We start from the raw sequence: 185,863 nt of genomic DNA, 5'->3' as shown, positions 1-185,863 counted from the left end.
TTCCACCCACACCAACTAAATCTTAAACTCTATCACACCACCATCTTCTATTGCAGTGGGCTACTTTTCCAAAATAGCCCTAAATACTTGGGTAATTCCCCATTTGCTCGTCTACTAAGCCCACAAATCCCCTTTTTACGGCCTTAGTAGGCGAGCAAGCCTTTTGTAAAATTTTCAAGTTGCTTCAATAAGGATTATACCAAGCGGTTGTTACATAGCAAGCTCCTTAGGCTTGCCTTTTCCCCACCTTACTTTTGCAGCCAAACGACCAATAGTCTGGTAGTGTTTTTTACCATACTTTTTCTTGGTCTTTTGACCGCCCTTTTTGCCGAGTTCTTGTGCCGCTTTGTTCTTCACGAGGTAATTATACCAAGTGCTTACTATTTCTGAAAGGGCCTAGTTTCCCCTAAATTTTCGGTACCTTTGTTCGGCTTGTTTTCCATACATCATCGTGTATACCATTGAGCTTTCTATGCAGGAGTGACCGAGGATATTTGTTACATCTGAGTTGGACCCACCCTTTTCAATAATGTTTCGTCCCATGTAGTGTCTCATCGAGTGAGCATTCATGTTTTTCTCAAGACCAGCCTTATTCGAATATCCTCTAAGCATTTCGCATACACCGCTCGGCTTGAATCTGTATCCCCTAGTCTTGTTAGCTCCGGAATTGTGGATTGATATAAACAATGCGTTCGGATCACGTAAAGCATTACCGCGTTTGAATCGTTCTCGGCGTTCTATCCATTTATTGATCGCTTTGCTTGTCTCCTCCGTCCAGAATATTTCACGCAAAGGACGACGAGTTTTTGCTTTTTCGGTTTTAATCAGTGCTTTATTGTTTACCAGATCTAGATCATCCATATCAAGTGCCATAATTTCTCCGTTTCGGGCGCCGGTATCCCAGAGCAATCTAATAATCGCCTCATTTCTCACATTTCTTGGATCGGTATTTTTTGGAATTATACTGAGTAATTTATTATATTCTTCCGGAGTTGCAACTCTAGGGATCTTGTATTGCTTCTGAGGTATCGGGATAAGGTTTTCGTTGAGGACCCTGTAGCCGCGAAGATTACAGAATTCGAAAAACTTCTTGATGGCCATGCATTTTGATATGAAGCTATTATGCTGCCATCCGATCTCCTTCATTAAATTTAAATACTCCATCACATTATTCAAGGTAACCGCCTCAACATGGGGATTTCGTAAAAACAAGCAAAAAAGGCGAAGGTCTTTATCGTTACCCCTTGTAGTTGTGCCGTTTATTTTAAACGCACGCCAGTTTGTAAATTCATCTATTACGTCTTTGAAAAGCATAGGTTTGCAACCAAAAAGCCCACTCGATGCTAGTCAAAGTGGACTTTTGGTTGACCTAAGCTTTTTAATGTAATTAATCAGCTTATGTCAGATCCCAAGCTTGGGATGCATACCCTTTCAGGCATGCATCTTTATCTTACTACCCCTGTACGTATTAGCAAGATAAAGCTTGGGAAAGTCCATTGCTAGCATCCAGCCGTTACCGGCAGGATCCCTTTCGGGACAATGTTTTCGATATTTGGTTGTCACTACATCCTAGTGTAGTGACAAGCTATTGTCAAGAAGGATAATCTATTGGATAGTAATATAAAAATCAAAATTTCCAAAAAGTCAATTAAAATAAGGATATTTTGGACATTTATGAAAAAAGTCGCATCGCTTTTGAGACGATGCGACTTGGTCTTTCGAGAATTCAGAAGGATCAATCGAGCTTTTTTCGTGCTTGCTCTAAAAATCCAACAATTCCCCTGTTCAGGTTTGGAATACGGCCTTCAGAGGCGATTTCTACGGGTATTGAGACCCGAGGATTGTCTCCTAGGAGCTCATCTACCATAATCTGCCTACCATTTTCCTCATCCAAGCGATCGAATAGCTCGATTGCGAAGTCTAGAAAATGAGCTGAGATCTTATGAGCATCGTCAGATGACAAACTTGCCCACTTCTCCATCTTGCCGAACGGCAGTACATACGGAAATGAGCAACTGAAGCCATCAGCGGTTCTCACTGGCATGAAGCTATGAACCGAACGCTCTCCAAGAACACGCCCACAACCGGGCATGAACGGAATCAGATCGCGGTCAGCAACCCATTCGATCAGTTTGTCGAATGTGTAGATGGTTCCAAACTCGCCATTAAATTCCTGCTCGATTGAAGCTTTTGCTTCGACGTCGCAGAACCCAATGATAAGGCTCACAACTTTGACGTTGCGCACTGCCAATTCCTTGAGGATAAGCTGGCAAGTGTGGCCCCTGAAGGCTCCTTCCTTGGCTAGAACAACTGGTCTGCCGGCGATCTTTCGAGCAAGCTCGTCAAATTGCCTATTCAGATATTCAAAACCTGGTCGAGGACCGTACCCGAGCATGTTTCCGTCTGTATCGAACAGTCGGTTGATACTAAGGCTTAAGCCTTCGTTCAGGTTGAGCTCTGCCATCTCTGAACAAGTAACCAGAACAGCGTGTCGATTGCTGCCGATAACTCGCCGATTGACCTGCTCCCAGATCTTGGACCTAAACTCATCCTTGTCGATTGGACATATCTCGATGTTCGGCATTGCCTTCACTACCACATCGAGTAGGTTTTGGCGTAGACGAGCAAAGATTGGGTCACCCTTTTCGAGGACTCTCAGGCCTTTTGTGCGGAAAGACTGAAAACTGCTTGCTACGTCAAAGGAAACCACGCAGGTTCCATGACGAGCCTTCTGATTTGCTGACTTCATGGAACCCTCCCTTGTTTAGAGTTTTGTTTCGGACAATAAAAAGAACTTGGCCGAGTTTATTGTATATTGTTATTGCTGAGCTTACTAGTTTATTTTTCCTCGCCCTTGAGGCGATCAATCATCATTTTATATCCTCCACAGCCTTCTTTGAGCCAGCGATTTATTTTTGTGATAGTGACTGGAGACTCACCGGATTCTTCCTGAATCTGCGAAAACGGAACGCCGGCATCTAGTTTCTTTGCAACCTCCCATCGCATAGCGAATTCACGGAGATCACGTTCGCTCATAAGATCGCGGAAAAAAGCTTTGAGCTCGTCCTCATTTTTTATAGAAAGAAAAACCTTGATTAGATCAGGAGACTTCTGCTTAATTTCAGCCCATATGGCGTTTTTTTCTTCTTCTGGAATCATCTTAACTTGATTATACCATTCTTACATAAAAAGTCTCTAGAAGGACATTACGAGCGGCAAGATTAATATGTTAAATTCAAAGTATGCAAAAAATCGAATTTGATCCATTTAAAGACTTACGGAAAAATGGGCATATTTGGGAAGGAGAAAAAGCAACACTCTGGTACCATGAAAAACTCGACGGCTCTTTTACTTTGATTGTCCTCTACGATTTTGAGGACAAAAAACGACGACTGTACTTAGAAGTCAACAATCTAAAGCGCAAAGTGGAATTTAAGAATGAAGATATTTCCGACGAACTGTATCGTCATGTTCAGATGGAAATTGAGGCGTTTAAAGGAATCACAGAAATAAATGATAAAAGTTAATATCTTAGAAACATTTTATGTGTGCCCTCGGCAGGACTTGAACCTGCACCTTCCTCATTAGAACAGAGGCATCCTATCCATTGGACCACGAGGGCGTGGTGCCGTTGAGAAGAATCGAACTTCTGTCCCACCCGTTTCAAGGGTATGCTCTTCCATTGAGCTACAACGGCAAATAGAAAAGCCACCAAGAAGAATCGCAAGAGGTGCGATTTTCATTGGCGGCTAGTTAAATCTAAAGCGTTGCATTTGTGTTTAGAGCATAGCACATCCTTCTATTCCTGGCGAGTTACCTTTATGGGGTTTGTCTCCATTGATCGCTGAAGCAAATCTCTGTATATCGCTCGTTTTTCCTCAAACGTCATATGTGGATTTTTTGAAACAGAATCCTTATATACCGTCGCAATGCTTTCCCAGATCGCAATTTCCTTTTCTGGATTTGTATCTCGACGAAAATTCTCCAGTGTCCCCTCTAAAGATGTCTGATCCATATCACCCAGCATTTGTTTAAAGTTCTTTATCTTGTTTACTAGAGCCAGTGGCAATTCACCATGCTTTATCGGCATATCCACGTTCAGATCGGCCATTTTAACTGTCTGCGTCTTTTCTATTGGTTGCGATCCAGTTATCTCCCTAGGATGTGTCAGAGATCGGACGACTGTTGCCATTTCTAATTTAAGGTCGTTGTAAAACTTTTTGAGCTCATCTCGCTCAAGAATCATCAACCTAAGACCAGCTGGTTGATCCATAGTGTTGCTACTTCCTTCGCTGAAAAAGAAGGATGAAATAAAGGCTTCAAATATGAAGAACCCGTCCGTTGCCTGTTTATTAATTTTTTTATACTCAATCGTAATTGCTGACTCATCTTCCCATTCTCCCCATCCAAATTTTTCATCCGGCGTTGTGCATTCTATTGCTTTCTCAAGCATTGGTAGTAGCGCCCAACTACTGTATTCGTGAGACCGCTGGTCAGCTCTTATCAATTCAGGATTAAATAGAGGCTTATTTTTATACAAAAATTCTATGTAATAAGACCACCAATTTACATATTCAGGCGTTATCTTTATTTCAAATCCTTCGTAATCTTTTATTGATGCCATAATATTAAATTAATTTCATTGAGTAACATCAACCTTCAATCTGATAGCACCGAGCACATTTGCGATCGCCTCACATCTCTCTTTAGCTCCTGTAAAGACAGTGACACTACCTAGCTGATCCGCCACATTGGCAAGTTGGGATGCAGTTGACTCTGAACAGTTTATTGCCTTCATGATCTGCTCGATAACAGCATCAAACGTATGACAGTCGCAGTTAAAAAGAACTGTACGCCATGCATGTACAGGCCTCGCTATTCTGATAGTATCAATAATTGTTTTAGAGTGTGTGCCAATCATTTTAGTTACTGCCAACAAATTTCTGCTTTTTCGCCTATCTCTTTCTCTATGTAACTCTTTGCTTCCGAATATCCGCCGATTTCATCGATCAGTCCGAGTTCTTTTGCTCGCTCGCCCAGGACCGATGATCCGTCCGCTATAGCTCGAACCTTTTCAATGGGGATATCTCTGTTTTCTGAAACTTCCTTGATAAAATTCTCATGGATAATTTTCAAATCTCTAATTATTAAAGCCTTTTCTTCCGCGGTAAGCGGCTTGTCTGGACTACCGGCATCCTTATATTTACCTGCGCTCAGCTGAACATATGAAAGTCCGTCTTTTTCATTTTTCCCAACATTCTCGAGATAGGAAATCGTAACACCTATGCTTCCGATATCTGAATTTTTTGATGCAAATATTCGATCGGCAGTAATTACTGCCCAGTACGCTGCAGAAGTTCCACTTTGTCTTATAAAGGCAACCACCGGCTTCCTGGACGCTTTAATTGCATTTGCAACTTCCTCCCCTGCAACAGGGTAACCTCCAAAAGAATCCACCTCTACAATTATTCCTTTGATATTCTCATCATCGTTGGCCTGCTCTATTAGGCCCATTATTTCCTCGCTTGCCACAACATCACTGTCCTCTGTAGGATCTTCGCTGTTTGTACTTGGGATATAGGTATAGAGATCCCCGTGCAAATTTATTCCCAGCACTGAGCAGTCAGAGTCTGCATCCGTAACATATTGATCTGTTGAATCGGTACCACCATACATCACACTGTCATATATTGCATAGCTGATAAAACTCAGTGCAATAAAAGCGATGGATGCGACTACATATCGGATCGTTTTGCTTGCATATTTTTTCATAAAATTTTTAATTGGAGCAATCATTTTAGTTATAGGTTTTAGTGATAAACATTATTGATAAAAGTACCGGACTCAAAAGTTCAGCCGCGTCCTTGGAAACCATACCGTCCTTCTGCAGCAGATGTATTCCAAATTTACCATCCTTTGGTATATCTATCGCACCTCCGCATTTATTACCGCCAATCTGGCCTAGATCTCTTATTAAATGCCTCAAGGAATCCATGTCACTTTCCTCGGGATAGATCTGGGAATCATTAATTTTTTTCTGAAAATTTGCGAGTGCGTTTAGTACCGCGTCTTTATGTATATGAAGTGACTCATCGCATTCATCAATAAAGGTATAGAGATACTCTAAGGCTACAAGGAGCTGATCCGCGCGTCGGCTATTATCGAATGATTCATTGCAATTTAGACAATGACCCCTCATTCCGAAGAATGGAGCAGTTTCTCCACATTTAGAACATATGATCTTGCCCTTCGAATCAGCGAATTTTTCGAGTCTTTCTGTTAGCTTAGCTACAAAACTTTTCTCGCCGGAATCGTAGTCTGTAGTCGATCCAAGTTCTTGTAGGCCGAGCATAGGATCGTTATATTCTGCTCCATCGGGAATAAATTCCATTGATTCCTTGAAGCATTTGGCGGCCTGCACTTTGTCTCCTTCTTCTGCAAAAACTGTTCCCGCGTTATTTACGAGTATGGAATAAAGAATGCTTGACTTGAGAGCCTCATAAACAGCACTGAAATATGCCGGTAGGATGTATCGTGTATCTTTTTCATCATGGAATGCCTGTCCTGCGATATAATTCTGCCCAGACATTTTTAGAGCGTTTTCACCAGTCGGAAATTTTGCATTCTTTATTCCGTCTCTCGCACTGTTTTTTATTGCTATCTGAGTGGCAACATCCATCCATGTTTCAGAATGGGTCGAAGCATATCGATTGCTGACCTCTCTCACTGGCTTCATTTTTATTTCATCGTAGATAGTCTGGAAGTATGCCTCGATTCCCAAGTTGTAGTATTTTATTGCATTATCAAAATCCCCCATCTTTTTAAATGTAAGCCCCAGACTGTTGTAAGCCTCAACAAAAGCCGGATCGTCATTTACTGCCTCAAGAAGCTTCTGGATTGCCGCTTTGTAGTCGCCGGCACGCTGATAGGAAATTCCCCGCTCATATGCATCTGCAGTCTTGTCGTCTTTGAATTTTTTATTGAAAAAATTAATCATAAAATTAATCGGTATGAACGGTGGGCACAAGTTCAATTTGCTTCTTCTTTTTAAACATTCCAAAAAATCTTCCGATCAACACGACTAGGAAGAAGCCGTTGAGCCAGAACAACACAGCAGTTGGTGCATCATAAACCTGCTGAAATTGCATATAGAGTAGGTTTGTAACCATAAATCCGAGGAAGAATACCCATGCAGAAGGGCGATAAAGATTTTCTTTTTCAGCCGGCGAGAGTTTCTTTTTTGCGGACCGCCATTTAAATGATGCTATGAGAGCAAGAACAAGAAAGATAAAGCCTCCAAAGTCCGAGATAAAGTTTCCTATGCCCATTGCCTCAAAGTGATAGAAAGGGAGCGCAATAACTTGAAAGGAAAGTGCTCCGAGAAGAAATGTGTGTGGTGAGTAGCCAAGGAAATCATCAGGTGTAGAGTTCCATGAATGGTCTGGAAATGCCATTTTAGAAAATCCATACCAGAATAGTGCGGTCAGGAAGAATATCAGGACTGCTATAAATTCAACTAGGCCAATCTTGATCCAGACAACAAAGGGAGCAGTGACTATAGCGATCGGTGCGAGGCCGAAAAAGAATATTCCGATAAAGCTGAAGAAAACTCCAACGACCGATGTCCATATAAAGAAGCTGGTGAGAAAAACCCATATTGAAAGAATACTTTGTGCAGTGACAAACCCGACAACAGCCACAATAGATGCTGGTAGAAAGAAGTAGCGCTTTCCCACAGACTGTCCTTTTGATTGTTTAAAGTGATCAGTGAGCAAGGAAATTGAGTAGAGGGCTGGAGCAAAAAGCTGGACAACGAACGGTGCAAAAATCATAAGCGCCACAATGATTCCTATTCCGTAAAGAATATAGCGGAGGACCGGAGCTCCCATCCATGCAAAAAGACCTATTGCAATTATGAGTAGTACCCACCAGTATTTTCCTAAAAGTCCGAATATCTTCTGTCGCGCCCCCACTGAATTAATTTGATTTGTTTTTTCCATATTATTGTTTTAATTGTTGCAATAAGTGATCTGTATTAAAAGCTAAAAGTACAGATAGAAAATCCTCTCTTGTTTTAGCATCTCCATCTGACCCACCGATCCTCCCCGCTTCGCCATTCTTTATCTCGACCCCAACTCCCTGGCGCCGAGTAATAAGATAACGGGTTTTGTGAAGTAACTCGTAAATATATTTAAATTGTTCTTGGTCAGGGTACTCATCATTTTCTACTGCCCTATTGATTGTATAAACCAGTACGAATATAAGTTCTTCGAGACTTTCTTCGTCCTCGCCATCATCATCAAGAAAGATTTCTATAAACTCGAGAATCTGCCTTATCGCAAGAACGACCTTTTGCACATCGGAAAAATCTGTCCCACATTTGTCGCATTTGTCACGCAGAAAAGCGATTCTCTTTTCGCAAACCAGACACTGTGGAGTTGTCATGGCGATAATTCGTTGTGTCCTTTCGTCTCTATTGGTTCGGTCTGCCATGTCAGCGGATATTGCAAATAGCATTTTATATGGCTGTTCCGGCTCCTTCTGCTCGGTAATTCGGTCAATAATTTCTCGGAGCTTATCAATAGCAATTTCTAGGTCCTCACCTCTTTTAACAAGAGATGATGTGTAAAGCTGATCCCCAATGCTCATACTCTCGCTTGAAAGAGCCTGTGCAATCACAACTTCTCTTTTGGTTTTTGGAAATTTTCCACAATAAATACATGGCGTTGAGGAGTAATTAATGAGCTTTCCGCAAAATTGGCATACATAAATAATTGTGTAGTGCTTCTTATTCTTTAGAAGTCCAAGTTCCCTCATTCCACGAGTAGCAAGATCAGATTTTGTGATGATCTTGTCTAGCGAATATTCAGGTATTTTTTGTAGGCTCTTGTCTTTGTTCATAATGTTTTTGAGAGCTCAATTACTTTTTTCCTTGCAAATTCGGCGGTTGGAAATTCGTGCGCTGCCATACTGTATTGTTCTACCGCCTCTTTTATTCTACCCTGATACTCAAAAAACTGGCCTTTCCGGACCATAGGCATTTCGCTGTCTCTCTCGATCTCTATTGCCTTGTCGATAAATTCGTAAGCCTCATTAAATTTGCCCATGAAGTACAGGCACTGAGCAATGTCATCGAGAGTTGCACCGTTTCCTGGATCAATGACCAGTGATTCCTTGAGATCTGATAGGGCCTGCTCATACCTTTTCATCTTCATATATGCATCTGCTCTGAATTTCCAGAGAAAAAAGTACCCCCTTTCTTCTTCAATACACTGCCCCAGCATCTCGGCCGATTTTTCATAGTCGTCTTTTTCGTACAGACACCTTCCGTAATAGCACCGGGTAAAGAAATGACAGGGATCAGTAGCGAGTATTTCCCTGGCAAGCTGAATGCAACCGTCAATATCTTTTATCTCATATTTGCGTTTCAGTTCGTTAAAAAGAGATTCGATTTTTGGCCATACGCTCAAATCACGAAGACCTCGTTTTACAAGTCTCGAATCTTCGCTCAGCTTTTCAAGCGAATAGTATGGCGATTTAATCAGTTTATTGTCCATATTTTTTCTTCAGCTCAGCAAGCTGATTTTGTTTCTTGGCGATTTCAGTAAGGACCTTGTCTGCAAGCTCATGAAGTAAATTACGTTTTTGAAGTAGTGAGGATTCGATATTTTCCTTAAGTACATACCATTCTGATTTTTTCAAAAGAATGTACTGTTGATTTGCTTTCACAACAGCAGCCTCGAGTTTAGCGAGTTTCTCTTTCAGTTTGTCTATCGTCCTAATCACAGTATCCTCAGCAAATCGACTCTCATCAATCGCGCGAAGAGATTCGAGATCGTTGTCGGCATAAGCCTGGTTTACCTTTTTCATCATAACGTCGTCTCCTTTATTAAGGTCAGGATGAAACTTGTGAGCTAGCTTGCGATACAGTCTCTTTATTTCTTCTTGCTCATACTCAGATACATGTTTTTTCCCTTTTATATTTTTTTCTTCGTCTTCGAGTTTCCTATATTCCTCTTCAATATGTTCCTTACGTTTCTGCAGACTCTCATCAACTTTTTTCTTTGCTTCCTCGAACGAAAGACCTTGATCGATTAGATCTCCGATTTTCTTCAATTTAAGTATTTCAAGTTCTACTTCATCGAGCTTAAGATAAAGACGTCCGATTTTTATATCATATTCATATTTTGTCACGGACAAATCAACTTTTATTTTTTCAGTATGCTCAAGTATCTCGGCAAGCTGTTTTTCTTTTTCTGTAATAGCTCGTTCTAGATTTTTCTTTTCAAGAGTATCATCGAGTGCTGTATTAGACGCCACTAGAGAAGTTGATTGTTCAATTCTTGCGTACCGAGTGGCGCGGCCAAGGCCAACCCTTTTTATTTTCTTGAGCTCTACAAGACGCTCAAGAGATTTTCGCACAGTCGACATTGCGATATCGGTTGCTTTTACAATATCACCCGGGCTCGCTTCGCCGGTAACCGAAATATACCTCCAAATCTCCTGCTGTTTTGGAGACATGAGGTCTTCAATTGATTCTGAGTTCATTTTTTCTTGATCCTGATTCATACCTGTTATTTAGATTATAACAGATTGTATCAGTTTGTATCAGAAAAGGCAACTGGGGATAATGTAGGCCGTATTTACGGCTTATATTAAAGGTTTATTCTAAATGAAGATATATTTTTCTCTCTCTAATTTTTGAAGCTTCTGCAAGGGCTTTAGATATCTCACTTAGATGCAAGCGGACCATTTCATTCGGAATATGCATGGTATCAAAACCATTTTTATGAGAGTAATATCCCCTACTTAGGTCTGCCACGATCTGATCGGGATTTATAAGGTGCTGTATGCCATCCACTTCAACATTGAGTTTAGCTTTCGGGATCGTTAGATCTATATGTTTATGTCCGTCATGAAGCTCCACCAAAACACGAACACCGTGTTTTTCGATCGCATCTTTCAAATCCGCCGCTTCCTTTGTTGGAGTGCGGTACTTCTTTATAATAATTTTTTGAGTAGTTTCTTCCATTGTAATTTTACAAACCTTCTTCAGCAACTTCTACAGCATCATCCTCGTCTAGGCCTTCATCAATAAGCTCAACAGCTCGTTCGGCAGTATCTTTATCAACATCATGGTTCTCCATGACTTCCTTCACATCATCCTCTATTTCCTCGCCATCTTCGTTTTTTGATTCTTCGTCTGTCATCGCAATAAAATTATTTTATCATTTTTAGCGTTTCATCTCAGCAACTAGGTGAAGAAAGACGCCCCTAACAGAACTATCAATTCTCAATTTGGTGTTCTGCGAGTGATACCAAAAGCAATTATATTTTTCATCAATTTCAAGCTCAACACCTTTCTTAATGTATACATAGTTCCCCATACCACCAGAGTGGTTAGTGAAAAGATTTGCTTTTTGATTAATCCGCTCTAACGTAGCATTGTAGGATTCTTTATCTACAGATACATTGGTTTCGTAAGTAGTCAGCTTTTCTTTGTCATCCAGTAAATATATAAAAATGCCGCCTTCATTGCCCATAGCTCCCATAGGAGAAATTTCGCAATAAATCACTTTATTAAAATCGATGGAATCTAAATTTTCAGTCGTAATGATTACGCTTTCTGGAAAAACTATCGGGTGTCCTATTGTTCCTCTGTAAAGTGTTGTCATAAATTTATTTTACCAATTTTCTTGCTTCATGGTAAGCGCAATAATCGCACGATGCGCTGCTCTCTGGCATTTCCCCGTCGAGGCATTCTTTAATCTTGAAGAGTGTGTCTTCTACCCACGATCCATTGCCGGTATAAGGCAGGATATCGATATCGAAATCAAGTTTTCCATCGAAGGCTTCTCGGTCAGTCTTTCCATTGGCATAAACGAAGTACCCGGTATTAGAAACTCTGAAGCCGAGTTGGCGTAGAAGCCATTGATACATTTCCATTTGTCGCTTATAACCGATCTGCCAGTCAGCATCAAGGGTCACCTTTGAAGGTTTACTTGTAGATTTATAGTCGACAACAACGATCTCTTTGTCCTCATTTACCCATAGGTCGTCGACCGCCCCGGTCATTATGAAATTAGTTGCCTTGTGATGGAACTGAATGCCTTTGAAATTCTCCCGCCACTCGTCTATCATTTCATGCTGAAATGGGACCATATTCAGGTCGTATGTCTTCATAAGTGGATGTGCAGTCTGAGCTGCGCGATGTATGTCGAATTCCTTCTTTAAGAGCGTGTCTACGGCCGAATTTAGGGCAAATGGGAAGCCTGGCGGCTGTCCCACTCCTATCCTTCGATCCAAATAGAAGCACCTCGGGCAATTCATAAACTGTTCAATCTTTGAGCGAGACAGCTTAAAAGGCTCAGTGCTTGCTGGATTGTATAAGTTCTTTGTTCGGTTGGCTTTGTAATATTCCGACATTATGATCACATAATTAATAAATCAGCTGCTATAGTCAAGCAATCAGGTAGAAGGATCGCACAATGCCTTTAGTTTCTTGTAATGCTCATCATCAGAAATGTGTATAAATTCGATAATGTTTTTTGCAACATCTTTTGCTTCAAGAGTCGCGGCTGTTATCGGTCGAGTAAAATCTAATCCGTGCGAGTATTCATGAAGAAACTTTACAATGAAGTCTGCCACCCCTTTGTTCTTGAGATTGGGATCAGTAACATATTTATCATGTACCATTTGTGCAAAAGCTCTATCAGTACCACACGACCATTTGAAACCAGCAAAATATTCAAGAGCCTTTCTTGCAACGTTCGGTATAAGTGGTGCATCTATACCGGTGCCATTTTTATTGAAATTATATAGCTGGAAAAATAAAAATTGATACTCTGTTTTATATTTTCGAATGATGTCTGGCAATGGCTCAATCTTTGTCTCATGTGTTGTTACTGTGCGATTACATGTCATCAAATAAAGTTCAGCATCATCAGTATCATTCATCCAGTCTCGAACCAAATTGAAAAAGGCAAAATTGTGAGTAAGTACGATCAGTTGTCCAGCTTTTATAAGCTGTCTTTTAATAAGGCCGAAAGTGCGGAATAAAAATATTTCATCCTGACTGTCTACAGGATCATCTATAACCACTATCCCATTCTCTTTTTTGAAGCCGTCTTCCTCGAGTTTTGCAAGGAAATAAATCAAAGCTATGACGCTTTTTTCTCCTTCACTTAGGTGTTTAGCATTCTTGCCACGGCGCTTCACGATATAACCCACCTCTGGAACTTTCGAATCAGTTAACTCAAGATATATGTGTGATTCGCCAAAAAAATCTTTAAGAACGTCATTTATGCCATCGATCGCAATAGAAGCATTGAGGACTCCGCCACGCTTCTTTTTTATTTCTCCGTTAAGGGTATCTATCTCGTTTTTTAATGGACCAAGCTTGGCATCAAGATCAGCAAGTTCCTGCTTTTTCTTAAAGTACTCCTTCGACTTCAGGACTGATGCAATTGTGTGAGTCTCAATTGCTTTTGCGGCTTCATCAATTTTGTCTATCCTTTCATCGTGCTTTTTAATAATGCCGTTGAGCTTTTCAATGAGTACATTAAATTCTTGAGTAGTCTTCTCCGGGTATGGAACTTTTGATATCGGTTTCTTTTGATCATGCAAGTTCTCACGCTTTTCTTTTAGAGCATTAACTAGGGCAGTAATCGAGCCACGCACCTCTCTACCTTTATCTTCTATGCTTGATTTTGTTCCAAGATATTCATTTGCCAAATCCGGAAACAGTCGACCGGATTCGATAAACGTAGTATCAGCCTTGTTTTCAGGTAGGTCAATCTTTGAAACGATGTCATCGATACCCTGTTTTGCTTTTTCGAGCTCCTCGGTAAAAAACTTTCCAAGATTTTCAAGAAATCCCTTATCGAGAGATTTTTTGCAAAATTGACATAACCCAAGACTTCGGTCTTTATGGATATGGTATCCATGTTCAGTCCAATCTCTAAGCTCTTTGTCAGAATCGAGCCCCGGGATCACTTCTACGTCTACAAATTTATCAAGAATAACATTGGCACATTCGAATAAAGACGAAAAGTCTTCAACCCCCTTCAATTCAGAACCAATTTTTTGTTTTTGGCTTTTAATTATTTCCCTTTTACTATCTACATCTTCTAATTTTTCTATGATCAACGAATCAATATTTTCTTGTGTAATCTTACCCTCGGTGACAAGGGGCTCTATTTTTGTGCGATTATAACTTCGGCCGTAATATGTACCGCTTCCTAGTGGTGTGTTGGTGAATTGTTTGATAACCTCACGCGCGGCTTCAGTGAGAATATTGTCTATTGAGCTGATTTTTCCTTTATCTGCCTCAAGCCGACTATAAACTTCTCTTGCTGTGGTGACTCTCGCTTCCAATGTAGCTATTTCCGCCTGAGCATTTATGTTGTCCTTTCCGACAATAAGTATCTTCTTTGCTTTAGATTCATGGAACTCTAGATTTTCTCGAATAAAGTCCTCGTTAAACACTTTAATGCTTAGATTGTTTGTAGGTAAGTCTGATTCTTTAGTCGACCCCGTACCAGTTTGAACCTGAAACTGAATCGGAAAAAATTCCGGCATGTCGATCTTCTTTTTTTCAATAAAGCTCAGGACACGCGAGATAGTCGTTTTTCCACACCCATTCCATCCATAAATAAGGTTATATTTTTTTAGATTGCCAGCACTCCATTGAAATGAGTCGAAAGCATCAATATTTTTTATTTCTTTTACTTTAGTTATTGGCATGTGTTTTGAGGGTGTTCAAGTCAAAAAATATTACCACAAAACTTCTCAACTATAAAGAGCGCTCGGTATACAAGAAGGACATTATCTTTTTGTAAAAATTTAAGGTAAAATAGCGAGTACATGAGGTATTACGGATGCAAGACAAAATTATTGGATTATATCGAAGAAGTAGTCACTACCCTACCTATCAAAAAAGGAGCAACTTTTTTTGATATATTCAGTGGCACGACCGCTGTCGGACATCATTTCAAAAAACTAGGCTACACAGTTTATTCAAATGATTTTCTCGAATTTGCATACTCGCTTGCAAGAACCAACATTGAGACCAATACGATTCCGAAATTCAAAAAGCTGAATCTCGGCATCGATATCATTGATCATTTAAATAATAATGTTAAGGGCAAGGTTGGATTCATCACGAAGAACTATGCGCCACATGGAAATAATAAAAGACAGTATCTGTCGGTAGAAAATGCGAAAAAAGTTGATGCCGTCAGAGAGCAAATTGAAAAATGGAAGGAAAGCAAGAGCATCTCTGAAACAGAATACTATTACCTGTTGACTAGCTTGATCAATGCCGTCAGTCTTGTTGCAAATGTGACTGGTACATATGCTGCCTTTCTAAAAAGTTGGGATAGACGAGCCCTAAAACCCATGACATTGACTCATGGAGATATAGTAGACAATAAGCTAGAAAACAAGGCCTTCCATGCTGATGCGAATAATCTGGTTGGAATGCATAAAGTCGATGTGTTGTATCTTGATCCGCCTTATAATGCACGACAATTTGCATCAAATTACTTTTTCCTTGAGTTGATCGCCGAGGGCTGGTTCAAAAAGATCCCTGAAATATACGGCAATGCCGGCATGAGACCCTATGAGGACCAGAAATCTGATTACTCGATCTCAAGAAAAGCCGCCGATGCACTTTCCGATCTGGTAGCAAAGGCAAAGGCGAAGTATATCCTTCTCAGTTATAACGATGAAGGAATCATACCGATCCCAGTATTAAAACAAATTTTAGGTACACGAGGTGAAGTCAAAGAATATACAAAAGAACATAAAAGATATCGAGCAATTAATCAGGACGGATCGAAAATTATTACTAAGGAGCATCTATTCCTACTAACCGTAAAGAAATAACATGGCTGAAAAAATGAACAACTTAACAGGCAAGGAATGGCTGCAAAACTCTTTCAGTATTTGGAGAGATGTAAGCAAGACTTCCGAAGAGAGAAAGCTGAAGCATCCAGCTATGTTTCCGCAACAACTTGTCGAGAAATTAATTAAAATCTATACCAAAGATTCCGGTGAGGTTATTCTTGATCCTTTCCTTGGAATCGGATCTACTTTGAAAGCGGCCCACAATCTTGGGAAAAAAGGCATAGGCTTCGATTTAAATAAGGACTACTGCAAAATTGCACAGGGCAGGGTTACCAATCATGAAGCAGATGAAAATTTTGATAAAAAAATAAAAAGATTCGAGCCGAAGATTTATTGCGAGGATTCAAGAAACATTTTGAAGCACATAAAGCCTAATTCTGTCGATCTCGTCGTCACTTCTCCTCCCTACTGGGACATTCTAAACATGAAAAGAACGGCTGACATGGGTGATCAGCGCAACTATTCGGACTCAAAAAATGATATTGGGAACATCAGCGACTACGAGGCTTTTCTACAGGATCTAAAATCTGTTTATGCAGAGGTATACAAAGCCTTAAAGCCCAACAAGCGATGCTGTTGCGTGGTAATGGATATCCGAAAAAAAGATAAATTTTATCCCCTTCACGAAGATCAGACTCGTATCATGAGGGAAATCGGCTTTGAGCTTGAAGAATACGTCATTTGGGATCGCCAAAAAGAATACAACAATATGAAGACTCTCGGATACCCTTGGGTTTTCCGATTCAATAAAGTACACGAGTTTATTTGTATCTACTGGAAGCGTTAGTCAGCGAGAAAGTCTTTTTTCTCGAAAGGAATGATCGAATCTTTATTGATTCGGTTATTTTTTTCATCCCATCCAAAAACAATTATTGATTTACCCTCATCATATTTGAGTACACGATCTCGGATTGAGTTTTCGAGCAAGAGAATGTTGACCTCGTTTGATACTCCATTTAAAGAAGCAACGAACGCAAGAAAAGCGCCTGTCAGTTTTCCGTAACAGTTTATTTCACCCAGTTCTTTGAGACTTAATGCCGAGGTAGATCGATTTAACAGAACAAGCTCGAGCTTACCTGATGCCTTTTCTTTCAAGATTCCAAGAATGTCAGGTTTAAATTCCCACGATGAATAGTTCGGGATCTGCTTTATATGCTCGTTATTGAGCTTTGAAAGGCTCGTATCTGGCACGGAGATCAATACAATTTCATGCGTTGAAGAAAACCTCTTTGTGAGGAATGCCTCTAACCAGTCACGTAGATTTTTTGTAAAAACTTGTTTATCCATAAAATTATATTGCAATGAAATTAACATTTCCGTTCTCCAAGGTTGCGATCTGAATTCTTCGGTCTGGTGCGTAGGTCAGAAGATCCGGTCGTGCCTTTAGAACCTTGATGAGACTGAGAGAAGGAGCTTTTGTAGACACGAGAATAGCCTCTATGGGTTGTGCGACAAGACAATACCCCATCAACTGTCCAAGTGATTTAAGATCAAGAGGTGTAATTTTTGCCTCTATGAAGCCGAGAGCCTTCTGCTTCTCAAGAAATCCTACAACGTCAGGACGAATTCTGTATTTATCGCAGTAATCAAAAACGTCCAACAACTCTCTATTCTTATTTTTAAGAAAAAGATTGAGGTTTCCGGCCGAAGTGTCAAAGGTATCCGCAGGTTCGCTATATTTTGCCGATAAATATTCTGCAAAGAAAACAGTGAGCGGTTGATACATAGCTTGCTCAGCAAGTTCCTTTTCTGTCTTCCTTCTTTTGCTTGGTGCTTTTTCAGCCGGCTGTCTTTTTGTTGCTTCTTCGGTCAGAGTTTTTCGGATCACATCAAAGTCGCTTTCAATCTTTGCAGGATCTTCAGCAGATTCAAGATCGCCTGTAAGAGCAAACGTGACAGGATTTTTTGCCTTTGCCTGTAGATCCTTGAGGAACTTACAACCCGTAGCTAGGTTGATCTGCCAAAAAGCATCGAAGTGTCTTCGCGCAGGTTCAGGAATTCGAAGATCCTTTTCGCCTGGATGGTATGCCTTTATTTTGCCTTTAGTGACCTTGGATGGTGGAAACCAGTCATCTCTCTCCTTGAATACAGCTTTGGCGTTATGATCTCTCAACTCATCAAACATAGCCTGCTTCGATGTTATACGAAATCGAAAGCCCAGATAGTATTCAGGGAAGAATTTTATCTGATGTTCACGACCCCAACTCGTAGGATTTGTTTCAAAGAAATCTTTGAGGTTGCCATCTCGAATATTCGGATGACCCCAGTCGATTGTGTGTATCGGTAAGTCAAATTCTGACCGAATAAAATTATCGATTTCAACCGGCAAATGCCAATTACGCACGATCTGAAAATATACTCTCATTCGGCCGTGACCATTTTCTCCATCTCTATTGAGCCAGCCGCCGGCATTCGCAAAGCCCGATGTGTCGAGCAGTCCATTGATAAATTCTCTCTTGGCTTCTTCGTTTGTGGTGAAAATAATTCTAGGAATATGGAATCTGTCGAAGCTTGTATCTGGACTGAAGTAAGAAACGATTTCATCAAATAGTGCTCTGTCTTTTTTGAAGTCGATGACTAGAATCGTCATTGATTTATTTCCTGTGATATCAAAATCCGCCTTAATTCCTGACTGTAAGAAAGGAATAATTTCAGCTTTGAGTGATTCAACTGTTGATTTTGGCTGGTCGTAGACTTTCTTTACAGATGGATCTACAGGGTGACCACATTTAGGATTTTTACACTTCAGACCGCCTTTTTTATCGTCTGTAGCAAGCCATCCACACTTTGTACAATGTGCAATGCCGGCAACAAATTCATTGGCATGCGAAAACTCAATAGCGATTGATTTGCTATCGAGAAAAAAGTGGCCTCGGCCTGTAATAAGCCCGAGTAGATATGCTTTCGACAATGAAAAAGGTTCGGCCATAATGGCTAAATACTACACCTTTTTTTATGGTTTGAACAGATGAATTCTAAAAAACGATTCCGGTTAAGGGCAGACTTAATCCTATTTCCCCGCAAACGGCTGAGTATTTTCTCCCTTGTTCGCAAAGTAGAATGCGAAAGCCATTGACGCCAATGTCAGAAAATCTTTCGGATCAATCTTGCCCATGAACATCCCCACGATCGTTGCGATCGCCATAAGAATAAAAACCATTTTGCTCGCCGATGTATATATTTTGCTCATATATTTTTTTTTATTTGAATAATTCGTTAAATTTCGACCTTGTGGCCAAACCAACAACGCCATCTTGGATTAGTCCGAACTTCCTTTGAAAATCCTTGACTCCGCTTTTTGTTATCGACCCGAAGTACCCGGTGCTTTCCGTGTTTACCGGAAACAATCCGAGAAACTTCAGGCAATTTTGCAAGGCCACCACATCAGGATTGCCGTAGGAGACTATCGCCGAGAATTTTAAATCGTTTTTGAAAACATATATCGGCTTATTGGGATCAACTCCCTCGGAAAATTGAAAATTCATCGGATAACGAGCAACCCAATTACGAGCCTTGAAGAAGTCTTCATCGATGACACGCTGTCCAGAACCGTTCCCTGCGTTCGGACCCCATGAATCATCGATCACGACCGCTTTTTTGCCCCTATACAACGTAAAATCAACGCCAGTTACCGAGTGGCGGCATGTTGTTGGAGCTCCAAGCATCAAGTCGGCGCAGCTAACGTTCGGATCCTTGTCCCATTCGTCGTATTTGAAATAAAACCAGAGCATGATTCCCTTGCCTGTTTGCTGTATAACCGACGCCACCGTTTCAATGTCCTTTATTGGTAGCGTGATCCAATTTTTCGAGATCTTGAAGATCTCTCCCACCTTCTTTTTGTATTCGGGAATGACAACCGCATCCATCTGCCCGTCACTCATTTTTTGACTCGGCACCAATTCCTCAAGAGTTACACCTTCGCTAGCGATCTTGAAAACGTCGTCGCCACCCATACCGCTTTCAGGTTTGTTTATTCGTCGCTGATAGATATGCGTTGCTGAAAAATGGACATATATGCCGTTTGCCAGCCAATAGAGAATGCCGAGAAGCTTTGCCATTGTCTGAGCCACACAGGATCCCGACTGGCCCTGATCAAATATCGGAAATCTTCGCCATGAACTTTTATTCTTCTCTCTCCAAACCACAGGGGCGGCCGACGAGACTATCTCCTCGAATTTATAATCTTTCAATTGCTCCGTTTCCGAGCGAGTATCTAATAATGCGCCTTGATATGCTGGTTCCATAAATTAATTTTTATTAGCGGGTAATCTCTCATTTAGTAGCGTCTCGATTTTCGTCAGGCGATCCCTAAACTCCTGAGAATCTTTGGAGCTTGAATCTTCCATGCGCTTGAGATTTTCTTCAATCGTATGGATATGATTGTCTCGGATCGTATTCAAGGTCTCGATAACTTTGATGTCTGTCTTTGGAGCTTGGAGCATATTAAATATTCCAAACAGCACGCCAACGATGCCGGCAAGAAGAGCGACTTGGTTATATAGAAATTTTCTAAATGTTTCATTTTTTTTCATAGTAATAAAATTATTTATTCGACATATTTACCAATGAACGATAGCCCTGCGCCACCAGCTCCACCCACTGATCCGCTCGTAGCGCTTACTCCTGCGTTCGTAGCACTTCCCCCTCCGGACCCACCATAAGGCTGACCACTAGCGTTACCGCTTCCGCCTAATCCGCCAGCGACCGTTACCGTACCAGTATTGGCAATGACCGATTTATAAAGGGCAAGAAAGAAACCACCGCCTCCCCCACCTCCACCGCCAGCTACAGTCCCTGAACCGTTATTACCCGTCCGACCCGCGACTGAAATACCGTTCGCTGTAGTGAAATTCCAAGCTCCTCCGCATTCAATAATCACGCAACCACCACCACGTCCACCCGATCCGGAGTTTCCCTGGTAGGCACCGCCCGAACCTGCGCCCGCTCCAACAAAACAGTGAGGATACTTCTGCGATAGGGGCGACTGGTTAAATTGGAGCGATGAGGGCATGATCGCCGTCGGAATAGGCCCACCAGGCCCATTGTCGGAATTTCCACTAGAGCCCTTACCACCGCCATTTGTCCGGAAAATATCTAGACCAATGCCGGCATTACCCACATTGCCACCCACGTAAGAGCTACCAGCACTTACCCCATTACCTCCTAAGGCGCCAATTCCGCTTGCATCAATCATCGGCGCCTGCGAAGAAGTGAGAGTTACGTTTCCCTGCGATCTCAATATTATTGTTGTTCCGTAGGCATTTGGATTCGTGAATGCGAGTTTTCCTGACCCAGTGATTGAGATAGATGTATAGTTTTTAACCACTAAGGACTGGCCACCGAGATCAATTGTGGTAACGCCAGAACTAATGTTTAATTCCCCATCTGAGCCATCACCTCCAAAAGGTAAAAAGGTCGAAGACAGCTTTCCGCTTTCATTTAATTTAGGTGCTTTTGCCGCATCTCCCGTACCTGAAGAAACTGAGATAAAGTCTGATGCGAGAGCTTGTTGTCCTGGTTGAATCGCCATTGTTATATTCTGATTAAAAAATTTACTACTTTATACGGAGGTATGTTATTGTGGGCAGAATCACTGCCACTATTTGCATTTCTGTACCTTGACGCTGTTACGTTTTGCCAATAACCATCTAAACTGCGTGAACTGACTGGAAGATCTTGACCATATTGTGATCCAGACCCGTTGCTGCTTCCAAAAAATTGAAGCTGATGTGAATGTGCCGCTAATTCTGCAACTGTTAATTGATGAGTCTTTTCCCCTACATATGTATTTGGAGTATCGAGATTGCTAAAATTTGCATCACTCACATCAAACCCGAAGACGGTGCGTCCTTTCAAGTTTGGAAGATTGAAAGTTGTTGATCCGTCGCCGACACCGGAATTAAACACTTGCCATGTATGAGTACCGGACTGAGAGCCCGATGTATTTATTGCAGCTCCTCCTCTGGTAGCAGAAATTTGAAATGAATTCGCTGTAAGACCAGAAGCAATCACGTAATAATCGGTATTTGTTGCTAGTCCTGTTGGTAATAATCCCGAGGTGGTGAGACGAATTCTATCTCCGGCAACCAGGACGTGATTGTTGGATGAAAAAACAGCCGGAGAGGCGATAGTAACCGTAAACGTTGCCGATGGGCAAAGAGAAGCAAATAAAACGGCGTAAGTAGCGCGCGATACCGCTTGTCCATCACACAAAAGCCAACCAACGGGAATAATCCGACCCATGCTTGGAACGATCATTCCTGTTAGTCCTAGGAAACTATTATCGAGAAGTCCACTGGCATTTAATTTCGGTACGCGCCCAGCATCACTCGCCCCTGCGGTTGAGGCGACAAAGTCTGAAGCCAATGCTGTTTGTCCTGATTCGATTGCCATAAATTTATGTAATGGTTACCTGCATTTCTATTGTTGTGTCTTCACCTGACGCTTTGACATAAGGCACTCCGAACAGTGCATGATTGAAGATTTTTCCCGTACTCACCGTACCCGTTCCATCAATGAACGAACCGAATTCCCTGTAAGTACCATTAGCGAGATTGGCATCAGCAAAAAAGAACTGCAGGGTTGCCACGTTGCCCGATATCGACCCACTTGCTACCGCAGCTCGCGCAACAGGCGCCTGAAGAGTGGTATCCCCCGCGGAAGGAGCAGTAGAACCAGTGCCCATATCGGCATGACTGAGATTGAGAGAATATGTATTTACACCAATTAGGCGTTGCAATATGATAGTTTTACCCGTGTTTGCTCCAAGCATGATAAGGTTCGAAGTCCACTCGCTAACTCTCAGCACTTCTTTCGTGCCGGCTTTAGTAGTGATCACTCGAATTCGTCCTGTTGATTGTATGTTTTCTTTTCTCATAAATATTATTTATCCCCATGTTCCAAGTCCCCACTTGAGAGCGTTAGGATCGGGACCCCATTTGTAGGGACCAGATGATTTTGAACCTGACACGCTATCAGTTACGCTGGCCGATTCCGAGAATAACTCGAGTCTTTGCAGAACTTCGTTTGAAGCGATGATGATATTCTTTTTATCTTTGCTTAACAGATCGACCATTATGTCAGTGAATGAAACCTGTCCGGATGCAATGAGAAATACGCTGTATATCATTGAATTGCCATCCCTAACTTTTCCGATTATCTTGTTGATCTTGAAGAATTTATCGATACTTCTGAGAACACTGTTTACGCGGATTTTTTGGCCGACTTTCAGCCCGGTTCTGGTCGTTTTGAATGCGGCCTCATAGACGCTTTCGGAATACTTTTTAAGTTCCGTTTGTGCCCTTGTTTGAGCCTCGTTTATTGATGTGATGCTTTTATCAACTACAGCCGCCTGATACTCTCCATAAGTTGAGATACTGATCTGATCGCGGACCTGAGCGATGATTGGGATATATGCATCGCCGAATACTTTGATCGTATGGCCACTTGCCGGCGCGGCGCTGTATTTGATGAATTTTTCATTGAAGTTGTAGAGAACATCCACTGAGGTCGGATCAGTTTGCTGGTCAGTGCCGATCGTGTTGACGGTTGTGTTGTCTTTGACCGTGATGTTGTCGTATTTATAAGAAAGAGGAAAAACTCTTTGCACCCCATCAGCGACGAATATATCTTGCGCATTGCCTTCCGAGATCGTTTTTTTGTACTCTCCGCCTCGGACGAATACGGAATTTTTAATTTGCGTAATTGTTTTATTCACTTCCAAAGAGTCCCATTCGAATGTGTCTCCATCGTCTGTCAGCTCAAAAGGAGCGGACGAGCTTTCGCTATCAAAGAAGTGAATATCCTTGTCGTGATCAACATACCAGTCCCAGCCTATCTGATCGGCTAGTTGCGTGAGACACCTGGTCACCTGTTCATAATTGAACTTTATCGAGCCTACGGTTGGCGTAACCGCCGGAACACTGACCGTGGTAAAACCAGACGTGTAAGTTGAAATGAGATCGAGAACGATTGCTCGAGCGCTCAGGTTCGCATAGCTTTTGACTACCACTTTTCTATCCAGATATTGCGAGTAGTCCTTGCATCTTATTTCATACGCAATGAGCAAACCTCCTTTGATCACTTCATTCCGTTCAGTGATCACGCCGCCGAATATTTTCACAGAGTCTTCTTCAAGCATCACCTCATCGTTTACGTTCGGAATGGTCTTGGCCGGTGTCTTCAAAATTTGAAACTCCAGACGGTCGACTTCTTTCGAAAGAACATCTGTTTTCGTCAGAGTATCCCATTTCACATGGTTCGTTCTGTCTATGTTGTTTATTTTGAGTACAAGTGACATGAAATTTAGGCTCTAATTCCGCCGAGATTAATCTGATTTTTAATAATTCGCGCAAGCTCATTGCCGAATGTTTCGGCCACTTCAGTCGATGTGTAAAAATCGCCCTGAAGATTTATCACTACTCCACCACCGGCCGACCCTAACTGACTGAGGGGAATGATTGCCTCGGGACCAGCTTCTCCGACAAGCCCGAGCGTTGGACCCGTGACTATTCCACCATCGGCGAATTTAGAAACCACACTTTTTACGGCACCGGTCGCGGCTTTGATCGGAGCACTCACGACAGCAACCGCCGCATTGTATGCGCTGACAATAGAGCTGATTGCATCTTTAATTTTTTGAATGGCGGCATTAAAAACATTCAGAATCCCGTCCCATAGGGAGGCAAAGAAATCTTTAATTGCATTCCAGACTGTAAAGAAAACGCTTTTGACGTTTTCCCATTGGGTTTTCCAAAGCGTGTAGAAAAAGACAATCACTCCGCCAAGCGCGGCGATAGCAGCGATAATCAATCCGAGCGGACCGAGAAAAGTGAGAGCCGCGGCAATGGCCACAATTATTCCGGCAACAAACAAAGCGACAAGTACCGATGCAACAGCTATCAAAAGATTTTTATGACTTTCGAGAAGATTATTGATGCCACCCTGAGACGTGACCCATTCCCTTATCATACTAGTGACCATTTCGATTGCCGGCGCATACAATTGTCCGAGAGCTTCCGATCCTTCGCCACCAAGCTGTTTAGTAATCGCAAGCTGACCCTTTAATGTCTCCGAATACGCCTGAGCCTGACCGCCGACTGTCTGCATTATGGCGGCCAAAATTGTCTCTTTTGAGGCATGATCGTCGACTTCTATACCAAACTGCTTTAACAGCCGTGCATTGCCCTGAAAGGCCAGAATTAGGGCTTGTGTGGCATCTTCTAGACTTATCCCCTTGAATCTAGCGAGATCCATAGCCGCAGAAAATGCTTGGAACGAAAAAGGACCGTCATGGGTTGCTTGAAGGAGTCTAGCAATACTTACGGCAGCTTCCTCATTATCGAATCCAAACTTAACAAGTGCCTCATCGGCCACCTGGAGAATCTGTCCTTTTAGAGTCTGTAAATTCGGAGGAAGAGTTTTAAGAACTGTATCGAATCTCGCCATCTGAACCTCAGCTTCGGCGAAAGCGTTTACCGCACCCTTGATTATCGCGCCCGATCCGATTGTTTGAAGCACACCGCTTAACGCTCCGACCTTATCGCCAGCAAATCCAAACTGCCCACCAAGATCTGACAGGCTGTTGCTCATACTTCGGATTGCTGTGCTTGCCTCGTCCCGAAGCTGTACCAATATTTCCAGTTTGCTTATTGATTCGGCCATGATTTTTTATTTTTTCTTTGAATTTCCCTGCTTTCCGCTTTCAGCATCTCGACCAAAGTGTCTATGAACGTCGAGGGCTGCGATTCGTATTCTTCAAGTGTCCATTTCATCTCTCGGCACACGACCGCGGCAGCCATTTCTGCAGTGAGAGTCGCGGACACTCCGGCGAAGTATTTCTCCCACTCGTACGCTACTTCGCCGGCTGAAAATTTCCCTTTGTCACTTTGTTGAGCTCGGACACCACGAAGTCATATTCTTCCGGTCTTGACTCATCCAATCTCTCGAGAATCTTCTCGGCTTCGCCGTCATACGAAATTACAAGCTGTTCGATCGTTTTTCTTTCGGCCTGAAGCATAATGCTCGCATCGAGTTCCTTCATGCGGATTGCTTCGGCTTCCTGCGTCGTCTGATTAGGATCTATCTTTACGCCTTCGAGAAACGTGCGCTTGATTTCGTTTCTTTCTTTTGCCGTCATGAAGCTTTTAATGACGAGTTCTTTTCCGAGCGGAGTATTGAGTTTTATTGTTTCTCTTTCCATGTGAATTAATTAATTATTTTTGATTAATAAGATGCGACCAAGTTTGTTGCCAGCGCCGAAATCATCAGCGAATCGGTTAGGCTATAGTGAGCCTTAAACGACAAGGTCTGGCGAACGATATCGTTGATTTTTACCGGCCGAGTAATTTCCTTGAAGATCACTTTCGCAAGGTCAATCCTGATCTCCGGATGAGCGGAGTTTCCAATCGTGACGTCGTTGTTGATAAGATCTATGCGCATGGCCTTTGGGGTCGTAGCGAGAGCTGATGTTTTGAAGTCTGTCTCGTTATTCCAGGTTGCTTCAAGTGTTCCCTCAATACTGAATTGCTTGTTTAGAAAATCGGCAGGAGCTGCGCTACCCAGAACGTCATCGTCTTCGAGATTGTGATCAATCTTCAAACTTAGAGACCGAATGTTCATCGCAGAGGCTGCGGTCAGGCCACTGTAGCTTGCTGCGAGTTTGAAAGTGAGATGCTGGGGTAGGAACCTGTTTTCGGGAGTTGAGGACGGTGTAAGAACGGCTGATTCTCCTTTTTTTGCCTTGAGACCAAGGGTGTAATCAAGAAATCGATTCAGCTCATAATGAATTTCAAGCGATGAAATTGACCCATTCCCGTGCTTGTAGTCTTGAGCCGCCAGAGGATCATCAACAAAGAGACTGAGCGCCTGATGCTGCGAGCTCTGAGCCACAGTTATGATGTGATCCTTTACTGTCGCATCAGAGTCGGCATTATCCCCGGTTGAAAGCGAACCGAGAACAGAAAACAAAATCAACGGAAAGTGCTTATCGGCAATAGGAGCCTTCACAGATCCTTCTGACCATTCCTTTGACTTGCTTTGCCCGACCGTATCTTCGATAACCCCTCGAGACTGCTCATCGTTAACAAGATTATATTTTTCGTTAAAATCAAGTTCTGAGAACGGGATCCAATAGGATGCGGCCACCTCAGGCGTTCCTCGAACCGTTTCTTTTGCGATTCCAAATTGTATTAATCTTCCTATTCCTTTTGACATATATTTATAATTAATTATTTTCTTGTAATGGTTTTTTGACTTTCACTCTCGACTCCTTCCACACCCTCTCCGCTTCTTTCTGGCTATCGGCTCTGATGGTCTGAGGAAGATATTCCTGACCTCCAGAGAAGAAGTATTCCTGTTTGTTTTTCACATCATCCTTCCCTATCATTTTGTTTTTGTTGTTTGTTTGCATAAATTAGAATGATAAATTTTTAATAGCTTTGGCTTTTACCGTAACCGTAAAAACCACAAAGCTACCGTCACCAGAAGTAATACTCTCCGGAGTCGAGGAAGACGGTTCAACACCACCGTTTGCCGCACCTCCCAATGTTGGATCTTCATCGAAGGTATTGATGATCTTTTCCATAAGCTCTTCAATGTCGTTTGCAGAGACAACATTCTCTCCTTTTTGAATGATTCCAATCGTAAAATTATGAGTACGGAGATTATCTCGGTTAGTTTCAGCTACACCTTCAAGCGAAGGAGAGGCAAGGACGGCAGCAGGAAAAGTCCCGATATCTTTATATGCAAATCCATCCTGTTTGAAGTCATCGACAATAACCTGTCCGAGTGTTATCGGGACCAGGGAGTCAAGCTTTGCCTTAACTGCATTTTTAATTGTGGTTACGATTGCTGTCATAGTCGTGTTTGGTTAGCTATCTGCCTGTTCACCATGTCCTGAGCTTCACGGAATACTTTGTTCACTTCGGGTTCCGCTTTTTTGATGATTTTCAACATAAAGGGATTAGCTTTTATATATTTCGTGCCGTCATGTACAAAGATTGCGTAATGAGCTGTGGGATACCATGCAGCTTGGAGCCGTGCTGTCTTGTATCTGAATGATTGGAGAAGATTTCCTGTTCTCCACGGCACTGGATTATCTTTCAGAGTATTTTTTGCAAAGATGGCACCTGTTGCCATGACCGCCTTCTGAAATATTGGCTCCGAAATTTTCGGGTAATTCCTAAAAGCGAAGTTGAGCTCCTTGAGTCCTCGTATTTCAATTCTAAAATCTCCAGCCATATATTTAGAAAAAATTAACCCTCCTATATTTATTAATCGTCTCCGTATCTTCGGGATTAAGAAGATCCTTCCAGGTGATCGACCCACCATTAAAGTCTTCTCTTGCTTTCCCTTCCGCTTCCCGTCTTTTGAAGAGTTTTATAGCAAGCCTCTCTGTAAGATCAGTAAGATCTGCAGGCAAGTTATGCGTATTGCCATCCCCATAATTAGTGAAGTTGATTTTATAGCCGGCAGTATATGCTATGCGTATATTATTTATCCCGTGAACAAAAGCGTTATGAAACTCAATAATGCCTGATGCGCCGTCATCCAAGAGTTCCCAATCATCTGCCATAAAATCTGTCCAGTTCGGATTAGTCTTTGTGCCAGCTCTAAATTGAATGTAAGAAACAGCAGAAACAGGAGACTGTTTCAACACAAGAAGACCGTTGCTATTGCCTTGCATTGAATACAGTTCATTGGTCCATACAGCTAATTTGAATCGTCTATTGCACTCACCTTCGATAAAATCGGTTACGCTATTTATTAAATACAAAAGTATCGTGTCATGAGTGGACACAGTGATACTGAGCCGGGTCTTTACTCGCGCTACAGTTGTAAGTGCATATGAAAGTAATGCTTCTGCCATAAATAATTCGGGTTTAAATTCCCGCTTCTTCCCCCCATATAAATGAGAGGAAGTGGCTGAAACTTAAGCAGCTGTTGAGCTGTTGCCTACCGGCTCCTTGAACGCATGTCCAAGGAGAGCAGTTGCTCCGATAAGTGCCGCCGGTGTTGTGCCGCCGACAAATGCGGGAGTCATGCTTACCTTGAGGTATCGCAAGCGAGATGTTCCAAGTCCTTCGACTCGAATCTGCGCATGCTTTCCGTCAGCTGCAAGCGTAGCTGTCGCTCCGCTCACATCGGTGTACGAACCACCTGAAGTGGCGCATTCCGTAACCTTGCACGCTACTGAGTATGAATCCGGTGTACCTGTGGCCGCACCTGTGTTCACTTCAATGAGCGCACTGTTATAGCCGAGAGTATCGATCGCCGCAGAAAGTTTTTCTGAGGCTCCCTGCGCAATCGGCGCAATACCGAGCACTGCTTTTATTCCGTCATATACTGAACGCATATATTTGATGTTTCCCTTTTGGCTTGTCAGCCCTTCTCTATTTCGACTTGAGTTGGAATCGGACGATTCCGTCTCAAAAGAGAAGCGAGGATCTCGCAAAGGGGTTAGTCTGATGATTCCTCTGATTCTTCTTTCTCATCGGCAGGGGCATCTGCTTTAGGCTGGTCGTTTTCAAACGATCCTTCAGCATTTCCATCGGATGATGGAGCAGATTCACTCTCGCTCGTCGATTCCTCCTCTGAGGTATCAATTTGCTCGGTTTGAGCGCCGACGAGCTCCACATCCGGACCAATGTTCTGCGCTTCCTCATCGGTCAGTTCAACAGTTGCATCTTTTTCAAGACGATCACCGTTGAATCCGATCGGACGCAAGACTTTGTATGTTTTTGTATCGCTCATACTTGTTATTGCTTAATTGATAAATACTTCCCTATCCATCGCCCTGAGGAATCAGGGCTTAGGATTAAGAAGCTGCTGTCTTCACGACCACGAACGCTGCTGGCAAGGCGACGACCAAAGCCACCCGTTTCTTGTAAACGAGAGCTCTTTGATCTGCGAGCGCAATTTCTTTTCCACCGAACGTACCTGACTCGTGTTGTGACACGGTCATCTCACCTTTTTCGCCGAAGGCCAAAGCCTTTAGGTTACCGAAGATGATGTACTTAGTAGAAACAGCAGTTGCACTGTTTGAAGGCAAGTGCTTAGAGGTGAATACTGGGAATCCTCCCATTTCACCCATAGGCCGGATGCCACCGCCAGTTGGGTTGTTCGCAAGAACTCCTGCGGAGATTGCTCCTGCCTGAGGCAAGATAAATGCTCCAGCAGTATCCTTTTGTGTGCGAAGTTTTGCCCACACTGTACGGTTCATATACCAAGCGGCACCATCGAGCACAGATTCTTCAACCTGTGCAATCGTGTCAGCGGTATCCACTACCACATCAAACTCAGCAAAGGTGTCTTTGCCAGATGCAAGTGTGTAGACAGTGACATCAGAGTGGTTTAGCACTCCAACAAACGGAGCACCTGAGCCTGTAAGACCTTGCTTGTCAGTCATGTTGGCGAGAGCTTCGCCACCAAGAGCAAGCAACCAGTCTGCAAGCTGAACGTCAGCGTCAACCAAGAGGTCGTTTCCGACCACGAAGGCGAGCTGCCATTTCTTGGCAATAAGGTTAGCGGCACCGAATGTGATTCCGGTAACAGAGCCAGCGGCATCAACGCCGAGGAATTCTCCTTCAAGGAATGCGCCGGTATAGCTTGGGATTGCCTTCTCGTCAGTGCCCATAGGCCACTTCTGAGCTTGGCTCATCACAAGACCGACGGAAGCTGCGATTCTAAGAATTGCGGCTTCGACTTCCTTGGAAACGAGGTAACCTCCACGGTTATCCTGTTCGGAGATCAACGCTTCATTTGCCTTGACCTTAAGACCCGCAGCAGCTCGGACAACGTCGACAAACTGAGACTTCTGCTCTCCTGAGAGACCAGTCATATCCTTGCCGAAAATTGCACGCTCCATCTGCATCTTCTCCACGATTGCGCGAGTTTCCTTGGCAACGAGAGGCGATACAGCTTCGCCGAGACGCTTCTCCATGACCTCCTCAACGGCGGTCTGGAGCTGGCTCTTGATCAATTCCAATTGTTTTTGATCCATACTATTTTTTTTCACGAGTATCATTGATTTTTCGCAATGCATCACTCGTAATGTTATTAATCATTCGCAAGACCTGGCGGTTAGCATTAAAAGCCTTGAGAGCTTCAATGACCTCTGACCCTGCGGCATTCGACCTTTTCTTTAGGGTATCTCCATCGAGATCTTCCTTCCCTTCGGCACCCTTGAGGAGCTCCTCTAAGGCGCCGATCGTGGCTTTCATGCCATTGATGGCTATTTTGATTTTTGTGCGACTTATCAGTTGTCGCACTCGTGCGGTCTTTTCTGCCTTAGCTTCATCGCTCTCATCTTCAGATTCCTCAGTGATCAGACTTATGATCTCTTTGGAGTGAGCGATGATGCTCGCATCCGTCTCTGACTGTATAGCGGAAAGCTCTGCACCGATTTTCTGTACAAGCTCCGGTTCTTCCGCTTTCACTTCAACAGGAGCTTCAGCTTTTGTGTCCTCCTTTATCGTGCACACGAGCGCACCTGAACCATCTGGGAGCATCGTCCCTTCCTTGCAGTCATCGGTCGTGCATGAATCGCCTTCCTGCGGTTCAGCCTTTACAAAGAGTCCTTTTGTGATGAGTTCGACAGTATTGAGGTTTAATTCCTTTGCTAAGGAAAGTGCCATCGGGTTTGCGGGGACCGGAACAAAGGAGAATTCCAGGAGCTCAGCTTTCGTTATAACGTTCCCTTCCATTTCCCGAGCGATGAACCCTACAGATGTTGTTTTTACAATCTTGGCGTCGTAGAGTCGGCGAACTTGCTGAGCAAAAGGATTGGCTTCTTCCGGAGCGAATCGTCCTTTGGCGATAGTCTGGCCTTTGTCGTTTGTATAAATCTCGTCAGTTACGCCAATCGGTAGGTCGTAGTAGTTGTGGCCCCATAGAACCACGGGATTGTTTCTATAATTGGTGAAATCCCAGCCACTCTGATCAATAACTTCGCCCTGGCGATCTTCATCGGCGGTCGAAATTATGACTTCGAATGTTCCCGAATCGGTTGCAGCCTTGGTCTTTTCTATCGCATCTTTAAATTCTTTTGTGGCAAATGCCAATGAGACCTTCTCAAGGATTTCGTTATTTATTTTTTGAAACGTTGCTTCTTTTTTCATTTTTTTATCCATAAGTTTGTTAATAATTTTTATCCCTCTATGCTTATCTCATCCGGCCTCGTGTAGCATCGGCAACTCACATGCAATGGTGGCGCCCCCACATCGCTGTAAGTAATATCAAGATCCGATCCATCCGAACCTGTATGAACGTCGCCTTTGTCATAGAAGTTTTCGTCAATGGAGATAACTTTTCCGTTCATGTTTTCACACCAAGGACAGACCATTTCATCGGCCGCCGTGTACCACTTGATCGTCTTTACTACTCCGGTTTGTTTCCACGCCTCTTTTGTCGAATCATTAGCAATCCGGAATGTTTCGGTGCGGGCAACTTGCGCAGCGCGAACCTCGTCGCTGAAGGCATAAATGTTTGAAATCTTGCTTTCCAATTGTGGAAGAGACGCTCCTTCGGCGAGTCCTTCTTCGATGGCGTCTTTAAGAAGTCCGAGAGTGGTTTCGTTATAGCTCTGAGCCATGAGTTCTATTGCTCGATCCAGTGCTTTGCGGACCTCAGGAGTGATTCGGAAATCGCTTGATCCCAATAACTGCATCGCCTCTTTTCCTTCCGATTCATACAAATCACTCAAGATAGGCTTGGACAAATCAACCATTACTCCGATCCAGTTTTCTTTATTGAAAATATCTTCCTGAGTTATTTTCCAGGACTTTTTTTCTATAAAACGATTTAGGTTTGAGAGAACAACCGTCTTTTGATTGCTATTGAATTTTTTTATTGCCTCGTGCTGCAGGTTTTCATAACGTGTGACTCTGAGCACGAAACCTTTGTACAAAACCTCGTATTCGGAATTTGATAAATCGGAAAGATCTCGTCGAGCCTTGGTCTTTACTTCTTCAAACTGTTTCTTGCTTGATTCAATATTTTCCGTAATCCTTTTAGCGATTTCTTCGGCCATAACCTTTCGGGCCTTTGTATTCTTCGCGCCTCTGGTCGAAGGTTTCTTGTCGGCGGTTGTGTTTTTTCTTCCGGTTCGGCTCACTGATTTTGGTTTTGGTTTACCAAGAGCTACTTTTGAGAAATCAGTCATTACGCTCTCACCGTTATCAACTCCGTCTAGGCCGAAGTATTCTTCTCGAGCCTCATTGACGCTCATGACTGGCTGAAGAGCTACCGCCGCTTTCATTTCCTCTATTTTTTGCGCCTTATCCTCTGGGACCGGATCAACGAAATCAAGATATAGATTGTCTCCATATCGAGGCACGAGGAATTCATTTAGTTGCTGGACAATCATTTCCATTTTCGGTTTTATCGTGCGCGCTGCAAATATGTAGTTTGAAGTTTCGGCGGTCGCTCTGTTGGTTTCCGACTCCGATCCACCAAGAATTGTTTTTGGCACCCTAAAGCCCGCAAGAATCTTGTCCCGCATAACTTGCTGTAGGTTTGCGAAATCCATATCTTTCGGATTGCTTGATGCCTCGTCATATTTCACACCCTTTGGAAGTACCGCCACTCGATAGGCATTGCCAGCACCTTTGTAGAGATTTTCAAACGATGCACGGAGCACTTTCATCTGAGCATCGGTGATTGCATTTTCGGAACTCAAAAGTCCGCCGAGACGGGCGCCGTTTTTAAAGTAATTGAGATTTACCTCAGACGCATAATTATCGGAGTCTATCCAGTCACTTATGGCCTGCACCGTTCCAATACCTTGATACGGGTCGTTCGGATCGGGATATTTGATATGAAGGATCTGAGCAGGTTTGTATGTAGTCGATTTACCATCAACTGAATAGCTGTAGCCTTTTATGAATTCAGGAAGAGGAGCTGGAACAGGATTTGTGTAACGAGGATTTAGGAGAAATATTGCTTTAGGCTTATCTGTATCTTTTTCCACACCGTCAAGTAGCCAGTATGAATTGCCAGCGAGTTCCAAGTGCGAGGCCGTAAGGTATCGGAGCTCATAGCCGGTCTGAAATGGATTGACCCCATCCAGCAAATCGAGAAGTTCATGATCGAATATTTCTTCGTGCACTCCGTCTTTGTTCACCTGAAAAAGTCGGAAGGATATTTTGGCGAGTTCTTCGGCAATGGCGCGAATGGCCGAATACGTCCACGCATTGTAAGTTGTCATGGACTTTTCAATTGAGATTTTTCTGGACTTGCTCCACAAAACAAAAGGATCGGTTTCAGTTATGCCCGATGCAAACGGAACACTCGACGTTTTTATTCGAGTGAGGCCTACGAGATTGAGTGTTTTTTCTAAAATATTCATATAAATAAAAAGGACTCGCGACCTTGTTGAGGTCTACGAGTCCTGCGGTTTCCGCCCAGATTCGGCTAAATTATATATTCAATTTTTCGTATTCAAACTCACCAACTTGGTGATGCCAAAAGTATACCGCTTACAAAAAATACCCGCCAGGGATTATGGGCTGTGGATAACTAATCACCCAGAATAGTAACCTGAAACTCATCGGGATCGGTTGGTTTTCTTTTGATAACATACTCAGTTAGGATCGGCTTTTTGCCTTGAACTTTAATGAGTATTTCTCCATGTTCCAACTTAGCGGCAATGTCGAGAATTTCTCGAATGGTTTTTTGCCATTCAAAACTTAGGGGCAGATTTTTGGGATTTGGAATCATAATATTAAATTAGTCCTATTACTTCAGGATTTTGCATTCCCTGCTGGACGAGGCCGAGAATTAAATATACGAGAGCGTCGACCAGGTCATCATGTTCCTCAACGCCAAAGCCGAGAAGCTGAATCAGTAGGTCTTCACATCCCTTTCTTGGAAAGACTATCGTGCCGTTCTGAATATAAATGGCAACAGCACGTAGCCTAGCTCGTTTATCGGACCCTGCCGTCATGGCAATAACCGGCAATAGAGCCCTCTCCATTTCTTCTACCGCCGCTTTCTGGTATGCCACGCTTTCGACAAAGAATATCGAGAAGGGATTCGCCACGGACATCGCTCTGGTTGTTTCGATCGTCTCATGGAAGGAAAGTCTTGCATTGATTGGATTTGGTTTAATGTAAATTTTTGGAATACCTTCTTTGACGAATGATGTTCCGGACACCATCGAGGTATAGTCGGCTGTTTCTTTCTTGCTTATCGCCAAGTCTATGCCCGTTCCACTTAGTCCCGTTTGCATTTCGGGCGGTTCAGCATCATAGTAGTGGATCCATTCTTCTTTGATATCAGCTCCTTCTTCAGGTACCACTTTCAGAAGATACTCACGCAGGTATGCATTTACCCCAACTTTGTCTCGCTGGAGATCCAATGATTCGGCATTCGGATATTTCGCTTTCCATGAACATACTCCATTTGCTCTAACTAGCGGGTATTCCAAGTGCTTGAATACTTTATCCCTTTTGAGACGTGCCATCAGCGCATCGGTATGCAGTTGGTTACCGATCACAACAAGTCTTCCGGTTGTCTCATCAATTGCGGGAATAACTTCCCCCCTCAGCCATCGTTCTGTTTTGTCCCTGTTATCCTTCAAACGGACCCATTCAAGATCCTCGGGGTCGTCAACGATTATGAGTTTTGGCCTGTGCTGTTTATGTCTCAACCCTCGGATCTTTTGACCTCTTGAGCGCGCGAGTATTCGAACGCCTGTCGAGAGGAGCATATTCTTCGCCTGCCATTCTTCTTCGCTTTCGAGCGTCCAATCCTCCACGAATTCTCCCCTGATCACTCCATAGTCCTGCTTTATAAGTTCATTGCTTTCCAGTTCTGTTTTAATGTTAGCGATATTTATCGCGGCTTGAAGTCCCGTGTCAGCTGTGGGAATAATGAATGGGTACAGGTCGGGATATTCTAGTGCGGCCCACAAAGGAAGCGCCAGTGATCCGTACGTGCTTTTGGCGCTACCTCGAAATCCCAGGACCTCTATCATTCTTTCGTTCGGATTGCCGAGTGTATCAAGGAGCTCGTGATGAAAGTCGGCCGGCGGAATACTGAGATAGTGTGGCAGATAAACCAAACAGAAACCTTTGAGCGTTCGAGCCAGTTTTCGGCGCGAATCATAGTCATCCAGAAAACTATTGTCCTGCCACCACGATGGCGGCGGAAGTGTTTGAGTTTGATTGATGTTCTGTTGCTCCATGGTCTTTAATTTGTTCGTTCTGATCCTGAGGGATGATTCCCCAATTTTTAAATGCGAGCATCATTTGCGCCTTCAACTCCGGAGGAAGAGGTTTATACCTCTTTTCGACTTCAAGCGTTCCAATGTGGCGTTCAAATATTCCAGCATCAAGTTCGGCGTTGAATATCATGTGATCCAGTCTAACCATTGCCGTTAAAGCCGCGATCACATCCTTGTAGCTTGGCGGCTGCATGCCTTCTTTTTTCATGTCTTCAGTGTAATAGGCTATTCGGACCAGACGATCGAAGACAATCCTGTTTTTTTCTTTAAGTTCGGCAATTCTTTGCCCCACTTCCTGACGATTGACGTTTTCTATAGCTTGTCGATGAATCTTTTTTCTTAACCGAGCGACATAGTCCCAATCGAGAGGTGTATTGTTCGGGGTTTTAAAGCCCTTCTCAAAGAGAGCATCCTGCAGTCTCGCAACGGAAATTAAGGGATCGATCACTATTGCATCCCTTATCGCTCTCTTTATTTTTTCCTCGTGTAATGGGAGCTTTTTCATTCAGGGTTATTCGGGGTTATTTTTGACAAGCCCTTGCATTTAAGAGCTTTTTTGAGACCGCTTGGACCGCATTCACGGTTACAGCATTGCCCAGGGTTTTGTATCTCTGAGTGTCGCTCACGCCTTCAGTCCACCCGTCGGGAAACCCCTGCAATCGTTCGCATTCTACCGGCGTGAGTTTCCTAATACGCATGGTGTGTCGCCACCAACTTTTAAGGTCTGACATATTCCTGACACCTCGAGCGGTTTCCTGCTCCGGAACATACTGTTCACAATCCCTTTCGTCATTTGTTTTGACAGGAAATACTTTCGGCCTGGACGTGCCTCTAAGATGTCCGACAATAAACACTCGCTCCCGATTCTGCGGGACCCCATGATCCTTGCTGTTAAGCACTTCCCATTGGATGTCATACCCAAGCTCATCCAATGTGGCGAGGATAGTTCCAAAGGTACGCCCTTGCTGGTGAGAGAGAAGCCCTTTAACGTTTTCAAGGAATAAAAGCCGTGGTTTTTTGGCAGCAACAATGCGAGCAATTTCAAAGAACAATGTTCCCCTGGTGTCTTTAAATCCTTTTCTTTTTCCGGCAACAGAGAAAGACTGGCAAGGGAAACCTCCAACGAGTAGGTCGAAGTCGGGTAACGCTCGAGCGTCGATTTTTCTGACGTCTCCGTAATTTTTGTGATTGAAGTATTTTTCATATATTTTGATCGCATATTTGTCGATTTCGGAGTATCCAACACAAGCAGGCCCGATCGATCCGATCGGAGTGTCGGCGAAGTCTTTCCATATAGTCTGGGGGACCTTGCCCTGTAAAAGTTTTCCAACAATATCTTCATATATCCGTTTGGAATCAGAATTAATAAATGCTCTTTTGTCATCGTTCCCGTCAGGCAGTTTGAGAGATTGTCTTTTCTTATCATGAGTTCCTTTCCCCTTCTTGGACTCCAATCTCTGCCTTTTTGCATCATTCTTTTTCGAATCCTTCTTGATTGCTCCGATCTTGTTTCTGTTAATGATTTCCACATAGGCTTTGGCGATACCCAATTCAAATCCCCCGATGCCGGAGAATAAACTGAAATATTTCATTTCTTTGCTTTATTTATTCTTTCCCAGCGATCCCTGATTACATCGCAGAATTTCGGATCAAGCTCGATCATGTATGCCCGTCGGCCGACCTTTTCCGCCGCGGCCATGGTGCTACCGGAGCCGCCGAACGGATCGAGAACAATATCGCTGCGTTGAGTGGAGTTCCTGAGCGCTCGCATTGCAAGCCAATCCGGCTTTTCTGTCGGATGAAGATAACGAGAGACAGCTTTTCTCGGCATCTCCCACACATCGAATTCATTCTCACCGTAGAATTTATGAGTGCCATTCTTCCATCCGTAGATGATCCCCTGAGCAGTTTTTGGATCGGGCTTTTTGGCTTTAGCGATCCACTCGTGCTTATAGCGATAATCGTTCCATCCCATACTTGGCACGTTCTTGACCCAGATGATCACTCCCGAATGTTGAAAACCGTTTTTCAGCATACTCTCCAAGAATTGCGGATATGAGCTCCAGCCGGAACAGATATAAAACGACGCACCTTCCTTCGTATGGATGATCATGGAATAAAAGCACTTGTCGATAAATATCCGGAACGAATCGTCATCCATGTTGTCGTTTTTGATAGACTCGTTTCCTTCTCCCTTCAGCTTGTCTCCTCGACTTTTATAGTTCACGTTGTAAGGCGGATCAGTGAATATCATGTCGGCTTTGTTTTCGCCCAGAATTCTTTTGTAAGTTTCGGGATCGGTCGAATCGCCGCAGATGAGTCTGTGCGGACCGAGCTCGTATATTTCGCCAAGTTTGGACCGTGGCTCTTTATTAGCCGAATCCCCTTCGTCATCATCCTGCTCCTCATCCTCTAAGGTTTGATCGAGAATCCTGCTGATCTCGTCGTCTCTAAACCCTGAGGCCGGAATGAATGGAGATTCTTTGAGCTCCACGATTATTTCCGACAATTTTTTCTCATCCCACTTTCCTTTGATCTTGTTGAGCGCAAGGTTCAGAAGTTTTTCCTGTTCGATATGCAAGTCCACGATGTTGGCGGGGATGTGAATTCCGTCTTTATCGACAACAATGCCTTGTATTTGCTCTCCCGCCTCAACAATCGTTTCAACGGCCGCGGTACGCTGATGACCGCCCACCAGGACGCCTTTACGGTCGCCACAGCGCTCACAGGCGTGGCTATTGACGACGATTGACTCAACGAAGCCGAAGGTCTTAATACTCGTCTTCAACGCGGCCATTTCGCTGTCTGGCATGATCCTGGGGTTGTACTCGGCCCGTCTCAGATTGCTCAGTTTTATCTTGATAGATTCCATGGCTATTGAGCTGTATTAACATCCTCTGGGACCGTAAGAATAAAGCCTCGGGCGAACTTGATTCTTGCCATCAGTTGATCAATCCTTTCTCTTTCTTTATTCGTGTTGTCTCGGACCGTCACAATCGTTTCGTCGCATTTAAGGGTAAAGTCTTCCGCGGTGGCAATTTTCTTTTCCAGATCCTTTCTTTTTACTCTGGTCTGCTTGGTCGTATCAGCGGGATCGATAAGGTTGTAGTCAGCGTTGAGACCATCAAGCTCTTTGAATTTGTCATCTCGCAATTTTTCGATTTCCGGTATCTTACTGAGATCAAAAGCGATATTGAGCTCCTTTCTCCAGATCTGATCTTCAAGCTCCTCAATAAACTTTTCTTTGATTTTTTGTGTATTCATTTTTAAATTCTGAAAATATTAAATGTTTATTCCTTTCCGACAGTAATAGTCACTTCAACTCGACCTTTGCCATCTGGCGCATGGCGCGATTCAAAACTGCCGTCGAGAAATTTATCGTTCTTGAAAAGAGCATCAGCGATTCCTTTGAATATGTTGTCTGGATCTCCGTGAACGCCGTTCATCCAGAAAACTTTTATATCCATGCGAGCGATTTCCGAAGGTTTGGTCGTGAGTGGCTGCTCATCAAGCAGGATCCTTTGACCGTCGCACATCACGAACTCCGGATATCCGGCATAGAAAGATTTTCGAACGTAACCTTTCCAGGCATGGTATTTCTTTGCGTTCGGAAGCCATAGCGCCCGTCCCACGACACGGATGTACGGAAGTGGGTTGCCTTCACAGTCTTCCTGATTTCCCTTTATGGTGAATTGGATTTTTTTCATTGTTTAATTGTTGGTTCTATTAATATTCATCTTCCTTGTGATTTCCCTCATCTTGTCTTTGAAGTTATCCCCAGGAAAATATAAATTTTCCCTAAAACTAGATTTCTCTTTTTTCCCTATCTTTTGTGTGTTAAAACTTTTAACCAGTTTTGGTAAAGAGGCTTTACCACTTTTGGTTAACTCTCTTAACCGGTTAAGTTCGTTAACCACTTTATCCACATCTATATCAAGGTTGAGTTTGTAGCGGTTCCCTTTGGACCGCTGTTCCACGAATATCACCCCAACCCTAATGAGATTTTGAATAGCGGCATTGACCGAAGGGCGAGACAGGCCGGTGCCAAAATCAAGCCGCCTGTTTTGGCTAGTCTTGATTCCGTTTTCGAACTGGGAGAAACTGATATTGTCTTCTTCTTTATGAAATCCAAAAGTTCGTCGGCAAATGTAGAGCAAGCACCTGGCCTCAGCTTCCGAAATCCTGGGAAGAACAAAATCCAAAATTACATTTGGAATCTGCGAACTGTTCGGTATTAAGTTGTGTTTGTTTTCATCCATTGTTTGATGAAGAGAGAAACACCGACACGAATCGATGTTCTCTCTCCAATTGTTTTAGCTTTCGACCCTTGCTCGGCCAATCGGGGCTTAGCCCCCGATCTCAGCCCTCATGCCACTTGATCAGGGCTGAGTCAGTGGCCAAGCTAACTGTTTTTACTTGTCACTTTTCTTAGACTTCTCGGCTGCGGATTTTTTGGGATTGCATTCCTTTGAATCTCGCAGGTCTTTGTCAAACTTCTCTCCTGGAGTTAGCTCCGGAGCAAGTTCTCCTTTTGCTTCAGCAATTTTTTGCTGGGCAAATTCCCTGACTCGCGCATAGCCATCCTCTAGAACCTCCGGCGTCATCATCTCGATAGCGGACCAGCTGCGAGTGTTGAAAGCGTACTCGAGTGCATCGGTTTTATTCTTCTTTTCCGCGGCACTTGAACTTGGCCAGATCGATACGAGATAACCCTCGATTTCTTCCAACCATCGCTTCTTCTCCTGAATCCACTGGCGCTTGTCCTGTTCGGTTTTGATCAGTTCTCCCGCATCCTGCTCGGCGTGGCTGAACCTCGCAGCTATCGGGTCTTTAATGATCGCTTCAACCGCAGGAGCAAAATCTTCGTAGGTCGGATTTTTGAACACCGCACCATCGAGGAGATTGCCTCGGCCTTTGAGGACCACAGACTGTCGCCAGACTTCACGCTTCTTGCGTTGGATGAGCTCATGGCGTTCCATTAGGACCAAGACATCGAATTCGTATGCAGCGTTCTTTTCCGCTTGCATCTTCACTCCAGTCTTGGTGAACTCTTTTCGGCCATCCTCATCCACTTCCTGCTCCATGCGATCCGACACGCGGCCGGTTGCAAGAATGTGCAGGGGCGATTGCACGAGTGGGATTGAGAAGTATTTATTCCACTCGCTTTTGATCGACATCCAGTCTTGAATCTGGAACACTTGTCGATTCAGCTTTCGCTTGTATGCCTCTTGGAAGTCCATCCAGATGTGAGTAATGCTGTCGATCACCATGATGTCGGCATACCCATCCGAGCAGAGCTTCATTGCTTTGACTAAGTCAGCGAGTGAATGCGTTTCGCGCACCATCGCTTCGATTCCGTGTTCTTTGAACAGCGGGACCAAGAATTTCGACGCTTTCTCGGTATCGATAAGCACAATCGGCTTCTTGCTGTTGATCTTCTTGTGAAGACCAATCGCTACTAATGCGGCAGTCCAACTTTTGCCGGTTCCCGGCTCTCCTTCAAATGCCGCCTTGAAGTAAGGTTTCGTATTCCCGATCTTTGTGAAGAATGATTCTTCAACGGTCGGGGACACGCTTCGTTCTTGTGTTTGCATAATTTTTGCTTGACTCGACGAAGGGGTCTTGATACGATGTATCTACGGTAAGAGGCTCCCTTCGGGGGGTCTTTTATTTTTTGAATAATTTAGTAATTCTTTTGTCTGCTTCAGTCAGCATCGTTTTATTGATCTGACTCATCATTTCTGTGAGCAAACCGTCATAGATGATTCCGTGCGCCATCGTGATGCCTTTTTCATTTTCTGCATCAAGATTGGTCAGTTTTCCCATGAGTTCGCCGGTATACTCGGCCACCTCATCGAATGCTTGCGCAAGAATTCTTTCTTCAACTATTGCCGGTGCTCTATCCTTCACCAACTTCACCGCCTCTCTCGAGAGCGTTTTCATTTTTTCCTGTGATGGTGTCATGTAGTGATTCTTGGATTCTTTGCTGCTGAATTTCCCTTTTCTCTTTTCGTCTTTTTTGGTTTTTTAGACTTAGGGAAGTATTCTTCCGCAATCGAATCTCATTAGGTTGATAATCGATATCGATAATGTCGCCTATGGACAATCGATATTTTTTTGTGAGCCATTTACCTTCAAGGATTAAGGCTGGTATGCCATATCGTCTGTAGGTAACCGCTCGAGTGCTTTTGAGTTTGTTTTTCATTGCTAGCATCAGGTCCTGTACACGGACCGATCCCTTTGGGGACAATGATTAGATTGATCTTTCGGCACTCATCAAGATCGTGCTGCCGGAGCTTAGTCGCTTCTCAACAAGGACTATCCTGTGAGTCTTGAAGCAGTACTGTCCGAGCCGAGCGGCAAGGAAGGATGCTGCTATTTGAATGTCCCCATTAAGTCCAATGCTCCAATCCGTTACTTCTTCCACCGTCTTTTTGCTTTTGTAGTCGTATATGGTCAGGACCAGAGGCTTTTCGGTACCGACAGCCTTGAATGCCCATTCAGCCCTGACTTTTCCGTCACGGGAATGCCAGGGACCTTCTTTGGCGCGATTATGTGGTTCTCCGAATGCTTGGACCAGAGTGTCATATGAGGCAGTCATGGTTCCCCTCCCACCGGATCCGTTTAGATCTTTCGGCTTGGCTTTCACGAACTCAGTTTGTGTCTTCATAATCAATTTGACTGGTTAATAAAATCTCGACCTGTTTGATTACCTATATTTCTTCTGAATCTCAAACGCATCTGGATAGAGTCCTTTTTCTTTGAACAAGATATCTACAAGATGGGCATCTCCTTTGAGACCAACATGCCACTGATTCACTTCGTGGATCGGTCGACGATATTCTTTGTAATCGTAGATGGTCAGCACGCACGGGCGTTTCGAGTTAGTCGATGTGAAAGCCCATTCGGCACGCACTTTTTCATCTAGACACTTCCATTCGCCATCCTGAGTGCGGTCATGTGGTATCCCCAACTTATCCACAAGCTCCTGATAGGAGATATGGAGATATCCGTGGAAGCTAGAGTGAAAAGTATCCTTAAGCGATGCCTCTATGAATGTTTGAGTAGGTTTCATAGTCGCAATATTTGGCTGATAAAATTTCGACCTTTTTAGACGAGTTTGTGGCAGCAAAAAACCCCACTTTTAATGGGGTTCTTACTTGTAAGTATTTATTTTTTATCGCTCCTAAACCATATGTTTTGAGCGGTTTTCTCTAGAAGATGGTAGTGCTATATCTTAAATTCAATAACGTCTCCGTCTTTTACAATGTATTCCTTCCCTTCCGTACGCACTAACCCTTTTTCACGAGCCGCAGCGTACGAACCTGAGTCAATTAAATCTTTCCAGAACACAACTTCAGCCCGAATAAATTTCTGTAAAAAGTCCGTGTGAATTGCTGCACCTGCTTGGGGTGCCGTACTTCCACGCTTTATTGTCCACGCACGCGTTTCATCTTCTCCTGTCGTTAAGAATGTCATCAAATCAAGAAGTGTGAATCCGGAAACAATAAGATCATCAATCCCCCCGCGTACCGAGAGCTCTGCACGCATCGCAACACGTTCATCATGCTCCATGTCTTTCAAATCAGATTCAGTATTTGCATCCACCACAACCCACACAGCTTTTTCTTTTTCAAAAAATGCGAGCAATGCGTCCCACCGTGCGTCCTTGAGTTCGTCTAGGTTTGTTCCACCTGATTGTGTATTGAGCGCGTAGAGCATTTTCTTCATCGTCAACAAATTGAGGAGTTTTACTTTTTCAAATTCTTCTTCAGTTAGAATGGCAGTTCGAGCAAAGGCTTCAGATTCAAGAACCACCTTTACCTTTTCGAGTCCGTCCTTTTCAGTCTGAGCATCACGAGAACCACTACGAACCTCTTTTTCAACACTCCCCAGACGCTTTGTCACTACCTGCATATCAGCCAAAATAAGCTCCAAATTAATGACCCCGATATCACGTACAGGGTCAATACTCCCCGACACATGAATCACATCATTATTTTCAAAAATACGAACCACTTGCACAATGGCGTCCACTTCCCGAATGTGTGAAAGAAATTGGTTTCCAAGGCCCTGCCCTTCAGACGCACCTTTTACAAGCCCAGCAATATCCACAAACTCTACAGCAGCTGGAATTGTCTTTTTTGAGTGTGAAAATGTTGAAAGAATACCCAAGCGTTCATCTGGCACACGTACCACTCCAACAGATGGATCAATGGTACAAAATGGGTAGTTCGCTGCATCAACACTTTGGCGCGTGAGTGCATTAAAAAGCGTTGATTTACCAACGTTTGGAAGCCCAACAATGCCAAGACTTAATCCCATCCCCTAACAATACCTAAAAATTGAGAAATAGTAAAACTGATAATTATTAGGTGGTATTATTTTTTCAAAGTAGTAATTGGCCTACTTTGTACGATATAAAATTTTCCATTTTCATAAGCCCACTCAATATCACATGGAAAACCATAATGATTCTCAATTCTCATGATGAGATCAGACAATTCTAGAATCTGAGCCTCGTTTAGTACTTGAGATGATGCCTTGGGTTCTGGTATATCAATCCATTCACTACCTCCAGCCACAACACGGTACAAACCACTCAGTTGAGTGGAAACATTAATATCTATAATACTTCTTGGTTCTTTCTCTACCACATATGAATCAGGCGTAATTGAACCTGATACTATTGCCTCACCTAAGCCGAATCCTGCTTCAATAATCATTTGATTTCTATCTTCTGTTACTGGATGCACAGAGAAGGCGATGCCTGAGATTTCAGAATTAACCATTTTCTGAATTACTACCGCTACTGAGATTTTAGTTGTGTGCAAACCCTTTTCAAATCTATAGAATATGGCTCGTGGAGTAAAAAGAGACGCCCAACATTCCTGAACTTTTTCCAAAAGATTTTCTTCTTTGGTGTTGAGATATGAGTCTAGTTGTCCTGCCCAAGCATTGTCTGTTCCGTCTTCTGCCGTGGCCGATGAACGCACTGCCACATATTCAGTGTCTAATTTTTTAAATTGATTCTTTATTTCATCTGCTATTCTTTCTGGTATTGTTGCATTTTTGATAAGTGCCTGTATCTTTTCTGAGGCATTTTCCACAATATGCATCTCCTCGTGGTCGACACCATCAATGGCGGCATCAATTTCTTGTATCAAATCTGCCTCCTTTGTAAATTCATCAAATGTAGTGGAAAGTACAACAAACCCTGGTGGAACCGGAATACCCACCAGCGTCATCTCACCAAGAGATGCTCCCTTACCTCCGGCAATCGCACTGTCGTTTTTATTAAGTTCCTCAAAATTTAAAGTAAAAGACACAAAACTTATATTTTACCCTTTCCAATATCCAATTTTTATTTTGGCAGCATTAAGCATTCCACTTAGATACTCGTATAGTTTCATCAGCTATCACTGGGTGTTTAGGGAGACTTAATTCATCATCTTGATGGAGTGGATATTCTTTACCTTTTACATCAGCCACGACAACGCCGTCTGAATTCACCCTTATCGTAAAACCATCACTCGGTGAAAAGCCAACATCGTCGACGGGAACACCGGCATAATGATGCAAGAAAGCATCGAGCCCCCCACCGTGTCCAACCATCCAAACAACTAAAGGCTGACTCTTCCTGTCATCAGTTTTATGGAATGAAGCACCAACCATTTCCGCAACTTTAAAAACATAGTCCATCCTTCTTGCGAGATCCCTTGGCCCCTCTGCACTCATTTTTTTTCTTATCTCCGATTCAACGTCTTGATAATATATATTCCAAATATACTGTAAGCCCTTTAAATTTTCTGGGTCATATTTTTCCTTAAGGTATTTCATAAAATCACCCGAAAAAATCCCTGCTTCTTGCAAATCAGGACTCATGGCAATAGGAAGCGTATCCCCTCCGAATAGATGGTCATCAGGCAAGCCTCTCGCCTTCAATTCATCGCGTATAGCAGAAACTATTTCATCGGCCGTCTCGACGGCTCGTTGCCCCCCAAAATCGGGTTCTCTATCATCAAACACTTGGTTTGAAGCAATGACTAAAAAATTTGTATCTTTTTCCTTATCTAAATATTTTCCAACCTTTTCTCTGGCGATAGTTCTCGCATGTTCTCGACCCTCAGGGGTTAAATGACCAATTTTATGAACATCATGACGTTGGATATGTATCTCCATTCGCCCGTCTGACATTGGGGGTAATTTTTCACTCATATTTTTTATTTATGAGTAGATAATTCATCTGCATCAAAAAAAGTATCATCAACCGACATAACTTTAGATTTTAGATCGTCTGGTAGATACCAAATAAAACTACCGAAAACTGAAGCATGATTAACTGAGGGGTAGCGAACGGTGTGTTCTTTAGACAAAATTTCATAAATTCTAGCATGAACATCCCTTTCCCAAACCGGTATCAATATTGGATCAACGTTCCCCATCAAATCCTTTGATTTAGAGAAATTTTTTGCCATCTCGTAGGAAAGCTTGAAATCAGAATATCCTTCTTCGCTCAAGCGACTCTTGGCTTCTACAAATATCTCTTCTATGGTAGCCTTCATATTTTTGAACCGCTCTTCCAAAACTTCGTTTTGGTTTCGAAATTCCACCACATGATTCAAAAAGCTATACAAGGGAAATTCATTCTTACGCATACGTACCTGGTTTACCGGAACCAGAAGAGGTGGCTGGCCCAGAATATCCCAGGAATCGAGATTGACCTGTTTTAGAGGTTTAAAATACTCGTCTGAATCATCTAGTATTCTTTCTACAACAGGCTTCCACATTTCGCGAATTTGCTCCGCGTCATGTTCGTCGTGTTTATCTATGAGTGGAATAACCTTATCTAGTATTTCTTTGGATTGTGCGTCCCCATCAAGGTATTTAATTAGTTGTACTCCGTGTAATGCTTGTGCTAGATAAATATCAGCATAATCTGTTTGAAGCAAATCCCTTTGAAACCGTATTATCTTCTGTTCGTATTCTTCTATATCATCGGTTACATCGACAATCTTACGAGCAAATGCCCTAAGCTGATCAACATAAAACTCATGAATCGGGCCATCCGCAAATACATAATTTATAATCCAAAATTTAAAACAAAATATTTTATTAAACTTTTGATCTATCTCAATCAAAAATTTCAGGTCTGTTTTGTCACCATTTTGGAATAACTCGTTTACTTTGTTTACGGCGTCTCTTAGTTCTAAAAATTCTTTTTGAACAAATTGAGCGTATTCTTCGGGCTTATCACAAAGCTCTTTAGATTTTTGTTCATAATATTCTATAACCTTTGGGAACTTATACGGATAATAGGTCATGAACTGCTGTTCATCGTTTGGCAAAGATTTTGGAAATTTTAAAATATGTTCATCAATCTTCATAAATATAGCCCTCATTACCATCTAATATAACCGTCTTACCCTCCACTAAAAGTGACGTGGCATTCTGAGTACCAACCACACATGGAATATTGAACTCCCTTGACAATATCGCCGCATGACAAAGATTTCCACCAAGATCGGTGATAATACCCGCGGCACGCCTGATGGCCAACAAATACTGTGGACGCGTCATCTCTGTGACAATTATGTCACCTCGTTTTACGTTCTCCAGGACCTTCTGGATATCTATATGTTGAGCGGTAGTTTTAATAAGTTTAACAGTCCCTCTAACCCTACCTGCCGAGACCGGATAACCACTCAATATTCTTTTTGGCTTTTTCTCAAAAGGTTTAAAATATTCTCTCATCTTACTCTCGAGATCTTTGAATTGAGCCGAGGACTTGAGCCAACCTTTTTTGTCATGTGTTATGGGTATTCCTTCTATATGTAAATCTCCTATTATTTGTTTTATATCCTGGTTTGGAGTTAGGCCCATTTTGTCATACGTCGTGACCAACCTACCCCTACGATACGTATGGAATCCGTAGTAACTTTTGTTTAACCCAACCAACTGGTATCCCCACCATCCCTTGGCCGTACCACCTTCAAATTCAAAAGTGAATTCATTTTTTTTATTATCCAGTATCACAGGAACAAATGGTTGACAAACTTCTTGATTGAAGATTAGTTCCAATTCTTCATTTTTTATAAAGGGTCCAAACCTCAAACCAAACTCGTCTTTAATACCATTAAGAAGTTTTTCTGAGAAGTTTACCTTCAATCTTTTTATTATTACTGTGGTACCGCTTTTTTCTGGATCAATTTCGTTATTTATAATAAAGGGGTACTTATTCCAATCACCATGCTCAAGCCAGTGATCTTCGTCGTACTCCAATATATATTCCTCACTTGAGTCCTCTGGTGTGGTTATTAACATAAAACCCTTGCCTAAAAACGATGTGGATGTTTTAAGCCCCAAACCAAATTCACCGAGCTGACTCTTTTTCTCAGAAAAACCGAGCCTAATAGCCTTTGCCGCTTGCTCCTCGGTCATTCCCTTTCCGTTATCACTTATTATTATTTCATCATTTGTTATGTCTACCTTAACAACCAACTTCTTTTCCGGCACTCGTGCATCAATTGAATTATCAATAAGTTCAGCCAGAGCTTCCTGAATGGAATATCCCGTCTGACTAATTTTCGTCATAATACTTCTGTGGGGAGAAATATCTATAAATTTCGTCGATTTGGCCATATAACTCATTATACGAATTTATTCACTCTCAAACAACCCACACTGTGCAAAAGGTGGTGGTTATATGGCAATCTCTGAAGAAACCCTTTCGCGGCCCTTATGTAAGAAGTGAGGCCGTTATTTTGAATCCTGCATTAGAGCCCGCAACTCAGTTTCGTGTGATGCAAAAACTGTTTGGGCGGCCGCCATTTGCTCCATACCGCTTGTCATTTTAACTTGGACTTCTTGTGCAATAGTCACAAAAAGTTGTGGATTTTTTTCGAGCATACGCATAAACACATCTCGCTGTTCAGGAGGCAACCCTTCGAGCTGTTTACGTGCAAGTTTTTGTAACAACAATCCTGAAATACTCATAGTATAGGCAGGTTATCACAGACAAAAACAAAACACCACTGAGAGACTACAGCATTTTTTGTAAGTCTTTTTCAATAAATTCGTCAATAGAATCAACTGAATCCTGCAAATCCTTAAAGATACGCTCCTCTTTCTCATTCAAGGCCCGATCAACTTTTGTTCGCTCTAAATCCTTTAGTTGCTTATCGAGTTCATCTTTCAAGGAGTTCATTGCTTTGTGAGTACTCTTTGCCGTACGTTGCAATTCTTGATCCATTTTCTTTCGTATGCCTAAGAATCGATGCCACCCAACGTATGCAACAATGAGAAGCACACTGATCAATAGTGCAATAACAATTAACCAGAAGATGAGAGTTGCCACCTTAATGACCATCGTTTCATTAACTGTAAGGAAGAGTTTTGTCGACGGCTGACTTCGTACCGTAGACGATAGAATATTCTCGGCAAAAATAGTTACAACCCCTGCTGTTTTTATTTTTTGAGTTGTCACGGAGAATGAGCCGTCAGAAGCAATCGTTTGTGTTGATGTCGCAATTGTTTTTCCGTTTGATTCAAGGGTCACTTCAACCTGTTTACCGATATACTCTGATGTTCCAGTAACCACAACAGATTCGCCCGTATTGATCTCTCGTGTACTCAGAGAAATTTTCGGCACCGACACCACGGGGCTCACAAAAGAAACAGTCGCCTCCGTGTGATTACCTGCCTTGTCATACGCCGTCACAACCGCCGTATAATTTCCCTGATTAAGCGCTGGGAGCGCGTACTCGTTGTTCACAAGTGCACTTTTCAGTACTGTTTTTTCGACACTTAAACCTTCAGCGTTATCAAAACGAATATCATACTTTTGAATACCTGACACGGTATCAACCGCATTCAGTGTCATGTACACAACATCACCTTCAAGGCGAACGGTCGGCGTGAACGGTCGTGGAGCTGTAGTATCTACACGGACTTTATAGTGTGCTATTGGCCCCCACCCACTTGTGTTCAGATACCTCAAGTGAAAATAGAAAACCCCATCAGAAATTGAACTGAGTGTCTTTTGGGTAACCGAGCTGTCATAGGTAATTGTCGGGAGTGCTCGTGCGTTTGTATCAAAAAGAGTTTGAATCGAAGTGACCCCTTTTTGAATTTTCCAATTGAATGTCGCCGTATCTAATGCGTACCAGACATCCTGATCAGGATGTGTTTCTGATGTAATAACGGGCGCAGGTGTAGTAGCACCGCCAAACTCCTGCGCAGACGGAGGTGTCGATTCTCCTATTCCCGCTACCGTGATACTAGAACCATTTTTTACAGATAAAATATCTGTACCTAAACCATCATTTTGTCGTACTGCAGAAGACGAGAAAAGGAGCGACGCACTTCCAGCCTTCTTTGCACGAAATGTAATTGATGCAATTGATCCGTTTTCACCTGTAAAACCAGGATTAGCTACACCACCATTAAAACTCACTGTTCCTGTGTAATTTGAGAAACTTGGTTCTTCAACCCAGAGAGTGAAAATGGATGGCTTTTTACTTACAGAGATAACCTCCAGTACGTCTGTAGGAAATTCGATGGTAGCTTCGGCGTTATTAATCGCCCTACCTCCGGTGTCGACATAGACCCCAACAGAAACGATATTCCCCACGGAAACTTTTGTTGCTGAAGGAATAAGATTCAATGATGCCGCTTCTACTCTTATTGCACAGGAAAAGAAACCGAGAAAGAACAGTATCGGCACCACTCTCCACACATTCCTTTTTCTAAACAACGTTTGAAACATTTTTTCTAGCGCGTCTCCACATGGTGTATATTTCTCGAAGAATAAACAACACGATGATACCAATAACAACAGAAATCCATGGAAAACCATTTCTTGTTTCTATTGGATAGAGCGCTGTCTTTGTATTTCCAGATTTGTCATATGCAACAACAGAAAGTCGTACATCATCATTTTGACTTTGTAATACGTATGTGCTTCCACTTCGTACTGCCGGTGCCCCGTTTTCTGACACTTCATAGTGATCAATACCTGTTTGATTATCTAGGGCACTAAAAAAAGCAAATTTTTTCCCTTCAAAAAGAGATTGGTCCTGTCCCAATACAACAATGAAATCTTCAGGTGGTGTAGTATCCCGAGAAAGAAGCGTCCCCCACTCATCAGATACACCTGTATCCTTTTTTGGTACCACTTCAAGTGTCAAACCACGTACAGATGAAGGAACGAGAGTCCCCTTTCCATCACTGGCAAATGTTTGGATATTTTCTGGAATAACCGTAACCACACCTTCTTTTGTAGCCTCTGCAATAATCTTAAAGACCGTTGCTCCTTCGATACTGAATCCTCCCGGTACACCCCCCACAAAAGAGATGTGCTGCGCATCTTTTGAAAGAGATGGTGTCCTTGGCCACAAACCAAACGATGATTGTGCAAGACTAAACTCACGTATCGCAAGTACTCCTGTAGCAGGTTGTAGTGAGATCATTCCATCAACGGTATTGAGAACACCGCCGTCCGCATTGATTTTTACAGTAATGATAATCGTGTCACCAACAGAAACCGTATCCTGAGATGCCTCAACATATACCGTTGCCGCTGAGACACCTGTTGGAATAACGAGAAAAAGTGCGGCGAGCACAAAGCAAAACATTATATTTTTTTTCATATTCATATTCTTGTGACGTAATTATTTTTTATCCCATTCGTATAATAAAATTGAAAAATCAACTGAATCTACCCTTGTATCTTTATTTATATCAACATTTTGGTTTTTAAATGGATACATCGATTTCCAGAAATATAGGAGTATCGAAAAATCTATCGAATTGACCTTCGTATCACAGTTAAAGTCCGCTCTACGCTTACAAGAACCTAGAGGAGTTACCGACGTTGTGGTATCACTTCCGCCCCCACCTCCACCTCCTCCGCCACCTCCTCCACCAGTGTTGCCCGAGGAAGTCGCGGTAAACGAACGTGACGCACCAGAACTTTCAGTACCAAAGTATACAATCACTTTGAAATAGTAATTACCTGCCGCCGGAACAGTTGCAGTTAGTGTCGTATTAAAATCTTCTCCTGCATTAATGTATTTTGCAGCTGTTGCGTGAAAGATATCATCACCACCACCACAAGGATTACCCACAGAAGAAACCACACACCACTCGTACTGGTATTCATTTCCACTCAAACCTTCGTTTGTAATGGTGACATTTGCACCAACAAGCGGCGTACTTACATCTGACATACTATTTATCACCACCTGAGCAGGTGTCGTCACCACTGTCCAATAGTCATTACCTGGTAAAGTCTTTCCTGTCTCTACAGTCGCTGAAAATACACTTTCCCATGTTCCAGCTGCAGCATTTCCTGCAGTGGTGTATACATACGTATATGTTCCAACACTTACTCGAGTCATCACAGCGCTGTTAACAACCACATTTCTACTTGGATCATAAATAGTAACCGTTGGTACATTCTGTGAGTCTGTAAGTGTTCCGTTGTAGATAGTTGTGACCGTAGCAAGGTAATTTTCTCCAGCAACAACCGACCCGAAATCCGATGTTGTCACAGTCCACGGAGACTGAGACGAGAGTGTGAGTGATGTAAGAGTTCGTGTTGCTGCATTCCACACATCAGCTGCGAGTGTTCCGAAGGTGGTGAGTGATCGTGTTGCACTTGACCAGACTGCGGTTGGGAGTGTGGCAAGGAGTGAGGTGGTTGCGGTGAGGACAGTTGCATCCGTGTGTGCGTTGATGGTGGTGATTGTTGAGGCAAGTTGACTGTCTGTGTGTGCGTTCACACCTGCGGTTCCTGCAGCCACGGCACTGCCGAGTGATGAGGAAGCGGTCGAGATGGTGCCGGCGGTACTTGCAGTGCCTGCGCTAATTGCTGCGGCGAGTGAGGTGGATGCGGTACCCACATCAGAGACGGTAGCGAGTGCTCCGGCATCGAGTGTGCCATCAGAGAGACGACGTGTTGCGTATGACCAGACGTCACCTGCGGTGAGGACTCCTGACGTGAGGGTGCGTGTACCGTTCGTCCACACATCAGCTGCGAGTGTTCCGAAGGTGGTGAGTGATCGTGTTGCACTTGACCAGACTGCGGTTGGGAGTGTGGCAAGGAGTGAGGTGGTTGCGGTGAGGACAGTTGCATCCGTGTGTGCGTTGATGGTGGTGATTGTTGAGGCAAGTTGACTGTCTGTGTGTGCGTTCACACCTGCGGTTCCTGCAGCCACGGCACTGCCGAGTGATGAGGAAGCGGTCGAGATGGTGCCGGCGGTACTTGCAGTGCCTGCGCTAATTGCTGCGGCGAGTGAGGTGGATGCGGTACCCACATCAGAGACGGTAGCGAGTGCTCCGGCATCGAGTGTGCCATCAGAGAGACGACGTGTTGCGTATGACCAGACGTCACCTGCGGTGAGGACTCCTGACGTGAGGGTGCGTGTACCGTTCGTCCACACATCAGCTGCGAGTGTTCCGAAGGTGGTGAGTGATCGTGTTGCACTTGACCAGACTGCTGTTGGGAGTGTGGCAAGGAGTGAGGTGGTTGCGGTGAGGACAGTTGCATCCGTGTGTGCGTTGATGGTGGTGATTGTTGAGGCAAGTTGACTGTCTGTGTGTGCGTTCACACCTGCGGTTCCTGCAGCCACGGCACTGCCGAGTGATGAGGAAGCGGTCGAGATGGTGCCGGCGGTACTTGCAGTGCCTGCGCTAATTGCTGCGGCGAGTGAGGTGGATGCGGTACCCACATCAGAGACGGTAGCGAGTGCTCCGGCATCGAGTGTGCCATCAGAGAGACGACGTGTTGCGTATGACCAGACGTCACCTGCGGTGAGGACTCCTGACGTGAGGGTGCGTGTACCGTTCGTCCACACATCAGCTGCGAGTGTTCCGAAGGTGGTGAGTGATCGTGTTGCACTTGACCAGACTGCGGTTGGGAGTGTGGCAAGGAGTGAGGTGGTTGCGGTGAGGACAGTTGCATCCGTGTGTGCGTTGATGGTGGTGATTGTTGAGGCAAGTTGACTGTCTGTGTGTGCGTTCACACCTGCGGTTCCTGCAGCCACGGCACTGCCGAGTGATGAGGAAGCGGTCGAGATGGTGCCGGCGGTACTTGCAGTGCCTGCGCTAATTGCTGCGGCGAGTGAGGTGGATGCGGTACCCACATCAGAGACGGTAGCGAGTGCTCCGGCATCGAGTGTGCCATCAGAGAGACGACGTGTTGCGTATGACCAGACGTCACCTGCGGTGAGGACTCCTGACGTGAGGGTGCGTGTACCGTTCGTCCACACATCAGCTGCGAGTGTTCCGAAGGTGGTGAGTGATCGTGTTGCACTTGACCAGACTGCGGTTGGGAGTGTGGCAAGGAGTGAGGTGGTTGCGGTGAGGACAGTTGCATCCGTGTGTGCGTTGATGGTGGTGATTGTTGAGGCAAGTTGACTGTCTGTGTGTGCGTTCACACCTGCGGTTCCTGCAGCCACGGCACTGCCGAGTGATGAGGAAGCGGTCGAGATGGTGCCGGCGGTACTTGCAGTGCCTGCGCTAATTGCTGCGGCGAGTGAGGTGGATGCGGTACCCACATCAGAGACGGTAGCGAGTGCTCCGGCATCGAGTGTGCCATCAGAGAGACGACGTGTTGCGTATGACCAGACGTCACCTGCGGTGAGGACTCCTGACGTGAGGGTGCGTGTACCGTTCGTCCACACATCAGCTGCGAGTGTTCCGAAGGTGGTGAGTGATCGTGTTGCACTTGACCAGACTGCGGTTGGGAGTGTGGCAAGGAGTGAGGTGGTTGCGGTGAGGACAGTTGCATCCGTGTGTGCGTTGATGGTGGTGATTGTTGAGGCAAGTTGACTGTCTGTGTGTGCGTTCACACCTGCGGTTCCTGCAGCCACGGCACTGCCGAGTGATGAGGAGGCGGTTTCCATATCAGATAACAAAGCAAGAGTCCCACTATCAAGAACAGCGTCCGTAAGTCGTCGCGTACCATAACTCCACACATCAGCAACAAGTGTGCCCATTGAAGACAATGTTCTCGTTGAATACGACCACACATTTGCCGGAATAAGAGCCAGAGACGAAAGAACTTGCGAAACGATTGACGAAGATGCTGTAGCTATTTGAATATCGGTGTTTGCATTTACAGAAGAAATAACACCCGCTGTCTGGGTATTTGTGTTTGCATTAATAACTGCACCAAGTGATGAGGATGCAGTGGCAATAGTATCGGCGGTACTTGCGGTGCCTGCGCTAATTGCTGCAGCGAGTGAGGTGGATGCGGTGGCAATAGAATTAGCTGTACTTGCAGTACTTGCACCGATTGCTGCACCAAGAGAAGATGACGCCGTAACTACAGTATTAGAAACAACAAACGTCTTATCAACCTTTAGTAAATCACCCCCTGCAAGCGTTCCGCATGTTATAAAAGCAGGGTATTTCCCCTCTGTTGCCGGAGCAGTGAATTCGTAATAATGCCACCCCGTAGAATTATCTGTTGTTGTTGCCTCTACCAACGGAGTAACACTTCCCGTTGGTGGGTAAATAGTAACCGTACAATCGTCAGTTGTTGGAGTATAGTCATCGTTGTAAATAAATTCTCCAACAACAACAGTATCACCTGACGTGTACATTTCTGATGCATATGCAGCACCAGTATACGCACATATAGACAGGGAAAGAACTACTATTTTAAAAATAAGATATTTTGTATTTTTAAAATGATTCATCGTCTGTGTGTATGTGTTGTAAAAAAATAATAGCGTTTATATACAACACGCATACAAAATCAACCAAACAAAATAAAAGGCGTACTATTTTTTCTTTTCACCACCATCATCCACATCCTTGAATGCTCCTGTTAAATTTTTGAATGCATCAACAATATTCTTTGCGAGTTCGGGTATTTTCTTCGCACCAAAAAGTAAAACAAGTACCACCGCAATAATTATGATTTCTTTTGTTCCTAATCCAAACATATGTATACATTACCTACTAAAGAAAAACCGAGTCCCTATTTTTTTGTATCTTCATCTTTAAATGCACCGAGAAGATGTCGGATTGCATCCGCAATGCTCTGGGTAAGCTCTGGAATTTTCTTCGATCCAAAAAGCAGTACCAACACAACGGCAATAATTATAATTTCCTTTGTTCCTAATCCAAACATATACAATTTCTAGTTACACTGTTAAAAGACGACCGCGATTCTTCCCCTTATTGAACACAACAGTGAGTTCAAAAATTATTATCATCGGCACTGCCATCAAGATTAATGATACCCCATCCGTCGGCGGAAGCAAAGAGACGAGAATGAATATCCCAGCGATAGCGTGCTTCCTTTTTGATTTTAGAAAAGCTGCATCTACAATACCCAAACGAACAAGAAAGGTAATAACTAACGGAAAAAGAAAAAGGAGACCGAGAAGTGCCGAGGTGAGTACCATTTGTGAAATAAACGAACTAATATCCCAATAATTTGAAACACCAAGCCCTATATTCACTTGAGCAATTATTTTTATTGCGTAATACAACATGACGCACCCGTACGTAAAACCTGTGATAAAAAGCCCGAGACCGAAAGGAGCCGACCATGCAAAAAAAGTACGTTCTGCAGGAAATAAACCTGGCTTAAGAAATGAATACACACGAAAAACAAAAAGTGGTACGACGACGACACACGCACAAAAAAAACCCACACTCATAGCAAGTTCAACGAGTTGAAATGGCGACGTAGTCACAACGGTTACACCGCTTATACGAACATGTTCCAATATAAAACGTACTGCAGGAGATGTTGCAAAAAAACCAAGAGCAAATACACCAACAAAAACCTTCGTTACCGTAAGAATTGCTTGGCGTAATTCCTCAAAATACGTGCCATATTGCGAAAGAGTTTCTTCAAAGGAATTCACAGAAATCAATTACATACTAGAAAAAACTTTATGCCATTTTGCGCTTCTGTTTTTGCCGTATAACACGAGCAGTTTGTTCAGATGGCGTGCTCGTTGCTGTAGTGGTTCCTTCCAAAACACTAGGCGATAGCACCTCAGGTGTCGTACTTGCCTCTACAGTCCCCGGCGGAGTCGATGTTGCTTGTGTGCTCGTACCATATACTGTTCCGGTATCTGCTGGAGTTGAAGTTGCCTCTACATCTTGCGTTGTTGTGCCCGTTGCTGTTTCTACAAACGGTGGTGTTGTCGTCGCATCAGATTCAACTGTTGAATCTGTCGTTGTTGCCTCTTCACCTTGTGCCTCTTCAGATAACGTTTCATCCAAAACCCCCGGTAATACAACAGGAACCTCCGACTCTCTTCGGTGCCTACTCAACCATAATGCAACCGCACCGACTCCTTCTTCCCAAGATGGATACATGCGCTCTTTAGTGCCTGTATTTCCTACATTTCCAGGATTAAATGTGCGTGCACCAACACCAAGTGTCCCATACATGGAATCATTCTCCATAAGAGCCAACATTAATCGAGCGTCGACAGCATATCGAGCCGCTGCCGCAAAAACCATGGCTCCCGTAACAGGACTCCCAGGTACAGCACTTTGTATATACAAATCTATCTGGTCGGGAGAACTCATTGGTCCCATTTTTTCCAAAATACTCTGAATTTTCATCTCATGTTCAGGATCAGTTGCATAGGGTGCAATATCATACTCAAGCAATACGCGTGTTGCATCACTAACGACAGTCGGATTAAAGGCAGCTTCAATACCACTCTTCACTACTTCTGCTTCAGAAAATGCTGTGGCAGCAGCGGCTTGTTCAATACTTGCCAAGAGCTTTAATTTTGAGAGTGTATTTTGCACATCTAAAATTTCCGCATCAACACTGTTAATTCTTTCCAAATCACCAGACTGAAATGCCTGATCTTTTGCGAGAAGAAGTCCATTCTGACGGTTGGTAAGTAATTGTATAAGGTAGTCTATGTTCATACTTTAAAAGAAGAGGAGCATTCGCCACATTTCCGCACCAGTGTGCCGCATCATGTACAAATAATTTAATCCGTCTGCCGTTTCAATTATTTCTAATCTGTTTCCAATAATGGCTGTTGAGTGTCCATATGGAATTTGTCCTACCATTGTTATTGAATTCGTTGTGAAGTTAAAGGCAAACACTTTTCCGGTCGCGTCTTTTGTAAAATAAATTGTATTATGTCCATCATACGCATACATTGAACCTGTGGTAAGTGTTTCTTGTTGTGGTGAGAAAAAATATCCATATATCCAACGGGTTGTTGTAATGTCATAAATATCCGCAGTGTTCGAACCTCCTCCTCGTGGTAAAAACATATACTTGCCCTTTGTCGCTGTATCGGTATTGTTCCACACCCACAACAATTGCATACCGGCTCCACGCGCAGGAACTCCTAGTATTGCATATGTGGACGTAGTATCAGTAAGTGTCAGAGCTGCGGTAGTAAGAGCAGTAGCAGTGTTTGAAGTCACAGTACCCTCCTGCCCTAGTGCTGTTCCTCCTGTAATACGTAACCTCTTACCTGCCCACATGTTTGTAGTCCAGTTCTTTGTTGTTGTTTCCGTAACTGGAGTGGTGGTACCTCCTGCAGTGATCAAACCCCATGTATCCGCTATCTCGTAGTGTGTTGTTGCATCTGGTGTAAAAGCTTGTGCGGCATACGTAAGCGTAGTTGCCGTATTAGAAACTATTGAAATGATACCTGTAGCAAAACCTGTTCCCGACTCTATACGAAGCTTATAGCCTGCCCAACAGTTAGTTACCCAACTTTTTGAAGAGTCTACAAGTGTGGTGAGAGAACCAGATGATGCATGACCCCAGTTTTGTTGATTGGCTGGTTTAAACTGGTTGTCTGTCCCAAAGACTTTTGAGTCATAGATTGCATATTTTGATGTTCCGTTCGTACCAGCAACAATTGTTGCCACAGTAAGTGTTGTTGCTGTGTTGGCGGTAATCCACCTGATTTGTGCTGTTGGCGCGGTGCCGGCGACAGATAAATGAACCAACTTACCTACGTGCTCACCAGCTGTCCAATTTTTCGATGCGTCAACAATAACAGTTGTCGACTGAGAGTTACTTGCCGCCATGTTTGCTGTAGCCGTCACTGCAACATCAAATGCTGTGGTTGAGCCAACTCCAATAATAGTATGCGCAGCGTTATACGCGGCCTCTGAACAACCAGCAAATGTCACCGAATCACCAGTCTTAAACCAGTGCGCACTGGCCGTCGTCACTAAACACGTTGCTCCTACGGATGTTATTTCAATTGTGCACCCCGAACCTGTACCACCTGATGTTGCCTTTCCAGTGCCTGTGGTAAAACCAGTGGCAGTTCCAGCAGCTACCAATTCAATACCAGTCACCACACCTGTAGAACCTGAAAAAGTTGTGGATGTTACTATCACCCTTGCACCAGTACCTCCCACTGAACACGTGAGAATATCCCCAACGACATACCCCGTACCTCCAGCTGTTGGGACAGGATTCACAGCAGTAACACCGGCAGCAATGCGCACACCTGTTGAAACACCTAGCCCTTCCCACCCATTCATCTTGACTGATATGTTGCGGACAACACCATCATCAAAGTTGTTACCTTGCATCCAGTAATCGTTTTCAGGTGAATAAGCGTACAGAGCAGCAGCCGCACCTCCAGCTAAAAACATTTTGTCATAGTCACCCCAAATCTCGTAAGTTGATGTTGCATCTGGAGTTGTGTCCCATGGCTTATGTACAGTAAATACTGTCGCAGTATTACACACAATACGCCTATGTTGTCCCACTCCTGTGCCACCAGTAATAAGAATACGGTAATTTGCATACCTATCAACAGTTAGTGTTTGCACGCCGTCAGTTAGCGTTCTTGCGGCGCCTGCCGTTGCTGTTGAAGACAAAAATGCTGAACCTGTCTTTGCCAATCGCTCAACTGAACAATCTGTACCAAGAGCTGCTTGAATCAGACCTTGATTACACGTCTTTGTCTGCCATGTATCATGTGCAATATCATAGTACTGGAGTGTGAAAAATGGGGCTGCGGCAGCAGATGAAAGTAAATAAATCCCCCCCGTTGTCGTGGTGAAATATGATGTATAGTCTGGAGTTACATCCCACGCAGGAACGGAGTATGTATGAGAAAGAATTTGAAAATGTGCCTGCGACCCAGCCGTCGTAACAGGTAATGCGTACGGTGCTGCCGCCACAAAAATTTGGTTATTCCAAGGATCATGTGGCTGAAGGTTTGGATCAGCAATATAAAGAGTTGTAGCATCGTTGTACAAAATCTTTTTATACTGTGTCACGTCTGTACCAAAAGTAATACCAACTATGTATCCTGACCACTGATTAAATTTCCATTTCTTTGTTGAATCGGCAAGTGTTGAAGTGGTTGTTCCAGTGATAACACCCGCATCATGAATAGTCTCACCAGTATAGGTAAGCACTCTCTGTTGACCAACCCCAGTACCGGTGAGTATTTTTAGCGTCGCCCCATTAAGTGTCGGACCGCGCAAACCTGGTATTTGAATTGTAGTTCCAGTAGCACTAAGTACTCGACCGTGATACCCACGTAAACCTGTGTACCGTAGTGAAAGTGTCGTTACGGGCGCCGTGTTTGGTGTTGCGAGTTGTTGCCATGTATCTGCAAAGGTGTCATACCTATAAAAGGTCGATGTAGTCAAATAGTATATAAAACGACTCGAACCGTCGTCCGCAGTTGCCATGCCTGATAATGCCACAGTATTAGTGGGGGCAAAACGACACCACTCCCAAACAGGCAAATCAACTTGTGTTTTAAGATTATTAGTAACTGCCATATCCTTATGAAAATGTTAAGTTAGCCCGAATACCATTTGCAGATGCATTACGTGCAGTATCAATGTGCAAGTACCGACCATCAACACCACCGAGAGCAACGAGGTTGGTCGCCGATGTTACTGTTGAACAAGTTGTAACAGTAGAAACGGTGGTAACTGTCGATACTGTTCCCAAGGTAAGTGAACCTGTGATTGAATCGAGGGTAACTTTCTGTCGCTGTGCAGAGTCTACAACGCCCAGTGAATCAACCTGTTTCAGAATCCTACGAAGAAGGATGAGACTATCTTCTGTGGCAGGATTTACTTGAGTGTTTGATGTGTCTTGTACACCCACCGTACCCGAAATAGCACCTGCACTAGTCACTTTCAAATTCTGTCCATCAAAATTAAACTTGTCAGAATTTGTTTTAATCAGCGCAAGAGTTGCCTCAGATGCTCGAGTTGCAAGTGTATCTTCAGTTGCTGGATTTACCCGTGTATTGGCAACATTTTTAACACCCACAACATTCGACGTTGGTGTGCTTCCTGCGACATACGCATCCGCCTGACGTGGAAATAGTGCCGTTGCGGCAACTCCAAGACCTGCAATTCCTGCAGCCTTTAAGAACATTCTCTTTGAATCATCGACACCCAATTCCCTTTTTGAAATATTTTTTATTACCTCTTTCTTTTGCGGTGCAGTAGAAAATGTGTGTGAAACATCACGACTTTTTTGTCGTATTAATGAATCAACATGGGGACGCGTCAAAACACTCTTGTTAGAAACTCTTTTTTCGGGAACATTTTTTTTTGAAATACGCATAACAAACCCAACACTCTGTGAATGCATTTCGCCACCACGCGAACATTCACAAATAGTAATGTACTAATAGTAACACACCCCCCGTATTAAAAAACAATACGTGTTGAAAACTTTTGTATACTGTACGTATCATTACGCTCCATAATTAACAAAAATAAAACACCACCCGCATGCGAGTGGTGTTTTATCCAAACAACGAACGATTAGTTTGTTGTTGTAGTAGAAGTTGTTGCGACAACTGTTGTACCAGTTGCTGCTGTTGCGTTACTTGTAGTTGCACCAACAGTTGTGTCTGTTGTTGTTCCTACTGTTGTATCGTCTACAACTACGTCAGATGCATCTTTCTTGTTTGAGAAGAAGAGAACGCCTGCGAGAATGAGAAGAACAACAATGATGAGGATTGTAACACCTGCTCCTCCTTTTTGTGTTGAAGTCATGTCGAAAGAAAATTACGATTAATAAAGGGTATTAAACCCCGTATTGGCTCCTGGGCTCGGAAATGAAAATGAATGCATTTTTATTTCGCTCGCTCTATAGTCGCCAATAAAACTGGAAACTACACTAAACATTGCTGCTCATGAGTAGTACCAAATTTGTACCCATAACTATAGCACAAACACCCTGTAAAAGCAAAATCCACATATCTGTGGATTTTGCGCCGCCCTTATCTCCCGATAAGGTTTTATACCTCTTGGTTTTGCGCAAAAGAGTATGCACCACCAATACGGGTAACCTGTCGCTCTTTAATAACATCAAGTACACGTACAAGAGCAAGACGTACTGATGTGTACGCAGAATCATATCGCTCATCAACACCCTGTAAGAGTTCTCCGATAATTGTCTCTAAATCATTGTTTGAAAGATGGTAGGTCACCTCAGCAATGTGTGGATGTACGGCTGTTTTTTCTTCAGCGCCCTCAAGGCGTGCGCGGTGCGCGTTATCGAGTTCAGCAACCACCTTTCGTACAAAGTCAGCGACAGGTTGTTCCTGTGATTTGAGCATACGAAGAAATCCAAAGATATTTTTGTCTTCACCTCGCACCATCCATTCAACAAACAATGGAACCATTGAGAGTGTCGAAACAAAGAGTGATTCACGAACACGTCCTTTATCCAACACGAGCCATCCGTCTTCTCGTGGATATCGTGCCTTTGCAATTTCAATAATGTGATTCAAGCGCTCTGTTGCCTTCTTTTCATCACCTTCTGCTGAGTTTGCAATAAGTTGCATACCGTCATCAGACACCAGTGTCCGAGATGCACGCGCCATATCTTGTAATCGAACCAACACCAATGCTTTTTGAGAAATACTTTGATCTCGTTGTGTAATCATTCGCACTGCGGTTGATTGGGCCACAACATCAGCAACAGGAGTTGCAGGAGCAATAGGAAGATCTACAGGAACATCGGGGTCGATACCCGCGTCTACTGTAGATTCGTACTGTGCATACGCAGGAGTGATCTCCGTCCGAGATGTGTATTCATCGTAGGCAGATAGCGCATCTAATTCAGGAGCGATATCTTCAATAATTGGTGCAGTTTCTTTTGGTACATACTGAGTACGTACAAATGATGTTGTTTCCATAGTATCTTCACCCATACGTCGGCGTGCAATCACGTACGTCACCCCACCAGAAATTGCGAGCAATCCAAGAATAAAAAGGAAGATTTGGAAAAGGCTTGTTCCAAGACCTGTATAAGGAACCTGCATCAAAGAAATTGATGAACCAAGGATCTCAGGCGTGCTGAAGAGCACCACATTCGGATGTCGGTGACCACCACCTCCACCCCCTCCACCACCTCCATCATCGTCGTCATCACCAGTGGTACCGGCGTTGTCATCGTTGGTAATTGTACAGGTCTTTGACTGACCAGCAACAAGTGTTACTTCACCCTTTACAGAACAATCACCACCCCATGCGCCGGCTGTGTATCCAGAAAGATTTTCTTCAGACACTGAGTAAAGTGCCGGAGCAAATTGGTTTTTTTGACCACTGATAACCGACACGGTTGGAGCTTCACTTCCCACGCGTGATACAAAAAGTTTAAAATCGGAAACCTGCTTTGTTCCACCATTGTTGTTGATAACTGTTTTTACAACAGTAAGGTACGCCTCTTGTCCAACAATAACTGGGTTATCATCGTTGGTAATCGTACAGGTCTTTGACTGACCAGCAACAAGTGTTACTTCACCCTTTGCAGAACAATCTCCGCCCCACACACCAGCTGTATATCCAGGCAAGTTATGTTCAGACACGGTGTATGTTCCTGCTTGGAATTGTGTAACAACATTGTGTTGTACGAGCTGTTTGTTAACGTACAACGGAAAGTCTGTGGGAAGTTTTGTTCCACCGTTGTCATTGATAACTGTTTTAACTACTTTCAAAAATGCTGGATTTGGAATAACAACAGGATTGTCGTTATTGGTAATAGTACATGTCTTATGGTCACCTGCGGCAAGTGTAACCGTACCATTTGCAGAACAATCACCACCCCATACACCGGCAGTGTATCCAGGAAGTTGATCTTCGTGCACGGTCTGTACTCCAGGTTGTACATGTTGTGGTACACCACTCACAAATGGAATGGTACCCGCATAGAGCTTGAAGTCGGCAACCTGCTTTGTTCCACCGTTATCGTTAATAACCGTTTTTACAATAGTAAGTGTAGGACGAGTATCTACAGGTCCACACAAAGGAACATTTTCAAAATCCATAATCCAATCAAGAATACTGAGCGTTGGATACGTAATACCATCAAAATTTGGATTTGTTTGAGGAACAAATGAACCCTCAAAAAGGTCTACTTGATATGCACATGAAGGCAAACTCACAGTAAGTTGTACCTGACCCTGTGGGGCAAGTGTGACACTGTGCGCATTATATAATCGCTGTGAACTAATGAAGTCCGGATCTGGATATGCAAAAAATACTTCGTATGCCGCAAGATTTATTTTATAACTACATGTTGCAGAAAAGTTTTTTACCCACACTGAAGCAGACGTACCGTTGTACACAACTTGTGTTTCAATAAATGGATTAAATGGCGTGCCATCACGACCACGAAGATCACCTGTTGGATTTGGAGCACATGTTTCTTCAACAAGTACTGGAGAAGGATTCGGATTTGAAACTGGCTCTACTGAAACCGGAGGATCAATGGGAGTTGGTTCCACCGGATCTGGAGTTGGAGTTGGAGCTGGCTCAGTGGGAGCTGGTTCAATCACCTTTTCAGACGCACGTGCATTCACTGTCTCATCGACACCTGTTACTTGCTGGGCAAGCATTGCGCCAGGCACAATAACGGCGCCGACAAGAAGTAGAGAAACTCCTGTGGCAAGCATGTTGTACCGAATTGTCCGTGTAATTGTTGTAAACATATGTATTTGATTATTATATAGGTTTTTGTATTATACATCCCAAAAAATTAAAAGTCAATATCTCCCACTACTGTGGTGTGAGAGTATAACTGCCAACGAAATCCGCTTCAACTACATATCGCTCTTGTTTCTGACCAAAGGCGTTACATGTTGAGAGCGTTAATTTTTTATGCGTACTCGAAAGATCAACAAGCACATTGTCCGCATCGACAAGTGAGGTCTTCGTAACACGATAGACGTACTCTTTAGTCTTTGATTGCACGCGAATAAGGTCATCGTTGTGTATATTTTTCAAACCACTGAACGCCTTGAACGCTTCATTTTGCACCACACGAAATCCGGTACTATGACCAAAAATAAACATGTTACTTGTATCTTCCAAATTACCAGAACCTGGATAGTGGACCGCTCCATTCAAAAGTGCGGCATCGAGAGTTTCAATGTCACGTGTTTCTGGATTACTAATCATCACATCCACACCAACACGTTCAATCACAATACGCACCGGTGAACTATCTTCCTGTGACGCTGATACCTGTTGAAACACCGTTGTGCTTGCAACTGCAACAGTAGGAGTTTCCGTATCGAGTTTTGGTACCAATCCAAGAGCAAACGAAAGACCGAGAAGGACAATGAAAAATCCACCCCACAAAATACTCACCAACACAGGGTGTTCCGTAAGAAGTGCCAAAAAGGCACCCGCAGGACTCTGTGGTTGTGTGTGTGTTTTGATATTTTTGTGTGGAGCTGTATGTTCCATATGCATCGGTATGTGGTTCGAATATTAGCACATTTTGTGTATAAAGTCAATACCGTTCCCCCACTCAGGAAGAACGGCATCAACCCATGAACACGGCAATACTCTATTTGGTAATAATGATGGTTCCCGTCTTGATGTTGTTTGATTCGTTTGACTCATTCACCGAACCCTTTGGGTCTACTTCTATACGGAATGAGTCCGTATCAGCATTTCGCACACGATCAAATCCGATAACGTATTCAATACGATCTCCCGGGAAGAGTGACTGTTGTGTTGCTGATGTGTAGGTATAGTCAGGAGATGTTGGAAGTGCAACTTCAAATTTCCAATCTGATGTTTCTTTTGTTCCATCATTACGAACTTCAAATTTAATTGCACCGCGCTTTCCTGTAGGAAGTGTGTGTGGAATGTCATCTACTTCTGTGAACACTCCTGTTTTTGTATCAACGAGCCCTACCGCAATAACGCGAGGTGCCAAATCTGGCTTTCCGTTTGGATCAGAAAATGGAGGAACGGTAATGGGAACAGTGATTGTTTGTCCAATAGGATTGGTATTGGTTGCTGTTGTTGTTGCTGTTGTTGTTGTGCCCGATACCACCGATGCTGTCGTACTTGTTGCGGTGTCAAAGTACGTATCTTGTACAAGAAGTGTGCGCGTTCCTTCGCGAGACACAATCGAGCTGTTATTTTCAGTAAAACGCACGGAAACAGGAATCGTAACAACACCAGTAACACCACCAACGGCGACGAGAGTTATTTCTTTCTCATCTGCTGTCAATGAAAGTGGTGTGTTACAGAAAAGTGTTGTATCTGCACCAGCAACGCGTCGTGCAAGGTGTACTACATCAGAACATTCGTATGAAAATGTGTATGAACCTTCTGCACTCTTATTTCGATGTTCCCATGTAAGGGTGAATGGTTTATTCACCACAATTTGACTATCAACAGTCGCGACAACGATACGTTCTGCAGGAATAAAGAGTGATTGCACACTGGCAACTGCAGTTGCAAGCGCGCTTTCTACGTTTGGAAAGAGTACGAGACCACGCGCACCAACCCATACCACACCAGCAATAAGAGTAAGACCACCAAGAACACTCAATGCTTTGATGCCGAGGTCCTTATATTTTGGTTGCTTTGGGATAAAGAAGAGTTCCATAAATAATTTGGGTTAGGTGTTAGTAGTGAGAAGTTAGTGATTGGTTTAGACGTTGGTTATTTTTTGAGCTTTATACTTTGAGCTTTGTGCTTACTTTTGGTGGCTTTGCTAGGCCATTTTAAATACTGATTAATTACAATGCGCATTATATACTAATCATTTGATACTGTCAAGCCAACACGAGATCGAACCTTGAGATACAAAAAACCCACGTTATCTCGTGAATTTTTTACTTCTGTATGAACCTGCGTTCTGTCCACGCGTTCCGCATCTAGATATCAATATTCGCGAGTTTTGCATTACTCTGAATAAACGTCTTACGTGATGGTACGTCTGTTCCCATAAGAATATCAAAGATACGATCCGCCTCTTGTGCGTCTTCGATATCAACTTGCTTCAAGATACGTCGCGCAGGATCCATTGTTGTTTCCCACAACTCATCAGCATTCATTTCTCCAAGACCTTTGTATCGTTGAATGGACAGTTTTGGTTGCTTGGTTAGCTTTTTAGTTTCGTTAGCTTCATTAGCTTCAGAAACATCTTCAGGTTCTTCACCTTCTCCATTTTCATTAGAACCCTCCGACTCTTCTTCAACATCCCGCACGTCAACTCCTTCTTCTTTCAAGAATGCATCTTTCTCTTCTTCGGTATAGAAATAGTGCACCTCTTTTGCTTTCTTCACCTTGTAGAGTGGTGGTTGGGCAATGTAAATAAACCCACCTTCAATCAGCGGTTTAAAGTACCTATAAAACAATGTGAGCAAAAGTGTGCGAATGTGTGCACCGTCCACGTCGGCGTCTGTCGCAATCACAACTTTGTGATAGCGAAGTTTTGAAATATCAAACGTATCCGAGATAGCAGTACCAAGCGCAATCACCAAATTTTTTATTTGTTCAGAACCAAGCATACGATCAAGTCGTGCGCGTTCCACGTTGAGAATTTTTCCACGCAACGGAAGGATTGCTTGTGTGCGACGATCACGCCCTGTTTTTGCCGTACCTCCAGCTGATTCTCCCTCCACAATGAAAAGTTCTGATTCCGAAGCGTCTTTTGTCTGACAATCTGCCAATTTCCCCGGAAGCGTCATTCCTTCAAGTGCACCTTTTCGCAAAATACTATCTTTTGCTGCTTTTGCAGCCTTACGAGCGCGAAGCGCGAGTACTACCTTACTGATGATTGCACGAGCTTCTTCTGGATGTTCTTCAAGAAAGACGGTGAACGCCTCACCAAATACTGCTTCAACGGCACTTCGAGCTTCAACACTTCCCAGTTTTGCTTTTGTTTGACCTTCGAATTGAATCTCTCGAAGTTTTACAGACACGACAGCAGAGAGCCCCTCGAGCACATCATCTCCAGAAAACGGGCCGTCTGATTCCTTTAAAATATTTGTTTTCTTTGCGTATATGTTGAGGGTTCGAGTTAGTGCAGTCTTAAATCCAGTGATGTGTGTTCCCCCTTCACTGTTGTACGTATTGTTTGCAAACGCAAAAATGTGATTCGTAACATCATCAACGTATTGCAATGCAACTTCAACATCAACACCCTCTTGTTCTTTTTCAACAAAGAAAATAGTTTTGTGCAATGATTTCTGAAATTCATTTTGGTGTCGAATGAATGAAATAAGCCCACCTTCAAAGTAAAACGTCATTGATGGCACATCGAGCCCGAGATCTCGTGTGTACATTGTTTCATTAAAATCTACCGTGTCACCCGCTTCTCGTGCGTCTATCACTGCAATACGCAATCCGCGCACCAAGTACGCCTGTTGGCGCATGTGGTTAACAATCTTGTCCCAGTTGTACACAATTTCTGGAAAAATTTCTGGATCTGCCTCGAACGTCTGTGTCGTTCCACGCAAATTAGAACTCTCCAGTTTTTTCGTACTGCCTTTTGGCTTACCTTGATGATATTCCTGCATGTAGTGCCCTCCGTCGCGATAGACGTCAGTGCGCATGTAACTTGAGAGTGCGTTCACCACAGATACTCCCACCCCGTGCAATCCTCCCGAAACTTTATATCCTTCACCACCAAATTTTCCTCCCGCGTGGAGAACCGTCATGATGGTTTGAAGGGCAGAAACACCTGTCTGTTTATGCTTGTCGACGGGAATACCACGACCGTTGTCCGTCACACGAACACGTTTTCCTGGAAGAAGTACAATCTCAATATCATTTGCATATCCACCCATCGCTTCATCGCGTGAGTTATCAAACACCTCAGTGATAAGGTGGTGTAATCCATCAGGACCAGTCGTACCGATGTACATACCCGGACGCTTTCGTACTGGATCAAGACCCTCGAGAACAGTGATGTCTGATGCTGTATACGACGATTCTTTTATTTTTGGTTCGGTCTTTTTAGGCATGAAAAATGATAACTTTGACTTGTTCAGTATAGCAAAAAACGGTCCAAAAATAAAGGGTTTTAGTATGCTTATACCTCAAAGAAAATGGCTAATTTTCTCCATCGTTTGAGAAATGTTTCTAAGGATACTTCTTGATATTCACCAATCTCAGGATCATGACAGAGAAATCCCACATCAGACTCTCCCACAACAGTAATCGTGTGGTACGACCCGTTTTCCTTTTGAACAGATACAATGGTCGGACACCCGCTTGCAAGCACTTCTTTGATTTTTTCTATTCCTTCTGTAGTAAGCTTTTCCTCACATGTGGTATTCGAGCTTCGAAATTCCTGTGCATATGCACGTATTCCATGATTGCGTGCAAGACGAACAATACCTTCATGTGTCCACCCACGCGGACCGTACGCACCTATTGACTCCCCTTCTTGAATGAGCGACGTAGTGGTTACATTTTCCGTAGTATTAAAAAACGAAAGAACCATGTAGAGATTTGTCACACTACACGCACGTGGACGCCAGCTTTCTGGAACACGTGCATCGTACTGAGAAATAAAGGGAATATCTAAACGCATACTATCGTACTACCCAACCATCACGCGCATTCAATGCTTCCGTGACCGCATTCATAATGCTATTAATATCTTCATCTGAAAGTGTTTTTTCACGTGACTGAAATACAAGGTGGTACGCGTACGATGTGCGACCATCTTTGGTAAACGTATCAAATAAATCAGCACGAACAAAAAGTGTGCCACCTTTCTCTTTTACTAGAGCCACAATATCTTCTCCCTTTCCTGTACCATCAGGAATCCACACTGCAATATCACGCAACACAAACGGATACGATGACATCGGTACAAACTGAGTAGCCTGTGCAACGGGTGCAAACTCCGGCTGTGTGAGGATATGTGTTTGTGCAATAACACCAAGATCAAACTCGAGCGTCTCTTCAGAAATATATTCGTTCACATCAACGCCAAATGCCGACTCGAGTTTTTCTTTAGCCTCAAGAAGCATTGCGTTTGTCTTCTCAGATTTTTTTGCTTGAGTAAGAGGACGCACACCTAGACACACGCGCAAATGTTCTCCTGTTGCATTGTATACGTTTCCAATCTCAAAAATCTTTACATCCGAAAGACCGAGGAGCGGCGCATAGTATTCATTCTTTGCGAGCGATTCACCAATACCCAATGCAAGCGAGCTTCTCACAAAAGCCTTATCACTTGCGAGTGCATTTGCAAGTTGTATATCACCTTTTTCACACAATGAGTACGAATATACTTCAAAAAATCCACATTCACCGAGAACCTTACGTACAACTTCTTGAGCGACGAAAATAGGATTTACTTCAACACGGTGTGACGCAGTAGGTAAGTCTTGCGCGCGAACATGTTCGTAGCCATACACTCGTCCAATTTCTTCACACACGTCAGCGCTAAAACGCATATCCATACGCTCAAATGGCACCGTAACCGAGAATCTTGGCGTCGTATCAGACACTAGTCGGCGATACCATTTTTCTTTTGCAAAAATAGCACTTGTTGCAAGGTCTTCTTCAACAACTCCACCGAGATCGGATGACGCGTGAACAACTTTTCCATCACCGACATAGATACCCATATGATCAACACCGTGCCCCACGTCAGTTCCTGGGACATATTCAAGTGTATGTGTCCGTATTGCTTCGTCTTTGACCATTCTGTCCAAGGCTGTGGAATAATTTTCTCCGTCAATAGTACGCACCACTTCTGTGTTAGTAAATACAAAATCGCCCGGCTGGAGTTCACTCTCAGTAATTTCATCGAGATACGCATATTGATCAATTGCAATACGCGCAACACCAAGTGAAAATCCCGCCTCAATAGCACACCATGCAGTCAAGGACGAGCAGTTGAAACTCTCTGGGGTATCATATCGAATTCGTGCCATACGCTTATACGGAGCACCAATGACACTTCGAGCTTTTTGCACAATCACCTCTCGTGGATTTTCTATTTTTGTATACGAGAATGAAAACCGATCAAAAATCTGTGAGAGCTCGGTGTCTGACAGAGCTGTTCCAAGAAGTTTATTTGCCTCACGTGATGAAATGCCGATCTTGTATGGAAGTGCCGCACGAGCCCTCTCAAAACCTCCATATCCACTAACGCGCCCTCCTGCCACATCGACAATAAGCGCAACAAGAGCTTGAAGTGCGTACAGTGGTAATTCATCGGGAATCTCATTTTCGAAACGATGTGACGCATCAGTGCGCAATTTTAATTTTTGCGACGCCTTGCGCGTGAGTGTTGGATGAAACTTCGCTGATTCCAAAACAATGTCTACCGTTGTTGTATCCACTTCTGCCTGACTTCCACCTTTAATACCCGCAATTGCGAGTGGTGTATCTCCTGATGCATCAGTAATGAGTTGAATAGTTTCATCTAGTTCGTACGTTGTGCCCCCAAGAACAGTGATACTCTCCCCCGCACGTGCCATACGCACACGAATTGATTTTGCGCCATCCGCATCTCCCAACTTTTGTGCATCAAATGCATGGAGTGGTTGTCCGAGTTCGAGCATGACAAAGTTTGTCGCATCAACAACATTGTTTATTGAACGTTGACCAAGTGTTTCGAGTCGCTCTGAGAGCCACTTCGGAGATGGGCCAACGGTAATACCCTTCACAAGAGCTGCTTGGTATATAGGACACGCATTTTCTTTTTCAACAGAAACGTGTAGAACTCCATTTTTTTCAAACGAAGGAACCGGACCCGACAGCGGATCGTGCGATAACGGTATGGAGCACAAAACAGAGAATTCTTTTGCAATACCCCGATGGCACAAACAATCGTGTGCACGATTAGGTAACACTTTCACATCTAGCACGGTATCTTCTCCAACTTTTTCTGTTCCCTCAATTTCAAATGCACCGAATGTGAGAACATGTTCAAGCTCACTCACTTCGGGAAGTGGTTTTTCAAAAAATGTTTGAAGCCATGCACGTGAAACTTTCATCCCGTTAGAAATTAGAAACGTGGTGCGTTTCCATTGTTATCACACCTTCGTGAGTATACGAATAATATATCGACGTTTTTTGAATATTGGGCACGAACATACATGAGTGATTTCTAACGGGATTCATATTATTCTGTAGGAAACTGCATGGTTAGGCGTAAATCCCCGGTGTGGAACAATCGCACGTCATCAATTCCCCACTTGAGCATACAGAGACGCTCCACACCTCCACCAAAAGCAAACCCTTGGTAACGTTTCGGATCAATACCTGCATTATTGAGCACATTTGGATGCACCATACCTGCTCCCATCACTTCAATCCAACGGTCGCGAAGTTTTGGAGACACATGTTCGCCGGTAAGTCGCATATCAACTTCAACTGACGGTTCAGTAAATCCAAAGAAGCTGGGACGAAGTCGAACTTCAACACTACCACCAAAAAATTCTCTGAAAAAAGTTTCAAGTACACCTTTCAAGTGTGCGAGTGTTGTATCTTCTGAAACAACCAGCCCTTCGAGTTGATAGAACTGCGCTTCATGCGTCATGTCAGTCGCCTCGTTACGATATACCTTTCCGGGCACAATAATACGAATAGGTGGCTTGTGTGTCTCCATATAGCGTACTTGCACGGGAGATGTGTGCGTACGCATGACGCGTCCGTCTGGAAGCCAGAATGTGTCCTGCATATCACGTGCCGGGTGGTCCTTGGGAACATTGAGTGCTGTGAAGTTGTGCCACTCGTCTTCAATTTCTGGCCCTGTAGCCACAGAAAAACCCATGCCACGGAAGATACGTTCAAAATCACGAATAGCGGCAGTCAGTGGGTGGTAAAATCCTTTTTGTTCCATGATGTGCTGATTATACCTTTGATTTGACCTAAAATAAAACATCTTCGTAACAAAGATTTGCGTACTTAAAATGGTGGGTATAGTATACAAACAGAACTGACCAAACCAGAGGAGGAACACAACATGAGCGAAGCCACTTCTCGTATCAACGAATTGGAAAGCGGTGGCCATCTTTCCGCTTCAGAAGCATCGGAGGCGCGCCTAGCTGTTGAGCGTCTTGCAACAAGCTATCCCCTTGCGTCACAAGAAGAACTTCTGAAGATGGCTGATGTGAACTTTACCGGCACCATCAGTGGCCGTACGACCCACCACGGTGCCGACGGTCTCGACTACCAGAATGCTGGGAAAAACGACTTTTACTGGTTCTAGTCCTCAGTAGAAGCGCGCCACAACAGCCCGTTCGACACCAGTCGAACGGGCTTCTTTGTTGAATGACTAAATATTTTCCAATCTCTAGTCTCTAATATCTAGATTCTATTTTTTGGAGCCACCTCGGAGACGAGAGCTGGTACCTCACTAACAAAAGAGTCGACGCGCTTTTGCACCTCGACTCTCCACAAACCGTCATATTTTGGAGCCGCCTCCCAGATTCGAACTGGGGACCTTCACTTTACAAAAGTGTTGCTCTACCGACTGAGCTAAGGCGGCACATGCTCCAACGGGAAGCACGAACCACTAGTCTACAATATTTTCCTGAGAATTTCCAGCCTGTATTTTTTGTATTTTTTTCTTGTGGTCGTGAAGGTGTTTAAAATATTCAGACGAAACCTTCCCTTGTGCCACAAGCTTTTCACCGCGCGCAGCACGAATCATGTGTGCTGCAAGCACCACCACCGCCGTACGTCCCCACGTCAGAAGCTGGTGAAGCACATACACCACAAGACCTCGAACATTGCGGAGAAAAGCTACAAGAAAAACAATGACGCGGCTAACACCACGCACAAAATATGCACGTGCAGCAGGAGAATGCTTCTGCAAAAAGCGCGTAAGTGTCGTTGTGGTATCACGCCGTATCTCCCATTCCTTAAACGCAAAAAAGAGTGCGAGAAGAAAGAGCGAGCTGGCAAATATAGGTATGAGTATTGTCATAGTGAGGATGTCCTCGACATCAGACGCTACACCGTGTACTTACAGAAACGACCGAGTTGCGTTCGTTCACCGAATTTTTGAACCGCACCATCGATAAGACCCCCCAGTGTCATATCTGGATTCTTAAAGAACGGTTGCTTCAAAATCTCTTCAGCTCCTGCCTCTAAAATAGTATCGTCCGTAGCAGCAATCTGCATTGCAAAATCTTTTGCAAGTGCTTGAAATTCAGGATTTCGTGCTACGAAATCTGTTTCGCACTGCAACTCAGCAAGTGCGCCGATACTTCCATTATTGTGAATGTATGCCTGAATAGAACCGGAACCAAGTGCGCGGTCTGATTTTTTTGCTGCAATAATCGCTCCTTTTTCGCGGAGTAACTCAAGGGCTTTTTCAATATCTCCCCCTGCACCTTCAAGCGCATCCTTACATTGATTAAGTGGTAAACCTGTGCGGTCGCGTAATTGTTTTACGTCTTCAACGGTGATTGTCATATGTATATATATTACTCTAAAAATTCAAAACTTGAAATAATCTCATCTAACACTTTGTTTCGTGGGTCATTTTCTGCTTGCTGTTGCTGTTCTGGAGTATACGAGGACCTGATGATTCCAGAACCAGAAAGGCCTACTAATTCTAAGGTAATATTCAGGCGGCTTCCGTCTTTAGTATACGTGGTGAAAGAGCTGTTGTAATAATCGGTATTTGTAGAAATCCACAATCCACGTATTCCTCTAATATTCTTACTTTCCACGACTATTCCCCCAGGCATGACATCGAAATATAAACGTGGAACAATCGACCCAATAGGCCCATTTAAAATGGCATCCTTTTCCTGCTCCATTAGTTCACGTGATGCCGATTCAAGTCGACATATTTCGTCAGGGAGAAGATCCGGGCTGACAGGTTGTGCTTTTTGGCACAAAACAGGTATCTCGTCCTTTGTTCGAAACTCATCAAGACCTATGAGTGTAACCCGAATATCTTTTCTGGGAATATATATTGAATCAGATGCACCAGAGATATCTTCTAATAAGGCATTTTGTTGTTCCGTATATTCTCGTATTGCGTCCTTATTTATTTCTTGAAAGACATCGTTATCTTTTTCAGAAAATTTTGCGAATAACGCTTCACACTCTTCATTAGAGGATTTCGTATAGCACCTCTCTATGGCCGTGTAGCTTTTTTCAGACGACGCAGGCGGAAAAAGTACAAACGACGCAGGATAGCTAAAACGAAATCCATATCTCGTATCCGTATATGTTTTTATATCACCTACACGAGTCACAAAAAAATCTTTTGACGGCACTTTAAACACAAGTACACTGCATACAAGAAAAACGAGTGCACCAAAAGCACCTCCGTACACATACCAAGGGTTAGACGCAATGCGGTCTGACATATACTCAGAAAATATTAAGAATTACTTGCGAGCAGGAGCAACGCGTACTGGGCGTCGGAGCGGACGATCTTCTGCAGTGAAAGGTTTTCGTTCAGGAGTAACAACTTTTTTTGGAGCACGTTGTGTACCTGTGCTGTATGCCTTTGCGATACGACCAACAACATGGGTAATAGTTGCAATACTTGCGTCGTTACATGGAACAACATATTTGATATCTCGAATGTCACAGTCTGAGTTTGCGAGCGCAATAAGAGGAATTTTGAGCATGAGCGCTTCTGCACGAGCAATCTTTTCAAATCGTGGGTCAACAACCACAACAGCTCCTGGAAGTTGTGTGAGTGTTCGAATACCACCAAACATTTCATCGAGGCGCTTAATTTGTCGATCAATCATCAATCGCTCCTTCTTTGTGTACTTGGTGAGTGTTCCTTTTTCTCGTTCGTCGGAAAGTGTCAAAAGCTTTTCAACTCGTTTTCGAATGATATCAAAATTAGAAAGTGTTCCTCCAACCCATCGTCCTGCGACAAATGGCGCGTCAGCGGCAGATGCCACACTACGAATTGCTGACTGTGCTTCACGCTTACCACCAACAAAAAGAACTTTCTTTCCTGTTGCCGCAAGATTTTCAACAAAATCACATACTTCGTTGAGCGCTTCTGCTGTTTTTTCTAAATCAAAAATTTCAACGTTATTTTTAACGCCAAAAATGTACTTTTTTGTTGTTGGGTGTCGGCGTGACTTTGGGTACCCATAATGAGCCCCTGCTGCAAAAAGGTCTTTAACGACTGTTTGGATGTCAGTTCCTGTGGTCATAATTGTGTTGATGAAAAGAGCCCCGTAGGGCAACATGTCAAAGAATACCAGAGATGGACACTATAATCAAGCCTCTTTCTGAGGGTTATCCGAGGCTGCTGCGAGAGCCTCAATAATACGCGAAATGTCGCCAGCGAGGATCCCAGGGATATTTGACCAGCTTTCCTTGATGCGATGATCCGTAACACGATCCTGCGGAAAATTGTACGTGCGGATTTTCTCTGAACGATCCCCCGTACCGATTTGTGCCTTCGTCTCAGCTGATAAATCTTTCATGGCCTTTTCTGATTCGAGCGCCTCAAGTTTTGCCAAAAGCATTTCCATTGCCTTATCTCGATTTCTCTGTTGACTGCGTTCCGCTTGAGAACGCACCGCAAGACCTGTTGGCTTGTGCACAATACGAACAGCGGTCTCAACTTTGTTTACGTTTTGTCCACCGGCGCCACCTGCACGTGAAAATTCCATTTCAATATCTGCTGGATTTATTTCAAGTGTGTGTTTTTTACGAATCGGCAAAATCGCCACCGACGCGGTTGATGTGTGAATGCGTCCTGATTTTTCTGTTGCGGGAATACGTTGAATACGATGCACTCCCGTTTCAAAGCGAAGTTCATTGAACACCCCTTTTCCAGAGAATTCGAATGACGCATCTTTGTAGCCACCCATCGTCGCACGTGATTCATCTAGTATAGAAACGTGCCACCCTTTTCGCTCTGCATAGTGTTGATACATGAGCGCAAGCAGTTCAGCAAAAAGAGCTGCTTCTTCACCACCTGCACCAGCACGCACTTCGAGAATAATTTCATTTGGCGATTCTTCAGTTCCCTTTTCTTCTTTTTCCATTCCTGCAATTTGTTCAAGAATACCTTGTTCTGATGCGTCAATCTGCGCCAAATCATCCTTCGCCAAATCTGCCAAGGATGGGTCAACCTCAATGGTCATGAGTACATCTTTTCGTTCTTTTGCGAGACGCTCTAACTCATATGCCAAAAAGGCGGTTTTATGATTTTGTTTTAGTTTGTCGAGATCCATATGTATAACCAAGTTCAAATATCAAAGTTCAAAAAAAATTTAGACTTACTATTTTTTGGATTTTGTGCTTTGAGTTTTATGCTTCACCGGTATCATTCAGTATATCAAAACAGCTGTACCCTAAAAGGACACAACTGTCGTGAAAATATCTGCAAGGTTAGTTTTCTGTTGCAACGTCAGAAGCTGTTGTTTGTGCCTTTTTTGCACTTGCATGCTTCTTTGCCTCCTCACGTTTTGCAGCAGTTGTAGATTGACGAGTTTTGAATTTCTCCATACGTCCTGCGAGAATCTTCTTACTCTCATCACCTACGTAAAAAGGATGGCATGCCGAACACACTTCAACATCTATTTTTTCCTTTGTTGAACCAATAGTGAATGTGTTTCCGCAAGCGCACTTAACAGCCGCCTTTGGAAAATATGTTGGGTGTATATCTGCTTTCATAGCTGGTGTACTGTACCAAAAAGGGCAGAAATAATCAAGAGAGCTGGAAAATGGTATGCAGAACATGGTATGTGGTATATGGTATCTGACAAAGACGGTACATATCAAAACCGCACGGAGTGTATCCGCGCGGTTTTGTCGAATTCACTTTCTACGTAATGTTATTTAATTCCAAGAAGCTCAACGTCAAAAAGAAGTGTTGCGTTTGGAGGGATAACGCCACCTGCACCCCGAGCTCCGTACCCCAATTCTGGAGCAATCGTTAATTTTCTTTTTTCTCCAACCTTCATTCCGGCAACGCCAGCATCCCAACCTGCAATTACTTGCCCAACACCAAGTTGAAATTCAAATGGTGTACCCCGATCAACGCTTGAATCAAATTTTGTTCCATCGGTAAGTGTACCCGTGTAGTGTACCGAAACCATATCCCCCGCCTTTGCCTCTTGCCCTGTTCCCTCCTGTATAACTTCAACGGTCAATCCTTGTACTGGTGTCATAGTTCGTGTGGTACCCGCTTGCTGTGTTGTTGACGCCATCTCCTCCTGCACAACAGGAGCTTGGGCCTTTGTACCCCACAGAACGAGTGCAATAAGTGCTACTACAATAATAATTCCAACGATAATATTTTTTGTGTGCATACGTTATGTTGTTATCTCTCTTCCAATGGCACGTAGTCTATCATATTTTGCCTTTCTTTCATGCTGGACAGGTGCTCCAATTTTTATTCCATCTGCACCTACTCCATACGCAAAATCAGCAATAAAGGCATCGTCTGTTTCCCCTGAACGATGTGACGCAATAACCGTCCAACCATTTCCACGCGCATTTCGCACCGCTTCTAGCGATTCACTCACCGTACCAATTTGATTTGGTTTAATAATCACACCAGTAATACTTTTTTCCTCATGTGCCCTTTTGATACGGATGCTATTCGTTGTCGTCAAATCATCTCCAACAATAACCACCTGTGGAAATGTTTTTTGTAACTGTGCAAATAATGTAAATGACTCCTCACCGTACGGATCTTCCAAAAAACGCAACGGAAATGCCGACTGTATCTCACCAAAAAGTCGCGTTCGTTCATCGTCTGAATACGCACTTTCCGTTGCCGCTGCATCAAGTGCAAACACAACATTCCCTCCTACAGCATGAATCAACGAAAAGGGTTCAAGTGGATCACGTGTCTGGAGTGCATATCCACCCTCATCTCCTCGCGGTGTTCCTGGGTACAGTGTGTCAATTTTTTTTCCAATAGTGTCCAATATCTGTTCTGCCAATGAAAGACACGCATCTATTGAATCTTCCTGAGGAACAACAATGTATTCTTGAAAGAGTCTTGTATTTCCAGTGTGTGCTCCGCCATTAATGATATTGACAAAGGGTCGTGGAAACGGACTTGGAAATGTTTCTATATGCGCCTGCTCACGAAGATATCTCCACAATGGAATACCGATCTCTTGTGCGTGTGCACGCGCTACCGCAATCGAAATGACGAGTGTTGTATTTCCTCCAAGTTCTTTTTTTTGTTCACCCGCACGTTCACACAGCAGTGCGTCAATATCTTTTTGAGTACCACTCTCACGTCCAATGAGTTGCGGTGTTAGTGCCTGTATATGTGCAACTGCAGTGTGTGCTGACACTGAAATTGCCTCATGCGATCCAGTACTCTTTCCCTGCGGTACAGATGCACTCACTGCAACACCACTCTCAAGTGTCACTGTGCACGAAATAGTGTCCTCTCCGCGAGAATCTTGCATGACATCCGCGCGTATGTTTGAAATCCGACTCATACCTGTGTCACAACGTTATGTGGAGCTCCTTTCATAAACGCCTCGATGTTGTCAATTGTTGTTTCCAAAATACGTTCAACCGCTTCTTGTGTGTTGAACGCAATGTGTGGAGTCACGATAACGTTTGGCATATCGATAAGTACGTGATTTGCAAGAGCTGTTCGCAAATCGTGCCCTTCACCTTTTCCCGAAAGAACAAATTGCATTTCATCGCGAATCACCCCTTCTTCCTCAAGCACATCAAGACCGGCACCCCCAATTTGCCCTGTCGTTAGGCCCTTAATAAGCGCCTCTGTATCCACAACAGCCCCGCGGCTCGTATTAATGAGGACAACACCGCGTTTCATTTTTCCAATTGTTTCTTCATTTATTAGATGGTTTGTCTCTGGTGTGTGTGCAACATGCAGTGTAATAACATCACTCTGCGCCAAGAGCTCGTCGAGAGACACGTACGAAAAACCGAGTTGTGTTGCCCGTTCGAGGTTGGGAACAACATCATACGCCAACACGTTCATACCAAAGCCTTTTGCAATAGCAATACTGTGGCATCCAATACGACCTACACCAATCACGCCGAGCGTCTTGCCTTTCAAATCAAACCCTTGGAGTGCACTGAAATTAAAATCTCCCTTCTCACGAATTTGGGTGTACCCTTCATAAATTTTCTTTGAGAGCGAGAGAAGGAGTCCAAACGCGTGTTCGGCAACAGTATTTTCTCCATACGAAGGAACATTTGAAACCACCACTCCATGCTGTCCTGCCGCAACAAGATCTATGTGATCATATCCCGTTGAACGCGTCGTGAGATACTTCATGTGTGGCAATTGCTGAAATTCTGTTTCGGTAATTGGAAACGAACTAAACACAGAAACAATCTGTGCATCATCCGCGTGATGTAACGTGTCCGTTGAAATGTGCTCAGGAAGATACACCGCATCAACACCAAGCGCGCGCTCAGTCATTCGTCGTGTAAGGTACGCTTCATGCTCAGCCGAGCATCCAAAAAATACTGCTTTCATATTTAGACTTTTCTAGAGAGCGACTGCTCTGTCTTGTAAATTGCATCTATTGTCTTAATAACCACATCGGGATTGAGTGACATACTTTGGATTCCTTCTTGCACAAGGAATCGTGCAAATTCAGGAATATCCGAAGGACCTTGCCCACAAATACCAATGTATTTTCCGCGACGCTTACATGCGGTAATAGCTTTTGAAATAAGCTCTTTTACTGCGTCGTTATTTTCATTGCCAATGTACGAAAGCGCCCCTGCATCTCTATCAAGTCCGAGTGTTAATTGCGTCAAATCATTTGACCCAATCGACATACCGTCAAACATATCCAAGAATTTTTCTGCCAAAATAACATTCGATGGGATTTCACACATCATGTACACAGGAACTGCTTTTTCTGAACGTCGGTGTCCTTGTAATTGTGCAAATTCAGATGCAAGTCCTTCGTGTGCCATGATCATCAGTGTCTGTTCACCTTCTTTGAGTGTTCGACAAAACGGCACCATGGGAATGACGTTATCAAATCCCATGTCGTCTCGCACACGTTTTATTGCCTTACACTCCAACGCAAACGCTGGTGCAAAACGAGCATCAGAATACCGAGATGCGCCTCGCCACCCAATCATTGGGTTCTCTTCTTGTGGTTCATACGCCTCACCGCCAAGAAGTGTGCGGTACTCATTTGTTTTGAAATCAGAAAATCGCACAATCACTGGACGTGGATAAAACGCAGCAGCAATAGTAGCAATACCGTACGAGAGTCGATCAACATAAAACGCAACCTTATCATCCCACCCCCGTGTTTTTACATCAATTTGTTTTCGTAACGCTGGCGAAAGTTTTTTGTACTCCAACAGTGCGGATGGATGCACTCCAACAGACGCAATAATAAATTCCTCGCGCGCAAGACCAACACCTGATACTGGTAAAAACGATGCCTCAAATGCGTGTTCTGGAGACGCAACGTTTACCATAACGCTCGTCTTTGGTTTAGGAAGATGTGCGATGTTGTGTTGCACTGTAGAAAACTGCAATGTGCCCTTAAAGACAACACCTTTTGTTCCTGTGGTATCAACGGTAATATCCATTCCTGTTTTTATTTTTCGCGTCGCGTTTTCTGAACCAACGATTGCAGGAATACCCAACTCACGAGACACAATTGCCGCATGCGATGTTCGCCCTCCTTTATCGGTCACGATTGCTGATGCAATTTTCATAATCGGCTCCCAATCAGGATCCGTCATATCAGTTACAAGTATTTCACCTTTTTTAAATGTGTGTGCTTGCTTCGGTGAAAGGATAACGCGTGCTTTTCCTGTTGCAATTTTACTTCCAACAGACATCCCCTCACACAAGACAGGACCATTTCCGTGGCGTGTGTACTCAACAATAACGGCCCTGTCACGAAGCGCTTGAACCGTTTCTGGTCGTGCCTGCACAATATATAACTTTCCATCGCGTCCATCTTTTGCCCACTCAATATCCATTGGAGTCCATGCTCCAGCGCGTGCTGTGTAGTGTTTCTCAATTTCAATACCCCACTGCGCCAACGTGCGAATTTCTGTTTCAGAAAGCACCCACGTATCTCGCTCACGTTCTTTCGTCGCAATAACTTTTGTTTGCTTTACCCCCTTCCCCATTTTTCCATATATCATCTTTGAAAGTTTTGAACCGAGTGTTTTGTTGATGATGGGAAGTTTTCCCCTTGCTCGCGCTTCCTTGTACACCACGTACTCATCAGGAGTCACCTTTCCTTGCACAACCATTTCTCCAAGTCCCCACGCAGCATTAATCACCACCGCATTCTTAAAACCCGTTTCCGTATCAATGGTGAACATCACGCCCGATGCGCCAACATCAGAACGAACCATTTTTTGAATACCTACAGAAAGTGCAATTGTTGATTGATCAAATCCTTTATCAACGCGGTATGAAATTGCACGATCGGTAAAGAGTGACGCCATTGCCGACTGCACTGCTAGCACCACACGGTCAACACCCACAATACCAAGGTATGTTTCGTGCTCTCCAGCAAACGACGCACCAGGAAGATCTTCAGCGGTTGCACTTGAGCGCACGGCGACACTCACTCCTTTTCCATACTTCTTTTCCATATTTGCGTACGCAGTTGCAATGTCCGCCCGTAATTCTTTTGGCATCTGTGCTTTTACAATCGCCTTACGAATAGTTTCTCCGCGCTTCGCGAGATCTTTAATATTGTGAGTATCAAGTCCTTTAAGAACCGAAACAACAAACGCATCCATGCCCGTTTCCTTCATAAAAAATCGATACGCTTCGGCTGTCGTTACAAAACCAGACGGCACCATGATTCCCTTGCTCCCCAATTCTTTGAGCATTTCTCCCAAAGACGCGTTTTTACCACCTACACGCGATACATCCGCAAGAGTAACTTCGTCGAGCAATAAAATAAATGGTGAATTCATACAAAATATCATTTTAACGCAATAATAAGATCCGACACATTAGAACCAGTAGCACCTGTCACAATATGACTGGCACTTTTTTCAAAAAAGAGAAAGGAACTGTGTGATGCAAGGCACTCTTCAACTGAAAGACCTTTTTCTTGCGCGGCGTGCATCGTTATCGTATCACACACTGCACCTGCAACATCTGTATTATCACGTCCATCAGACGCACATGCAATAAGCACCTCACCATCAGCAATCGTACGCAATCCCGCAAGAGCAACTTCCTGATTACGTCCACCAATTCCGTGAGGACCTTCTGAAGTAACGGTTGTTTCTCCGCCGAATAACAAGACCGTCTTTTCTGGAGCAGAATGTATGCGCTCAACAATGTCGTGTGCGACACTGCGTGCTTCTCCGGTGAGCGTTGAGGTCACAATCTCCGCCGTATACCCACGAACAATTGATTCTTTTTTCATTGCCTCGAGCGCAATACTGTTCGAAACAATGATGGTATTTGTCACCTTTTCAAATAACTCTGTTCCTTTTGGTGTTTCGATAAGGTACGGTCCAATCGCCTCAAGACCATACGATACAAGAAGTGCTTGCGCATCTGAAATCGTTGTTGTATCACAAACGGTTGGCCCCGAAGCGATATATGAAATGTCATCTCCTGGAACATCAGAAAAAATAAGTGAGGCAACTGTTGCTGGATATGCGCATTGTGCCAACCCACCACCACGCGCGCGTGAAAGATGTTTTCGGATGGTGTTCATGTCTTGGATGGGCGCACCTGCATTCATCAATGCTGCAATTGCTCGAGATTCTTCATCAACAGACAGACCATTGAGTGGTTGCGATGCCAGTGTTGAACCTCCGCCGGAAATACTCATAATAACAAGATCGCGTTCTGTGGATGAATCCAAAAAATCAAGAATGCATTTAGTCGCATCCACATTCATTTGTGTTGGAAGTGGATGTGTACCCGTCAAAAAAGTAACAGTGCCTGTTTTTGAAACACCCTGGACGACATCAAGTGCAATTCCGTCAGTGAGTACGTCACCAAGAAGTTCTTCGAGCGCATACACCGCTTCAACAGAACACTTGCCAACGGCGACAACGCGTACACGATCGTATGCAGAAAGTGTATATACTGTGTCTGCGATACGCAGTGTTTTTCCATCACACTCCACAGATTTTTGAATTGCAACACGAGTATCAACCGCCACAAGTCCTGCGTGTATAATTGAAAGCGCATCAGTTCGCTTGGTAGAAATAGCTAGCTCCTTAAAATTCTTTATTTTCATAGCAAAAAAACCTACTAGGTATACCCCTAGTGTACCAAGTGAGACACGAAAAGACCACGAACTCATATGTGTGTCATAACGAAAAATCACCCCACCAGAGGCGGGGTGATTTTTCTTCACGACGCTTACGCGCGTGATACGTTTGTTGCTGCTGGTCCTTTTTCACCATCTACAACTTCGAAAGAGACAACATCGCCTACTTTCAATTCTTCAAACGTAACACCATTCAACTCCTTTGAGTGGAAGAAAAGATCCTTTGCTTCGCCTTCGCGAGAAATGAATCCAAATCCACGGTCTGTAAGAGTCTTGATTGTTCCTGTTGACATACTGATTTGTATTTTAAGATTACTCAATAGCGAGAAACTCGACTTTATTTTCTGCAACTCGCACGATACTAGTATACTACACGTGCAAACTCTTTGCAACATGTAATCAAACTCGTCAATATACCCTTATTTCAAGCCCTTCTTCCGGCGTTTGCACTTTTTTATTCGATAAAGGTGAGCGCCTTCCCTGTTTTACTTCCCCGGCCCGTTCGTCCAATGCGGTGAATGTAATCGTCGTACGTTTGTGGTAAATCGTAGTTAATCACGTGTGTAATGTCGGCGATATCAAGTCCACGTGCAGCAACGTCAGTCGCAACAAGTACTTGTACATGATTTTCTTTGAATGAGCGGAGTGCTCGTTGACGTCGTGCGTGATTTTTATCACCATGAATTGATTCCGCCTTGAATCCGCGTTCAATGAGTTTTTGTGACAACTTTTCAACACCGTGTTTTGTGCGACCAAAAATAAGTACCTTACTGAACCCTTCTTTATTAAGAAGGTCGTGAAGGATGTCCAACTTGTCTGCACCTGGAGCAACGCGGACAATATCTTGATCAACACTGCGTGCTGTTTCTTGTGTTTTTACTGAAATAGATACAGGTTCCACAAGAAAATCTTTGATGAGTTTTTGAATGTCCGCAGAGAGTGTTGCTGAGAAAAAGAGCGTATGACGTGGTGGGGGCATTTTCCCCATGATGAATTTCATGTCATTGATGAAACCCATATCAAGCATGCGATCTGCTTCGTCGAGTACTACAGTCGCAAAATTCGCAGGATTAATATTTTTACGCGCAATGAGATCCTTCAAACGACCCGGAGTACCAATAACAATATTGTACTGACGTCGTAAATCAGAAATTTGTTTGCCAATGCTCATTCCACCAACACAACAGACTGAAAACAAACGCATTCCTCGCGCAAATCCTTTGAATTCTTCATCAATTTGAAGTGCAAGTTCTCGCGTTGGTACCATAACAAGAATCTTTTCGGTTGGTCGTGTACTTATTTTTTCAATAAGAGGAATGAGGAACGCTGCAGTCTTCCCTGTTCCAGTATTTGCGATACCCACAACGTCCACTCCTGTGAGAATGTGCGGAATAATTTTATCTTGAATAGGTGTTGGAAATTCGTACCCTTTTGCAGTAATAGCATTTTTTAGTGCATCAGAAATTTTGAAATCAGCGAAGCGGTGTTCAGGAACAAAGTGTTCCACTTTTTCAGTAATAACCGCCTTGTTGATGAATCGGTTGAAATCAATTCGTTCACCTCGCCCGCGTCCTCTTACCTGTGGACCGCGACGAAACCCTCCACGCTGTGGGGGTCGCCCATACGACACATGTGATGGTGTACGATCTCCGGTATGTGCCGCATATCCTTGTGGACGTGGACCATGTGCATGAGATGCAAACGGACGATCACCACGTGGACGTGGTTCTTGTGAGTGAGCTCCCGACGTTACGCCATGTGGACGTGGCGCGTAATTATGAGGACGTGGTCCTGACGAACGCACCGAAGAAGCTCCACCTGATCGTGAAGTATTTCCGCCTTTTTTAAATCCTGCAGGACGCGCGAAGCGACGACCGCTTGGACGCAAAGAATTGCTTGAGTTTTTTTGAAACATAAAGATTGCGATGACCAGTGTCTCGCCAGTTCTTTATGAGGTCTGTAATAAAAATAGTGACACCTCGCGTGTCGGACAATGCCGTACACAAAACTAATGAGAATAGTTACCTAGAACAACTATATACTATATACGAGCACTTGTCAATTATCGACGGGCTTTTGCTCGATCAAGCTCAGAAAGATACTGTTTGCGAATACGAACATTCTTTGGCGTAATTTCAAGATACTCATCTTCGTTTATGATTTCCAAACCACGCTCGATACTCACCTCAAGGGCTGGAAACAGTACAATTGCTTCATCAGAACCCGATGCACGCATGTTGGTAAGCTGTTTTCCTTTTGTTGGATTCACTGGCATCTCCTCACCCTTTGAGGTATTCCCTACCACCATGCCTTCGTACACCTCAACTCCCGGACCAATGTAGAGCACGCCACGATCTTGCAAACCCCAGAGTGAGAACGCGACTGATTTTCCAGAAACCATGGAGATCATTGAACCAACCGCCTTTCGTTTTATTTCGCCAGCGTATGGTTTAAAGCCAAGAACATGCGAAGCAAGAATCCCTTCTCCCTTTGTATCAATAACAAATTGGTTTCGATAACCCAACAGTCCACGCGTTGGTCCTTCAAAAATAAGTCGTGCCGTCGTACCGCCGTGTTCCTGATGAATTCCTTTAAGAATAAAACCTCGGTTACTTAATCGTTCAATAACGTTTCCTTGGAACTCAGCCGGCACATCAATAACCACTTCTTCAAACGGTTCTGTCTTTACACCATCTTCTTCACGAATAATAACGTGTGGTTGAGATACTTGTACTTCATATCCTGCACGGCGCATGTTTTCAAGAAGAATGGCAATGTGTAGCTCACCACGACCATACACCTTGAAACTATCATTTTCAGAAAAATCTATTTTCAAACCAACGTTCACTTCAATTTCTCGTTCCAAATATTCACGTATCTGTCGTGACGTTACGTACTGACCATCACGCCCTGCAAACGGTGAATTGTTCACCAAAAATTGCAATACAATAGTCGGTTCATCCACGGCAATTGCTGGAAGTGGTTCTGAATTTGTATCTGACGTAATGGTCTCTCCAATGTCGATATCGGGAAGACCTGCAATAATGACAATGTCACCAGCACTAGCACTTTTTGCTTCAACTCGAGCAAGACCTTCAAATGTAAAAATTGCAGTGACCTTCCCCGAACGTGTTGTGCCATCTGGTTTTTTTACAAACACAGGTGTTCCTGGAATAATTTCTCCATCATAGATGCGCGCAACTGCCATACGGCCAAGAAAATTGTCGTACGCAAGGTTAAATGACTGCAGACGAAGAGGTTTCTCTCTTTTTTCTTGTGACGATGCAGGAGACACGTGTTCAAGAATCACATCAAGAAGTGGCATAAGGTCTTGTGAATCATCCGCAAGCTGTTTTTTTGCAATACCTGTTCGTCCAATCGCATACACAACAGGAAAATTGAGTTGCTCTTCCGTTGCACCAAGTTCAATAAACAGCTCCAACACTTCATCGTGACATCGAGCAGGGTCTGCCGCTGGTTTATCAATTTTGTTGATAACCACAATCGGCTTAAGTCCGAGCTCAAGAGATTTTTTTAGTACAAAACGCGTTTGTGGCATCGGTCCTTCCTGTGCGTCAACAACAAGGAGCACACAATCAATTGATCGCAACACACGCTCAACTTCAGAACCAAAGTCGGCGTGTCCAGGAGTATCTACAATGTTCACCTTTGTACCTTTGAACATAAGCGACGCATTTTTTGCATAAATAGTAATACCACGCTCTTGCTCAAGCGTATTTGAGTCCATGGAGACACCTTCTTTTGTAGCGCCTGTCTGACGCATGAGTGCGTCGGTCAAGGTCGTTTTTCCGTGGTCCACGTGTGCAATGATGGCAATGTTTCTGATTTCCATATAACTATAAGATTTTTAGCGGGATAAAAAAATCCCGCCCGGCGGGTACACGAATACTATACACTTGTTACTTTACTATGTCAAAACAAAAACAACCCCGATATCGGGGTTGTTTTTGTTTTATTATTTGAGCTTCTCTGCATCATCTTTGGAAAGAAACTTAAACATGTTTCCTCCACACTGTGCGCACTTTCCTTTAGCTGAGTAGCGATTGTTTTTTTCTGACACAACCGGGTCATTCATGACCTGCATTGTTGGTTTGTTGTTTGCGTCTCTACATTTCATGCAGAGTGCTTTGAGTTCTACCATGTATTTATTATTAGTGACTAATACACCCCAATAGTACCACAAAACCATCAAAATGCAAAAATCTTCGCTATTTAAAATTTGACATTGGATTCCACTTTTTTCCCACACCTAACCACTAGCGGGACACACACTACGTTCTACATAGCACATTCCAGATACCATATTCTACCTTCTATTCTACTATTGTTGTTTTTCTGCAAGCAACAACATGAGGTATTGTCGTAACACTTCAGTTAATTTTTCAAGAAGAAACCGAAGATCTTTTCCAGATCCACTACCAACCGCTCCACTTCTTCCCGTCAAGCTACCACCAGAACCCTCTTCTTGACTCACTATAGTAACTGTTCGCGTCACCTCCGTCGCAGAATTACCTTCACTATCCTGGACGTTGTACGTAATAACATAGATACCAACAACAGATGGATTAACGACATCTCCACCAACTTCAATGTCCGCAGTAATATCACCATCCACATTATCCTCAGCAGTAGCACCGGCATCCGTGTATGTACTACCAACAGTAAGTTCAATATCTGAACTACCAAGAAGTGTGATAACGGGTGCAGTAACGTCAAGTGACACATCTCCGTCCGCATCAAAGACAAGTACGTTGGTATTGTTGGTCACATTTTGATCAAAATTTGGGACAAAGAGCTCAGAGTCATCCGACCTAAGTGCCATCGCGTAGATGCTTTTCATGTCATCCGGTGCAAAGGCGGTGGCATCTCCATCGCTCGTATCAATACCTTTGAGAAAAGCTGGCACGATCGCACCATCTCCATCAACCGCATATCCCGCCGCATAGAGGACTGTATCGTCCGAAGAAAGCGCGAGAGCGTAAACATCGGCATCAAGAATCGGGGCAAAAGACGTTACGTGTGAGTTATCTGCCAGGTTTATTGCAAGAAGATACGGAGACGATTCAGGATCATGTTTTGTAAAACTACCACCAACGTATACGGTACCCCCAACAGAATCAACCGCGATAGCTCTAACCTCATCGTTGAATGACGGGTTGAAATTCGTTGCAAGCCCCGTGTTTGCATCAATCTCTCCAAAATACGCGCGCGACGCACCACCGATTTCGGAAAAATTCGCACCACCGATGTACACACTTGCACCATCACCAGACACCGCAATGGATTGCACTGTTCCGACTTCGCCCACAATATTGGCATCAAGGAGACCCGTTGAACTACCCGTCGTCATGTCGAGCTCTGCAAATTCATGCCGAGCTTCTCCTCCTATGGTAAGAAACTCTCCTCCGGCGTAGAGCGTGTCACCACCCCCCGAGAGAGCCAGCGTACGAAGAATACCATCGGCATTTGGATTAAATGCTGTCACCGCACCATCATCCGCGGTAGTAAAGGCAGCACTATTGTTTCTCAAGGTTCCGGGTCCCGCTCCATATTTTACAGCCGAAAAATCACCACCAACATAGAGCACAGAATCATCTGGTGAAAGCTCGAGTGCATATGCATATCCAGACCCATACAAATCGGCATCAAAAGGAAGAAGTGACCCTTCGTCCAACATATCAAGAGCGGCGACACCTCGTCGCGAAGATGCGGCAACTTCTGAAAATCCTCCGGCAACATACAATTCACTCCCATCCGAAGAAAATTTCAAGTCTCGTACAATACCGTCGAAAAAGAGATTGAGCACAGTTACCGAGCCATCACTTGTATCAAGGGCAGCAAAATAATCTCGACTTTCTCCATCAACGGTGTCAAAGTTTCCACCGATATACAGTGTTGATCCATCCGGAGAGAGTTCGAGAGCATAGACTGTCCCATTAACATCTGGTGTAAAAGTATCGTCGAAGAGCCCTCCTGATGTGATGTGCGCAAGACGCCCCTGAGACGTCGTCCCCACATGCGTAAAGCTTCCGCCGATATACCACCCACCATCACCATCGGGAATCACAGCATATATAGTGGAATCCCCGCCCCCGCCCCCACCCTGATTGGTTCGAACTATCGGAAACGTCGCGAGAGCCTCATTTGTATCTTCATCAAACGGAACTCCTTCGCCCGACTGTCTCATGAAAGAAGAAAAACTTCCTCCCACATAGAGCGTATTTCCATCAGAAGAAATTTTAAGAACATTACCACCACCATCCAAAGAAACCCCCCAGTCTTGGTTTTCTCCAGAAACAGCATCGAGAGCAGCAAGATACTCCTGTGGCATGCCCCCATTAACGGTTGAGAAAGTGCCCGTGACGTATATTGTTGATTCGTCTTGGGAAAGAACACTATCATTGACGTCGGTACTTATATCAGGATTAAACGATAAAAGCGTGCCCACGTTGTCAGTCATATCAAACGCAGCCATAGTGTTGCGTGTTGTGGCTCCAACCTGCGAAAAATCGCCTCCCACATAGAGTGTTGGGGTAGCCCCCGATGAAAGTGTGAGTGTGGCAACGTCTCCCCCGGAGATGTCGGGGTTAAATGGAAGTAGTGTTCCGGAACCCGCAGTATCGAAGGCGGCAATTTTATTTTGTGTAACACCTGTGCACACATCAAATTCATCCAGCGCTCCGACACAACTAAAACTACCACCCACATACAGCGTTTCACCGTCCGCCGAAAGAGCGAGGGCGTCAACACCACCACCCACACTCGGTGCAAATGATGTTAGGGTATACGTCGAAAGATCAATTGCTGCGAGATTATTTCTCAAGAAAGAGGGTGGATCAATTTGTCTCGGTGTTACCGCGGTAAAAGACCCCCCCACATACAACGTGGCTCCGTCACTAACAACAGCATAAACAGGACCATCAAACGCGTACTTGCTCTTTACCGCGTCAGGCACAGAATCCAAAGCTGTAGCGGCCTGTGACACGAATGGAACCACCGCAAGAAGTGCGCCAACAAAGATACAGATACGTGAAAACAGTTTCATCCGGTTAGAAAGTGTGTTTTTTTTAAAAGGGTATTTCATAATACTACATAGGTTATGTACAAAAAAAGTATTTTCGTGAATATAATAAACCTCTAACGGGATTCATATGCGAGACCGATTAAAAAAATAACACCCTTTCAGTATAACAGTTTTTATTTTTGTACACATTCAATAGTACGCACACAAAAGCCCCGCTTCTCCGTCTGGAGAAGCAGGGCTTTTTACTTTCTACTTCCCCCGCCTCTAGCGGGACACACTGCTCTCTACTTCTTTGCTATTAGATATTTGCTATTGAATTCCCCCACACTCCAAACACCACATTCTACCTCCTTCTATTTTCCTCCCTTCAAAATATCAATCTGTGCCTGATAGCCATCAGTAAGTGCCATCACCTCATCGCCGTAAAAGGCGTACGATGGTTTTGACGCATTTCCCCATCCAGCAAAATACCGAAGAGATGCAAGACGTTCTGCTGCACGCGTTCCCGCAGGCGCACCGTTGTCTCCAAGGAGAATTCCAGCGGCAGTAAAGGCGTCGAGGGGATTGTATGGATTTGGCGGAAAATGCCCAGACACTGCTCCAATACGATCCTTGCTCTTATCGTACGGTGCGCACGTCTGCGTTGTCTTATCACACGAATATCCTGCGTACAAAGCCCACGTTGAAGGAATGAACTGCGCTGGCCCCATCGCGCCACCCCACCCGTACCATGGTTTTGCCGACACAGGCATACTATCTGGATTGAGTCCCAAATCTTTCATAAGAGCCGCAAAAATGTATCTATCTCGTTCTGGGTGTGAATCAGTTTGCCAATTTCCTGTTCCGAGGTTCTCTCCCAATTTTGTTTCTTCTTGAAGTGTTCCAAGAATCAGAGCGGCACGAACACCGGTAAGTCGTTCAACCGTCTGTGCAAAATCAATAGCCTCACCGAGAGAAATAGCCGTTGAACCACGAAGTTTAAAGAGCTCCGCGCGAATTTGTGCAGCCGTTTGCTGTTTTTGCGCAATGATTGTTTGGTATACCGTCTCTTGTCCCTTGGTCACCTTAAGCACCTCTTTTTTCTGAGCTTCTTGAATTTCAATTTTCTTTTTCTCTAACTCTTGCAGTTTTTTCAACTCCAACTCATCAGCTTGCCGTTCTTCAAGTGTTAGTTTTTCTTTGTGTGTTTCTTCTTTAGTATCTTCAATTTTTCTAAATGATCCCTGTAATGCAACCGTAATAGAATCAAATGAATCTAAATCCTCAAAAAATTCAGAGATATCTTCTTTTGCGAGTGCAATTTCAACAAGTGAATAGTTGTCGAGGCGGTCGGTTTCTCGTATAAGTTGCGCAAGTGATGCTTTTTCGCGCGTCATACGAGCCGTGAGTTGCTCTATCGTTTCTAGCTTATCACCAATCTCTCCGCCAATTTTTTGAATCGAATAGGTGCGCGCCTGAATGCCCAGTTGTGATTTTTTTATTTCACCGTTAAGCAACGAAACGTCTCGCTCAAGCGACACACGTTCATTTCGTTTTTCATCAAGAAAAACCTGCTGAAGCCCTATTTCTTTTTCTACCTGCTTGAGCTGTGCTTCAAGCTCCTTTTGACGCGCCGTCACCGCATCTGATGTGGCAGTTTGCGCAAAAACCGTGGAACAAAATCCCACTGAAAGAACACATATGAACAAAATGAGTACGGAACGTGAATGGCGCATAAAATTGGCCAGACACCCGATTATAGTGGATTACGCCTGAGATTTTTCTGCGGTGTCTTCCGTGGCCTCTCCTTCTTCCTCTTTCTTACCCTTCTTTTCAACTTCGATAGATTCCATGTCTATCTCAGCAACTGGCGTTTCCTCTTCTTCTTTCGGTTGTGACACAGAAATAACTGTTTCATCCAATTCCTCCAAAATAGTCACACCCGCGGGTACTGGTATATCTTTAATTGCAATACGACTCTCAAAAGTTTCGAGTGTCGATACGTCTATTAGTATCTCATGTGGAAGGTCTTTTGGAAATGCCTCAACTTTCACTTCGTGCATAACTTTCATGAGCGTTCCTCCGAGATTCTTAACTGCTGGTGCCTCACCAACAAATACGAGCGGAACTTCTGTCTCAACTTTCTTTCCTTTTTCGATTACGTAAAAATCAACGTGACGAGCAACGTCCGTGACTGGATTGAAATCAACTTCATGGATGAGCGCATCTTTTGGTTCACCAACACCTTCAAGTGTAATGATGGTTGATTCACCTGCCTCTTTCCAAAGCTTCTCAAATACCTTTTGATCAACAGAAATAGCCTGAGAAGCCTCTTTTGGACCATAGATGACACCAGGAATACGCCCCTTTGCGCGGAGTGTATCTGGGTTGCCCCCCTCTCGTTTTTCGATGTGTACTACTGTCATAGGACACCAATAATCGCATACAGACGCTCAAAATGCAACCCTAAAGTAATTTGGGTTAAGGGGTGAGGAATTGAGGTTAGTGAAGGAAAGCAGATTACAAGCCTGCAAAGAGCTTAAGACGACGCACGGCAACATCGCGCACTGCCGAAATAACAGGTTTCATAAATTTGTAGGGAGCAAGTTCTTCTGGGCTCTCTTGGAGAGAAAGTTGGAGTGATTGTCGATAGGCCACACGCAATTCAGTACTAATATGCACAATCGAAATCCCCTTACTAATAGCCGCCGTAAAATCTTCGTCGGTAATACCCGACCCACCATGAAGCACGAGTGGAATTTCCACCGCCTGAGCAATCTCGGCAACACGCTCTGGATTAAGTTGTGGATTGTGCCCACCTTTAAGCATACCGTGTACATTTCCAACAGCTGGGGCAAGCATATCTACTCCTGTTTCTTGTACAAAACGAAGTGCATCCGCAACGGTCGTCATTGTTTCATCGGTCACGGCAACACCTTCTGGCAATGCATCCAACATTTTTGAACCAATACCAATAAATCCAAGTTCACCTTCAACTAAAACATCTCTTCCTGATGCGCGCGCGTATGCAACACACTCTTTCGTTTTCACAATGTTTTCCTCAAAAGAAAGTTCTGCTCCATCAAAAATTACTGAGTCAAATCCCGCATCAATTGCCTCCTTCACTCGTTCAACACTGTATGTGTGATCAGCATTGAGATATATCTCACGACCAGTTTTTTCACGAATCGTATGAAGTAGTGCAACAAGCGCCGTAGTTCCAAACACATCACGTTCACCTTCTGACACGCCCACAATGACTGGGAGTTCAGTATCTTTACCCGCACCAACAACCGCCTGTATCATTTCCACGCTAGCAACATTGAAATGTCCAATGGCCCGTTTCTGTTGTTGTGCCTCTTGTACTGCTTCACGTAAAGTTTTCATCCCGTTAGAGATAGGAAATACCTTGCATTTCCGTAGTTATCATTATTAATGTGTGCCTTTTCACCATATCATAATATTAAAGTGCGGTGTAAAAAAACAAAACGACATATCTCTAACGGGATTCATACTATAATTCTATCACAAAACATGTAGTGTGTAGCGAGCAACAAAAGGTATTACTACATGTTACATACTTTGTGCTTTGTGCTACGTGTTACACGTTGCATGCTTTGTGTTACATGCCTTGTGTTACATGCCCCATGTTCCACCAGTTTACATACACACCCACATATGCTTAAATTGCACCAGACAAGTCCACCAAAGAAAGGAGGCAACACCATGTGTCTGTTGTGCAACAGTGCCCTGCCGCACAACACCGAGGATGTACACATTGGAGATGTTGTAAAATTCTCCAAAAACGCCCCAGAGACCTTCCGAGAAAAATACCCCGGGGAACTCGTGGTAACTTCGGTACAGCAAGTCCCGGATGAGAATCGCGAAAAGGGCGGGTGCTTCGTTCTCTCGCTCGCCACAGCTGAGCCCAAAATTGAGGTTGAGGTTTCGGGAGTCAATCACTTCTCTTCAGATTTCTTTGAATGGGCACGATAGATGTTCACTATTACACCACACGGGAGGCAGCGCCTCCTGTGTTTTTTAGTAAAAGAAAAAATGCACATGGTATACTAGACGACATATGAATACATATGATTTCATCGCCATTGGCGACACCGTCACCGACGAATTTATTGAATTAGAAGACGTACGTATCGACACAAAGCGTGACCCAGAAGACAAAGGGTACGACGAGATTTGTTTTCGCTTTGGAGACAAGGTGTCATACAAAAATCTTACCGTTATTCATGCGGTAGGTAATTCGGCAAACGCGGCCGTTGCGGCAACACGACTTGGTCTCAAGACGGCATTTGTAAGTGATGTTGGAGATGATGAACTTGGAACAAAAATTCTTGAAACCCTCACTGGGCACAATGTTTCAACATCTTTCATTCGAATTCATGAGGACATGCTCAGTAACCACCACTACGTTCTACAGTACGGACCAGAGCGAACTATCTTGATTAAACACCAACCATACCCATACGCACTTCCTGATATTGGGGAACCCACATGGCTCTACCTCTCATCACTTGCCAACCACTCACTTGAATACCACCACGAAATTGCTCGTTACCTCGAAGCACACCCTTCTATTAAACTCGCCTTTCAACCAGGGACATTCCAGATACAACTCGGTGCAAAAGAATTATCTGACGTCTATGCTCATACGCACACCTTCTTCTGCAACCGCGAGGAAGCGGGAAGAATTTTAGAAACATCAGATATCAGTGATATCAAAATACTTCTTGAAGGTATTTCTAAACTTGGTCCAAAGATTGTCATTATTACCGACGGTCCAAAAGGTGCATATGCATACGATGCACACAACAACGAAACGTTTTCAGTCACCATGTATCCAGATCCAAAGCCGCCGGTAGATCGCACGGGTGCAGGAGACGCTTTTTCTTCGACGGTCATTGCAGCACTTGCGCTCGGCAAGCCACTTTCAGAAGCACTTGCGTGGGGACCAATTAATTCCATGTCAGTTGTGCAATACATCGGAGCACAGAAAGGACTTCTCTCCCGCGAACAACTTGAAAAACACCTTGTAGAAGCTCCTGCGAACTACCAAGTAAAAAAACTCTCGTAAGAGAGTTTTTTTACTATTCACCTACTCGCTCAAATCTTTTTCGCTTTTGCTCTCCAATTTCCACCTCTTCTTCAAACATAGAAAGTGGCCGTACCCAGAGTTTTGATTTTGGATTGTCGTACAACGCTTCATACACAACTACATCTTCCAGTGTTTCAGAGTGCTTTGCAATACCAATCACACGGTAGAGATTTCCTGTTTTTGAATGTTTGTATGTTCCAGGTGTTACCATATTATTTTCTTGAAATAACTTTCTTCACCGCTTCAATAATAGAATCCACATCCATTCTGTAGTGCTTGATAAGTTCGTCGGGAGTTCCCGATTGACCAAATTGATTATACACGCCAATAAACTCAATAGGCACCGGCTTTTGTTGTGCGAGTATCTCAGCAACCGCAGAACCCATACCTCCAGCAATTTGATGTTCTTCAATGGTAACTACCGCTTCGCACCTAGAAGCAACTTCTGTGATTGTTTTCTCATCCATTGGTTTCACTGTGTGATTATTTACTACAATTGAACCAATACCCTCATCTTGTAGTTTTTTTGCAGAAAGAAGTGCGTTGTGTACCAATGAACCACACGCAACAAGAGCAACCTGCGGCAAAGAAGTTGAACTGTCACTTTCCCAAAGTATTTCCGCACGACCAATTTCAAAAGGACTCTCAAGTGTTGTAACAACGGGAGTTGCCGACCTTCCAAGACGAAGGTACGTCGGAAAAGGTGTTTGGGCACATGCAGTTGTTGCTTTTTGGGCCTCAACAGTGTCACAAGGAACAATAACAGTCATATTAGGCAACATACGCATGAGGCCAATATCTTCAAGCGCTTGATGTGTTGCACCATCAGGACCAACCGAAATACCGGCGTGTGAACCCACAATTTTTACTGGCACGTTGTTGAGTGCAATCGTTGTTCGAATTTGTTCATTGTTTCGTCCGGGAGAAAATGTTGCGTACGATGTGATGAATGGAATTTTTCCCACCGCAGCTAATCCGGCTCCAATAGTTACCAGATTTTGCTCGGCTACACCTATTTCAATGTATCTCTTAGGAAATTCTTTATGAAACCACTCTGCACGCGTTGATTCTTCCAGATCGGCACACAACACCACAACGCGTTCGTCCGCCTTCCCCGCTTCTACTAATCCATGACCAAAACCATCTCTCGTTGGTACTTTTTTGATGTCTGTATCAAAAATATTCCCCGCTAGTTTTTGCTCTGATTTAATCATTGTGACTTGCTTCAATTGTTCCCTTTAATGTTCGTAGCTCTTTCAAAAACTTTTGTTCTTCTTCCTTTGTTGGCGGTTTTCCATGCCAGTGAAAATCGTATTCAATCTCTTTGATTCCCTTTCCGGCAATCGTATGCGCAATAATCATTGTTGGTTTTTCCACGATTGCTTTTGCTTCATCAATTGCATCAACAAATGCCATCATATTGTGCCCATCAACCTCAATCACGTGCCAATTAAATGCACGCCACTTATCTGCGAGTGGTTCCAACGGCATCACATCTTCCGTCATACCATTTATTTGAATGTTATTGCGGTCAATAACCGCAGTCAGATTTGAAAGTTTATTTTTCCCAGCAAACATGGCACCTTCCCACGTATTTCCTGCTTGTAGCTCGCCGTCAGACATCAAACAGTACGTGCGCCACTTCTTTCCATCCATTCGAGCACCATACGCAATACCTGCAGATTGAGAAAGCCCCGAACCAAGAGGTCCTGATGTTGTTTCTAGTCCTGGCAATCTCTCTCGTTCTGGATGTCCTTGCAGACGACTCCCAAATTTACGCAGAGTTTTGAGTTCGCTCATCGGAAAGTATCCTGCGTGCGCCATTGTTGCGTATCGAATCGGTACAATATGACCGTTTGAAAGTACAAGGCGATCACGTTCTTCCCACTCTGGATTCTTTGGGTCATGGTTAAGAATATGAAAATAGAATGCAGTAAAAATATCTGCCATATCAAGCGGACCAGCCGTGTGTCCACTTCCCGCATCTTCAAGCATGTCGATAACCGACATACGAATGTCGTTCGCTTTCAGTTCTAGTTCCTTAATTTTTTCATCAGAAAGGTGCGTCATGACTGTATGTATCATATCATGCGTGCCACCGAAAAAAACGTCCACACATTTCTTTAGAGATTTTGAAGATAGGTCACTGTGTCGCGTATATCCTCACTTCCAAAAATGAGAGAGCCCGATGCAAGTTTTGTCGCTCCTGCCTCAACAAGAAGCGGCGCCGTCTCATCATCAACTCCAATATCAACAGCAATAGGAAGCTCAGGAAACTGTGCACGGAGAGATTGTATTTTGTCATACACTCGTTCATCCAACGCAACACCATGATATCCAATACTGTCACTTCCCATGCACTGCACAAAATCAATTGTACCGATATATCGGTACAATTCTTCATTTGGCGTACTCGGTTTAATACCAAGACCAATTTCACAGTCAACATCTTTTAATTTCTGAATTATTTCATCAAGTTTTTGTGTACTTTCAATATGCACAATCGCAGCGGCAATACCTACTTGTATCCATGTATCAATCGCACGTTCTGGTTCATTGATGAGTAAGTCAACTTCATAGTCCATTTCGTCCCAATATGGAAGTCCTTCTGTTTGTGCAAGAATTTCTTTGAGGTGCGACTCATCCCCATTGTATGGCCATGTTTTTGATGGCGCATACGTACCATCGGCAACATCAATCTGTACACGCGAAACAATACCTTTGACACGTGCAACATCGCCCAGAATGTCAGTGTAATTTTCTGGAATAATCGTTGGAACAACTTGTATCATAAAAATAGTATGTGGTAGATAGTGTGTATGAAATAAAATGTAGAAAAAATATAAAAACTAGAAAGTAGAGTCTAGTTTTTGAATTCTACGAACGTGACGTTCCTCATTTGTAAACGGAGTATTCAACCACTTCTCAATAACTTCCTTGGCTTCCTCATGTGTTACAAAAGATGCGCCGAGTGAAAGAATATTTGAATCATTATCTTCACGACTCGATTCGATAATTCCTTTTTGTTCACCAACTTTCGATGTTTGCCCAAGAGATTCGTGTGCTCCGTAATACACAAGTGCACGAATACCTTTAACACGATTTGCGGCAACCCCCTCCCCTTGCCCTGAACTCCCGATAACAATTCCTCGCTCCACTTCTCCCTCAGCAACTGCATGTGCTACGGAAAATACAAAGTCTGGATAATCGTCATCAGCATCAAATGAAAACGCACCTTTATCCATCACCTCATGATCTTGAGAAACAAGAAAATCTCTCACGTATTCTTTGAGTTTAAATCCTGCGTGATCTGCTCCAAGTGCAATTTTCATCTCGTTAGATAATTATGATTATGACAAACTAGCTGACATCTTGCGGACATGTTGTACAAGCATTGCGGTGTAGCCCATCTCATTGTCATACCACGAAAGCACTTTCACCAAGTTTCCATCAACAACACGTGTGAGTTTGCTATCAACAATTGCACCATACAGTTCACCAACAATATCTGCAGAAACCAATTCATCATCACTCACTTTCAAAATTCCTTGCCAGCGAGCATCCTCGGATGCTTTTCGTAAAATATCATTTACCTCTTCAACTGTTGTGTTTCGTTTCGTAATAAGTGTGACATCAGCAATAGAACCAACTATCACTGGAACTCGTATTGCTATACCATCAAACTTTCCTTCCAAATCAGTAATCGCTTTTGTTACAGCGACTGCGGCACCTGTTGATGTTGGCACAATGTTGTACGCAGCGGCACGTCCTTCGCGCCAATCTTTTTTATTTGGACCATCCTGCAAATTTTGTGACTGCGTGTAGCCGTGTACTGTATTGAGCACTGCTTTTTCCACGCCGAGTGTTTCGTGCAAAATCTGAATAACCGGACTCACTGCATTTGTGGTACACGAACCATTTGAGGTAATATCACACGTCTTTAATTTGTCTTCATTCACACCCATCAACACGGTCGCAGTTTCAATACCGTCCACAGCATCACCTTTTGCAGGGGCAGTAATCACCACCCGTTTTGCGCCAGCGTCGAGATGTTTTTTTGCATCTGTATAATTTGTGAAAAAGCCACTTGATTCAATAACGATATCTACATCAAGTTTTTTCCACGGCAAATTAATAGGATCTTTCTCTTGAAGAAACGGGATATCTTTTCCATTCACAGTAATTCCCCCGTCGTGAGCTTGCACATCAAGGTCAGAGCGCCCATATGCACTGTCATACGTAAGTAGGTAGGCAAGGTTCTGCGCGTCGCCAAGGTCGTTGATGGCAACGATATCAATCTCAGGATATTTGAGTGCAAGTTTAAGAAACGAACGTCCGATTCTACCAAAACCATTGATTGCGATGCGTGACATAAATAGAGATTAGATACTGGATACTAGGAATAATTGATATACAAAAAGTATACCACGTCGTTTTGCAGTACGAATACACCACCATAAACAATTGACAAAATGTTGTATCTAGTACATTGCCTTATCGGAAACCTCATGAAAGGAGGCTTAGTACGTGAAGACATTCCGCGATGTACGCAAAGTGGGCTCTGAGGCGGTTCTCTCTTTGAGGCTCTTTGGGGGTGAGGAGGACTTCCAAGTTGCCATCAGAGAAAAACTCCGAGAGATTGGCGTCGCCATCTGCGAGGAGAACGGGCTTCCCCTCTCGATGGGACCGACCATCCCCGACGACACTGTTCTCGGAGACAGGTCGGGACCACTATTCGAAGAGCTGGAGGCCATGATCGAGGCCGACCGACAGCTCGACGAAGAAGCCATTAACTCAGGCCTTTCCTAGGCCACAAACGCAGACGCCGCCGTTGGAGCAATCCGACGGCGGCAGATTGTTTATAGAGAGAAAAGGTTAAGAGCTTAAACTCCTCTTGAAAAGCTCCTGAAACATTTTTGGGTTTCCAGCACCCTTTGAAAGCTTCATTCCTTGACCGACAAAAAATTGAAGTAGTGCCTCCTTCCCTGTTTTGTATTCGGCAACAACGGTTGGATTCTCAGCAATCACCTGCTCAACAATTTTTAAAAGTGCACCTTCATCACTCTGCTGTAGTAATCCCTCACGTTCTGCAATTTCTTTTGGAGAACCACCTGTAGCAACCATGTGTGCCAAAATATCTTTTCCACCACGAGAAGAAACGAGACCACCGGAGAGCATTTCAATGAGTTCTGCAAAGTTCTCTGGTGTAATTGAAATAGGCGCACCTTTAAGAATTCCTGCTAGGTCAGCTGCAATATAGTTAGTCGCGAGAATTATGTTTTGTGCATTGCTGTTCAAACATTTTGAAACCGCTTCAAAAAAGTCTCCGTACATAGAATCTTGTACAAACATGTCGGCATCTTGCTGTTTCAAACCAAGCGCAAGGTAGCGCGCACGTCGTACCCAAGGCAATTCGGGGAGGCTTGCTCTAAGGGCATCATGAGAAAACTCAGGGATTTCTGAAATTTTTAGTTTTGGTAAATCTGGTTCTGGGAAGTATCGATAATCGTGTGATGATTCTTTCTTTCGCTGCGAGTAGGTCTGATTTTTTACGGAATCCCACCCACGAGTCTCCTGAATAACCTCTTCGCCCGCTTCAAGCACGGCAATCTGTCGTTCAATCTCGTATTCGATTGCTTTCTCAGCATAACTGAACGAATTGATATTCTTCACTTCGGTCTTCGTACCGAGCGTATTCGGATCTTTCGAGACTGAGAGATTCACTTCCATACGAAGGTGACCTTTTTCCATGTCTGCATCCGACACGCCGAGCGTTCGGAGGAGTAATTGAAATTCACGACCGAAATCACCTGCCTCTTTTGCAGAGTGAATCACCGGTTCGGTAACAAGCTCCATGAGCGGAACACCTGCACGATTAAAATCGACAAGTGAATGATCTCCTTCATGCTGACTACGCGCAGTATCTTCCTCAAGATGAATTCGTGTAAGTGCCACACCGTGAAGCTCGCCACCTTTGACCAACGGATACGCATATTGGCTAATCTGATATCCCTTTGGAATGTCAGGATAAAAATAGTTCTTGCGATCGAATTCGGTGAAATCAGCGAGCGTACCACCGACCGCCATACCAACGCGGAGCACATGTTTGACCGCCTCTTTGTTGATGGTTGGCAAGGTGCCAGGGTGACCCATACAGACGGGACAGACGTTCTGGTTGGGCCGTTTTTCGTCGGGATCGTTCTTGGAGTCGCAGAACATCTTCGTCTGCGTCTTGAGCTCAACGTGAATCTCTAACCCAATTGTTGGTATGTACTCTGGCATAACTCTAGTATACGAGATTTTTTATTTTTTTCTTAAGGCCTTAACAATAGTGTCTCCGAGCTCCTTGAGAGAGGCATCATCATACACAGAAACGGTAACAATACTCTTTGCGGGAATCTTTGTTGCTTTAGCAAAATCTTTGACACGAAGGGCAAGTGTTTTTTCATCAAGAAGATCCCGTTTTGTAAACAAAATGAGTTCTGGCTTTTCTGCCAAATCATTAGAATACTTTGAAAGTTCTGTACGGATAGTGGTAAATGCCTCAATGGGATTTTCATGTTCACATGAAATGCAGTGAATGAGTGTTTTGGTTCGTTTAATATGACGAAGAAATGTATGTCCAAGACCCCGTCCTTCTGCTGCGCCTTCAATCAATCCTGGAATGTCCGCAAGTACGAATCCATACAGCGCACCGAGGTTTGGGTTGAGTGTGGTAAACGCATAGTCACCAACTTTTGCATGTGCACCTGTAAGCGCATTAAGGACACTCGACTTACCAGCATTTGGTAGACCAATCAAACCCGCATCAACAACCAACTGTAGTTCAATTTCAAAATCGGCCTCTTCACCGGGTTTTCCTTTTGTTGATTGTCGCGGTGTAACGTTTCGTGAACCTTTGAAGTGCTCATTGCCATATCCACCATTGCCACCTTGGAGAATAATTTCTCTCTGCCCTTCAGTGAGAAGTTCAAAACGCTGTCCTGTCTGCACATTGGTAATCACAGTCCCCACAGGAAATTCAAATAGAAGTTCTTTACCATCTCTTCCCTCCTTGCTTTGACTTCCTCCAGGCGCACCGTCTTCTGCTTCATAACTTTTTTGATCGTTATAACGAAGGAGTACGGTAATATCACGAATTGCCGTAACAACAACATCACCCCCACGACCACCGTTTCCTCCAGCAGCACCAGATAAATCTTTTCCTTTAAGGTGCAGCCAGCGTACAACACCGTCGCCTCCGCGACCTGCGGCCAAATGTAGATGTAATTCGTCAATAAATGGCATAGGAGAGTATATTACGCGGAAAGAGCCAATTCAGCTAGTTTTATTGCACCTTCTTTTGTTTTTGTAATCGCCATAAAACGTCCGTTGTGACAGAATACAGCATCAGGTACACCTGTTATATCAGCAAGCTCAGAGCCCTGTTTCCCCGCCCACGATGCTGGTAAGTCTTTTCTATTCTTGTATACGTGCACATCATCAACCCCACACACCACCTGCCACGTTCCATCTGCGTGCTGTTTTATAAAATAGATAACATCTTGGTACTTTTGAAACGCTTCCATGAGTACTTCTCGACTCAATTTTCCTTCACATACGACAAGCGATTTATCAGACGCCTCTTCATAGGATTTATGTGCACTAACAAATACAGCAACCCTGTTTGTGGCAGACAGTATCTCCTTTTTTAAAAGCACCGTCACCCAAGCAACCGCTTCAGAAAAACGATTATCAAAATTTTCCACCTCAACCCCCAATGAGGTAAATGCAAACATGGCAGTTGAAATAATGTATGGATACACGCCGGGTGTCGTTGCGGTATATGTATCTATTCCGTTGTCAAAGGCGTCGATTGTTTGTATAAGCCGAGTTTCAATATCATCTGCTACCTCCTGAGACAAACACACCTGTGCTCCAAACGCTTTCCAAATTAAACCAATGGATGCATATGGAATACCATTTTCACGCTTTCCTGCCCCGCCTGCTTGGTGGTGATCAAAACGACATGTTGCTGGGTCGTATACCCCCCCAACATCCAACACGTAGTCACCTGATCGAATAATTTCTGGGTCTCGAGTACGAATAACCTCAATCTCATTACCTGCAAGAAGTAGTTGCAGTGTTGCCACACCAAAAACATCATCGGCATGAAACCCTCCACTATGGGTAACAATGCGAATCTTAGTCATTGTCAGGAAGAAATTTGTGCCCTACCCACACCACAACTGAAACGAGAAGTGCACCGATAAACGCGTCGAGAAATCTTTGAACGGCGAAACCGTCAACAAAATACGCAGCAATCCAGAAAAGCCCAGCATTAATGACGAGTGTAAAAAGCCCAAGGGTCACAATGTTAATCGGAAGTGTTAAGACAACAATAATTGGCTTCACAATAAGATTAAGTACCGCAAGCACAACGGCGACAATAAGCGCTACATAAAAACTTTCAACAAAAATACCAGGTACCAAATACGAAGCCCCGAGAACAGCGAGTGCTGCCAGAACGATTTTAAAAAGAATATTCATATTATAGTGTTATGTATGGGTAAACCTATAAACACTTCTATTCTACCACTTCTTCAGACGGAGCAACATTTCTCGTCATATTCTTCTTTTTCTTGTGGTAATAAAGAAATGCGCCACACACAAGAACGCCGATGACGAGAATACTATTTTGTGCACCTTCCACCATCGTCGAGTACTTGAGATAGAAATTACCAAATTGCCACCCAATAAATCCTGACCACATTGAGCGAATGATGGTACCAAAAAAGGTGTGCAAAAAAAACGGTACAGGTCGCCAACGGACAAGACCGCAAAACACGTTAATGGCAATGCTTGGCATGAGCGGAAACGAACGCGCTGCAAACAAAAGCACATCATCCCATGTGTGCCCTTCCATATAGACACGCATTTTTTCGACTTCGTCCCACGATATTCCCATATATACACCGTACTTTAATACGATTGGTTTTCCTCCCCAGTACACAATGCCATAGATAATGAGTGAACCAAGAGAAAGACCGACAGCAATAGGTAGTCCAATGTACAAAAAGAGTCTGAGAAATGCCGCCCACGAAAATGGTGCTCCCTCAAGAAAAAAGAACCCTGCTGACACTGTTACAAGTGTCGAAGGAATCGGCGGAATAACTTCTTGTAAAAAACCAAGAACAAACACACCCCATGGACCGATGGACAAGAAAAGCGACTGTGCAAAAAGAATGAGGTCCCCAAGCATAGATTTATTTTTGTTCAACAACTTTCCACTCACCACTTTGAATAAGAGGTTCTGCTTTTTTGTATTTCATCTCTTGCGTAAGTGTTCCGTTTGTTATAGTCACCATATCATTACGTCCAAAGTGCTCCATACTTTTTGCTTGCACAGGGGCTGCATCAGATGAATCATTTGCAATCATTTGTAAGCGTGCGCGCTCGCGTCGCAACTGCTCTTCTTCTTTACTAAATGCACCAGCGCCAATTTGAGGCACCATACTCATGACGTGTCCTTCAATTGAAGCTTCCATTCTTCGGAACGCCATCAAACCTTCTTTTTGATACTCTACGAGCGGATCGCGTTGCCCGTACGCACGAAGGTTTACACTACTACGCGTAAAGTCCATCAATTCGAGGTGGTCAATCCAAAAAACATCAATCGCTTGAAGCATGAGTCGACGCGCCGCTTCCAAAAAAGGAACGTCTCCAAGCTCTTTCTTTTTCTCTTGGGCACTACGAACAATATCTTCATCACCTCCTATCATTTCAAAAAGAATTCGCTCAATATCTGCGTGCTCACCAAGAACAAGAGCCTTCCGACGGTCGTAGATAGTTTTTCGTTGGGTGTTCATCACATCGTCAAATTCAAGCACGTGCTTTCGTACATCAAAGTTGAGTCCTTCAATTTTTTTCTGAGCCGCTTCAAGCGACCGATTAATAAGACGATTTTCAATTGGTACATCTTCGGGAATACCAAAACGACCCATCATGCGCTTGACGGCGTCAGACGCAAACACACGCATCAACGAATCTTCAAGAGACACGAAGAACTGTGTTTCTCCTGGATCACCCTGACGTCCCGAACGTCCACGCAACTGATCGTCAATACGTCGCGCCTCGTGACGCTCCGTTCCAAGCACAAACAATCCGCCAAGCGCTTTCACCTCTTCGTGTTCTTCAGGTGTTGCAAGAGCTCCACCGAGTTTAATATCAACTCCACGCCCTGCCATGTTTGTGGCAACCGTCACTGATCCCTTGCGTCCAGCTTGCGCAATTACTTCTCCTTCCTGTTCGTGCATTTTTGCATTGAGGACCGTGTGTGGGATACCTTCATTCGTCAAATGCATTGAAAGCAATTCATTTTTCTCAATCGATACCGTACCAATAAGTACCGGTTGCCCCTTATCATGTGCCTCTTTCACCCGTTTTGCGATTGCTTCAAACTTTCCTTTTTCTGTTTGATAAATATAATCGTTGTGGTCATTTCGCGCACTCACACGATTGGTTGGAATAGGAACAACATCAAGTCCATACACTTTGAAAAACTCTTCTGAGCTTGAGAACGCAGTTCCGGTCATACCCGCAAGCTTTTTGTACATGCGGAAATAGTTTTGATAGGTAATTGAAGCAAGTGTACGCGATTCTTCCTGAATACGAGCACCTTCTTTTGCCTCAATTGCCTGATGTAACCCTTCCGACCATCGACGCCCTGGTTGTAATCGTCCGGTAAACTCATCCACAATAATAACTTCCCCGTCACGCACAACGTACTCCTTGTCTTTTTTGTAGAGTGCTTTTGCTTTTATTGCAGATTCCAAGTGATGCACGTACCGAACACCTGCGTCAGTGTAAATATTCTCAAGTCCGAGTATTTTTTCCGCCTTTTCAATACCCGCCTCAGTGAGTAACACGGCATGTTTCTTTTCATCAACCTCATAATCTTCTTCTTCTGTAAGACGTTGGGCTATATCAGCAAACGTTGAGTACAACTTCTCAGACTCATTTGTTGTAATAGAAATAATAAGCGGTGTACGCGCTTCATCTATCAATATAGAGTCAATTTCATCCACAATAGCAAAGTGGTGTCCACCATCTTGGGGCATACGCTGAGACAAATCTTCTTTTCGGTAGACCGTATTGTCACGTAAGTAGTCAAAACCAAACTCACTGTTTGTACCATACGTAATATCAGCAGCATACGCATCTCGTTTTTCACACGGACGCAAAAATTCGTACACAACTTTAAATGAACCCACCTCATCACGCTTTGGATCAGCATCCATATGCGCAGGATCATAGAGAAATGATTGTCGTTGACTGTTGACTACACCAACCGAGAGGCCGAGGAACGCAAACACTTGGCCCATCCACACCGCGTCACGCCGAGCAAGGTAATCATTCACCGTCACAATGTGCACCCCTTTTCCCGTAAGTGCGTTGAGGTATGCAGGAAGTGTTTCAACGAGCGTTTTTCCTTCTCCGGTTCGCATTTCCGCAATTGCACCACGGTGAAGCATGATGCCTCCAATAAGCTGAACATCATAGTGCCGTTGTTTGAGTGTTCGTCGCGCAGCTTCACGTACGACTGCAAATGCTTCAGGAAGAATATCTTCGAGAGAGAGCCCATGTGCCAAACGTTCTTTAAATTCAGTTGTTTTTGCTCGAAGTGCTTCATCAGACAGTGCCTCAATAGCTGGCTCAAAACCGTTGATTTGGGCAACAATCGGCTGAAGTGCCGAAAGGGTCCGTGATGCATCACTTCCGAATAATTTACTTAAAAACTCCATATATAAGGTATGAAAACGCATTATAACACAAAAACAAATAGAGGTTGCATACAAAAAACGTCGTATGATGCGAGTGATTGTTACAAACAATCACGAATAAAGTGTTTGTATACAAAAAATCGCCCGAGGGCGCAAGTGATTGTATGAAACAATCACGAATAAAGTGTTTGTATACAAAAAATCGCCCGAGGGCGATTTTTTGTATGTGGGACAAAGCGTTAGCTTACGCTCGGCGCTTTGCTGCTTTGCGCTTTGGAGCACGCTTTGCAACTTTCTTTTTTGCAACTTTCTTTGCTTTCTTTTTTGCTGCCATAATTTTGAATCGTGGTACCACGATTGATAAGGGTTTGGTAAACGTCGACCAACACGAATGTACACATTAGCGTGCACATATGTTTACTACATAAAATTATCGTTCATAATCGTGCACAACACAACATGTTTTATGCATAAGTGTGGATAACTTTGCATTCATTGTTTTAAAAAATTTTTAAAACAATACGTGGAGAAAAATTTTTACAAAAAATAAATTGCAAAAAAATAATTTACTACTAAACAACGTGTAATTAAAAAGTACCAACGTGCTCAACTTCAGAAACAAGACGCACATTAAAAAGTTTTTCAACGGCGTCTTGCATATCACGTGCCAAGTCAGATATTTCACGTGCTGTTGCATTACCAAGATTAATGAGAGACAACGAATGATACGGTGATACGCCAACTCTTCCGCGCGTATACCCCTTTAAAAATGTTGTGAATTCAAGAAGAAATGCGGCAGCCACTTTTATAGAGCCATCTGATTGGTCCCAAAACCACGGGCGCAATCTACTCTCTTTTTCTTTGTCAGTGTATTCTGCCACCTTCAGAATATACTCAAACTTTGCACGTGACACTATAGGATTGCCGAAAAAAGACCCAGCCGAAGCAAAAGACGTTCCATCCTTTTTTATACACATCCCTTTTTTATCTCGTACTTCAATAATCACATCACGCACATCTTTTAGTGTTGGTGTTTCTGTGCGCCTGCGAATAAGATCACCAATATTAAAACGATTGTCTTTGTAAATGGTACCGACATTCCCATGCGGTCTGTATAAAAGTCTGAATGCAACACGCGTAACAATGTATGCGCGCCCTTCGTGTGATTTAAAAATACTATCGCGATATCCAAAACAACACTCTTCTCGAGAAAGTTTTTTCTTTTTAAATGTGCGCGTATCAAATACTTCAACGTACTCAATATGATCTCCGACCTCAACACCATATGCACCTATATTTTGTACCGGTGACGCTCCAACACTCCCTGGAATACCTGAAAGATTTTCCAAACCAGACAATCCACGCGTAACAGTATCTGCAACAACATCGTCCCACACTTCCCCGCCTGCACATATACAGAGCACTGTTGTATCGTCCCTTTCTTCATAGACAACTCCTTTCATGCACATATGTATAACGACTCCTTCATATTCCCCATCTGCAAAGAGTGTGTTTGAGCCTCCACCCAACACAACAAACGGCACTTGCTGTGTGTGCGCATACAAAACCGCTTCCCGAAGTTCTGTATCGTTGGTTACAGAAAAAAAATAACGCGCAGGTCCACCAATACGTAGTGTTGTATACGGCGCAAGTGGCACGTTTTGTGCATATACGTGTGCGCGACGAGTTCCATCCATGCATGACCGGCGGGTGACAAGCTCCATGTATTGTTCTATGTGAGTGCAGCCGCCGGTCATGCATATGCAGAACCGTCCTCTATTCTACACGAATAGAGGACGGTTCAAAAGTACCTATCTCAAATTCTTATTCAAGAACCTGCGGTTCTGCTGTTGTGTCATCTTGTGAAGCAGGTACAGCCGGCTCTGGCGCAGCTGCTTTTTTACCTGCCGTTTCTTGTGTAGCCGACTTCGTCAACGATTCTTTATATTGCTTGATAGATGTAATCACTTGAGACGAGGGCTTGAGAGGTTGAATAATCAAAATGTGGTCTCGATTAATAAACATCGTATCCTCTGGTGCGTGAAGTTCACTACCACTTTTTTGCAAAATAAATTCTGGATTTGCAGTCGTTCCTCCTTGTTGTAAATAGAATGTATCTGTCAAAACAACGTCTCGGTAATTCATGGACTCAATTTTTCCAAAGAAAACCTGATTTGTTGTCAAAAAAACGGCAACATATGTTGAGTTGCCCATGAGGGCACTATCTGGACCAAGAAACGTGTTATACGTGTACCATGCCCAACCACCAAAAAGTCCCCCAAGAAGAACCATGGCGATAATAGAAGTTACTGTTATTTTCTTCATACTGAATATATTATTTTTTAATATTTTAAATATACAACACACATCTACGACGACACATAGTATACACCACCCCTCTCTCAAGAAAACATTTTCATGGTGTATACAATTGTATAGAAATAATCATCAACCCGTTGTTCCTGTTGAGACATTCGCAGGTTCCTACGGGGCCACATCTCCAACACTCTCGGCAGGAGTCTCGTTGGAAGGCTCAACGACCGCCGGGGCTTCCTCGGCGGGAGGATTCTCTGGCGTCGTGGCATCGACGACCGGTTCATCACCACCTGGTTCATCGGTAGTCGGTTCGTCAACAACAGGATCACTTGTGGTAGATCCAGAAGCCGAAACAGCACCCGAGCCGTCACCGTTTGGTTCATCCAAAGGTTGCGTGTCACACGCACCCGCCTGGGTCACCGTGGCACCGTTGTGCACCGACAAACAATACGGTTCGCCCGTTACATCATCAAAAAGCGTGATCCCCGATGGTTCCTCAGCACTTCCCACGGTAAGTCGGTCAACAACCGCATCAACAAAGCGTGCCACACCACCAGAAATTGATTGTCCCGCCGACGCGAGGAGCACATCAACCTTATCAGAGAGCTCCTGCACCGCCTTAATGAGAAGCGCAACGAGGTTGTCGTACGACACCGATTCGGGCTTTCCGTCCTCATCAAATTCAACAACCTCCGGAACAATCTGAGCGACCTCTTCGGCAATAAGTCCGATATGTGTGGAACCGTCCGGCGTAATCTCTCTCTTATAGGTGAAATTGACGGGGCGCAGTGCCTTTACTTCATCAAGCCCATAGGCAAGATCGACGATGTTCTCTTTGAAACGCTCCGACGACGCACCACAGTTTGCCCCGCCATTCGTTACTTCATACGTCACCGGGTCGATACAAAGATAGTTGTCACTCCCAGCTTCAGCAGAGAGCGTGCTCGAAAAACCAACAGTGCCGGTCACCGCGAATGTCCGCCACGGAGACGATGTTGCAACGCCGACGTTTCCACCCGATGCGACATAGAAACGCGGGCTCCCTCCGGTGAGGAACTGAAGCGACCCGCTCGATTGTTTAATGCCCTGGTTCGAATCATAGAAATACAACATTGCGGACGAATTACTGATGCTTCCTATACCCACGTTGCCGCGATCATATGAAAGAAGGACATTGCCCGTAGCGCCGTTTTGTGGATTACTGCCAGTTGCAACCCCTCCAGCGCCGGGATTAATGATGACGCTTCCACCGGCGCCTCCAGTAGAAGTTGTCCCACCATCCGCACTACCACCAGCACCGCCCGTTACAACGAAGTCAGCACCATCACCTCCAGAAATATCGAAGCTGTCAGTTCCATCAGAAGCTCCTCCACCATCCCCTCCGATAAATGAGAAGCCCCCTCCCTTATACCCGTTCGTGGCATCTGATCCGCCGTTGCCTCCTTGTGCAAATAGTGCAAACGGAGCAACGGCTCCGGTACCATTCGTCCCTTGGATCTCAAGCGCCGCAGATGTTGGCGATGTTACGCCGACGCCGACATTTCCGGTGCTGTAATAAATATTCGATCCGCTCGTCGTCCACTGCGATGAACCACTCGAAATCCCGAGTGTCGATGTTGCGACCCACTGCAAGCCAGTGCCGGTCGACCGGAGCACCATACCACTCGATCCTCGTGAAGCGTTGTTGTCATAGAGACCGCCACTTGCGATGGCGACATCACCGACCACGGAAAGCTTCGCATAGGGAGATGTGGTGCCGATACCAACAAATCCAAGATCCGACACAGTAAGAATATTTACATCTGCTGACGAAACAACCTGAAAGGCGTTTGTAGCAGTTCCGCTCCCTTTGACGATAAATCTTGCAGAAGGAGATGTTGACCCAACACCAACCAGATTTGTGGCATTGGTCAAATAGGTGTACGACCCATTTGTCGTCCATCCACCACCGTCGGCATCGATTGGTGCCAAGAGTGCACCTGAAAATTGGGTAGAATCAACGGCACCCGAAATGGTCGTTGCCCCGGTGAGTCCGTAGAGCTCAACGTAGTCGGTTGAACCATTCATGTCGACAACCGCCGAGATATTCGCAACAACGCTCGAGGCACTACCCTCTCCACCCTGCAAGTATAGAGAACCGTTCTTGTAGATATACACATAACAGTTTGTCGCCCCGGGGCAATATACAGTACCACTGATGATATATTTTCCAGCAACTGTCGGGGTGAACTTTCCTGTTGATGTACTAAAGTTATTGTTTGTGTCAAACACTTCTGTGCTCCACGTTAGAAGCGTTGCAACGTTTGCCGTCACGGTTTGATTCGTAGTATTTTTATTGACCGAAAACGACGGCCCCCCCGTACCAAGCCCGCCCGAAATCCCGAGTGTTGACGTTGCCGCCCACTGTACACCAGTGCCTGTTGACCGAAGAACCATGCCATTTACCCCCTTACTCCCCGTACTGTCCGCAAAAGAACCCGCAGTATACAAAACACCCGCAAACGTACTCGTCGCCGTTGTTGATGTTGCAGAGAGATAGTCCGCCATAAGCGCACCACCACCAGAAGAACCGTTTGTAACACCGAGGATTCCGGCAGAGATACGGGAGAGGCCGATATCCATAGAGCCGCCTATCGTGCCCCAGTTGAGACCAACAGCACTACCCAAATTCACCTTGTTTGAAACAAGGTTGAGAAGATTAGAGCCATTGATAGTAAACAGATGTGATCCACCATCAAACGACAACTCGTTTCCACCACCGTTATATATTCCGATTCCCGTCGCATTCGCAAACGAATACGCAGGTGTTGTAGCATTTCCATCGGGAGCAAGCAATGCTCCCGATGCACCCACAACAAGAGCGCCCGATGTTCCAAGACTTCCATCAAGAGTCAACGTATCGCTTGCCCCCGTTCCTCCAACAAGCGTCTGTCCACCAGAACGTCCGGCAAGTAACGCGTATTGTGTGTGGTCATCATCAGAAAGTCCGGTGAGTAGTCCGTGGTCGGTGATGCCCGAGATGCCGAGTGATGATGTGGCCACCCACTGCACACCAGTGTTTGTTGATTGAAGAACCATGCCATTTACCCCCTTACTCCCCGTACTGTCCGCAAAAGAACCCGCAGTATACAAAACACCCGCAAACGTACTCGTCGCCGTTGTTGATGTTGCATTAAATGATTCAGCCACAACCGGACCAACGACAGAAAGTTTTGCATACGGGGACGTAGTACCGATGCCGACGTTGCCTGTTCCTGCCGGGGAAAGAATGATATGCAGATTATCCGCACCTGTTCCCGCGGTTTCCATGCCGAGCACAACACCGGTTCCTTGTGTTGTTGAAGCGGTGAAGCGTTCATAGTTATTTGTGTCAGTGTACGTGCCATACAAACGGAAATTCTGAGCGTTCGTGCTGTTGCGTTGTGCAAGAGCATTCGCACCATCAGCAATCAAGGCGACAAACGTTCCACCCCAATCTGTACTCCCCGTACCAAGGAACAGGTTCCTTATCGCCAGATTCGCCAGCGACCCACCAGTAGCAAGAAACATCCCCTGCTGACCAGACCGAGCATCTGCGCCAATGGTATAGGCAACACTACCTAGGTTCTCGTAGTTCATAGGCCCGATCGATATTGACCCAGTGTTTTGCGTCGCATTATACGAAATCACTCCGTTAGCAGCAACCGACGCACTTCCAGCCACCGTCTGGTCTCCATCAAGTGTCAGTATCCCAGATCCAGTTATTCCCCCAACGATACCTGGAGAGATGATGCGTCCCCCAAACGTACTCGTCGCAGTTGTGGATGTTGCGTTAAAATAATTTGCATACAGCGCACCACCACCAGAAGAACCGTTTGTAACACCGAGGATTCCGGCAGAGATACGGGAGAGGCCGGTATCTACTGTTCCCAATGCTCCGTCTGTACTGTCTGACCACAAGAGGCTACTTCCATTCGAAAGCCCCATATCAGATCCGTAAAAAAAGTTGAGAATCCTACCGACCGAATCCCCTTGCGAAATACTCAAATAGCCAGTACTTGCAGATCCAAACGTCGCAAGAGAATAGTACGGGGCAGAAACATTACTATGTCGAACACTCAATAATCCACCCACATTGATATCTCCGTCTTCGCTCACGGTCACGCTTCCCGCCGTTGCGGCAGAACCATCAAGAACGAGATCGTCTGTTGCCCCCGTTCCTCCAACAAGCGTCTGCCCACCAGAACGTCCGGCAAGTAACGCGTATTGTGTGTGGTCATCGTCAGAAAGTCCGGTGAGTAGTCCGTGGTCGGTGATGCCCGAGATGCCGAGTGATGATGTGGCCACCCACTGCACACCAGTGTTTGTTGATTGAAGAACCATGCCATTTACCCCCTTACTCCCCGTACTATCCGCAAAAGAACCCGCAGTATACAAAACACCCGCAAACGTACTCGTCGCCGTTGTTGATGTTGCATTAAATGATTCAGCCACAACCGGACCAACGACAGAAAGTTTTGCATACGGGGACGTAGTACCGATGCCGACGTTGCCTGTTGAGTAGTAAATATCCGAACTATTTGTTACCCACTGCGATGTACCAATGCCAAGCGTTGATGTCGCGGCTGAAACCCAGGCACTTCCGTCCCACTGGAGTACGTTGCCGAGTGCAACACCTGATGCATGGGCGATGGTTGAAGAACTTGTGATGAAGTAGTCAGCGGATGTGGTGGAGAAGGTACCATCTCCTGTCACACTCAATGATGCTGCAGGAACCCAGTTGGTACTCGTGCCTGTTGTTTGAAGAATGTAGCCATCCGTTCCCACATCACCACTGCTATCAGCAAAAGTACCTGCAACAGAAAGATTATTGGTGAGTGTGAGTGAGGTGCCTGCAAGATTTCCAGTGAGCGTGCCACCTGAGAGTTCGAGGTATGCGGTGTCGGGAGGGTTGTATGTTGGTGAACCCATTGCCTGTTTAATCTTTGGCAACAACTCGAGACGAAGTCCTGCAATTGCATTCGTGAGATCTGCTTGTGAAAGACCGAGAACGTTGTTGGTGAACGTATGTGTTTCGATGATGCGTTCTGGTCCTTGGATGGTTGTCTGTGTTACTTGCTGAACGGGTGCTGGTGGTGTTGGAAGTGATGGTAGTGTGATGACCGTTGTGGTGATACCAAGCCATGAACGGAGGGCGGTTCGCGCTCTCTGGAAGAGTGTTGGTGCTGGTGTTTGTGTTGATGTTGCTTGTGGCGGTACGAGACTTGAGTATACTGCGGCAAATGTAGTGTGCCCTTCCACACGCATACTACGCGCCGTTTGGTGAAGTGCGCGCGCAAGAGCATGCATACTATTTTCAGTTGTCGTCACAACATCATTTGCTCCTGCAAGCAAAAGAGCGGACACCGCCATATTTGCATCACGCACATTGACAACGTACGTTGCAATCGATGCAAATGTTTCCTGTGCGCCCGTGATGTAGATATTGGCAACGGTTGTATTGATGTCAAAAAGTGTTCGTGCGAATGTTGTGGCGTTGTTTGCAAGTAGTGTAATAACACCTTCTGCTCCGTTTGTAAGAATGCTTGATGCGAATGCATTTGCTTCATACACGGTGCGACCATATACACCAACTAATGCAAATGTTTCTTGCGCGCCCGTGATGTAGATATTGGCAACGGTTGTATTGATATCCTGTACAGTTTGAATAAACGGAACCGTATCATACACAAGTGTTGTGATTACACCTTCAGCGCCGTCTGTGAGAATATCTGAAATAGTCGTGTGTAGAGACGCGAGGATAGCTGGTGATTCTGTACATACCGCTAAGAATCCTTCAACAACAAGACCAGTAGTTGCATTTGCTGTGTAGGCATACGCATTCCACCAAGATGCTGCGACTTCCTTTGTATGAACAAAACGTGGTGACGACGTATTCAAAAAAGAATCAAGAGAAAAGGCGTGTGCTGAATGCGCAAAAAGCGTTCCGCATACAAGAAAAAGAGCGAGCACTACTGTTGTAACATAACGCAAAAAAGTCGGGTTTTTCATTTCGTGATTTAAACCTTCCAACAGGTACATTGTATCCTGATATACCCTTATTTAAAAAGGTTTTTAATGAAAATGTGGACAACTCCCATTTCTCATTTGTAAGCACACCACACCACCTGTCCACGATACTCACGATCGTGGACATCGTGGACACATATTTCGTAATAAAATCATAAAAAAATGAAATTTTTCTCTATATTTTTTCTAAAATCTGTATCAATATGTCAAATTATGTACAAATATGTTTCTGTCCGTGAACGAAAACCCCGCCCAAAGGGCGGAGCTTTCGCAGAACATCTGTGGAGTAGCTTAACACGCTACCGCACTCACGAAAGTAGTATAGCATACACACTAAGAAAATGCAAGCGTTCTTAGTGTGTAGTTGTTGCCGACATCGATACCTCGTTTCCTTTTTGAAGCGCTTCTCGTATTACTTGAGCATTACGTGCGATCGTTACGTCTACACGAATAGCATCATCGAGAAGTTGCACTGCCTCAGCCGTTCGATGTGCACTCGTTAATTCATTCATTTTTGAAATATACTCATCCGTATTTTTATTCTTGAGAAGCTCACCACGAGTAACTTGAAAACCAATACTCTCCACCGCATCGTTATAGCTTGTTACTTTTCCACGATAGTATTCTTCTGAAATAAGTTTTTCCGTTGTTGTGCCAAATGTTTCTCGTGCAAAAAGTAATGCATCCGAAGGGTTTTTCAGGTTGAATAAAGAAACAATATACCGAACTGCATACCCCTGATCGGTCGGAGCAAGTCGTACTAATGTTTGAAACACATCTCGCGCTCGCATACCCTCACCTTTTAATTGAAGTATTGTTCCATACTCACTCAAAAACATTTGTCTATCAGGATTAATGGCCAACAACTCTTCAAAAAGACGAATGGCCGCATCAAAATTTCCAAGACGCGCTTCAAACGTAGCAAGGAAATATTTTGGTCGAGTATTCAGTGGATCTTCCTGCACCGCCTTTTGTGCCTCTGCATATGCACGAGCAAGATACTTTTGCTTACTATCCTCAGAAGCGGAACTTTGGGCAACAGTAAACGCGACGCGACTCAACTGCAACCGCGTTTCATCTCTTCCTACAGGATCTTGTAATGCTCGCTCAAACAATGGAAACGCAACTGCAGGATCTTCGCCGTTTCCAATAGCAATAAGTCCCTTGATGAGCGACTGTGATGCAACAATATGCGGAACAGTTGTTGTGTACACAAGAAACAAAACTACTCCCGCGCCAAGCACTGCTGTACCCTTACGGAGAAACACATCTTGAATGAGCGCGCCCTCACGAATACTTTTTTCTTGTATACCGTTGCGTTGATAAGCAAAAGAAAATGATTCAACAAAACCAATAAAAAGGAAAAAGAAAATGTAACTAATGAGATTATCGAACACAAAAATATTATGTACGAAATACCCCGCGAGTAAGCCCGTAAAAAGAGCTCGTTCTGGAATCGAGAGATCTGTTGTTGGACGCCAAAGAAGAAACACCGTTACACCAAACAACGAGAGGTATGACAAAAGTCCTAGAACACCCGCCGAGATAAGCCAATCAAAGAACACACTGTGGGCACGATCAAACCACGGCTCTTGTTGATACATTCGTGGATCATAGTATTTTCCAAATACCACAATAAAGTTATCTTGCCCCCACCCCAGTACCGGTCGCTCGAGAAATCCATCTTTTGCAATACCACTCCACAACACAAGACGTGACTGGACTGTTCCGTCAACAAAAGAAACATTCGCGAAACGTTGTAGCATTTCATTCCCTTGTACAAAAGATGATTTGCGAACAATAACAAAACCTCCAACTAACACAAGAACGACCACAATAAAACCGAGAGACAACCTGCGTAGACGAGGATGTTCTTTCCCACGCCACGCAATAAGAAGTGCAGTAAGTCCTAATCCTGCAAAAAGACCGAGCATTGTACCTCGAGTTCCCGTGTAAAAAAGCGCGATGAACTGTATGAGGATGGCCAGTGCATACACAACAGAACGTGCTCGTGACAAGCGATTTTGGTACAAAAACCACAACGTCACAAAAATATGAAAGAGCATGTAGACTGCTAAGTAAATGGAATTGCCGAGCGTTGCGTCAACACGCGCTCCTCCCTGTGAAATTGCAATACTTCCTGCGACCTGAAAAAGCGCATATACCCCAACCATACAACTGGCGACAATCGATGTATTCCAAAACGCCTTCCACATATTGGTACGTGTAAGTATTGTTGAACTCACTACAAAAAATGCGCAGAGATATACAAAGGTAACCAACCCCTCCATGCGCTCAAAGTTGCTCCACATACTTCGCACAAAGTGTACGCCAAAAATATCTGCAAGTGCGACAATTCCAAAAAAACCAAGGACCGCAAAAAGTATTGGGTTCTTTCTTGGAATATATGATGTGTCATACACCATAAGAGCACACCACAAAGCCACTACAATACCGACAATACCACGGAAGACAAACGCCTTACCTGTGATAAATGGAAAAAACATCGATCCCGTCACCACAAACGGCACAAACGGGATAAGTAACAAACCTGCAATACTACATTTTTCAAGAATACGTTGCATATGCGAGATACTATAGCACCTTAAAAAAGGATGGTCGACTCTTCGGTCGGTGGTATATATGAACACACACCAAGCAGAACCCGTGATTGTATACGAACTAAAAAACCATTTGGTTTCCTGTTTCTAACGGGGTACACTACCACACATGGACGAGCTCAAAAAAAAGATGGTTGCTGCACTTCGCTGGAGCGAACGATACACAAAAACAGACATGCTCTATCTAGCAAAGGGTGGTTTTTGGATAACATTCGGACGAATAATGGGTGCTGGCTCTGGATTCTTACTTACACTGCTACTTGCAAACACTATTTCAAAAGAAGCTCTCGGTAATTATAAATTTATCCAATCGTTTGCAGGAATTATAACCGCATTCTCGTTAACAGGAATGGGAACTGCCATTATTCAATCCGTAGCACGCGGAAATGACGGCGTTGTTCGCCAAGGATTCAAAACGTTTCTCTCGTGGAGTGTATTGATGACTGTTGTAGCGTGGGGTTCGGCTGTATATTATTTTATACAAGGAAACGTCGCTCTTGGGTGGTCGCTAGTGATTATCGGTATCACTATTCCCTTTTCTCAAGCGGGTAGTTTTTTTAGTCCTTTCCTTATCGGAAAAAAGGAATTCAAAACAGAAACTATTTTTGGTGTGGTATACACCATTACCCCACTACTCGCGACTGGAATTGTTTCACTCTTTACAGCTGCAACACCTTTTCTTGTGATGGCATTTTTTGGAATAAGCGCTCTCACTGGAATGATTTTTTATAAGATCACGCTTACACGATACAATCCACCACAAAAAACCGAATCAAAAATGCTAACCTATGGAAAACATTTAAGTGTTATAAATGTACTTGGTTCTATCTCAATGCAACTAGATCGCCTCCTGGTTTTTCACTACCTAGGAGCTGTTCAAATGGCACTGTATACCATTGCACTTGCGGCACCACAACAATTACGATTTGGAAGTAAACTGCTTGCAACAATATCATTGCCTAAGTTTAGTGCCGCTGATCCGTTACCGCTATACAAAACACTTCCCCGAAAGGCATTGCTTGTATTTTGTGGAGCTCTTAGTATTGTACTTTTTTATATTGCTATAGCCCCATGGTTTTTTACATTCTTTTTTCCAAACTACATTGAAGCAATTCGTTATTCCCAAGTATTTTCACTTGTAATACTTTTTTTCCCGGCAGTTTTATTTCAACAATTTCTTGTTGGACAAATGCAACAAAAATGGCTCTATATACTCCAAACTATTGTCCCCGCAACAAAGATACTACTCCTTTTCATTCTCCTTCCTGTATACGGTATCTGGGGCGCTCTCATTTCCATCATCACCATGGAATTTGTTCGCCTTATTATTATTGTAAGTATATTTTTTAAACTCTCTAAAGACGCTCAAAAAATAAGCTATAACACACCCACTATAGAAAACTAATTAAAAAGAGATTACACGCAAAAAATGTTCTTAATAGAATATTCGTAGCAAACACGAACCACCTGGAATATGTGCTAGAAATAGGAACCCCCAATACTTAAGATTTACATTGTCGTATCTACACGCCTCGCGAGAAAATGAGCGCGCCAAAAGCACATCTCCCGAGAGTAGTAATCCCACGCTTGCGCCGTAGCAATACGCCGCGTACCGTCCCAGGCATACATTTTTTAATATATCTCCATGCTTTTGTAGAAAGGCAACGAGATATGGTGCGCGCTCAATTGCATACTGAGCATTTTTCTTTTTTCTCGATGCTGTTAATGAACCAGAATTAGGATCATTGTGTACATCACCAAGAACCTCATCAAGATGGTACCATTTTCCTTTTTCAATAAGCTCAACATTCACCAAAAAATCTATATTCCTTGATTTGTATGACACACGCTTCATCACATCTGAACGAGTAACTCGAACTTTTTCATTACTTGGAATTTTTTTACACAAAACGTCGGAAAGCTCAACTTCTCCTGTTGGAAAATGGAGATACTTTTGCTCTTTTCCAGCCACAAGTACTCGTGCAGGAGCAGACACAATTGATATTTCGGAATGTCGGTCAAAAACAGAAATGATTTTTTCGAGAGCGTGCAAATAAAGAACATCATCACTATCCCACACAAGAATATACCCACCACTCGCTTCTTGAATACCCCGGTTACGAGCTACTGACGCCCCACTATTTGTTGAAAGTCTGATATATCGCACCCGAAAATCCGTCATTGTCCTCATGAACTCACCAGTACCATCGGTCGAACCATCATCAACAACCAACACCTCAATATCAGAGTATGTTTGTTTCAAAACACTCTCGAGTGCCTTGTGGAGTGTTAGAGCCCGATTGTACGTTGTTATGATAATACTAACTTTCATACCGTACTATAAAAAAGAGTTTCATACGCTTTTGCAATTTTTCTAATATCAAACAGCTGTGCGGTCTTCTTACAATTTTCTTCATATTTTTTAGGATCTTCAGCAATACTGTTCATTTTATTGGCTAGATCCAGAACATTAGATGCGACAATAAACCCATTTTTATCATCCACAAGAAACTCATCAACGCCAGGTACTCGAGTTGAAATCATAGGAAGACCAAATGCCAATGCCTCAACGCCCACATTCGGAAATCCCTCACGTTTTGATGTAAGAACAAAAAAATCACTTGCCGCATACCACGCAAATACATCGTCTCGATATCCGAGTAAATGTACCTTCCGCTGTAATCCCCTTTTTTGAATGTACGCAGTAAGCGCGTCTCTTTCTATTCCATTTCCAACAATAACAAGATGATGCAGTGGGTGGGTTTGCACAAACAGCTCAAAAGCATCTATGAGAAGTGTGTGATTTTTTTGCGGCTTCAAGCGAGCGACGTTGAGAATAATTTTTTCGTTATCATTTAAAGCTATCTCGTTTCGCACACGATACACCTCACCCTCCCCTTTTTCTTTTAAAAACATGTGTATTGCCTCACAATCAACACCATTGTGTACCACAATAATTTTTTCCCTCTTAATCCAAGCCTGTTTTGAAATGAAATCAGCAACCGTCGACGAAACCGCTAGAATTATTTCAGAAAAAAATGCTAAAACGCAATCAATTAAGCGGTGGTACAATTTCTTTTCTTCATATGTATTATGTTCTCGGGTAATCACTTTGTATGAAAAAAATGGTTTTAAAAGACGAACAATTGCATTCGCTGAAAACATACTACTCACCACCACGTCAGGACAAATGCGCTTCAAAATGACACACAATGCTTTCCACTGTCCACCATTATATGGACCTGAAAAATGCAAGCGATACACCTCGACATCGTGCGGAACTGTATTATACAAAGATGGCAATGATGGCCGCTCAAATAATGTTATGAGGGAAAAGTGAAAATGTTCTCGATTAAAGTGCCTGAGAAGTTTTAGTGTGTGCATTTCAATACCCCCTCCCGACAGCAAACTCGGAAGCACAAAAACTACATGTATTTTTTTCTTTGTAGTATTGTTATTCATGAAAGACGATAACCGCATATAATACTGAGCACCATGGAAGAAACGCGTCCCCTCTTCGTGCTATTTTTTTCAAGTGTACATACATAGGTTTTTTTCTGAAGCCATAGTATCCAAAAATTCGTTCGAGTAGTGTAATGGAAAAAAGATGCAAAAAAAATGATGCCAATCCCCCCATTCTATATGTCATATATCGTGTCCCCTTAAATAAACGTCGAATTCGAGCTGGTGTATATTGCCGATATCCATGCCACAAATAGAGTGGTAATGACCACAATGATGGAACAATGTGCACTTCAATACCACCCTTCGCCGTTACCGCTCTTGCAATACCCACCACTGCCGTATCATTCACAACATGTTCAAGTGATGTATTTGAAATAACAAGATCGAATTTCTTCTCCGTACTACACGCAGTGACGTCTTGATTTAAAAATGTTGTTTGAAATTCTGGATATGCGTGTGCATCAAACCTTGGTTCGCGCACAACATCAACCCCCGTATAAAAACCACTGTATCCACCCTGCACCAACACCGATCGCATATACGCAGTTCCACAACCAATATCAAAAACAGAGAGCGGATGAGGTGGTACTAGCCGTGGAAGTTCAGTACGCATAAACGCGTCGAGATACGAACGCATTGGAGAATCGCTTGTTTCATCTGAAAAAGTTGCATGCCAAAACAACATGCGGAGCGGATAGCGCAATTCACATAGATTCCTGACAGTGTTGTATGCCAAATACCAAATCTTTGCATCCCAGGAAAGAGGTATATCACCTGAAATTTCTTTCATACCAACACACTATCCTGAATGAAATTGAGTTGCAAGCTCACTAAAAAGGATCGCGTAAAATTTCTCTGGTCTTAAAAAATCTTCAAAAATTTTTCGCGCATAGTGTTGCCGTTGTACAAAATCTTCGTCTGTCATATTCATATACGTATTCGCAATTATATTTCCAATACTCTTAATATCACGCAGTGGCACACGGATAATGACATTGTCATAATTAATTTTATCTTCAAAAGGCAACACCATCTCAGTATCAACAAGAACTGGAATCCTTCCCAATGCAAGTGTTTCAAAAAAACGTAACGAATAATTTCCGTCTCCTTTTGGGGCAAGACAAAAATCACTTTGCTGCATTATTTCTACGTATTCATCACGTAATTGTTTTTGAGGTACATTAATTGTCCGAGCCAATCCTGAAAATGAATTTCTAATAATCACACAGAGACGGACACCTTGAAACATACCCAGAGCCCTGAGGGCTTGTCGTCGTATAAAAATACCCTGTGTATGAGCACGTATTTCTTCCCTTCCTGTATATAAAACCCGACAAGAAAGCAAGAACTGTTTTACATATGCCTTCACTCGCGCATATATCGTCCACCATTGTGCAAGCCCTGCGAAACCAACGATTGGTGACGCATTGGTTTTATGTCGCACAGAAACTCCATACAATAACCCCATGTCCTCAATAAATGGAGCAACTATAATTTCATTGGAACGAAGTTTATAACGATATGCCGAGGTCCTGAGAATAATCGCGTTTTTAAATAATACAAAAATATCCCTATCAGAAACCGAAAACACAATTATTTTTTTATTGTACACTTCAGACAATTTTTCATACGTCGCAATAAAATCATCATCATTCTTAACCGAAGCATAGTCGTGTGGGAACAAAATTGCATCCGCATCACTAATTGAATTGACGATACAAAAAATATCTTCAACAGGAACATTCACTGGTTGAAATAATTGGGAGCTTGTTTTATTTATACCCCTATACTTTGCAAGTAATCGTATGATTCCAACACCGTCTTTTTCTGGACCAATAAAAAGTTTCAACATGCTTATTTTTTTGCAAGAAAAAGATACCCGAGTGGAAATCGTTCGCGTGCACATGGCCTAAACCATAAAAATATACGATCAAGAAAGAGAAAAACAGGAAATATAAGCGCCCGGAAAACCCTCGGAATTGAAAGCATAACCGTATTAAAACTTACAAAAAATGGACCCCCTCCAATTTCTCTGACGCACACACCCACAAAACCCACATTTCCCAATATTTTAATAAGAGATTCTTTTGTATATCGAAAATAATCATGTGGATCAGGGTGATACTGTACAAAAAAAGGAACAAATCCCACAAGACTTCCTTCCTTTTTTAAAACACGAAACATTTCTCGTGTAAGAAATTCGTGGTTAAAAACATGCTCCAACACATTACATACAATAATCGTCTTGTATGCTTCTGAAATATACGGTAAAGGATCTTTTTCAAAATTTATTTCTTGAATAGAACCATCGACCACATCTATATCCACATCTCCTTTTTTCTTCAAAAAGTTGAAATAATCTGGACTTCGCGCACCGCCAACATCTAACACTTTTCCATCAATTATTACTTCAGAAAGACTTTCATTCATTAGTATACGGACAAGACTTTGACCACGAATGATGCCCTTGATAATTTGTATAACATTCATATCTTTTTTTGCGCAATAACAACAAGTGTCTCCATATACACATCCGTAAATGTACTTAAAATCCAATACAACATATTAAGTAATTTTTTTTTCAAACTTTCAACATACTCTACATCTAGCGAATAGATATATCCAACAGACACCACTTCCCAGCCATTTTTTTCCAAAAGCTGCTTAAGAGTTTTGCTATTAAAATAACATGTATGATCGTGATTAACTGTCGGCTCTCCTTTTGAAATTTTTTCAGTAATATTAAAAAGATTGAAGCAATTTGGTGTTGTTATGATAAGTCGTCCGTGTGGTTGTATATGTTTTGCTGATGTATTCAAAAAAAGTCCTGGATTTGAAAGATGCTCTATAAGATCACCTGCAAAAATAACGTCAAATTTTTTATCAATACTAAATGATTCTGCACTTGCCTTCACATAATTTTCTCCATATTCAAATGTTGCATCAAAATCAATATCAACCCCCCAAACCACACTCGCCCTCTTTGTGAGTAAGGCGTGAACCCAATTTTGATTTTTTTTCATAACACCCTGTCCAAAAAAACCAACATCGAGTACAACGTCTGTTTGTTGTATTTCCTTACAGATAAACTCGCCTTTTGTTTTGTATACCATTACACAATGAAGAATATTTAATAAAAAGACTCTTTTTCAAACCCACTTCTCAAGAATACCACGAAAAACCTCGTTTGGACGGCACCAATATGGTATATTCAAATCTTATGACAATCTACAAAAAACTCTTCCAGAAGATATTGGGTCACTTTGGATATAAAATTACCGCCGTGTCACAAACAGGTCTTTCTGAGTCCGAATTAGTAGACCCAGTATTTCAAAGGTTATATGCGTCATATAAGGCATATACAATGACTTCTCCTGAGCGCATGTATGCACTTTATCAATCAGTGAAGTACGTACTCGACGCGGATATTCCGGGAGACATTGTTGAGTGTGGCGTGTGGAAAGGTGGTAGCTCAATGATCATTGCTGACACATTACACGAATCAGATTCTAATAAAAAAATATTCCTTTACGACACATTTGAAGGAATGAGTGAACCAACATCTAAGGATATTAAAGCATCGAATGGTCATCCTGCAATCGAAAAATGGAAAACATTAACGCGCGCGGATTATACCAACTGGTGCTATGCACCCCTTGATGAAGTAATCATAAACATGCAAAAAACAGGATACAACCAGAACAATATTGTATATGTTAAAGGAAAAGTCGAAGACACCATACCAAGAACAACCCCTAAGGCAATCTCTCTACTGCGCCTTGACACAGACTGGTACGAATCGAGCTATCATGAGCTGCAGCATCTTTTTCCACTCCTCTCAAAAGGTGGCGTCCTTATATTAGACGACTATGGACACTGGTTGGGTTCCCGCGAAGCAGTTGATACATACTTTAAAGAGCATGATATTAAAATACTTTTGAACCGGATTGATCACACTGGACGTCTTGGAATTAAAATGTAATTTTTTCAATACCATCTAAAATCTTTGGAATTAACTGTGTTAACGAATGATTATGAATCACATATTCTCTCCCCTTTTTACGCAATCGGTCGGATTCGTCACTCGATAATGCGCGAATATACATGAGCGCACGAACGTATGCTTGCACATCACCGGATGGAACACAACATACCCGCTTCAAATCATCAGGGAGATCGTGAGCAAGTGTTGGATCACACGTCACAGGAAGTGTTCCAACAGCAAGTGCTTCCAAAACTACTTTGTCCAAACTACCTGTACGACTCGAATGAATAAATACATCGGCTCTACCAACACTGTGTGCAATCTCGGCGTGTGATTGTGAACCTCTCCATGTAACAAATGCCTCTATTTCACGATTCTTAATACGCTCAATTATTGAATGTTTGTATGTATGTTGACTAGCAGTTTCGGCATCTCCAACAATAGACAGAAGACAGTGCGCTTCATTTGTATGCATCACCCCAACTGTATCAATAATTGTTTCTAAATCTTTTACAGGAGACACTCTACCAACAGTAATCAAATTGAGTTCGTCACCCATACGATGCGCCCGAAAATCAAAAAGAGTTGCGTCAATACCCTGTCCGACAATACACTTCTTTGATGTTTCAAGTCGTAATCCCTGTGGAGTCGAGGTAAATACTACGTGAACAAAAAGAACCGCAAAACGAAGTAACGCCGGCACCGATCCGTGAGCATACCAAAGAGTTATTTTCTTCTTCCACAATCTCCACAATACCCCGCCGAGAACAACATATATTTGATTCATGTGCACGAATACACTATCGTAGCTATTTCGCTCGTTATATATGTAACGAAAAAATCGTCTCAAATACTCAATTCGTGATACGCCTTCTTCTTTTCCCAGAGAAAGGACGCGAACATTTTGTGGTAACGCATACGTTCCTTCTTGTAAACAAATAACAATCACTGATTCGCAATGTTTTGCAAATTCCTCAATCCACGCATGAAAAAAACCAAGTATTGGATGCTCCGTATCAAGTACCTGTGTAACTAGTAATAAGCGCATACATTTATTTTTTGATTGAACTCCAATTATTTTTTAACCGCGCAACGTACGCATCTGCTGATAATATATATTGTGCCAGTACTCCACCAGCCAACAGTGCCTGTTCGTGTGCCCTCTGAGGATACGATAATGTTTCAATGAGCGCGTCCGCAATAGCGTCAACATCACCAACGGGTACAACGTGCCCATGTTTTTCGTTGTGAAGTATTGTTCCAACAATACCAACATCCGTACTTACAAACGGAACACCTGCGAGAACCGCCTCAGCAACAGCAACTCCAAATCCTTCATACACTGCTGCATGTAAGAAAACGTCTGCAGATGCAAGATATGGAGATACATCCGTTACTACGCCGAGAAAAATAACAGCATGTGCAATATTATATTTTTGTACACACGACATTAAGTATGCGTGCAAACGTCCATTACCTGCTATATACAAACGCGCTTCAGGGAATCTATTAAGAACACGAGCAAATGCCTCAAACGCTGCCGGATATCCTTTTTCCACCTCTAGACGTCCGATCATAAGAATAGATTTTTCATGATTCGATGGCGTACGCGCTATAGAGGTATAGTTTTGTCCCTGTATATATACGGGTAACACCGTAATGCGCTTTCGATCAACTCCACGACGTTCAACTGCGCGCGCAACTCGTTCTGATACAACTCGGACACTCGCCGCTCGTTTCAAACGTCCACTGACACCAATCATTCTGATTTTATTTCGCATTTCTTGCCACGAACACCCCCTACCAAAAAACGGGCTCCCTATGTCGGTGTGAACTTGTATCTCTACAGGAACACCGAGTTTTTTTCCGAGCGCAAGCGCAGCAATACCATATTCAAATGGATCCTGTGCAGTAACAAGATCACACGATGACAACGAACATCCCACAGCAACTGCAGCACGTACACGCGTAAATGGATTTGTTGTATTTGTTGGATGTACAAATACAGTAGGGGAAATTTTTTGTACAGCGCCATGACCTGGTACAATACTATGAAGCTCATCACACGCTTGTCCAATTACTTTCATTCGATCACGAACTGGACTTCCTTCAAGTAAAAGATTTGCATCTGAACCAATTGAAATTATTTTCATATACGTTCTAACCAAGATTTTGTATACATTGAATAAAATCACGCGCGATATCATCATATATTCGCCTATACGAAAACTTTTTTATCTGTGATACATACGCATCATATGTAGTATCATCGGCCATTGTAACCATAGCATCAGCAATTGCTTGTGTATCTAATGGATCAACATACAGCGCCATTGTTCCAATTCGATCACTAATACCATTTTCTTTTGTCAGAATAATTGGCTTTTGCATAGAAAGTGCTTCCAGAGCAAAATTTGGCGCAATATCACTTACAGAAACAAGGATCGCACAGTAACACGAGCCGAGCATGCGCATTGCCTCAGAATGCGGAATATCATAGTACACATCCAATGAAATGGTTGGGTTTCTTTTTTGCGCTAACACAAACGCATTTCGTAATATGTCTGTATTTTTAATTTGTATGTTACGAGTAATACAAAGAAAATTTTTCTTTGTATGCAAACATGAGTCTACAGTACTTCCATCAAACGCATTTTCAATGATGGATGTTTTTTTAAATGTAAGTACGTACGGAATACACCATATTCGTCGTTGATATTCTGAATTAAACACAACGTGATCAGCACATCTAAGCACCCATCGTGTTAAACTAAAAATCATTTTTTCTTTTCGCGTAAAGTGTCGCTCCTGTAGATAGAACTTTGAAAAGGGCACTTTTTCATGTGTACGTTCCACGTACTGTTCCCACAAAAAATCCCCTCCTGTACGAATAATCATTTTCCCACCAAATAACTTTTGAAGAAGCACAACGGGCAATGCGACAGAAAAGGTGTCAAATACAAGCGTTACATCGGCGCGAATGTATGCAACTACTGTTTTGAAAAAAAACACCAAGTGCCGAATTCCTGTTGGAAGATTATGCTCAATGGTAAATGTTCGAACGATAACGGTGTGACCTAATTTCTCAAATGCATCTTTGAGAGATTTTGCGTAATACGATGGTCCGCCCGCGTACGGTGGATATATTCCTGTTGCTATCAAAATACGCATATAGATAAACTGAAAGTTATTTTTCTGCTACTGATACTTGTTCAAAAACCTCTTTCATAGAGCGCGCCACGAGATCCCAATCATATTTCTCCAGAACGAGGGCTCGACCATTTTGAGAAATCTTTTGACGCATACCAACATCTTTAATAAGCCGCTTCACAGCAAACGCGATACTCTCGGGATTATGTGGTTGGCAAAAAACGCCAGTTGCTTTCTCATCATATTCTTCAATATCAAACAAAAAATCGGGGATACCTCCAACAGGTGTTGCAATCACAGGAAGACCTGCTGCCATTGCTTCTAAAAAACTACTTCCCAACCCTTCTGAAAGTGACGGCCGGATAAAAATATCTGACGCGTGAAGGTATGCAGGTACGAGCTCACGAGATACGTTACCAAGGAACACAACCCTGTCTCGCACACCAAGACGTTCTGCCTGCTTTTGCAACTCATGTAATAGTGGACCATCACCGAGCACAACAAAACGGATAGACACATCGAGAAGCGGCAACGCGGCGACGACATCTCCAAGTCCATTTTTTTCAACAAGACGTGATGTTGTGACGAGAAATATTTCTCCTTTTTTCTTCTCAAGTTCTTGTGTAACACCCACAATAGCGTCTGACGGTGCATTGATATATTCGGCCACTGCAACACCGTTTGGAATGATGCTAGGTTCGCCAGGGTATCCCATATCTTTTGCAAAAACAGCCAAATGTCTTGAAATTGCCTGCACACATGCCGCATCGGTAAAGATGTGTCTAAATAATCTTCCAAAAAACTTGATACGCTTTCTTTCAACAATATGCTCTCTAGTATCGCCATCTTGGAGTGTTAGCACAAAGGGGGTTTTATCACCAAAGAACATGCGCAAGATCACAGGGACAAATCCCATATTGGTCATAATACACCAGTATGCGTCATATGTGCGCTTACGCATAAGTTGGCGAGCCTTGAGCACTGCAAGTGGTATATACAAGACCTTAATGAGATACCACGGAAAACGTCCCAGTTCGAGAAAGGTAATCTTTTCCTTTGCCGGACCAATCCGGTGCAGGGTGACATTGCCAACCTGCTCAACTTCAGACAACCGCCTGTCAGCACGGAGTGCAATGAGATCGAAGTGGATATCTTCTTTCGAAATTCGGCGCGTGATTTCATCAGGCGCCAGTTCTCCACCACTCATAAACGGCGAATACATGAGAGAAAATATGAGAATACGACGAGGTTTGTTCATCCCGATAGAGGCAGGTTGTAACTCTGGAATATACGCAACCTGCAGTAGTCGTTAAAATTTGCTAGAAATATGTTTAACCCGGCCCAGCAAAGATACGACCGTAGCCTCTATCGGGACAGGTCCCCCTATCCTACCACGTCAGTGTGTTGTGTTGGAACTATCGGAATTCCTCAATAATTTCTATATCACCTACCACATCCGACAATGAACTAACTTCACGCCTTTCAAAAAAGTAGTGATACACCACCAACGCCATCGTTCCAAAAACAACAACGCACACCATGCACACAAACGGCCACATATACTATTTCTTTTTTGAAAGGCGCGTATTCATATGCTCGGCATCATACAAAATACCTTCAAACACGGCAGCTTCTTTTCCACTTGGGTAATAGAGTACGACACGATCTTTTTCTGCCATGTACACTTTTGTTGTAAAAGCAGGAAACGGAACCTGCGCATGTGGAGCAATGGTTGTCATGCGTGGAAACGTAAATGTATGTCCTATCTTTTTACCTTCAGCATACTCTATTTGTAATTTCCACAGTGAGAGATCTAATGCCCTATCACTTTTATTATAGAGCTCAACAAACCCACTATCGCCATACATGACCGAAGAAATTGTAATGTCTGCAGGAAATACCTGCACGAGAATGTTGTCTTGGGCTCGCTGATATTGAGACATAAGTGACACAGCGGCTGTATACGTCCCTGGAAATCTGTATATATGCGCGGTCTCTTTTGCATCACCCGCGTCTCCGTCTCCAAATGACCACTGATACGATGTTGCGCTTATATGCTCACCTTTTGCATCAACACCAGACGCCTCGAGAAAAGCGTATGCATCAGCAACTGTTTGTATATCAACACCGGCATACGCAAACACATTTTGCACATATCCCACAACAGTTGGTTTCTTTGTTGTTGATGATGCTGTTGATGTTGCAGATGTACTTGTACTACTCCCCAAAACTGTGCCACCACCTATTTGAATTGGTTGTGTACTATTTTGTACACCCGGAGTTGGAATACCTGTAATCCACGAATTATCCGCTTGTCGTTGTGGTGTATTTTTTATCACATTATCTCCACCAAGAGACCAGTTTGTGCCACCAATAACACTATCTATCACTACTCCCCCTGTATCAAACAGCGTAAGTGTTTCTCCAGCATTACCAAGCGCACCTGTGTATATCACGCCAGCAGGAACACCTGGAACTGACTCATCATCACTACGTTCAAGTAGAAAATACCCTCCGGCTGGAATATCACCAGTAAGCGCAATGGCCGGGTCACCGTCACTTGCCTTCAGAAACCACCCCGAGAGAGCTACCGAATCACTTCCAGAGTTGTAGAGCTCAATCCACTCGTCATTTGCAGACGCCGACGTACCCATCCACGCAATTTCATTTATAGTAATTTGAGCATGCGCCACTGCAGGCAACATACCACCAACACACAAACATGCTATTATTTTTTTAATCATGCATACACGCTACCACTGAAAGATAAAATAAATCTAAAACGCGCCCCCCTTCCGGAGACCGCGTTTCTTTCTTTTTACATTATTTTCCTTCCGTTTCGCGCTCAAAGAGTTTTTTCAGGACAACTTCAGGAACTTCATTTGCCTTTGGTTCTTTTGATTTTTCTTCAGAGGTTTTTTGTGCAAAAGAAACTGATCCTCCATGTTGAGGATTTGTCTCTATTTTGGAAGCTGGTGCAGGTGCAGACATCGGGGCTTGTTTTTTTTCAGAGGATACAGGCATTTTTCCCACAACTGCCGACAGCGCATCCCTAAGAGCCGATAAATGTTCTGGCGTTGGTCCTTTGTTCGGTTTTTTCTCGTGTAGTTTTTCTTCAGGTCGAAGTTGCGAAAGAGACACTGCCTTTCTAAGTTCTGTTTCCCTATCCGCGGGGCTTAATGGTTTTTTGTCATTAAAACGCCTACTCAGATTATTTTGAAATCGTGACTGAGAATGAGGTTGTGGCTGGGACCGCGGCTGATGTTGTACTAACGGTTGAGATTGTGTTTGTGGTCGCGGCTGTTCTGTGTGTCCACGATCCTCTTCGTGTGAATGTTCTTTTACTCCTTTCTCACCCTCTTTTTCTTTTTTTACACCATCGCTGGCAACAGTGAACTTTTTTTGATGCCACTTCAAAATCTCATCCTCAACAATTGCTCGAGGACGCGAAAATTGTGCACGCGAACGACCGATAGCAACATCACGATATGAAATCGGAGGTAGTGTAATTGGTGGCAGTCCCGCAGCTGAGAAAGGAGCTGATGCCATACCATCAATCATAAGTTTCAAATACATCCTGTATGCACCAATACCAACTAAATCCTCTGCAAGAAACGTCGGTGTAAATTCTTTTTCCAAATATTCTGCATCTGTTGCACCGACACGGAAAGTGACGAGTGTTCCCACGTTACCAAATACTGCCGCACGTACTTCTTCAGACATTTGTTCAATGTACTGATGTGCGATAGTAAGATTCAATTTATATTTTCGAGCTTCTGAAAGAATGTCGGCAAATGATTCGTTTGCAAAAGACTGAAATTCGTCCACGTACAAATAGAAATTTGGCAATTTGTTTAAATCTTGTTCTCGTAAATCAGCGCGCGACATTGCGGCAAGATAAATTTTTGTAATGAGCATTGACCCAAGAAGGTTTGCATTATCTTCACCAACCTGCCCTTTTGAAAGGTTTATGATAATAATTTTTTTCTGATCCATCATGTCACGAATATTGAATGTGGACTTTGGTTGACCAATGAGATTTCGGATAACTGGATTTCCAGTAAATTGTCCCACTTTGTTTTGTATTGCAGGTGTTGCTTCGGCGGCAAACTTATCGGTATATTTTGCAAACTCTTGTTCCCAAAACGCTTTTACGCCTGGATCAGTCACATGTGACACAACGGTGTTTCTAAACTCTTTATCAACGAGCATTCGATTCACCGAGAGAAGCGTCGATCCTGGGTATTCGAGAAGTGCTGCAATAGTGTTACTCAAAATATATTCCATACGAGCACTCCACGCATCAACCCAAATCTTTTTAAATACAGACATCAAACCCGCAACGACAAGGTGGCGCTTATCAGCACCAACATCTTCCATAACGTTGAATGACACCGGATTATTGAGATCAAATGGTGCAAAGTATAAAACATCATTTACACGATTTTCGGGGATGTAATCGAGAAGTAAGTCGGCACTTTTTCCGTGCGGATCAATGAACGCAAATCCTTCACCGTTCTGAATATCTTGCACTGCCATGTTTTCAAGAAGCGTCGACTTACCTGTTCCAGTTTTTCCGATAGCGTACACATGACGAAGCCTGTCCTTTGCTTTAATACCAAACTTCACTCGCTTGTTGCGATAATCCGTTTCGCCGATGTATGTAATACGATTTGGATCAGACATGTGTGAAAAATAGAATACAAAAGAATGAATGTAGAATATAAAATTATCAATAGTAGTATAAAACACAAAAGGAGAAAAGAAAAAGCGCCGAGCTGTCCTCGCAGACATCTCGGCACACTTTTTTCCCACAAGAACAACTACAGCTATTGCACGAGGCGAAACGCGACCCACCCCCCGCTCTTCAACTCTTCGTCGAGAGAATGCTCAACGACGCCCGTACAACCAGACATGTTGGCAACGACCTTGAGTGTTCGTCCCAACTCTGTGGGACATGAGATACCGTCAAACCACCCCTCGAACTGAAAACCGTCACGTGAGTGGACCCACTGCAAGGCCCTCCCGCCGCGCACAACCCGCACCCGCACGTTCCCCTTGGTGTAACTTGTCAAAGTAAGGATAACATCTCCCACTTCGAGTCGACCCACCAAGAAGCAACACGATGGGTTCACCATCTCCTTTCTCCTCCCTTTGTTGGCGTCTATCGGCCTGAGTCTTGTACCCCTTGTAGCGCACAATATCACCAATGGTGAACGGTGGATCGAGGGCAATTTCTGAAACCCCCTCAACCCCCTTCCATGGACCCGTGTTGTTTGGGTACACATCGGGCTCGATGGTGAGAACGACCCACTCGTACGGATTTTCATCTTTTATCACGAATCTCCACGGAGACGTATGATAAAAAATGACCGGGAATCCCCACTTATCGGAACTCTGACGGTACGTTAGAAGATTATCTAACGTGCAGGGAACCGCGAACCCAAGTGCGTGGAGGATTTCCTGACGAGCGAGCGACTTCGAACTAGGCCACCCAAGCAACTTCCGCTTCCAATGAAGGTAGCGGGTCACTGCGTGACTCGTAATGCGAACTGAGCACGAAACAAAGACGGGGAAAGTGTTCACGCCACCTCCTTTCTGTATATATCCACAGACACCCTACATCCCAAAAGAAGAAATAGCAAGAACTATCGCTTATGACGAGAGCGGTATGGAGCACCTAATGCATGCCTGTGTCCAAGAATAGTACGTCCTCTCTGTTGAAATAGAACCACCAACACAATAAGCCAAACGATACAAAGAATACTTGCACCGACGATAATGACACCCCCTGGTCCAATACGAGTAAACAACGCACCTGCAATTGCCGGACCAACAGCCCATCCTACATCCTCAAAAAAAGTAATGACTCCATTAACAAGACCATCTTGTGCGTGGTCAGCATCAAGTGTATCAAGCCACGCCCACAGCGAGACATTAGAAAGTTCATCTCCTGCAGTCGCAATAAAACCAAGTAACAGAAAAAGTATGTTGAGATTAAAACCAAGTAACAAACCAGCCCCAGCAAAAAGAAACAATCCAAGCGCAACAAGAAATGGTTTATGCGTCGTGTCTGCAAGTTTTCCAAAAAACGCACCGAGCAGTACCACTGCAAGATCAAAAACACCCAAACCAATACTTGGCAACGTGCCTGCCAAACCACCAGCAATCGCAAGAGGAACAACAAACCAGATCATTCCGTAAAACGATGCTGCAGCAAAACTTTGCAATGCAAGTATCATACTTGCAGGATTCAGTTTCCGAACCGCACCTACAACTGTATGCAAAAAATGTCGGCGAATGTAGTACTGGTGACGAGGAGTTTTTTCTACACGATGCACCGATACCGATTCTTTTGGAACAAACAACAAAAACATAAGTGCACACAAAAGAAGCATTGAGATAACAAATCCTATATATTGTGGAGAAGCAGAAATAACAAACGCAAGCAGTGCTGTTGCACCAACAACACCTGTACTATCAAACATGTGCAACATTCCCATTGCCCTGCCCGCGCTTCGATGTGGCGCCTCTGCAAGAACGTACGCATTCACCCCAGGACCAAAAAAGAGCCATCCGAGTGTCGAGAGAATAACGGTACCAATAAACGTCACTGGTGTTAAACCAAAAAAGAGTACTCCTCCAGCAAGAATAAAAACGCACACAAAAATTTTGAGCATTCGTGTGTACCCATATTTATCCAAGAGCATGCCCGCAGGAACATCACCAATCATCTGAAGGACTGACGCGGCGCTGATAATACAACCCGCTACCCACACAGGAAATACGCGCTCACCGAGAGTTGAGAGAAGCGTGTAGTGCAATCCTGCGCCAAATTTAAAAAACAGTGCAAATAAAAAGAGTGCCCAGAATGATTTTGAAATTGAAAATCTATCCAACATACACTTATTGTGCATTCAAGGCACCGCGCGTATACGTGTTCCCCGCGTCCCACAGCGCCCACGAGGTCAAACCAGCGTCGTATGTTGCCTGCATCTGCGCACGCACCATCTCCGGCGTATACGTCGCTCCCATATCAAAATCTTGTAGCCATGGACGCATTTGCTGAATGGTGATATTACCGTGACCTTTTTGTGATTGCCCGCGCAAGAATACCATCTCGGTCGATGTTGCTTCCGACGCACCAGCAAGACCCAAGAGTCGCGCACGACGAACCGATGCATCCATAGAATACTTCACCACCTTGTATGGCTCCGTTGCTGGTTTTGGAATATTAATAAATCCAGAGTTGTAGTGAGATGGATACACCATCGGCATTACGTAATCAAAGTATGGGAGAGCACGCTCGAGCACTTGCCCAATCCCAAGGTCGTCAGTATTTGTTGTTGTGTATCCAAACAAATCAACAGACAGCGCGGGTCGTGTACTATCCAACGCATCACGACGTGACGGACGCAACCCAAACGTCGGTGTTTCTCCTGTATCAAACGACTCATAGAGGTACGAAAAAAATCGTTCAAGCATATCTGCCTTTGAAACTCCTTTTGAAAACGTAAACGCAATGTCTTTCATGTTTCCATCGGAGGGGTAGCGAACATAATCAAAGTTGAGTTCATCAAACCCAAGCGCATACGACGCACGCCCAAGCTCCACAATGTATTCCCAAAATGGCTGTGCCCCAACATCAATAAACGAAAGGCCTTTATTATCTTTCCACACACTGCCATCACTTGCTTTTTTCACCGCAAGTTCCGGGTGCGCTTTTGTATAGTATGGATCTTGAAAAACCGTAATACGCGCAATCGTGTAAATATTTTTACTGTGGAGCACTTTGATAAACTCTTTCATATCACGAGCACCGCACGCGTCTGATACTGCGCCAGCGAGAACGGGATTGTCGGTTGTAAATCCAATTTTTCCAGAAAAATCTTTTACATCGATGATGACGCTGTTAAGTTCTGTGTCATCGATAAGCGCAACTAGTTTATCGCGAAACGAAGGAGTGCCCACAACACACTGCGACATGTAAATCGCCTTAACCGCACTCGGTGTTGGTATGTGCACCACATCTGTTGTTTCCTTTTTTTCTATTTTTTCAGCAAGCACCTCTGTATTTCCTGACATCCGTGTGTATGTTGAAGAAAAAAGAGCTGGCGCAATAAAAAAACCAAAACAAAAAACCGCAATGAGACCACCACACCCAATGAGTGCATACCGTGTACGTGTGTATATTTTTTTAACACGAGATGTTTTGTTCAGAGAAGGTACACTCATACGTGTGTGGGATGCATATCGCGTGCAGAAGAAACACTCTCTGATGTAGGTGGTGTACTTTCTTTGTAATATCGTTCATACAATCCCCATCCGAGAAACAACATGCCGGCACACACACTTACAAATTCTTTCCATGCAAGAGGAATGCCAATGATATGACTTACAATCAGGACAATGCCGAGAACTATACAAAACATAGTTTGTTTACTGGTCATATAGATACGAGTATACCCCGCAGTAACCATACCAACAAATTTTGTAGATGGCATAACCTTCAAAAAATTAGTGCGGGATATATCCTGCACTCAGCATCTTACCAAATATGCGGATATACAATCATGTGGGATACATACAAAACATGCGCCACAAAGTACTGTATCCAAATAAAATACTATGCTAGTATCACAACGGATACTGTGAGGTGTGACTTCCGTACTAGAACGGACACATACTCATGGTGAGGAGGGGTGATGGGAAGCGCCGCGTGCCCGGTGAAGGTCAACGTCAACGGTTCGACCAGCACCGGTACCAAGAGCCGTTTCGGCCAAGGTACCGCTTCCTAAGGGGGTGATCCAGCATCTCGCTCGTGGGCTCAGTCTCACGAACGCTCTCCGTAGCACATCAGAACAGGGCCGCTCTCCACGAGCGGCCCTTACCTTATTCCCTATTTATTTCCCTGAGACAATTACTACAAACTCACCTCGTTGTTTGTCTTCGTTTGATTCAAAGTAACTCAGCACTTCTTGTGCATTTCCACGCACAATTTCTTCATAAATTTTGGTGAGTTCACGCGCAATTGAAATTGTGCGCGCGCCATCAAGTGATTCCGCAAGCACTGCGAGTGTTTTCATAATTCGGTGCGGAGATTCATAGAATACTGTCGCACGTTTCGATTCTTCCATTTCTTTAAAGAGTGTTTGTCGTCCTTTCTTGTGAGGTAAAAATCCCAAGAATACAAAGTCAGCAATTGGTACACCTGCGATTGAAAGTGCTGTGGTCAGCGCCGAGGGTCCTGGGATTGCTTCAATGCGCACGTCCGGCATTTTTTCTCGAATCACTGAAACAACGAGCGAACCTGGATCAGAAATTCCTGGTGTGCCCGCATCTGACACCAATGCAACTTTCTTCCCTTCCGTCAACGCCCCCATCACGGAACCAATTTTTGCATGCTCAGTTCGCGCATTGAGAGATGATGTACGTGTGTGAATATCATACTTATCCAACAATCGTTTGGTCACGCGTGTATCTTCACAAAAAATAACATCCGCTTCTTTCAAAATACGGAGCGCGCGAAGCGTGACGTCTTCCAAATTACCAATTGGTGTCCCCACAACAAAAAGCGTTCCAAGTGGCACATTTTCCAAATTCTGTTTTTCGTCAGGTGTGTACATATAACAATTACACTAGGCAGTATATCTCAAAATTAAATTTCAGACACGGTTTCCCTTCTCTAAAAACAACGCCTTTACGATTTTTAAAAACAAGAATGCCCTGCCTCGTTTTTGTATTGTTACAGAAAACGGGCGGGGCATGAGTTGGAAACGAAACGCTACTCGGCGACCTCGACGAACTCCAGCCAGAGGCCGGCTCTCGGAGTTGTATCCAAAGTCGAGGACGAGACCAAGCGGGGTGATCTCCGAGCTCGCGGTGGGCTCGAAGACTGTACCGACTGCGGGGAATGCGGGACGCGTCTGCACTGCTTGTATCACAACCTTTTCTCCTCTGGTTGGTGTGTAGAAAACGGCTTCTTTCTTGAAAGAATATGCCACATATCTATAGAAAAATCCAGGTCGATTGTTTTACAAGAGTGTTTCCGGGTTTGCATAAAAATTTTATATTCACAGCACGCACTCTGTACCGATATATCGGTACAGAGTATGCAAGTATTTTGAATAATATCTTTTTACAAAAATTTCTCGCCAACTTGGTAGATATCTCCTGCCCCCATCGTTACCACAACATCATCTGGCTCAACACTTCGAGACAACGCGTGCGTCAGCGCATCAAGCGATTCGTATGATTCCGCTTTCTTTCCATACTGACGTAACACATCACCAAGCATGTGGTGAGATATTGAAGAATCGTGCGCCTCACGTGCAGCGTAAATTGGAGCAAGGAGAATTCTGTCAGCACCCTGTAAACTATCTACAAAGTCATTGAAGAAAAGTTTTGTTCGGCTGTAGAGGTGCGGCTGAAATACCACAACAATATTTTTATCAGGAAAACGTTTCTTAAAACCAGCAAGAGTAGTAGCGATTTCCTTCGGATGATGCGCGTAGTCATCGAACACTTCAGTCCCCCGCACGGTGCGTCCTTTGTGCTCAGATCGTCGCCAGGTTCCTTGAAAGTTTTTTAACGCCTCATTAATAGTTTCTTCTGGAATTTCAAAGAAGTCCCCTACCGTATGTGCAATAGCGGCGTTTTTTGTGTTGTGTTCACCAAACACAAAAAGTTCTCGGTTTGGATTATAGTGCGCCATGTAGTTGAGTATAGGAACTGAAATACCTGCGAGTGTTTCTTGTACAATCGGATCACTCGTGTCACACACAATAGCGCCATGCGCAGGAACCTTGAGAGCCAACTCACGAAATGCACTCTGAATATCTTTCAAATCTTTGTAGTAGTCGAGATGGTCTTCATCAATATTCGTAATAACCAACACACTTGGATGTAGATGTAAAAATGAACGTTTGTACTCACATGCCTCCACAAGAAAACGTTTTGTGTGTCCTGGAACAAAATTACTTCGTCCACCCTTGAGAAGTGAGCCGACAATCACTGTTGGATAAATCTCCTTTGCCAACACGTCAGCAATCATTGCGGTTGTTGTCGTCTTTCCGTGTGTACCTGATACCGCAATCGTAAACGCGTTCTGTGAAATTTCCCCAAGTACCTCCGGGTATGAGAGTGTTGGGATAGAAAGCGCACGAGCACGAACAAGTTCTGGATTGTCAGGAGTTATTGCTGGTGAGTACACAACCAAATCGGCAAATAGAGGCACATGGTGCTCGTCATGTCCTGGCCGCACACGTATACCAAGACCCTCCAAATCGCGCGTAATCGGTGTCATAGTTCTATCAGAACCACTCACATGTTTACCGTGGTACTTCATCATTCGCGCCATAGCAGAAACACCAATACCTCCAACGCCGACGAAGTGAATGTGTTTTATGTTGTTATGATTGAGTACGTTGTGCATAATCTTGGTACATATCAAAAATGGTTTTTGATGCCCGACTTAATTGTGGCATGCTGTGCACTGGAAACCAAAACACATTCCTGATTTCAAATGGATCAGGGTACACCTCTCTACTTTGTACCCTTCCATGAAACACGTGTATCGTATCTTGTTTATAATGCCCCTCAAACTCAAAAGAGCCTAGTGGAATAACTTCTTCGAGTACAATGCCCAGTTCTTCTTCCACTTCTCTCAATGCAGTCCTATCTGGTTCTTCACCACGCTCAATCACTCCACCTGGAAACATATTTGAACCCGAGCCATACGTGTGTTCAACAACGAGCACGTGATCTTCATGTGTGATAACAACCTTTGCCCCTGCAGAGCGCGGCCGTGTCAAAAACCAGTACAGATGTACAAACGGATACATCACTGGATTAAAAAAATGAATACCTTTTTGCCAGAATGTCAGCTTTCTTTTGTGCATACACCGTCACGTCTTATCACGTTAGATATTTGAAACTGCTTTCATAAACTGATCCCCGCGATCGTACTCGTTGATAAACATTCCTTTTGACGAAAACGCTGGGCTTAAGAGTATTGTATCACCGCTGTGTGCGACACTGCGCGCCACAGAAACCGCCTCCTGCATACTGTCGACCTCTGTTACAGAATCAAAATCTGCATCGTGAATCATACCGCGAATCCGCGTCGTACCAACACCTTTTAAAAGAACAAGTGCTTTGCAGTGTTGTGGTAATTCGACGATAAACGCATCCATCGGAAGCTGTTTATCCATACCTCCCATAATCAAAATAATATTCCTCTCTTTTTGTTTGGAATGTGGTGCTTGGTCATTGGTATGCAAGGCACGCAGTGCCGCTCGCGTTGCCTCCGGCATCGTTGCGGTGGTGTCGTTGTAGTACTTCACACCTTCTTTTTCACATACAAATTGCAAACGACCCGCGACACCAGCAAAATGCGCAACAACATCTTCAACTATATTTTCTTCAACTCCCAATTCGCGAGCCGCGGATGCGGCGAGCGCAATGTTTTCTTCATTATGTTTTCCCTGGAGAGACAGCGACCTCTCTTGAAATTCTTTATGTACCCCCTGTTTTAGACGTGCTGTGTACTGAGGATGATGTTTTTCAACCCACGGAGATACATTTGTTCCAATAAAACACACATCTCTTTCTCCTTGAAAACAAAAGATGTTTGCTTTGTCGTTGAAATACCGATCCATTGCTTTCTCTAGCGCCCCCAGCGCTGTTGAGGTATCTCCTCGATACGCCGAGTCGCCTTTGGCGACACCGGGGTCGGCTTGTTTGATAGTGTGCGCACCACCGCTCGTACTAGTCGTATCGCTCCCAGTGTTTCCGCCGGTAGCTTTCAAATAATAATCCATGTGATCCGGCATAAACGTCGTAAACACAGAGACGTGCGGACTCATTTTTGAGTCTCCGAAACTGGCAAGTTGCCACGAATCGAGCTCAAGCACAAAAATGTCGTCTGGTTGGAGGTCATCTAGATATGAAAGAGTCGAAACACCTTGGATGTTTCCACCCATACGAATTCGTTTGTTTGGAAACGCGCGTACCAACATTTCTGCAATCAAATGTGTTGTCGTTGTCTTTCCCTTACTCCCCGTCACACCTACGAGATATTTTTCATGTTCTTTTCCAATACTTTTTTTATACTCTCGAAGCAGCCGCACAAAGAGAGACACACTTTGTTCAATAGGCGTGTTATATTTTTTTGCTTCGGCAAGAAAGACTGAATCAAGTGGAACATTTGCGGCACGAATAATAATGTCGCGATTTTGAAAATCTTCGAGACGGTGCTCACCTAACGTGAACGAGACATTTGGAAATTCTTTCAACTTTTCAACTGACTCCGCAAGCTGTTCTGCAGTTTTCATATCTGTTACACACAGCTCTGCTCCGTGCTTCGCCAAAAAAACAGCATCGCCGATGCCTCGCCCAAGGAGCCCGAGCCCCATCAACGTAATCTTTTTTCCTTTGAAATAGTCATCCCACATGCCACAAAACTATACCATGAAAGGGTTACTCGAACGGAGAAAAGTCTTGCACAAGAAGGTTTTGAATAGGTACAAAGAGTGGTTGAGGTAACGAGTCCCATGAAAACCACTCCCATCCCTCACATTTGTTTGGCTCTTTCACTTCTACAACCCCAGAAAGAATCTCTGCAACTACAAACAATGTAACATAATGTTTTCCTTCCTTTTCAAAAATATCATTTGTAAATGTCGCATTGCGAAGATTGGTAATTTCAACTCCTGTTTCCTCCATAACTTCACGTTTTGCGCATGTAAAAATATCTTCACCAAACTCAAGATGTCCACCTGAAAAAGCCCACAAGCCTTCTCCATGTGAACCTTTTCGTTTACCTAATAAAACCTTACCGTCTTTAATGATAATAACCCCAACTCCTACCTTTGGTTTTTGTTCTTCCATGTGGGCACGGAGAGATTTGAACTCTCAAGGGTTTCCCCATACGCTCCTGAAGCGTACGCGTATACCAATTCCGCCACGTGCCCAATACGTGCATAGTAGCAAAATTGTCTCGATTTTGTTATATTCACTGTGGTTGTGCTTGTATAGAATACTATACGAGCGCGGCGTTCGGACCACGTAGTTAGGGAAGCCCCCATCTTCTCAGTTTCAAAAGAAAAAGAACAAGCTCTTTTTCTTTCTTACCTCGAAGACTGCGCCCCAAACTGCGTGTCATCCTCTCTTGCGCGCGTAGCTCAGCTGGTAGAGCATTCGACTGATACTCGAAAGGTCCTAGGTTCGATCCCTAGCGCGCGCACCAAAACAAATGAGCCGAGGGCGAAAGCTTTCGGCGATTTTGTTTTACCGTGTCGACAGAGGTCGAAGGTCGGAACGCGACGGTATGACCCAGTAGGTCAATGTACTCATTGAGACGAGCGATCAGAAGATCGTGCCGAAGGAGGCTTCGTAAAATTTTTCAGCAGAAAAATATCTGTGGCCGCCCACCCTAACGCGCACCAAATTTCTCAACTGTACCGATATATCGGTACAGTTGATGTGGTGTATCAAAATAATCCCAATCTAATAAATTTCCAATTTGCCACTTCCCACCTCCAACCCACAATTTCCACTTTGTATAAATCCAGCACTTAAGTTAAATACTAGATAAAAAAACAGCCGCCTTTCCCCGAAGGGCGCGTACTGTTGTTGCCGGACTTGAACCGGCGGTGGATTTGCATCAGTTGTCGATGCGGATCCGGATCCCACCACGGCGGGATCCGAGTGCCCAGGCCGCCAGCCCGAAAGCGGCGGCGAGGGTGAGGGCGACGACGCTTCCCGTCGGTGTCGTATGCTCAGACACCGACGAGAGAATGAGCAGGAAACTGAAGAGCCCGCACGCGGCGCTTACGACGCGAAAATCGCGCCGACGAGCCACCACCTTCTGGCCACTGCACTTCAACGAACGACTGTGCGGATTCATAAAATTCTTCTCCCGAAGTCCTTGTGGGGGTAATTCCCCGATTTCTTCTGTTTTCAATAGTAGCACAAACAATGACTTTGTCAAGCACTAAAAAACAAGGCCCCGCAAGAGTATTTGAGCTTGCAGGGCTTACTTCGTCGAGGTAATTCCCTTTGATACCGACCTATGAAGGACTGAGAGCAACACTGCCGCCACACTAATGGTGAGTGCTACCGTCGTAGAAACAAGCCAAATTCCGACCATGCCAATAGTTGAAGTGTCACGAACTGAAAGCATGTTTCTTCTCCCTTATGTGTACACATCTGCAGGAAGTATGCTCCTTAAAATAATTTTGTATAGAGGAAAGCCCCGTTTTCGCGATACGAAAACGGGGCTCCCTATTTTTTTAAAATCACAGTCTTTCTTTTGTTCTGCTCAACCGGTCTTTCCCTGGTGTCCAACTGACTTAAAGATGTCCAGTTACTATCCATCACGTACTCAATTGAGGTACATGATATCGACCGCCTAGATCAAACATGAAAAAATTTCGATGTTCAACGATTGTCATTTGACTAAATCCACGACCAGCTTCCGCTAGCCGTGCCTTGTTACGCCTTAACCCTAGTCATCGAACTTACCTTCGGCCCCAATAAATGGGAACTTCGGGTACTCCCGACTCCTTTGACTTGGCGGGCGGTGAGTACAAGGCTCGAGAACGTATTCACCGTGGTATTCTGACCCACGATTACTAGCGATTCCAACTTCATGAGGTCGAGTTGCAGACCTCAATCCGAACTGAGGATGGCTTTATTAGGATTGGCTTGGCGTTACCGCCGCGCGACCCGTTGTACCACCCATTGTATCACGTGTGTAGCCCGAGGCATCAGAGGGACATGCTGACTTGGCGTCATCCCCACCTTCCTCCCAGCACCAAACTAACAAGTTTGTAAATCCAAAATTCAAAGTTCAAAATCCAAAAGAATTATAAAATTAAAAATCTTAAAACTTTTTTGAGATTTGTGCTTTGTACTTTGTGCTTACAAGTTCTTGCGAACTTGGTGCTGGGCAGTCTTGTCTGACACGTATAACAGACAATAGGGGTTGCGTTCGTTACCCCACTTAAGGGAACAGCTCAAGCCACGAACTGACGACAGCCATGCATCACCTGTCCAGCCGCCCGAAGGCTCTTAAAGTTTCCTCTAAGATTCGTCTGGATGTCTAGCCTCGGTGAGGTTCTTCGTTTAGCGTCGAATTAAACCACATGATCCACCGCTTGTGCGAGCCCCCGTCTATTCCTTTGAGTTTTAACCTTGCGGTCGTACTACCCAGGCGGACAACTTAACGCGTTAGCTTCGCCTCTCAGAGGGTCGATACTCCGAAAAGCTAGTTGTCATCGTTTAGGGCGTGGACTACTGGGGTATCTAATCCCATTCGCTACCCACGCTTTCGTGTTTCAGTGTCAGGTATGCACCAGTGTACTGCCTTCGCTTTTGGCGTTCCCCATGATATCAACGGATTTCACCCCTACACCATGAGTTCCGTACACCCCTTGCACCCTCCTAGTTGTACCGTTTCCCGTGCGATTCTGTTGTTAGGCAACAGGCTTTAACACAAGACTAATACAACCACCTACACACCCTTTACGCCCAATAATTCCGGATAACGCTCGGGGCCCTCGTATTACCGCTGCTGCTGGCACGAGGTTAGCAGCCCCTTATTCATGAGGTACCGTCAATAAACTTCTTCCCTCATAAAAGATCTTTACACTCCGAAGAGCTTCATCAATCACGCGGCGTCGCTCCGTCACACTTTCGTGCATTGCGGAAGATTCTCGACTGCAGCCACCCGTAGGTGTCTGGGCAGTGTCGCAGTCCCAGTGGTGGGGGTCAGGCTCTCACCTCCCCTAGCCGTCTACGCCTTGGTAAGCCATTACCTTACCAACTAGCTGATAGCGGGCGGGCCGTTCTAGAAGCGCCGGAGCTTTACTCCTTGGAGACTATCAGGTATTAGCCTGTCTTTCGACAGGTTATTCCTGACTTCTAGGTACGTTCCCACCTGTTACTACCCCGTTTGCCGGTTGCCCTTGCGGGCCCCCTTGACTTGCATGCCTTATCCACGCCGCCAGCGTTCATCCTGAGCTAGGATCAAACTCTACATATAAGATGAAAATAAATTTTCACCCAAATGAGCAGAACAAAAGAAAAATTGTGATTAGCTCTTTTTCTCCATTCTAATTTTCTATATTTTGTATTTCTTTTTTGACACAGATGTTGTACGACAATCTGCGTCGGAAAAAGACGGGTTTTCCAGCACGTACAAGCGGTGGCAAGTGCGTGCTGGCTATCCAACTCATACACGTACTCGGTGTACAAGCTGGTCTACATTCAGTTGTCAAAGATCTGTCTAGAAAAGTCCCGATCGCCAGTCGAACCGACGAACGGGACTGATTACTAGAGGAGCACCCATTATAGCCACAGAAAACACCATGTCAAGCCTTACCAAAAAATCTGGGGAAAGAGAGTGGATAGCAAAACGCCGCCGGCAATGCCGACGGCGCGAGCGAAATGAACAGATCCTCAACAGGTCATCAAAAGCCCCGGAGGAGTCGCTGGAGACGAGCTTCCGCTTTCGCCTCGCCCTTCCTGAGGAGTCTCCATGACACGTTCCACTCCAGGACTCTCTTTCGAATCCTTGGGAACGTTTCCATCATGTCCTTCCTCGCTCGCTCTAGAAAGAACGGGACCATGCGAGAAAGGAGATCCCTCACATCCCCGTCAGAGAACGCTCCCGGAATGGCGAGCTCGAGCTCGTACCGCAAAGGACTGCCGCCCTCGAGTTCCATCCAAAGCGTATTTCCAGGGTGGTCATCGATGCCCTCTTCAACCAGGCAACTGAAGCGCACCCTTACAATTTTTCTTCTTTCCCTTCGACTCACGGGCTCCTCCTTTCGGGAGTTTGACTGTTAACTTCTACTCAAAACGTACACCTGCATAGTATTTCAGTCAACAAAAGAAAACTTTATAAATAGCGCCCCGTCGCTAGCGACGGGGCTGATATGACGTCGCATTACGTGCAACGCTTCTTCGCCCTCATCACCGTTGGAGGAGTTCTCCGACGGGAAACCTTCTTCTTGACGGAGGCCTTACTCCCCAAACAAAAAAGAGTCAAACAAAAAACACCCTGCTTTTGGCGGGGTGTTTTTTGTGTCGTATATTCTTTATTTTAATCCCTGTAAAAACCCTTGCATCCCCTTCAACGTATTCGTCATTTGGCTCAATACATCTTGGTACGACGTAGACGCACCAAGCACCTTTGATGATAGTTCGTATGGATCCTTGTCCGTGGCCTTGTCATATGAAATTTTAAACCAGCCCGTTATGTCAGAGTCAGTCGGCTCAATCCACCATTTACAACAAGATATTTTCCCAACACTAAGCTCCAACCTAAATTCACCCACAAGTTTCTCCGTTGGATAACTTGAACCTTTTGCAGGATAGAAATCAAGAGTGTTTTTTCCATTCTTAATAAATCCATCCTCGTAAAGATAGTATGCTTCGTTAACCACAAGATCTTTTCCTTCTGTATGCTGCAATACTCTAATTGCTACATCTGGTGTTCCGTCAGAACTCTTTACTTCAAACGTAAGAGGAATGGCCTGCCCAGGAATGTATCTTTCACCACCAACTGGATTCGTCACAGTAATCGTTTCTTTTGTGATTGCACTCCCTCGTGCAATTTTAAATGAGCTATCACTCATATCGTTCACATCACCACAGTTAGACACCCTTATGCGATAACTCCCATTTGGAATTTTTGCTCCAGAAGCATCATACCCAACCTTCCAATTGAACCAAAAGTGGTCGGCGTTGGGATAATTATCTTGAAAGTATTCGGATGAGTCACAATAACGAATATGCGCAACCGCCTCTGAACCATCGCTTTTAAGAAGATTGATAGCAAAATTTGAGGGTGGCAACGGAGAGTATGTCCACTCAATTTTTTCGATAGAATTCATCTTAAATTCTTCACCCCCATCTGGTGAAACGACCTGGATTATTGGATCATCGCCGGGGATACCCGAATCACCCTGAGAACCCGTGTTGTTTTGCAAAACAGCAAGTTGCTTTTGGAGCTCCTGCACCTGCGCCATGAGTGACTGAATAAGTGTCGCAAGAGAACCCAAGTTTGTTTCCGCGCGCACTGGTTGCACAAAAAAAGCCCCAACGATAAGGGCACCGGCGAGCAGAGAGATATATTTTTTCATAAATAATGTAAAACAGCTTTTTATAATACCTTCATTATTCCCTCAATACCCAAAGAGTCAAGGAATAACTATTTTATGTCCCTACGGTACAATGGGGACATGAATCTTACCGAACCTGTAGCTAAACATTTCCGAATCAATGAGTATCAAACAAAAGCCCTCAAAAAGCTTGGTGTAGTAACTGTGCGCGATCTCCTCTACCACTTCCCTGCACGATACATTTCATCAGCAAACGAAGGTGTCATTCAAACAGCCACATCAGACGGAGTGGTGTCTCTTGTTGGTACCATTTCAAAAACGAAAGCACGCAAGGCGTGGAAAAGTAAAATTCCTATGACCGAGGCAACACTCAAAGATGAATCTGGGAGTTTACACCTCCTCTGGCTTCATCAACCATACATTTCAAAAATGTTTCCTGAAGGGTCACTCGTTGTCGTTGCAGGAAAAATAAAAAAGAAGGATAGCAAGCGTTCAATGATAAATCCAGAAATTACGCACGCTGACAAAAATAAAGCACTCTTAGGAAGTCCGTTATTCGGCTCAGACACAGAACCCGATCCAGACATGCCCCTTATCCCCGTGTATCCTGAAAGTCGCGGCGTTACCTCACGATGGTTTCTCTACACAATTCAAAAAATTCTCACACAAGACGTATTGGATGCTTTGCACGATCCAATTCCAAAAGACATTTTGAAAAAATATAATTTGCCCGCACTAAGTACTGCACTCGTGTGGATGCACACACCAAAAACTGAAACAGATGCAATCGCTGCACGAAAAAGATTTGCATTTGAAGAGGTATTTTTCATCCAACTCCAAAAACAACAAGAACGCTGGCGTGCGGATGCCCTCCCGACGTGGGACATCACCGTTTCTGAAAAAGAACTCTCAACATTTATTAAACGTTTTCCATTTACTCCCACGAACGCACAAACACGAGCTATCAAAAGTATTCTTGAAAACTTTGACTCACCACATGCAATGTCACGACTCCTTGAAGGAGACGTGGGTTCTGGAAAAACGTTTGTTGCAGCAGCAACTTCATACTGTGTCGTCACAAGCCGGCCAAAGAGTACTGAAGGAAGAGACCAAGACTTCGGAAATCTCCAAGTCGCCTACATGGCACCGACGGAAATTCTTGCCCAACAACATTTTGAATCCTTTATTGAATTCTTTTCACCCCGCCGTGGCGGGGCAAGCCTTCCTATCCAAATTGGACTCATCACATCTTCAGGATGCAAAAAGTTTCCATCAAAAGTAAATCCGAATTCATGGACCGATATTTCTCGCCCACAATTACTCAAGTGGGTGGCAAATGGCGAAATCCCTATTCTCATTGGTACACACGCACTCATTCAGAAGTCCGTGAAATTCAAACATCTTGCCTACGTGGTTATCGACGAGCAACACCGCTTTGGAACAAATCAACGCGCACTTCTCGCACGAAAAACAGATGCTCCCGATCGCGACGCATGGCGTATGCCTCACCTACTCTCAATGACCGCAACACCAATTCCCCGCACACTTGCGCTCACTGTGTACGGCGACCTCGACCTCACACTTCTTGATGAACAACCAAAAGGACGCAAGGAAATCAAAACAGAAATCGTTACGCCATCAGGACGCGCAAAAACATACGCACACATTCAGACACTCCTAGACGAAGGACGACAAGCATTTGTGGTCTGTCCGCGTATTGATGAACCAGACCCAGCAAAAGAAACGGCGCTTCGCGCAAAATCAGTTGTTGAAGAAGCAAAACGTCTTAAACATGATGTGTTTCCAAAGGCACACATTGGTATTGTGCATGGAAAAATGAAACCACAAGAAAAAGAAGATGTGATGAAAGAGTTTGCGGATGGAAAATTAAATATTCTAGTTGCCACATCGGTGATTGAAGTTGGTGTGAACGTACCGAATGCGACAGCAATTATTATTGAAGGTGCAGACCGCTTTGGACTCGCACAACTCCATCAACTCCGCGGACGTGTATTGCGAAGTAGTTACCAAGCCTACTGTTATCTCTTCACTGAATCAAAGAGTGCCTCAACAGGAGATCGCCTCAAGGCGCTCGCCTCATCCGCAAATGGATTTGAACTTGCAGAGCGCGATTTGGAACTGCGTGGTTCGGGAGAACTGTACGGTGGGCGCCAATGGGGTATCACCGATGTCGGCATGGAAGCACTCAAGAACCTCAAACTTGTTGAAGCCGCACGTGCCGAAGCAAAACGAATCGTTGAATCAGACGCCCACCTCACAAAATACCCCGAATTACAAAAAGCCCTCACCGAGCGCGGTGAAGTACATTTTGAGTAGAAACTAGATTTTTGCCACTCCAGCGATTTCTTCCCCATCGAGTCCAATCCAGTAAGATTTTCCCTGTTTAGCAACTTGCGCACGACCATCTAAAAATGGTTCAGCGGAGTCAAAGGGGCCCGCTATTTTTTTAAAATCCTTATCGACATAAAAATATCCTTCGTTCATAACACCGACTATAGCTCGATCTTCAAAAAAGTCTTCAACGCTCGAATATGGGCCACCCACTTCTTCAAAATGTTCATTGAGAATATAGAGGCGAGTGCTTGGACCATGCTGTTGAAACTTTCCCTCGAAGGATGACCATACTTCCCCTCCAGAATTAACCTTTGTCGCTACTGCGTACCCCTCATGAAAATCACCAATCGACTGGTACTTCCCACTCTCTATCATTGCTTCCTTCTTTGCTACTCCAAATCCCTCTGCTCGTGCCTCGCTCTACATTTTCTCTTCTTTCGTCATCATTTCCTCCGCTGCCTTCATCTCCTCTGGTGTTGGTTGATATTTTTCCTGTTTCATAAAAATGTTTAATTCCTAATATCTCCATGCTACCCCCCCTGAAAAAATCGCAAGTACGCCGTATACACCAACCACACCGGCTAATTCGCACGAATTAGCCGGTGTGCTAAGAAGCGCCTATATTCTATATCACCTAGTATTCTCCGTATCTTCTATTTTTTCTCCTGTGTGGATACTTTCACCTTGCACACCTCCTTCCCCATTTTGTGTTGTTGTTCCAACCTGTGCAGGGTCTTCAGTAGAAGGAGGAATTGGACTCACTTCATCTTGAGGAATTTTTTCATCATCATTCTCTTCTGGCTGAAACGCTGTATCAACTTCTGGAGAAATATTTTTAAACGACTCCTTAAACACGTCATGTTTTTCAGATGGAAGTTTATCGAGCTTACCTGAAAGACGTTTCATTGCACGACGTACAGAATCATGATCTTTTTTATTTCCTTTCTTCTCAAGATCATTTGAAATCTGTCCAACAAGTGACAGTGCCTCTTCAATATCTGTTTGTTTTTTATCTTTTACTTCTGTTTTTTCTTTGTCTTTATTCTGCGTGACTTCTTCCGAAGAATCCGCCGGTGCTACCTGCTTAGAAAATAGAGGCTCCTGTCCAATACTTTCCTCGGTATTTGTGGCAACATCAGTTGCAAATGTCGCCGGCATAAACGACGACGCAGCACGCATTGCTTCTGTTTCAGTTAGAGTTCGAGGATTCTCTGCTGCTATTGCAAGACGTCGTGAGGATTCGTCAGAAATAAGAGATTCAAGTTCAGAAATACGTTCATCGGCAATTGCGAGACGCACCGTGTCTTTATTACTCTCAGATGTAAGCGCAAGAACAACGTTTTCCGTTGCACGATCCAGTGCAAACAGTGTGTCACCTGGTTTTGCGCTATCAGCAAGAGCAACGGTACTTCCGCCAGCAAGAACAAAAATAAGTACTGCAGAAACAGTCACCATCAAACGACGGTGCACCAACACCATCCATGAGTACGGTGACACCACTGGTCGTACGGTATGCGCACGCACAACAGACACCCAGAGCATATCTTTTTCCTCATGTGACAGCGTATGTACGGAAACCTTTTTGAGTTGGTCTTCGATTGTTGAAAATTCGTTATTCATATTTTTGCATTAACTCTCGAAGCTCTTTAAGTGCTCGGTGATGGCGAACCTTAGCGTTTGTTTCTGTGGTCCCCAACAGGTCACCAATTTCAGCAAATGATAGCCCAGAAAAATATCGAAGCGTAACCACTTCGCGATATTTTTCTGATAACTGATTAACGAGCTTTTGCATACCATCCGGATCAACAATATCTGCCTCAATACGCGGGAGCTCATACTGTTCAAAATCATCCAATGACTCGTGAGTGTGTGTTTTGTAGTGACGAATGAGACGACGTTTCGCAATCGTAAACACAAAACTGTAGAAGTGCGCATCCGATATATACGTAAAACGCGGCATCGCCCCCCACACATCCACAAAAATATCTTGTACAATGTCTGTTGCTTCATCACGTGAACGAGCTCGAGGACGGACGAAAGAAAATATGCGATCTACAAGATGTTCATAAATCGCACGAAACGCAATTTCGTGTCCTAATTGTGCTTTCGCCAGTGCGTCAGCAAGACTGTTGTACCCTGTGAGTGGTGCTCCCATAGATGAATGTGCTCCCATTGTAGTAAAGTTACAGCTAAACTGCTAGGCAAAGACATGTACGCCATAGAAGACGACCGTCTTTTATAGCGTACAACGTTTGACCACGTGGTTATTAAACAGTTGCATTCAAGCACTTCAGATATCACAATAGCTACTGTTGCCCGCCCCTAGCTCAATTGGTTAGAGCACCGAGCTTACGGCAGGCAACGAGTGAGGAGAAGAGAACTTGTTTTCTTCTCCGAGCGAGTGAACCTGGTGTATCGTAGATATGGAAACGAGTGAGGATTTTTGAAAATTTGTGTCCGCCCCTAGCTCAATTGGTTAGAGCACCGAGCTTATACCTCGGCGGTTCATGGTTCGAGTCCATGGGGGCGGACACAGATTTGCATAGTCCGAACGAAGTTTCATATCAAAGATATCCTCGGCGGTTCATGGTTCGAATCCATAGGGACGGACAGCGTTATGAAAGAAAAAAGAAAGGGACTGTACATGATGATTGTTGGTGGCACCCTACTACTCGGGATTGGTCTTTTTTCATATTTCACACGCGAGAGTGTATACCTTGACTCTGCGCGTCTCGGTGGCAACTACCTTGTTACCAACGCAAATGCTGATGGCTCTTTTGTATATGAGTATAATCCTGTTACGAACGAAGAATCATATGCATACAATATCGTTCGCCACGCGGGAACAACCTACGCACTTCTTGAGCTCTATGAAGCAACGGGCGAACAAACATATCTCACCGTAGCAGAGCACGCCCTCGAGTACCTCGCGCGCTCTGCAGTTCCGTGTCCAAACATACCCAACGCACTCTGTATTGAAGAAAACAGCGAAACAAAACTTGGTGGGAATGCACTCGCCGTACTCGCCTTTTCAAAATACGTCTCTCTCACAACACCTGTCATCGGCACGCACCCCTATCTCACCCTTGCACAAAAACTTGCACATTTCATCACAGCAGTACAAGCACCCAACGGAGAATTTACTGTTCACAAAGTTGCAACAGACACAGGTGACCAAACTACATTTGAATCAGACTATTATCCTGGAGAATCTATTTTTGCCCTTACACGACTTTACGCACTTGATAAAAATATACAGTGGATTGACGCAGCACACAGAGGAGCACACTGGCTCATTGAAGCCCGCGACGCGAATGTTACAACCACAAATCTCAATCATGATCACTGGCTTCTCTACGCACTCAATGAACTCTATTCAAACCGTCCAGACGAACTCTACTACACACATACACAACGTATTGTTGATTCTATTATCTCGGCACAACACATCAACGAAACCGGTGCACGGACACAATGGAATGGTGGTTTTTATGACCCACCACGCTCGACACCAACAGCAACACGAAGCGAGGGCCTCGGCGCTGCATATACTCTTTTTACAAAAACAGGAGATACACTCTACGCATCAAAAGCACTCAACACAATGAAGCGCGCTATCGCGTTTCAACTACAAACACAATTTACCGCACAGCAATTACGCGACATACACGGAAACCTTGATGGAGTTGGAGGATTTCACGAAAGTTTAGAGAACTACTCAATTCGCATTGATTACGTGCAACACAATATTTCATCACTACTTACACTCAACAAAATACTCACGCAAGAAAAAAACTAAACGAGACACTCCTGTATTTTTTCGAGGAGATCTTCCAATTTCCAATCACTTTTTATCAAATAAAATGACGGCAACAATTCGGTAATGTCGCTGTTTCGTTTTTCGTCTGTTGTTGAAAGGTTTGTCAAAATAATAACAGGCACTGTTTTTCCCCACGCGTCCTTTCGCAAGAACGAAAGCATGGTCATACCGTCCATGTGAGGCATAACAATATCAAGCAAGATGAGGTCTGGATGTTCGCGTGTTGCAATCTCTAAACCTTTCTCACCATTTTCGGCTTCAAGAACAGCAAATCCTTCACGTATTAAAAACTCACGAAGTGCGCCCCGCAATGGCATTTCATCTTCAATAATAAGGATACGTTTTTTTGAATCAGCCATACACTAATGGTACTACAAAAAAGACACACATGTTTGGCTATCGGCACCTTCTCTGTGGAAAAGAAATTGGGCAGATGCACGATGTGCATCTGCCCTGACGCTTGCGGGGTACCTCACCCCACAAGCGGTGGATTTTGCTCCTCGATTTCGCGAAGAACCGCAAAAAGTTCATCCTGATTAAACCCCTTGAAACCTTTCCCGACAAACAAATCTCTCATGAGCCAGTACGCAGCAAACGCTTGCCGAGCACTGAGCCCCTGACTTTGAAGCTCTTTCCACACGACCGTTGCTCGGGGCGATAGAATCGCCTCTCGGTGCAGTATGTCGAGAAACTCTTTCTGGTCAGTTGAGAGCTTCGTTCCTTCGCGAGGAACAAGTCGAAGTTGGTGGCGGTCTCGAGAGACCGCGTGAGCGACTCTCATATACCACCTCCATGAGTAGGAACGTTACTAAGATAAATATATTACAAAAATAGAAGAAGTCAAATCTACCCTGTCTTTTTCTGCCGTACCAGATCTTTTATTATTCTAATCATACCTTCTTCAAACCCCGACATACGTGCATCTTTTTCTGTTGCAAAACCAAGTTCCTGTATTTTTCGCACAACTTCTTGAAGCTCAATCCCACCAACAGCCTCTTCAGGACGAAATGGCAATTTTTTGAATGCTTCTATCACACCCAGTCGCCACCTTTCTTCTCGTTCCTCAGGACTTTCATTGTTACTCTCCTGTGGTTGCGCAATATTCCCAACAGTGCCAGAAAGCCTCTTCCCTTTATTTATTTCCTCTGGGGTATGAGGACCAATCGGTCCAACTTTTGCCACAGAAATAGGGCGTCTAATAATAGCCTCCCCACTCTCTACTGATGCACCAAAACTTTCGGCCAATGCCACAACTGGGGATTCTATTGATGGATCAAGCGTATCAAGACCTGGTGTATTTGTGCCCTCAACTTGACCAACAACAGCGCCTCTTGCGCGATCAACTCCGTCTAATCCTGGAGTCTTTGTTGCAATATCCTCACTTCCCCGCGAAGGAACCAGTCGGCCTTCTGATCTTTTTTCAAAGATATTTCCAAACATATATAGATAATTAGAGTGTATAAACTATGATACCACTTTTTCTGTGTGTGCGTCTTTCTTAACCGCAATACCGTGTGTGCGCAAAATAGCCTCGAATTCGTCTTGTTCTATCGTCTCTTTTTCGAGCAAGTGCACCACAATTGCATCCAACGGCGTACGGTGATTCTTCAGTGCATTTTCTGCTTCAACAAGCGCACTCTTAATGAAGCTGCTCACCTCTTCATCAATAAGAGCTGCAACTTTTTCTGAGTATCCCGCACCTTCCTGCATTACTCCATTCGTTGCCATCTTCATATCATCATCTTCAAACGCGATTGGTCCAAGTTTTTCTGACATGCCGTATCGCATCACCATATCTCGAGCAAGAGCAGACGCTACTTGCAAATCATTTGATGGCCCTGTCGTCACATCACCAAAGATGAGCATCTCTGCTGCGTAGCCACCGAGCGTCATTGCAAGCCGATCAATAAATTCTTTACGTGAGAGCAATCGACGCTCCTCGAGAGGAAGTGAGAGTGTGTATCCTCCTGCATGACCGCGCGCAATGATAGAAATTTTGTGAATTGGATCTGAGTTCGGAAGCACCGATGCAACAAGTGCGTGACCCGCTTCGTGGTATGCAGTAATTTTCTTTTCTTTGTCTGTCAAAATGTGACTCTTTCGCTCTGGACCAAGCATCACCTTTTCAATGGAGCGGATCAAATCAAACTGTGATACGGATGTACGGTTCTCTCGTGCTGCAAGAATCGCTGCCTCATTCATAAGCGATTGTAAATCTGCACCCGAGAATCCTGGGGTCCGTTCTGCAATCACTTTCAAATTTGCATCTTCCGCAAGAGGTTTACTTCGTGCGTGAATACCAAGAATTGCTTCGCGATCGGCGCGGTCAGGTAAGTCAAGACGTACACGTCTATCAAATCGTCCGGGACGAAGGAGAGCTGGGTCAAGCACATCTGGTCGGTTGGTTGCAGCCATCACAATAATTTCTGCATTTGGTTCAAATCCGTCCATTTCAACAAGAATTTGGTTGAGTGTTTGTTCACGCTCATCATTACCTCCACCAAGACCAGCACCACGAATACGCCCAACAGCATCAATTTCATCAATAAAAATAATTGCTGGACCAGAACGCTTTACCGTTTGAAACAAATCACGAACACGTGATGCACCAACTCCTACAAACATCTCAACAAATTCAGAACCAGAAATGGAGAAGAATGGAACATTCGCTTCACCTGCAACGGCACGTGCCAAGAGTGTCTTCCCTGTTCCAGGAGCACCCATCAAGAGCACACCCTTCGGAATACGCGCACCGATTTTCAAAAACTTTTTTGGATTTTTGAGGAAGTCGACAATTTCAAGCAGTTCCTCTTTTGCTTCTTTTACACCAGCAACATCCTTAAATGTAATTTTGAGTTTATCTCGTGGGTCAAAGAACTTTGCGCGTGATTGGCCAAATGAAAATGCCTGCATCCCCGCACCCTTTACCTGTCGTGTGAGCATCCAAATGAAAAAGATAATGAAACCAAGCGGAAGAAGAATTGGTGCTAGGTTTAACACCCAATACCAAAAGCCAGACTCCTGTTTGATTGAGAGTGTTGTTGTTGCAAGTTGTTCTTGAGAAACTCCATATGATGCAAGTGTTTCAACAAGAGAGCTTCCTGTCTCTTTTTCAGATTTTTTTACAACATCATCCGTGTAGGTAAGCTCGAGTTTGTCCCCACGTACGATAATTGATTTCACACTTCCCCCAGCAACATCATTGGCAACTTGTGACAGAGGAATATCTTCTGGAGTTTTTTGTGTACTAAAAAAATCATATCCAAACGAAAGGACAATAAGTAATAAAATAGTGAGCCCCACATTCACCATAAATGGGTTATTTTTAAACGGTGATCCTATTTTTTCCCCTGGCTCATTCTTTTTTCCACCCTGCTGTTGTTTTGGTGTTGTAGACTTCATGTGAACGTTATTATACACGAGAGATGTATAGCATGTAACACAAAACAGTATAAAAAACGAAAGCGCCCCACACGCGGGGCGCCGTAACGAACAGACAACTACTCTTTTTGACTGGCCAAGACGCACGCAATGCCATAGGCGGCGCAGGCGGCGAGAAAAATCGCCCAACCAACACCACACACAGCGACCCATGACCAGAAAAGATACTGGTCAGTGTCCGCGCGATATCCAAGGTACACCAATTCTCCCCAGAGAATCACTCCCACAATCGCGCCGAGACAACCAGAGACGTCCTGAATCTTCCGTGGAGCGTACAGTATGACAGTAACGAAACCCACAACTACCATTCCCAATGGACCAATGAGCATCAAAAGCGCTTTGAGCAATGTGAACAACATTGCAATCTCCTTTTGTCTGTGGCTAATGAAACGAACTTTTTCTACGAATGAATGTATCTACGAACCCTCCGTTTGTCAATAAATCAAAGCAAACGAAAAAGCTCCTTACGTAAAGCATGTTGTGTGGGCTTTTTCGTTTGGAGCTTGTGTTGTGACCTAGAACTTCTTTTGAAACTTCTTTTTGAAAAACGCGTATCCCGAGGAGAAACAGCGAACGAACAAAAGTCCGATGAGACCGAGCGCGAGACCTACGCTGACAAGGCAACCATTTCCAGAGATGTCCCTGTCAATTTCAATCCACTCCACAGGTTCTTTGAACATGTGTACCTCCTCCGTTAATCCCAATACAACAGATGTCGTGAATTAGGCTTACTCCCATTTGGAGCAACCTTTCCAACTCGAAACTCGCCTACCCACCTGTTGTGACACACGGTAACCCTTCGCCACCTGTGCACCGGACTTTGGAAGAAAAAACGACGCAAACGTCGATCTCTAACCACTACCCACCTGGTCTTGGCAAACTTGAGGCACATCGGACATACAAACCGCTTCTTCTTATTCATGAAGTTCTCCTCTGTTGATAAAGAACACACTGCTACTGACGAAGATACCCGCGCATTCTATTAATGTCAACGATGGTCTTATTCGTGCGAATTAGTCCATAAACGAAAACCGCCTTTGGGCGGTTCGTTTAAAATAATGATGTGGCGCCGCACAATGTGCGGCATCCCCGAAATGGGACTGCGATTTTAAATGTCGTACTCGACAGAAAAATCGGGAGCCTACAAAATTATATTCGTCTACGACTCATTAATTTTGTGGAGATGGTGGCGATGACCTCCAAGTCACTAAGTATTTTGTTCGCACTCTGTGCTCCAAAATCCTAAGTGCTCGTAGGCTCGTCTCGCGTGTGCCCTTGGCACATCGCTCCGACCGCTCAAACCCGCCCACACAACACGCAGGTGTTGTGTTCATCTCCACATAACAAAAATCGCTCCGACATGCGGAGCTGATTTTTGAAATGTGGAGATGGTGGGTTTGACCCCACGTCCAATATGTAATGCCATACGAGTCTACGTAATCTAGCGTTGTCTTGAGGTCTTACACACTATCTTAAAGACAGGCGAAACGATAGCGTGCCAGAACCGATTAGTGTTACGTATTCGTCGGAACATCCGAGTACGCTAGTTCGAATTGGTTTACACCCGCTAACACCTCTCGAACGAAGATGTCAGAAGACGTCGCTTAGGCAACTTGTCCCGAAGGACAAGAATCTTTATGCAAGAGCGTAAGCGAAATCCGATACTGTGAAGTATGGACTTTTGACTGCAGATTTTGCAGGTATGTTTGTACTGTTTTAAGGAAGTCAGCACACTTCCACCACGCACGTATAACAATTGTCACATTGTCGAAACGAGGCATCCCCCGAGATGAAACAAGCACAAAGCTCAAAGTACAAAACTCAAAAAAATATATTTTGGATTTTGATATTTGGATTTTGAACTTGCACCGCCTCGGCGGTGCCTCATCAGTATTCTCTTTTCAAAGTACGACGCATATCTTTTTGCGCTTCTTTCTTTTTGAGTGACTCGCGCTTATCTCCCTTCTTCTTTCCACGCACGAGGGCACAATCAACTTTTATAAACCCTTTCTTATTATACATCGATAATGGCACTATTGTCAATCCTTTCTGTTTTTCTCCATCAGCTAATTCCTGAATTTGTTTCTTAGAAAGGAGGAGTTTTCGTGTTTTTTCAGGATCATAGTTTTCAGGTTGATTCTTAGGTTGGTATGGCCCAATGTGCATCTTCACCAAAAACGCTTCCCCTGCACGCACAACAATATACGCCCCATCAAGTGAGCCGTTACCTGCGCGTATTGATTTCACCTCGTACCCTTTGAGCTCAATGCCTGCCTCAACATGTTCGAGAACTTCAACATCACGGAGTACTTTTTTGTTTTGAATCAACTGTGCCATATGTCTACTATATCATTTTCGTCCACCAACTCAGAGATGGACTAATTCGCTAGACTCCCCATCTCGGATTTGCTCGAGCACGTCGTCCGCGATCTTCTCATCAAGATGAAGCTCTGCAAAGCTCGCTAACACGCGAGTTCGCCCCGCGCAAAACCCCACACAGCTTTCATGTGCGGGGTTTTTTCTTTTTGCTTTCTACTTCCCCCGCCTCTAGCGGAGCACGCTACTTTCTACTTCTTTGTTATTTGAAATTTGCTATTGAATTCCCCCCACATTCCACATTCCAGATACCAGATACCAGATACCATCCCACTACTTTCCCTCTTCTTTTTTCATCGAAAACAGTTCATCAAAAATTTGTGAGGGTGGAAATGCTGCTTTAAAAATAAATGTGTGTACATTCATTTTTTTTGCAACCGCAATCGCCGCATCGTCAGCTGTATTAGATAGAATCGCAATTTCTGCGTCTGGAACAAGGTGCTCTTCACGCACCACCTTCAACACATCAAGACCCGACATACCCGGCATCGTAATATCGAGTGCCACAATATCTGGCACAAACTCATTCTTTCGAAGAATTTCGAGAGCATCTTTTCCATTTGATGCAGTACGCAAATTGAGACCTTCTGCTGTTGCACGTTTTTGGTATAACGACAAAAGAAACTCATCGTCGTCAACCATGAGTACTTTTTTGTGAGCTGTTTCCATACAAAATGAGAGTTTAACAGTGAGAGAACGTCTCGTCTGTACTACTTAGATTGTACAATCGACAGGAGTTCATCAAACACCTGCGAAGGCAGCAGTGATGCCTTCATAATAAACTTTGACACACCATATTCCTGCATATCTTTTGCAAGATCATTTTCATTATTGTTTGAAAGAATAACAACACGCGCGTTTGGTGCAAGTTTTTCAGCTCGCATCGCTTTAACCACATCAATACCACTCAATCCTGCCATGGTAACGTCGAGTGCGATGATGTCAGGAACGAATCCCTCACGAAGTTGCGCAAGCGCGTCTTCACCACTCAGAGCAACGTGGAGTTCCACAGGATAACTCTCTGCTTTTTTTTGATACAACGACACAAGAAACTCGTCATCATCTACCATGAGAATCTTCTGTTTGTTTTGATTATTTTGAATAGTATCCATACGTAACCTGTGTTGTGCATTATTATTGTGCAGACTAACTATAGCAAAACTACAGAAGCGCGCCAGCAAAAAGAACCACCGATAAAATATTGTATAAACAGGAAAATGTGCTATAGTAGCGCTACATTTTAACCAACCACCAAACCAAAACCAATCACCAACTTCTAACTTCTACTACTTTGAGTACCCCAAACAGAAATCGTGTTCGTATAAATGCATTTATTACCGCACCTGAAATGCGCGTGATGGGTCCCGATGGAGAAAATTTCGGCGTTCTTCCCCGCGAAGAAGCGCTTAGCAAAGCGCGCGAATACGGACTCGATCTCGTCGAAATTTCTCCAAACGCAACTCCACCTGTTGTAAAAATTATTGAGTACGGAAAATACTTGTACGAACAGTCAAAAAAGGCTCGCGAAAACAAGGCAAAATCACACCAAACAGAAACAAAGAGTGTGCAGGTCAAAATTGGTACCTCAGAACACAGTATGGGCATCAAGGCCAAACAAGCCTCCGAATGGCTTGCAGAAGGTCACCGTGTTCGTTTTGAACTCTACCTGCAAGGACGTGCAAAATACCTCGACAAAACATTTCTTAAGGATCGTATGGAACGATTTCTCAAATTCATTACCGTTGACTTCAAAATTGCCGAGCCTGTGAAGCAGGCACCCAAGGGAATGAGTATGGTGCTTGAAAAGAAGTAAAAATAGAGACTGGAGACTAGATACTTGGGACTGGGAAATGGGCTTGCAAAAATACCCAAAAAATGTATTATAGGTGAGCCCTAACGGGCTTTTTTAAACCAAACCAAACTAACCGCAAAACCAAAACCAATCACTAACACCCAACTCCCAACCTCTCACCCCCCAGTACTATGAAAACCAACAAAGCATATTCAAAACGACTTCGTGTGACCAAGACGGGAAAACTCGTTGGCCGAAAAGCTGGTGGTAACCACTACAATGCCAAGGAGTCCCGAAGTACCCAACTCGCACGTAAGCGTTCAAAGATTATTTCGTTGACACCAAAGGTTCGCACACGCTACCTCCCAAGTAAGTAATTCCCTATTTCTAATATCTAACCTGTACCATGACACGAGTAAAACGAGGAACAATTGCAATGAAGCGCCGACGAAACGTGCTCAAACGAGCAAAAGGTTTTCGTAATACACGTAAAAGTAAGGAGAAACTCGCAAAAGAATCACTCGTTAAGTCAGGAATGCACGCATTTGCACACCGCAAAGACAAAAAGAACGACTTCCGCCGATTGTGGCAGACTCGTATTTCAGCAGCCATTGCTCCCCACAACATTTCATACAGTAAATTCATAGGGCTCGTACACAAGAATAAGTTTTCTCTCAACCGTAAGATGCTCGCAGAAATCGCTGTCTCACATCCTCAGACATTCGAGCGCATCGTTAAACAAGTAGTTACTCCTCAAACAAAGACAACCGCAAAATAAAATCTCATACAGAGAAAACCCGCAGCACTTCGGTGCTGCGGGTTTTTGAATGTACAACCCTACCCCAACAGATGGTCCTGATGAGCAATCAGTTTCCGGAACGTTTCCGAAGAACCAACGAGCTCGTCAAACGACGTTCCGACCGCTTCAATTTTACCGTTCGCAAGAACGATAATGCGGTCGGCATCGCGCACCGTCGACAGACGATGCGCTACAACGAGCATACCGGATCCGTTAATCCACTTACGCAAACCTTCAAGTGTCTGCGTTTCCGTGGACGAATCAAGCGCACTCGTTGCCTCGTCAACAATGAGAAGCTTCGGCTGTTTGATAACCGCCGCTCCGATTGCGAGACGTTGTGCCTGCCCACCCGAAAGCTGAACACCGTCACGACCGACGATGATGTCGAGAGGATTTTCACCCTCTGGACGCACCCCGAAGTCAATCGCGAGATCGTTCATGAGTTCGAGAAGTTCTGCGTCGGTCCACACACACCCCTCATGCGGAGAAACACCGTACAGGAGATTCTCCCGCACGGTTCCATCAAAGATGAGGGGCTTCTGCGGAATGTATCCGATTGCGTTGAGACGCGAACCGCTTTGATACTCCCGAATGTCACGCCCGTTGATGCACACGCGCCCAGATGTCGGGTCCATGAAGCGCATCGCAAGATACTCAATCGTTGACTTACCAGACCCGGTGGGACCAATAAGTGCGATTTTTTCTCCCGGACACACCGAGAACGAAACGTTCTGGATTGTGCCGTTTGAATGAGGATACGAGTACGAGATGTTCTCGAACGCAAGCGTCAACGCGTGCTCAGCATCGAGTGTGCGCGCGTTTTCACTGTCAACAACATCAGGAACGATGTCGAGTGTTTCGCGCATAACCCGTACCGACGAAACCGACTCGTAAATCCGGCGTTCAGTGTGTCTGATGCGCCAAATATCGCCGATAATCTGCCTCGACCACGCGAAGAGTGGATACAACACAGCAACAGCACCTGCGCCTTGGTCGTTTACTATACTGTGCAGTGATTCACGACCAATCACAATCAGTGCTGCGAGAACCATAACCATATCCATAGCAGTCGCATGCTTGCCGTGACGCAACCAAAACGTTCGATCACGAACAGCAAGATCTTGCCACCGCTGTGTGATGCGTTCGACTTCAAACTGTTTTCGGTTTGAGACGTACACACGTTCAAAGAGACGAAACACCTCAGCAAAAAAACGCCTGAAGCGACTGAAGTCGCGCTCGATGGGAGTGCACACGACCGCGACGAGATAATTCAGGTAGATTGACCATGCAATGTTAATGCACATGGCAATCCCGAGTACTATTCCACCAAACGGTGAAACAGTCCACACGAGAGCGTACGCGATCACGATGGTGAGCGTTGCTTCCGCGAGCTCAGGAACTTGATTAACGTGCATATCAAAAGCTTTGTCTTTGCCTTTGTTAACACTTTCGTAGTTGAGCGACTTCACATGACGGTGTTGCCCGGGCGACTTTTCAAAAAACCGCTCGGTAATCCGTACATAGAGATTTCCTGTGGACAGTCCAAAGAGATACTCGTGCGCCCTCCAGTAGAGAAGCGCAACAAGTTTCTCGAAGAGCATGAGTGCGCCAAGAAGAGCGACAGACAGGATGATTCGGTTGGCGTTGTTGTTCACGACGCCTTTGAAAATCATTCCCGTCACTCTCGGTTGAAACATGCTCATGAGAATCAGTACAACCACAAGAAAGTACTTCCTGTAGAGCCACGTGCGTGCGTCCGGAGAATCGGTGAGACGAAACACATAGCGAACAGTGTCACATGTCTCTTTGAACTCCGCCAGAAACTCCTTGAACGTTGCCGGTGCCTTTGCCTCCATCTCGTTGCTCATAGTATTCTCCCCTTTCGTTGGAAGAGTGTTTGTTGGGTATTCGGTTGTTAAAGAACGAAACACCCCGCCTTGCTAGGCGGGGTGTTTGAAAGACTCAATAAGAAAATTAAGTACTCGGAACACACCGCCTATGGCTTGAAAACGCTGAAAAACGAGCGTTTTTCTTGAATGCAGGAAGCACAACGCTACCGCGCATCCAAGATGTTTCAATATTCGAAATGTGAGAAGTTGTTGTCATAGTATGTGTGCCCAAAATAGTGGGTAAATTTACTATATCACTACAAAAACTGTTGTCAAGGTTTAGCAACTTTCGACTTTATCAAAATTTTATCTCCTACACCCCAGGGAATTTGACGAGGAGGGTGGAGCCTGTGCCCTACTTCTCCTTTTTCTTTCGTAACATTAATTCTGGTTTACCCATCGTAAGCTCAGCACTCACACGTATACCCATTTTTTGTATCCAATCCACAATCTCTTTTTTCACCTTTACAATATTTTCCCGAGCGCCAACATTGTGCCTTTCAACCTCCATAAAAAGACCTAAACCCTTAACATCTTCAAGAACAACTTCATAGATATCATTTACAAATGTTGACTTGGTGTTTTCTATCCGCACCAATTCTTTCAATCCCAACTTCTTAAAAATCTCTTCTGTCTTCAAAAAATTCTCAACCGCTGTCTCATATTCATCTGAATAGAGCCACACCCCTTTCGTATCAAAATGGTCTACCTTATATGCAACGGATGCTTTTCCATCCTTACTTCTAACCCGCAAACACTGCTTTAGTTGACCACGCTTGTCTGGTTGTAGGTCTTTTCTCTTAGGGTCAAAAAAATACACGTCTAGGGTCTTTTTATTGCCCTGAAACGTCAAACCTTTGAGCTTGCGTAGAGCCGCTTTCTTCGTATCAAATACCTCCGCCAATATTTCAACCTCTCTTTTCATAATCCACACATACTACACCATGCCTACACTTCGGGGAATTCGACGAGGAAAGTGGAGCCTTTACCTCGTCCTCCGGACTCGGCCCAGATGCGTCCGTTGTGTGCAGTAACAATTTGCTTTGCGATAAAGAGACCATAACCAGTACTGTGCACGTTCACGGTGCGTGAATCTTTTCCACGTCCACCCTCAGTGAAGAGCACTTTCTTATCCTCATCCGTCAAACCAACACCACTATCTTTCACCGAGAAGAGCACCTTACCATCTTTGTGTGCAAGAGACACCGTCACCGAACCCTCTGGTGTGTAGTTGATGGCGTTATCGATAAGGTTTTTCAAGATGTGATTGACGATATAATCAGCATCTCCCAAGATCGTGCACATATCCCCTTCTGGAACGCTCACCGCCAGTGTAAGTTTTTTATCTGACGCACGTTTTTTGAGCTCTTCAGCACTTTTTACGAGAAGCTCTGTGAGATTTATTTTCTCCATGGCATATGTTACCTTTCCCGTCTTAAAGTCAGACACATGCAAGAAGTTTTTTACTTCATTCACACCATACTGCACACGGGCAAGTGCTTCTTGTGACATGTCTTTAATGTCTGAGGCAACAGGACCAAAACTTCCACTCGTGATGGCATCAAACCCCGCAGACGCGTCCGTCAAATATCCCTTAACTTCGTGTGTGATGAACCGCATGGTCTCAAGTTGACGCATGTTCGCAAATTCCAAATTCTTCGCAAGCTTCTGCGTTTCTTCGCGCAAGGTAATTTCGTGCTTCACACTTTTAACCAATGCAACCCCGACGGCAAAAACTAATCCTAAAGTCACAATAATAACGTACCTAATATTTTCAATTTTTCTCACAAACAACATCGCGAACACAAGAACAGAGAGCACCGCCACAAGCATTTGTGTTCCGATAACACGAGTGTTAAAGACATAAAACTTCACCATCATGTATGCAAGCAGAGCAAGAAATAAAACCATCCCTATCGGACCAATGAGGTTTATTTCATATAGCTTGGTTAATTCACCAAAAATATTTGTTGCCGAAAAAATACCTAGAAACAGAGCTGAGCCAAGAGTAACTAACAACACCTGTAAAAAAGAGATGGAAATATTTTTTTGTGCATATCTCCTTACGCCAAGAAAAACTATAAACAATATAGATAAAATTTCGATTCCGTACACATATCCAAGAAGTGGTCCAACTACAGATTCACAGGCACTCGGATCAAAAGCACTCATGTTGTATGTTGTCGGAAGCAACATCAAAACTGGGACCAGGGCCAAAAAACCAATATTTTTACCTAAAATACTTATATCTTTTTTCCATAAAAACACATAAGCAAAATAAACAAGAAGAATCGGAATAAAAATCTCTAAAAGTGGTGTAATCTGCCAAAAAAAGTAGTTGAGGTGTGACGCGGGGGTCAACCACTGCGCAATTATATTTAGAGTCCAAAGTGAAAACGCAAGAGAAATTGCAAATAAAATCTTACTAAGTAATGAATTCTTGTCTTTTATTAAAACAAAAATTCCCAAAAAAAGAGCAACACACACGACGGGCACATAAGCATAAAAAAGCAGGGTTGGAGCAAAACTAGTATCAAAAATATAAAGAAAATTTGGCGTACCTTCACAATATGGAATATTCATAAAAATAACTACTTTTATTTTTTTACCAAAGAATAACTTAGCGTCTTAAATCCTCCACACATTTCATATTTTAGATTAAGTTTCAAAACGTCTCCCTGTTTTACATTTTGAGCATCTACAGGAAGGAGTATCGGGTAACTATACGCAAACGAATCCCAGAATTTTGTTTTATCACAAAACATACTTTCGCTACTTATACGAATTGCATTGAGCAAACCTGGGTGAGTAATTTTAATGCTCATACTCGTATCGACAATAGAATTCGTATTAATCCTTGAAAGATTTGTGGTTGAATAACGATATTTTTTCGTAAGAACTTTTGATTTTAAATTTTTTAAATCGGCATATTCATATCGAACAATTGGAAATTCATGTCCGTAGAAAAAATTTTTATTGAATACAAGATCGACATAATTATCATATTTTTCTAACAATACTTTTGTTTTTTTCTTAGCAAAACGCAAAATATTGTTCATTGCCGGTATTTGAAGCTCTTCAATTAAACCTGTTGCTATCATTTCACACATAATAAAATCGACCTTTTCCGGAAGATCAACCTTGGTCGCATCACCCTTTATAAGTTTAATTTTTTTATCATATCCATTCATTTCAAAGGTTTTTTGAAGAAAATCACTATTTTTTTTATCAACTTCAATCGCATACACAATTCGAGCACCTGCATCAGCAGCAAGCATTGCTAAAACACCCGAACCAGCTCCGGTGTCAACCACAACATCACCTGGTTTTACTGTATTTTTTATTGCTTTTCCAAAAGCAAGTGTTCTTTTAGAATCAATCAGACAATTAAATACACCCTCTGTCATTGACCAATACTTTTCATTTTTTTTCTCAGTAATCATAGAGTTATCAAATAGTCTCAACCACCTCTTGTGGCGTTCCTACATCAGTATTAATAAACCGAATGTCTTTCAAAATAACACTTTTATAAAATGTGTAGCTCACTGACAAGAAAACGGCGAGCACTACAAGACCTATTAGGAGTTTTGATTTTTTGTCCATATACAGTTACTATGACATATACCATCTTACATGAAAATACTATTTATCTCAAAGGACCTACTTGCCGGAAATCTTGCCCTCATCCTTCAGGACGAGGGGCATGAAGTTAAGCTCTATATTGATGACCCTGACAGGCGCGACAACTTAAAGGGGCTCATTACCCAAACCTTGGACTGGCACGCTGAGCTATCTTGGGTCGGCGAAGATGGACTTATTGTTTTTGATGATGTTGGATTCGCCAGAATCCAGAATAGACTCAGGGCAAGTGGATATAGAGTGTTCGGTGGTTCCGAATTTGGAGAGCGACTCGAAACAAATCGCTACTTCGGGCAAGAGATCTTTAGACACCATGGAATAAAAACTGTGCCCCTCCTCGATTTTACCGATATTGATAAGGCAATCGATTTTATTAGGGAGAATAAAGGTACGTGGGTGATAAAACAAAATGGTCCCGAAAAAGAATTTAACTATGTTGGATGTCTAGAGAGCGGTGAAGATACAATCTGCGTGCTTGAAAACTACAAAGAAGTGAGCGGCTACGGATATGACAGAATTACCCTCCATAAAAAAATAGACGGGATAGAAATCGGTGCTGCAAGATATTTTAATGGAAAAGACTGGGTAGGACCGATAGAAATAAGCCTAGAACACAAACGTCTCTTCCCTGGCGACATTGGCCCAACGACATTTGAAATGGGAACCCTTGCATGGTACGACGACAACGAAAACAACACATTGTTTCAGGAAACCCTCGCGAAAATCAAACCTTTTTTACAAAAAGCTGATTTTCGTGGGGATTTTAGTATCAATTGTATTGTTAATGAAAACGGCGCATTCCCCACTGAAGCAACAGCTCGTTTTGGTTGCCCAATAATTCACCTTCACACTGAAATTCACTCTTCTCCATGGGGTGAATTTTTATTTGCAGTTGCTAGTGGAGAGCCCTATGACTTGAAGTGGAAGCCTGGTTACGGCATTGTGGCCACAATTGCTCTCCCGCCATTTCCATTTCACTTTAAAGGCCACCCCATCTCAAGTCGCGGAGTTCCTGTTACCCTTGGTCCATACGCCACAGAAGAAATTAAACATATACATTTTGAAGAAATATCAAAAAAGGAAGAAGAAAGTTACTTTATCTCTGGCGATAGAGGATACGCGATGTATGTTACTGCGCTTGCCAATACGGTTCCCGAGGCTCAAAAGCTTTTGTACAGACGCATTGAAGACATCCACATTCCCAAAATGTTTTATAGAAATGATCTTGCAAAATCTTTTGTTGAAAAAGATGAAGAAAAACTAAAAAAATGGGGGTACCTGTAATTCCACACGAACTACACTATATCGTGCAGAGGGTATCGCGTCCCACGTTTAATGAAATTTTTTTCTATCTCCTGAAGTTCAAATTTCTTCTTAAAAAAATCTAGAATAAAATCAACATCTAAACCATTTTTACACGTGTACACATCCGCACTTAAAAATTTTCGCTTTGGAAATGTGTGAATGCTGATATGGCTTTCGATAATAACCACAAATCCGCTCCATCCACCTGGGTCTTTCTGGTCATCTCCTTTAGCAAAAAATATTTGTGGTTCTGAAAGAATACCCATGCCTAGCAATTTTGGAAGTTCGTGTAAACATGACAACACGAGCTCTTTGTCGTTGAGTTTGTCCGGGTTACCGTCGTATCCATCAATTGTTAGATGCTCACCAAAGTTGATTGTTTCCATATAAGGTTAAAATTAGTACTATCCATTATCTATCAAAAACCTAAGAACGCAAAAGCCACAGGGTTCCTAATCCTGTGGCTGCATCAACGACAACCAGTCGTTGGTTAAAAGAACTTCTTAACAGCAGTGGTGATACCTTCGGTCCACCCCTCGTCCCACGTAATCAGGACAAGGGCCAGAGCGGCGAACAGTACACCGGCCCACTGCGTCGGCCGAAGCGTCCCCACCTCACTGATGAACTTTGGGAACAACTTCTGGACGATGAGGATGAGAACCACCGCCAGGACGGGATTCATCCCAGCGATAACCGAACTCTCGTTGATACGTTCGGGAGTGCTCGTGAACACGGAGAGGGAAAAATACAGCCCCAGTCCGTAGAGCACACCGCCCGCAAGTCCGTAGAGGCAGGACTCGAGGGTGACCTCGTTGGCCTTGATCATGCCCCAGCTGATGTTACGGCACATGAAGGCCACGACAGCGAGGGATCCGAGCACTTCGAGGACAAGATTGATCTCTGCCCCGTTGTGCGCAGCTTTTGCGGCGAAAACGTAAATCGCCGCCCAACAGACGAGCGCGAGAACAGATCCCGTCACCCAGTTCATGGCATCCTCCTATTTCTACATGAGGGGGTCGTCCCACATGTTTTCTGATTTCTATTATATCACAAAGAAACACATTGTCAACCTCACCGTTATGGTTCAGTAGCTTCCACTCAAACAAACAAAAAACCATGTATGTAAGGGTATTTCTATCCCCTATAGACCAGATTCTCCTATTTTAAAACCTAGCCCTAGAAATAATATCATTTTTAGGTATACGGTTGATATCTAGGTATCCGCTATTTCCTTCGGAGTTAGCAACCCAGACATATGTTTTTGATTCCCGTACAACAAACCCTGCCGTGCAAACAGTCACATCATGACCAAGAGGATTGAGTGGATTTGTTTTTTTAATACTCCACGTAAACAGTTCGATATTTTTTGTTGTGCTATTTTTTTTCAACATACACTATACTTGATATCAAAACACGTGGGATGACATACCACTTCGCTTTTCTGTTTGGATGATTTTTGGGACCACGAGGGGAGAAGAGGATCGTCTCTGGATTCTTTAGAAACAGAAACCTCTTATTCTGACGTATCAGTTCACCCTCGGTATATGCGGGGGTTGGTTTATGTATTGCACCGTCGTGGTACACAAAAATATCGTTCCAATAGATTGTCACCTTCTTCTTTTTGTCATTATTTTTTACCATACAAAGATAACCTTTTGATAGAACGTATCGCAGACATGGGAATGATGAGACCATTTTTAAACATATCTGTTTCACAAACCCATACCGTACCCAAATCAAGATAGTCTCTGTGAAGTAGTCGCACACGCCCGACGCTTTTTGAAAGTTTTGGATATAAAAAAGTATTTTTTATTTTTGGCAACTGATACGCATACGAAGCATCTTGATATATAACAAGACAATACTCTCCCGCTTTAATTTTTAGTTTTCGAATATCCATGATTGTCGTATAGAAAATGGGGATGCCGGCTTCAGCACCCCCATCATTGTACTACCCTGTGCTACTTGCCGCTTCCGCCCGACGAACTTCTTTCGGGAAAAAGCGAAATACCTGACTCTGTGGTTGAGTCTGCCCACGAAGGAGCACTCTCAAAATGCTCCTTGTCTCCACCACTACGAGCACCAGAGTCATCTCGAGCGTCATGCCAGGAACGAGAGGTCTCCTTAGAAGAGGAGCCTGTATCCTTGCTGGCGTCCTTCTCGCTGTACTTGCTCACGTATATCACCTCCTTTCCGCGTTGTGTACCTGAAAAGACCTTATGAGCTTTTCGTGTTTGAACAACACGTCTGGGTATAGAGCAAACCTAACAACATCGTAGCGCTTTCCTCTTAAAAGTCTATGACCCCTGAATCTTCCCTCAACGGAAAGTCCCGCTTTTGTTAGTGCTGAAACAACTCGAGCGTTGTACTCATATACGTCCATATATAACTTGTACAGCTCAAACTCGCCGAACAGATACTCCGCGAGAAGAGCCAGACACTCAACCCCGAGACCCGAACCCCAGAGACGCGGAACGGCATACAGACTTAGAAAGCTGTGTTTTCCGTCTTTGTCAAAGTTGTAGGTGTAAACTGTTCCAACCGGACCCCGTGATGGCTTCCTCAAGATTATCCACTGTTCGTGTCGATCTTTTGAAAAATCAGCACGAATTTCAGAGATAAACTCCTGGAAAGTAACTTTATACTTCCGGTTTGAGCATCGGTTTCGGAAATGTATCTCATTACGCCACTCGTAGAGAAGTTGGAGATCACCCTCTCGTATTGGACGGAGAATTAACCTTCTTCCAATAATCTCTTTGGAAGACACTGGATACCTCCACACTAGATAGTTTCGCAAGCAACTGGGTATAATCTGATGAAATACTACGCCCCGACCTAAAGAAATGCAACCACCTATAGTAATCGACTTTATCAAAATTTTATCTCCATAAACATACGAAGTGAGCCCCGCCATTCTACAGAATGGCGGGGCGACCTGCCTACGCAGGCAGGTCGGTGAATTAGCCGAGAATATCCCCTTCTTCAGCGGGGCGGTAGCTGGAAGTCATGCGGTCGTCAGCTTTATCTTTTTTGACGAGAAGCATCACTTTTTCAACGAGTTTTTTTGGATTTGTATCAAACACCACCCTGTCGTGCGTGCGATTGCTTCGCTCTAAAATAGTTTTGATTGTTTCATCGGTCATCCACTCCCCTTCCAAAATACCAATCGGCTTATTGTCTTCAAATGCAATCGTAAACTCGTGAATCGTCCCAATGCGTCCGCACCCAAACAATACTGCATCTGAGGAACGCGTGAGAATGAGATCGCGACCAGAATAGCCAAAACCTGTGTACACAATCATATCCATATAATCCAATGGCAACCGAAATGCCTCAACGTGCTCGCGTTCAGACGCGGCCGGAGAAATACCTATTGATTGCCCACCTGCATCTTTTGCACCCATTGCTGCCCACAACGGAAAACCCGTTGTCGCACCTGTAACAATCACCGCTCCTTGCCGAGCAATTTCGCGTCCGAGTTCTTTTGCAACTTCATACGCACGTGGACCACACGATGATGTCTCGGCGGCACCCGACACACATATTTTTATATCGTGAATTACTTTTTTTCGGAGAGACATGGTTGGATACTAGATATTAGAGACTAGAAGCTAGAAAGGTGCACTTAAATATTAGCATCAAATAGCAAATATCCAATAACCAAACAACAATAATCAACGAAAATTCGAAAGACGAACACCGAAATCCGAAACAACATCAAATAGCAAATGACCAATAACCAAACTAAAACTAATCGCCGAGTTCCAACCTCCCGCCCCTAACGTCCCCTACTTTGAGATATCCACCACATCATGGAGATTTGGATAGACAGCATTCACACCAAGGTAGTCACGAAGTCGTTGTGCAAAAAATTGAGATGTCTTTGGCTCGCCCATTGTTACAAACACTTTTCGTAGGGTTAAACTTGTCGCATTCACAAAACGGATGAGGCCATTCATATCACGGTGACCTGAATACCCTGATACTGAGCGCACCGTGGCGTGAATATCAATTTCTTCTTTTCCGATCGTAACTTTCTTTGCACCATCGGCGAGCTGTCGCCCCAAACTTCCCGGCGTTTGATATCCAACAATCAACAACGTACACAACGGATCTGAGAGGTAATGCTTTTCGTGCCCGATAATGCGTCCTCCGTGTGACATACCTGAACCAGCAATAATAATTTTTGGCCCCGGAGTTTCATAAATCGCCTTTGACTCTTGTGTAGAGCTCACCACCCTCAATCCTTTGAACGCAAACACATCATCCCCCGCCGCAATCGCTTGTTGTGTTTTTTCGTTAAAGTTATCTGGATGACGTTTGTACACTTCAGTTACCGCTGTCGCCAGTGGCGAATCAAGATACACATCAATGTGTGGAATACGTGCTTCTTCAATGAGCATATTTACTTCATACAGAATATTTTGTGTGCGTTCAATCGAAAATGTTGGAATAAGAAGTGTACCTTTGTTTTTAATGGTGTTTTCAATAACGTCTTCTAATTGTGCGAGACGGTCAGGCACCTCTTCGTGCACACGATCCCCATACACGCTCTCCATTACTAAAATATTTGCATCCTCAATAACATCCGTGTCTTTCATAATGAGCGACGGCGAGTTACCCAAATCACCTGTAAATATAATCTTTCCAACGGACGGGTGGATACATTGCACAAGCGCCGAACCAAGAATGTGGCCTGCATTTTTAAATTCAAACGTCATATCAGCAATGGTAAACGGCGTATAGTACGGAACCGTTTTCCACTGAAGAAACACTGGCGCAACATCTTCGGCAGTATATGAAGGTTCTTCTCCGCACAAAATCGCCTCTTTCACAATGAGACCAGCAGCGTCAGGAAGCATTACTTCGGCAAGCTCCCGTGTTTCGATAGTTGAGTAAATAGGGCCACGGAATCCATCCTTCACTAATTTTGGAATACGTCCAATATGATCAATATGTGCGTGTGTCACAATGAGGGCATCGAGTGTCGAGAGATCATATCCAAACATATTTGCATTATTTGGATTGCACATACGCATACCCTGAAACATACCACAATCAACAATAACGTTTCCTTCCGGAGTACTTAAAAGGAAATTCGCACCAGTTACGGTACCAACGCCACCATAAAATCCAAGTGTTACATGCCCCTTCTCTGTGTGTGTATTCATAGTGTCTGACATAGTTATTCTATGCAACGTAGTCGTATAAATGTACAGTACACCACAAGCCCTGAAACAATTGAGCCGATACAATCCATGAACAAATCTCCTGCCGTGTCAGCAACGATGCCGGGTTGATCGGCATATATACCGTTGAAATATTCAAACAACTCCCAGCCGATACCAATACTCATACCAATACCAACAGAGAGTGCGAGTGTACGTCGAAGAGTCATACTATTTGATGAGGTAGGACAAATATATACCCACGATCCAAATCCAGATACAACAAAACCACCGAGAAAATGCATCATGATGTCATACCACCAGTACTTCCAGTAAAAAAAGTGCACTTGTCCTGTTTCATTAAGAAAATACACAGCTACTGCAAGGAACAATAGAGTAAAGAGGAAAATTTTTTGATGTCGTAAAGGCACGATGGTGTTGCATTAGGGTATATAAAGTCTGTTTCTACGTAGGTAGTATAGCAAAAATATACATAGAATGTGGTATCTGAAATGTGGAATGTGGGGGAATTCAATGTTAAATTTCAAATAGCAAAGAAGTAGCGTGCCCCGCTAGAGGCGTGGGAAGTAGTAGGCAATAACAATATCAAATGACAAATATTAAGAAAGAAATGGCCTGAAAAACGAAAACTCCGACCTATGGGAAGCCGAAGTGCTCGTGTGGGGGCTATCTCAGATGTGTTACCTAGCATGTGCTAGGTGGGTGTTCTGAGTACATACACCAAGGCGTATGGTTTGAGACAACATCGAACTCCCTGTAACAATAAATTTGATCTAGATAATATCCAAAATAACCCCTACATATATCCTACTCTCTACGAAAGAGCCCTGACAAGGGGGACAAGGCGTTGCGCTACAGTATAGAAAAAAGTGAAGTGTATAGGTCAAAAAAACCGCCTACATGGCGGTTTTTTTGTTTTTCATTTTTATCCTTCATCAATTCCAAATCGCTTGTATGCATAGACAGGAGTCTTTCCAAACCAGTGCTCTATTTCGTGTAGTGCTTCTTCAGGTGTCTCTGATGCGTGCACAAGATTCATAACGGCACGCTTCTCCGCATTAGCAAGCGCTGGAGAATCAGCTGAAAAATCTCCTCGAATAGTTCCCATTTCAGCCATGTATGGCAATGTTGGACCAACAATTTTACGAACCAAATCAACAGAATGAATGCCCTGCACCACCATTTTAACCAATGGTGCTGAAACCATGTACTTAATAAGCCATCCACGAACCATTTTTCCTATTTGAAACTTGTCGTTAGTACCAAAATCTTTCTTTAAGGAGTATCCATACTTCTCATACGTAGCCGACGTCTTTTCACCAAGACGCGTAATCCATGCTTTGCTCTTTGGATAATGATTATCAATCTGTTTCAGTGTTGGCTGAAACATCTCAAGAGCAACGATTTTCATGTCGCGCTGTTCAAAACGGTGAATAATTTCACCAATAAGACCCTTCCGAACACCATCGGGTTTAATCATCACAAATGTCCTCTCTTCTTTTGGGTTTCGTTGCATAAATACGTAAATTACTTTTTAACTATTAGTTGTATCGATGAGCCATAGTACCAAAAAGTACCCATTTTAGCCACTCGTAGGTAGTATGTGGTAGCTGGTATATAGAAAGTAGTATGTAGGAAAAATTCAACTATCAGATTTTGTACTTCGAATTAATTTCAGCTTCAAGTTCTTCGCGAGGACGACCGTACTTCAAATACGAAAGCTCTTTCATTTTTTCCAATGTGGCCCTGTCACCTTTTGGAGAATTATACGCATGGAGTGAAAATGGGCGTTCTGTTTTATTGCGCACCAACATCTTTAAAAATCCATTGAAGTTGTCTACATTCATCAAATCGTATGCAGTAAAGACGGGCGCAAATTGTTTTTCCAAAAATTCAGCATCTTCAGAGCCAACACGGTACGCACATATCGTTCCCACGTTACCAAACACGGCGTCTTTTATTTTTTCACTCAACTGTTTGATAAATTGGTGAAAAATAATCAGCCCTAGTTTATATTTACGTGCCTCCGAAAGAATTGTGGCAATAGAGTCCGTACTTATATTTTGGAATTCATCAATATACAGATAAAAATTCGGAAGTTTTTGACCAGCGCTCACCGCGTCCACACGGGAGAGAGCGGCCATAAGAATCTTGCCGACAATAATCATACCAATGAGATTTGCGTTGATATCACCGAGACGCCCTTTGGAAAGGTTCACCAAAAGAATTTTACGATTATCCATGATATCCCTAAAGTTAAATGCGGAGTGTTTTTGCATCACAATCGGACGCATGATGTCATTGGCAAGAAATACATCGAATTTACTCGTGATGTAGGGCACCATGTTTGCCAGAGATGCTTCCCCACCAGCTTTTTCAGCAACCTCCCGCCAAAACTGCACCACCACAGGATTTTTACATCTCGAGAGCTTTAGATCACGAAATGCTTTTTCTGACATAACACGCGATACGTCAAAAAGCGTGTTTCCTGTCTCTGGATCCTCAATAACCAGCATTGTTGCATTACGGAAGTACTGCTCAAACATTGGCCCCATACTCTCTGGAGAACCTTCGTACAATTTTTGAAAAATAGAAAAGAGTTCATTCACTACAAATGTCTTCTGCTCCGGGCGCGTTACATCATACTCAAGCATATTGAGCCCCATCGGTCGCGCCGTATATGCTGGATCAAAGTAAATGACATCATCAACACGTTCTGGTGGAATATTTGCAAGCACTTCCATGAGATCAGAACCATGCGGGTCAACCATGCACACCCCCTCCCCATTTTTGATGTCCTGAATAATCATGTTTTTGAGGAGCGTTGTCTTTCCCACTCCAGTCTGTCCGATACAGTAGAAATGACGTAGTCGATCTTCCTCCGTCATATAAACAGGCGTCTTGGTATTTCCGTATATATTTTCACCAAGCAACAAACCTTCTATTGGTAAATCAACTGGCGCTGGAGAACCCCCCGCCTTCACGCGCTTCAATTCACGAGACGAGTCACTTCCCACCGCCGGTACATGCGCAAACGTTGCAAGTTCCTGGAGATTCATAGGAAGTAGGGCATCGGAAGAAAACAACCGAAACGCAAAATCCTTTACAAGTTTCGCAAGTTTTACCTTTGTGTAACGCGTAAATTTCAAAGCGTTACCACGTGGGTCCTCAAGTTGATTAAACGTCGCCTCCATTTCAGAAAGAATCGCGTCTGAACGCACCTGTGTTGTTGATGAAGCAAGAAGTCGAATGTTAGCCTCAACAATTGTGTGTGCCATTTTTTGCTTGACCTGCTCAATAGCAACTTCATCAATAATTTTTGGCTTTGTATCTTCGTCTTCTTTCTTTTTCTCAGGAAAAAACATTTTCTTCACCTCTTTCATTTCCTTACCGACATCATCAATAAATGACGATGAGAGATCGAGAGCTTTTTTTGTAGGGGTTCCTTTTGAAAGTTTTTCTAACGCCTTTCTTAGTTTTTCTGTATAGTTAGTTTCAGCCGGACGAACAAGCACTTGGAGTGCGGCCCCTTCTCCCACACGCAACAATTTTGCAAACGCAGAAAGAAGAATGGTGAGTGGATCTTGATCAAAATGCTCATACGTTTTCAGCGGATACGCACATGATCGTGCGTATGCAGCAATCGAGCCAGCTGTTTTTCCTTCGGGAACAAAAATATTGTAGTCATTCTTGCACTCCATCACGCGTGCTTGTGGAAAAATAGAAAGTATTTGTTTTTCAAAAGTGTCCTTCTTTTCAGATGGTACCGACATGTAGAGCGTTACATGTTCAAGGTGCGCCTCAACGGCAAGCTCGAGAGAAAAATATTTTTTCTTTGATCCTTTTTCAGACGCAACCGACAACGCACCAGCATACAATTGCTCCATCGATGAGAGGAGTTCTTTGAGTGGTTTCTGGTGTTCTTGTGCCTCTTTTGAGGTAAATGGCAGTAATACTTCAAGAAGTGTCATGTGGAGAGCCTTCCACAACGGTTCGCCTTCTTTGATTCCCCTTGCAACATGTCCTTCTTTCAAATATTCAGCTAGAAACCTGTGAAAATCATCTTCCACGTGAGGGTTGTTCATTTTTTCGACAATGGAAAGTGCGTTGCGTATTCCTTTTTTTTGCATCACCGAGAGAAGCTCCGCAATGACCGAGTCATGTTCCTCTGGGGCAAGGTCTAACACAATCGCATCAACTTCCGGTTGGAGCATTTCATGACCTTTGGCGAGAATGTTTTGCGGTTCATGCTGTGCATATGTGTGTATTACCTCTTTTTCAGGAGTTTCATGCGTTAGTTCATGTGTTCCCGCATTCACGTTTGTCTCAAGTTGCTTTAAACGCTCACGCAAAAAAGTAACCTCTTCATCGGGTGTGGTGAACTTTTTTTCAGGCGTCAATGAGAAGGTTTCCATAGTACTAGAGGTGAGGGGTTGGGAGTGAGAAGTTGGTGATTGGTTTTAGTTTGAAACTTTTTGTGTTTTGGACGTTGCATTCATTATACCCAGCACTTACTCTTTTTGATAGTGGAGACTAGAGTTACGTTTTTGTATACACAAAACACCTTAGTACCACCCAAAGTGTTTTGTGTTTTATGTTAGAAATACAAAAAATGAATACCGCGTATACTACATTACCCTTTTATAGTATTTGATTAAAACGTATACTATACCTATAGTGCCGTCAAAATTTCTGGTGCACCATCGGTAATCACAATAGTGTGCTCCCACTGTGCGCAACGAGACCCGTCGACTGTTTTGTATGTCCACTCATCATCCGCAATATCTACCTCACCTTCCCCTTCAGCAACCGTTGGTTCGATGGTAATCACCATGCCAGGCAACAATTGTACGCCTTTGTTTTTTTGCGCAATATGGAAAATATGTGGATCTTCGTGCACCGCAAGTCCTGTACCATGCCCACCAAGGTCAGCGACCACTTCAAATCCTTCTGAAAGAATGTACGGTTCAATAACGTTTCCAATTGCATTGATGTACGCACCAGCACGCGCCACATCAATACCCAAAAAAAGAGCTTTTTTTGTAACCTCAATCAAACGTTGTGCCGTGTCATCGATAGCACCAACACCAACGGTGATACACATATCAGCGACACGCCCTTTGTGGATAAGTCCTGTATCCAAACTCACAATATCTCCCTCTTTCAAAATGCGATCCTCTCGCGGAATACCGTGCACCGCTTCATTATTTATTGAAACACACAGCGTTGCGGGAAATGCACGTGGAGCGCCAGCGGGTTTGTAGTTGAGAAATGCGGGAATGTCCCCTCCTGCACGAATAAGATCTTCTGTCATTTCATCAAGCTCTTGTGTTGAAACGCCAGGCACTGTCGCTTTGCCGACCACATCCAAAATACGAGCAAGGCGTTTTCCTGCGATTCGTATAAGCTCTAGATCTTCAGGTGTTTTAATGAGAGACATAGTAATGGGTGTAGATGCCTTTTGTACCGATATATCGGTACAAAATTATTTTTATTGATTGGAAAGTGCTTTGATAATTCGCTCGTGCACTTCTTCAACGGTTCCCATACCCTCAACTTCGAGAAGTGTTCCCTGTCGTTTGAAAAAATCGAGTGAACCTTGTGTATTATTTTGGTATTCTTCTAAACGCTTGGTGATGATGGTCTCATCGTCGTCGGCTCGATCTTCAACACGCGCACGCTCTTTAATACGAGTGCGCAATTCTTCGTCAGGAATAGTGAGATAGACAACCACATATGGACGTTTCAAATACTGCATTACCTCATTAAAAAGTGTTGCCTCTTCCATCTTACGAACCGCCCCATCAAAAATAATTCCCTTGTCGTGCCCTAAATCAACGACTGCCGAAATCCACAAATATGAAATAATCCAATGAGGCACAAGAATACCGTGATCCATATCGTTAAGAATTTCTTCACCGAGATCTGGATGTGACGCCGCGAGAGCCTTAAGTTGTCCTGATGCCGAAAACACAGGAAATCCGACGTTGTCTGATAAAAGTTTTGCCTGCGTACCTTTTCCAGAACCAGGCTTTCCAAGAATGACGATGGTGTTGTATTGCATATCTCAAGTATATAGCAAAAATCCAAAATCCGAATATCGAAATCCGAAACAAATTTGAAGTCCAAATGACCCAAATTCTGAGTATGAGCGAGGTTTAAACTCGTCCATCCCATAAATAAAAGAGCCGCCCGAGAGCAGGCGTCTCTTCGGGCGGATGTTTATGGACTCAAGGTCTCTTCCGCTCTTGAAAACACAAACGGAAAGAATTCCTTGAGAACCACGAGAGCGCCTCCGGATTGAGCATCTTCGAAAGACGTAGATACAGGAACGTGTGATCACCGGGAACATGAACAGGAAAATCAAAAAAATCTTCAGGAATTGGCTTGGGTAGATGTGGCCAAGACGCTCGATGAGCTTGTCGGCCCCACTTTTCCCATGAATCCCGATCCCCGTGTTAATGTACTCTTCGTCTTCGAGGAATACTCCGTCAATTGAGACCCGCCAGCTCCAGAATGGATACGCGAGATCTTGAGGGTTCCTCGAACATGACCAATGGCCTACTCCGACGAGAATAACATCGTCGTGTTGAAACATGACAGTTCTCCTATATCCGTGGATTTGTAAATTTACAAGTTCTTCCTGAGCAATACACTTCGCAAAAAAGAATGTCAAACCAACAAAGAAAACCGCCAGTAGGCGGTTTTCTTGTTTTCAAAGCTAACAAGCTAACGAAGCTATCAGCTAGTTTTAGTATTCGCGGAGTGAAACCTGCGCGTCAATTTTCTTCACCAAATCGATAATAACTGACACGGCGATGAGAAGTCCTGTACCACCAACGGCAATTGAGGTAATACCCGTCAACCCTTTCATGATGAGTGGAAGAATAGCAATCACGCCTAAGAAGAGCGCGCCGAGAAGTGTTAATCGTGTGAGAATGTTTGCGATGTACTCAGACGTTGATTGACCTGGACGTACACCTGGAATAAACGCACCACCTCGTTGCAGGTTCTTTGAAATTGCATCTGGGTCAAACGTTACCGCCGTGTAGAAGTATGTGAACAAAAATACAAGGAAGAAGTACGCAATACCGTATGTCCATCCGTTATTCAAAAACCACTGCACACCTGCAACTATTTTTTGCACAATAGGATTTGTTACGCTCGCAAGAAAGTTTGCAATCATGCCCGGGAACAACAAAATAGAGAGTGCAAAAATGATAGGCATCACACCTGCTTGATTCACACGAAGCGGCAAGTATGTTGATACACCTCCGTACACTTTATTGCCGCGAATTTGTTTTGCGTAGGTAATAGGAATTGGTCGTTCTGCTTCGGTCACAATCACAACACCCATAATAATCACAAGTGCGACAATGAAGAATGCGAGGTACATTGGCAACTGTTCTGGGGTAAATGTAAATGCAAAATTTTGTAGGGCACCAGGAATGCGTGACACAATACCCGCAAAGATGATGAGCGACATACCATTGCCGATACCAAATTCAGAAATGAGCTCTCCAATCCACATGAGAAGTACCGATCCTGCAATAATCACAACGATGTTTGTGATAAGTGAAAGTGTTGAAAGGTCACCAATAACACCATTTTTCTGTAACAGTGTAATAAATCCAAACGACGAGAGTGCCGCGAGTGGAATAGTGAGCAAGCGAGAGTACTGTGCAATACGACGGCGCCCTGCCTCCCCTTCTTCATGAAACATTGCCTTGAGTTGTGGAGAGAGAATGGTGAGCAACTGCATGATGATAGAACCCGTGATGTACGGACCAACACCCAACATCACAATAGACAAACCTGAAAGACCTCCTCCTGAAAAAAGGTTGAGAAGTCCAAAAAACTGATTGTTTGCAAAAAACTGAGAAAGCGCATTGATATCAACGCCTGGAATCGGAATCGCTGCAAACACACGCGTGAGTGCAAGTCCGCCGATAACAAAAAGAATTCGGGTTCGCAATTGGCGATCTCCCAGAATGATGGAAAATTTTTGTACAAAGTTTTTCATAGAGAACACTGTGTGTTACGCAATCGAACCACCTGCTTTTTCGATACTTTCTTTTGCGCTAGCTGAAACGGTCACACCTGAAACTAAAAGTTTCTTCGTGAGTGCTCCTGTACCGAGAATCTTCACAATTGGATTGTTGCCTTCGCGTGCGCGAAGTATTTTCTTTGCAACGAGCGTTTGTGGGGTAACTGCATCACCTGCGTTAAATACCGCCTCGAGAACAGAAAGATTGATAGGAAACGGCTTCACACGACTATCGTTAATACTGTCAGCGCGGTGTTTTCCGTATCCGCGACGCTTTGGAAGTTTCTTGATCATGTCGCGAAATTCTGGACGAATGCGGTGTCCTGCACGTGCCTTTTGTCCTTTCGTTCCACGTCCAGAAGTCTTACCACGTTTGCCACCACGGCCAACACGCTTTCCTTTCTTTAGTGCTGTTTTTCTTTTTAGGTTATTGAGTTGCATATTTGTGTAAATCCGAAATTCGAATATCGAAATCCGAAAGAATATTTAATTTGCTTCGTGTTTCGTGCTTCGTGTTTCGTGCTTTTGTATATTGTGCGTCTTAATGTTCTTTGTGAGTTGCGAGAGCGCCTTGATTGTTGCCGCCGCGTTATTGAGCTTGTTCTTACTGCGTGAAAGAATTTTTGCACCAACACCGCGTACCCCTGCGAGTTCGAGCACGTCACGTACTGCACCTCCAGCAATAATACCGCGTCCTGGAGCAGGATAGAGCTTCACAATACCACTTGAGTACTTCACTTGTACTTCGTGTGGAATTGAACCATCTTCTGTTTGTGAAATGATGATTTTGTTTTTGAGAGCGCTTCGGTATGCCTTTTCTACAGCAACTGCTGTATCGCCCGCTTTTCCTGTACCTACACCAACCGAACCACGGCGGTTACCTGCAACAACACATACACTGAAACTGAAGCGACGTCCTCCAGCAACCACACGAGTCACACGACGGATATCAATAATACGTTGATCAAATTCAGGTTTAATACGTGGCGCACGAGTACGTGGTGAACGGCGAGAGTTTTTCTGCATGCGTCGATCTTCGCGTGACGCACTTACAGGGCCAGTACTACGTGGAGCAACAATAGCTTCTGCTGTAGCAATTTCTTCCACAGTTTCAGCATCTGTAATATCAACCTCATTTTCTGTTGTGCGAATGTCGTCGGTCATAAATAATAAATGTTGGAAATTGGAAGTGAGACGTTAGTGGTTAGTTTTAGTTTGGTTATTTGCTATTTGAAATTTGATATTGTTCCGTACTTCTTCTTAGAATGTTAGCCCCCCCTTACGCGCACCGTCCGCAACCTCTTGAATAACACCTGTGTATGCAAATCCCCCTCGATCAAAGACAACTGTCGTAATCTTTTTTGCGAGAGCGGCCTTTGCAACAGTCTCTCCGAGTTCAGCTGCTTTTTCTTTTGCAGTTCCCTTCTTCATACCCTTCGTTGTACCTGCAACAAGCGTCATCCCTTTCGTATCATCAATAACTTGAAGTGTGGTAAATCGGTTTGATTTAAACACAGCCAAACGTGGTCGCGTTTCCGTACCAGAAATCTTCGCGCGGATGCGTCCTTGTCGGCGAACTCGTTTTTCTTTTTTTGATGTTACTTTCATATTTTTTCTAATCTTCAGTATCTAGTCTCTAATCTCTACCCTACGCCGCCCTCTTTCCTTCCTTGCGACGAATCACTTCATCTGAGTATCGGAACCCCTTTCCTTTGTATGGCTCTGGTGGCTTCTGTGCACGCACAGTTGCGGCAAACTGTCCAAGAACTTCTTTATCAATTGCAGACATTGTCATGGTGTTCTTCTCAACTGAAAGCGTAATGCCATCAGGAATCTGGAGCACAACCGGGTGAGAAAAACCGAGTTGCATAACAAGCTCCTTTCCTTTTACTTCAGAACGATATCCAACCCCATCGAGAATGAGTTTCTTTTCGTATGGTTTGTTAACACCTGCAACCATGTTCTTGATGTGTGATGCGTATGTTCCCCACAATGCTGAGTGCTCTTCTGGATTTTCTTTTGGCACGAGTGTCACAACA

General features: G+C 43.8%; 181 protein-coding genes, 6 tRNA genes, 1 rRNA gene and 1 other RNA gene (1 of these 189 only partly in view). 17 read left to right on the top strand and 172 right to left on the bottom strand.

The features are described from left to right. Nucleotides 1-210: 210 nt before the first annotated feature. From IPJ70_04460 to IPJ70_04445, 4 genes are all read right to left on the bottom strand, one after another. Nucleotides 211-357, bottom strand: coding sequence for a hypothetical protein (locus IPJ70_04460; protein QQR82497.1), 147 nt, complete (start codon nucleotides 355-357; stop codon nucleotides 211-213). A 39-nt stretch (nucleotides 358-396) separates the two neighbouring features. Next, complete coding sequence (locus IPJ70_04455; GenBank protein QQR82496.1) at nucleotides 397-1,314, bottom strand: tyrosine-type recombinase/integrase; 918 nt, start codon at nucleotides 1,312-1,314, stop codon at nucleotides 397-399. 421 nt (nucleotides 1,315-1,735) lie between these two features. Beyond that, on the bottom strand, nucleotides 1,736-2,749 hold the full coding sequence (locus tag IPJ70_04450) for a hypothetical protein (GenBank protein QQR82495.1): 1,014 nt from the start codon (nucleotides 2,747-2,749) through the stop codon (nucleotides 1,736-1,738). Nucleotides 2,750-2,838: 89 nt separating this feature from the next. Beyond that, nucleotides 2,839-3,159: a hypothetical protein gene (locus tag IPJ70_04445; protein ID QQR82494.1), complete on the bottom strand. Its 321-nt coding sequence runs from the start codon at nucleotides 3,157-3,159 to the stop codon at nucleotides 2,839-2,841. 83 nt (nucleotides 3,160-3,242) lie between these two features. Here IPJ70_04445 and IPJ70_04440 point away from each other — a divergent pair, with 83 nt between their 5' ends. Then, on the top strand, nucleotides 3,243-3,527 hold the full coding sequence (locus tag IPJ70_04440; GenBank protein QQR82493.1) for a hypothetical protein: 285 nt from the start codon (nucleotides 3,243-3,245) through the stop codon (nucleotides 3,525-3,527). 22 nt (nucleotides 3,528-3,549) lie between these two features. Here IPJ70_04440 and IPJ70_04435 read toward each other — a convergent pair. From IPJ70_04435 to IPJ70_04365, 15 genes are all read right to left on the bottom strand, one after another. Beyond that, nucleotides 3,550-3,622: transfer RNA gene (locus IPJ70_04435), tRNA-Arg, on the bottom strand. Between the two features lies 1 nt (nucleotide 3,623). Continuing rightward, nucleotides 3,624-3,697 (bottom strand) — tRNA-Phe (locus tag IPJ70_04430). 102 nt (nucleotides 3,698-3,799) lie between these two features. Further along, nucleotides 3,800-4,624, bottom strand: coding sequence for a hypothetical protein (locus IPJ70_04425; GenBank protein QQR82492.1), 825 nt, complete (start codon nucleotides 4,622-4,624; stop codon nucleotides 3,800-3,802). A gap of 15 nt (nucleotides 4,625-4,639) precedes the next feature. Further along, nucleotides 4,640-4,921, bottom strand: coding sequence for an ATP-dependent Clp protease adaptor ClpS (locus IPJ70_04420; GenBank protein ID QQR82491.1), 282 nt, complete (start codon nucleotides 4,919-4,921; stop codon nucleotides 4,640-4,642). A 5-nt stretch (nucleotides 4,922-4,926) separates the two neighbouring features. Beyond that, the gene (locus IPJ70_04415) at nucleotides 4,927-5,772 is read right to left on the bottom strand and encodes a S49 family peptidase (GenBank protein ID QQR82490.1); all 846 of its coding nucleotides are present in this window, start codon (nucleotides 5,770-5,772) and stop codon (nucleotides 4,927-4,929) included. A 25-nt stretch (nucleotides 5,773-5,797) separates the two neighbouring features. Beyond that, nucleotides 5,798-6,997 carry a tetratricopeptide repeat protein gene (locus IPJ70_04410; GenBank protein QQR82489.1) on the bottom strand — a complete coding sequence of 400 codons (1,200 nt, stop codon included), beginning with the start codon at nucleotides 6,995-6,997 and terminating at the stop codon, nucleotides 5,798-5,800. 4 nt (nucleotides 6,998-7,001) lie between these two features. Beyond that, nucleotides 7,002-8,000 (bottom strand): hypothetical protein, encoded by a 999-nt coding sequence (locus IPJ70_04405; GenBank protein ID QQR82488.1) that lies wholly within the window; start codon nucleotides 7,998-8,000, stop codon nucleotides 7,002-7,004. Between the two features lies 1 nt (nucleotide 8,001). Then, nucleotides 8,002-8,901, bottom strand: a complete 900-nt coding sequence (locus IPJ70_04400) for a hypothetical protein (GenBank protein ID QQR82487.1) — start codon at nucleotides 8,899-8,901, stop codon at nucleotides 8,002-8,004. Then, nucleotides 8,898-9,557: a tetratricopeptide repeat protein gene (locus IPJ70_04395; protein QQR82486.1), complete on the bottom strand. Its 660-nt coding sequence runs from the start codon at nucleotides 9,555-9,557 to the stop codon at nucleotides 8,898-8,900. The genes IPJ70_04400 and IPJ70_04395 overlap by 4 nt, the downstream gene beginning before the upstream one ends. Next, entirely contained in the window at nucleotides 9,547-10,569 is a 1,023-nt protein-coding gene (locus IPJ70_04390) for a DnaJ domain-containing protein (GenBank protein ID QQR82485.1), read from the bottom strand. The genes IPJ70_04395 and IPJ70_04390 overlap by 11 nt, the downstream gene beginning before the upstream one ends. 94 nt (nucleotides 10,570-10,663) lie before the next feature. Further along, on the bottom strand, nucleotides 10,664-11,032 hold the full coding sequence (locus tag IPJ70_04385) for a hypothetical protein (protein ID QQR82484.1): 369 nt from the start codon (nucleotides 11,030-11,032) through the stop codon (nucleotides 10,664-10,666). Nucleotides 11,033-11,039: 7 nt separating this feature from the next. Continuing rightward, a complete protein-coding gene (locus IPJ70_04380) occupies nucleotides 11,040-11,210 on the bottom strand; it encodes a hypothetical protein (protein QQR82483.1) in 171 nt (56 codons plus the stop codon). 24 nt (nucleotides 11,211-11,234) lie between these two features. Beyond that, nucleotides 11,235-11,675: a hypothetical protein gene (locus IPJ70_04375; GenBank protein QQR82482.1), complete on the bottom strand. Its 441-nt coding sequence runs from the start codon at nucleotides 11,673-11,675 to the stop codon at nucleotides 11,235-11,237. 4 nt (nucleotides 11,676-11,679) lie between these two features. Continuing rightward, nucleotides 11,680-12,426: a PD-(D/E)XK nuclease family protein gene (locus IPJ70_04370; protein QQR82481.1), complete on the bottom strand. Its 747-nt coding sequence runs from the start codon at nucleotides 12,424-12,426 to the stop codon at nucleotides 11,680-11,682. 42 nt (nucleotides 12,427-12,468) lie between these two features. Beyond that, the gene (locus tag IPJ70_04365; protein ID QQR82480.1) at nucleotides 12,469-14,745 is read right to left on the bottom strand and encodes an AAA family ATPase; all 2,277 of its coding nucleotides are present in this window, start codon (nucleotides 14,743-14,745) and stop codon (nucleotides 12,469-12,471) included. A 120-nt stretch (nucleotides 14,746-14,865) separates the two neighbouring features. On the opposite strand from IPJ70_04365, the gene IPJ70_04360 reads away from it, so the two are divergent. Next, on the top strand, nucleotides 14,866-15,888 hold the full coding sequence (locus IPJ70_04360; protein ID QQR82479.1) for a DNA adenine methylase: 1,023 nt from the start codon (nucleotides 14,866-14,868) through the stop codon (nucleotides 15,886-15,888). Nucleotide 15,889: 1 nt separating this feature from the next. Further along, nucleotides 15,890-16,696 carry a site-specific DNA-methyltransferase gene (locus IPJ70_04355; protein ID QQR82478.1) on the top strand — a complete coding sequence of 269 codons (807 nt, stop codon included), beginning with the start codon at nucleotides 15,890-15,892 and terminating at the stop codon, nucleotides 16,694-16,696. Here the strand turns inward: IPJ70_04355 and IPJ70_04350 are convergent. From IPJ70_04350 to pheS, 56 genes are all read right to left on the bottom strand, one after another. Beyond that, the gene (locus IPJ70_04350; protein QQR82477.1) at nucleotides 16,693-17,196 is read right to left on the bottom strand and encodes a hypothetical protein; all 504 of its coding nucleotides are present in this window, start codon (nucleotides 17,194-17,196) and stop codon (nucleotides 16,693-16,695) included. The two genes, IPJ70_04355 and IPJ70_04350, sit on opposite strands and share 4 nt — an antisense overlap. A gap of 4 nt (nucleotides 17,197-17,200) precedes the next feature. After that, nucleotides 17,201-18,838: a hypothetical protein gene (locus tag IPJ70_04345; protein ID QQR82476.1), complete on the bottom strand. Its 1,638-nt coding sequence runs from the start codon at nucleotides 18,836-18,838 to the stop codon at nucleotides 17,201-17,203. A gap of 81 nt (nucleotides 18,839-18,919) precedes the next feature. Further along, nucleotides 18,920-19,099 carry a hypothetical protein gene (locus IPJ70_04340; protein ID QQR82475.1) on the bottom strand — a complete coding sequence of 60 codons (180 nt, stop codon included), beginning with the start codon at nucleotides 19,097-19,099 and terminating at the stop codon, nucleotides 18,920-18,922. Between the two features lie 10 nt (nucleotides 19,100-19,109). Further along, a complete protein-coding gene (locus IPJ70_04335; protein QQR82927.1) occupies nucleotides 19,110-19,394 on the bottom strand; it encodes a peptidoglycan-binding protein in 285 nt (94 codons plus the stop codon). A gap of 762 nt (nucleotides 19,395-20,156) precedes the next feature. Then, entirely contained in the window at nucleotides 20,157-20,441 is a 285-nt protein-coding gene (locus IPJ70_04330; GenBank protein ID QQR82474.1) for a hypothetical protein, read from the bottom strand. A 14-nt stretch (nucleotides 20,442-20,455) separates the two neighbouring features. Next, nucleotides 20,456-21,439, bottom strand: coding sequence for a hypothetical protein (locus tag IPJ70_04325; GenBank protein QQR82473.1), 984 nt, complete (start codon nucleotides 21,437-21,439; stop codon nucleotides 20,456-20,458). A gap of 2 nt (nucleotides 21,440-21,441) precedes the next feature. Beyond that, nucleotides 21,442-22,302 carry a tail fiber protein gene (locus IPJ70_04320; GenBank protein QQR82472.1) on the bottom strand — a complete coding sequence of 287 codons (861 nt, stop codon included), beginning with the start codon at nucleotides 22,300-22,302 and terminating at the stop codon, nucleotides 21,442-21,444. 4 nt (nucleotides 22,303-22,306) lie between these two features. Next, nucleotides 22,307-22,786 (bottom strand): hypothetical protein, encoded by a 480-nt coding sequence (locus tag IPJ70_04315; GenBank protein ID QQR82471.1) that lies wholly within the window; start codon nucleotides 22,784-22,786, stop codon nucleotides 22,307-22,309. 9 nt (nucleotides 22,787-22,795) lie between these two features. Beyond that, entirely contained in the window at nucleotides 22,796-24,163 is a 1,368-nt protein-coding gene (locus IPJ70_04310; protein QQR82470.1) for a hypothetical protein, read from the bottom strand. 50 nt (nucleotides 24,164-24,213) lie between these two features. Then, nucleotides 24,214-25,572, bottom strand: coding sequence for a hypothetical protein (locus tag IPJ70_04305; protein ID QQR82469.1), 1,359 nt, complete (start codon nucleotides 25,570-25,572; stop codon nucleotides 24,214-24,216). 190 nt (nucleotides 25,573-25,762) lie between these two features. Beyond that, a complete protein-coding gene (locus tag IPJ70_04300) occupies nucleotides 25,763-26,110 on the bottom strand; it encodes a hypothetical protein (protein ID QQR82468.1) in 348 nt (115 codons plus the stop codon). Nucleotides 26,111-26,133: 23 nt separating this feature from the next. Then, complete coding sequence (locus IPJ70_04295; protein QQR82467.1) at nucleotides 26,134-27,123, bottom strand: hypothetical protein; 990 nt, start codon at nucleotides 27,121-27,123, stop codon at nucleotides 26,134-26,136. A gap of 10 nt (nucleotides 27,124-27,133) precedes the next feature. Continuing rightward, nucleotides 27,134-27,319 (bottom strand): hypothetical protein, encoded by a 186-nt coding sequence (locus IPJ70_04290; protein QQR82466.1) that lies wholly within the window; start codon nucleotides 27,317-27,319, stop codon nucleotides 27,134-27,136. Nucleotides 27,320-27,322: 3 nt separating this feature from the next. Beyond that, the gene (locus IPJ70_04285; GenBank protein QQR82465.1) at nucleotides 27,323-27,766 is read right to left on the bottom strand and encodes a hypothetical protein; all 444 of its coding nucleotides are present in this window, start codon (nucleotides 27,764-27,766) and stop codon (nucleotides 27,323-27,325) included. Continuing rightward, on the bottom strand, nucleotides 27,763-28,149 hold the full coding sequence (locus IPJ70_04280) for a hypothetical protein (GenBank protein QQR82464.1): 387 nt from the start codon (nucleotides 28,147-28,149) through the stop codon (nucleotides 27,763-27,765). The genes IPJ70_04285 and IPJ70_04280 overlap by 4 nt, the downstream gene beginning before the upstream one ends. A gap of 4 nt (nucleotides 28,150-28,153) precedes the next feature. After that, nucleotides 28,154-28,777 (bottom strand): hypothetical protein, encoded by a 624-nt coding sequence (locus IPJ70_04275; GenBank protein ID QQR82463.1) that lies wholly within the window; start codon nucleotides 28,775-28,777, stop codon nucleotides 28,154-28,156. Nucleotides 28,778-28,840: 63 nt separating this feature from the next. After that, nucleotides 28,841-29,263 (bottom strand): hypothetical protein, encoded by a 423-nt coding sequence (locus tag IPJ70_04270; protein QQR82462.1) that lies wholly within the window; start codon nucleotides 29,261-29,263, stop codon nucleotides 28,841-28,843. A 104-nt stretch (nucleotides 29,264-29,367) separates the two neighbouring features. Then, nucleotides 29,368-29,661, bottom strand: a complete 294-nt coding sequence (locus IPJ70_04265; GenBank protein ID QQR82461.1) for a hypothetical protein — start codon at nucleotides 29,659-29,661, stop codon at nucleotides 29,368-29,370. Nucleotides 29,662-29,725: 64 nt separating this feature from the next. After that, nucleotides 29,726-30,910 carry a phage major capsid protein gene (locus IPJ70_04260; GenBank protein ID QQR82460.1) on the bottom strand — a complete coding sequence of 395 codons (1,185 nt, stop codon included), beginning with the start codon at nucleotides 30,908-30,910 and terminating at the stop codon, nucleotides 29,726-29,728. A 1-nt stretch (nucleotide 30,911) separates the two neighbouring features. Continuing rightward, complete coding sequence (locus tag IPJ70_04255) at nucleotides 30,912-32,039, bottom strand: hypothetical protein (GenBank protein ID QQR82459.1); 1,128 nt, start codon at nucleotides 32,037-32,039, stop codon at nucleotides 30,912-30,914. A 17-nt stretch (nucleotides 32,040-32,056) separates the two neighbouring features. Next, nucleotides 32,057-34,255, bottom strand: a complete 2,199-nt coding sequence (locus tag IPJ70_04250) for a phage portal protein (protein ID QQR82458.1) — start codon at nucleotides 34,253-34,255, stop codon at nucleotides 32,057-32,059. Between the two features lie 170 nt (nucleotides 34,256-34,425). Further along, complete coding sequence (locus IPJ70_04245; GenBank protein ID QQR82457.1) at nucleotides 34,426-34,626, bottom strand: hypothetical protein; 201 nt, start codon at nucleotides 34,624-34,626, stop codon at nucleotides 34,426-34,428. Nucleotides 34,627-34,630: 4 nt separating this feature from the next. Further along, the gene (locus tag IPJ70_04240) at nucleotides 34,631-35,884 is read right to left on the bottom strand and encodes a hypothetical protein (GenBank protein ID QQR82456.1); all 1,254 of its coding nucleotides are present in this window, start codon (nucleotides 35,882-35,884) and stop codon (nucleotides 34,631-34,633) included. Between the two features lie 145 nt (nucleotides 35,885-36,029). Further along, nucleotides 36,030-36,638 (bottom strand): hypothetical protein, encoded by a 609-nt coding sequence (locus IPJ70_04235; protein ID QQR82455.1) that lies wholly within the window; start codon nucleotides 36,636-36,638, stop codon nucleotides 36,030-36,032. Nucleotides 36,639-36,654: 16 nt separating this feature from the next. Beyond that, nucleotides 36,655-37,725, bottom strand: a complete 1,071-nt coding sequence (dcm, locus tag IPJ70_04230) for a DNA (cytosine-5-)-methyltransferase (protein ID QQR82454.1) — start codon at nucleotides 37,723-37,725, stop codon at nucleotides 36,655-36,657. Further along, the gene (locus tag IPJ70_04225) at nucleotides 37,722-39,005 is read right to left on the bottom strand and encodes a DNA modification methylase (protein ID QQR82453.1); all 1,284 of its coding nucleotides are present in this window, start codon (nucleotides 39,003-39,005) and stop codon (nucleotides 37,722-37,724) included. The genes dcm and IPJ70_04225 overlap by 4 nt, the downstream gene beginning before the upstream one ends. Before the next feature lie 2 nt (nucleotides 39,006-39,007). Further along, the gene (locus IPJ70_04220) at nucleotides 39,008-39,397 is read right to left on the bottom strand and encodes a hypothetical protein (GenBank protein ID QQR82452.1); all 390 of its coding nucleotides are present in this window, start codon (nucleotides 39,395-39,397) and stop codon (nucleotides 39,008-39,010) included. 26 nt (nucleotides 39,398-39,423) lie between these two features. Continuing rightward, a complete protein-coding gene (locus tag IPJ70_04215; GenBank protein ID QQR82451.1) occupies nucleotides 39,424-39,840 on the bottom strand; it encodes a hypothetical protein in 417 nt (138 codons plus the stop codon). Nucleotides 39,841-39,843: 3 nt separating this feature from the next. Next, nucleotides 39,844-40,392 carry a replication protein gene (locus IPJ70_04210; GenBank protein QQR82450.1) on the bottom strand — a complete coding sequence of 183 codons (549 nt, stop codon included), beginning with the start codon at nucleotides 40,390-40,392 and terminating at the stop codon, nucleotides 39,844-39,846. 153 nt (nucleotides 40,393-40,545) lie between these two features. Further along, the gene (locus IPJ70_04205; protein ID QQR82449.1) at nucleotides 40,546-41,727 is read right to left on the bottom strand and encodes an ATP-binding protein; all 1,182 of its coding nucleotides are present in this window, start codon (nucleotides 41,725-41,727) and stop codon (nucleotides 40,546-40,548) included. A 73-nt stretch (nucleotides 41,728-41,800) separates the two neighbouring features. After that, nucleotides 41,801-42,097: a hypothetical protein gene (locus tag IPJ70_04200; protein QQR82448.1), complete on the bottom strand. Its 297-nt coding sequence runs from the start codon at nucleotides 42,095-42,097 to the stop codon at nucleotides 41,801-41,803. A 289-nt stretch (nucleotides 42,098-42,386) separates the two neighbouring features. Further along, nucleotides 42,387-42,803, bottom strand: coding sequence for a hypothetical protein (locus IPJ70_04195; protein QQR82447.1), 417 nt, complete (start codon nucleotides 42,801-42,803; stop codon nucleotides 42,387-42,389). 39 nt (nucleotides 42,804-42,842) lie between these two features. Then, the gene (locus IPJ70_04190; protein ID QQR82446.1) at nucleotides 42,843-43,208 is read right to left on the bottom strand and encodes a hypothetical protein; all 366 of its coding nucleotides are present in this window, start codon (nucleotides 43,206-43,208) and stop codon (nucleotides 42,843-42,845) included. 155 nt (nucleotides 43,209-43,363) lie between these two features. Further along, nucleotides 43,364-44,458 carry a redox-regulated ATPase YchF gene (ychF, locus tag IPJ70_04185; protein QQR82445.1) on the bottom strand — a complete coding sequence of 365 codons (1,095 nt, stop codon included), beginning with the start codon at nucleotides 44,456-44,458 and terminating at the stop codon, nucleotides 43,364-43,366. 56 nt (nucleotides 44,459-44,514) lie between these two features. Continuing rightward, the gene (locus IPJ70_04180) at nucleotides 44,515-45,462 is read right to left on the bottom strand and encodes a hypothetical protein (GenBank protein QQR82444.1); all 948 of its coding nucleotides are present in this window, start codon (nucleotides 45,460-45,462) and stop codon (nucleotides 44,515-44,517) included. A 49-nt stretch (nucleotides 45,463-45,511) separates the two neighbouring features. After that, on the bottom strand, nucleotides 45,512-46,351 hold the full coding sequence (locus IPJ70_04175; protein ID QQR82443.1) for a histidine phosphatase family protein: 840 nt from the start codon (nucleotides 46,349-46,351) through the stop codon (nucleotides 45,512-45,514). Between the two features lie 5 nt (nucleotides 46,352-46,356). Next, on the bottom strand, nucleotides 46,357-47,520 hold the full coding sequence (locus IPJ70_04170; protein ID QQR82442.1) for a hypothetical protein: 1,164 nt from the start codon (nucleotides 47,518-47,520) through the stop codon (nucleotides 46,357-46,359). Beyond that, nucleotides 47,510-48,775, bottom strand: coding sequence for an ATP-binding protein (locus IPJ70_04165; protein QQR82441.1), 1,266 nt, complete (start codon nucleotides 48,773-48,775; stop codon nucleotides 47,510-47,512). Before IPJ70_04165 ends, IPJ70_04170 begins: the two co-directional genes overlap by 11 nt. 117 nt (nucleotides 48,776-48,892) lie before the next feature. Beyond that, nucleotides 48,893-49,129: a hypothetical protein gene (locus IPJ70_04160; protein QQR82440.1), complete on the bottom strand. Its 237-nt coding sequence runs from the start codon at nucleotides 49,127-49,129 to the stop codon at nucleotides 48,893-48,895. 46 nt (nucleotides 49,130-49,175) lie between these two features. Further along, entirely contained in the window at nucleotides 49,176-50,900 is a 1,725-nt protein-coding gene (locus IPJ70_04155) for a hypothetical protein (protein QQR82439.1), read from the bottom strand. After that, nucleotides 50,881-51,783 carry a hypothetical protein gene (locus tag IPJ70_04150; GenBank protein QQR82438.1) on the bottom strand — a complete coding sequence of 301 codons (903 nt, stop codon included), beginning with the start codon at nucleotides 51,781-51,783 and terminating at the stop codon, nucleotides 50,881-50,883. Before IPJ70_04150 ends, IPJ70_04155 begins: the two co-directional genes overlap by 20 nt. A 21-nt stretch (nucleotides 51,784-51,804) precedes the next feature. Then, a complete protein-coding gene (locus IPJ70_04145; protein ID QQR82437.1) occupies nucleotides 51,805-55,839 on the bottom strand; it encodes a hypothetical protein in 4,035 nt (1,344 codons plus the stop codon). Between the two features lie 84 nt (nucleotides 55,840-55,923). Beyond that, complete coding sequence (locus IPJ70_04140) at nucleotides 55,924-56,088, bottom strand: twin-arginine translocase TatA/TatE family subunit (GenBank protein ID QQR82436.1); 165 nt, start codon at nucleotides 56,086-56,088, stop codon at nucleotides 55,924-55,926. A 35-nt stretch (nucleotides 56,089-56,123) separates the two neighbouring features. After that, entirely contained in the window at nucleotides 56,124-56,276 is a 153-nt protein-coding gene (locus tag IPJ70_04135; protein ID QQR82435.1) for a twin-arginine translocase TatA/TatE family subunit, read from the bottom strand. 13 nt (nucleotides 56,277-56,289) lie between these two features. Next, nucleotides 56,290-57,021 (bottom strand): twin-arginine translocase subunit TatC, encoded by a 732-nt coding sequence (locus IPJ70_04130; protein QQR82434.1) that lies wholly within the window; start codon nucleotides 57,019-57,021, stop codon nucleotides 56,290-56,292. Nucleotides 57,022-57,049: 28 nt separating this feature from the next. After that, complete coding sequence (locus tag IPJ70_04125; protein ID QQR82433.1) at nucleotides 57,050-58,051, bottom strand: hypothetical protein; 1,002 nt, start codon at nucleotides 58,049-58,051, stop codon at nucleotides 57,050-57,052. Between the two features lie 3 nt (nucleotides 58,052-58,054). Beyond that, complete coding sequence (locus tag IPJ70_04120; protein ID QQR82432.1) at nucleotides 58,055-60,904, bottom strand: hypothetical protein; 2,850 nt, start codon at nucleotides 60,902-60,904, stop codon at nucleotides 58,055-58,057. 4 nt (nucleotides 60,905-60,908) lie between these two features. After that, nucleotides 60,909-61,733, bottom strand: a complete 825-nt coding sequence (locus tag IPJ70_04115; protein QQR82431.1) for a hypothetical protein — start codon at nucleotides 61,731-61,733, stop codon at nucleotides 60,909-60,911. Nucleotides 61,734-61,909: 176 nt separating this feature from the next. Continuing rightward, complete coding sequence (locus IPJ70_04110; GenBank protein ID QQR82430.1) at nucleotides 61,910-62,143, bottom strand: hypothetical protein; 234 nt, start codon at nucleotides 62,141-62,143, stop codon at nucleotides 61,910-61,912. A gap of 245 nt (nucleotides 62,144-62,388) precedes the next feature. Beyond that, a complete protein-coding gene (locus tag IPJ70_04105; GenBank protein ID QQR82429.1) occupies nucleotides 62,389-65,085 on the bottom strand; it encodes a hypothetical protein in 2,697 nt (898 codons plus the stop codon). A gap of 67 nt (nucleotides 65,086-65,152) precedes the next feature. After that, on the bottom strand, nucleotides 65,153-65,845 hold the full coding sequence (locus tag IPJ70_04100; protein ID QQR82428.1) for a sortase: 693 nt from the start codon (nucleotides 65,843-65,845) through the stop codon (nucleotides 65,153-65,155). 103 nt (nucleotides 65,846-65,948) lie between these two features. Continuing rightward, on the bottom strand, nucleotides 65,949-67,004 hold the full coding sequence (locus IPJ70_04095; protein QQR82427.1) for a hypothetical protein: 1,056 nt from the start codon (nucleotides 67,002-67,004) through the stop codon (nucleotides 65,949-65,951). 271 nt (nucleotides 67,005-67,275) lie between these two features. Next, on the bottom strand, nucleotides 67,276-69,369 hold the full coding sequence (locus IPJ70_04090) for a type IIA DNA topoisomerase subunit B (GenBank protein QQR82426.1): 2,094 nt from the start codon (nucleotides 69,367-69,369) through the stop codon (nucleotides 67,276-67,278). Nucleotides 69,370-69,437: 68 nt separating this feature from the next. Further along, a complete protein-coding gene (locus IPJ70_04085) occupies nucleotides 69,438-69,941 on the bottom strand; it encodes a C39 family peptidase (GenBank protein ID QQR82425.1) in 504 nt (167 codons plus the stop codon). Nucleotide 69,942: 1 nt separating this feature from the next. Beyond that, complete coding sequence (locus IPJ70_04080) at nucleotides 69,943-72,366, bottom strand: hypothetical protein (protein QQR82424.1); 2,424 nt, start codon at nucleotides 72,364-72,366, stop codon at nucleotides 69,943-69,945. A gap of 128 nt (nucleotides 72,367-72,494) precedes the next feature. Further along, the gene (pheS, locus tag IPJ70_04075; protein ID QQR82423.1) at nucleotides 72,495-73,214 is read right to left on the bottom strand and encodes a phenylalanine--tRNA ligase subunit alpha; all 720 of its coding nucleotides are present in this window, start codon (nucleotides 73,212-73,214) and stop codon (nucleotides 72,495-72,497) included. A gap of 123 nt (nucleotides 73,215-73,337) precedes the next feature. On the opposite strand from pheS, the gene IPJ70_04070 reads away from it, so the two are divergent. Then, nucleotides 73,338-73,583, top strand: coding sequence for a hypothetical protein (locus tag IPJ70_04070; GenBank protein QQR82422.1), 246 nt, complete (start codon nucleotides 73,338-73,340; stop codon nucleotides 73,581-73,583). A gap of 203 nt (nucleotides 73,584-73,786) precedes the next feature. Here the strand turns inward: IPJ70_04070 and IPJ70_04065 are convergent. The 20 genes from IPJ70_04065 to IPJ70_03970 all read right to left on the bottom strand — a co-directional run bounded on the left by IPJ70_04065 (nucleotide 73,787) and on the right by IPJ70_03970 (nucleotide 94,969). Then, nucleotides 73,787-73,862: transfer RNA gene (locus IPJ70_04065), tRNA-Thr, on the bottom strand. A 27-nt stretch (nucleotides 73,863-73,889) separates the two neighbouring features. Further along, nucleotides 73,890-74,303 carry a hypothetical protein gene (locus IPJ70_04060; GenBank protein ID QQR82421.1) on the bottom strand — a complete coding sequence of 138 codons (414 nt, stop codon included), beginning with the start codon at nucleotides 74,301-74,303 and terminating at the stop codon, nucleotides 73,890-73,892. Between the two features lie 26 nt (nucleotides 74,304-74,329). Next, entirely contained in the window at nucleotides 74,330-74,794 is a 465-nt protein-coding gene (locus IPJ70_04055) for an elongation factor Ts (protein ID QQR82420.1), read from the bottom strand. An 11-nt stretch (nucleotides 74,795-74,805) separates the two neighbouring features. Continuing rightward, nucleotides 74,806-75,702, bottom strand: a complete 897-nt coding sequence (locus IPJ70_04050; GenBank protein QQR82419.1) for a hypothetical protein — start codon at nucleotides 75,700-75,702, stop codon at nucleotides 74,806-74,808. A 21-nt stretch (nucleotides 75,703-75,723) separates the two neighbouring features. Beyond that, entirely contained in the window at nucleotides 75,724-76,515 is a 792-nt protein-coding gene (gene rpsB, locus IPJ70_04045) for a 30S ribosomal protein S2 (protein QQR82418.1), read from the bottom strand. A gap of 66 nt (nucleotides 76,516-76,581) precedes the next feature. Then, nucleotides 76,582-77,547 (bottom strand): PCRF domain-containing protein, encoded by a 966-nt coding sequence (locus IPJ70_04040; protein QQR82417.1) that lies wholly within the window; start codon nucleotides 77,545-77,547, stop codon nucleotides 76,582-76,584. Nucleotides 77,548-77,704: 157 nt separating this feature from the next. Beyond that, nucleotides 77,705-77,989 (bottom strand): 50S ribosomal protein L31, encoded by a 285-nt coding sequence (rpmE, locus tag IPJ70_04035; GenBank protein QQR82416.1) that lies wholly within the window; start codon nucleotides 77,987-77,989, stop codon nucleotides 77,705-77,707. A 161-nt stretch (nucleotides 77,990-78,150) separates the two neighbouring features. Next, on the bottom strand, nucleotides 78,151-78,627 hold the full coding sequence (locus tag IPJ70_04030; GenBank protein QQR82415.1) for an FKBP-type peptidyl-prolyl cis-trans isomerase: 477 nt from the start codon (nucleotides 78,625-78,627) through the stop codon (nucleotides 78,151-78,153). A gap of 3 nt (nucleotides 78,628-78,630) precedes the next feature. Then, a complete protein-coding gene (locus IPJ70_04025) occupies nucleotides 78,631-79,779 on the bottom strand; it encodes a hypothetical protein (protein QQR82414.1) in 1,149 nt (382 codons plus the stop codon). Further along, the gene (locus IPJ70_04020; GenBank protein ID QQR82926.1) at nucleotides 79,776-80,741 is read right to left on the bottom strand and encodes a hydroxyacid dehydrogenase; all 966 of its coding nucleotides are present in this window, start codon (nucleotides 80,739-80,741) and stop codon (nucleotides 79,776-79,778) included. The genes IPJ70_04025 and IPJ70_04020 overlap by 4 nt, the downstream gene beginning before the upstream one ends. Before the next feature lie 59 nt (nucleotides 80,742-80,800). Further along, nucleotides 80,801-83,236, bottom strand: coding sequence for a phosphoenolpyruvate synthase (gene ppsA, locus IPJ70_04015; GenBank protein ID QQR82413.1), 2,436 nt, complete (start codon nucleotides 83,234-83,236; stop codon nucleotides 80,801-80,803). Between the two features lie 8 nt (nucleotides 83,237-83,244). Then, complete coding sequence (locus tag IPJ70_04010; GenBank protein QQR82412.1) at nucleotides 83,245-84,525, bottom strand: DUF4147 domain-containing protein; 1,281 nt, start codon at nucleotides 84,523-84,525, stop codon at nucleotides 83,245-83,247. A gap of 125 nt (nucleotides 84,526-84,650) precedes the next feature. Then, nucleotides 84,651-84,851 (bottom strand): cold shock domain-containing protein, encoded by a 201-nt coding sequence (locus IPJ70_04005; protein QQR82411.1) that lies wholly within the window; start codon nucleotides 84,849-84,851, stop codon nucleotides 84,651-84,653. A gap of 161 nt (nucleotides 84,852-85,012) precedes the next feature. Beyond that, nucleotides 85,013-86,473, bottom strand: a complete 1,461-nt coding sequence (locus IPJ70_04000) for a DEAD/DEAH box helicase (protein QQR82410.1) — start codon at nucleotides 86,471-86,473, stop codon at nucleotides 85,013-85,015. Nucleotides 86,474-86,620: 147 nt separating this feature from the next. Then, entirely contained in the window at nucleotides 86,621-88,411 is a 1,791-nt protein-coding gene (gene typA, locus IPJ70_03995; GenBank protein ID QQR82409.1) for a translational GTPase TypA, read from the bottom strand. A 123-nt stretch (nucleotides 88,412-88,534) separates the two neighbouring features. Next, complete coding sequence (locus tag IPJ70_03990) at nucleotides 88,535-88,720, bottom strand: hypothetical protein (GenBank protein QQR82408.1); 186 nt, start codon at nucleotides 88,718-88,720, stop codon at nucleotides 88,535-88,537. A gap of 180 nt (nucleotides 88,721-88,900) precedes the next feature. Beyond that, on the bottom strand, nucleotides 88,901-91,663 hold the full coding sequence (locus IPJ70_03985; protein QQR82407.1) for a DUF5011 domain-containing protein: 2,763 nt from the start codon (nucleotides 91,661-91,663) through the stop codon (nucleotides 88,901-88,903). Nucleotides 91,664-91,956: 293 nt separating this feature from the next. Continuing rightward, complete coding sequence (locus IPJ70_03980; GenBank protein QQR82406.1) at nucleotides 91,957-93,291, bottom strand: hypothetical protein; 1,335 nt, start codon at nucleotides 93,289-93,291, stop codon at nucleotides 91,957-91,959. A 57-nt stretch (nucleotides 93,292-93,348) separates the two neighbouring features. Then, a complete protein-coding gene (locus IPJ70_03975; protein ID QQR82405.1) occupies nucleotides 93,349-94,008 on the bottom strand; it encodes a 50S ribosomal protein L25 in 660 nt (219 codons plus the stop codon). Nucleotides 94,009-94,102: 94 nt separating this feature from the next. Beyond that, nucleotides 94,103-94,969, bottom strand: a complete 867-nt coding sequence (locus IPJ70_03970) for a class II fructose-bisphosphate aldolase (protein QQR82404.1) — start codon at nucleotides 94,967-94,969, stop codon at nucleotides 94,103-94,105. A 291-nt stretch (nucleotides 94,970-95,260) separates the two neighbouring features. Between IPJ70_03970 and IPJ70_03965 the strand changes: the two genes are divergently transcribed. Together IPJ70_03965 and IPJ70_03960 are read left to right on the top strand one after the other, a co-directional pair. Continuing rightward, nucleotides 95,261-95,578 (top strand): hypothetical protein, encoded by a 318-nt coding sequence (locus IPJ70_03965; protein QQR82403.1) that lies wholly within the window; start codon nucleotides 95,261-95,263, stop codon nucleotides 95,576-95,578. Nucleotides 95,579-95,663: 85 nt separating this feature from the next. After that, the gene (locus IPJ70_03960; GenBank protein ID QQR82402.1) at nucleotides 95,664-96,674 is read left to right on the top strand and encodes a carbohydrate kinase family protein; all 1,011 of its coding nucleotides are present in this window, start codon (nucleotides 95,664-95,666) and stop codon (nucleotides 96,672-96,674) included. 13 nt (nucleotides 96,675-96,687) lie between these two features. On the opposite strand, the gene IPJ70_03955 is transcribed toward IPJ70_03960, so the two are convergent. The 6 genes from IPJ70_03955 to gap are packed head-to-tail and all read right to left on the bottom strand — an operon-like array spanning nucleotide 96,688 to nucleotide 101,068. Further along, entirely contained in the window at nucleotides 96,688-96,906 is a 219-nt protein-coding gene (locus tag IPJ70_03955; protein QQR82401.1) for a DUF1653 domain-containing protein, read from the bottom strand. Nucleotide 96,907: 1 nt separating this feature from the next. Further along, nucleotides 96,908-97,909, bottom strand: coding sequence for a transketolase family protein (locus IPJ70_03950; GenBank protein ID QQR82400.1), 1,002 nt, complete (start codon nucleotides 97,907-97,909; stop codon nucleotides 96,908-96,910). Continuing rightward, a complete protein-coding gene (locus tag IPJ70_03945; GenBank protein QQR82925.1) occupies nucleotides 97,902-98,765 on the bottom strand; it encodes a transketolase in 864 nt (287 codons plus the stop codon). The genes IPJ70_03950 and IPJ70_03945 overlap by 8 nt, the downstream gene beginning before the upstream one ends. Before the next feature lie 53 nt (nucleotides 98,766-98,818). Continuing rightward, nucleotides 98,819-99,487 (bottom strand): hypothetical protein, encoded by a 669-nt coding sequence (locus IPJ70_03940; GenBank protein ID QQR82399.1) that lies wholly within the window; start codon nucleotides 99,485-99,487, stop codon nucleotides 98,819-98,821. Between the two features lie 57 nt (nucleotides 99,488-99,544). Beyond that, the gene (locus IPJ70_03935; protein QQR82398.1) at nucleotides 99,545-100,027 is read right to left on the bottom strand and encodes an RpiB/LacA/LacB family sugar-phosphate isomerase; all 483 of its coding nucleotides are present in this window, start codon (nucleotides 100,025-100,027) and stop codon (nucleotides 99,545-99,547) included. Nucleotides 100,028-100,045: 18 nt separating this feature from the next. Then, nucleotides 100,046-101,068 (bottom strand): type I glyceraldehyde-3-phosphate dehydrogenase, encoded by a 1,023-nt coding sequence (gene gap / locus IPJ70_03930; protein ID QQR82397.1) that lies wholly within the window; start codon nucleotides 101,066-101,068, stop codon nucleotides 100,046-100,048. A 154-nt stretch (nucleotides 101,069-101,222) separates the two neighbouring features. Between gap and IPJ70_03925 the strand changes: the two genes are divergently transcribed. After that, complete coding sequence (locus IPJ70_03925) at nucleotides 101,223-101,504, top strand: hypothetical protein (GenBank protein QQR82396.1); 282 nt, start codon at nucleotides 101,223-101,225, stop codon at nucleotides 101,502-101,504. 66 nt (nucleotides 101,505-101,570) lie between these two features. Here the strand turns inward: IPJ70_03925 and gatB are convergent, their stop codons facing one another. From gatB to IPJ70_03875, 10 genes are all read right to left on the bottom strand, one after another. Beyond that, a complete protein-coding gene (gene gatB / locus IPJ70_03920) occupies nucleotides 101,571-102,977 on the bottom strand; it encodes an Asp-tRNA(Asn)/Glu-tRNA(Gln) amidotransferase subunit GatB (protein QQR82395.1) in 1,407 nt (468 codons plus the stop codon). 21 nt (nucleotides 102,978-102,998) lie between these two features. After that, complete coding sequence (obgE, locus tag IPJ70_03915) at nucleotides 102,999-103,982, bottom strand: GTPase ObgE (protein ID QQR82394.1); 984 nt, start codon at nucleotides 103,980-103,982, stop codon at nucleotides 102,999-103,001. An 11-nt stretch (nucleotides 103,983-103,993) separates the two neighbouring features. Beyond that, nucleotides 103,994-104,887 (bottom strand): MYG1 family protein, encoded by an 894-nt coding sequence (locus IPJ70_03910; GenBank protein ID QQR82393.1) that lies wholly within the window; start codon nucleotides 104,885-104,887, stop codon nucleotides 103,994-103,996. Next, nucleotides 104,880-105,224, bottom strand: a complete 345-nt coding sequence (locus IPJ70_03905; GenBank protein QQR82392.1) for a phage holin family protein — start codon at nucleotides 105,222-105,224, stop codon at nucleotides 104,880-104,882. The genes IPJ70_03910 and IPJ70_03905 overlap by 8 nt, the downstream gene beginning before the upstream one ends. Before the next feature lie 37 nt (nucleotides 105,225-105,261). Further along, nucleotides 105,262-105,936 (bottom strand): VTT domain-containing protein, encoded by a 675-nt coding sequence (locus IPJ70_03900; GenBank protein ID QQR82391.1) that lies wholly within the window; start codon nucleotides 105,934-105,936, stop codon nucleotides 105,262-105,264. Between the two features lie 4 nt (nucleotides 105,937-105,940). Next, a complete protein-coding gene (gene secA, locus IPJ70_03895) occupies nucleotides 105,941-108,478 on the bottom strand; it encodes a preprotein translocase subunit SecA (GenBank protein ID QQR82390.1) in 2,538 nt (845 codons plus the stop codon). A 566-nt stretch (nucleotides 108,479-109,044) separates the two neighbouring features. Beyond that, the gene (locus tag IPJ70_03890; protein ID QQR82389.1) at nucleotides 109,045-110,181 is read right to left on the bottom strand and encodes a UDP-N-acetylmuramate dehydrogenase; all 1,137 of its coding nucleotides are present in this window, start codon (nucleotides 110,179-110,181) and stop codon (nucleotides 109,045-109,047) included. Nucleotides 110,182-110,281: 100 nt separating this feature from the next. Then, nucleotides 110,282-110,782 (bottom strand): hypothetical protein, encoded by a 501-nt coding sequence (locus IPJ70_03885; protein QQR82388.1) that lies wholly within the window; start codon nucleotides 110,780-110,782, stop codon nucleotides 110,282-110,284. 159 nt (nucleotides 110,783-110,941) lie between these two features. Next, on the bottom strand, nucleotides 110,942-116,803 hold the full coding sequence (locus IPJ70_03880; protein ID QQR82387.1) for a tail fiber domain-containing protein: 5,862 nt from the start codon (nucleotides 116,801-116,803) through the stop codon (nucleotides 110,942-110,944). Nucleotides 116,804-117,174: 371 nt separating this feature from the next. After that, nucleotides 117,175-119,406 carry an O-antigen ligase family protein gene (locus IPJ70_03875; protein QQR82386.1) on the bottom strand — a complete coding sequence of 744 codons (2,232 nt, stop codon included), beginning with the start codon at nucleotides 119,404-119,406 and terminating at the stop codon, nucleotides 117,175-117,177. 145 nt (nucleotides 119,407-119,551) lie between these two features. Here IPJ70_03875 and IPJ70_03870 point away from each other — a divergent pair, with 145 nt between their 5' ends. Continuing rightward, nucleotides 119,552-120,847, top strand: a complete 1,296-nt coding sequence (locus IPJ70_03870; protein QQR82385.1) for an oligosaccharide flippase family protein — start codon at nucleotides 119,552-119,554, stop codon at nucleotides 120,845-120,847. A 30-nt stretch (nucleotides 120,848-120,877) separates the two neighbouring features. On the opposite strand, the gene IPJ70_03865 is transcribed toward IPJ70_03870, so the two are convergent. The 6 genes from IPJ70_03865 to IPJ70_03840 are packed head-to-tail and all read right to left on the bottom strand — an operon-like array spanning nucleotide 120,878 to nucleotide 126,020. Beyond that, entirely contained in the window at nucleotides 120,878-121,774 is an 897-nt protein-coding gene (locus tag IPJ70_03865; protein ID QQR82384.1) for a glycosyltransferase family 2 protein, read from the bottom strand. Then, nucleotides 121,771-122,904: a glycosyltransferase gene (locus IPJ70_03860; GenBank protein ID QQR82383.1), complete on the bottom strand. Its 1,134-nt coding sequence runs from the start codon at nucleotides 122,902-122,904 to the stop codon at nucleotides 121,771-121,773. Before IPJ70_03860 ends, IPJ70_03865 begins: the two co-directional genes overlap by 4 nt. Continuing rightward, the gene (locus IPJ70_03855; protein ID QQR82382.1) at nucleotides 122,897-123,697 is read right to left on the bottom strand and encodes a methyltransferase domain-containing protein; all 801 of its coding nucleotides are present in this window, start codon (nucleotides 123,695-123,697) and stop codon (nucleotides 122,897-122,899) included. Before IPJ70_03855 ends, IPJ70_03860 begins: the two co-directional genes overlap by 8 nt. Before the next feature lie 9 nt (nucleotides 123,698-123,706). Continuing rightward, complete coding sequence (locus IPJ70_03850; protein QQR82381.1) at nucleotides 123,707-124,759, bottom strand: exostosin family protein; 1,053 nt, start codon at nucleotides 124,757-124,759, stop codon at nucleotides 123,707-123,709. Nucleotides 124,760-124,761: 2 nt separating this feature from the next. Further along, nucleotides 124,762-125,397, bottom strand: a complete 636-nt coding sequence (locus IPJ70_03845; protein QQR82380.1) for a methyltransferase domain-containing protein — start codon at nucleotides 125,395-125,397, stop codon at nucleotides 124,762-124,764. Further along, on the bottom strand, nucleotides 125,394-126,020 hold the full coding sequence (locus IPJ70_03840; GenBank protein ID QQR82379.1) for a class I SAM-dependent methyltransferase: 627 nt from the start codon (nucleotides 126,018-126,020) through the stop codon (nucleotides 125,394-125,396). Before IPJ70_03840 ends, IPJ70_03845 begins: the two co-directional genes overlap by 4 nt. Nucleotides 126,021-126,127: 107 nt before the next feature. Between IPJ70_03840 and IPJ70_03835 the strand changes: the two genes are divergently transcribed. Then, nucleotides 126,128-126,889, top strand: a complete 762-nt coding sequence (locus IPJ70_03835; GenBank protein QQR82378.1) for a class I SAM-dependent methyltransferase — start codon at nucleotides 126,128-126,130, stop codon at nucleotides 126,887-126,889. Here the strand turns inward: IPJ70_03835 and IPJ70_03830 are convergent. From IPJ70_03830 to IPJ70_03755, 16 genes are all read right to left on the bottom strand, one after another. Next, nucleotides 126,879-127,940 carry a glycosyltransferase family 4 protein gene (locus tag IPJ70_03830; protein ID QQR82377.1) on the bottom strand — a complete coding sequence of 354 codons (1,062 nt, stop codon included), beginning with the start codon at nucleotides 127,938-127,940 and terminating at the stop codon, nucleotides 126,879-126,881. The genes IPJ70_03835 and IPJ70_03830 overlap by 11 nt on opposite strands. A 4-nt stretch (nucleotides 127,941-127,944) precedes the next feature. Next, a complete protein-coding gene (locus IPJ70_03825) occupies nucleotides 127,945-129,045 on the bottom strand; it encodes a glycosyltransferase (GenBank protein QQR82376.1) in 1,101 nt (366 codons plus the stop codon). Between the two features lie 7 nt (nucleotides 129,046-129,052). Further along, nucleotides 129,053-130,063 carry a glycosyltransferase family 4 protein gene (locus IPJ70_03820; GenBank protein QQR82375.1) on the bottom strand — a complete coding sequence of 337 codons (1,011 nt, stop codon included), beginning with the start codon at nucleotides 130,061-130,063 and terminating at the stop codon, nucleotides 129,053-129,055. Between the two features lie 16 nt (nucleotides 130,064-130,079). After that, a complete protein-coding gene (locus IPJ70_03815; protein ID QQR82374.1) occupies nucleotides 130,080-131,300 on the bottom strand; it encodes a glycosyltransferase family 4 protein in 1,221 nt (406 codons plus the stop codon). Between the two features lie 304 nt (nucleotides 131,301-131,604). After that, complete coding sequence (locus IPJ70_03810) at nucleotides 131,605-132,786, bottom strand: lamin tail domain-containing protein (GenBank protein ID QQR82373.1); 1,182 nt, start codon at nucleotides 132,784-132,786, stop codon at nucleotides 131,605-131,607. 79 nt (nucleotides 132,787-132,865) lie between these two features. Then, nucleotides 132,866-134,728: a type IV secretion system DNA-binding domain-containing protein gene (locus tag IPJ70_03805; GenBank protein ID QQR82372.1), complete on the bottom strand. Its 1,863-nt coding sequence runs from the start codon at nucleotides 134,726-134,728 to the stop codon at nucleotides 132,866-132,868. Between the two features lie 309 nt (nucleotides 134,729-135,037). Beyond that, nucleotides 135,038-135,382 carry a hypothetical protein gene (locus IPJ70_03800; GenBank protein ID QQR82371.1) on the bottom strand — a complete coding sequence of 115 codons (345 nt, stop codon included), beginning with the start codon at nucleotides 135,380-135,382 and terminating at the stop codon, nucleotides 135,038-135,040. Nucleotides 135,383-135,690: 308 nt separating this feature from the next. Beyond that, nucleotides 135,691-136,944, bottom strand: a complete 1,254-nt coding sequence (locus tag IPJ70_03795) for an MFS transporter (protein QQR82370.1) — start codon at nucleotides 136,942-136,944, stop codon at nucleotides 135,691-135,693. A 4-nt stretch (nucleotides 136,945-136,948) separates the two neighbouring features. Further along, nucleotides 136,949-138,277, bottom strand: coding sequence for a hypothetical protein (locus IPJ70_03790; protein ID QQR82369.1), 1,329 nt, complete (start codon nucleotides 138,275-138,277; stop codon nucleotides 136,949-136,951). Further along, the gene (locus IPJ70_03785) at nucleotides 138,274-138,492 is read right to left on the bottom strand and encodes a hypothetical protein (GenBank protein ID QQR82368.1); all 219 of its coding nucleotides are present in this window, start codon (nucleotides 138,490-138,492) and stop codon (nucleotides 138,274-138,276) included. The genes IPJ70_03790 and IPJ70_03785 overlap by 4 nt, the downstream gene beginning before the upstream one ends. A 453-nt stretch (nucleotides 138,493-138,945) precedes the next feature. Further along, nucleotides 138,946-139,668: a 16S rRNA (cytidine(1402)-2'-O)-methyltransferase gene (gene rsmI / locus IPJ70_03780; protein ID QQR82367.1), complete on the bottom strand. Its 723-nt coding sequence runs from the start codon at nucleotides 139,666-139,668 to the stop codon at nucleotides 138,946-138,948. Between the two features lie 512 nt (nucleotides 139,669-140,180). Then, nucleotides 140,181-141,476: a UDP-N-acetylmuramate--L-alanine ligase gene (locus IPJ70_03775; protein QQR82366.1), complete on the bottom strand. Its 1,296-nt coding sequence runs from the start codon at nucleotides 141,474-141,476 to the stop codon at nucleotides 140,181-140,183. Then, on the bottom strand, nucleotides 141,454-141,942 hold the full coding sequence (locus IPJ70_03770) for an NUDIX domain-containing protein (GenBank protein ID QQR82365.1): 489 nt from the start codon (nucleotides 141,940-141,942) through the stop codon (nucleotides 141,454-141,456). Before IPJ70_03770 ends, IPJ70_03775 begins: the two co-directional genes overlap by 23 nt. Nucleotides 141,943-141,963: 21 nt before the next feature. Then, nucleotides 141,964-143,496, bottom strand: coding sequence for a hypothetical protein (locus IPJ70_03765; protein ID QQR82364.1), 1,533 nt, complete (start codon nucleotides 143,494-143,496; stop codon nucleotides 141,964-141,966). A gap of 25 nt (nucleotides 143,497-143,521) precedes the next feature. Further along, a complete protein-coding gene (locus IPJ70_03760; protein QQR82363.1) occupies nucleotides 143,522-143,932 on the bottom strand; it encodes an NUDIX domain-containing protein in 411 nt (136 codons plus the stop codon). Between the two features lies 1 nt (nucleotide 143,933). Then, nucleotides 143,934-144,015 (bottom strand) — tRNA-Leu (locus tag IPJ70_03755). A gap of 199 nt (nucleotides 144,016-144,214) precedes the next feature. On the opposite strand from IPJ70_03755, the gene IPJ70_03750 reads away from it, so the two are divergent. Further along, nucleotides 144,215-144,290 (top strand) — tRNA-Ile (locus IPJ70_03750). Nucleotides 144,291-144,707: 417 nt separating this feature from the next. Here the strand turns inward: IPJ70_03750 and IPJ70_03745 are convergent. From IPJ70_03745 to IPJ70_03730, 4 genes are all read right to left on the bottom strand, one after another. Beyond that, nucleotides 144,708-145,007, bottom strand: a complete 300-nt coding sequence (locus tag IPJ70_03745; protein QQR82362.1) for a hypothetical protein — start codon at nucleotides 145,005-145,007, stop codon at nucleotides 144,708-144,710. A 72-nt stretch (nucleotides 145,008-145,079) separates the two neighbouring features. Beyond that, nucleotides 145,080-145,226 (bottom strand): hypothetical protein, encoded by a 147-nt coding sequence (locus tag IPJ70_03740; protein ID QQR82361.1) that lies wholly within the window; start codon nucleotides 145,224-145,226, stop codon nucleotides 145,080-145,082. Nucleotides 145,227-145,495: 269 nt separating this feature from the next. Then, nucleotides 145,496-147,089 (bottom strand): 16S ribosomal RNA (locus tag IPJ70_03735). Nucleotides 147,090-148,146: 1,057 nt separating this feature from the next. Beyond that, nucleotides 148,147-149,193, bottom strand: a complete 1,047-nt coding sequence (locus IPJ70_03730; protein ID QQR82360.1) for a hypothetical protein — start codon at nucleotides 149,191-149,193, stop codon at nucleotides 148,147-148,149. Nucleotides 149,194-149,292: 99 nt separating this feature from the next. Between IPJ70_03730 and IPJ70_03725 the strand changes: the two genes are divergently transcribed. Then, nucleotides 149,293-151,509, top strand: a complete 2,217-nt coding sequence (locus IPJ70_03725; protein QQR82359.1) for an ATP-dependent DNA helicase RecG — start codon at nucleotides 149,293-149,295, stop codon at nucleotides 151,507-151,509. Nucleotides 151,510-151,512: 3 nt separating this feature from the next. Here IPJ70_03725 and IPJ70_03720 read toward each other — a convergent pair whose 3' ends face one another. The 3 genes from IPJ70_03720 to IPJ70_03710 all read right to left on the bottom strand — a co-directional run bounded on the left by IPJ70_03720 (nucleotide 151,513) and on the right by IPJ70_03710 (nucleotide 153,682). Beyond that, nucleotides 151,513-151,902: a WG repeat-containing protein gene (locus tag IPJ70_03720; GenBank protein ID QQR82358.1), complete on the bottom strand. Its 390-nt coding sequence runs from the start codon at nucleotides 151,900-151,902 to the stop codon at nucleotides 151,513-151,515. A 255-nt stretch (nucleotides 151,903-152,157) separates the two neighbouring features. Beyond that, nucleotides 152,158-153,147: a hypothetical protein gene (locus IPJ70_03715; GenBank protein QQR82357.1), complete on the bottom strand. Its 990-nt coding sequence runs from the start codon at nucleotides 153,145-153,147 to the stop codon at nucleotides 152,158-152,160. After that, nucleotides 153,140-153,682 carry an RNA polymerase sigma factor gene (locus tag IPJ70_03710; protein QQR82356.1) on the bottom strand — a complete coding sequence of 181 codons (543 nt, stop codon included), beginning with the start codon at nucleotides 153,680-153,682 and terminating at the stop codon, nucleotides 153,140-153,142. The genes IPJ70_03715 and IPJ70_03710 overlap by 8 nt, the downstream gene beginning before the upstream one ends. Nucleotides 153,683-153,984: 302 nt before the next feature. On the opposite strand from IPJ70_03710, the gene IPJ70_03705 reads away from it, so the two are divergent. Continuing rightward, a tRNA-Ile gene (locus IPJ70_03705) sits at nucleotides 153,985-154,058 on the top strand. An 86-nt stretch (nucleotides 154,059-154,144) separates the two neighbouring features. Beyond that, nucleotides 154,145-155,326, top strand: coding sequence for a hypothetical protein (locus IPJ70_03700; GenBank protein QQR82355.1), 1,182 nt, complete (start codon nucleotides 154,145-154,147; stop codon nucleotides 155,324-155,326). Here the strand turns inward: IPJ70_03700 and IPJ70_03695 are convergent. The 10 genes from IPJ70_03695 to IPJ70_03650 form a co-directional block, all read right to left on the bottom strand. Beyond that, a complete protein-coding gene (locus IPJ70_03695) occupies nucleotides 155,323-155,706 on the bottom strand; it encodes a response regulator (GenBank protein QQR82354.1) in 384 nt (127 codons plus the stop codon). The two genes, IPJ70_03700 and IPJ70_03695, sit on opposite strands and share 4 nt — an antisense overlap. 113 nt (nucleotides 155,707-155,819) lie before the next feature. Continuing rightward, complete coding sequence (locus IPJ70_03690; GenBank protein QQR82353.1) at nucleotides 155,820-156,128, bottom strand: hypothetical protein; 309 nt, start codon at nucleotides 156,126-156,128, stop codon at nucleotides 155,820-155,822. A gap of 65 nt (nucleotides 156,129-156,193) precedes the next feature. Continuing rightward, the gene (locus IPJ70_03685) at nucleotides 156,194-156,787 is read right to left on the bottom strand and encodes a hypothetical protein (GenBank protein ID QQR82352.1); all 594 of its coding nucleotides are present in this window, start codon (nucleotides 156,785-156,787) and stop codon (nucleotides 156,194-156,196) included. 24 nt (nucleotides 156,788-156,811) lie between these two features. Then, nucleotides 156,812-158,659, bottom strand: coding sequence for an ATP-dependent zinc metalloprotease FtsH (gene ftsH, locus IPJ70_03680; protein ID QQR82924.1), 1,848 nt, complete (start codon nucleotides 158,657-158,659; stop codon nucleotides 156,812-156,814). Between the two features lie 188 nt (nucleotides 158,660-158,847). Beyond that, a complete protein-coding gene (locus tag IPJ70_03675) occupies nucleotides 158,848-159,147 on the bottom strand; it encodes a hypothetical protein (GenBank protein ID QQR82351.1) in 300 nt (99 codons plus the stop codon). Nucleotides 159,148-159,303: 156 nt separating this feature from the next. Continuing rightward, nucleotides 159,304-159,468: a hypothetical protein gene (locus tag IPJ70_03670; protein QQR82350.1), complete on the bottom strand. Its 165-nt coding sequence runs from the start codon at nucleotides 159,466-159,468 to the stop codon at nucleotides 159,304-159,306. A 700-nt stretch (nucleotides 159,469-160,168) separates the two neighbouring features. Next, nucleotides 160,169-160,573, bottom strand: a transfer-messenger RNA (tmRNA) gene (gene ssrA / locus IPJ70_03665). Nucleotides 160,574-160,675: 102 nt separating this feature from the next. Further along, nucleotides 160,676-161,125: an SsrA-binding protein SmpB gene (smpB, locus tag IPJ70_03660; protein QQR82349.1), complete on the bottom strand. Its 450-nt coding sequence runs from the start codon at nucleotides 161,123-161,125 to the stop codon at nucleotides 160,676-160,678. Between the two features lie 312 nt (nucleotides 161,126-161,437). Further along, nucleotides 161,438-161,833, bottom strand: coding sequence for a response regulator (locus tag IPJ70_03655; protein QQR82348.1), 396 nt, complete (start codon nucleotides 161,831-161,833; stop codon nucleotides 161,438-161,440). A gap of 41 nt (nucleotides 161,834-161,874) precedes the next feature. After that, complete coding sequence (locus tag IPJ70_03650) at nucleotides 161,875-162,276, bottom strand: response regulator (GenBank protein QQR82347.1); 402 nt, start codon at nucleotides 162,274-162,276, stop codon at nucleotides 161,875-161,877. Nucleotides 162,277-162,455: 179 nt separating this feature from the next. On the opposite strand from IPJ70_03650, the gene infC reads away from it, so the two are divergent. The 3 genes from infC to rplT all read left to right on the top strand — a co-directional run bounded on the left by infC (nucleotide 162,456) and on the right by rplT (nucleotide 163,734). Next, entirely contained in the window at nucleotides 162,456-162,977 is a 522-nt protein-coding gene (infC, locus tag IPJ70_03645) for a translation initiation factor IF-3 (GenBank protein ID QQR82346.1), read from the top strand. A gap of 170 nt (nucleotides 162,978-163,147) precedes the next feature. Continuing rightward, the gene (locus IPJ70_03640) at nucleotides 163,148-163,333 is read left to right on the top strand and encodes a 50S ribosomal protein L35 (GenBank protein ID QQR82345.1); all 186 of its coding nucleotides are present in this window, start codon (nucleotides 163,148-163,150) and stop codon (nucleotides 163,331-163,333) included. Nucleotides 163,334-163,362: 29 nt separating this feature from the next. Then, complete coding sequence (rplT, locus tag IPJ70_03635; GenBank protein QQR82344.1) at nucleotides 163,363-163,734, top strand: 50S ribosomal protein L20; 372 nt, start codon at nucleotides 163,363-163,365, stop codon at nucleotides 163,732-163,734. 59 nt (nucleotides 163,735-163,793) lie between these two features. Here rplT and IPJ70_03630 read toward each other — a convergent pair whose 3' ends face one another. The 5 genes from IPJ70_03630 to IPJ70_03610 form a co-directional block, all read right to left on the bottom strand. After that, a complete protein-coding gene (locus IPJ70_03630; protein ID QQR82343.1) occupies nucleotides 163,794-165,623 on the bottom strand; it encodes an ABC transporter ATP-binding protein in 1,830 nt (609 codons plus the stop codon). 376 nt (nucleotides 165,624-165,999) lie between these two features. Next, nucleotides 166,000-166,569 carry a class IV adenylate cyclase gene (gene cyaB, locus IPJ70_03625; protein ID QQR82342.1) on the bottom strand — a complete coding sequence of 190 codons (570 nt, stop codon included), beginning with the start codon at nucleotides 166,567-166,569 and terminating at the stop codon, nucleotides 166,000-166,002. 23 nt (nucleotides 166,570-166,592) lie between these two features. Beyond that, nucleotides 166,593-168,227: a hypothetical protein gene (locus tag IPJ70_03620; protein QQR82341.1), complete on the bottom strand. Its 1,635-nt coding sequence runs from the start codon at nucleotides 168,225-168,227 to the stop codon at nucleotides 166,593-166,595. A gap of 14 nt (nucleotides 168,228-168,241) precedes the next feature. Then, nucleotides 168,242-169,087, bottom strand: a complete 846-nt coding sequence (locus tag IPJ70_03615) for a 50S ribosomal protein L11 methyltransferase (protein ID QQR82340.1) — start codon at nucleotides 169,085-169,087, stop codon at nucleotides 168,242-168,244. A gap of 7 nt (nucleotides 169,088-169,094) precedes the next feature. Beyond that, nucleotides 169,095-169,247 carry a hypothetical protein gene (locus IPJ70_03610; protein ID QQR82339.1) on the bottom strand — a complete coding sequence of 51 codons (153 nt, stop codon included), beginning with the start codon at nucleotides 169,245-169,247 and terminating at the stop codon, nucleotides 169,095-169,097. Between the two features lie 30 nt (nucleotides 169,248-169,277). On the opposite strand from IPJ70_03610, the gene IPJ70_03605 reads away from it, so the two are divergent. Further along, nucleotides 169,278-170,567 carry a hypothetical protein gene (locus IPJ70_03605; protein QQR82338.1) on the top strand — a complete coding sequence of 430 codons (1,290 nt, stop codon included), beginning with the start codon at nucleotides 169,278-169,280 and terminating at the stop codon, nucleotides 170,565-170,567. Between the two features lie 11 nt (nucleotides 170,568-170,578). Here the strand turns inward: IPJ70_03605 and IPJ70_03600 are convergent, their stop codons facing one another. From IPJ70_03600 to rplF, 17 genes are all read right to left on the bottom strand, one after another. After that, nucleotides 170,579-170,974 (bottom strand): S-adenosylmethionine decarboxylase, encoded by a 396-nt coding sequence (locus IPJ70_03600; GenBank protein QQR82337.1) that lies wholly within the window; start codon nucleotides 170,972-170,974, stop codon nucleotides 170,579-170,581. A 104-nt stretch (nucleotides 170,975-171,078) separates the two neighbouring features. Continuing rightward, the gene (locus IPJ70_03595) at nucleotides 171,079-171,576 is read right to left on the bottom strand and encodes a hypothetical protein (GenBank protein QQR82336.1); all 498 of its coding nucleotides are present in this window, start codon (nucleotides 171,574-171,576) and stop codon (nucleotides 171,079-171,081) included. A 175-nt stretch (nucleotides 171,577-171,751) separates the two neighbouring features. Next, nucleotides 171,752-171,979 carry a hypothetical protein gene (locus IPJ70_03590; GenBank protein ID QQR82335.1) on the bottom strand — a complete coding sequence of 76 codons (228 nt, stop codon included), beginning with the start codon at nucleotides 171,977-171,979 and terminating at the stop codon, nucleotides 171,752-171,754. 236 nt (nucleotides 171,980-172,215) lie between these two features. Continuing rightward, complete coding sequence (locus IPJ70_03585; protein ID QQR82334.1) at nucleotides 172,216-172,488, bottom strand: hypothetical protein; 273 nt, start codon at nucleotides 172,486-172,488, stop codon at nucleotides 172,216-172,218. A 282-nt stretch (nucleotides 172,489-172,770) separates the two neighbouring features. Then, nucleotides 172,771-173,355: a GNAT family N-acetyltransferase gene (locus IPJ70_03580; GenBank protein ID QQR82333.1), complete on the bottom strand. Its 585-nt coding sequence runs from the start codon at nucleotides 173,353-173,355 to the stop codon at nucleotides 172,771-172,773. 193 nt (nucleotides 173,356-173,548) lie between these two features. Next, entirely contained in the window at nucleotides 173,549-174,169 is a 621-nt protein-coding gene (locus tag IPJ70_03575; GenBank protein QQR82332.1) for a hypothetical protein, read from the bottom strand. A gap of 207 nt (nucleotides 174,170-174,376) precedes the next feature. Continuing rightward, nucleotides 174,377-175,771 carry an MBL fold metallo-hydrolase gene (locus IPJ70_03570; protein ID QQR82331.1) on the bottom strand — a complete coding sequence of 465 codons (1,395 nt, stop codon included), beginning with the start codon at nucleotides 175,769-175,771 and terminating at the stop codon, nucleotides 174,377-174,379. 2 nt (nucleotides 175,772-175,773) lie between these two features. Further along, nucleotides 175,774-176,148, bottom strand: coding sequence for a hypothetical protein (locus IPJ70_03565; GenBank protein QQR82330.1), 375 nt, complete (start codon nucleotides 176,146-176,148; stop codon nucleotides 175,774-175,776). Nucleotides 176,149-176,702: 554 nt separating this feature from the next. Further along, on the bottom strand, nucleotides 176,703-177,293 hold the full coding sequence (locus IPJ70_03560) for a nucleoside-diphosphate kinase (GenBank protein QQR82329.1): 591 nt from the start codon (nucleotides 177,291-177,293) through the stop codon (nucleotides 176,703-176,705). A gap of 133 nt (nucleotides 177,294-177,426) precedes the next feature. Beyond that, on the bottom strand, nucleotides 177,427-180,192 hold the full coding sequence (locus IPJ70_03555) for a TraM recognition domain-containing protein (GenBank protein ID QQR82328.1): 2,766 nt from the start codon (nucleotides 180,190-180,192) through the stop codon (nucleotides 177,427-177,429). 257 nt (nucleotides 180,193-180,449) lie between these two features. Then, nucleotides 180,450-181,217 carry a type I methionyl aminopeptidase gene (gene map / locus IPJ70_03550; GenBank protein ID QQR82327.1) on the bottom strand — a complete coding sequence of 256 codons (768 nt, stop codon included), beginning with the start codon at nucleotides 181,215-181,217 and terminating at the stop codon, nucleotides 180,450-180,452. A gap of 51 nt (nucleotides 181,218-181,268) precedes the next feature. Then, nucleotides 181,269-181,841 (bottom strand): nucleoside monophosphate kinase, encoded by a 573-nt coding sequence (locus tag IPJ70_03545; GenBank protein ID QQR82326.1) that lies wholly within the window; start codon nucleotides 181,839-181,841, stop codon nucleotides 181,269-181,271. A gap of 687 nt (nucleotides 181,842-182,528) precedes the next feature. After that, the gene (secY, locus tag IPJ70_03540; GenBank protein QQR82325.1) at nucleotides 182,529-183,800 is read right to left on the bottom strand and encodes a preprotein translocase subunit SecY; all 1,272 of its coding nucleotides are present in this window, start codon (nucleotides 183,798-183,800) and stop codon (nucleotides 182,529-182,531) included. A 15-nt stretch (nucleotides 183,801-183,815) separates the two neighbouring features. Further along, on the bottom strand, nucleotides 183,816-184,265 hold the full coding sequence (gene rplO, locus IPJ70_03535; protein ID QQR82324.1) for a 50S ribosomal protein L15: 450 nt from the start codon (nucleotides 184,263-184,265) through the stop codon (nucleotides 183,816-183,818). Between the two features lie 45 nt (nucleotides 184,266-184,310). After that, nucleotides 184,311-184,850: a 30S ribosomal protein S5 gene (locus IPJ70_03530; protein QQR82923.1), complete on the bottom strand. Its 540-nt coding sequence runs from the start codon at nucleotides 184,848-184,850 to the stop codon at nucleotides 184,311-184,313. A gap of 234 nt (nucleotides 184,851-185,084) precedes the next feature. Then, nucleotides 185,085-185,432 (bottom strand): 50S ribosomal protein L18, encoded by a 348-nt coding sequence (locus tag IPJ70_03525; GenBank protein ID QQR82323.1) that lies wholly within the window; start codon nucleotides 185,430-185,432, stop codon nucleotides 185,085-185,087. A gap of 40 nt (nucleotides 185,433-185,472) precedes the next feature. Continuing rightward, nucleotides 185,473-185,863, bottom strand: partial view of a 50S ribosomal protein L6 gene (gene rplF / locus IPJ70_03520; protein QQR82322.1) — the 3' portion only. 143 nt of this gene lie beyond the right edge of the window; only the last 391 of its 534 coding nucleotides appear in the window; its start codon lies off the right edge, out of view — the gene reads right to left on this strand; its stop codon occupies nucleotides 185,473-185,475.

It is taken from the genome of Candidatus Campbellbacteria bacterium, assembly GCA_016699465.1.
Lineage (GTDB): Bacteria > Patescibacteriota > Minisyncoccia > Phycocordibacterales > EsbW-18 > EsbW-18.
The sequence above is the reverse complement of the archived record's forward strand: the minus strand, read 5'-3'. Positions and strand labels throughout refer to the sequence as shown.

Excerpts from the sequence above, each read along its gene's own strand:
- IPJ70_03730 (QQR82360.1), bottom strand. The coding sequence starts at position 149,193 with ATGAAAAAATATATCTCTCTGCTCGCCGGTGCCCTTATCGTTGGGGCT.
- secY (QQR82325.1), bottom strand. The coding sequence starts at position 183,800 with ATGAAAAACTTTGTACAAAAATTTTCCATCATTCTGGGAGATCGCCAA.
- smpB (QQR82349.1), bottom strand. The coding sequence starts at position 161,125 with ATGGCACAGTTGATTCAAAACAAAAAAGTACTCCGTGATGTTGAAGTT.
- ftsH (QQR82924.1), bottom strand. The coding sequence starts at position 158,659 with ATGGTGAATGTGGGGCTCACTATTTTATTACTTATTGTCCTTTCGTTT.
- IPJ70_04105 (QQR82429.1), bottom strand. The coding sequence starts at position 65,085 with ATGTTTACAACAATTACACGGACAATTCGGTACAACATGCTTGCCACA.
- IPJ70_04220 (QQR82452.1), bottom strand. The coding sequence starts at position 39,397 with ATGAATACACAAAAAATCAAAGAAAAGTTTATTGAGGAGCTTGAAGAT.
- IPJ70_04260 (QQR82460.1), bottom strand. The coding sequence starts at position 30,910 with ATGGATCAAAAACAATTGGAATTGATCAAGAGCCAGCTCCAGACCGCC.
- IPJ70_04385 (QQR82484.1), bottom strand. The coding sequence starts at position 11,032 with ATGGAAGAAACTACTCAAAAAATTATTATAAAGAAGTACCGCACTCCA.
- IPJ70_03880 (QQR82387.1), bottom strand. The coding sequence starts at position 116,803 with ATGAAAAACCCGACTTTTTTGCGTTATGTTACAACAGTAGTGCTCGCT.
- IPJ70_04025 (QQR82414.1), bottom strand. The coding sequence starts at position 79,779 with ATGAGTCGGATTTCAAACATACGCGCGGATGTCATGCAAGATTCTCGC.
- IPJ70_03720 (QQR82358.1), bottom strand. The coding sequence starts at position 151,902 with ATGATAGAGAGTGGGAAGTACCAGTCGATTGGTGATTTTCATGAGGGG.
- IPJ70_04375 (QQR82482.1), bottom strand. The coding sequence starts at position 11,675 with ATGACAACACTTTACAGAGGAACAATAGGACACCCGATAGTTTTTCCA.
- IPJ70_03845 (QQR82380.1), bottom strand. The coding sequence starts at position 125,397 with ATGAATGTTATACAAATTATCAAGGGCATCATTCGTGGTCAAAGTCTT.
- IPJ70_04245 (QQR82457.1), bottom strand. The coding sequence starts at position 34,626 with ATGATTCCAAATCCCAAAAATCTGCCCCTAAGTTTTGAATGGCAAAAA.
- IPJ70_03960 (QQR82402.1), top strand. The coding sequence starts at position 95,664 with ATGAATACATATGATTTCATCGCCATTGGCGACACCGTCACCGACGAA.
- secA (QQR82390.1), bottom strand. The coding sequence starts at position 108,478 with ATGGAGTTTTTAAGTAAATTATTCGGAAGTGATGCATCACGGACCCTT.
- IPJ70_04030 (QQR82415.1), bottom strand. The coding sequence starts at position 78,627 with ATGCACACAAAAAATATTATCGTTGGAATTATTATTGTAGTAGCACTT.
- gap (QQR82397.1), bottom strand. The coding sequence starts at position 101,068 with ATGTCACGCATCGCAATCAATGGTTTTGGTAGAATCGGACGTTCGTTT.
- IPJ70_04125 (QQR82433.1), bottom strand. The coding sequence starts at position 58,051 with ATGAACATAGACTACCTTATACAATTACTTACCAACCGTCAGAATGGA.
- IPJ70_04240 (QQR82456.1), bottom strand. The coding sequence starts at position 35,884 with ATGATAGAGGTCCTGGGATTTCGAGGTAGCGCCAAAAGCACGTACGGA.
- dcm (QQR82454.1), bottom strand. The coding sequence starts at position 37,725 with ATGAAATATTTCAGTTTATTCTCCGGCATCGGGGGATTTGAATTGGGT.
- IPJ70_03775 (QQR82366.1), bottom strand. The coding sequence starts at position 141,476 with ATGCACAACGTACTCAATCATAACAACATAAAACACATTCACTTCGTC.
- IPJ70_03945 (QQR82925.1), bottom strand. The coding sequence starts at position 98,765 with ATGACGCACCTTTCTGATGAAAAAATTAAGGAACTAGAACTGAAAGCG.
- IPJ70_04330 (QQR82474.1), bottom strand. The coding sequence starts at position 20,441 with ATGAAAAAAAATGAAACATTTAGAAAATTTCTATATAACCAAGTCGCT.
- IPJ70_04145 (QQR82437.1), bottom strand. The coding sequence starts at position 55,839 with ATGAATCATTTTAAAAATACAAAATATCTTATTTTTAAAATAGTAGTT.
- IPJ70_04155 (QQR82439.1), bottom strand. The coding sequence starts at position 50,900 with ATGTTTCAAACGTTGTTTAGAAAAAGGAATGTGTGGAGAGTGGTGCCG.
- IPJ70_03975 (QQR82405.1), bottom strand. The coding sequence starts at position 94,008 with ATGACAGTAGTACACATCGAAAAACGAGAGGGGGGCAACCCAGATACA.
- IPJ70_04225 (QQR82453.1), bottom strand. The coding sequence starts at position 39,005 with ATGGAATCTATCAAGATAAAACTGAGCAATCTGAGACGGGCCGAGTAC.
- typA (QQR82409.1), bottom strand. The coding sequence starts at position 88,411 with ATGGAAATCAGAAACATTGCCATCATTGCACACGTGGACCACGGAAAA.
- IPJ70_04370 (QQR82481.1), bottom strand. The coding sequence starts at position 12,426 with ATGTCGGAATATTACAAAGCCAACCGAACAAAGAACTTATACAATCCA.
- IPJ70_04165 (QQR82441.1), bottom strand. The coding sequence starts at position 48,775 with ATGGCCAAATCGACGAAATTTATAGATATTTCTCCCCACAGAAGTATT.
- IPJ70_03820 (QQR82375.1), bottom strand. The coding sequence starts at position 130,063 with ATGCGTATTTTGATAGCAACAGGAATATATCCACCGTACGCGGGCGGA.
- IPJ70_03940 (QQR82399.1), bottom strand. The coding sequence starts at position 99,487 with ATGATACAAGTTGTTCCAACGATTATTCCAGAAAATTACACTGACATT.
- IPJ70_04400 (QQR82487.1), bottom strand. The coding sequence starts at position 8,901 with ATGAACAAAGACAAGAGCCTACAAAAAATACCTGAATATTCGCTAGAC.
- IPJ70_03985 (QQR82407.1), bottom strand. The coding sequence starts at position 91,663 with ATGAAATACCCTTTTAAAAAAAACACACTTTCTAACCGGATGAAACTG.
- IPJ70_03715 (QQR82357.1), bottom strand. The coding sequence starts at position 153,147 with ATGAATAACGAATTTTCAACAATCGAAGACCAACTCAAAAAGGTTTCC.
- IPJ70_03630 (QQR82343.1), bottom strand. The coding sequence starts at position 165,623 with ATGAGCAACGAGATGGAGGCAAAGGCACCGGCAACGTTCAAGGAGTTT.
- IPJ70_04445 (QQR82494.1), bottom strand. The coding sequence starts at position 3,159 with ATGATTCCAGAAGAAGAAAAAAACGCCATATGGGCTGAAATTAAGCAG.
- ychF (QQR82445.1), bottom strand. The coding sequence starts at position 44,458 with ATGGGATTAAGTCTTGGCATTGTTGGGCTTCCAAACGTTGGTAAATCA.
- IPJ70_04290 (QQR82466.1), bottom strand. The coding sequence starts at position 27,319 with ATGCAAACAAACAACAAAAACAAAATGATAGGGAAGGATGATGTGAAA.
- IPJ70_04200 (QQR82448.1), bottom strand. The coding sequence starts at position 42,097 with ATGACACCATCACAGGAAAAAATGAAAACGCTCTCGAGAGAGGCGGTG.
- IPJ70_04005 (QQR82411.1), bottom strand. The coding sequence starts at position 84,851 with ATGTCAACAGGAACAATCAAGACTCTTACAGACCGTGGATTTGGATTC.
- IPJ70_03765 (QQR82364.1), bottom strand. The coding sequence starts at position 143,496 with ATGTGGGATGACTATTTCAAAGGAAAAAAGATTACGTTGATGGGGCTC.
- rsmI (QQR82367.1), bottom strand. The coding sequence starts at position 139,668 with ATGTACACACCTGACGAAAAACAGAATTTGGAAAATGTGCCACTTGGA.
- IPJ70_04450 (QQR82495.1), bottom strand. The coding sequence starts at position 2,749 with ATGAAGTCAGCAAATCAGAAGGCTCGTCATGGAACCTGCGTGGTTTCC.
- IPJ70_04325 (QQR82473.1), bottom strand. The coding sequence starts at position 21,439 with ATGGCGATTCAACCAGGACAACAAGCTCTCGCATCAGACTTTATCTCA.
- rplT (QQR82344.1), top strand. The coding sequence starts at position 163,363 with ATGACACGAGTAAAACGAGGAACAATTGCAATGAAGCGCCGACGAAAC.
- IPJ70_04405 (QQR82488.1), bottom strand. The coding sequence starts at position 8,000 with ATGGAAAAAACAAATCAAATTAATTCAGTGGGGGCGCGACAGAAGATA.
- IPJ70_03575 (QQR82332.1), bottom strand. The coding sequence starts at position 174,169 with ATGTCTCTCCGAAAAAAAGTAATTCACGATATAAAAATATGTGTGTCG.
- IPJ70_03855 (QQR82382.1), bottom strand. The coding sequence starts at position 123,697 with ATGAAAGAAATTTCAGGTGATATACCTCTTTCCTGGGATGCAAAGATT.
- IPJ70_03740 (QQR82361.1), bottom strand. The coding sequence starts at position 145,226 with ATGCTTTCAGTTCGTGACACTTCAACTATTGGCATGGTCGGAATTTGG.
- IPJ70_03700 (QQR82355.1), top strand. The coding sequence starts at position 154,145 with ATGAAAGAAAAAAGAAAGGGACTGTACATGATGATTGTTGGTGGCACC.
- IPJ70_03785 (QQR82368.1), bottom strand. The coding sequence starts at position 138,492 with ATGACCAGTAAACAAACTATGTTTTGTATAGTTCTCGGCATTGTCCTG.
- IPJ70_04000 (QQR82410.1), bottom strand. The coding sequence starts at position 86,473 with ATGTTTCAAAAAAACTCAAGCAATTCTTTGCGTCCAAGCGGTCGTCGC.
- IPJ70_04205 (QQR82449.1), bottom strand. The coding sequence starts at position 41,727 with ATGCAAACACAAGAACGAAGCGTGTCCCCGACCGTTGAAGAATCATTC.
- IPJ70_04340 (QQR82475.1), bottom strand. The coding sequence starts at position 19,099 with ATGAGCAAAATATATACATCGGCGAGCAAAATGGTTTTTATTCTTATG.
- IPJ70_04395 (QQR82486.1), bottom strand. The coding sequence starts at position 9,557 with ATGGACAATAAACTGATTAAATCGCCATACTATTCGCTTGAAAAGCTG.
- IPJ70_04140 (QQR82436.1), bottom strand. The coding sequence starts at position 56,088 with ATGTTTGGATTAGGAACAAAAGAAATCATAATTATTGCGGTGGTACTT.
- IPJ70_04390 (QQR82485.1), bottom strand. The coding sequence starts at position 10,569 with ATGAATCAGGATCAAGAAAAAATGAACTCAGAATCAATTGAAGACCTC.
- IPJ70_03640 (QQR82345.1), top strand. The coding sequence starts at position 163,148 with ATGAAAACCAACAAAGCATATTCAAAACGACTTCGTGTGACCAAGACG.
- IPJ70_03905 (QQR82392.1), bottom strand. The coding sequence starts at position 105,224 with ATGAATATTCTTTTTAAAATCGTTCTGGCAGCACTCGCTGTTCTCGGG.
- rpmE (QQR82416.1), bottom strand. The coding sequence starts at position 77,989 with ATGAAAGCAGATATACACCCAACATATTTTCCAAAGGCGGCTGTTAAG.
- IPJ70_04020 (QQR82926.1), bottom strand. The coding sequence starts at position 80,741 with ATGACTGAGCGCGCGCTTGGTGTTGATGCGGTGTATCTTCCTGAGCAC.
- IPJ70_03950 (QQR82400.1), bottom strand. The coding sequence starts at position 97,909 with ATGATTAAATCAGAGCAAAAACTAGCGGGGAATATTTTTGATACAGAC.
- IPJ70_03725 (QQR82359.1), top strand. The coding sequence starts at position 149,293 with ATGAATCTTACCGAACCTGTAGCTAAACATTTCCGAATCAATGAGTAT.
- IPJ70_03885 (QQR82388.1), bottom strand. The coding sequence starts at position 110,782 with ATGAAGAAAATAACAGTAACTTCTATTATCGCCATGGTTCTTCTTGGG.
- IPJ70_03955 (QQR82401.1), bottom strand. The coding sequence starts at position 96,906 with ATGGTAACACCTGGAACATACAAACATTCAAAAACAGGAAATCTCTAC.
- IPJ70_04250 (QQR82458.1), bottom strand. The coding sequence starts at position 34,255 with ATGAATATTTTAGAAAAAACACTCAATCTCGTAGGCCTCACTCGAATA.
- IPJ70_03615 (QQR82340.1), bottom strand. The coding sequence starts at position 169,087 with ATGATTACTGAGAAAAAAAATGAAAAGTATTGGTCAATGACAGAGGGT.
- IPJ70_03670 (QQR82350.1), bottom strand. The coding sequence starts at position 159,468 with ATGTTCAAAGAACCTGTGGAGTGGATTGAAATTGACAGGGACATCTCT.
- IPJ70_03695 (QQR82354.1), bottom strand. The coding sequence starts at position 155,706 with ATGGCTGATTCAAAAAAACGTATCCTTATTATTGAAGATGAAATGCCA.
- IPJ70_03770 (QQR82365.1), bottom strand. The coding sequence starts at position 141,942 with ATGCACAAAAGAAAGCTGACATTCTGGCAAAAAGGTATTCATTTTTTT.
- IPJ70_04315 (QQR82471.1), bottom strand. The coding sequence starts at position 22,786 with ATGAGAAAAGAAAACATACAATCAACAGGACGAATTCGAGTGATCACT.
- IPJ70_04110 (QQR82430.1), bottom strand. The coding sequence starts at position 62,143 with ATGACTTCAACACAAAAAGGAGGAGCAGGTGTTACAATCCTCATCATT.
- IPJ70_03815 (QQR82374.1), bottom strand. The coding sequence starts at position 131,300 with ATGAACAAACCTCGTCGTATTCTCATATTTTCTCTCATGTATTCGCCG.
- IPJ70_04415 (QQR82490.1), bottom strand. The coding sequence starts at position 5,772 with ATGAAAAAATATGCAAGCAAAACGATCCGATATGTAGTCGCATCCATC.
- ppsA (QQR82413.1), bottom strand. The coding sequence starts at position 83,236 with ATGAATTCACCATTTATTTTATTGCTCGACGAAGTTACTCTTGCGGAT.
- IPJ70_04275 (QQR82463.1), bottom strand. The coding sequence starts at position 28,777 with ATGGCAGAAGCATTACTTTCATATGCACTTACAACTGTAGCGCGAGTA.
- IPJ70_04060 (QQR82421.1), bottom strand. The coding sequence starts at position 74,303 with ATGACAATACTCATACCTATATTTGCCAGCTCGCTCTTTCTTCTCGCA.
- IPJ70_03860 (QQR82383.1), bottom strand. The coding sequence starts at position 122,904 with ATGAATAACAATACTACAAAGAAAAAAATACATGTAGTTTTTGTGCTT.
- IPJ70_03865 (QQR82384.1), bottom strand. The coding sequence starts at position 121,774 with ATGAAAGTTAGTATTATCATAACAACGTACAATCGGGCTCTAACACTC.
- IPJ70_03760 (QQR82363.1), bottom strand. The coding sequence starts at position 143,932 with ATGGAAGAACAAAAACCAAAGGTAGGAGTTGGGGTTATTATCATTAAA.
- IPJ70_04010 (QQR82412.1), bottom strand. The coding sequence starts at position 84,525 with ATGAAAATAAAGAATTTTAAGGAGCTAGCTATTTCTACCAAGCGAACT.
- IPJ70_03555 (QQR82328.1), bottom strand. The coding sequence starts at position 180,192 with ATGGAAACCTTCTCATTGACGCCTGAAAAAAAGTTCACCACACCCGAT.
- IPJ70_03790 (QQR82369.1), bottom strand. The coding sequence starts at position 138,277 with ATGAGTGTACCTTCTCTGAACAAAACATCTCGTGTTAAAAAAATATAC.
- rpsB (QQR82418.1), bottom strand. The coding sequence starts at position 76,515 with ATGACCACAGGAACTGACATCCAAACAGTCGTTAAAGACCTTTTTGCA.
- obgE (QQR82394.1), bottom strand. The coding sequence starts at position 103,982 with ATGCCATTTATTGACGAATTACATCTACATTTGGCCGCAGGTCGCGGA.
- IPJ70_04070 (QQR82422.1), top strand. The coding sequence starts at position 73,338 with ATGAGCGAAGCCACTTCTCGTATCAACGAATTGGAAAGCGGTGGCCAT.
- IPJ70_04425 (QQR82492.1), bottom strand. The coding sequence starts at position 4,624 with ATGGCATCAATAAAAGATTACGAAGGATTTGAAATAAAGATAACGCCT.
- IPJ70_04355 (QQR82478.1), top strand. The coding sequence starts at position 15,890 with ATGGCTGAAAAAATGAACAACTTAACAGGCAAGGAATGGCTGCAAAAC.
- IPJ70_03610 (QQR82339.1), bottom strand. The coding sequence starts at position 169,247 with ATGGACAAAAAATCAAAACTCCTAATAGGTCTTGTAGTGCTCGCCGTT.
- IPJ70_03890 (QQR82389.1), bottom strand. The coding sequence starts at position 110,181 with ATGGAGCTTGTCACCCGCCGGTCATGCATGGATGGAACTCGTCGCGCA.
- IPJ70_03530 (QQR82923.1), bottom strand. The coding sequence starts at position 184,850 with ATGCAGAAAAACTCTCGCCGTTCACCACGTACTCGTGCGCCACGTATT.
- IPJ70_03585 (QQR82334.1), bottom strand. The coding sequence starts at position 172,488 with ATGGATATTCGAAAACTAAAAATTAAAGCGGGAGAGTATTGTCTTGTT.
- IPJ70_04270 (QQR82462.1), bottom strand. The coding sequence starts at position 29,263 with ATGCGTTCAGTATATGACGGAATAAAAGCAGTGCTCGGTATTGCGCCG.
- IPJ70_03545 (QQR82326.1), bottom strand. The coding sequence starts at position 181,841 with ATGCAATACAACACCATCGTCATTCTTGGAAAGCCTGGTTCTGGAAAA.
- IPJ70_04265 (QQR82461.1), bottom strand. The coding sequence starts at position 29,661 with ATGAGCGATACAAAAACATACAAAGTCTTGCGTCCGATCGGATTCAAC.
- IPJ70_03710 (QQR82356.1), bottom strand. The coding sequence starts at position 153,682 with ATGGGAGCACCACTCACAGGGTACAACAGTCTTGCTGACGCACTGGCG.
- IPJ70_03560 (QQR82329.1), bottom strand. The coding sequence starts at position 177,293 with ATGCAACGAAACCCAAAAGAAGAGAGGACATTTGTGATGATTAAACCC.
- IPJ70_04285 (QQR82465.1), bottom strand. The coding sequence starts at position 27,766 with ATGACAGCAATCGTAACCACAATTAAAAATGCAGTTAAGGCAAAGCTT.
- IPJ70_04380 (QQR82483.1), bottom strand. The coding sequence starts at position 11,210 with ATGACAGACGAAGAATCAAAAAACGAAGATGGCGAGGAAATAGAGGAT.
- IPJ70_03840 (QQR82379.1), bottom strand. The coding sequence starts at position 126,020 with ATGGTATACAAAACAAAAGGCGAGTTTATCTGTAAGGAAATACAACAA.
- IPJ70_04410 (QQR82489.1), bottom strand. The coding sequence starts at position 6,997 with ATGATTAATTTTTTCAATAAAAAATTCAAAGACGACAAGACTGCAGAT.
- IPJ70_04300 (QQR82468.1), bottom strand. The coding sequence starts at position 26,110 with ATGGAAAGAGAAACAATAAAACTCAATACTCCGCTCGGAAAAGAACTC.
- IPJ70_03870 (QQR82385.1), top strand. The coding sequence starts at position 119,552 with ATGGACGAGCTCAAAAAAAAGATGGTTGCTGCACTTCGCTGGAGCGAA.
- rplO (QQR82324.1), bottom strand. The coding sequence starts at position 184,265 with ATGCAACTCAATAACCTAAAAAGAAAAACAGCACTAAAGAAAGGAAAG.
- IPJ70_04360 (QQR82479.1), top strand. The coding sequence starts at position 14,866 with ATGAGGTATTACGGATGCAAGACAAAATTATTGGATTATATCGAAGAA.
- IPJ70_03795 (QQR82370.1), bottom strand. The coding sequence starts at position 136,944 with ATGTTGGATAGATTTTCAATTTCAAAATCATTCTGGGCACTCTTTTTA.
- IPJ70_03830 (QQR82377.1), bottom strand. The coding sequence starts at position 127,940 with ATGCGCTTATTACTAGTTACACAGGTACTTGATACGGAGCATCCAATA.
- IPJ70_04080 (QQR82424.1), bottom strand. The coding sequence starts at position 72,366 with ATGAAAGTTTCACGTGCATGGCTTCAAACATTTTTTGAAAAACCACTT.
- IPJ70_03805 (QQR82372.1), bottom strand. The coding sequence starts at position 134,728 with ATGTCTGATCCAAATCGTATTACATACATCGGCGAAACGGATTATCGC.
- IPJ70_04195 (QQR82447.1), bottom strand. The coding sequence starts at position 42,803 with ATGAAGACACAAACTGAGTTCGTGAAAGCCAAGCCGAAAGATCTAAAC.
- IPJ70_03825 (QQR82376.1), bottom strand. The coding sequence starts at position 129,045 with ATGAAAATAATTTCAATTGGTTCAGATGCAAATCTTTTACTTGAAGGA.
- IPJ70_04295 (QQR82467.1), bottom strand. The coding sequence starts at position 27,123 with ATGTCAAAAGGAATAGGAAGATTAATACAATTTGGAATCGCAAAAGAA.
- IPJ70_04305 (QQR82469.1), bottom strand. The coding sequence starts at position 25,572 with ATGGCCGAATCAATAAGCAAACTGGAAATATTGGTACAGCTTCGGGAC.
- IPJ70_04175 (QQR82443.1), bottom strand. The coding sequence starts at position 46,351 with ATGAGTGAAAAATTACCCCCAATGTCAGACGGGCGAATGGAGATACAT.
- IPJ70_04085 (QQR82425.1), bottom strand. The coding sequence starts at position 69,941 with ATGCGTTTAGATATTCCCTTTATTTCTCAGTACGATGCACGTGTTCCA.
- IPJ70_04280 (QQR82464.1), bottom strand. The coding sequence starts at position 28,149 with ATGGCTGGAGATTTTAGAATTGAAATACGAGGACTCAAGGAGCTCAAC.
- IPJ70_04055 (QQR82420.1), bottom strand. The coding sequence starts at position 74,794 with ATGACAATCACCGTTGAAGACGTAAAACAATTACGCGACCGCACAGGT.
- IPJ70_03595 (QQR82336.1), bottom strand. The coding sequence starts at position 171,576 with ATGAACTGGGTGACGGGATCTGTTCTCGCGCTCGTCTGTTGGGCGGCG.
- pheS (QQR82423.1), bottom strand. The coding sequence starts at position 73,214 with ATGGAACAAAAAGGATTTTACCACCCACTGACTGCCGCTATTCGTGAT.
- IPJ70_04090 (QQR82426.1), bottom strand. The coding sequence starts at position 69,369 with ATGCCTAAAAAGACCGAACCAAAAATAAAAGAATCGTCGTATACAGCA.
- IPJ70_03620 (QQR82341.1), bottom strand. The coding sequence starts at position 168,227 with ATGAATATTCCATATTGTGAAGGTACGCCAAATTTTCTTTATATTTTT.
- IPJ70_04040 (QQR82417.1), bottom strand. The coding sequence starts at position 77,547 with ATGGATCTCGACAAACTAAAACAAAATCATAAAACCGCCTTTTTGGCA.
- IPJ70_04150 (QQR82438.1), bottom strand. The coding sequence starts at position 51,783 with ATGAAAAAAAATATAATGTTTTGCTTTGTGCTCGCCGCACTTTTTCTC.
- IPJ70_03910 (QQR82393.1), bottom strand. The coding sequence starts at position 104,887 with ATGACTAAGATTCGCATTGTTACCCATAGTGGAGGGTTTCATGCCGAT.
- IPJ70_04320 (QQR82472.1), bottom strand. The coding sequence starts at position 22,302 with ATGGCAATCGAATCAGGACAAACAGCATTGGCTTCAGACTTTGTCGCC.
- IPJ70_03655 (QQR82348.1), bottom strand. The coding sequence starts at position 161,833 with ATGGAAACAGCTCACAAAAAAGTACTCATGGTTGACGACGATGAGTTT.
- IPJ70_03600 (QQR82337.1), bottom strand. The coding sequence starts at position 170,974 with ATGGAAACAATCAACTTTGGTGAGCATCTAACAATTGATGGATACGAC.
- IPJ70_04255 (QQR82459.1), bottom strand. The coding sequence starts at position 32,039 with ATGGATAAAAAAATGAAAAAAGAAGCAACGTTTCAAAAAATAAATAAC.
- IPJ70_04215 (QQR82451.1), bottom strand. The coding sequence starts at position 39,840 with ATGAAAAAAATCCAATTCACCATAAAGGGAAATCAGGAAGACTGTGAA.
- IPJ70_04365 (QQR82480.1), bottom strand. The coding sequence starts at position 14,745 with ATGCCAATAACTAAAGTAAAAGAAATAAAAAATATTGATGCTTTCGAC.
- IPJ70_04160 (QQR82440.1), bottom strand. The coding sequence starts at position 49,129 with ATGAGTATTTCAGGATTGTTGTTACAAAAACTTGCACGTAAACAGCTC.
- IPJ70_03685 (QQR82352.1), bottom strand. The coding sequence starts at position 156,787 with ATGTTTGGAAATATCTTTGAAAAAAGATCAGAAGGCCGACTGGTTCCT.
- gatB (QQR82395.1), bottom strand. The coding sequence starts at position 102,977 with ATGCCAGAGTACATACCAACAATTGGGTTAGAGATTCACGTTGAGCTC.
- IPJ70_04210 (QQR82450.1), bottom strand. The coding sequence starts at position 40,392 with ATGGATGAAAACAAACACAACTTAATACCGAACAGTTCGCAGATTCCA.
- IPJ70_04190 (QQR82446.1), bottom strand. The coding sequence starts at position 43,208 with ATGAAACCTACTCAAACATTCATAGAGGCATCGCTTAAGGATACTTTT.
- IPJ70_04350 (QQR82477.1), bottom strand. The coding sequence starts at position 17,196 with ATGGATAAACAAGTTTTTACAAAAAATCTACGTGACTGGTTAGAGGCA.
- IPJ70_04050 (QQR82419.1), bottom strand. The coding sequence starts at position 75,702 with ATGTCAGACCGCATTGCGTCTAACCCTTGGTATGTGTACGGAGGTGCT.
- IPJ70_04120 (QQR82432.1), bottom strand. The coding sequence starts at position 60,904 with ATGGCAGTTACTAATAATCTTAAAACACAAGTTGATTTGCCTGTTTGG.
- IPJ70_03990 (QQR82408.1), bottom strand. The coding sequence starts at position 88,720 with ATGGTAGAACTCAAAGCACTCTGCATGAAATGTAGAGACGCAAACAAC.
- IPJ70_04170 (QQR82442.1), bottom strand. The coding sequence starts at position 47,520 with ATGAAGATTGATGAACATATTTTAAAATTTCCAAAATCTTTGCCAAAC.
- IPJ70_04335 (QQR82927.1), bottom strand. The coding sequence starts at position 19,394 with ATGAATTTTCAATTTTCCGAGGGAGTTGATCCCAATAAGCCGATATAT.
- IPJ70_03835 (QQR82378.1), top strand. The coding sequence starts at position 126,128 with ATGACAATCTACAAAAAACTCTTCCAGAAGATATTGGGTCACTTTGGA.
- IPJ70_03590 (QQR82335.1), bottom strand. The coding sequence starts at position 171,979 with ATGTTGAAAAAAAATAGCACAACAAAAAATATCGAACTGTTTACGTGG.
- IPJ70_03690 (QQR82353.1), bottom strand. The coding sequence starts at position 156,128 with ATGAGAGTCGCTCACGCGGTCTCTCGAGACCGCCACCAACTTCGACTT.
- IPJ70_03970 (QQR82404.1), bottom strand. The coding sequence starts at position 94,969 with ATGAAAACTTTACGTGAAGCAGTACAAGAGGCACAACAACAGAAACGG.
- IPJ70_04455 (QQR82496.1), bottom strand. The coding sequence starts at position 1,314 with ATGCTTTTCAAAGACGTAATAGATGAATTTACAAACTGGCGTGCGTTT.
- IPJ70_04095 (QQR82427.1), bottom strand. The coding sequence starts at position 67,004 with ATGGAACTCTTCTTTATCCCAAAGCAACCAAAATATAAGGACCTCGGC.
- cyaB (QQR82342.1), bottom strand. The coding sequence starts at position 166,569 with ATGAAAAGAGAGGTTGAAATATTGGCGGAGGTATTTGATACGAAGAAA.
- IPJ70_03810 (QQR82373.1), bottom strand. The coding sequence starts at position 132,786 with ATGATTAAAAAAATAATAGCATGTTTGTGTGTTGGTGGTATGTTGCCT.
- IPJ70_03935 (QQR82398.1), bottom strand. The coding sequence starts at position 100,027 with ATGAAAATTGCACTTGGAGCAGATCACGCAGGATTTAAACTCAAAGAA.
- IPJ70_03605 (QQR82338.1), top strand. The coding sequence starts at position 169,278 with ATGAAAATACTATTTATCTCAAAGGACCTACTTGCCGGAAATCTTGCC.
- IPJ70_03675 (QQR82351.1), bottom strand. The coding sequence starts at position 159,147 with ATGTTGTTCACATTGCTCAAAGCGCTTTTGATGCTCATTGGTCCATTG.
- IPJ70_03850 (QQR82381.1), bottom strand. The coding sequence starts at position 124,759 with ATGTTGAAACTTTTTATTGGTCCAGAAAAAGACGGTGTTGGAATCATA.
- IPJ70_04235 (QQR82455.1), bottom strand. The coding sequence starts at position 36,638 with ATGAAAAAGCTCCCATTACACGAGGAAAAAATAAAGAGAGCGATAAGG.
- IPJ70_03570 (QQR82331.1), bottom strand. The coding sequence starts at position 175,771 with ATGTCAGACACTATGAATACACACACAGAGAAGGGGCATGTAACACTT.
- IPJ70_03525 (QQR82323.1), bottom strand. The coding sequence starts at position 185,432 with ATGAAAGTAACATCAAAAAAAGAAAAACGAGTTCGCCGACAAGGACGC.
- IPJ70_04345 (QQR82476.1), bottom strand. The coding sequence starts at position 18,838 with ATGGCCGAACCTTTTTCATTGTCGAAAGCATATCTACTCGGGCTTATT.
- IPJ70_03875 (QQR82386.1), bottom strand. The coding sequence starts at position 119,406 with ATGCAACGTATTCTTGAAAAATGTAGTATTGCAGGTTTGTTACTTATC.
- IPJ70_04100 (QQR82428.1), bottom strand. The coding sequence starts at position 65,845 with ATGGAACATACAGCTCCACACAAAAATATCAAAACACACACACAACCA.
- IPJ70_03900 (QQR82391.1), bottom strand. The coding sequence starts at position 105,936 with ATGCTTGGGGACCTCATTCTTTTTGCACAGTCGCTTTTCTTGTCCATC.
- IPJ70_04440 (QQR82493.1), top strand. The coding sequence starts at position 3,243 with ATGCAAAAAATCGAATTTGATCCATTTAAAGACTTACGGAAAAATGGG.
- IPJ70_03965 (QQR82403.1), top strand. The coding sequence starts at position 95,261 with ATGCTTAAATTGCACCAGACAAGTCCACCAAAGAAAGGAGGCAACACC.
- IPJ70_04420 (QQR82491.1), bottom strand. The coding sequence starts at position 4,921 with ATGATTGGCACACACTCTAAAACAATTATTGATACTATCAGAATAGCG.
- IPJ70_04115 (QQR82431.1), bottom strand. The coding sequence starts at position 61,733 with ATGCATTCACAGAGTGTTGGGTTTGTTATGCGTATTTCAAAAAAAAAT.
- map (QQR82327.1), bottom strand. The coding sequence starts at position 181,217 with ATGTCTCTCATTAAAACACCTGAAGATCTAGAGCTTATACGAATCGCA.
- IPJ70_03650 (QQR82347.1), bottom strand. The coding sequence starts at position 162,276 with ATGGATACTATTCAAAATAATCAAAACAAACAGAAGATTCTCATGGTA.
- IPJ70_04135 (QQR82435.1), bottom strand. The coding sequence starts at position 56,276 with ATGTTTGGATTAGGAACAAAGGAAATTATAATTATTGCCGTTGTGTTG.